The organism is Roseobacter sp. YIN89 (assembly GCF_057219365.1).
Window position 1 is genome coordinate 616299 of the sequence record NZ_JBXVVD010000001.1, and the last position, 230686, is coordinate 846984.

General features: G+C 57.0%; 209 protein-coding genes, 1 tRNA gene and 1 pseudogene (1 of these 211 running past the window's edge). 108 read left to right on the forward strand and 103 right to left on the reverse strand.

Annotated elements, in window-relative coordinates:
• A protein-coding gene (gene acdA / locus AC2D8V_RS03080) for a 3-sulfinopropanoyl-CoA desulfinase (RefSeq protein ID WP_484732042.1) crosses the window boundary here: on the reverse strand, positions 1 to 180 show its start. The gene continues 999 nt to the left of window position 1, outside the view; only the first 180 of its 1179 coding nucleotides appear in the window; it begins with the start codon at positions 178 to 180; its stop codon lies beyond the left edge, outside the window.
• A gap of 74 nt (positions 181 to 254) precedes the next feature.
• Between acdA and AC2D8V_RS03085 the strand changes: the two genes are divergently transcribed.
• On the forward strand, positions 255 to 1133 hold the full coding sequence (locus tag AC2D8V_RS03085) for a LysR family transcriptional regulator (RefSeq protein ID WP_484732043.1): 879 nt from the start codon (positions 255 to 257) through the stop codon (positions 1131 to 1133).
• Positions 1134 to 1142: 9 nt separating this feature from the next.
• On the opposite strand, the gene AC2D8V_RS03090 is transcribed toward AC2D8V_RS03085, so the two are convergent.
• Together AC2D8V_RS03090 and AC2D8V_RS03095 are read right to left on the reverse strand one after the other, a co-directional pair.
• On the reverse strand, positions 1143 to 4286 hold the full coding sequence (locus tag AC2D8V_RS03090; RefSeq protein WP_484732044.1) for an efflux RND transporter permease subunit: 3144 nt from the start codon (positions 4284 to 4286) through the stop codon (positions 1143 to 1145).
• Between the two features lie 14 nt (positions 4287 to 4300).
• A complete protein-coding gene (locus AC2D8V_RS03095; protein WP_484732045.1) occupies positions 4301 to 5449 on the reverse strand; it encodes an efflux RND transporter periplasmic adaptor subunit in 1149 nt (382 codons plus the stop codon).
• A gap of 130 nt (positions 5450 to 5579) precedes the next feature.
• Here AC2D8V_RS03095 and AC2D8V_RS03100 point away from each other — a divergent pair, with 130 nt between their 5' ends.
• Positions 5580 to 6197, forward strand: a complete 618-nt coding sequence (locus tag AC2D8V_RS03100; RefSeq protein ID WP_484732046.1) for a TetR/AcrR family transcriptional regulator — start codon at positions 5580 to 5582, stop codon at positions 6195 to 6197.
• Positions 6198 to 6202: 5 nt separating this feature from the next.
• Here AC2D8V_RS03100 and AC2D8V_RS03105 read toward each other — a convergent pair whose 3' ends face one another.
• Positions 6203 to 8638: a GcvT family protein gene (locus AC2D8V_RS03105; RefSeq protein WP_484732047.1), complete on the reverse strand. Its 2436-nt coding sequence runs from the start codon at positions 8636 to 8638 to the stop codon at positions 6203 to 6205.
• Positions 8639 to 9204: 566 nt separating this feature from the next.
• On the opposite strand from AC2D8V_RS03105, the gene AC2D8V_RS03110 reads away from it, so the two are divergent.
• The gene (locus tag AC2D8V_RS03110; protein ID WP_484732048.1) at positions 9205 to 10086 is read left to right on the forward strand and encodes a LysR family transcriptional regulator; all 882 of its coding nucleotides are present in this window, start codon (positions 9205 to 9207) and stop codon (positions 10084 to 10086) included.
• Positions 10083 to 10826 (forward strand): sulfite exporter TauE/SafE family protein, encoded by a 744-nt coding sequence (locus AC2D8V_RS03115; protein WP_484732049.1) that lies wholly within the window; start codon positions 10083 to 10085, stop codon positions 10824 to 10826. Before AC2D8V_RS03110 ends, AC2D8V_RS03115 begins: the two co-directional genes overlap by 4 nt.
• A gap of 7 nt (positions 10827 to 10833) precedes the next feature.
• Here the strand turns inward: AC2D8V_RS03115 and AC2D8V_RS03120 are convergent, their stop codons facing one another.
• From AC2D8V_RS03120 to AC2D8V_RS03150, 7 genes are all read right to left on the reverse strand, one after another.
• Positions 10834 to 11499, reverse strand: a complete 666-nt coding sequence (locus AC2D8V_RS03120) for a fumarate hydratase C-terminal domain-containing protein (RefSeq protein ID WP_484732050.1) — start codon at positions 11497 to 11499, stop codon at positions 10834 to 10836.
• Positions 11499 to 12410 carry a homocysteine S-methyltransferase family protein gene (locus AC2D8V_RS03125; protein ID WP_484732051.1) on the reverse strand — a complete coding sequence of 304 codons (912 nt, stop codon included), beginning with the start codon at positions 12408 to 12410 and terminating at the stop codon, positions 11499 to 11501. Before AC2D8V_RS03125 ends, AC2D8V_RS03120 begins: the two co-directional genes overlap by 1 nt.
• Complete coding sequence (locus AC2D8V_RS03130; protein ID WP_484732052.1) at positions 12407 to 13363, reverse strand: fumarate hydratase; 957 nt, start codon at positions 13361 to 13363, stop codon at positions 12407 to 12409. The genes AC2D8V_RS03125 and AC2D8V_RS03130 overlap by 4 nt, the downstream gene beginning before the upstream one ends.
• A gap of 125 nt (positions 13364 to 13488) precedes the next feature.
• Positions 13489 to 15246: an L-aspartate oxidase gene (locus tag AC2D8V_RS03135; protein WP_484732053.1), complete on the reverse strand. Its 1758-nt coding sequence runs from the start codon at positions 15244 to 15246 to the stop codon at positions 13489 to 13491.
• Between the two features lies 1 nt (position 15247).
• Positions 15248 to 15601 (reverse strand): succinate dehydrogenase, cytochrome b556 subunit, encoded by a 354-nt coding sequence (gene sdhC, locus AC2D8V_RS03140; RefSeq protein ID WP_484732054.1) that lies wholly within the window; start codon positions 15599 to 15601, stop codon positions 15248 to 15250.
• Positions 15598 to 15930 (reverse strand): succinate dehydrogenase, encoded by a 333-nt coding sequence (locus AC2D8V_RS03145; RefSeq protein WP_484732055.1) that lies wholly within the window; start codon positions 15928 to 15930, stop codon positions 15598 to 15600. Before AC2D8V_RS03145 ends, sdhC begins: the two co-directional genes overlap by 4 nt.
• Positions 15930 to 16643, reverse strand: coding sequence for a succinate dehydrogenase/fumarate reductase iron-sulfur subunit (locus tag AC2D8V_RS03150; RefSeq protein WP_484732056.1), 714 nt, complete (start codon positions 16641 to 16643; stop codon positions 15930 to 15932). The genes AC2D8V_RS03145 and AC2D8V_RS03150 overlap by 1 nt, the downstream gene beginning before the upstream one ends.
• A gap of 128 nt (positions 16644 to 16771) precedes the next feature.
• On the opposite strand from AC2D8V_RS03150, the gene AC2D8V_RS03155 reads away from it, so the two are divergent.
• From AC2D8V_RS03155 to AC2D8V_RS03165, 3 genes and pseudogenes are all read left to right on the forward strand, one after another.
• Positions 16772 to 17620: a nitroreductase family protein gene (locus AC2D8V_RS03155; RefSeq protein ID WP_484732057.1), complete on the forward strand. Its 849-nt coding sequence runs from the start codon at positions 16772 to 16774 to the stop codon at positions 17618 to 17620.
• 100 nt (positions 17621 to 17720) lie between these two features.
• Positions 17721 to 18056 (forward strand): annotated as a pseudogene (locus AC2D8V_RS03160) (amidase family protein); the annotation flags it as partial.
• Positions 18057 to 18082: 26 nt separating this feature from the next.
• A complete protein-coding gene (locus AC2D8V_RS03165) occupies positions 18083 to 18193 on the forward strand; it encodes an amidase family protein (protein WP_484732058.1) in 111 nt (36 codons plus the stop codon).
• 306 nt (positions 18194 to 18499) lie between these two features.
• On the opposite strand, the gene AC2D8V_RS03170 is transcribed toward AC2D8V_RS03165, so the two are convergent.
• The 3 genes from AC2D8V_RS03170 to AC2D8V_RS03180 form a co-directional block, all read right to left on the reverse strand.
• Entirely contained in the window at positions 18500 to 19270 is a 771-nt protein-coding gene (locus AC2D8V_RS03170) for a class I SAM-dependent methyltransferase (protein WP_484732059.1), read from the reverse strand.
• Positions 19271 to 19415: 145 nt separating this feature from the next.
• Positions 19416 to 21017, reverse strand: a complete 1602-nt coding sequence (gene xrtD / locus AC2D8V_RS03175; protein ID WP_484732060.1) for a VPLPA-CTERM-specific exosortase XrtD — start codon at positions 21015 to 21017, stop codon at positions 19416 to 19418.
• A gap of 157 nt (positions 21018 to 21174) precedes the next feature.
• A complete protein-coding gene (locus tag AC2D8V_RS03180) occupies positions 21175 to 22494 on the reverse strand; it encodes a nucleotide sugar dehydrogenase (protein WP_484732061.1) in 1320 nt (439 codons plus the stop codon).
• A gap of 142 nt (positions 22495 to 22636) precedes the next feature.
• Here AC2D8V_RS03180 and AC2D8V_RS03185 point away from each other — a divergent pair, with 142 nt between their 5' ends.
• The 5 genes from AC2D8V_RS03185 to AC2D8V_RS03205 all read left to right on the forward strand — a co-directional run bounded on the left by AC2D8V_RS03185 (position 22637) and on the right by AC2D8V_RS03205 (position 30001).
• Positions 22637 to 23617: a glycosyltransferase family 2 protein gene (locus tag AC2D8V_RS03185; protein ID WP_484732062.1), complete on the forward strand. Its 981-nt coding sequence runs from the start codon at positions 22637 to 22639 to the stop codon at positions 23615 to 23617.
• Positions 23614 to 26235: an AMP-binding protein gene (locus AC2D8V_RS03190; protein ID WP_484732063.1), complete on the forward strand. Its 2622-nt coding sequence runs from the start codon at positions 23614 to 23616 to the stop codon at positions 26233 to 26235. The genes AC2D8V_RS03185 and AC2D8V_RS03190 overlap by 4 nt, the downstream gene beginning before the upstream one ends.
• Before the next feature lie 102 nt (positions 26236 to 26337).
• A complete protein-coding gene (locus AC2D8V_RS03195; protein WP_484732064.1) occupies positions 26338 to 27420 on the forward strand; it encodes a Gfo/Idh/MocA family protein in 1083 nt (360 codons plus the stop codon).
• A complete protein-coding gene (locus AC2D8V_RS03200) occupies positions 27402 to 28703 on the forward strand; it encodes a Gfo/Idh/MocA family protein (protein ID WP_484732065.1) in 1302 nt (433 codons plus the stop codon). The genes AC2D8V_RS03195 and AC2D8V_RS03200 overlap by 19 nt, the downstream gene beginning before the upstream one ends.
• Positions 28700 to 30001, forward strand: a complete 1302-nt coding sequence (locus tag AC2D8V_RS03205) for a glycosyltransferase family 4 protein (RefSeq protein WP_484732066.1) — start codon at positions 28700 to 28702, stop codon at positions 29999 to 30001. Before AC2D8V_RS03200 ends, AC2D8V_RS03205 begins: the two co-directional genes overlap by 4 nt.
• A 20-nt stretch (positions 30002 to 30021) precedes the next feature.
• Here the strand turns inward: AC2D8V_RS03205 and AC2D8V_RS03210 are convergent, their stop codons facing one another.
• The 3 genes from AC2D8V_RS03210 to AC2D8V_RS03220 form a co-directional block, all read right to left on the reverse strand.
• Positions 30022 to 32271 (reverse strand): PKD domain-containing protein, encoded by a 2250-nt coding sequence (locus AC2D8V_RS03210; RefSeq protein ID WP_484732067.1) that lies wholly within the window; start codon positions 32269 to 32271, stop codon positions 30022 to 30024.
• Positions 32268 to 33428: a hypothetical protein gene (locus tag AC2D8V_RS03215; RefSeq protein WP_484732068.1), complete on the reverse strand. Its 1161-nt coding sequence runs from the start codon at positions 33426 to 33428 to the stop codon at positions 32268 to 32270. Before AC2D8V_RS03215 ends, AC2D8V_RS03210 begins: the two co-directional genes overlap by 4 nt.
• A gap of 75 nt (positions 33429 to 33503) precedes the next feature.
• A complete protein-coding gene (locus AC2D8V_RS03220) occupies positions 33504 to 33764 on the reverse strand; it encodes a spike base protein, RCAP_Rcc01079 family (RefSeq protein WP_484732069.1) in 261 nt (86 codons plus the stop codon).
• A 280-nt stretch (positions 33765 to 34044) separates the two neighbouring features.
• On the opposite strand from AC2D8V_RS03220, the gene AC2D8V_RS03225 reads away from it, so the two are divergent.
• The 4 genes from AC2D8V_RS03225 to AC2D8V_RS03240 are packed head-to-tail and all read left to right on the forward strand — an operon-like array spanning position 34045 to position 38258.
• Positions 34045 to 34839 (forward strand): WecB/TagA/CpsF family glycosyltransferase, encoded by a 795-nt coding sequence (locus AC2D8V_RS03225; RefSeq protein ID WP_484732070.1) that lies wholly within the window; start codon positions 34045 to 34047, stop codon positions 34837 to 34839.
• A complete protein-coding gene (locus AC2D8V_RS03230; RefSeq protein WP_484732071.1) occupies positions 34836 to 36287 on the forward strand; it encodes a hypothetical protein in 1452 nt (483 codons plus the stop codon). Before AC2D8V_RS03225 ends, AC2D8V_RS03230 begins: the two co-directional genes overlap by 4 nt.
• Positions 36284 to 37294, forward strand: a complete 1011-nt coding sequence (locus AC2D8V_RS03235) for a glycosyltransferase (RefSeq protein WP_484732072.1) — start codon at positions 36284 to 36286, stop codon at positions 37292 to 37294. The genes AC2D8V_RS03230 and AC2D8V_RS03235 overlap by 4 nt, the downstream gene beginning before the upstream one ends.
• Entirely contained in the window at positions 37287 to 38258 is a 972-nt protein-coding gene (locus AC2D8V_RS03240; protein WP_484732073.1) for a glycosyltransferase family 2 protein, read from the forward strand. Before AC2D8V_RS03235 ends, AC2D8V_RS03240 begins: the two co-directional genes overlap by 8 nt.
• A gap of 18 nt (positions 38259 to 38276) precedes the next feature.
• Here AC2D8V_RS03240 and AC2D8V_RS03245 read toward each other — a convergent pair whose 3' ends face one another.
• The 4 genes from AC2D8V_RS03245 to AC2D8V_RS03260 form a co-directional block, all read right to left on the reverse strand.
• Entirely contained in the window at positions 38277 to 39995 is a 1719-nt protein-coding gene (locus AC2D8V_RS03245; RefSeq protein WP_484732074.1) for a bifunctional sulfate adenylyltransferase/adenylylsulfate kinase, read from the reverse strand.
• Positions 39996 to 40083: 88 nt separating this feature from the next.
• Positions 40084 to 41085, reverse strand: coding sequence for a hypothetical protein (locus AC2D8V_RS03250; protein WP_484732075.1), 1002 nt, complete (start codon positions 41083 to 41085; stop codon positions 40084 to 40086).
• Between the two features lie 97 nt (positions 41086 to 41182).
• Positions 41183 to 41941 (reverse strand): FkbM family methyltransferase, encoded by a 759-nt coding sequence (locus AC2D8V_RS03255; RefSeq protein ID WP_484732076.1) that lies wholly within the window; start codon positions 41939 to 41941, stop codon positions 41183 to 41185.
• 96 nt (positions 41942 to 42037) lie between these two features.
• On the reverse strand, positions 42038 to 42907 hold the full coding sequence (locus AC2D8V_RS03260; protein ID WP_484732077.1) for a hypothetical protein: 870 nt from the start codon (positions 42905 to 42907) through the stop codon (positions 42038 to 42040).
• A gap of 335 nt (positions 42908 to 43242) precedes the next feature.
• On the opposite strand from AC2D8V_RS03260, the gene AC2D8V_RS03265 reads away from it, so the two are divergent.
• From AC2D8V_RS03265 to AC2D8V_RS03295, 7 genes are all read left to right on the forward strand, one after another.
• Positions 43243 to 43839 (forward strand): hypothetical protein, encoded by a 597-nt coding sequence (locus tag AC2D8V_RS03265; protein ID WP_484732078.1) that lies wholly within the window; start codon positions 43243 to 43245, stop codon positions 43837 to 43839.
• Positions 43840 to 43941: 102 nt separating this feature from the next.
• Positions 43942 to 44775 carry a glycosyltransferase family protein gene (locus tag AC2D8V_RS03270; RefSeq protein WP_484732079.1) on the forward strand — a complete coding sequence of 278 codons (834 nt, stop codon included), beginning with the start codon at positions 43942 to 43944 and terminating at the stop codon, positions 44773 to 44775.
• Positions 44776 to 44894: 119 nt separating this feature from the next.
• Entirely contained in the window at positions 44895 to 45878 is a 984-nt protein-coding gene (gene galE / locus AC2D8V_RS03275; RefSeq protein ID WP_484732080.1) for a UDP-glucose 4-epimerase GalE, read from the forward strand.
• Positions 45879 to 45973: 95 nt separating this feature from the next.
• Positions 45974 to 47203, forward strand: coding sequence for a YfiM family lipoprotein (locus AC2D8V_RS03280; protein WP_484732081.1), 1230 nt, complete (start codon positions 45974 to 45976; stop codon positions 47201 to 47203).
• A gap of 287 nt (positions 47204 to 47490) precedes the next feature.
• Complete coding sequence (locus AC2D8V_RS03285) at positions 47491 to 48645, forward strand: glycosyltransferase family 4 protein (protein ID WP_484732082.1); 1155 nt, start codon at positions 47491 to 47493, stop codon at positions 48643 to 48645.
• 204 nt (positions 48646 to 48849) lie between these two features.
• Positions 48850 to 50280 (forward strand): MBOAT family O-acyltransferase, encoded by a 1431-nt coding sequence (locus tag AC2D8V_RS03290; RefSeq protein ID WP_484732083.1) that lies wholly within the window; start codon positions 48850 to 48852, stop codon positions 50278 to 50280.
• A gap of 9 nt (positions 50281 to 50289) precedes the next feature.
• Complete coding sequence (locus AC2D8V_RS03295; protein ID WP_484732084.1) at positions 50290 to 51381, forward strand: hypothetical protein; 1092 nt, start codon at positions 50290 to 50292, stop codon at positions 51379 to 51381.
• Between the two features lie 53 nt (positions 51382 to 51434).
• On the opposite strand, the gene AC2D8V_RS03300 is transcribed toward AC2D8V_RS03295, so the two are convergent.
• Both AC2D8V_RS03300 and AC2D8V_RS03305 read right to left on the reverse strand, forming a co-directional pair.
• Positions 51435 to 54581 (reverse strand): right-handed parallel beta-helix repeat-containing protein, encoded by a 3147-nt coding sequence (locus AC2D8V_RS03300; protein ID WP_484732085.1) that lies wholly within the window; start codon positions 54579 to 54581, stop codon positions 51435 to 51437.
• 526 nt (positions 54582 to 55107) lie between these two features.
• Positions 55108 to 56538 carry a mannose-1-phosphate guanylyltransferase/mannose-6-phosphate isomerase gene (locus AC2D8V_RS03305; protein ID WP_484732086.1) on the reverse strand — a complete coding sequence of 477 codons (1431 nt, stop codon included), beginning with the start codon at positions 56536 to 56538 and terminating at the stop codon, positions 55108 to 55110.
• A 187-nt stretch (positions 56539 to 56725) separates the two neighbouring features.
• Between AC2D8V_RS03305 and AC2D8V_RS03310 the strand changes: the two genes are divergently transcribed.
• Complete coding sequence (locus AC2D8V_RS03310) at positions 56726 to 57748, forward strand: NAD-dependent epimerase/dehydratase family protein (protein WP_484732087.1); 1023 nt, start codon at positions 56726 to 56728, stop codon at positions 57746 to 57748.
• A gap of 9 nt (positions 57749 to 57757) precedes the next feature.
• On the opposite strand, the gene AC2D8V_RS03315 is transcribed toward AC2D8V_RS03310, so the two are convergent.
• Positions 57758 to 59080, reverse strand: a complete 1323-nt coding sequence (locus AC2D8V_RS03315; protein ID WP_484732088.1) for a UDP-glucose dehydrogenase family protein — start codon at positions 59078 to 59080, stop codon at positions 57758 to 57760.
• 204 nt (positions 59081 to 59284) lie between these two features.
• Between AC2D8V_RS03315 and rfbC the strand changes: the two genes are divergently transcribed.
• The 5 genes from rfbC to AC2D8V_RS03340 all read left to right on the forward strand — a co-directional run bounded on the left by rfbC (position 59285) and on the right by AC2D8V_RS03340 (position 63490).
• Positions 59285 to 59851 carry a dTDP-4-dehydrorhamnose 3,5-epimerase gene (gene rfbC, locus AC2D8V_RS03320; RefSeq protein ID WP_484732089.1) on the forward strand — a complete coding sequence of 189 codons (567 nt, stop codon included), beginning with the start codon at positions 59285 to 59287 and terminating at the stop codon, positions 59849 to 59851.
• Positions 59848 to 60888 carry a dTDP-glucose 4,6-dehydratase gene (rfbB, locus tag AC2D8V_RS03325; protein ID WP_484732090.1) on the forward strand — a complete coding sequence of 347 codons (1041 nt, stop codon included), beginning with the start codon at positions 59848 to 59850 and terminating at the stop codon, positions 60886 to 60888. Before rfbC ends, rfbB begins: the two co-directional genes overlap by 4 nt.
• Positions 60885 to 61727, forward strand: a complete 843-nt coding sequence (gene rfbD, locus AC2D8V_RS03330) for a dTDP-4-dehydrorhamnose reductase (RefSeq protein ID WP_484732091.1) — start codon at positions 60885 to 60887, stop codon at positions 61725 to 61727. The genes rfbB and rfbD overlap by 4 nt, the downstream gene beginning before the upstream one ends.
• Positions 61724 to 62602: a glucose-1-phosphate thymidylyltransferase RfbA gene (gene rfbA, locus AC2D8V_RS03335; protein ID WP_484732092.1), complete on the forward strand. Its 879-nt coding sequence runs from the start codon at positions 61724 to 61726 to the stop codon at positions 62600 to 62602. Before rfbD ends, rfbA begins: the two co-directional genes overlap by 4 nt.
• Positions 62603 to 62893: 291 nt before the next feature.
• Positions 62894 to 63490, forward strand: coding sequence for a VPLPA-CTERM sorting domain-containing protein (locus AC2D8V_RS03340; protein WP_484732093.1), 597 nt, complete (start codon positions 62894 to 62896; stop codon positions 63488 to 63490).
• 99 nt (positions 63491 to 63589) lie between these two features.
• On the opposite strand, the gene AC2D8V_RS03345 is transcribed toward AC2D8V_RS03340, so the two are convergent.
• Positions 63590 to 65527: a hypothetical protein gene (locus AC2D8V_RS03345; RefSeq protein ID WP_484732094.1), complete on the reverse strand. Its 1938-nt coding sequence runs from the start codon at positions 65525 to 65527 to the stop codon at positions 63590 to 63592.
• A 118-nt stretch (positions 65528 to 65645) separates the two neighbouring features.
• Here AC2D8V_RS03345 and AC2D8V_RS03350 point away from each other — a divergent pair, with 118 nt between their 5' ends.
• The 6 genes from AC2D8V_RS03350 to AC2D8V_RS03375 all read left to right on the forward strand — a co-directional run bounded on the left by AC2D8V_RS03350 (position 65646) and on the right by AC2D8V_RS03375 (position 74180).
• Positions 65646 to 67022: a phosphomannomutase gene (locus AC2D8V_RS03350; protein ID WP_484732095.1), complete on the forward strand. Its 1377-nt coding sequence runs from the start codon at positions 65646 to 65648 to the stop codon at positions 67020 to 67022.
• A gap of 172 nt (positions 67023 to 67194) precedes the next feature.
• Positions 67195 to 68241: a glycosyltransferase gene (locus tag AC2D8V_RS03355; RefSeq protein WP_484732096.1), complete on the forward strand. Its 1047-nt coding sequence runs from the start codon at positions 67195 to 67197 to the stop codon at positions 68239 to 68241.
• A gap of 63 nt (positions 68242 to 68304) precedes the next feature.
• On the forward strand, positions 68305 to 70122 hold the full coding sequence (locus AC2D8V_RS03360; protein ID WP_484732097.1) for an ABC transporter ATP-binding protein: 1818 nt from the start codon (positions 68305 to 68307) through the stop codon (positions 70120 to 70122).
• Positions 70123 to 70329: 207 nt separating this feature from the next.
• Entirely contained in the window at positions 70330 to 71151 is an 822-nt protein-coding gene (locus tag AC2D8V_RS03365; RefSeq protein WP_484732098.1) for a glycosyltransferase family protein, read from the forward strand.
• A gap of 84 nt (positions 71152 to 71235) precedes the next feature.
• Positions 71236 to 72822, forward strand: a complete 1587-nt coding sequence (locus AC2D8V_RS03370) for an FAD-dependent oxidoreductase (protein ID WP_484732099.1) — start codon at positions 71236 to 71238, stop codon at positions 72820 to 72822.
• Positions 72823 to 72902: 80 nt separating this feature from the next.
• Positions 72903 to 74180 carry a glycosyltransferase family 4 protein gene (locus AC2D8V_RS03375; RefSeq protein ID WP_484732100.1) on the forward strand — a complete coding sequence of 426 codons (1278 nt, stop codon included), beginning with the start codon at positions 72903 to 72905 and terminating at the stop codon, positions 74178 to 74180.
• 70 nt (positions 74181 to 74250) lie between these two features.
• On the opposite strand, the gene AC2D8V_RS03380 is transcribed toward AC2D8V_RS03375, so the two are convergent.
• The 6 genes from AC2D8V_RS03380 to AC2D8V_RS03405 form a co-directional block, all read right to left on the reverse strand.
• The gene (locus tag AC2D8V_RS03380) at positions 74251 to 75189 is read right to left on the reverse strand and encodes a hypothetical protein (protein WP_484732101.1); all 939 of its coding nucleotides are present in this window, start codon (positions 75187 to 75189) and stop codon (positions 74251 to 74253) included.
• A 142-nt stretch (positions 75190 to 75331) separates the two neighbouring features.
• A complete protein-coding gene (locus AC2D8V_RS03385) occupies positions 75332 to 76009 on the reverse strand; it encodes a rhomboid family intramembrane serine protease (protein ID WP_484732102.1) in 678 nt (225 codons plus the stop codon).
• A gap of 43 nt (positions 76010 to 76052) precedes the next feature.
• Positions 76053 to 77315, reverse strand: coding sequence for a hypothetical protein (locus AC2D8V_RS03390; RefSeq protein ID WP_484732103.1), 1263 nt, complete (start codon positions 77313 to 77315; stop codon positions 76053 to 76055).
• Positions 77316 to 77439: 124 nt separating this feature from the next.
• Entirely contained in the window at positions 77440 to 78039 is a 600-nt protein-coding gene (locus tag AC2D8V_RS03395; protein ID WP_484732104.1) for a polysaccharide biosynthesis/export family protein, read from the reverse strand.
• Between the two features lie 132 nt (positions 78040 to 78171).
• The gene (locus tag AC2D8V_RS03400; RefSeq protein WP_484732105.1) at positions 78172 to 80616 is read right to left on the reverse strand and encodes a tetratricopeptide repeat protein; all 2445 of its coding nucleotides are present in this window, start codon (positions 80614 to 80616) and stop codon (positions 78172 to 78174) included.
• A gap of 153 nt (positions 80617 to 80769) precedes the next feature.
• The gene (locus AC2D8V_RS03405) at positions 80770 to 81453 is read right to left on the reverse strand and encodes a sugar transferase (protein ID WP_484732106.1); all 684 of its coding nucleotides are present in this window, start codon (positions 81451 to 81453) and stop codon (positions 80770 to 80772) included.
• Between the two features lie 508 nt (positions 81454 to 81961).
• Here AC2D8V_RS03405 and AC2D8V_RS03410 point away from each other — a divergent pair.
• From AC2D8V_RS03410 to AC2D8V_RS03450, 9 genes are all read left to right on the forward strand, one after another.
• Complete coding sequence (locus tag AC2D8V_RS03410) at positions 81962 to 82843, forward strand: ExeA family protein (RefSeq protein ID WP_484732107.1); 882 nt, start codon at positions 81962 to 81964, stop codon at positions 82841 to 82843.
• A 50-nt stretch (positions 82844 to 82893) separates the two neighbouring features.
• On the forward strand, positions 82894 to 84387 hold the full coding sequence (locus tag AC2D8V_RS03415; RefSeq protein ID WP_484732108.1) for a GumC family protein: 1494 nt from the start codon (positions 82894 to 82896) through the stop codon (positions 84385 to 84387).
• 12 nt (positions 84388 to 84399) lie between these two features.
• On the forward strand, positions 84400 to 85230 hold the full coding sequence (locus AC2D8V_RS03420; RefSeq protein ID WP_484732109.1) for a CpsD/CapB family tyrosine-protein kinase: 831 nt from the start codon (positions 84400 to 84402) through the stop codon (positions 85228 to 85230).
• Positions 85231 to 85451: 221 nt separating this feature from the next.
• Positions 85452 to 86705 carry a fumarylacetoacetase gene (gene fahA, locus AC2D8V_RS03425; protein ID WP_484732110.1) on the forward strand — a complete coding sequence of 418 codons (1254 nt, stop codon included), beginning with the start codon at positions 85452 to 85454 and terminating at the stop codon, positions 86703 to 86705.
• Positions 86706 to 86718: 13 nt separating this feature from the next.
• Entirely contained in the window at positions 86719 to 87669 is a 951-nt protein-coding gene (locus AC2D8V_RS03430) for an MBL fold metallo-hydrolase (protein ID WP_484732111.1), read from the forward strand.
• A 12-nt stretch (positions 87670 to 87681) separates the two neighbouring features.
• On the forward strand, positions 87682 to 89307 hold the full coding sequence (locus tag AC2D8V_RS03435) for an FAD-dependent oxidoreductase (protein ID WP_484732112.1): 1626 nt from the start codon (positions 87682 to 87684) through the stop codon (positions 89305 to 89307).
• A gap of 18 nt (positions 89308 to 89325) precedes the next feature.
• Complete coding sequence (locus tag AC2D8V_RS03440; RefSeq protein ID WP_484732113.1) at positions 89326 to 89508, forward strand: DUF2783 domain-containing protein; 183 nt, start codon at positions 89326 to 89328, stop codon at positions 89506 to 89508.
• A gap of 310 nt (positions 89509 to 89818) precedes the next feature.
• Positions 89819 to 90850 carry a zinc-dependent alcohol dehydrogenase gene (locus AC2D8V_RS03445; RefSeq protein ID WP_484732114.1) on the forward strand — a complete coding sequence of 344 codons (1032 nt, stop codon included), beginning with the start codon at positions 89819 to 89821 and terminating at the stop codon, positions 90848 to 90850.
• Entirely contained in the window at positions 90850 to 91620 is a 771-nt protein-coding gene (locus tag AC2D8V_RS03450) for an SDR family oxidoreductase (protein ID WP_484732115.1), read from the forward strand. The genes AC2D8V_RS03445 and AC2D8V_RS03450 overlap by 1 nt, the downstream gene beginning before the upstream one ends.
• Before the next feature lie 44 nt (positions 91621 to 91664).
• On the opposite strand, the gene AC2D8V_RS03455 is transcribed toward AC2D8V_RS03450, so the two are convergent.
• Together AC2D8V_RS03455 and AC2D8V_RS03460 are read right to left on the reverse strand one after the other, a co-directional pair.
• Positions 91665 to 92441 carry a 3-methyl-2-oxobutanoate hydroxymethyltransferase gene (locus tag AC2D8V_RS03455; RefSeq protein WP_484732116.1) on the reverse strand — a complete coding sequence of 259 codons (777 nt, stop codon included), beginning with the start codon at positions 92439 to 92441 and terminating at the stop codon, positions 91665 to 91667.
• Between the two features lie 3 nt (positions 92442 to 92444).
• Positions 92445 to 93425, reverse strand: coding sequence for a sterol desaturase family protein (locus AC2D8V_RS03460; protein ID WP_484732117.1), 981 nt, complete (start codon positions 93423 to 93425; stop codon positions 92445 to 92447).
• A gap of 104 nt (positions 93426 to 93529) precedes the next feature.
• Here AC2D8V_RS03460 and AC2D8V_RS03465 point away from each other — a divergent pair, with 104 nt between their 5' ends.
• From AC2D8V_RS03465 to AC2D8V_RS03475, 3 genes are all read left to right on the forward strand, one after another.
• Positions 93530 to 94465 carry a LysR family transcriptional regulator gene (locus tag AC2D8V_RS03465; protein ID WP_484732118.1) on the forward strand — a complete coding sequence of 312 codons (936 nt, stop codon included), beginning with the start codon at positions 93530 to 93532 and terminating at the stop codon, positions 94463 to 94465.
• A 169-nt stretch (positions 94466 to 94634) separates the two neighbouring features.
• A complete protein-coding gene (locus AC2D8V_RS03470) occupies positions 94635 to 95795 on the forward strand; it encodes a 2Fe-2S iron-sulfur cluster-binding protein (RefSeq protein ID WP_484732119.1) in 1161 nt (386 codons plus the stop codon).
• Positions 95792 to 98101: a mechanosensitive ion channel family protein gene (locus AC2D8V_RS03475; protein WP_484732120.1), complete on the forward strand. Its 2310-nt coding sequence runs from the start codon at positions 95792 to 95794 to the stop codon at positions 98099 to 98101. Before AC2D8V_RS03470 ends, AC2D8V_RS03475 begins: the two co-directional genes overlap by 4 nt.
• 85 nt (positions 98102 to 98186) lie before the next feature.
• Here AC2D8V_RS03475 and AC2D8V_RS03480 read toward each other — a convergent pair whose 3' ends face one another.
• From AC2D8V_RS03480 to AC2D8V_RS03500, 5 genes are all read right to left on the reverse strand, one after another.
• Complete coding sequence (locus AC2D8V_RS03480) at positions 98187 to 98363, reverse strand: hypothetical protein (protein ID WP_484732121.1); 177 nt, start codon at positions 98361 to 98363, stop codon at positions 98187 to 98189.
• A gap of 364 nt (positions 98364 to 98727) precedes the next feature.
• Positions 98728 to 99408: a hypothetical protein gene (locus tag AC2D8V_RS03485; protein WP_484732122.1), complete on the reverse strand. Its 681-nt coding sequence runs from the start codon at positions 99406 to 99408 to the stop codon at positions 98728 to 98730.
• Between the two features lie 152 nt (positions 99409 to 99560).
• Positions 99561 to 99767, reverse strand: coding sequence for a cold-shock protein (locus AC2D8V_RS03490; RefSeq protein ID WP_484732123.1), 207 nt, complete (start codon positions 99765 to 99767; stop codon positions 99561 to 99563).
• 407 nt (positions 99768 to 100174) lie between these two features.
• A complete protein-coding gene (locus AC2D8V_RS03495; RefSeq protein ID WP_484732124.1) occupies positions 100175 to 100357 on the reverse strand; it encodes a hypothetical protein in 183 nt (60 codons plus the stop codon).
• 201 nt (positions 100358 to 100558) lie between these two features.
• A complete protein-coding gene (locus tag AC2D8V_RS03500) occupies positions 100559 to 101752 on the reverse strand; it encodes an alpha-D-ribose 1-methylphosphonate 5-triphosphate diphosphatase (RefSeq protein ID WP_484732125.1) in 1194 nt (397 codons plus the stop codon).
• Here AC2D8V_RS03500 and AC2D8V_RS03505 point away from each other — a divergent pair.
• Complete coding sequence (locus AC2D8V_RS03505) at positions 101751 to 102422, forward strand: DUF1045 domain-containing protein (protein WP_484732126.1); 672 nt, start codon at positions 101751 to 101753, stop codon at positions 102420 to 102422. The two genes, AC2D8V_RS03500 and AC2D8V_RS03505, sit on opposite strands and share 2 nt — an antisense overlap.
• On the opposite strand, the gene phnN is transcribed toward AC2D8V_RS03505, so the two are convergent.
• The 4 genes from phnN to AC2D8V_RS03525 are packed head-to-tail and all read right to left on the reverse strand — an operon-like array spanning position 102404 to position 105257.
• Positions 102404 to 102949 (reverse strand): phosphonate metabolism protein/1,5-bisphosphokinase (PRPP-forming) PhnN, encoded by a 546-nt coding sequence (gene phnN / locus AC2D8V_RS03510; RefSeq protein ID WP_484732127.1) that lies wholly within the window; start codon positions 102947 to 102949, stop codon positions 102404 to 102406. The genes AC2D8V_RS03505 and phnN overlap by 19 nt on opposite strands.
• The gene (gene phnL, locus AC2D8V_RS03515; RefSeq protein ID WP_484732128.1) at positions 102946 to 103629 is read right to left on the reverse strand and encodes a phosphonate C-P lyase system protein PhnL; all 684 of its coding nucleotides are present in this window, start codon (positions 103627 to 103629) and stop codon (positions 102946 to 102948) included. The genes phnN and phnL overlap by 4 nt, the downstream gene beginning before the upstream one ends.
• 3 nt (positions 103630 to 103632) lie before the next feature.
• Positions 103633 to 104403, reverse strand: coding sequence for a phosphonate C-P lyase system protein PhnK (gene phnK / locus AC2D8V_RS03520; protein WP_484732129.1), 771 nt, complete (start codon positions 104401 to 104403; stop codon positions 103633 to 103635).
• Positions 104400 to 105257 (reverse strand): alpha-D-ribose 1-methylphosphonate 5-phosphate C-P-lyase PhnJ, encoded by an 858-nt coding sequence (locus AC2D8V_RS03525; protein WP_484732130.1) that lies wholly within the window; start codon positions 105255 to 105257, stop codon positions 104400 to 104402. Before AC2D8V_RS03525 ends, phnK begins: the two co-directional genes overlap by 4 nt.
• A gap of 32 nt (positions 105258 to 105289) precedes the next feature.
• Between AC2D8V_RS03525 and AC2D8V_RS03530 the strand changes: the two genes are divergently transcribed.
• Positions 105290 to 105457 carry a hypothetical protein gene (locus tag AC2D8V_RS03530; protein ID WP_484732131.1) on the forward strand — a complete coding sequence of 56 codons (168 nt, stop codon included), beginning with the start codon at positions 105290 to 105292 and terminating at the stop codon, positions 105455 to 105457.
• 2 nt (positions 105458 to 105459) lie between these two features.
• Here AC2D8V_RS03530 and AC2D8V_RS03535 read toward each other — a convergent pair whose 3' ends face one another.
• Genes AC2D8V_RS03535 through phnG form a run of 3 tightly spaced genes read right to left on the reverse strand, consistent with a single transcriptional unit; the run spans position 105460 to position 107568 of the window.
• Positions 105460 to 106548, reverse strand: a complete 1089-nt coding sequence (locus AC2D8V_RS03535) for a carbon-phosphorus lyase complex subunit (protein WP_484732132.1) — start codon at positions 106546 to 106548, stop codon at positions 105460 to 105462.
• A 1-nt stretch (position 106549) separates the two neighbouring features.
• On the reverse strand, positions 106550 to 107113 hold the full coding sequence (gene phnH / locus AC2D8V_RS03540) for a phosphonate C-P lyase system protein PhnH (RefSeq protein ID WP_484732133.1): 564 nt from the start codon (positions 107111 to 107113) through the stop codon (positions 106550 to 106552).
• Positions 107113 to 107568 (reverse strand): phosphonate C-P lyase system protein PhnG, encoded by a 456-nt coding sequence (gene phnG / locus AC2D8V_RS03545; protein WP_484732650.1) that lies wholly within the window; start codon positions 107566 to 107568, stop codon positions 107113 to 107115. Before phnG ends, phnH begins: the two co-directional genes overlap by 1 nt.
• Positions 107569 to 107649: 81 nt before the next feature.
• Here phnG and phnF point away from each other — a divergent pair, with 81 nt between their 5' ends.
• Both phnF and AC2D8V_RS03555 read left to right on the forward strand, forming a co-directional pair.
• Positions 107650 to 108369 (forward strand): phosphonate metabolism transcriptional regulator PhnF, encoded by a 720-nt coding sequence (gene phnF / locus AC2D8V_RS03550; protein ID WP_484732134.1) that lies wholly within the window; start codon positions 107650 to 107652, stop codon positions 108367 to 108369.
• Positions 108370 to 108591: 222 nt separating this feature from the next.
• Complete coding sequence (locus AC2D8V_RS03555; RefSeq protein WP_484732135.1) at positions 108592 to 110466, forward strand: adenylate/guanylate cyclase domain-containing protein; 1875 nt, start codon at positions 108592 to 108594, stop codon at positions 110464 to 110466.
• A 257-nt stretch (positions 110467 to 110723) separates the two neighbouring features.
• On the opposite strand, the gene AC2D8V_RS03560 is transcribed toward AC2D8V_RS03555, so the two are convergent.
• Positions 110724 to 111917, reverse strand: coding sequence for a serine hydrolase domain-containing protein (locus tag AC2D8V_RS03560; protein ID WP_484732136.1), 1194 nt, complete (start codon positions 111915 to 111917; stop codon positions 110724 to 110726).
• A 249-nt stretch (positions 111918 to 112166) separates the two neighbouring features.
• Between AC2D8V_RS03560 and AC2D8V_RS03565 the strand changes: the two genes are divergently transcribed.
• The 3 genes from AC2D8V_RS03565 to arsJ are packed head-to-tail and all read left to right on the forward strand — an operon-like array spanning position 112167 to position 115269.
• Entirely contained in the window at positions 112167 to 113015 is an 849-nt protein-coding gene (locus tag AC2D8V_RS03565) for an arsenate reductase/protein-tyrosine-phosphatase family protein (RefSeq protein WP_484732137.1), read from the forward strand.
• Positions 113012 to 114010, forward strand: a complete 999-nt coding sequence (locus AC2D8V_RS03570) for an ArsJ-associated glyceraldehyde-3-phosphate dehydrogenase (RefSeq protein ID WP_484732138.1) — start codon at positions 113012 to 113014, stop codon at positions 114008 to 114010. The genes AC2D8V_RS03565 and AC2D8V_RS03570 overlap by 4 nt, the downstream gene beginning before the upstream one ends.
• A 5-nt stretch (positions 114011 to 114015) precedes the next feature.
• Positions 114016 to 115269: an organoarsenical effux MFS transporter ArsJ gene (gene arsJ / locus AC2D8V_RS03575; protein WP_484732651.1), complete on the forward strand. Its 1254-nt coding sequence runs from the start codon at positions 114016 to 114018 to the stop codon at positions 115267 to 115269.
• 57 nt (positions 115270 to 115326) lie between these two features.
• On the opposite strand, the gene AC2D8V_RS03580 is transcribed toward arsJ, so the two are convergent.
• The 6 genes from AC2D8V_RS03580 to phnC form a co-directional block, all read right to left on the reverse strand.
• Complete coding sequence (locus tag AC2D8V_RS03580; RefSeq protein WP_484732139.1) at positions 115327 to 115944, reverse strand: DapH/DapD/GlmU-related protein; 618 nt, start codon at positions 115942 to 115944, stop codon at positions 115327 to 115329.
• A gap of 2 nt (positions 115945 to 115946) precedes the next feature.
• Positions 115947 to 116588 (reverse strand): SDR family NAD(P)-dependent oxidoreductase, encoded by a 642-nt coding sequence (locus tag AC2D8V_RS03585; RefSeq protein ID WP_484732140.1) that lies wholly within the window; start codon positions 116586 to 116588, stop codon positions 115947 to 115949.
• Positions 116588 to 117901, reverse strand: coding sequence for a phosphonate ABC transporter, permease protein PhnE (phnE, locus tag AC2D8V_RS03590; protein WP_484732141.1), 1314 nt, complete (start codon positions 117899 to 117901; stop codon positions 116588 to 116590). The genes AC2D8V_RS03585 and phnE (AC2D8V_RS03590) overlap by 1 nt, the downstream gene beginning before the upstream one ends.
• Positions 117898 to 118773 carry a phosphonate ABC transporter, permease protein PhnE gene (gene phnE, locus AC2D8V_RS03595; protein WP_484732142.1) on the reverse strand — a complete coding sequence of 292 codons (876 nt, stop codon included), beginning with the start codon at positions 118771 to 118773 and terminating at the stop codon, positions 117898 to 117900. Before phnE (AC2D8V_RS03595) ends, phnE (AC2D8V_RS03590) begins: the two co-directional genes overlap by 4 nt.
• A 65-nt stretch (positions 118774 to 118838) precedes the next feature.
• A complete protein-coding gene (gene phnD / locus AC2D8V_RS03600) occupies positions 118839 to 119750 on the reverse strand; it encodes a phosphonate ABC transporter substrate-binding protein (protein WP_484732143.1) in 912 nt (303 codons plus the stop codon).
• A gap of 58 nt (positions 119751 to 119808) precedes the next feature.
• Positions 119809 to 120624: a phosphonate ABC transporter ATP-binding protein gene (phnC, locus tag AC2D8V_RS03605; protein ID WP_484732144.1), complete on the reverse strand. Its 816-nt coding sequence runs from the start codon at positions 120622 to 120624 to the stop codon at positions 119809 to 119811.
• Positions 120625 to 120860: 236 nt separating this feature from the next.
• Here phnC and AC2D8V_RS03610 point away from each other — a divergent pair, with 236 nt between their 5' ends.
• A complete protein-coding gene (locus AC2D8V_RS03610) occupies positions 120861 to 121154 on the forward strand; it encodes a hypothetical protein (RefSeq protein WP_484732145.1) in 294 nt (97 codons plus the stop codon).
• Here the strand turns inward: AC2D8V_RS03610 and AC2D8V_RS03615 are convergent.
• The 4 genes from AC2D8V_RS03615 to AC2D8V_RS03630 form a co-directional block, all read right to left on the reverse strand.
• On the reverse strand, positions 121151 to 122089 hold the full coding sequence (locus tag AC2D8V_RS03615; RefSeq protein ID WP_484732146.1) for an aldo/keto reductase: 939 nt from the start codon (positions 122087 to 122089) through the stop codon (positions 121151 to 121153). The two genes, AC2D8V_RS03610 and AC2D8V_RS03615, sit on opposite strands and share 4 nt — an antisense overlap.
• A gap of 473 nt (positions 122090 to 122562) precedes the next feature.
• Positions 122563 to 123468 carry a DUF2950 family protein gene (locus tag AC2D8V_RS03620; protein ID WP_484732147.1) on the reverse strand — a complete coding sequence of 302 codons (906 nt, stop codon included), beginning with the start codon at positions 123466 to 123468 and terminating at the stop codon, positions 122563 to 122565.
• A gap of 2 nt (positions 123469 to 123470) precedes the next feature.
• Positions 123471 to 124757 (reverse strand): DUF3300 domain-containing protein, encoded by a 1287-nt coding sequence (locus AC2D8V_RS03625; protein WP_484732148.1) that lies wholly within the window; start codon positions 124755 to 124757, stop codon positions 123471 to 123473.
• A 570-nt stretch (positions 124758 to 125327) separates the two neighbouring features.
• On the reverse strand, positions 125328 to 126026 hold the full coding sequence (locus tag AC2D8V_RS03630; protein ID WP_484732149.1) for a winged helix-turn-helix transcriptional regulator: 699 nt from the start codon (positions 126024 to 126026) through the stop codon (positions 125328 to 125330).
• Between the two features lie 152 nt (positions 126027 to 126178).
• Between AC2D8V_RS03630 and AC2D8V_RS03635 the strand changes: the two genes are divergently transcribed.
• Entirely contained in the window at positions 126179 to 126358 is a 180-nt protein-coding gene (locus tag AC2D8V_RS03635) for a hypothetical protein (protein WP_484732150.1), read from the forward strand.
• 681 nt (positions 126359 to 127039) lie between these two features.
• Entirely contained in the window at positions 127040 to 127987 is a 948-nt protein-coding gene (locus tag AC2D8V_RS03640; protein ID WP_484732151.1) for an SDR family oxidoreductase, read from the forward strand.
• 42 nt (positions 127988 to 128029) lie between these two features.
• Here AC2D8V_RS03640 and AC2D8V_RS03645 read toward each other — a convergent pair whose 3' ends face one another.
• Together AC2D8V_RS03645 and AC2D8V_RS03650 are read right to left on the reverse strand one after the other, a co-directional pair.
• Positions 128030 to 128824 carry a carbon-nitrogen hydrolase family protein gene (locus AC2D8V_RS03645; protein WP_484732152.1) on the reverse strand — a complete coding sequence of 265 codons (795 nt, stop codon included), beginning with the start codon at positions 128822 to 128824 and terminating at the stop codon, positions 128030 to 128032.
• Positions 128825 to 128826: 2 nt separating this feature from the next.
• Positions 128827 to 129984: a M24 family metallopeptidase gene (locus AC2D8V_RS03650; protein WP_484732153.1), complete on the reverse strand. Its 1158-nt coding sequence runs from the start codon at positions 129982 to 129984 to the stop codon at positions 128827 to 128829.
• A 62-nt stretch (positions 129985 to 130046) separates the two neighbouring features.
• Here AC2D8V_RS03650 and AC2D8V_RS03655 point away from each other — a divergent pair, with 62 nt between their 5' ends.
• Positions 130047 to 130811 carry a GntR family transcriptional regulator gene (locus AC2D8V_RS03655; protein ID WP_484732154.1) on the forward strand — a complete coding sequence of 255 codons (765 nt, stop codon included), beginning with the start codon at positions 130047 to 130049 and terminating at the stop codon, positions 130809 to 130811.
• 140 nt (positions 130812 to 130951) lie between these two features.
• Here AC2D8V_RS03655 and AC2D8V_RS03660 read toward each other — a convergent pair whose 3' ends face one another.
• From AC2D8V_RS03660 to AC2D8V_RS03695, 8 genes are all read right to left on the reverse strand, one after another.
• Positions 130952 to 131473: a hypothetical protein gene (locus AC2D8V_RS03660; protein WP_484732155.1), complete on the reverse strand. Its 522-nt coding sequence runs from the start codon at positions 131471 to 131473 to the stop codon at positions 130952 to 130954.
• A 28-nt stretch (positions 131474 to 131501) separates the two neighbouring features.
• Positions 131502 to 132278: a hypothetical protein gene (locus AC2D8V_RS03665; RefSeq protein WP_484732156.1), complete on the reverse strand. Its 777-nt coding sequence runs from the start codon at positions 132276 to 132278 to the stop codon at positions 131502 to 131504.
• Between the two features lie 91 nt (positions 132279 to 132369).
• Entirely contained in the window at positions 132370 to 133956 is a 1587-nt protein-coding gene (locus AC2D8V_RS03670) for a phospholipase D family protein (RefSeq protein ID WP_484732157.1), read from the reverse strand.
• Entirely contained in the window at positions 133949 to 134113 is a 165-nt protein-coding gene (locus tag AC2D8V_RS03675) for a hypothetical protein (protein ID WP_484732158.1), read from the reverse strand. The genes AC2D8V_RS03670 and AC2D8V_RS03675 overlap by 8 nt, the downstream gene beginning before the upstream one ends.
• Before the next feature lie 5 nt (positions 134114 to 134118).
• On the reverse strand, positions 134119 to 134421 hold the full coding sequence (locus tag AC2D8V_RS03680) for a hypothetical protein (protein WP_484732159.1): 303 nt from the start codon (positions 134419 to 134421) through the stop codon (positions 134119 to 134121).
• A 32-nt stretch (positions 134422 to 134453) separates the two neighbouring features.
• The gene (locus AC2D8V_RS03685; RefSeq protein WP_484732160.1) at positions 134454 to 135086 is read right to left on the reverse strand and encodes a hypothetical protein; all 633 of its coding nucleotides are present in this window, start codon (positions 135084 to 135086) and stop codon (positions 134454 to 134456) included.
• Between the two features lie 44 nt (positions 135087 to 135130).
• Positions 135131 to 135442 (reverse strand): hypothetical protein, encoded by a 312-nt coding sequence (locus tag AC2D8V_RS03690; protein WP_484732161.1) that lies wholly within the window; start codon positions 135440 to 135442, stop codon positions 135131 to 135133.
• A gap of 343 nt (positions 135443 to 135785) precedes the next feature.
• Positions 135786 to 136079, reverse strand: coding sequence for a hypothetical protein (locus AC2D8V_RS03695; protein WP_484732162.1), 294 nt, complete (start codon positions 136077 to 136079; stop codon positions 135786 to 135788).
• A 197-nt stretch (positions 136080 to 136276) separates the two neighbouring features.
• Here AC2D8V_RS03695 and AC2D8V_RS03700 point away from each other — a divergent pair, with 197 nt between their 5' ends.
• From AC2D8V_RS03700 to AC2D8V_RS03710, 3 genes are read left to right on the forward strand one after another with little or no spacing between them, the layout of a single operon-like run.
• A complete protein-coding gene (locus tag AC2D8V_RS03700) occupies positions 136277 to 136921 on the forward strand; it encodes a hypothetical protein (protein ID WP_484732163.1) in 645 nt (214 codons plus the stop codon).
• A 4-nt stretch (positions 136922 to 136925) separates the two neighbouring features.
• Complete coding sequence (locus AC2D8V_RS03705; protein ID WP_484732164.1) at positions 136926 to 138374, forward strand: hypothetical protein; 1449 nt, start codon at positions 136926 to 136928, stop codon at positions 138372 to 138374.
• On the forward strand, positions 138367 to 139287 hold the full coding sequence (locus tag AC2D8V_RS03710) for a metallophosphoesterase family protein (protein WP_484732165.1): 921 nt from the start codon (positions 138367 to 138369) through the stop codon (positions 139285 to 139287). Before AC2D8V_RS03705 ends, AC2D8V_RS03710 begins: the two co-directional genes overlap by 8 nt.
• An 11-nt stretch (positions 139288 to 139298) precedes the next feature.
• Here AC2D8V_RS03710 and AC2D8V_RS03715 read toward each other — a convergent pair whose 3' ends face one another.
• Positions 139299 to 140066, reverse strand: coding sequence for a hypothetical protein (locus tag AC2D8V_RS03715; RefSeq protein WP_484732166.1), 768 nt, complete (start codon positions 140064 to 140066; stop codon positions 139299 to 139301).
• A gap of 351 nt (positions 140067 to 140417) precedes the next feature.
• Between AC2D8V_RS03715 and AC2D8V_RS03720 the strand changes: the two genes are divergently transcribed.
• Together AC2D8V_RS03720 and AC2D8V_RS03725 are read left to right on the forward strand one after the other, a co-directional pair.
• Positions 140418 to 141884: a ShlB/FhaC/HecB family hemolysin secretion/activation protein gene (locus tag AC2D8V_RS03720; protein ID WP_484732167.1), complete on the forward strand. Its 1467-nt coding sequence runs from the start codon at positions 140418 to 140420 to the stop codon at positions 141882 to 141884.
• A 5-nt stretch (positions 141885 to 141889) separates the two neighbouring features.
• On the forward strand, positions 141890 to 142999 hold the full coding sequence (locus AC2D8V_RS03725) for a hypothetical protein (RefSeq protein ID WP_484732168.1): 1110 nt from the start codon (positions 141890 to 141892) through the stop codon (positions 142997 to 142999).
• 293 nt (positions 143000 to 143292) lie between these two features.
• On the opposite strand, the gene AC2D8V_RS03730 is transcribed toward AC2D8V_RS03725, so the two are convergent.
• From AC2D8V_RS03730 to AC2D8V_RS03760, 7 genes are all read right to left on the reverse strand, one after another.
• A complete protein-coding gene (locus tag AC2D8V_RS03730; RefSeq protein ID WP_484732169.1) occupies positions 143293 to 145434 on the reverse strand; it encodes an esterase-like activity of phytase family protein in 2142 nt (713 codons plus the stop codon).
• 210 nt (positions 145435 to 145644) lie between these two features.
• Entirely contained in the window at positions 145645 to 146613 is a 969-nt protein-coding gene (locus AC2D8V_RS03735; protein WP_484732170.1) for a D-2-hydroxyacid dehydrogenase, read from the reverse strand.
• A complete protein-coding gene (locus AC2D8V_RS03740; RefSeq protein WP_484732171.1) occupies positions 146606 to 146806 on the reverse strand; it encodes a hypothetical protein in 201 nt (66 codons plus the stop codon). Before AC2D8V_RS03740 ends, AC2D8V_RS03735 begins: the two co-directional genes overlap by 8 nt.
• A 62-nt stretch (positions 146807 to 146868) precedes the next feature.
• The gene (locus tag AC2D8V_RS03745; RefSeq protein ID WP_484732172.1) at positions 146869 to 147540 is read right to left on the reverse strand and encodes a maleate cis-trans isomerase family protein; all 672 of its coding nucleotides are present in this window, start codon (positions 147538 to 147540) and stop codon (positions 146869 to 146871) included.
• A gap of 68 nt (positions 147541 to 147608) precedes the next feature.
• Positions 147609 to 148691 (reverse strand): pyridoxal phosphate-dependent aminotransferase, encoded by a 1083-nt coding sequence (locus AC2D8V_RS03750; RefSeq protein WP_484732173.1) that lies wholly within the window; start codon positions 148689 to 148691, stop codon positions 147609 to 147611.
• Positions 148688 to 150337, reverse strand: a complete 1650-nt coding sequence (locus AC2D8V_RS03755; RefSeq protein WP_484732174.1) for a hydantoinase B/oxoprolinase family protein — start codon at positions 150335 to 150337, stop codon at positions 148688 to 148690. Before AC2D8V_RS03755 ends, AC2D8V_RS03750 begins: the two co-directional genes overlap by 4 nt.
• Entirely contained in the window at positions 150337 to 152433 is a 2097-nt protein-coding gene (locus tag AC2D8V_RS03760) for a hydantoinase/oxoprolinase family protein (protein ID WP_484732175.1), read from the reverse strand. The genes AC2D8V_RS03755 and AC2D8V_RS03760 overlap by 1 nt, the downstream gene beginning before the upstream one ends.
• Positions 152434 to 152949: 516 nt before the next feature.
• On the opposite strand from AC2D8V_RS03760, the gene AC2D8V_RS03765 reads away from it, so the two are divergent.
• The 4 genes from AC2D8V_RS03765 to AC2D8V_RS03780 all read left to right on the forward strand — a co-directional run bounded on the left by AC2D8V_RS03765 (position 152950) and on the right by AC2D8V_RS03780 (position 159848).
• Positions 152950 to 154848, forward strand: coding sequence for a DUF3604 domain-containing protein (locus AC2D8V_RS03765; protein ID WP_484732176.1), 1899 nt, complete (start codon positions 152950 to 152952; stop codon positions 154846 to 154848).
• A 349-nt stretch (positions 154849 to 155197) separates the two neighbouring features.
• Positions 155198 to 156850, forward strand: coding sequence for a magnesium-protoporphyrin IX monomethyl ester anaerobic oxidative cyclase (bchE, locus tag AC2D8V_RS03770; RefSeq protein WP_484732177.1), 1653 nt, complete (start codon positions 155198 to 155200; stop codon positions 156848 to 156850).
• The gene (gene bchJ / locus AC2D8V_RS03775) at positions 156843 to 157448 is read left to right on the forward strand and encodes a bacteriochlorophyll 4-vinyl reductase (RefSeq protein ID WP_484732178.1); all 606 of its coding nucleotides are present in this window, start codon (positions 156843 to 156845) and stop codon (positions 157446 to 157448) included. The genes bchE and bchJ overlap by 8 nt, the downstream gene beginning before the upstream one ends.
• A gap of 420 nt (positions 157449 to 157868) precedes the next feature.
• Entirely contained in the window at positions 157869 to 159848 is a 1980-nt protein-coding gene (locus tag AC2D8V_RS03780) for a DEAD/DEAH box helicase (RefSeq protein ID WP_484732179.1), read from the forward strand.
• A gap of 340 nt (positions 159849 to 160188) precedes the next feature.
• On the opposite strand, the gene AC2D8V_RS03785 is transcribed toward AC2D8V_RS03780, so the two are convergent.
• Complete coding sequence (locus tag AC2D8V_RS03785; protein WP_484732180.1) at positions 160189 to 160656, reverse strand: c-type cytochrome; 468 nt, start codon at positions 160654 to 160656, stop codon at positions 160189 to 160191.
• 85 nt (positions 160657 to 160741) lie between these two features.
• Between AC2D8V_RS03785 and AC2D8V_RS03790 the strand changes: the two genes are divergently transcribed.
• Complete coding sequence (locus tag AC2D8V_RS03790; RefSeq protein WP_484732181.1) at positions 160742 to 161602, forward strand: LysR family transcriptional regulator; 861 nt, start codon at positions 160742 to 160744, stop codon at positions 161600 to 161602.
• A 294-nt stretch (positions 161603 to 161896) separates the two neighbouring features.
• Here the strand turns inward: AC2D8V_RS03790 and AC2D8V_RS03795 are convergent, their stop codons facing one another.
• The 7 genes from AC2D8V_RS03795 to AC2D8V_RS03825 form a co-directional block, all read right to left on the reverse strand.
• Positions 161897 to 162766, reverse strand: a complete 870-nt coding sequence (locus tag AC2D8V_RS03795) for a 2-oxo acid dehydrogenase subunit E2 (RefSeq protein ID WP_484732182.1) — start codon at positions 162764 to 162766, stop codon at positions 161897 to 161899.
• Between the two features lies 1 nt (position 162767).
• The gene (locus tag AC2D8V_RS03800) at positions 162768 to 164201 is read right to left on the reverse strand and encodes an NAD-dependent succinate-semialdehyde dehydrogenase (protein WP_484732183.1); all 1434 of its coding nucleotides are present in this window, start codon (positions 164199 to 164201) and stop codon (positions 162768 to 162770) included.
• A gap of 11 nt (positions 164202 to 164212) precedes the next feature.
• Positions 164213 to 165175 (reverse strand): biotin/lipoyl-containing protein, encoded by a 963-nt coding sequence (locus AC2D8V_RS03805; protein ID WP_484732184.1) that lies wholly within the window; start codon positions 165173 to 165175, stop codon positions 164213 to 164215.
• Complete coding sequence (locus tag AC2D8V_RS03810) at positions 165165 to 166160, reverse strand: alpha-ketoacid dehydrogenase subunit beta (RefSeq protein ID WP_484732185.1); 996 nt, start codon at positions 166158 to 166160, stop codon at positions 165165 to 165167. The genes AC2D8V_RS03805 and AC2D8V_RS03810 overlap by 11 nt, the downstream gene beginning before the upstream one ends.
• Positions 166153 to 167136, reverse strand: a complete 984-nt coding sequence (locus tag AC2D8V_RS03815) for a thiamine pyrophosphate-dependent dehydrogenase E1 component subunit alpha (protein ID WP_484732652.1) — start codon at positions 167134 to 167136, stop codon at positions 166153 to 166155. Before AC2D8V_RS03815 ends, AC2D8V_RS03810 begins: the two co-directional genes overlap by 8 nt.
• A 47-nt stretch (positions 167137 to 167183) precedes the next feature.
• On the reverse strand, positions 167184 to 168482 hold the full coding sequence (locus tag AC2D8V_RS03820; RefSeq protein ID WP_484732186.1) for a M24 family metallopeptidase: 1299 nt from the start codon (positions 168480 to 168482) through the stop codon (positions 167184 to 167186).
• A gap of 120 nt (positions 168483 to 168602) precedes the next feature.
• Positions 168603 to 169412: an SDR family NAD(P)-dependent oxidoreductase gene (locus tag AC2D8V_RS03825; RefSeq protein WP_484732187.1), complete on the reverse strand. Its 810-nt coding sequence runs from the start codon at positions 169410 to 169412 to the stop codon at positions 168603 to 168605.
• 198 nt (positions 169413 to 169610) lie between these two features.
• On the opposite strand from AC2D8V_RS03825, the gene AC2D8V_RS03830 reads away from it, so the two are divergent.
• The 10 genes from AC2D8V_RS03830 to AC2D8V_RS03875 all read left to right on the forward strand — a co-directional run bounded on the left by AC2D8V_RS03830 (position 169611) and on the right by AC2D8V_RS03875 (position 180481).
• Entirely contained in the window at positions 169611 to 170645 is a 1035-nt protein-coding gene (locus tag AC2D8V_RS03830; RefSeq protein ID WP_484732188.1) for a sugar ABC transporter substrate-binding protein, read from the forward strand.
• 87 nt (positions 170646 to 170732) lie between these two features.
• Positions 170733 to 172262, forward strand: coding sequence for a sugar ABC transporter ATP-binding protein (locus AC2D8V_RS03835; protein ID WP_484732189.1), 1530 nt, complete (start codon positions 170733 to 170735; stop codon positions 172260 to 172262).
• Positions 172259 to 173332, forward strand: coding sequence for an ABC transporter permease (locus AC2D8V_RS03840; RefSeq protein WP_484732190.1), 1074 nt, complete (start codon positions 172259 to 172261; stop codon positions 173330 to 173332). Before AC2D8V_RS03835 ends, AC2D8V_RS03840 begins: the two co-directional genes overlap by 4 nt.
• 9 nt (positions 173333 to 173341) lie before the next feature.
• Positions 173342 to 174382 carry an ABC transporter permease gene (locus AC2D8V_RS03845; protein WP_484732191.1) on the forward strand — a complete coding sequence of 347 codons (1041 nt, stop codon included), beginning with the start codon at positions 173342 to 173344 and terminating at the stop codon, positions 174380 to 174382.
• Positions 174383 to 174484: 102 nt separating this feature from the next.
• Positions 174485 to 176272, forward strand: coding sequence for an ABC transporter substrate-binding protein (locus AC2D8V_RS03850; protein WP_484732192.1), 1788 nt, complete (start codon positions 174485 to 174487; stop codon positions 176270 to 176272).
• 197 nt (positions 176273 to 176469) lie between these two features.
• Positions 176470 to 177396 (forward strand): DMT family transporter, encoded by a 927-nt coding sequence (locus AC2D8V_RS03855; protein WP_484732193.1) that lies wholly within the window; start codon positions 176470 to 176472, stop codon positions 177394 to 177396.
• Positions 177397 to 177874: 478 nt separating this feature from the next.
• Positions 177875 to 179059 carry a tyrosine-type recombinase/integrase gene (locus AC2D8V_RS03860; RefSeq protein WP_484732194.1) on the forward strand — a complete coding sequence of 395 codons (1185 nt, stop codon included), beginning with the start codon at positions 177875 to 177877 and terminating at the stop codon, positions 179057 to 179059.
• A complete protein-coding gene (locus tag AC2D8V_RS03865) occupies positions 179059 to 179787 on the forward strand; it encodes a hypothetical protein (protein ID WP_484732195.1) in 729 nt (242 codons plus the stop codon). Before AC2D8V_RS03860 ends, AC2D8V_RS03865 begins: the two co-directional genes overlap by 1 nt.
• 98 nt (positions 179788 to 179885) lie before the next feature.
• Entirely contained in the window at positions 179886 to 180110 is a 225-nt protein-coding gene (locus AC2D8V_RS03870) for a helix-turn-helix transcriptional regulator (protein WP_484732196.1), read from the forward strand.
• Entirely contained in the window at positions 180107 to 180481 is a 375-nt protein-coding gene (locus AC2D8V_RS03875) for a hypothetical protein (protein ID WP_484732197.1), read from the forward strand. The genes AC2D8V_RS03870 and AC2D8V_RS03875 overlap by 4 nt, the downstream gene beginning before the upstream one ends.
• A 608-nt stretch (positions 180482 to 181089) precedes the next feature.
• Here AC2D8V_RS03875 and AC2D8V_RS03880 read toward each other — a convergent pair.
• Positions 181090 to 181164 (reverse strand) — tRNA-Gln (locus AC2D8V_RS03880).
• Positions 181165 to 181250: 86 nt separating this feature from the next.
• Positions 181251 to 181769: an SH3 domain-containing protein gene (locus tag AC2D8V_RS03885; RefSeq protein WP_484732198.1), complete on the reverse strand. Its 519-nt coding sequence runs from the start codon at positions 181767 to 181769 to the stop codon at positions 181251 to 181253.
• Between the two features lie 115 nt (positions 181770 to 181884).
• On the opposite strand from AC2D8V_RS03885, the gene AC2D8V_RS03890 reads away from it, so the two are divergent.
• From AC2D8V_RS03890 to AC2D8V_RS03920, 7 genes are all read left to right on the forward strand, one after another.
• On the forward strand, positions 181885 to 182871 hold the full coding sequence (locus AC2D8V_RS03890; protein WP_484732199.1) for a 2-hydroxyacid dehydrogenase: 987 nt from the start codon (positions 181885 to 181887) through the stop codon (positions 182869 to 182871).
• Positions 182872 to 182898: 27 nt separating this feature from the next.
• Entirely contained in the window at positions 182899 to 184680 is a 1782-nt protein-coding gene (gene ggt / locus AC2D8V_RS03895; protein WP_484732200.1) for a gamma-glutamyltransferase, read from the forward strand.
• A 25-nt stretch (positions 184681 to 184705) separates the two neighbouring features.
• On the forward strand, positions 184706 to 186115 hold the full coding sequence (locus AC2D8V_RS03900; RefSeq protein WP_484732201.1) for an FAD-binding oxidoreductase: 1410 nt from the start codon (positions 184706 to 184708) through the stop codon (positions 186113 to 186115).
• The gene (locus AC2D8V_RS03905; protein WP_484732202.1) at positions 186108 to 186749 is read left to right on the forward strand and encodes a spondin domain-containing protein; all 642 of its coding nucleotides are present in this window, start codon (positions 186108 to 186110) and stop codon (positions 186747 to 186749) included. The genes AC2D8V_RS03900 and AC2D8V_RS03905 overlap by 8 nt, the downstream gene beginning before the upstream one ends.
• Positions 186750 to 186824: 75 nt before the next feature.
• A complete protein-coding gene (locus tag AC2D8V_RS03910; RefSeq protein ID WP_484732203.1) occupies positions 186825 to 187463 on the forward strand; it encodes a LysE family translocator in 639 nt (212 codons plus the stop codon).
• Between the two features lie 100 nt (positions 187464 to 187563).
• A complete protein-coding gene (locus tag AC2D8V_RS03915; protein WP_484732204.1) occupies positions 187564 to 189063 on the forward strand; it encodes an NAD(P)-binding protein in 1500 nt (499 codons plus the stop codon).
• A 152-nt stretch (positions 189064 to 189215) separates the two neighbouring features.
• Positions 189216 to 191717 (forward strand): GcvT family protein, encoded by a 2502-nt coding sequence (locus tag AC2D8V_RS03920; protein WP_484732205.1) that lies wholly within the window; start codon positions 189216 to 189218, stop codon positions 191715 to 191717.
• A gap of 128 nt (positions 191718 to 191845) precedes the next feature.
• Here the strand turns inward: AC2D8V_RS03920 and AC2D8V_RS03925 are convergent, their stop codons facing one another.
• The 3 genes from AC2D8V_RS03925 to AC2D8V_RS03935 are packed head-to-tail and all read right to left on the reverse strand — an operon-like array spanning position 191846 to position 194501.
• Positions 191846 to 192493: a DUF938 domain-containing protein gene (locus tag AC2D8V_RS03925; RefSeq protein WP_484732206.1), complete on the reverse strand. Its 648-nt coding sequence runs from the start codon at positions 192491 to 192493 to the stop codon at positions 191846 to 191848.
• Positions 192490 to 193563 (reverse strand): NAD(P)/FAD-dependent oxidoreductase, encoded by a 1074-nt coding sequence (locus AC2D8V_RS03930; RefSeq protein ID WP_484732207.1) that lies wholly within the window; start codon positions 193561 to 193563, stop codon positions 192490 to 192492. Before AC2D8V_RS03930 ends, AC2D8V_RS03925 begins: the two co-directional genes overlap by 4 nt.
• On the reverse strand, positions 193560 to 194501 hold the full coding sequence (locus tag AC2D8V_RS03935) for an aldo/keto reductase (protein ID WP_484732208.1): 942 nt from the start codon (positions 194499 to 194501) through the stop codon (positions 193560 to 193562). The genes AC2D8V_RS03930 and AC2D8V_RS03935 overlap by 4 nt, the downstream gene beginning before the upstream one ends.
• Before the next feature lie 69 nt (positions 194502 to 194570).
• On the opposite strand from AC2D8V_RS03935, the gene AC2D8V_RS03940 reads away from it, so the two are divergent.
• Positions 194571 to 194957, forward strand: a complete 387-nt coding sequence (locus tag AC2D8V_RS03940; RefSeq protein ID WP_484732209.1) for an ectoine synthase — start codon at positions 194571 to 194573, stop codon at positions 194955 to 194957.
• Here the strand turns inward: AC2D8V_RS03940 and AC2D8V_RS03945 are convergent.
• The 5 genes from AC2D8V_RS03945 to AC2D8V_RS03965 form a co-directional block, all read right to left on the reverse strand.
• Positions 194942 to 195220: a hypothetical protein gene (locus AC2D8V_RS03945; protein WP_484732210.1), complete on the reverse strand. Its 279-nt coding sequence runs from the start codon at positions 195218 to 195220 to the stop codon at positions 194942 to 194944. The genes AC2D8V_RS03940 and AC2D8V_RS03945 overlap by 16 nt on opposite strands.
• Positions 195217 to 195825: a glycerol-3-phosphate 1-O-acyltransferase PlsY gene (gene plsY / locus AC2D8V_RS03950; RefSeq protein ID WP_484732211.1), complete on the reverse strand. Its 609-nt coding sequence runs from the start codon at positions 195823 to 195825 to the stop codon at positions 195217 to 195219. The genes AC2D8V_RS03945 and plsY overlap by 4 nt, the downstream gene beginning before the upstream one ends.
• A complete protein-coding gene (pyrC, locus tag AC2D8V_RS03955; RefSeq protein WP_484732212.1) occupies positions 195822 to 197114 on the reverse strand; it encodes a dihydroorotase in 1293 nt (430 codons plus the stop codon). The genes plsY and pyrC overlap by 4 nt, the downstream gene beginning before the upstream one ends.
• 120 nt (positions 197115 to 197234) lie before the next feature.
• Positions 197235 to 197774 (reverse strand): hypothetical protein, encoded by a 540-nt coding sequence (locus AC2D8V_RS03960; RefSeq protein WP_484732213.1) that lies wholly within the window; start codon positions 197772 to 197774, stop codon positions 197235 to 197237.
• Positions 197771 to 198718, reverse strand: coding sequence for an aspartate carbamoyltransferase catalytic subunit (locus AC2D8V_RS03965; protein WP_484732214.1), 948 nt, complete (start codon positions 198716 to 198718; stop codon positions 197771 to 197773). Before AC2D8V_RS03965 ends, AC2D8V_RS03960 begins: the two co-directional genes overlap by 4 nt.
• A gap of 107 nt (positions 198719 to 198825) precedes the next feature.
• On the opposite strand from AC2D8V_RS03965, the gene AC2D8V_RS03970 reads away from it, so the two are divergent.
• The 5 genes from AC2D8V_RS03970 (at position 198826) to AC2D8V_RS03990 (ending at position 205745) form a co-directional block, all read left to right on the forward strand.
• Positions 198826 to 199626, forward strand: coding sequence for a uracil-DNA glycosylase (locus AC2D8V_RS03970; protein WP_484732215.1), 801 nt, complete (start codon positions 198826 to 198828; stop codon positions 199624 to 199626).
• Positions 199619 to 200242, forward strand: a complete 624-nt coding sequence (locus AC2D8V_RS03975) for a LysE family translocator (RefSeq protein WP_484732216.1) — start codon at positions 199619 to 199621, stop codon at positions 200240 to 200242. The genes AC2D8V_RS03970 and AC2D8V_RS03975 overlap by 8 nt, the downstream gene beginning before the upstream one ends.
• A 3-nt stretch (positions 200243 to 200245) precedes the next feature.
• Positions 200246 to 200788, forward strand: a complete 543-nt coding sequence (gene moaB, locus AC2D8V_RS03980) for a molybdenum cofactor biosynthesis protein B (protein WP_484732217.1) — start codon at positions 200246 to 200248, stop codon at positions 200786 to 200788.
• Positions 200789 to 200883: 95 nt separating this feature from the next.
• Positions 200884 to 202350, forward strand: a complete 1467-nt coding sequence (locus AC2D8V_RS03985; RefSeq protein WP_484732218.1) for an efflux RND transporter periplasmic adaptor subunit — start codon at positions 200884 to 200886, stop codon at positions 202348 to 202350.
• A 5-nt stretch (positions 202351 to 202355) separates the two neighbouring features.
• On the forward strand, positions 202356 to 205745 hold the full coding sequence (locus AC2D8V_RS03990; protein WP_484732219.1) for an efflux RND transporter permease subunit: 3390 nt from the start codon (positions 202356 to 202358) through the stop codon (positions 205743 to 205745).
• On the opposite strand, the gene AC2D8V_RS03995 is transcribed toward AC2D8V_RS03990, so the two are convergent.
• Entirely contained in the window at positions 205742 to 206548 is an 807-nt protein-coding gene (locus tag AC2D8V_RS03995; protein ID WP_484732220.1) for a protein-disulfide reductase DsbD domain-containing protein, read from the reverse strand. The genes AC2D8V_RS03990 and AC2D8V_RS03995 overlap by 4 nt on opposite strands.
• 144 nt (positions 206549 to 206692) lie before the next feature.
• Here AC2D8V_RS03995 and AC2D8V_RS04000 point away from each other — a divergent pair, with 144 nt between their 5' ends.
• The gene (locus AC2D8V_RS04000) at positions 206693 to 207247 is read left to right on the forward strand and encodes a YqgE/AlgH family protein (RefSeq protein ID WP_484732653.1); all 555 of its coding nucleotides are present in this window, start codon (positions 206693 to 206695) and stop codon (positions 207245 to 207247) included.
• Here the strand turns inward: AC2D8V_RS04000 and AC2D8V_RS04005 are convergent.
• Complete coding sequence (locus AC2D8V_RS04005) at positions 207244 to 208182, reverse strand: L-threonylcarbamoyladenylate synthase (RefSeq protein WP_484732221.1); 939 nt, start codon at positions 208180 to 208182, stop codon at positions 207244 to 207246. The two genes, AC2D8V_RS04000 and AC2D8V_RS04005, sit on opposite strands and share 4 nt — an antisense overlap.
• Positions 208183 to 208306: 124 nt before the next feature.
• Here AC2D8V_RS04005 and AC2D8V_RS04010 point away from each other — a divergent pair, with 124 nt between their 5' ends.
• From AC2D8V_RS04010 to AC2D8V_RS04030, 5 genes are all read left to right on the forward strand, one after another.
• A complete protein-coding gene (locus AC2D8V_RS04010) occupies positions 208307 to 210013 on the forward strand; it encodes an acyl-CoA dehydrogenase (protein WP_484732222.1) in 1707 nt (568 codons plus the stop codon).
• Complete coding sequence (locus AC2D8V_RS04015; RefSeq protein ID WP_484732223.1) at positions 210013 to 211074, forward strand: MBL fold metallo-hydrolase; 1062 nt, start codon at positions 210013 to 210015, stop codon at positions 211072 to 211074. The genes AC2D8V_RS04010 and AC2D8V_RS04015 overlap by 1 nt, the downstream gene beginning before the upstream one ends.
• Entirely contained in the window at positions 211067 to 211528 is a 462-nt protein-coding gene (locus AC2D8V_RS04020) for a DUF6173 family protein (RefSeq protein WP_484732654.1), read from the forward strand. The genes AC2D8V_RS04015 and AC2D8V_RS04020 overlap by 8 nt, the downstream gene beginning before the upstream one ends.
• Positions 211529 to 211633: 105 nt before the next feature.
• On the forward strand, positions 211634 to 211768 hold the full coding sequence (locus tag AC2D8V_RS04025; RefSeq protein WP_484732224.1) for an aa3-type cytochrome c oxidase subunit IV: 135 nt from the start codon (positions 211634 to 211636) through the stop codon (positions 211766 to 211768).
• Positions 211769 to 211789: 21 nt separating this feature from the next.
• Positions 211790 to 212386, forward strand: coding sequence for a hypothetical protein (locus AC2D8V_RS04030; protein WP_484732225.1), 597 nt, complete (start codon positions 211790 to 211792; stop codon positions 212384 to 212386).
• Positions 212387 to 212509: 123 nt separating this feature from the next.
• Here the strand turns inward: AC2D8V_RS04030 and AC2D8V_RS04035 are convergent, their stop codons facing one another.
• On the reverse strand, positions 212510 to 212836 hold the full coding sequence (locus tag AC2D8V_RS04035; protein WP_484732226.1) for an AzlD domain-containing protein: 327 nt from the start codon (positions 212834 to 212836) through the stop codon (positions 212510 to 212512).
• Positions 212833 to 213564 (reverse strand): AzlC family ABC transporter permease, encoded by a 732-nt coding sequence (locus AC2D8V_RS04040; protein WP_484732227.1) that lies wholly within the window; start codon positions 213562 to 213564, stop codon positions 212833 to 212835. Before AC2D8V_RS04040 ends, AC2D8V_RS04035 begins: the two co-directional genes overlap by 4 nt.
• A gap of 49 nt (positions 213565 to 213613) precedes the next feature.
• Between AC2D8V_RS04040 and AC2D8V_RS04045 the strand changes: the two genes are divergently transcribed.
• The 4 genes from AC2D8V_RS04045 to AC2D8V_RS04060 are packed head-to-tail and all read left to right on the forward strand — an operon-like array spanning position 213614 to position 217705.
• The gene (locus AC2D8V_RS04045; protein WP_484732228.1) at positions 213614 to 214501 is read left to right on the forward strand and encodes a formate dehydrogenase accessory sulfurtransferase FdhD; all 888 of its coding nucleotides are present in this window, start codon (positions 213614 to 213616) and stop codon (positions 214499 to 214501) included.
• On the forward strand, positions 214498 to 215106 hold the full coding sequence (gene mobA, locus AC2D8V_RS04050) for a molybdenum cofactor guanylyltransferase MobA (protein ID WP_484732229.1): 609 nt from the start codon (positions 214498 to 214500) through the stop codon (positions 215104 to 215106). Before AC2D8V_RS04045 ends, mobA begins: the two co-directional genes overlap by 4 nt.
• The gene (gene mobB / locus AC2D8V_RS04055) at positions 215103 to 215594 is read left to right on the forward strand and encodes a molybdopterin-guanine dinucleotide biosynthesis protein B (protein ID WP_484732230.1); all 492 of its coding nucleotides are present in this window, start codon (positions 215103 to 215105) and stop codon (positions 215592 to 215594) included. Before mobA ends, mobB begins: the two co-directional genes overlap by 4 nt.
• The gene (locus AC2D8V_RS04060) at positions 215591 to 217705 is read left to right on the forward strand and encodes a molybdopterin-binding protein (RefSeq protein WP_484732231.1); all 2115 of its coding nucleotides are present in this window, start codon (positions 215591 to 215593) and stop codon (positions 217703 to 217705) included. The genes mobB and AC2D8V_RS04060 overlap by 4 nt, the downstream gene beginning before the upstream one ends.
• A gap of 129 nt (positions 217706 to 217834) precedes the next feature.
• Here AC2D8V_RS04060 and AC2D8V_RS04065 read toward each other — a convergent pair whose 3' ends face one another.
• From AC2D8V_RS04065 to AC2D8V_RS04075, 3 genes are all read right to left on the reverse strand, one after another.
• A complete protein-coding gene (locus AC2D8V_RS04065; RefSeq protein WP_484732232.1) occupies positions 217835 to 218887 on the reverse strand; it encodes a hypothetical protein in 1053 nt (350 codons plus the stop codon).
• A 13-nt stretch (positions 218888 to 218900) separates the two neighbouring features.
• Complete coding sequence (greA, locus tag AC2D8V_RS04070; RefSeq protein ID WP_484732233.1) at positions 218901 to 219371, reverse strand: transcription elongation factor GreA; 471 nt, start codon at positions 219369 to 219371, stop codon at positions 218901 to 218903.
• A 129-nt stretch (positions 219372 to 219500) separates the two neighbouring features.
• Complete coding sequence (locus AC2D8V_RS04075; protein ID WP_484732234.1) at positions 219501 to 219881, reverse strand: VOC family protein; 381 nt, start codon at positions 219879 to 219881, stop codon at positions 219501 to 219503.
• A 72-nt stretch (positions 219882 to 219953) separates the two neighbouring features.
• On the opposite strand from AC2D8V_RS04075, the gene soxR reads away from it, so the two are divergent.
• The 4 genes from soxR (at position 219954) to AC2D8V_RS04095 (ending at position 224988) form a co-directional block, all read left to right on the forward strand.
• Positions 219954 to 220406 (forward strand): redox-sensitive transcriptional activator SoxR, encoded by a 453-nt coding sequence (gene soxR, locus AC2D8V_RS04080; protein ID WP_484732235.1) that lies wholly within the window; start codon positions 219954 to 219956, stop codon positions 220404 to 220406.
• Between the two features lie 164 nt (positions 220407 to 220570).
• A complete protein-coding gene (locus tag AC2D8V_RS04085; RefSeq protein WP_484732236.1) occupies positions 220571 to 222220 on the forward strand; it encodes an electron transfer flavoprotein-ubiquinone oxidoreductase in 1650 nt (549 codons plus the stop codon).
• A 161-nt stretch (positions 222221 to 222381) separates the two neighbouring features.
• On the forward strand, positions 222382 to 224091 hold the full coding sequence (locus AC2D8V_RS04090) for a tetratricopeptide repeat protein (protein WP_484732237.1): 1710 nt from the start codon (positions 222382 to 222384) through the stop codon (positions 224089 to 224091).
• Positions 224092 to 224106: 15 nt separating this feature from the next.
• Positions 224107 to 224988, forward strand: a complete 882-nt coding sequence (locus tag AC2D8V_RS04095; protein ID WP_484732238.1) for a 4-(cytidine 5'-diphospho)-2-C-methyl-D-erythritol kinase — start codon at positions 224107 to 224109, stop codon at positions 224986 to 224988.
• Here the strand turns inward: AC2D8V_RS04095 and AC2D8V_RS04100 are convergent.
• Positions 224964 to 225992 (reverse strand): polyprenyl synthetase family protein, encoded by a 1029-nt coding sequence (locus AC2D8V_RS04100; protein WP_484732239.1) that lies wholly within the window; start codon positions 225990 to 225992, stop codon positions 224964 to 224966. The genes AC2D8V_RS04095 and AC2D8V_RS04100 overlap by 25 nt on opposite strands.
• A 28-nt stretch (positions 225993 to 226020) precedes the next feature.
• Here AC2D8V_RS04100 and AC2D8V_RS04105 point away from each other — a divergent pair, with 28 nt between their 5' ends.
• From AC2D8V_RS04105 to AC2D8V_RS04115, 3 genes are all read left to right on the forward strand, one after another.
• Positions 226021 to 226242 (forward strand): putative signal transducing protein, encoded by a 222-nt coding sequence (locus tag AC2D8V_RS04105; protein WP_484732240.1) that lies wholly within the window; start codon positions 226021 to 226023, stop codon positions 226240 to 226242.
• Positions 226232 to 226972 carry a tRNA1(Val) (adenine(37)-N6)-methyltransferase gene (locus tag AC2D8V_RS04110; RefSeq protein ID WP_484732241.1) on the forward strand — a complete coding sequence of 247 codons (741 nt, stop codon included), beginning with the start codon at positions 226232 to 226234 and terminating at the stop codon, positions 226970 to 226972. Before AC2D8V_RS04105 ends, AC2D8V_RS04110 begins: the two co-directional genes overlap by 11 nt.
• A gap of 110 nt (positions 226973 to 227082) precedes the next feature.
• Entirely contained in the window at positions 227083 to 227247 is a 165-nt protein-coding gene (locus AC2D8V_RS04115; RefSeq protein ID WP_484732242.1) for a YdcH family protein, read from the forward strand.
• Positions 227248 to 227301: 54 nt separating this feature from the next.
• Here the strand turns inward: AC2D8V_RS04115 and AC2D8V_RS04120 are convergent, their stop codons facing one another.
• The 3 genes from AC2D8V_RS04120 to AC2D8V_RS04130 form a co-directional block, all read right to left on the reverse strand.
• Positions 227302 to 228231, reverse strand: a complete 930-nt coding sequence (locus AC2D8V_RS04120) for a transcriptional regulator GcvA (protein WP_484732243.1) — start codon at positions 228229 to 228231, stop codon at positions 227302 to 227304.
• 320 nt (positions 228232 to 228551) lie between these two features.
• Positions 228552 to 229277 carry an acetoacetyl-CoA reductase gene (gene phbB, locus AC2D8V_RS04125; protein ID WP_484732244.1) on the reverse strand — a complete coding sequence of 242 codons (726 nt, stop codon included), beginning with the start codon at positions 229275 to 229277 and terminating at the stop codon, positions 228552 to 228554.
• Positions 229278 to 229396: 119 nt separating this feature from the next.
• The gene (locus AC2D8V_RS04130; RefSeq protein WP_484732245.1) at positions 229397 to 230572 is read right to left on the reverse strand and encodes an acetyl-CoA C-acetyltransferase; all 1176 of its coding nucleotides are present in this window, start codon (positions 230570 to 230572) and stop codon (positions 229397 to 229399) included.
• Positions 230573 to 230686 lie beyond the last annotated feature (114 nt).

Here is a 230686-nt window from a genome sequence, read left to right on the forward strand (position 1 = left end):
ACCTTGGCCACCGTAGGCACGGGGTATTGTCATGCCCATCAGGCCCGTGGACAGCAAATCGGGGATGTTGTCGTGGCAATAACGGCGCTCGCGATCCCAGATGTCAGCGCGCGCGGCAAACTGTGAAGTCACGGTACTGGCCGCAGCTTGAAACCGGTTTGGTGGTGGTGCGTGTTTCATGCGCTGATTATTGCTCTGGCTAAATTCAAGGCAATCGAATAAAAATGTAATATAATTTCAGTTATAGTGAACTTATGAATTTGACCGCACTGAAATCACTGGTTCGTATTCATCAAGTGTCTTCGTTCACTAAAGCGGCGGAATTAGAGAATGTGACGCTGTCTGCACTTTCCATGCAGATGAAAGCGCTGGAAGACCAATTGGGCCGCGCGCTTTTTGATCGCAGTTTCCGCCCTCCGCAGCTAACGCCTCTTGGCCGTAAACTGGCGGTACAGGCCGCAAATGTCGTTGCGGCGCAAAACACCTTTGCGCAGATGGCTGAAGCATCGGATGCGCTTACCGGCCACTACAGGATTGGCTTTATCCCTTCGGCAAGCGTACGCCTGTTGCCGGCCTTTCTTGGTCATGTGCGAGACCATCAGCCAGCGGCCAGTTTTGAGGTGTCTTCGGGGCTGTCAGAAGACCTGAGCGAAGCGGTGCGTCTCGGTGTTTTGGATGCGGCGCTCGTTACACGGGTCGCCAAGACCGCGCCCACGTTGGGTTTGCACCACATTGCATCAGAAGAGATGGTGTTTGCAGCACCTGCGCAGCAAAGCGACATTGTGCTGTCCGACCTGCCCAGGCAGTTGCCTTTTGTCCATTTCCGGCCCAGTTCGGGGATCGGACAACTGATTCAGCAGGCTCTGGTACAGTTCAATCATGAGCCGGATCAGATCATCGTTCTAGACAGTGTTGAGGCTGCGATGGAATGTGTCAAAGCGGGCTTGGGCTATACGCTGCTACCCCGACCGGATGTGCAACGCTGCGCGGATGCGCGGGTCAGGATGGTGCCATGGGACGGCCCGTTCATTCAGCGCGAATTGGTGCTCGCCGTTCACAGCAACAATGCTGATACCGATTGGGCCCATGCTCTGGCGCGGATCTTGCGGGAAAACATCCAGTCAGGGCCGTGACACGTTTGTTTATTCGGCGGCCAGTTTCAGCGCGGGCTGGTTCTTGGTCGATTTAGCGGCAGCGGCACTTTCCACGCCAGTTTTTTTGCGCTTTGCCAGCAGTGCAAAAGCTGGCGGCGTAAAGTAGAAAGAGACCACCGTAGAGAAAAGCACGCCACCGGCGATCGCAACTGCGAACGGCGGCCAAAATGCTCCACCACCCATGATCAGGGGCAAAAATCCGCCAAACGTGGTCACCATGGTCGAGACGATGTGACGGCTTGATCCGGTCACCACGCGCGCCATCGCCTCGGGATCACCAAGGGCCGCTTCGTCATCTTGCTGCAGTCCGGTCAGAATAATAATGGCGGCATTGATCGACACGCCAATCGACCCGATCACGCCGATGATCGCCTGAATGCCGAAGGGGTATTGCATGAGTGCAAGCGACAGCAGCGACAATCCGGCTGAAAGAACGCACACCACAAGTGCCACCGCGGTGAACCGGAACGAATTGAAAGTCAGCGCAATGGTGGCAATGGTCAGGGTCACGATCAAACCCACAGATGCCATCAAGTTTCCTAAGGTGTTGGAGCGTGCATCGCTGTCACCGCCCAAAGACAGGCTGTAGCCGGGAGGCATTGCGAAGTCGCGCGATTCCAGTTCCGCAAGCACATCTTGCAACGCCTCTTCGGGCAGGACACCTGGTACAATAAAGGCTTGAACCGTGTTTTCACGAATGCCGTCCGTTCTCGTTATGACGCTCTGTGCAGGCTCAACCACGGCGCGGGCGAGTTCTGATAGCGGAACGGCAGGGAACGTCCCATTGGCGGACAACCTCGCGGCATCAGGCAATATGATTGGCATATCAGCGATACCCGCCAAGTCGCTGCGCAAGCGATTGCCCATGCGCACCCGAACGGGGAGCTCCTCGGTCCCTTCGACCAGCGAACCACCGGTGGTTCCGACCAACGCCGCATCGAGCTGGCCCGCGATGTCCGCCACGTCAAGGCCCAGCAGCCGCGCTTTGACCTCGTCTATTTCAAAGCGGACCTGAGGCGCGCCGCCGTTCACAGCCGCACGCGCTTGCGTGACGAGATCCAGATCAGCCATGATACCGCGTAACTCGTCCCCCAGACGACGCAATTCGGCCATGTCCTGACCCGTGACCGTCACTTCGACCGGTGCGTCCACCGGTGGCCCCTGTACAAGTCCGCGCACAATCACCTGCGCATTGGGGAATACCGCGTCAAACTCCGATTGTAGTAAGCCGACCAGCCGTGCGGCATCCGCATCGGTGCGTGTGGTCACCATAGCTTGCGCATACCCCGGTTCCTGAGCCCGATTGCCCACGATATTATAATAGAATGCCGGCCCTGACTGACCGATGGACCAATACACGCTGGCGACACCGGTATCCGCGCGCAGGATGCTGTCCATTTCCAGTGCAACCTTATGTGTCGCATCTATAGATGTCCCGGAAGGCATATCGATTTCAACGTAGAATTGGTTGCGCTCGACCCCTGGAAAGAATTGTGCTGTCAGCGTGGGAAAGGCCGCAAAGCCGAGGGCCGGCAGTACCAGCGACAGCGCCATTGCCCGCAACGGGTTCGCAACGGCATGACGTATCGAGGCGTGAAATGCTTTGCCGAGGAACGGGATGTTGATGCCGCGACTAAAAAATGACGACGCAGCTTTGCTTGGCAACATCCAGCCTGCAAGCGCAGGCGTCACTGTCAACGCAACCACGAGCGACCAGATCAACATCAGAACAACGGCAATGGCGATGGCACCGACAAAGTCGCCTGCGGGCCCCGGCAACAGGATCATCGGCGTAAAGGCCAGCGCGGTTGTTACCGTGGATGCCAGCAGCGGTGCGGCCAAACGTCTGACAGCGTCTGCTACGGCGTCTTCTCGTGCCATTCCGTCAAGCAGCCTGCGCCGTACCTCGTCGGTCATGACAATGGCGGCATCAACGAGAAGCCCAAGAGCAACGATCAAACCTGTTACAGACATTTGATGGATCGGCAGGCCGATGAAATTCATCGTGGCGAGAGTCGCCAGCGAAACGATGGGCAAAACAACAGCCACAATCGCGGCCGCACGCAGTCCAAGCGTCAGGAACAATACGCCAACGACCAAGCCCACGCCAATGGCCATGTTGGTGCCAACGCTGGCGAGGCGATCCACCGTGTAGACGCTTTGATCAAACAAAAGGGTTTCTTCAATCCCGAGGGGCAGTTCAGCCGCGCTTTCCGCCAGGAGTTCGCGCACAAATCCCATCCAACGGTCGATCTGAACACCGTCTTGGGCCAGCACGCCAACCAGAACCGCCGGTTTTCCGTTGGCCAGCGCCAGATCAGACGCCGGTGCCCGCGCGCCACGGTCAATTTGAGCGACGTCGGACAGGGTCACGGCGGCACCGCTGTCATTTTCACGCAGCACAACGTGGCGCAACCGATCTAACGATTTGATTTCACCTGTTACAGCAATATTCAGATCAACGCCGCCCTGCACGCGACCCGCTTGTACCTTGCCGTCAGCCTGTGCAACGCGTTGCGCAATTTCGGAGGTTGTGAGCCCCAGAGCGGCAGCTCTGTCAGGGTCTACCTGAACAAGGACCTCTTCTTCAGGCTGTCCAAACAAATCCACAGCGCGCGTGGCGGGAATGCTGCGCAACCGGTCGCCCAATGCATCCGCATGCCGCGCCAGAATACTGATTGGCATATCCTGTTGCGTCGAGGTTATCGCAATGACTGCGGAATAGGCTGAAATGCCTTCGGCGTTAAAATCCGGCGGCAGCACTCCGGCAGGAAAAGTGCGACGGGCATCTTCAACGGCGTCGCGCGCTTCCGACCACACCTGCTCGATGGTTTCAGCGTCCAGAGTCTCGATAAGCTCTATTGAAACGACCGAAACACCAGTGCGTGAGACGGACGAGACCTCGTCAATTTCTGCGATTGTGCGAAGCTCGTCTTCGATTTTGGCGGTGACCAGCGCTTCGACGCGTTCGGGATCAGCGCCGGGAAATTGTGTGGTTACGGTGGCAAAAAGATTGGTAATTGTCGGATCTTCCTGTCTGCCCAGAGACAGAAGTGACGACAGACCAGCGGAGATCAACACCAGAATGATCAAAGCGACAAGGCGCGGTTGGCGAAAGGTCAGCGTACGCATCAGAACTCTCCTGATCACTCTGGCAGTGTGGAAACCGCGACCCGTTGACCAATCGTCAACCGTTGTGGTCCGGCGGCGACGACCTTGCTGCCATCGGGCAGCGCCGCGCGCACAAACACCTGTGTGCTTTCGGCATGCAGGATTTCGACTGGTGCAAGACGGATCACTTGCTGAGGATCCACCGCCAGAACAGTCCACTGCCCGTTCTGCCCTTCCTTGAGGCTTGTGACAGGCAGCCAGAATCCCTGTGCCTCGACCTGTTGCTGCAACCGCAGCGCCGCCGTTTGTCCAAAGGCATATGACGCTTGATGAGGCAGGTCGAATACAGCGGTGCGTGTTCTCGTCACAGGATCTATATCAGGTCGAAGGCCGCGCAATTTTGCACTGTAAACTGCGCCGTTTACCTCAAGTGCGCCGTTATCTAGCTGTGCCTCAGTTATATCCAGCGGTACACCGACCCGAAGAGCGGGTGCTGCAGTTTCGACCAGTCCGGCCACGGGTTGCCCCGCAGACAAAGTTTCGCCGCCGTCAACATGACGCGCAGTGATGCGCCCAGAGAAGGGTGCGACGATCAAGGACTTTTCGAGCCGAATGTTTACGGTCTCTAGGTCTGCTTCGATTTCTGCGATACGCGCGCGCAATTCGTCCTGCCGGGCGCGTGCTTCGTCCAGCCCGGCTTGGCTCGTAAATCCACGGCGTGTCAGCGCGTCGTTGCGTTCGACTGTCTGGTTGGCGAACCGCAACTGCGCTTGGGTGGCATTGCGTGACGCTTCCAATCGCTTCTTTTGCGCATGAAGCAAAGTTTGATCCATCCGGGCAACGATCTGCCCCTTGGCAACATCGTCGCCCTCATCGACGGTGATTTCTGCGAGTTGTCCCGCGAGCTCAAAAGACATTTGGGTTGCGCGCGCGGCCTCGATCTGGCCGACGAAGCGGCGCGTGATTTCGAACTGGTCTACGATATCAGGCGCGGCAGCGGTGACCGGGATCAGCGGTGCGGCCTCTGGCGCCGGCACAGCTTCGGCGCGGCGTTCCAAGGTGGCAGCACCTAATTGCACCAACACGACCGCGATGGCCACAAAAGCGAGTGTCACCGCAGTGCGCAGCAGCGCTCGAAATCCACGACGAATGAGTGAATGCTTTGTGTTTTTTGCCTGCGCCATCTGATCGATCCAGTCCAAGTGAGTCGCTAAGTTAGTGCTTCTAACATATGTTAGAGCTTCTTACTTTGACAAGGGTTACGTGATCTGAAACAATATGGATCACCAAAAAATCAAAAAAAGCTGTCCGGGTATGAGCGATTTGGAAACTACAGAAAAGCTGCAAAAACTGGGATATCATCACGGCGACCTTCGTGCTGGTTTGATCGAAGCAACCCGACGTCTGGTCGAGGAGAAAGGGCCCGACGGTTTTTCGGTTTCCGATGCATGCAAACTCGCGGGCGTTTCCACGGCAGCGCCCTATAAACATTTCAAAAACAAAGATGAAATGCTTGTCGCGATGGTGCTGCAGGGACTGGAGCGGCACCGGCAGAACATGTTGAATGCTTTGGAGGACCTGCCTGTTGGCTCGCTTAAGCGCATTGATGCGTTGGGTCGCGAATACGTTGGTTTTGCCCTTCGCGAACCGGGTGTTTTCCGGCTGAAATTCGGTGGATTTACCGACCGGCTAGACGACGAAAGGCTGAAACAGGCCGGGGAGCAGACCTTTGGTATCGTCCTGCAAGAAGTCGCAAACTGCCTTGGTGAAACTGCGATCACGGATGACGTACGTACGCGCGGTTTCATGTTGTGGAGCTTTGTGCACGGCCTGTCGTTCATCTTGCATGATAAGAAACTGACCGAGATCGGCGGGCCGGGCGACTTGGACAGTATGTTATCCGAGATTTCCCGGCGCGTTCTGAAAGACTAGTGTCTTTAGCTGCGCATTCTGCTGCCGGAAGGATCAAAGGAGCAGGGTTCGATCACCGTTGCTTTTACCAAGTCTCCACATGCATCGAGCATCATTTCCGATCCCACGGCACTGTATTCTGGTTTGACAAAAGCCATGGCGAGGTTCAGGCCGGTCCGATGCCCCCATTCGCCCGAAGTAATTGTGCCGACGATCTGTTCTGCATCCATCAACGACGCACCGCCGTGCGCGGGCCGGTTCTGCGCCGAAATCTCTAGCGTTACCAGCTTTCGACGTGGCGGCTCGGCCCCGCGGATCAAAAGCGCATCTCGACCCGCGAAATCGCCCTTGTTCAATTTCACAAAGCGATCAAGCCCCGTCTCGAATGGATCAAACTCGGTAATAATCTCGGATTTCCAGTGCAGAAATCCCTTTTCCATCCGCATGGACTCAACGGCGCGTGCGCCAAACAAGCGCAGATCAAACGGCGCACCAGCATCACGAAGCGCGAGATAGGCGGCGTAAAGTGATGCGTTCGGAACGTGTATTTCGTACGCCAGTTCACCGGAAAAACTGACGCCCATGATCGTGGCTGGCGCAATACCGACAAAGCATTCGCGTACCGACAACCATGGAAACGCTTGTGCAGACCAATCGCCGCGGGCACAGGCCGACAGGATATCGCGCGCCTTGGGGCCTGCGAGGATCAGAATTGTCTGATCGTTGGTCAGGCTGCGCAGATGGACATCCTCTTGCGGCTTTGTATGCGCGCGGAGCCAGTCCATGTCGTGCAATTCGGCGGCGGCGGCTGATCCGTACCAAATGCGGTTCGGTCCTCTGTCGCTCGCCGGAAGGTTGGCCAGAGTTGCTTCTGCCTTTACACAGCCTTGGTTGTTCAGCAGATACCCGAGGCCAACGCGCCCCGGTCTTTGTGGTACGGAACCGCAAACCAAACGGTCCAAGAAGGCGTGCGCGTCCGGGCCGGTGATTTCAATTCTGTTAAAACCATTGACCTCGCACAGACCTGCATGTTCCGAAACATGCGCAACCTCGGCGGCAACAACGTCGAATGTTTCGTCAAAATCAAAACTTAAAGCCGGTTCAAAGTCAGGGTTGGGCTTGATGTAGTCCACCCGTTCCCACCCGTTGACGACCGTGAATTCTGCATTCTGCGTCGCCAAAACAGGTGTCAGCGGTGTGGTTTTGGCGGGACGCCCAGCGGGTCGATGTTCGTGCGGGAAGTGAAAGCGAAATTCGTTTTGATAGTCTTCAATCGCTTTGAGCGCCGTTAGTTCTACGGTCGCATGTGGTCCGAACCGCCGCGGGTCGATAACCCACGTATCATAACAGGCCTCACCATGAACGATTTGTTGTGCCAGCAACCATCCATGGCCGCCACCTTCACCGACCCCTGCACGCAGGCCGATGATGCAGAATGCGTTTTGCTTGCCCGGGATCGGCCCGACGAGCGGTGCACCATCAATCGTGTAGGTAATGGGCCCGTTGACCACGCGTTTGATACCCACCTCGGTCAATACCGGCATCCGCTCGAACGCGCCCTCCAATACATCCATTACCCGCTCCAGATCATCCGGGCAAAGATCGTTCGAAAAGTTGGGCGAAATCCCGTCCATGCCCCAAGTCCGGCACCCCTGTTCGTAAAACCCGACCAGCAGGCCGTTTTTTTCCTGACGTGAGTAGTAATCCGAAATTGGACAGCGCAGCAGCGGCATCCGGTGCCCAGCGTCGGCAATGGCCTGAATATCTTCTGTTACAAAATATTGGTGTTCCATCGAGGCGACGGGATGGTGAACGCCCATCATCGCTCCGACCTCGTTGACACGGTACCCGCACGCATTCACGACGATATCCGCATCAATGTCGCCCTTGTCAGTATGGACAGTCCAAGTGTCATCATCGCGCTGCGTCATGCCGGTGACTTCGGTTTGGCGATACACCTCAGCGCCGGCTTTGCGCGCATGGAACGCCAGTGCCTGACACAGTTGGGCCGGGTCGATGTCTCCATCCTCTCCGTCCCACAGCCCCCCGACAAGGTTATCTGTAGAAATCAGCGGATGGCGTCGGGCGCATTCGGCGGCATCGATGACCTCAAATTCAACGCCCATTCCGCGCGCCATAGAAGAAAAATGTCGATACCCCTGCATCTGTGCTTCTGTATTTGCCAAACGGATGCCACCGTCACCGTGATGATAGCCTACCGGGTAGTCCGGATCGTCGCGCAGTTTCTTATACAACGCGATTGAGTGAGACTTCAGTCCGACCATCGTTTGGGTCATGCCAAAATTTGTGACCTGAGCCGCCGAGTGCCAGGTGGTGCCAGACGTCAGTTCGTCGCGTTCAATAAGAACGACGTCAGCCCATCCCTCCTGAGTCAGGTGATAGAGCGTCGAGCAACCAGCAATGCCGCCGCCGATAACGGCCACCTTCGTGCGCGATTTCATGGGTAATGCTCCTCTTTCGCTGGCGTTCGAACCACCTGCTACTGATTAAGCAAAGCGAAATTTTTATTGTAAAGGTCGAATGGTTGGGTTTTGCGCATTAGAGCGTTTTCATTGCGCTTCGCGGACATGCCCAGCTAGCGTGCGGTGTGCTTTGCGACGCGAGAAGTTCAGTTTTTCGAAATTAAGTGCGAATTTCTTCTTGTACGGTACCTGGGTCTTTGCGTGGTTGCGGGCGAGTTTTGATTGTCAAAGTCATTTGTGTAAACAGGATCTGGTCCAAATCCGATCCGGGCAAGACTCTTGTGGCAAGCCACACCACGAGTCGATCGTAAACGATGTGCGCTTCTTTGAATCTGCAGTGTCAGGGGGGTGCTGTTCGACGCATCTGTTCACGGGCCGTCTTTATCGTGTCTGTGCAGTGCCGCCGTGACCTTCTGCAAGCCATTGCCGCGTCGAATATCGCAGCGCCACAGGGCAGTAACGCAATAAATATCATGTAAGTTAAGGTTACCTAAATATTAAGATTTGTGTATTGATGTCAGTGTTCCTTACAAATGAGCTGTGGCATGACGATCAAATTGCTCCGGACACTCGTGGCGATAAACGAAGAAAAAACCTTTAGTGGTGCGGCGGATAATGTGAATGTGACCCATGCTGCCGTAAGCCAGCAAATGCAGACGTTGGAAGCTGATCTCGGGGTCAAACTGTTTGACCGCAGCACGCGTACGCCAGAGATGACACCCATTGCGCTGCAGATAGTGCAAAAAGCGCGCGGGATCATCAGCGACTACGATAATCTTGTCGCGTCAGTGCTTGCTGATGGCGGGTTGCACGGCGTCATGACACTTGGGGTAATGCGCACCACATTGACCGGGCTTATTCCCAAAGCCGCCGCGAGCCTGCGGGCCCGTTATCCAGAGTTGGGCCTGCATTTGCGGCCGGGCTTGACCAGTGCTCTGATGACAGACATCGAAAGGGGTGCCCTTGATGCGGCAGTCGTGTCGAAACCGCATTTGTTGCCACTGGGCGTCCTGTTCCGGCCGCTGACCGATGAACCCATGCAACTCATCGCAGCGCAGGACGAACCGCTGGACGATCCAATCGCCCTGTTACAGTCACGCCCCTTCATCCGGTTTAACCGAAATGCTGTCGTGGGTGCATTGATCGACAACTGGCTGGTCGCGCACCGCATCAGAGTGCACGAGACCATGGAACTCGACAGCCCCGAAGCCATCACAAGCATGGTGCAGGCCAATCTCGGCGTATCCATCGTCCCGGATCTCGCGGTCACCCCGCCCGAAACGCTGCCTGTCAAACGACTAAGCCTTGGCACTGATGCCCCGATCAGAACGCTTGGCCTCGCACACCGCGAGGCGCACCACAAACAATCCGCATTGGACGCTTTATGGGACGTGTTGAACACAGCAATTGTCAGTGAGCGCGCATGAATACGGAGTACGTTTTGTTTCTCATTCTGGGCGCTTGCTCAGGTGGCTTTATCAACGGTTTGTCCGGCACGGGAACAGCGCTCTTTGCGCTGGGGTTCTACCTGGTTGTTCTGGATCCTTTGCGCGCTGTCGCCATTGTTGCCTTAATGTCTGTGATTGTGGGGCTTCAAGGGCTTTGGATCGTACGAAAGGAAGTGTTGGCGCGACCACAACAGGTTTTGCGATTTGTCGTGCCGGGTTTGCTTGGCGTCCCGCTGGGCGTGACGCTGCTGGAGCGCATAGATGCCGGCAGCCTGCGCCTAGCGATTGCAGCTTTTCTAATTCTCTACGGCGTATATTTCGGGTTCCGCGCGAAGTTGCCGGAATTTTCCAGAAAGACCCCCGTGATCGATGGCGCTGTCGGGCTGACGGGCGGTGTCTTGGGGGGCGCTGCCTCCGTCTCCGGCGCGGTTCCCGCGATGTGGCTGTCCTTGCGGCCCTGGTCCAAAGCGCAAACCAGAGCCGTTTTGCAGCCTTTCAATATCGCCATCCTTGGCACAACCATTGGCCTCTTAGCGGTGAAGGGCGCCTATGATCAGACAGCATTGCGCGCACTTTTGCTGACGATCCCTGCCGGCTTGCTTGCCGGTCAGGTTGGGATATTCGTTTTCAAGCGCCTCAGCGATGGCGGATTTCGCCGGTTGTTGATCCTGTTGACGCTGCTCATGGGGATCGGAATCGCAATAAGCGAAGTAATTTGACAGCGGGTCAGATGACCTCGTCCGTTCGGTCGTCGCTTTCACCATAGCGCTTCATCACGGCTGGCTTGGTGCCTTCATAAACACGCGAGACGTTTTGCGCGATCTTGGCATTCTCACGCTCAAACAAACAGTTACCCTGCATATCCGACGCCACGATGAATGGTCCCATCCGGTTGCATTTGATCACCCACATGGCCTGCGCCAGCCCAAGTTCTTCGTGCCAGTGTACGGCTTCCACTTTTTCGACGCCTCGGCCCAGCAAAGCACCGGTGCCGTATCCGACAGTAGAGAGGTAAACCGCACCGTTTGGCACGAAATACTCCTTGTAATCCTTGGAGGACATGCCGCCTTTACCAACAATCAACCGCGCACCGGTCTTTGCCATCCACTCAGGCAGCCATTTGGCGAAACGAAAAGAAGCGGTCGCCGTGACCGCGCCCAAATCAAAGCTGCCGTCGGCGTTGATCCGAGCCGCCGGGGAGCAGTGGAAATTCGCAGCCGACATGCCGGGCAGCTCCATCGGAATATTCGCCTGATCTTCCAGCGCGCGCATGTAAACTCCCTCGCGCGCCGTATACATGAGCCCGTCGAGATAGACGACATCACCAAGCTGCAAGTCCGCGATATCTTCGGCAGTTGGCGTTGTGGACAGAGTAACTTCTCGAATACCCATCATCCGTTCCTTATGCTGTTTGCCATTGCTCTGAGGTGCCGCATGTCGGTACCGCAACAACCGCCCAAAACACTCAGCGCCGGGTAGGTTTTGACTAGCCGCGCCACTTCTGCACCTAGCTCTTCGGGGTCGCCGTCGTCCAGCTCGGTTGCCTCATCCAGTTCAGCGTGTGAGCAGCGCGAGGCATTTACGATAATCCCCTTAAGCCGTGGGTTGCCACTAAGCGCCTCGCTGAAATGATCCGGGTGCGCACAGTTCACCATAAAATAGGCCGCCGTACTGCCGCTCAGAGCGTCGATCTCTTCGATTGCCGCGTCCAGCGGTTGGCCGTTGTTCAAGCGACCGTCGGTCTCCACAACAAGCGACACTACCACCGGCAGCCCGCAGTCTTGAGCAGCAAGCGCAGCGCCGGCAGCCTCTGTAGAATGGTTAAAGGTATAGGCGTGAACGAGGTCCACGCCCATATCCCGGATACTTTCGATTTGGGTGCGGTGATAGCTGCGCCCGGCTTCTACGCTCAGCGCAGGCTCGGTTGTGTAAGGGTCCCGCGCGGGCCCGAGGCAAAGCGCCAGCAGCACGTCCTGTGCACTTGCGTCTCGTAGTTCGCGCATCATGGCCACCGCCGTGCGGTTGATCTGCACAAGGTCTTCGGGCATTTTGCCCAAGGGCGCTGCGCGGTCACGATTTGCCATCCATGTGGCGGTGTCAATGATACAGCCAAGACCCTCCGAGCGCGCCAGATCAATCAGGTCCTGCATCTGCGCTTTCAGCACTGGATGAAACTTTGGATCTTCTACCAGCGGCAAGGAACTGAATCCCGGCAACTCTATGCCACGATTGAAGATCAGGTCGGTCCCCGTTCCTGCGAAAACGAGAAAGCGCTGATCGGTTTCGTGGGGTAGCAGCCTCATTCCGCGGCCTCGCGGGCCGGTTCCCATTCAACTGTTTCGCGGCGTTGGTAATCCGTAAACCAGTCGGGGTCCGTGCGGTGCTCGACCCGGCCATCGGCATGAATGCGCGCGACCGCGCGGCGCGAGGACAGGCAAAATGCGTGAACCGACATCGGCATACCGCCGGTGTGGCAATAGCCTACCTCGATGTTGCAATCGATCACCATGTTCTTGCCGACAAATCCCATGGCCCCCATGCCTATGGAATTGCCCAGCTCGCGAAACTCGTCTTCCATTTCTGCAATGCGCGGGTCACTGTTGCGGCTTCCGACCACACGCAGGGTCGAGGCGCGTTTGCCAAGCGTCATGCAAATGTCCTTGGAACCGCCCAATCCGATACCGATGATCGCCGGCTGGCAAGCCAGCCCGCGTTTGCCAAAGGCCATCAGGCTGTCGAGGTAGAACCGCTTGATCCCCTGCATGCCGTCGCTGGGGAAAAGCATACGGTAGTCGGTGCCAAACAGCCCACCCTTGTGTACCGTGATCAAGTCAATCCACTCGCCGTCAGGTTCAAACCCGTATTCGATTTCCGGAGCACCAATACCGACGTTGTTGTCGTGGTCCGTACGCCAAAGCGGGTGAACCCGGTTTGGGCGCAGGGGCACACCGTTGGTGGCGTTTGCCGTGGCCCTGCGCAAGGCGGCTTCCAGCGCAACCATGCCGCCTTCAACTCGAGCCTCGTTGCCAAGTTTGACGAACCAGCGCGGGACACCAGTATCCCCGCACATGGCCCTGCGGTCTTGCTTTGCCGCTTCGTAGTTCTCCAGCATCGCTTTGAGAACAAAAGAAGAAAGGTCGCCATCTTCTGTTTTTGCGGCGCGTTGCAACCCGTCAAGATAGTCATGTGGAATCTCGATTGCGGCCTTGTCCATCAGTGTTTCGGCCGTGCTTTGGATCAAAGAAATCGGGATCATTCAACTATCCTTTCGTCTTGAATACTGTGACCGTGGTTTCGCAACGTGCGCTGGGATCCGTGCGGCGCCTTTCTGTGGCACGCGGCACGCAATGGTTCGCGCGTTGCAACCTGCGGCCACTCTTATCATTGCGCCGCTACCAGCGTTCTTGGGGCGTCAGGGGGCAACAGCGTTTCGCCGGGCTTCACAATCGAAAAATCGACCGGTTCTTGAGAAACCCCAACCACATCGCCGTGCATCTGCGCCACCGTAAACGTGCTGTCCTCCATCGCTCCGGAGGCCGGGTAATCTTCGCGGTAATGCGCGCCGCGTGAGTTTTCCCGAGCGATCCCAGCCTTGGCGATGACCTCAGAGATATCACAAAGAGACCGCAGGTTTAACCAGTCATGCCACGTAAGATTAAATGCTAGAGTGTTGCTGTCCACGCCTGCATCCATCAAGGCATCAGAAACACGGGCAATCCCTTTTAGCCCACGCGCCATGCCTGAAGCCGTGCGCATCACCCCAACGTCTTCCCACATGCAATCCTGCAGCTCTTGGCGCAGGGGAAGGATCGGCGCGGCAGCGCGTCCAAGAGGGTAAATGGCCCGCTCAAATTCGCTTGCAAGCACGTCCTCGTCCGGGTCGCGTAATTGCATTGTCCGAATGTCGCGGCCCATGATATCGCCGGCGATGCCCCCATAAACGGTGGAATTTGCGACCCCGTTACCGCCCAACCGATTGGAACCGTGCGCGCCACCTGCGTCTTCACCTGCCACATAAAGCCCTTCCAGAGCTGTGCGCGTGTCGACATCGACGACTACGCCGCCCATGAAATAATGCGCAGTTGGCACCACTTCGACACGTCCGGCGGCAAGGTCAAAACCACTGTCCGCGCAGCGTTTCACCATGCCCTTGAACTTTTTTCGTACATTGTCTGGCCCTAGATGTGCCATCGAGATGAAAACGCCTTCTTGATCAGGCGCGTTATTCTTGCGCATTTCCGAGTAAATGCCGCGGCTGACCACATCGCGGGTCGCACGCTCGCCCTTTGCGTCATAATCGAACATGAAGCGTTGCCCGGCATGGTTTAGCAACTGACCGCCCGCGCCGCGCAACCCTTCTTCGAGAACTGTTCCTGTCATTCGAGTATGATCGCCGGCAAGCAAACCCGTGGGGTGAAACTGCACCATCTCCATGTCGCGTAACTTTAGACCGGCTCGCAGCGCCATCGCCAGACCGTCCATTGTCTTGTCACCGGACGGTGTGTGGTACTTGTACATGGTAGGGCCGCCGCCTGTCCCCATCATAATGGTTTTTGCACGCACCAGGCGAAAGCGACCTGACCGCATATCGATCATCAGCACGCCCGCTATTGCGGTGCCGTCACGCGATGGAATAAGTCCTACGGCTCGATGTTCCTGCAGCTTTTCCACACCGCTTGCCAGCACCTGTTCCATGAGCCGGTTGATGATCTCGATGCCCGTCAGGTCTCCTTTGTGAACGGTGCGGTCCGCTGTTTGCCCGGCAAAGGCTTTTTGGTGTAATGAGCCGTCTGCATTGCGATCAAAAAAACACCCGACTTCGTTTTCCAGTTCGCGGATGCGGACAACTGCCTGTTCGCAAAGCCGCCATGCCATGTCCTGATTGGGCAACCATTTGCCGCCCTCGATGGTGTCCATAAAATGGCGTTCAACCGTGTCTCCACCGCCCAAAGCGACATTGTAGCCACCCTGCACCATACGCGTGCAGCCGCATTTGCCGATCAATCCTTTGACAGCGAGCGTGATGCGCGTGTTTTCCGGCGCTGATTGCTTTGCGTGTAGCGCCGCAAAAAGCCCTGCGCCGCCAGAGCCGAGGATCAGGATGTCGGTATCATGTCGTTCGATGTCAGAGATGCGCATGTCAGATGGCCTTGATGAGAAAGAGGGTGGCAACCGCAAAAGAAAGGGCAGCCGAACCTGCAGCCAGAGACTTCTGCGATGCAGACCAAGGTAACCATTCGAGCGCGATGAGACGCAAACCGCCGAACATGTGCACTGCAAGCAGAAATACCAACCCGACCTCGGCCAGTTTGACAACGGCATTTTCCGTCAGGTTCAGGAAGCCATCCAATCGGGCCGGGTCCGTCAGGGCCAATGACAGAACCCAGAAATGCAGGGGCAGGAACAGAGCGAGCAAAAGACCAGACACCCTGTGCAGGATATAAGCCAGCCAGAGCGGATGCGCCCGTGATGTGATACCTCGCGCGGCCTTCATGCGAATGTCACGGCCCAGACGGCCCGTGCTCCCATCCCGAACAAGATCAAACCCGACGACCACATCAACACCTCCAGCGGTTTGCCGCGCAGACCTGCCCACTCACCGACAATGGCGCGCAAACCTATCGCCCCGTGTATTGCGACAGCGAGCACGAAAAGCCCGTAGAATAGGAACCACGCGATTGACCCTTGCGTGCGACCAAGAATTTCGCCGGCGCTCAGGCCGCCTTGTATCGCGTAAATCATCACCGACAGGTGCCCTAAAACCAAAGGTGCCATGATCAGCGCGGTGATCCGCTGCAGCAAATAAAGATATGGTCCCAGCATTATCGACGCTTCCCGAAAAGGTTTTTTACGGTTTCCCGTTTTAGCCCCGCGATAGCGGAGAGCGGGTCCAGCTCATTCGGGCAGTAAGCAGTGCAGGAGCCGATGGAGTGGCAGTTATGACACCCGCCTGCGCCGCTGACCGCGTTCAAAATCTCCGCGCGCCCTTCATCTTTTTCATCGTTGATCAACGTCCACGCGCGTTGGAGCGCCGCCGGTCCCAGATAATCAGGGTTGGCAGCGACCGTATCGCAGGCGGCGTAGCATACCGCGCAGTTGATGCATTCGATGCCAGCATTTGCCGTCACTCTTTGCGGTGTTTGTTCATCCACCTGCGCAATCGGGTCGTCACGGGTTTGGCTGTTGTGGTGCACTGCCTCCGCAGCAACCCACTTGTCAAAGAATGGGTCCATATCCACCACCAAGTCTTTGATGACGGGTAAATTGCGTAACGGTGCGATCTCTATTTCCCCATCGCAAAGCACTTTTGAGACATGTGTCCGACACGTCCACCGTGGCAATCCGTTGACCATCATGGCGCAACTGCCGCACATGCCCACACGGCATGCGAACCGGTAACTGAGTGTCGGGTCGGCATGCTGCTGGACCCAGGAAACAACGTCGAGCACCGTTTGATTGTCTTGCGCGGGTACGTCAAAAACGTCTTGTGCATTGCCGCTGCGCGCGATGGTGACTTTCAAGCTGGGAGACGGCACTGTGGAGTACCTTTCTGTGAAAAGGACGTTGCAATGAGACAATACAGCATAAAGATAAGCTTAATAAATAAGAGAATTACTTTCACTTATGGTAAGAAAAATTTTCACAAGTTCAGACAGGTGCGCCTATGACCGATCCCAAGCCTACCGATCGTGACCTCGGCGACTTACTCCGCGCTCGCTTTGACGACATGCCGAAACTCCCTGCTGATCTACCAGTGCCCGCGCTTTTGTCTTCCATGGCTGGTCGAGGTTCGTGTCGCAGTTTCACCGACCGCGAAGTTCCTCTCGCTTGGCTCCACGCTCTGTCCAGTATTGCGCTGGCCTCACCCACAAAAAGCGACCTTCAACAGCGCGACATCATCATTCTGCAACAGCAGAACAAGCGGGCGGAAATTGCGCGTCTGATCTCTGGTCAGCCATGGGTTGCTGCCGCACCCGCCCTTGTCGTTTTTTGCGGCAACAACCGGCGCCAAAGGCTACTTCACGACTGGCACGATGTTGCTTTTGCCAATGATCATCTGGATGCATTTTTTAATGCAACCGCCGATGCTGCCATCGCTCTGGGCGCGTTCGTTACGTCGGCGGAGGCGATTGGATTGGGCTGTTGCCCGATAAGCGCCATTCGCAACCAAGCATCTGCAGTGTCCGAAATCTTGGGCTTGCCAGATCACGTCTTTCCTCTGGCAGGCCTTGCAATCGGTTTTCCGGCAAAAGCGCCAGAGATATCCAAACGGTTACCGCTGCGGTCTACGGTGCACTATGACAAATATGGCGAGGATGATTTGGCAACTGCCGTCTCCTCTTACGATGCTGAAAGGGCGGCCGCCCAACCTTATGAAAAACAGCGGTATGTAGACACTTTTGGCAAGAGCGAGACGTATTGCTGGTCACAAGACAAAGTACGGCAATACAGCCGACCGGAAAGGGCAGACTTCGGTGCGTTTGTCCGCGATAAGGGCTTTGATCTGAAATAAACGGAATATGTCGCATTGGGCAAATTGGCCGCTACCATCGCGAGTTAACTTTGTGAGCGAGCTTGTGCGCCATATGCCAGCGCGCGAGCTTCGGCACAAAATGGCCGAAGGCAAACTCACTGTTGTAGCCGTGACCGAGGCGTGTCTGGCAGCCACCCGCGCGCGCGAACCTGTTATCCAGGTATGGGAATGGCTTGACGAGAAAGGCGCGCTTGATGCCGCAGAAGCCCCCGACGCAAAACGCGACCAAGGGGCGCCGTTGGGGCCATCGTTTGGTCTGCCGATCGGTGTCAAGGACTTGATCGATACCCAAGGTAGTCCAACTGAAAACGGGTGCAGTCTTGATGCCGGACGCATGCCCGACGCGGACGCCGAGGTTGTTCGCAAACTGGAAGAAGCCGGTGCGTTTGTACTTGGCAAAACAGTCACGACTGAACTGGCGTTTCTGCGTCCCAGCCGAACGTGTATCCGCACAATCCAGGGCATACGCCAGGGGGGTCATCGGCGGGGTCTGCTGCGGCGGTAGCCGGCGGGATGGTGCCCTTGGCCGTCGGCACCCAGACAGGCGGATGAATCAATCGCCCTGCTGCCTTTTGCGGCGTTGTCGGTTTCAAGCCCAGTTTCAGCGCCATTTTCCGAACAAAAAGTTTCGCAAATGGCGCGGTGCTACGGTATCACAATAGTGCGAAAATGCTTAGTTCGCAGCCGATAACCCATTTGATCAGACCTGCACGAGCTTGCGTCTTAGCCTCATGCAAACACCCGCAAGCCAGACCAGTGACTTGCGCGTGACAGAGATCGAATTCACTGCGGTTCTCAACGAACGAAAGCCGATAAGGGAGGCAAAAAGCCGGACATGACGGCGCTGTCAGCTTTGGCTCACGCGGGCTTTTGCAAATGCCAGACCTGTTCGACGGGATAGAGCTTGGCCCAAGCCGCAGGCACCGACCCGCGTATGTCGTCTGCCCAGTCGGGGGCAAAGATTTCCTGATACCGCGTTACTGAAAAACCGATCTCGCTGAACAAATCCATCCAGCCCGAGATGGTGAGATTGAAACAGATACCGTGCGGGTCAATCTCGACCTGCGTCCAGTCAGCGCCGCGAAACCCCGCGTAGGGGCGGTGCAACTGGGTGTCGCACGGCGCTCCGTCCAGTGGCGAGCAGATGATCGCTAGCGGGTGGTTGCCTAAAAAGACAAGACGCCCGCCCGGGCGCAGCAGGCGCCACGCTTCGCGCAGCCACGTTTCTGGTGGACACCAGATCGCCGCGCCGTATTCGGATATTGCGAAATCAAAAGTTGCGTCGGGCAATCCGGTCTGTTCCGCATTTCCTTCGATAAAGGTGATGTTTGCGTCGTACGCGTCGGCCAGACGTCGCGCCGTCGCCAGTTGCGCTGGCGCGACGTCGATCGCCGTTACTTTTGCGCCCCGACGCGCCATCCAGCCGCTCACATAACCGGTGCCGCACCCAAGCTCGATCGCTTCCATGGATGACATGTCGTAGGGCAACATCCTCAGCTTGTTTTCCGCCTCTCCCCAATTCCCCCATTCAGGGGTATCCGCTGCCCATAGCCTTTCTCCGGCAGCGACCCATTGGGGCGCTTCGGCATCCCAAATATCGCGGTTGATCTGCAGATAATTGCCTGACATCGCCCATCCTTCGTCTGTCGCTGTCAAAGCCTTAGCAGATCACAGGACGAATTCGGTAGGCCTTTGTCGCGCCGCGCGGCAAGGCTCCGCGCAAAAGGAGCAGTGCACCAGCTTGTATCATCCGACGCTCCGATCGCGCAGTCGCTCAGCTTTCGGGTATAAAGCGCGGCAGCGGACCTTCGAGGTTTTGCAGCACGTCGAACAGTCGTGCTTCTGCGGCGGCGTCGGTTTCGTCGGCGCCAATCCGTGTTGTCAAACGCACCAAGGCGCCATCGGTCCGACCGGTCGAAATACCATCGATCATCAGGTAGAACTTGGCGGCAAAATCCCAGGCGATGTGCCGGCCTTTTTGCTCGAACCAATAATACACCATCATGCGCGTTTCGTCTTTTTGGATGATTGCACGGTTGATGTTGAAATCAGCAACCTGAAGCTGCTCAGACATGTCTGTGCGTTCCAGCCACGCGATTTCCCAGCCCCCGCCGGGCAGGCAGATCTCGGGCGAATGAACGCCACCTCTGCTCTGGTCTTCGTACCACGCCATAAAAAGTTCTACCGAAGGCTCGGACACCGAGCGCCGCAAATCGATCTGGTGGTAATCGTCGGCCCCCAGAATACGCTCTACGCCCGGTGACAACATCTGCCGCGGTCCGCTTTGCTGCCATTCGCCAAGCTGACGAGGAAACAAAACAAATCCGTCGCGTTCGATTTCGGCCTGTCCGCGCTGCGGCAGTGCCTGCCAGGCAAACACAGCGCCCATCGTGATAACGGCGGCAGCGATCATGGCCGTCGAAGCCTGTACGTACTTCAGTCGCATGAACTGCGTACCCAAACCGTCAGTTTCGAGGTCGAGCGCGTCGACAAGGGTCATTTTTTGCGGGTTAAAGTAGAGCATGATCCGCGCCAGAAGGAAGAGGATCAGGATGCACGAGATAAAGATGACCCAGCCTTCGAAGAAGTGCGTGAACCCTTCCAGCCACTCCGTGCCGAAACGATCCGCCAGAACGCCCGCGACAGCGATGCGCACAGAATTCATCAGTACTGTTATTGGTGCTGCAGCCAGCAAAAGAACGGCCTTGTGCCACATCGGACCTTTGTAAAGGACTGCGAAGATGTATGAAAAGGACAGGATCGGGAACAGGTAGCGCAAGCCAGAGCAAGCCTCTGCTACATGCAGCTTGAGCGTGCCGAGGTCGATAATATTGCCGTCCAGAAACACCGGGACGGCGAGTAGCTTCAGAAACCATACGCCCAACTCGGAGGAGATGAACTGCAAGAACGTCGACAGTTTGTAATAGAGCACACCTGGCAGGGGCAGCATATAAACCAGATGCAAAACCGGTGGCCAGAAGTGTTTGCCCGTAGACCAGCCAAAGCTGATCAGCAAAATTGCACCCACCCACAGAATAGTTGCGTAAGCCACGATATCGTCGATGTTCGACAACCGTCCTAATGCGCCAAAACCGAGGGCAACGAGCAGCAACAGCAATCCGGGCCAGCGATCCGGCACCGCACCTGGGTTGACCGGAACTTCTTTGAGTTGGCGAAGGAACAGCAAAGCAGACAGGACAGGTATCAGCGGTCCGTGGCTGTATTCAGGCAGTTGCCAAGCCACCAAAAGCGCATCAACACCATCGATGAAAAACAGGCAGGCACCAACTGTTGCCACCGCCAGCCAAAACATTCCCCAGCTGAATAATCCTGAAAATCCGGCCAGCCGGTTGGCAGGCGTATCGGTCATCGACATCTGGTAAACCCTTTGTAACTATTAAACGAATCTGTGCCGTTCTCGGTTTTCGATAACGGATTATGGCTCAAAACGTCAGCAATGGCGACTCTTTTTGAATTCGTTAATGACGAATAACACAAAGGTGAAGCACATCGCCCGCACAGAGGTTTGGTGCCTATACCTTTGTAACCCGATTTAATGGCAGCCCACGTCGTGCGATGGCGTTACGCGTGTCGATGACCGGACAATCAAGCTCCAGCAGGCGGCTGTAGTCGATTTTGTCGTGATCCGTGGCGATCAGAACGGCATCAAATTCGCCACGAACGACTTCGTCGGCGTGGAGAGATTTACGCGAAGTGAATTGGCCATATTCACGCATCGGCGGAATGTCGGGCACATGAGGGTCTAGAAACGCAACTTCTGCTCCCGCGTCATCCAACAATTGCATCAGTTTCATCGCCGGACTTTCGCGCATGTCCGACACGTTTTTCTTGTATGCTACCCCCACCAGCAGCACCTTGGCACGCGACAGACCGATCCCGCGGGCGCGATCCAACACTTCGCGGGTGCGATCAATCACGTGGTGTGGCATGGCCGTATTGATCTCTCCGGCCAATTCGATGAACCGTGTTGGCACATCATAGCTGCGTGCCTTCCACGCCAAATAGAACGGATCGATTGGGATGCAGTGCCCGCCAAGACCCGGCCCCGGATAGAATGGCATAAAACCAAAAGGCTTGGTCGCCGCGCCGTCGATGACGTCCCACACATCGATATCCATGGCATCGAATACAAGTTTGAGTTCATTGACCATCGCGATGTTAACGGCGCGAAAGACATTCTCGGTAATCTTGATGGCTTCTGCCGTGCGTGTGTTGGGGACGCGCACCACACGGTCAACGACACGGGTATAGAATGCTTCGGCCAGATCACCCGCCAAGGGCCCGTCGCCGGCCACGATTTTAGGGATGGTAGAGGTGTTGAACGAGGTGTTGCCGGGGTCTTCACGCTCCGGCGAGTAGGCCACAAAAACCGCTTCTCCGACCGTCAGACCGCTCAGTTCAAGTAATGGCGCCAGCACATCTTGCGTCGTGCCGGGAAAGGTTGTCGATTCCAGCACAACGAGTGTTTCTGGTCGTAGATGTCCTGCGATCTCCCGCGCCGTTTGCTCGACATAGGAAAGATCGGGTTCTTTTTGTTGGTTCAAGGGTGTGGGTACGCAGATCACAATGACGCTGCATTGGCTGAGGCGCGAGAAGTCCGTACTCCAACCAAAGCGCTCGGCAGCAACGACTTCGGCCAATGCGCCATCGGAAACTGCATCGATATAGCTTTCGCCCTTGTCGAGCCGCTCGATCTTGCCCGGATCAACGTCAAACCCGGTGACGGCAAACCCGCGGGCAGCCGCTGTGACGGCAAGCGGCAGGCCGACATAGCCCAAGCCGATAACCCCCACGTGAGCGCTTTGGTTTTGAATGGCGGTCAGAAGGGTCATATTGTTTCTTTCCAGCGAGGGCATGCGAGACTGACATCACATATTGTGGCCGGTGTTGGCAATATAACCACAATTCAGCGTGATCGTGTCACAGCGTGGTATGATTGTTTGCTTTCTGAGTGCGCACCCTTGCCAAAGCGCAATGGGTTTTGCAACAACGCAGAGAGTTCTGGTAGCCCGAAAGCTTGGTTTGATGTCCGCGTTGCGATCCTACGTTGTTGTTTCGCCTTGCCGAAACGAAGCCGAATACATGCGGCGCACGTTGAACAGCGTTGTGGCGCAAACGGAACCGCCGTCGCTGTGGGTTATCGTCAATGACGGTTCGACTGATGAAACCGGTGATATCCTTGCCGAATATGCAGCACAGCATGCTTGGATAAAGATCCTAGACAAACCCGATCGCGGACACCGTGCCGTGGGGCCGGGCGTGATCGAGGCATTTTACTTTGGGCTCGACACGGTGGCACTCGCCGACTTTGCATATTTGTGCAAGCTTGATCTCGATCTTGATTTGCCGCCGACTTACTTTGCCGAACTGATGAACCGGATGGAGGCAAACCCAAGGATCGGTACCTGTTCGGGCAAACCGTATTTTCTGTCACCCTCAGGCCAGAAAATTCCGGAAAAGTGTGGCGATGAAATGTCGGTGGGGATGACCAAGTTTTACAGGCGGGAATGTTTCCAGCAGATTGGCGGTTTCGTCCGCGCGGTAATGTGGGACGGCATAGATTGCCACACGGCCAGAAAACTTGGGTGGATGGCAGTTAGCTGGCCCGACACCGAATTGCAGTTCGAACATCTGCGTCCTATGGGATCAAGTCAGGTCAGTATCTACACAGGCCGCAGGCGGCATGGGTCCGGTCAGTATTACATGGGGTCTGACCCTTTGTATTTTATCGCAACTGCGGTCAATCGTATGCGACACCCGCCCTACATACTGGGCGGTTTGGCTACGTTGCAGGGCTATTTTGGCGCCATGCTCCGGGGTGCGCCGCAACATGATGACACCGAGTTGCGCGACTTTATCCGTCGCTACCAGAGGCGGGCATTGATGGTCGGCAAGTCGCGCGCAGTGGCCGAGATCGAGGAAGCCAAAGCGCCGCTCTGGGAGCGTGACAGATGACGGCCATTCCCAACGGTCGGGTCACCGAAATACCGGGCAGCAACAGCCTCGACTTTCTTGAAGCCGTATTTGATTGCTACGCGGCGAAAGAGGTTTTTGCGATCAGCCGTGGTGATGCGTCGTTGTCGGACTTCGATATCGACGTTATTCGGCACGAGTTGCCGCCGGCGGCAGACCAGAAACGGGGGTGGGGTCGGTTTGACCATACCCCAAGCTATTCCGAGGCGCCCGCTCAGATCGTCTTTACTTCCGGTACGGAAGGCGCACCAAAGGCCATCGTGCTGAGCCACCGCAATCTCGCCGATGTGGTTACGCGTCTCAACGATGCAATGGCGGTCACAGCAGACATCAAAGAGTACGTCGGTGTCCCGGTTACATACTCCTTTGGCTTGGGCCGCGCGCGTGCCGTGTCGGCGGCAGGTGGTGCAGTTTATTTGCCCGAAAGGTTCAATCCGGCGGAAATTCGCCGGATGCTGGAAGCAGGTGAGATCAACGCGATCTCTGCAGTGCCCAGCCTGTGGAAGATCGTCGTCGATGCGCCCGAAGCGATCGGCGCTGCGGGAAAGAACGTGCGCTGGATTGAGATCGGCAGTCAGTACATGTCCGGACCGGATAAGGCGGCGATGGCGCGGCTTTTTCCAAATGCCCGCATTCTCCAGCACTATGGTCTGACCGAGGCATCGCGCAGTACGTTTCTGGATATCCGATCTGAGGCAACTGTCGATCTCGAATCTGTCGGAACAGCGCGGGGGCAGACGCAAATTCGCCTGTCCGACACGGGCGAAATCATGATCAAGGGGCCGCATGTTGCGATTGGAAGATTGCAGGCCGGGAATACCTTGGAATCCCTTACTGACGCTGACGGCTGGCTCGCCACAAAGGACGACGGCAAGCTGAGCGGAGAGGTTCTTTACTACCTCGGCAGACGTGACAACCAGATCAACGTCTCTGGTGTGAAACTCACCGCCGAAACTCTTGAAGCGGAGATTGCAAAGATCATTCCGGCAGCGTCAGGCCATATTGCGGCGACCGGATATCCGGACGCGATACGCGGCGAGATCGTGCTGCTGGCGATAGAGGCCCAGACTACTCCTCTGCGTTCAGTGATTGAAAGTGCCGCACGTGTGGTTTTGGAGCGTCGCGGAATACCACCTGATGCCGCCTTTCGCGTCATTGCGCTAGAAAGGTTGCCGCGTACAGGAACCGATAAAATACAGCGAAAGACGCTCGTGTCTCTGGCGGCTGACGACCCGCCGCAGAAAGACGCCGCGCCAGAGTGCACGATGCCGCAAGGCGCGTCACTCTCCCATGCGGAAGAAGCCCTGGCAGAGGTCTGGCAATCGGTTGTCGGGCGTACCGCGATTGCACCGGACCAGAGTTTTCTCGATCTGGGCGGTGACAGTCTAAGCAGCGTGCAACTAGGTCTGGCGATGGAGGCGGCAAAATACAACCGCGCGAGCATCAGCGCCACCCTCGAGGGGCGCAGTCTGCGCGACGCCGCGGCGCAAGCGACAAACGACACACTGCCGCTGCCCATTACCCAAGGCACAGTTCTGCCTGATCAGACGCAACGTACTTGGGGCCTGAACATTGCGCGCGCCGTTATGGTGCTGTCGGTGCTATATTCCCACTGGGGGCCGGGTTTTTTTCTCGCTCTCGGCATGTCAGAGAACCCTGGCGGCTTTCAAAACATCTTTTACCGCATCGGGACTCCGGGGTTTGCAACTGTCTTTGGTCTCGGTGTCGGCATGTTCATGTTGCCTGTACTTGCAACACGCAAAGAGGCGGTGTTGCGCCGAATGTGGGTCTCGTTCGTTCTTGTTCTGGCAGGCTTGTCCCTGATTGCAGGTGCGCGCCTGCTATTGGATGTGGTCGAAGGTAATCCGGTGACATCGCGTCGCGCAGCCGAAGCGTTCTACGGCGTGTTGACGTTTTATGCGATTGCTCTGTTCACCGCACGGTGGTGGCTGGTCGGATTGGCCCGCTGCCGCGACCCGATGGTCGTACTGGTCTGGGCTATCCCGATTTTCCTGCTTTTGTGGCAATGGGTGCCGTTTGTTGTTCCCAGCGAGGTTCAGGATAGCGTCATGGAATTGCCGCGACTGATGCTTGTCGCGGGGTACAACGTGTTCAAGATGTCGGCACTGGCCTGCGCCGGTATGGCGGTAGGCCTGTGGGTATCGCGTCAGGACAACCTGCAAAAGACGACGCGCGCCTTGCTTGGTATCGGTGCGCTAGGCGCGTTTCTGTGTTTGGCGGCGATGATCGAAACAGCTGGGCGCGGGATGGTTGTCAGCCGGAGCAATTCTATTTTTGTTTCTATTGTCGGTCAGGGCTTTTACGTGTTCTTCAGCGTCACGGTGCTTGGCGCCAGTTTAATACTTGTCCGGAACTGGGCAGCGCTGGGACCGGCCTTGCGCGCAGGGGCGCGAATGATGATCACATTGGGTGGACTGAGCTTGCCGGTCTATGCCTTCCATCAGCTTGTAATCCCGGTGCGCGATGTGCTTTTGGCGCTGGGAATGGGCGGCGGCCCTGCACTTGCCCTCGCGATGGGGAGTTTTCTTTTCCTCATCGGCTTTGGCTGGTGGCGGCTTTATCGTATGTACTTTCCCTAAGCGCACGCACGCTCGCATCAGACCTTTGGAGTTTACGCGTATCTCAACCTCGAACGGCATACTTAAACACGGCCACGCTCTTGTGCAGAGGGGGCGCGCAGGATGAGCGCTGAGCGTCCGTTTCGCTGGGCAATCCTTGGGACAGGGGAGGTGTCGCGTAGATTTGTGCGTGATCTGCCGCACGCACGCGGGCAGGCTCATGTTGTCGCGTCGCGCAACCCGGACAACGCCGCGCGGTTCGCGGCTAGCCTGTCAGTGCCGCATGTTGCTGAGAACTACGCAGACGCTGTTGCGCGCGGGGACGTGGACGCAGTGTACATTGCAACGCCACCCGCGCTGCACGAGCCGCACGCGCTGATGGCAATCGAAGCTGCCAAGCCGGTATTGCTGGAAAAACCCTTTGCAGTCGATGCATCTGCGGCGGCACGTGTTTTACAGGCTGCCCGGCAAGCGCAGGTTCCCTGTATCGAAGCAATGTGGAGCCGCTTTCAGCCATTCGCCCAAGTGGCAAGCAAACTGATTGCAGCGGGGGAGTTGGGCGAGGTTCGGTGCTTTGACGCGCGTTTTATGGCCGCGAACCTTCCAAGTGAGCAGAGTAACCTTTTTGATAAAGCCCTGGGTGGTGGTGCTCTGTTGCACCGCGGCGTTTATCCACTGTCGCTGGCGCGCCATTTCTTGGGGCCGGTTGACGAGATGCTTCCCGTGGCCCAGATCGGGCAGACGGGTGTCGATGAGGAGAGCGTGCTCGTTCTGCGCCACCAAAACGGCGCTTTGTCGACGGTACGGTCCAGTTTACGTTGTCTTGGTGATGAGGGTGCGTTCATAGCAGGAACCAAGGCGACCCTGCACCTTGAGGGTCCGATCTACCGGCCGACCGGGGCCGTGTTGGTGCCCACAAGCCCAACCCAAGCGGGCGGTCGCGGTGCACCACGCAAGATGGAAGGGCTGCGGGAAAGCCAATTCGGATTGCGCCTGTCCGGCTCAATTCAGAGACTGCGCAAGCGGCTCAAGAGCCAGCGGCTTGATGTGCGATTGCAAGGCAACGGGTATCACTACCAAGCCAAGGCCATGCACGAGTGCATTCGCAATGGCGCGCCAGAAGCTGAGGAAATGCCATTGGACCAGAGCCTTGAGGTTATGCAACTAATAGACGAGGCGCGCACCGCGTGGGAGGCTTTGACGTGAAAATCGGTGTCATCGGCTGCGGGTATGTCTTTGACCATTACATGACGACGGAGAACCAGCATCCGGGTGTCGAGATTGCCGGTGTGTATGACAGGGATACCGCGCGCGCGCAGCAGGTCGCTGAATTCTACGGCTGCAAATTATATACTGATGCAAACGAAATGTTGTCTGACAGTAGCATCATCATTGTCGCAAATTTCACTTCAATCGAAAGCCATGTCGAGGTCAGCCGGGCCGCCTTGCGCGCAGGCAAACATGTTTACTCGGAAAAGCCGGTGGCCATGACACTGCAGGAAGCGGCGGAACTTGTTGCGCTCGCTGACGAGCGTGGATTGCGGTTTTCCGCGGCTCCGTCCAATGCGCTTTCGGCGACCGTACAAACGCTATGGAAGGCAGTCGATGACGGTGCAGTTGGCGATGTTCGCGTGGTCTACGCAGAATTCGACGACAACCCGGTCTATCTGCTTCAGCCAGAAAACTGGCGCTCGCGTTCGGGGGCACCTTGGCCGTATCTGCATGAATATGAAATGGGATGCACTTGGGAACATATCGGATACCACCTGACGTGGATGTGCGCGATTTTTGGGCCCGTTCGAAACGTAACGGCTTTTTCGAAAGCCACTTTGCCGGACAAGACGAGTGAACCGCTATCGCCTGACGATACGCCAGATTTCTCAGTGGCCTGTCTGGATTTTGCCAGTGGCGTTGTGGGGCGCATCACCTGTTCCATTGCGGCGCCAACGGATCACCGGATGCGCATTATCGGCAACAAGGGCGTTCTGGAGGCTGACAGTTATCGCGATTATCGCAGCCCGGTGCGGCTGGAGCCGTTTTCGGAAGTACCACTCAAGGCGCGCAACCTGCGCGTTGTTCGGGATAGCACTTTGCTTCAGCGTTTCACGGGCGTAGGGGGGGGCAAGGTGCCTTTGATCGACACGCCCCCGCCAGGCGGCACCGCACCAGTGCGCCCTCAAGGCGGCCCGTTTGCGCGCTGGAAAGCGTCGCAGCGCGGTCAGCAGGATAAAGCGATCGGGCTGGCAGAGCTTGCCGACGCCATCAAAAATGACCGCCCCCATTTTCCCAGTGCCGCGTTCCACCTTCATCTGACCGAATTGACACTGGCGGTTCAGGCCGCTGGCCCTGATGGAAACTCCCAAGCTTTGACCACAACATTCGATGAGCCACAATTGCCAGAACGATCGCGGCTGGTCGCACCGGATTACAGCACAATAAAGCCCGTGGCCCCGGCGGAACGCCTAAAGAGAATGCTGAAAAGATCATGACATCCGACAAATCTTCACAAACGGATGTTGCGCAAAAAACACCGCGCATCGCGTATCTGACCGGGAACTTTCCAGAGGTCTCGCTCACCTTCATTCTGCGCGAGATCGAAGCGCTTCGCGGTTTGGGCGCGGATGTGCTGACCTGCGCGATCCGGCAAACCCCGCCAGAGCAACATCCCGGCCCGTCTGAAAAGCACGCAGCGGCCACAACATTTTACGTGCTGCGCGCAGCACGCAACCCGATGACATTTCTGTCTGCTCAGGCGCGCCTTTTTCGTGATCCGAAACGGTATTGGTCAACCATGAAACTGGCCTTTTCGACGCGGGCGACGGGTGTGCGTGCCCATCTGCTTCAGATTGCATATTTCTTCGAGGCCACCGTACTTGCGCAATATCTTGAAGCGCAAAAAGTTGACGCCATCCACAACCATTTTATCGGTGGTTCTGCAACGGTATCGATGTTGGCCTCTGAACTGACCGGCATTCCGTTTAGCTTTACCTTGCACGGCCCCGCTGATCTTTTCGAGCCAAAGCGGTGGTCCTTGCGCGAAAAGACAGCCCGTGCGCGTTTTGTTTCGACCATCAGCTATTTTGCGCGCAGTCAGCTCATGTTTCTGTCTGACCCGGCCGATTGGCACAAAATCCGGATCATCCACTGCGGCATCGATCCAGCGGCGTACACACCACAGAAACGCACTGAGGAGTCAAAAAGCCTTCAGCTGATGTTCGTAGGACGCCTCGCGCCGGTCAAAGGCATCGACATACTTCTCGAGGCGATGGGGTCGTTGGCCGAACGCCACAAAGCGATCAAGCTCGTAATCGTAGGGGATGGACCGGAACGCGCGCGACTGGAACAGGTTGCAGCCCCCTTGGGCGATCACGTTCAATTTGTCGGCTACAAATCGCAAACGGAGGTCGCTGAAATGATGTCCAAGACGGACGTCTTTGTATTGCCGTCCTTTGCCGAAGGCGTGCCAGTCGTTCTGATGGAAGCAATGGCAAGCGGTGTGCCCGTCGTTGCGACGGCGGTTGCGGGCGTTGCCGAACTGGTCGAGGACGGCACGCATGGGCGCATCGTGCGCCCGGGTGATCCTGCACCTCTGGTCGTCGCGATCAGCGATCTGGCGGACAAAGGGGAACTGCGTGCGCAAATGGGAATTGCCGGGCGCGCAAAGGTCGTTGAAGACTTTGATATTCATGCCGAAGCTGCCCGGCTACTCAGGCTGTTCACGCACGATATCGACGGCAAAGACGGGGCACCCGCGTCTCCACGTCCCCCGCCTCGTCCTGACGTCTGATCGCGCCCGCTGGGCCACCTTTACGCTGTTTCGATGGCCCCCGCCGAATGGGTCGCGCTCCGTCGAACGCCTCTGAGATCGTCCCAGCCGGCCAACGCGGTAACGACGCCATTGTTCGTCGAACCGGCCAATGGCCGACCGTTCCAAACACTGTCTGCTGGTGTGCCAAACTCGGTTTCGAAGTTAATCAATGCGTCATCATCCGTCAGAACACTTAGGGTAAAGCTGCCCGAAAGCGTGCCGCCACTATTGTTTGTCACGATCACGCCGTTGGCGTCGAACGCAAAGGACGCGTTCACCTTGTCTTGGGAAACCTTGCCACCGTTTTTAATTTCATGTGTTAGCTGCGGGATGGGATTTTCGTTGACCGCTGCCTGTGTCAGGGCAGGGTTGATCGCCGCATAGGGCACGGAAAAGCTGCCACCGTTGGGCACAGCACCGCCGGCTTCTGCCTCATACGTGCTCAGATAACGCTGGTAGCGCGACCGGTAGCCATCATATTCGGGTGTAAAACGCGGTGTGTCGTCTATCAGCGTATAGGGTGTATTTGGCGTACCGAGATTTGGCTGATGTATGAAATTTGCCTGTTGGGTAATTGCATAACCTGATGCCGCATCGGAGATCGCCGCCACATTCGCGCTGCCGCTTGGTGCCTTGTCATCAGATGCCAGATTGATGATCGTATTTCCTTCGACACGCTGCGGATAGGACAGCGGATTGTAGTTGCTTTCGTCAGGGTCCGCAAAACGCACGAATGAAAACGTCTGAAAGCTTGTGTTCGGTTGGAGAACATCAGGCCGAATAAACAGATTGTTGCGTGTGCAAAATCCGCCGTGGCGGACATAGAGCGGATAGCGCGTAAACCAGCACCCGACAACAATATTGCGCTCGAACGTGGTCGAGGTGAGCGCCGCTTCGGAACCGCCATTGGTCGTGGAGGCAGAAAAGACGATCTCGCCCCCCTCAAAGATGTTGCCCTGAACGTTGCCTTTGCAAAAGCGGTTGGCCCCGGCCCCGGCGCCGCCGGTCAGAAACCGCACGCAAGGTTGTATCGTCTGGTACGCGTCAATGTTCTCGAACCAACCATTGCGCGAGACCATGTGGTTGCCAAGGATGACCGGGCGGGTGCAGGAAAACCATCGCACTGGCCCGTGGTCGTTGAAACCAGGCGACACCTTTGGGCCTCCGGCAAGGGCAGTGGGTGACTGCTTGATCGTATTGCCAACCAGCATTGTGTGGCCGCCCATCGTCGACATATTCATCGCATAGGACTGCCAGTTGGTGAATTCGCAGTTTGCGACGGCGAGGTTCATCGCGCCTGAAGGGGCCAACGCTGTGCCGAAGCCCGAAAACTTGCATCGCACGAACTGGGTTCGGTCTGGCGGGTTGCTACCGGATGTCGAGAACCCGATTTTAGAATTGCCGGTTTCTGTTGTCGTATCCCAGTCACCCTGGAAATCCACCTGACAAAAACTCAGATCAGCAGTCGCTGCCGGATCGCAGTCCTGAAGCAGCCACGTCACCGCGTTGCTTGACGACGGTGTCAGTACGGCATTTGAACCGCCCGTGGCAGGGTCCGACATAATGACAGTAGACGGAATTTGCGCACTGCCTGTCCAGTTAACGTCGCTGAGCGGGTGTGAGACACCTCGGCGCAGATAGACGATCTGTGGTGTGGAGTAGTCTCCGGCTTCCAGTTCGTTCAGAAAAGCGTTGAGCGAGGTGAACTGTCGCGCGCCGACAGGGGCAGCGGTAAACTGACCGTCGGGGTCAACATAGTTGATGTCCTGCGCCGCAAAGACATCGGACCGATCGGCGATCGTAATCTGCGTGGTCGCGACCGCAGACTTGCCGCTGACCGGCTCAAAAGCCTCGCAAGTTACCGTATAGCTTCCCGGGGTTTCGAAAAGGTGGCCGACAATCTTGCCATAAGCTGAGTTTGCGTCCCTCAATTCGGCGGGCAGGTCCGAACTTAAATGCTGCGTTCCTGCATCGCCAAAGCTCCAGCGGTACTGGATATTATGTACCGTCGGATCAAAGTCACCGTCCACAACTGGCTCTTGCGTGTCGAAATCATCAACATTGACCTCAAAATGGATCGCTGCCGGGGCCACCATCAGGTTGGTGCGGGCCGCAGTAATTGCCGCAAGCGCGGTTGGCGGCGGCTGACGCCAGTTTCCGGTCAGGTTTTTGGTCACGCCGTCGGACGTGATACTCAGGTCAAAGACGGTGCCGATCGCCGGACCGCCTCCCAGTTTAATAGAACTCATGTCAGAACCACTCCGTGGTTATCGACCCAGAATTGTCGGGCGTTTTCGATGTCGGATGCCACCGCATTCGAGGTCAGAACGGGGCTGTAAAGGCGCAGGCCGGTCACTGCGTTGATGCTTCGTGACCCGATGTTCAGATACGACCAGTCAGCCGCAACCATGTTGATGTCCCTAATTTCAATCAGGTGCGGGGCACCGTCAGAAAGCGTGTTCACCAGCAGGCCGGTTGTAATCGTCGTTTGCTCGGCCCCATCGATGTATAAGGCGGGAGTGCCGACGTTACCGGAATAGAAAGTGCCTGCAGTTGATCTGAAATTCAGCAACCAATCAGACGTTGTTCCGTCGCGGCCAAACAAAATGTTAGCATTGCTGTTGCTGTTACCCGCGTCTTTTACGGCAAACATCAACGTCATGGACGCTGTCAGGCTGCCAGGAACCAGTGCAGCCTGAATCGTGTCGGCATTGAAGACTGCGGCGGCATCTGAACCGTCCCATGCCGGACCTGTACTATAGCCTCCGGCGCCGCCGTTTTTGTCGGCATGCCAGTCGTTCCCGCTCGTGTCGCGGATACTTTCAATGTCGTTCGCACCAGTGGGGGGCGCATTCGATGACAGGTTTGGAGATTCGTAAAAGTTTTCGCCCAGCGTCGTGTCGTAGAAAAAGCCGGCTTCTCCATTTGAGAACAGACTGTCCTGAACGCTGCTAAAGCTGCCTGCAACAGAAACCGCGCCGGTAATGAAAATGCGGCTGCCGTTGTCGTCCAGCGCTGTGCTTTTGCGCCGCACATCACCGGCCTCATCGTTTAGAACAGCGGGTAGCGTGGCGCTAGTAGCACCGGGAATGTCTTGCCATCCGGCCCCCGTGTTACGTTCCCACTGAAACGTCAGCGCGTCCGTTCCCGTAAAGAAATACAACGGGAACGGTGCCGTTAATGCCGCATTGGTTTCCGGTTGGCCGCTGATCGGTGGCTGCGTTACCAGCACGGGCCCGTCTGAGATGCCCGAAACGTTTACCGTGTAGGGGGAGCCGACTGCATATTCTGCCGGGCTTGTCACACCCACGGTGAGCGTTTCCGCCGCGCCATCGATCACAGAATAGCCTGCCGGATCAATGGATAGGGTGAATTCGACCGGGTCAGGCACCGCGATGCTGTTCATGCCCGCCGAAAGAGGTCGGTTTAATCCGATATTCAGGCCAATATACATCAGCGTTCTCCAAAAATGAGAGCAGGATCAGGACATCGCGACGATGCCGGTGGCAGTCGTTCCGGTTGACCAAATTCGCTTGACCCGGATCGGGAAGGGTACGCCCGCTGCCACAGTTACGGTGGCAATATCGTCACCCCTTGTGGTGACGCGCACCGCACCGCTTTCCGCAACGTTGATTGCCCGCGTCACGAAGGCCAGGTCGCTGCCGTCATCTGGAGTTATATTGATCAGACGTGTTGCCGGGCTTTCCAGGCTTTGGGCAACATTTTTGAAAAGGTCGGACATTGAAGGCTCCTTGAAGGGGCCGCAGAACGCGGCACGGGAAATAACTCTGAAAGGTCAAAATCGACCAACTGTTGCGTTATTGATTGAACAGATTGGTGTTTTTGCACTTAAACCAGCGTACGGTGCCCGTGCAGGCTGCGTTAAATGGCTGAAAATGAGACCTTTTTGACGCGCGCCAAGGTTTTCCATGGTTTAGACATTTTTTACCGCCATTATGCGCTGCAAATCCTTCCAAGCAGGTGGTATAGACTCCACGTGCCAGTTGAACAGTGATGCAGATATGCAGTGGATTAAGACAAATCATGACGGTCAGAAGGCCGGCGCTATCGAGGTCAATGTGCCTACCATGGACGGGCTGCTGACCGATCTCGAACGTCGCCTGCGCGCGGGTAAAGGCTTTTGCCTTGCAACGCTTAATCTGGATCATGTTGTCAAGCTGCAGGCTTCCGCAGATTTCCGTTTAGCCTATCAGGCGCACAGCCATGTCACTGCTGACGGGCATCCGATTGTCTGGCTGTCTCGCCTGTCTGGCCAGTCCGTAAGTCTTGTCCCGGGATCCGATCTGGTACTGCCAATGGTTGAAATGGCCCAGAAGCTAGATATCCCCATCGGTTTCTTCGGGTCGACAGACGAGACGTTGACTAAGGCCGCTGACAGATTGCAGGCGCGATTTCCCCAGCTCAAAATCGCTGCGAAAATAGCGCCGCCCATGGGGTTTGACCCCGCAAGCGCGGCAGCTGACGGGTTTATCGACGAATTGCAGCAGTCTGGTGTGGGAATTGTTTTCTTGGCGCTTGGCGCCCCGAAGCAAGAGATTTTCGCGCAGCGGGCCTATGATCGTGCGCCGCAGATGGGTTTTGCCTCTGTCGGCGCAGGAATTGATTTTATTGCTGGGACGCAGAAACGCGCGCCGACGCTCGTGCGTAAAGGTGCCGCAGAATGGCTATGGCGACTGGCCGGTAATCCAATTCGTCTGTTCGCACGTTATATGGCCTGTTTTGCGATCTTGCCGTCCTTGACCGTTCGAGCATTGCAGGGACGCCGCGCAAAGAATGGCAGGGTAGAGGCGGGATGAGTACGGCGGCGCTCTTTCTGTGGCCGGTGGCGATCCTGTACTTCTTTCGCAAGTACTCGCCGGCGCTGGCCGTGTGCCTCGCGATATTCGGCGGCTACCTTTTCCTGCCAACAGGAACGGTGATACGGCTCCCGAATGTGCCGGATATCGACAAGGAGTCGATGGCGGTGCTACCGGCGTTGGCTTTCGCGGTAATTTTCGGTGCCCAATACACCCGTGGACGGATGAAGCAGACCAACTCAGGCCCGTTGCCTGGCTGGATTCCGCGTTCGGGCCTCGTGATCTGCCTGCTGATGTTCGTTGTTGTCGGCGTGCTGTTGACTGCAATGACCAACGGCAGTTCTGTCGTATATGGCAGGAAGGTGCTGCGCGGCATGACGATGTTCGACGGGATGTCTGCGCTGCTCAAAACAACTGTCGCAATGCTGCCGTTTCTTCTGGCGCGCAAATACCTCGCGCGGCCGGAGGATCACCGTATGCTCGTGATCTTCTTTTGTATTGCGGGCTTGGTATACAGCGTTTTTGCGCTGTTCGAAGTACGCATGTCGCCGCTACTCAACAAGATGATCTACGGCTATTTTCCGCACGAGTGGTACCAGCACAAACGGGGAAATGGTTGGCGCCCGATCGTCTTTTTGTACCATGGCTTGTGGGTCAGCATTTTCTTTGCCTGTGCATCCATTGCGGCAGCAGCATTAATAAAAATGGTGTCTGACGAATGGCGGACCAGAGCATGGCTCGCGCTGGGCTGGCTTGTCATGACATTGGTGCTGACCAAGTCTCTGGGCGCGGTTATGATCTCTATGGTGATTTTGCCAGTGATGTTCCTCTCGGTGCGCACCCAGATGCTTTTTGCCACTTTTGTGTCGATCGTCATCATGACCTATCCTGTTTTGCGCGGAGCAGGGGCGGTGCCAATTACACCCATTATGAGCTTTGCCAGCACCATCGATGAGAGCCGAGCCAAATCATTCCTCACGCGCCTGACCAACGAAGAAGAACTTTTGGAAAAGGCCAACCGAAAGCCGCTGTTCGGATGGGGCGATTTCGGGCGTGCGCGCATCTTTGACGAACGTGGGCGTAACCAGAGTATCACAGATGGGTTCTGGATTATCCTCTTGGGAGAAGGAGGATGGGTCCGGTATATTGGTACGTTCGGGTTACTGGTCACGCCAATTATCGTTCTGACCATGCGGCAAAAGTCACACGAGGTGTCGGCGGCTACCGCGGCTCTTTGTCTGATCCTGACGGCAAACATTGTTGACCTGATCCCCAACGCCACGATCACGCCATTGACGTGGCTGGTCGCGGGGGCTCTTGCCGGGCGCATGGAACTGCGCGCATCCGAGTTGCAAAAACCAAGCGATCAGCCTGCGCAGAACTTCGTGCCAACAGGTCCGCAATACTCCCGTTTCCCGGCCCATAAAGGAAGGCAGACGGCGACATGAGTGGACCCGGCAAGGCCGAGGGGAGACTTAATGACATCCCTGTCGTCATTGTAAATTACAACACGGCAGACCTGACGATACTGGCAATCGAGAGTGTGATGTCAGCCGATCACGGCGCGCGGCAGGTGCATGTTCACGTGGTGGACAACGCCTCTCCGAACGGGGACGCAGACAAGCTGGCAAAACATATTGCCGAGGCTGGATGGTCGCAGCGGGTCACCTTGCACGCCGAAAAGCGAAATCACGGTTTCGGTGTCGGCAATAACGTTGTGTTGGAGAAACTTCTGGCGGACGATACGCCACCTGACGCGGTGTTTTTTCTCAATCCAGATGCAAGGCTTGCTAACAACGCCATCGCCGTTCTTGCCGATTTTCTCGAAAGCCACGATGCGGCTGTAATAGCAGGCGCGCGCGTGGAAAAACCGGACGGCGTGCCTGTCACGGCTGCGTTCAGGTTTCACAATCTGCCGTATCTTTTCGCCAATGCGCTGTCTTTCGGGCCAGTTTCGCGCGCCTTGGTCGCGTGGAACGTGCCGCTTCCGCCTGATACAAAGACGAGGAGAGTTGATTGGGTGTCGGGTGCCGCCTTCATGGCGCGGTTTGATCGCCTGACAGAGACAGGTTTTTTTGACCCTGAGTTCTTTTTGTATTTCGAAGAGGTCGATTTGATGCGGCGCGCCGGAGGCAAGAACGCGGAAATCTGGCATGTGGCCGAGGCGCGGGTCATCCACGCAGAAGGCGCAGCGACAGGCGTTGGAAGCGACGCACGCAAACGTAAACGCCGCCCGTCTTACTGGTACCACTCCTGGTATCACTACATGGCGAAAACCCACGGCCGGGTCTATGGTCTGATCGCTTTGACTACTTGGATGACCGGCGCCATTGGGAACATCGTGATGTCGCGGCTGCGCGGCAGACAACCTGATACACCGCTCGGACTTTTCGGTGATCTTTGGGCGATGGCGGGCCGACCGCTGGTGGGGCTCGAGGCTCGGCCATATGACTGATACGGCAGAGGCCAGCCAAGTCGCGGCAGTGGTGATCGGCCGCAACGAGGGCGCGCGACTGATCAGGTGCCTTGCTTCGCTCGCCCCTGATAAGCGTTGCGTGGTCTATGTGGATTCTGGGTCAACTGACGGGTCGGTCGAAGCGGCAAGGTCGGTGGGTGCCGAAGTGATCGAACTGGATATGTCGATCCCTTTCACCGCCGCGCGCGCCAGAAACGCTGGGATCGCATCTTTGCAAAACACAGAAGTAAACGACTACGTGCAGGTCATCGACGGTGATTGCGAATTGCAGGCCGGATGGATCGACAACGCAGTCTCTTTTATGGACAAGCATAAAGACGTAGCCATGGTCGCGGGTCGGCTGCGCGAGCGGTTCCCCGAGGCGACACTGTGGAACCGGATGGCAGATGCCGAGTGGGATACGCCGATTGGCGAGACAAAGGCTGTGGGTGGTATTGCCATGCTGCGCCGCACGGCTGTCCAGCAGGTCGGCGGATACCGCGAAGACTTAATAGCCGGAGAAGAACCGGAGCTTGGCTTGCGATTGCGCCGCGCCGGATGGCGCTTGTGGCGACTGGATGCGGAAATGGCCCTGCATGACATTGCAATGACCCGGTTCGGCCAATGGTGGCGCAGAACGGCCCGCAACGGTTTCGCCATCGCGCAAGGCGCTCATCTACATGGCCGCGCGGAGGAGAAGTACCGCGTGGCAGAGACACGACGTGCTCTCGTTTGGGGAGCGGTCGTGCCACTTGTCGCACTCTTTGGGTCGCTGTGGTCGCCGTGGGCGTTTGTTGTTCTAATGCTTTGGCCTCTTCAGGTCGTCCGGTTGCGCTCGCGCGGCATGGATTGGACCGGCGCATTCTTTCTGACACTTGGTAAAGTAGCCGAGGCACAGGGGGTTATGCGCTATGCGTGGCAATACGCAACGGGCCAGCAAAAGCGACTGATCGAATACAAGTAGGCGGCAAGGGCCGGGCGATCAGAGCCGCCCGGCGATAAGCCCCATGCTTTCAAGTTTCAGCAGCACTTGATGCGCACAGTTGTCGACCGGCACATTCTCCGTCTCGACACGCAACTCAGGATCTTCTGGCACATCATACGGATCAGAGATGCCGGTGAATTCCTTGATCTTTCCCTCACGTGCGAGTTTGTAGAGCCCTTTGCGGTCCCTCCGTTCGCACTCTTCGATAGTTGTGGCGACGTGCACTTCGACAAAAGCACCAAATGCTTCGACATCTTCGCGCACAGCACGGCGCGTGGCGGCATAGGGCGCGATCGGCGCACAGATCGCAATGCCGCCGTTCTTGGTAATTTCCGAAGCAACATAGCCAATCCGGCGAATGTTCAGGTCGCGATGTTCTTTGGAAAAGCCCAGCTCTGAAGACAGGTTCTTCCGCACGATATCACCGTCCAGCAGGGTGACAGGGCGCCCGCCCATTTCCATCAATTTGGTCAGGAGCGCGTTCGCAATTGTCGATTTACCCGACCCCGAGAACCCGGTGAAGAACACGGTAAAGCCTTGCTGGTTCCGAGGAGGATACCGGCGGCGCAGTTCGGATACGACCTCAGGGAAGGAAAACCACTCTGGAATTTCGATGCCTTCGCGCAGGCGGCGGCGCAACTCGGTTCCGGAAATGTTGAGAATGGTCACTTTGTCCCGGTCATGGATGTCATCTACCGGTTCGTATTGCGCCCGGTCTTCGACCCAAACCATGTGTTTGAAATCGACCATCTGGATGCCCATCTCATCCTGATGTTCGCGGAACAGATCTTGCGCGTCATAGGGTCCGTAGAAATCTTCGCCCGCCGAATTTTTGCCGGGGCCCGCATGATCTCTGCCGACAATGAAATGGGTGCATCCGTGGTTCTTGCGGATCAGCCCATGCCAGATCGCTTCGCGCGGACCGGCCATGCGCATCGCAAGGTTCAAAAGGCTCATCGAAGTGGTTGCTGCAGGGTATTTGTCGAGAACCGCCTCGTAGCAGCGTACACGGGTAAAGTGGTCCACATCGCCCGGTTTTGTCATGCCCACAACAGGATGGATCAGCAGGTTTGCTTGTGCTTCGCGCGACGCGCGAAAGGTGAGTTCCTGATGGGCGCGGTGCAACGGGTTGCGTGTTTGAAACGCCACAATTTTCCGCCAGCCCAACTTGCGAAAATACGCGCGCAGTTCGTTTGGCGTGTCCCTGCGCGCCTTGAAATCGTAATGGACGGGCTGTTGAATTCCGGTAATCGGCCCACCCAGATATATCTTGCCCGCCGTGTTGTGCAGGTAGTTAACCGCCGGATGGGCGTCATCGTCCGCGCCAAAAACCTTTTCTGCTTCGCGCGATTTATCGGGAGACCACCGGTCCGTCACTGTCATGGTTGCAAGGATCACACCTTCGAGGTCGCGCAGAGCAATGTCTTGGCCCAGTTCGATCCCGTCCGCAAAACCTTCCGATACGTCGAGCGTTATGGGCATGGGCCAGAGCGTTCCATCGGCGAGCCGCATGTTTTCGACCACGCCGTCATAGTCTGCTTCGCTCAGGAAACCGGTGAGAGGATTGAAACCACCGTTCATCAAAAGCTCAAGGTCACAGATCTGGCGCGGGGTCAGATCCCAGCTTTGCAGGTCGGCCGCTTCGTTTTTTAGTTTCTGAGCTGAATCGTAGGAAACATAAAGCTCAGGGACTGGAGAAAGGTCGGGGATGGGCATTTTGGGGTCTCATGCGTTAGAGCGCTGGTTAGCGCTGCTTAAACGGAATAGGTTGAGGAGTTTCAAGCGTAAAGACCTTCGAAACCTTTCAGCGAAACTTCCCAATTACTTTCGCCGCAATTTTTTTGAGATAATTTACTCGAGGCTGTTCAACTAAAAGAATCTCGCGGACAATACGGCTTTGCTCCTCTGTCAGAGGTGTGAGCTGATGACTTTGGGATTTTCGCTTGTCTGCCTTCTGAAAGTGCTTCTGAAAGTCGATGTCATAGCGTTCCCAAGACGTTCCGTCGGCAACTGTATCGTATCGTTCAACCAAATACTGGACAGTCTGCAAATATTGCTTGAAGGCATGCGCGCTCGGAAACACCCGCTCAACAACCGCATTTGGCAATTCCATGCACAAACGGTCGGCAATACGCTGGCCAACCGGCGCGCCGAATATCGCATTAACGTATCGGACAAAGTCTATTTCGCTTGGGGCCAAACTGCGGTTGATCCGTTGAGAGGCTTTCTCAAGAGTGGCCGTTGGAATTTCGAGAAAGTCCTCAAATGTCGCAATCACATCGGCTTTGTGGCGTTCATAATTCCGGACTTTCAGATCCACGCCGCTTTTCTCGCAGGCATCGACAAATAGTGGCAGTCGCGCGGCATGCGTCATGTTGTCATCGATGTCCTTTATGTAGTCATCAATCGTTCCCGAAAATCCGTCTCGTTTCACGGCTTGACTGTAATGCGAGGGCAAAGCGGCAACAGGATCTCGAATGAACAATAAAGCATGGGTTTCCACGCCTTTTTGATGCAAAAATTCGAGCAAATTGCTTTTCTCCGGAATGTCCTTGAAGAGGTGCTCTGATGAAAAGAGCAAGTTCGCGCCAGTTGGGGCTTCGGCGGTAATTTGGTCAAAGTTTTTGATTATTTCGTTAGCAAAATAGTTGCCTGATGTAATGTTCCCAAAGCGAGCTGCCTGAACGCGATGGGTTTCGGGATAGTAAAAACCGTGCCCCAGAAGCGTACTTGTATTGTGGGCCAAAACGTTTTGAATGAAGCTGCTACCGGTTTTGCCATGACCAACGTGCAGATATACCTTCATTTGGTTGAAACCCTTTTTCATGAGTACAGACAAGATGGATGCGACCTAAGGCGTACTCTGTTGCCTTTGATGATACAACAATACTGACACCGGCTTTTTAGTTACAGATGGCAAGTTCATCAGAGTGGTTCCACTGCACAAAGCGATACCCATGCCGGGCAAGGTGGCGTTTGAGCTTTTCGTGTTTGGCCTTGCTTAGATTTTCTTGCTCGTAATTGATTGCAAGGGGCCGGTGCCTGTCGAAATCGACGGTATAGACCACCTCATCATCAAATCCCTCAGCATCGATTTGCAAAAACAACGCGTCGCCCAAAAAGCCTTTATGAGTATCAATCAACTGTGACACGGTTTCGCACCGCTGCGAGAGGCATTCTATTCGATTTTCTGGCGCCACTCCTTCAACTTTCAGCTGCGAGGCTGCCTTGCGCAACACGAACTCCCGATCAAATGAAGTGATCCCGGAAGCGATAATCCCTTTATACTGCGCTGCATATTCGGGCTTGATACGGTAAAGCTCTATACTCTCTTGCGGGCCGATCGCTAGGTTCAACGTTTTTACGTGGCCATGCCCGTTATAGTTTTTGCGCAGTAGGTCGTGAATATCGGGCAGCGGTTCGACCAAGACGGCATTAACCTTATCCGGATGGCGCAAAATAAATTGCCTCACCGGATCGACCGTGACGCCATCGTTGGCGCCGCACTGCAAAAGCCCAAGACTGCCATGTGCAGACAACAGGCCTGTCAGAAACCCGTCCAAAAATTCTAGTGGTGGAGAGTTTTCACGCGGGCGCGGCGCGGGCGGCTTGTTCTTATTCTGACCCAGCTTGTTCAAAGCTTGTTTGAGCAAAATTTTCATTCAAATAGCCAATGTGCAAAAAAATCATATTCGTCATACGTTAACCTACTTTAATAAAATACACTTTTTTTGCGTTGTGGTGCACGCGTGGCACCGTCATTCAAGACGCTGGAACAATGCGCGCTTCCTCAGCTTTACTTGGCAGATGGCCTTTTCTTTCCAAATTCGAAACTTCCGTTTTGCGCGCCCCCGCTGTACGCGACGGCGGATTTCTGTCGGTCTCAGATCAGACACCTGCTCAAAAGCTGTTTCAACCGAAGCATCTGATTTATCTCCTGTTTTGCCGTGTAACCTGCCGGTCATCACCATGTCGGCCGCCAACACAGATATTCCCAAAGAAGCGCGGCCAGTTTTCGCATAGTGGCGTTCTAGACCCTGCAAAACGGACAGATGGGTGCTCATTCTTTGAACCGAGCGGTTTTCCAGATCGAACTGAAAAGCCTTCAGCGCACGGTGAAAGCCAAAATGAAACGCCTGATAGCGTCCGGGATCGGGCGCGTGTTCGACAAAAATTTTAATCTCTTTTGGTTGGCGCGCGCGTGATCCGGGGCAATTCGGAGCGGGATCAACGAAAAGCGGATTATGCGTATCAACTTGCCAGGTCACCCGCGGACTGAATACGTGAACGCCAAAAATCTTTGTCCCTGTGAAATGGTCATTCACTTCAGTTTCGAGGTGGTCGAGGTCGGGACGGGCGGCAAAGTAAGCTGCAATTTCGCTCAGCGCGGTGGGACGAGACAGCACCATGTCGGCATCGAGCTTTAGGAAAAGATCAAACTCGGACGAGCGCGCCATGATTTCACAATAGAGCCGATGATAGGCCTCTACATTCCCCAACCCTTTAAAGGTGATTTGCTCTGCTTCAACATCGGTTTGGGCTGCGACTGACGCCTGACATGCATCGAATTCGTTTTCGCCCGAAAAAAGCGTGAGCACGAGAAATCTGGGCTGTTTCGGGCTGGCCATTTCACCTCCAGCATAGATGCGGCGATTCCTGTTAACATTCGATTAACCATTATCCGCTTAAATTCAAACAACAAATATTCGTGAGCATCCTTGGCTGCCCGATCCGTTCTGTCATCGGGTCGCCTGTGGATGACTTGAGTTTTGGTGAGAAAATTGCGCGACCCTCGCTTGTTTAGGGTCATGCGATGCGCTGCTGCGCAGCGTAAATCCGGAGGCTTGGAGGTATGAAAAACCTCAGATGTTTGATTGTTGGATGTGGACGTTCCGGGACGGGATTTCTATCGCACGCTGTTAGCCTTTCGGGAACACCTTGCGGGCACGAAGACGTTTTTCAAGTGTCCGGCATCAATGACGCTTCACCTCTTGAGATTGAGTGTTCATGGTACGCGGTGCCGCATCTGTCAAAACTTTCTCGTGCTACGAAGATCCTGCACCTTGTGCGAAATCCGGAAAGCGTCATAAAATCCTTTTATCGTATTGGCCTATTCGCGCCTACGATCGCGCAACATGCGTCGTGCGGACAGCCAAAGCGATTTGCAAAGACGCTTATTACCGACCCATCCGCCTTTATCGACCGGATCCGGCACGTACGCGCACATCGGAACTTCTTCCGCGAACACACCGAATTGATGGACATTCCGGACGAAATTGCGCGGGCCAACCGCTATTGGTCACTGTGGAACACCACGATCGAAAACTATGCCTCAAGGTCAGGGGCCGATTATTTGCGGGTGCGGCTGGAAGACATCAATGCAAGGTACTCTGAGATGTCAGCATTTCTCGAACTGCCAAGCCTATCGCTGCAACATCAGGAAAAGAATGCCAAGCTGTTTTACGCGCGGGCCGAACCAGAGCAGCTATGGCTTAGTCCTGAGGTCAAATTGCTTGCACGTCAGTATGGCTATGAAACCCTGAGTGAAGCGGCCGCCTAAAGCGGGTTTGCACAGTTCCTAAAACCGCAGTATTTGAACATTATCAAACCGCGGGCGCGTCGATCGTGCCGGGCTGGTTCAAGTGCGTTACGAGGACAATTCATGACAGACGCGACCAATGCCGGAGAGCCGTTTGGAAACAAGCCGCGGGTCGCGGTCTATACCTGCACCTATGCCAGCTACGACATCCTTCTTTCTCCGCAAAAGATGACGCCGGGATGCGACTACATCGCTTTTGTGGACCAAAAGCAATCAACGGCCAAGCGTTGGGATTGCCGCCCGCTGCCTGCTGAAGTCGAGAACCTGCCGCAGAACGAAGCAAACCGGTATTGCAAGCTTTTTCCCATGCGCATTCTGCCCGAATACGACATCTCGATCTATCTCGATGGAAACATCTTTATTGGCGCGGACCTGACCCCGTTGATAGACCAGTTCATCGCTTCGGGCGCAGATCTGGCGTTGTTTCCGGGGCAGGGTAATCGCACGGTAGAAGAAGAGATCGAACTGACGCTTGAGCGCGGCGCTGTGCGTGAAGACCGCGTAGCGGCTGCGCAGCGCCAGCTCGCCGATCTGCGCGCTAAGGGCGAAGCAGACCTGCCAATTACCATGAATGGTGTCCTGTTCCGCAAACACGCGTCGCCGCATCTTGAGCCCTTGATGCAAGCGTGGTGGGAAGACATCAACAAGTATGCGATGCGCGATCAATACGGCTTGCCCGGTTTACTGAACCAATCGCTCGTTCAGGTGCACCACTGGGATTGGCAGTACTTCTATACTGAAAACCCTTACTTCAGTGTCCGCCCGCATCGTACCTCCGGCATGGGGTGGTGGGCGGAGCAGATACACGCAAGTCAGGCGCGGCGCACCTACGCCTTGCCAGACAGGATTCTGTGGTCGCTGCACCGGCGTATCACGGGGCCGTTCAAAGCGCGGTAATTCGTGCCCCAGTTGGCATATGATCCTCTGGCTTGTCTGTCCTTGTGCTTTCGTTACTGTCAGGCAAAGAAGATACGTGCAGCTGTGAACTCGCCTGCAGTCAAAAAGGGTATCCAACTGTGACTACAATCCTTGTAACCGGTGGCGCGGGATACATTGGCTCTCACGCGTGTAAACGTCTGGCAGCGGCAGGGTACACACCGGTCACCTTCGACAACTTGTCGACAGGGTGGCGCGAAGCGGTGAAATTTGGCCCTTTTGAACAAGGCGATCTACTGGATCGCGGGCGTCTTGACGCGGTGTTCGCGGCGCACAAACCGTCAGCAGTGATGCATTTCGCGGCGCTGAGCCAGGTTGGGGAAAGCATGGACGACCCAGGGCGCTACTGGCGGAACAATGTGGTCGGCTCGCTGAACCTTATCGAAGCGGCCGTCGCTGCCGGATGCATGCATTTCGTGTTTTCTTCTACCTGCGCCACTTATGGTGATCAGGATGGCGTTGTGCTGAACGAGGAAAGCCCTCAGGCGCCAATCAATGCCTACGGGGCGTCAAAATTGGCCATTGAACAAATACTGGAGAATTTCGAACAGGCGCATGGCTTGTCCCATGTCACGTTTCGATACTTCAACGTCGCAGGTGCTGATCCAGCAGCCGAAGTTGGAGAATTTCATCAGCCAGAAACGCATCTCATCCCGGTCATGCTTCAAGCAATTTCAGGAGACCGCGACGGCCTGACCATTCATGGCACCGACTATCAGACCGACGATGGCACCTGCATTCGCGACTACGTTCACGTGTGCGATCTGGTCGAGGCGCATGTCCTAGGGTTGCAATGGTTGCAACAAGGCAATCAGAGCCGCGTATTCAACCTCGGGACCGGCAGTGGCTTTTCCGTGCGGCAAGTTATTGATCAGGGACGCAGTGTAACGAACCATCCTGTACCCTTTGTCGAGGGACCGCGCCGCGCAGGGGATTGCACCAAACTGGTGTCAGGATCTACCCGCGCGGAACAGGAATTGGGTTGGGTGCCGGAGCGATCAAACCTGCCTGAGATGATCGAAGATGCGTGGCGCTGGTACCGGACGGGCGGCTATGAAGCTTAAGCGTGAGGTTCAACTAAATTGTGCGTAAGCTTCTCAAAATAATAGGAATACTGTGCTTTGTTGGCATCATCGCTTTGACAGGCTTGGCAGTGGCTGTGATCGAAACTTCTCCGGGAATAACACGTACAGCTGCGCCCACGCCGGAAAATGTACATGACGCGCGGCGGTTCGTGCGTGGTCTGCGCAAGGCGGTGGAAACCGGCCAGACAGAGAGCGAACCGTTCCCCGTCACTGAGGCAGAGCTTAATAGCGTTTTGACACTGGGGGGCCGGTTTGTACCGGGGTTTCGCGGACGTGTGGATGTCAAAGAAGAGGGCGTGGCAGGAAATGCCGCCATCCCGCTGCCGTTCTCTGCCGAAAGGCTGTGGCTCAATATCGAAGTCTTCGCACCCGTATTTCGGGGTGAATTCGCCTTGCAAGAGGTACGACTGGGCGCACTAAGTGTCCCACCAGACACGGCGTTGCAGGTGGCGCGCTTGGGGATGAACGCGGCGTTTGGCAACCAACTGGGTGACACAGCGCTGTCTGCGGCAACCGGGATGTACACACAAGACGATGTCGTTTCGTTCGATTTGACGATTGATGAGATAGGAAAGAACGGCGTAATGCGCGGCGTTTTCGGCACGTTGCGCGGAAATGATATGCCGCAGGCCGAAGTAATCAATCGCTACTACGTTGCTCTGCGCCAGGCGATGGATCGCGGTGAATTGCCGGCCACTGGCAGCTATTTGCCGTATCTCGAATTCACGCTGCGCGCGGCCTACGAAGGGAGCAGTTCCGAAGGCATCGGCAATGCTTATACGGCGGCACTTTTCGCCCTCACACGGGCCTGTGGCGCGCGTGACTTTACCATGGTTGTCGGTGGTTTGGCAGGAACCGGGCAAAGCCAGCCGTCGTCTTGGGAAACCTCTTGCGCGGATGTGACCCTGAACGGGCGGATCGATAGCCGACGCCATTTTACCACCGCAGCGGCACTGCAGGCCGCAAGCAATCGGGGGTTTGCTGTTTCTGTGGGCGAATTCAAAGAGCTGTATGACAGTATTCGACTGACACGCGGCGGATTTGACTTCACGGATCTGGCGGCAAATAATTCCGGCATTCGCATGTCCAACACGCTAATGTCAGCCCAACGTGAGGACTGGCCGGGCCTGCTGGAGCGCATTGAAAACGAAAACGATGTGATTATTCCATTTGATGATGTCCCTCAGATCATGACGCGCGAAGTGTTTCAGCAAAAGTTTGGCGATGTAGACAGCCCGCGGTATGCGGCGATGATCGAACAGATTGAAGGTCAGATCGATGCCCTGCCGTTGCACCGGCCTTAGATTTGGCGGGCAAGGCGATGCAGGATTGATGTGCGCCAGATTGCGCCGTCTGGCGAAACCGGCCCGATTAGGTGTACGCAAAGGAAGTTTAACGATCCGAAGTGCCGCCACTTGCCACATATGCATCCTGAAAGCATAGTCGTTGCAGTCTGACCAAGTCGCCTTTTGTGGTGATAGGACCAGCACAAGCCGCGTCCAACAGCTTTTGCATTTGCATCACACGCCTTCACTTGCAACAAATCACATAAGCAAAAGTTTCAACGCGAATAACCCGGGCACCACTCTGAATGAAGATTTCATATATTCATGGACCCGGTGACGCCTATGGCACTTTTCTAAAGTGGCAGGCCGGCGACGCGGACGCTTCGATCAACAAACAAACCTACTCTGGACAGTTTTTTGACCTGATCAGTTCCATTGACGGTCAGGGTCAGGTGATCTGCCCCACCGAAAGCGGCGCGACTGGTGATCCCAGATTTGGCTTCTCTACAGTTCCCAGCAGCCGGAAATCAGGGTGGCGGTATTATCTTGGCGAAATGCGGTATGCCTTTGAGGTCGGGCAAAAACTGCGCGCCTTTGGTCCTGATGTCGTGATTATTTCGTCGGACTTTCCCAGCCAGTACTTTGACCTTTTGCCGCGCAAGCCAAAGAAGATTTTGTCGATCCACAACACGTTTTGGCCGCCTTACGGTGGCCCTGAAGGTAGCAAAGCCAAATTTCTTACATCGCTGACGCGCCGGTCTTTGCGTCATGTTGATCTGGCCGTTTGCGTTTCGCGTGAGTGCCAGCGGCAGTTCGAGGCGCTGCGCGGAGGAGCGAAGACTTTCAGCGTGGTTCAACTGCCCCGCGTATTGATGGAGCCTGTCCCCCGACCAGAGCATGCCGGAGGCGCGCCACGGACGTTTCTGTATGTCGGCCGGGTCGAGCAGAGCAAAGGGGTGGGGGATCTGATCCGTGCGTTCAAGACCGTGCACGACAAGCACGCCGACACCCGGCTTAAGATCGTAGGCGACGGTAGCTATCTCGAACACTGCCGCGACCTCGCACGTGATTTGAAGATCGCAGAAAGTGTGGCGTTCACCGGAAGGCTTGATGCGCATGGGGTTCGGCGTGCATACGCAGAGGCGGATTTGTGTATTTGCCCAAGCCGTCCGGATTTCTGTGAAGGGCTGGCAACTGTTCCCATTGAAGCTGCGGTACATGGCACTCCCAGCATCATGAGCTCGGCGGTGCCGGCAAAAGAGTATTTTGAGTATGGGGATCTGGTTTTCCAAGCAGGGAGTGCCGAAGACCTCGCCGCCAAAATGTTGTTGGCGCTCACTTCAGAAGAGGTTTATGCAAATGCCCTTTCTGATGCGCGTCAGTCTCTCCTTACGATGTTCACCGAACACGAAGACTGGAAGAGCGGTATCATGAAATGCATCGAGGCTGACACCGGCTGAACTTCTGCTTGTCTAAATCAACCCAGCGTTTGTGGCAGACATCGATACAAAGCAACACAACGGCAGGGATTTTCCCGTTCTCCGAAATCGATCGAGATAGATATGGCCTCGCTATCGCTTCAAGCCTAAAGTCGCGGTCGAGTTTGTCTGACAGGGTACCATGTTTCGACAGGCCCTTACGGATAGCACGTCAGGATCAAGGAATTGCTTTTTACCGAGTTAGACTTTTGGGCGTTCTTCGTGCTTGTCGCTGCCGCCTATGTCGTGCTGCCGCACAAGCTGCAAAATCGGATGTTGCTGATCGCGAGCTACTATTTCTATGGCTCATGGGATTGGCGGTTTCTGTCTCTGATCCTGATCAGTACCTTTGTTGATTACATTGTTGGCCTGCGAATGGCCGGCGAAACGGATACGGGGCGGCGCAAGCGACTTTTGGCAATCTCGCTGGCGGTCAACCTCGGCATGCTGGCGGTGTTCAAATATCTGGGTTTTTTTGTCAGCAGTTTTCAGGACATGTTGGCAGGGATCGGGTATGCGGCGGATCCTTTTGTCTTGTCCATCGTGCTGCCAGTTGGCATCTCGTTCTACACGTTTCAAACGCTGAGTTACACGATCGACATCTATCGTCGCGATTTGGAACCCACGCGCGATTTCTTTGATTTCGCGCTCTTCGTTGCCTTTTTCCCGCAACTGGTCGCGGGGCCGATTGAACGGGCCAAAAACCTCCTGCCCAATATTGCCGCTCCACGCAAACTGAGTTGGGAAGCATTTCGGCGTGGTGCCTTGCTGTGCTTGCTGGGACTGATCAAGAAAGTTGTCGTCGCCGATGGGATCGCTCCTTCGGTGGATGCCGTTTACAGCGCACCCGATCCGTCGCGGCTTGATATACTTTTTGCCACCTGGCTCTTTGCGGTGCAGATTTACTGCGATTTCTCGGGGTATACAGATATCGCTCGGGGTGTCGCCAAGATGTTGGGATTTCACCTCATGCGCAACTTTGCCCAGCCCTATTTTGCGGCGGACCCGCAGGAGTTCTGGCGGCGCTGGCATATATCGCTTTCGACATGGTTGCGCGATTATCTGTATGTGTCACTTGGGGGAAACCGATCCGGCCCGCTCAAGACGTATCGCAACCTTATGGCGACGATGGTGTTGGGCGGCCTATGGCACGGGGCGGCATGGAATTTCGTCGCATGGGGCGTGTATCAGGGCGCTCTTTTGGCTGTACATCGGATGTTTGCAGGCAGACACGGCCGTGTGGGTGAAGGGGTTTCGCGCAGCTTGTGGCAATGGATTTTGCGCGGCGTCGCCATTGCTGCGTTCTTTCAGGTTGTTTGCTACGGCTGGCTGCTGTTTCGGGCGACCTCTTTCGACCAGATCAGCGACTTTACCGCGCGTCTTCTGGGGGTCACGGCTGCTGCGGGAGGATTATCAATGCCAACACCGCCATTCGCGGCACTTCTTGGTCTGGCATTTCTGCTCGTCTGGGACATATCCGTCGAGCGCAGCGGCGATGTGGCCTTCTACCGCAAATGGCCATTGGTCGTGCGCGCCGTGCTTTACGCCGGAATGCTCTACCTGTTCGCTTTTGGCGCAACGACGGACACCTCTGCGTTCATCTATTTCCAGTTCTAAGGGGGCAGGATGCGACACACCATAAAGATTGCACTCGTCACACTGGTCGCACTGCTGTCGATGGATGCGCTTGTGGCCGCAACACTTGGCTGGGCAGAACGCACTGGCAGACTTGGAGCGTTGGTAACGTATTTCGATTATGGCCGCTCTGTCCCCGGTAAGTTGTCTCAGTGGGAACAGGCTCCTGATATGCCGGGCAATCTATATGACGTGGCGTGGCCCGCTGCGACCGTCGCTGAATCAGCGGCGCGTTTTGCATTGGAAGATACCGCCGCTGGGCCCGTCATCCGCAGCTACGGCATGTCGTTTGCCAACCGGATTATTCGCAGTGCGGTGGCACAACGGCCAGAATTGATCTGGGACGCACACGACGGTCCCGGCGGTCCGCCGAATTTCACCTTTGCACTTTTTGAAGATGATCGCGCGAACCGGCGGGAAGGGGACATCGTGGTGCTGGGTATCCTGTCCTCTTCAGTGCCAGCGATGACGGCATTGACGAACAGCACATGGGTGTTCGAACAACCCGCGCCATTTACTTACCCAGTCTACCTTCTCGAGGGTGACAAGCTGGCACGTATAGACCCAGTCGTTCAAAGTGCCGCGCAACAGCGCATTGTGGCCGACGATGCTGGACTACGTCAGGCGTGGCAGGCCCAGCTATCCAGTACGGACGTGTTTCATGATATGCGGACGTTCGGCGCAAGCTGGCTGGATGTATCACCCTTCGCGCGTTTGGTGCGGCGGTCACTGGCAACCGCCCATATCGAGCGTACCAAGGCGGATGTTCTTTCATCCAACAGTTATCCCTATGAGGAAGTGCTGCGCCACATGATAATTGAGTTTGCAGAAACCGCGCAGGCCGATGGGCAAATACCCGTGGTTATGTTGATCCAGAACAATCGCAGTCTGCAGCCTGACCTGCTGCCGATCGTTTTACCGGTGCTTGAGCGGACTGATACGCCGTATCTCGCGACGGCCGAACACTTTGATTACACAGATCGCACAGGCTTTGTTTCTGACGGGCACTATAAGCCTGAGGTCGACCAAATGTTTGGTGCGGCTTTTTTGTCAGTTGTCGATGACGCAACCAAACGCCCATAGCCCGACAAGGGTATGGGCGTATAAAGGTTAACGTCTTTTTTCAGCCTGTCTGATTAGACGAATTCGTCTTCGAACAGTTCCTCATCAGTGGTCTGCAGAAGCGGCGCCGTGTCATCAGCTACAGGTTGACCATCGGTCAGTGCAGCCCAGAGGTCTGCGGCTTCCTGTGCGTCGTCTGCTGTGCCGGTGGTCGTATAGCTCAGCTCACCGCTGCCATTCGCCATAAAGTTCAGCTCTACGCGGTCGGTCTCGTAATCGACTTTGATCTCCACGTCGCGGTCACTGGCCAAACCGGCGACGCGAACTTCACCAAAACCGCCAACGATCTCATCGACGTCAATCAACACGTGGCTGCCTTCGGATTGGTTCATTCCTTCCAAGTCGAGGAACAGGTTTGCTTCACCCAGGTTCACACCGGACTGAACATCGGTTTCAGCATCACCGAAATATCCGCTGCGGAATTCTGTGATTGAATTCATTTCACCCACAAAGGCATCGAACCCAAGTGTTGCTTCGTCGTCGAAGCGCAGTACGGCGGTATCGCCGTCATCGCTGTCAAAGCCTACTTTTGCTTCGCCGCCCCGGATCAGCAGTGTATTGTCCGCACCTACTTCAAAGGCGCCGCCTTGCGAGGCAAGGATCGTTTGACCAAGGCTGGCTGTCAGGTCAACATCGCCAGTAACATCGCCTGTGTTGGCGAACCTGCCGCCGAAAACTTCGATATCGAGCTTGTCGTCATCGGCATATCCATTGGTCCAGAATTGACCGGTGCTCTTGATTTCAAGCTCGGCACCGCGTTCGCCTGCCGACAGCATACCGTCAACCGACAGGTAGCCGTGGGTTACAAGCAGTTTACCGCCCGACCCGAAATCAAGATCGCCCAACGTGGCGGTTCCACCATAATTCACAAGGTTACCGGCAAGATTGACGTTGTCGCCATCGCCAGATCCTGGCAGCGAATCGAGATCCCAGTTCATGCGGTTGTCCCAGCGGATACCATCTCCAAGATCGTCAGGCACAAAACGGAAATCACGCGCGCTTGACACATCAAGGTGCACGTCGATCCCAAAGCCTTGCTGAAAGTAGTTGATGATCAGGTCGGCATCTGTCTGGCCATCCACATTTGATCCGAGGTCTTCGCGCAGATAGGCTGAAAGGTCCTGAATTGTTGCGGTTTCCTGTCCAAGAAGCGCCGCTGCATACCGCTGAATGGTGGTTTCATCCGCAACATTCGAATCAACGTTTTCGGTATTGCGATCTCGATCGAGATCACGCTGAACATCGTAGCCACTGGCCCAGTTGTAGATGATCGTGTCGTTGTAAAAGAACTCTTCGGTACTTTTCAACGCCATGTCGTTGTACCATTTCCACTCAAGCTCTTCCGGGTTGTCCGGATCGGCAAGGTGCGCCACGATGTTCTGGTGCAGGGTCGCTAGAACACTCTTGTTTTCGATACCCCAGGATTTCGCACCGACCATCTGAGCCTGTTTGTATGCCGCCGAGGTCACCACGTTTCCTGTGAAGAGCGTGTAGCTGTCATCAATCAGACCGTTGTCATGGCGTCCGCCAAGGAAGTTCACGCCGACATTGTTGTCGAGGAACACGTTATCTTCAATGAATCCGCCGCCGCGCAGTTGCGCGCCGAAAGAGGCCGCTTGCATCGTGATGTTATCACGGAATGTGACGTTATCGGTGTTGTACTGCAGATAGACATTGTGGCTGTACATGCTTGGTGGCTGGCCTGAATCGCCATCCCAGTTGGGATCATACCCGTCTTCCCAGCCATTGTGATCGAACAATGTGTTTTCGATCAGAACGTCATTTGCTTTCTGAATGTAGAGACCGCTGATCCGATCAGGGGAGGGCACCCAGTCGCCGTTGGCACCTGAGGGGTCGTCATCGACAATGTCGTAAAAATCAGAGTTGCGGATCGTGACTCCGTTGATACGTGATCCCAGACCTTGGATGGCAAACTCACTTTCGGTGACGGTGATGTTCTCGAAAATGTAGTTGTCGCCGCCCAATGTCATGAACTCGCCGCTGAAGTGCAGATCAGAAAATACGACATTTTCGGCTGCATCATTGATGATGCGAACGAGAGAAGTGATTTCAGGCTTTTCGCCTTCGCCGTAGGCGGTGATGTGAATTGGGTGAAGCGGGTCTTCCCCCTGCGAGCCGGGGTCGAGGATCGAACCAAGCTTGTCGTATTCATACCCGCGCTCTAGCAGCATCCAGTTGGAATGCGGACCTTTGGCGTTCAAGTGGTCCCAAAGTTCTTTGCCTGCGTGTTGGTCAAGCGCCATTTCGGGATCGCTGCCATATTCAGGATGCGCGGCCAGCCAACGTGGCGTGACGTCTTCGACATCCATATTTTCGATCGCTGCGATCTCGGCCAGAGACAGGGCGTTCTCGCTGGCAGAAATATAGATATCGCGGTGGTTTTCACCGGTTTCAACGATCAAATCGCCATTTTCATCCGTTTGCAGCATATATGCGTGGCCACTGCCCCACCCATCTTGGGGCACGCCCTCTTCCAGCGGTGCTACAATGTTCAACGACTGCTCAACCGTTTCGGTAGTGCCGTCTTCATAGGTCGCTTGGTAACTGAAATTGACTGCACCGGTGTAGGTTGTACCAGACATCACGATCGCGAGCGTGTTGTCGGGGTTAACGCTGACATGGCCGGTTTCCAGACCGCTCAGAACTTTCATCGAAACAATTGGATTGTCTTCAGTGCTTGGGTCCAGCACAGTCACGCGCCCTGCCGGCACATCAACAGCACCAGTGGTCCCGCTGATATCTATCGAAAGATCGGGGCCTTCGTCTGGGGATTGTTCTGATACCGGAGCTTGTGGAGTTTCAGGAGCAGGAGCGTTCACCACTGGCTCGGGTTCTGGGGTGGGGGTCGGCGCGGGCTCTGGCTCAGGTTCGGGCTCTGGCTCAGGCTCTGGCTCTGGTGCTGGTGCAGGCGCTGCAACGGGCTCTTCCGGGGTCTCTTCTACCACAGGATCGGCAGGTGGGCTTTGTTCAGCCTCGCTTTCATCCATAGCTTGCTGTGGTGGTGTCGGTTCTGGTGTTGGTTCTGGTGTAGGGGGTGGGGCTGCCGCAGGTGCGTCATCGCCGCCGGAGCCGCCAGCAGCGAGGCCAATGCCTGCAATGGCTGCGCCGCCAAAAAACAATCCAAGAAGTGATCCGAGCATCAGGCGTCTCCCCGTTCGGAGCAGCCATTTCGTGTTTCCACCAGCTCGCCGTATGCGTCGCATGCAACCTCTTGCGCGTAAACGTTTCGAGGTACCAGTATACTGACAAGTGTCGGCTTTCGTCTATCAAAGCACGAAGCGAAAAGGTGGGACATATCTGCTCTCATTTTGTGGCCGCATTTCGGCCGTTTAAAACCCTATCCGGCTCGCATATTTAGACTTCCCGATTGTGTTTGATTTGTGGAAAAACAGGGCAAATGCGGCCATCTTGCCGAATTAATTAATCTGAAAGCGGCCGCAATTAAGACTTTGTTAATGGCGTTCCGAGTGGCCGAAACCCGCTAATTTTAAGGGACATGGTGGCGTTGACCCGCCGACTTGCAGCAAAGACATGCCGAAGTGTCGTCACGTTTTGGTCACATTCCGCCGATGACGTTCGCGCGGCGAACCTCTTTGTCGTAATTCGGTGCCTATGGATGATGTCGGAGCGTCAGCTGATCCCTGGCCGGGTTGAGAAAGCGATGGTCTAACCCCGTGCGTAGACATCCTCATAACGAATGATGTCGTCTTCACCGAGGTAGCTGCCAGTTTGCACTTCGATCAGAACCATTGGCACTTTACCGGGGTTTTCCATGCGATGGACTGCACCTAGCGGTATGTAAACTGACTGATTTTCCGTCACCAGTTTGATCTCTTCGTTGATGGTCACCTTCGCAGTGCCTTCAACGACGATCCAGTGTTCAGCGCGATGGTGGTGGCTCTGCAAGCTGAGCGCTGCGCCGGGATTGACCACGATACGCTTGACCTGAAAACGCTCGCCGATGACAAGGCTTTCGAACCAACCCCAGGGCCGGTGATCAATTGGAAAGGTTTCTGCCTGATGGCTACCTTGTTCTTTTAGAACAGCAACGGCTTTCTTTACATCCTGTGCGCGGCGACGGTCGGCCACAAGAACCGCATCCGGCATGGCCACAGCAACGATGTTTTCGAGGCCGATCCCGACGAGCACCTGACCGTCCGTTTCCGCCCGCAGCAACGTGTCGTGGCAATCCAGTGCTGTGGCGCCGTCGCTGGTGGCCACGCCTTCTGAATCCGGACCCATTTCGCGCCAAACCGCATCCCAACCGCCTAGGTCTGACCACCCGGCGGAAAATGGCATAACCGTCAGGTTGTCTGCTTTTTCCATCACCGCATAATCGATGGAAATGTCCTCTGCTTTTGCCCAGCTGTCCGGATCAAGGCGCAAGAAGCCAAGGTCCGGTTTCGCCAGTTCCAGCGCAGCTTCGACCGTGGGGACCAGCTTTGGCGCATAGCGGCGGAAGGCTTCGACGATTGTTGCGGCGGAAAACAAGAAAATCCCTGCGTTCCAAAGATATGTCCCCTGTGCGAGCATCTCTTGTGCGCTGGCCAGCTCCGGCTTTTCGACAAAGCGTTTGAGGTCTGTGACTGTTCCGTCTTGCGGGGGGCCGGCCAGTTCAAGATAACCGTATCCCGTTTCAGGGCGGTCAGGCGTGATGCCAAACGTCACGATCTGGCCTGCCCTTGCGGGCTCAGCCGCCTGAGCAACGGCAGCGCGGAAGGCGTCCGGATCGGGGATGACGTGATCCGAGGCGGCCACGAGCATCAGGGCGTCAGGTGAGGTGGCGTGCAGGTGCAAGGCTGCGGCCAGAACCGCAGGCGCCGTGTTGCGGCTTGCGGGCTCAATCAGAATGGCGGCAGGGTCGATCCCGATCGCCATCAGTTGCTCTGTGACAAGGAACCGAAAGTCCGAATTCGTCAGCACGACCGGCGCGGCGTAGCCTGGACCGGCAAGTCGCTGTGCTGACGCCTGAAACAAACTTTGATCGCCCGTCAGCGAAGAGAACTGCTTTGGGTAACTTTTGCGCGACAACGGCCATAACCTTGATCCAGACCCCCCGGCCAGCAAGATCGGATGGATAAGCGCTGAATTGGTCATCTTGGCCTCTCAAAGGTCTTTGGCGGTCCGCATGCCGATTACCGGATTGTGCACTACGCCTGTAGATGTTTCTACTGGCCACGAATCCCAATTTGCAACGCGGTTGCGCGCTGGCGCTATCATGCGGTTGCGAAAGTGGCATAGATATGACGCTGATGGTCCAACGACGGGAGAGTTACGTAGCAAAATGCGTGTATTCATTACAGGAACCGCCGGGTTCATAGGATTTCACCTTGCACGACGCCTGATGTCCGATGGCCACGAGGTGCATGGCTATGATGGCATGACCGACTACTACGACCAACGGCTGAAAGAAGACAGGCACGCGGTGCTTTCGGGTCATAATGCGTTTTCGAAAACCATTGGTCTGCTGGAGGACCAAGAGGTGCTTGACCGCGCGGTGGATGACTTCGAGCCCGAAATCATTGTCCATCTGGCGGGGCAGGCCGGGGTCCGTTACAGCCTGGAAAACCCGCGAGCTTACCTCGACGCAAATGTAATCGGGTCTTTCAACGTGATGGAAGCCGCGCGACGGCTTGCGGTGCGCCACCTTCTGATGGCGTCCACCTCGTCTGCTTATGGTGCAAACACCAAGATGCCTTTCGCTGAGACGGACAAGGCTGATACGCAGATGACCATCTACGCGGCGACCAAAAAGGCCAGTGAGAACATGGCGCATGTTTATGCGCATTTGCACGCATTGCCGGTGACAATGTTCCGCTTTTTTACGGTTTACGGCGCGTGGAGCCGTCCGGACATGGTGCCGTTCAAATTTGCCGAACTGATGCGGGCTGGTCGCCCCATCGACATCTACAATAACGGCGACATGTTCCGCGATTTTACATTTGTCGACGATCTTGTGGAGGGGATCACCCGTCTGATCGATGTAATGCCCCCGTCACCGGCAGATCGTCCCGCTGTCGGCGTGCCAGGTGATAGTCTGAGCGACGTTGCGCCGTTTCGCGTGGTGAATATCGGTAACGGGGACAAAGTCCGGTTGATGGACTTCATCTCGGCCCTCGAGCAGGAGCTTGGCGTGCAAGCTGAAAAGAATTTTCTTCCCATGCAACCGGGCGATGTGCCGGCCACATGGGCCAGCGCTGATTTGTTGGAAGCCTTGACCGGCGCGATGCCAAAAACCAACTACCGGGATGGCATCGCGGCCTTTGCCACGTGGTATCGCGACTATTTCAGCAAGCGGGATGGCTGACGGAAGCTCTTAGTCGGCGCCAAAACCTCGGCGACCGACGCCCGCATAGGCCACAAAGCCTGCGTCTTGCACTTCGCCTGGTGCATATATGTTCCGAAGATCGGCCATGGCAGGCGTTGACATGAGCCCGGCCAGCCTCGGCAAATCCAGCGCGCGAAATTCGTTCCATTCCGTCAACAGTACAAGCGCGTGCGCGCCTTCTGAGGCCGCGTATGGATCTTCGGCCCATGTCACACCGGGTAAAAGTGCCTCGCCCTCGCGTTTGCCTTGCGGGTCAACCACGCTCACTTGTGCGCCCGCGCCGACCAAGGCTGGTACAATGGTTAGCGATGGCGCCTCCCGCATGTCGTCTGTATTCGGCTTGAAGGTGACGCCCAGCACGGCGATTTTCTTACCGTTCACCGCCCCGCCACACATGTCAGTGATCTTGTCTATCATCCTGCGCTTGATCGTGTCGTTGACGGTTATCACTGTTTCGACAATCTGCATGGGCACGGCGTGATCCTGTCCGATTCGCGCCAAGGCAGATGTATCCTTGGGAAAGCACGATCCGCCATACCCCGGACCGGCGTGCAGGAATTTTGACCCGATACGACCGTCCAAGCCCATGCCTTTGGAGACCATTTTGACGTCGGCGCCGGTACGTTCGCAGAGTTGTGCAATTTCGTTGATGAAGGTGATCTTGGTCGCCAGAAACGCGTTTGCTGCGTATTTGATCATCTCCGCGCTTTCCAAATCTGTGGTCATGATCGGAAATTCGCGCAAGTACAGTGGCCGGTAAATTGCCTGCATAACCTCGGCTGCGCGCTCGCTATCGACACCCACGACGATCCGGTCGGGCCGCATGAAATCATCAATGGCGGCACCCTCGCGCAAAAACTCAGGGTTGGAGGCAACGTCGAAATCGGCATCGGGTCGCGTTTTGGACAGCACGTCCTTAACTTGCCGATTGGTGCCAACTGGGACCGTCGATTTGGTTACGACAACCGTGTACCCGTTGATAGCATTCGCAATTTCCTCGGCGGCGGCCATCACATAGGACAGATCCGCGTGACCGTCGCCGCGCCGTGTCGGCGTTCCGACCGCGATAAATACCGCTTCGGCGTCCGCCACCGCTTGTTTGAGGTCCCCGGTAAATGTCAAACGACCTGCCGACATGTTACGTGCCATGAGATCGTCAAGGCCCGGTTCGAAAATCGGCACCTCTCCGTTATTCAATCGCGTGATCTTGTTGGGATCCTTGTCAACGCAAACGACCTCGTGGCCGAAGTCGGAAAAACAAACACCAGACACCAGCCCCACATAGCCGGTGCCGATCATAGCTATCTTCACGATTATCGCTCCTCAAAGCACAAGTTTCCGTTCTGATGCGCCACGCGCGACGGCCTGTCAACTCTCGCAAGTCGCGTCTCAAGTGGTGCGTTGCGCCGTCCGCACAACTGGATGAATTAACTGGCGTGGGTGGGCTCAGGGGTGACACGGGCAAAGTGCGTTGCTAAGTGGTGCCTGTAACAGCCGTAAAACAGGTAAGCGTGTGTGCATGTAGAAAAGACAAAACTGGACGGGGTGCTGATACTGACGCCTGCCCGTTTTGAAGACCCTCGAGGATTCTTCAGCGAGAGCTGGAACCGCAAACGCATGTCTGACGCGGGTATCCACATCGACTGGGTGCAAGACAACCATTCTCTGTCGAAAACACCCAACACCCTGCGCGGATTACACTTTCAAGCACCACCGCATGCGCAGGCCAAACTGGTCCGGTGCGGGCAGGGCGCCTTGTTCGACGTCGCTGTAGATGTTCGACGTGGCTCTCCCACCTACGGCGAATGGGTGGGCGTGGACCTGACAGAACAGAACGGACGCCAACTACTCATCCCGACAGGCTTTCTTCATGGTTTTGTCACCCGCGAACCGGACACCGAAGTGATCTACAAATGTTCAGATTACTACGCGCCAGAGTGTGACGGGGCGGTCCAATTCGACAGTCTGGATATCGATTGGGGTATCACAAGCGGCGCTCCAAAGCTTTCCGACAAGGATGCAACGGCGCAAAGTTTTTCGGATTTCGACAGCCCGTTTACATATGAAGGACCACAGGCATGAAAATTCTTGTGACAGGTGGCGCAGGATTTATCGGATCTGCTGTGGTGCGCACCGCCATCGAACGTGGATTTGAGATCGTCAACCTTGATGCGCTCACCTACGCGGCGTGCCTGGATAACGTTGCGATGGTGGCAGATCACCCAAATTATCGCTTTGCGCACGCGAATATTCTGGATCGCGACGCGGTGAGCCAGATTTTGGCAGATCACCAGCCCGATGCCGTCATGCACCTTGCCGCGGAAAGTCATGTAGACCGCTCGATCGATGGGCCCGGTACTTTTATCGAGACGAATATTACAGGCACTTATCAATTACTTGAGGCGGTGCGCGGTTATTGGGTGGCACAGGGCCGTCCCGAAGGTTTTCGCTTTCATCACGTATCGACAGACGAAGTTTTCGGCTCTCTGGGTGCGGAAGGGCAGTTTACCGAAACCACACCTTATGATCCGCGTTCGCCGTATTCGGCGTCGAAGGCCGCGTCGGACCACCTTGTGCGTGCATGGGGCGAAACCTACGGGCTGCCTGTCGTTCTGTCGAACTGTTCCAATAACTACGGGCCCTACCATTTCCCTGAAAAGCTGATCCCGGTGGTCATTCTGAACGCCCTCGCCGGAGGTGACATCCCTGTCTACGGCAAGGGTGAAAACGTGCGCGATTGGCTTTTTGTCGAAGACCACGCCGACGCGCTTTTGACCGTGCTGCAAAAGGGGCAATTGGGCCGCAGCTACAACATTGGCGGCGAGAATGAGGTGCGCAACATCGACCTTGTAAAGATGATCTGTGCAGTCTTGGATGATAAACGACCCAAAGATACGCCATATGCCGACCAGATTACCTTTGTGGCTGATCGCCCCGGGCATGACCTGCGCTATGCGATTAATCCTGAGCGGATCGCAACAGAGCTTGGATGGCGGCCTTCTTTGACGCTGGAACAAGGGCTGGCCCAGACAGTGCAATGGTACCTCGAAAACGAGGACTGGTGGCGCGCTCTCAAAGATCGGGACGGGGTCGGCACGCGTCTGGGTGTAACCGCGTGAGCATACTGGTTTTTGGAAAAACCGGTCAGGTGGCGACAGAACTCGCACGCTTGGGTGGTGTGATCTGTTTGGGACGGGAAGAAGCAGATCTGACAGACCCCGGCGCCTGTGAAGAACTGATCACCGCCAGCGACGCGCGCGCGGTCATCAATGCTGCCGCATACACCGCCGTCGACAAGGCGGAACAAGAGCGTGATACCGCCATGATCGTCAACGCGATGGCCCCTACGGCAATGGCAGCGGCAGCCGCAGAAAAATCAGTGCCTTTTGTCCATATATCAACGGATTACGTATTTGGCGGGCAAGGACAGCACGCTTGGAAGCCGCAAGATGAGACGGGCCCTTTGGGCGTATACGGGCACAGCAAACTGGGCGGCGAGCGCGGCGTTGTCGCGGCCGGTGGCACACACGCCATTCTGCGTACTTCATGGGTCTTTTCTGCGCATGGAAACAACTTTCTCAAGACGATGCTGCGTTTGTCGGAAACCCGCGATCACTTGACCATTGTGGCTGATCAGGTCGGTGGACCAACGCCCGCGACAGCCATTGCGCGGGCTTGCAAAGAAATGGCTGAAGCCTTGATTGACGATCCGTCAAAAACAGGTGTTTATCACCTTTCCGGCGCACCAGACACAACATGGGCGGACTTTGCCCGGACCATATTCACTGCTGCCGGACGTCAGACCACTGTCGAAGATATCCCGACCAGCGCGTACCCAACACCGGCGGCCAGACCGTTCAACTCTCGGCTCGACTGTTCCTCATTGTTGTCAACTTTTGGTATTAATCGTCCGGACTGGCAGGCAGCCACCCATGAGATCGTAGAGGCATTGACATGAGCGACACCCGCGCAAAACGCAAAGGCATCATTCTGGCGGGCGGGTCAGGCACGCGGCTTTATCCGATCACACTTGGCGTATCCAAGCAGTTGCTGCCCATCTACGACAAACCCATGATCTATTATCCCTTGTCGGTTCTGATGCTCGCAGGGATGCGTGAAATTGCCGTGATCACAACGCCGGAAGATCAGGCGCAATTTCAGCGCATGCTGGGCGACGGGTCGCAGTTCGGCATCTCGCTGACTTGGATCGTGCAACCCAGCCCGGATGGTCTTGCGCAGGCCTTTATTCTGGCTGAAGATTTTCTGGCAGGCGCGCCATCCGCGCTAATTCTGGGAGACAACATCTTTTTCGGTCACGGGTTACCCAGTTTGATGGCTGAGGCGGATAGGCAACCGAAAGGGGCCACGGTATTTGGCTATCAGGTCGCGGATCCGGAACGCTATGGCGTTGTGGATTTTGACAGTGCCGGCGCGGTGCGTTCGATCATCGAAAAACCGTCTGAACCGCCATCGAATCATGCCGTCACAGGGCTGTATTTTGTTGATGGAACAGCTTCCGAGAAGGCGCGGCAGGTCAAACCATCCGCGCGCGGAGAGATGGAGATCACCTCGCTGTTAGAGATGTACCTTGCTGAAAATGCGCTGACTGTTCAACGTATGGGGCGCGGATATGCGTGGTTGGACACTGGCACACACGCCTCTTTGCTGGATGCTGGAAACTTTGTCCGTACCATCGAAGAGCGACAGGGACAACAAATCGGCTCGCCTGAAGAAATCGCTTTTGAGCTGGGGTGGATCACCCGGGAAGATTTGCAGCAACAGGCTGAAAAATATGCAAAAAATTCCTATGGTGACTATCTTAAGAAGCTGTAATCTGTACCAGCGCTAAATGTGACCGTAACGTTTCTGAACATGCCGCGAATCGTTCTTTGATGGTTAATGATTTCGTGACCTCGCGGCGTGTATCCCCAGATATCGTCGACAAACCACCGCGGATACTTTGACTGTTTCCAATTTAAAAACATTGAGCCATGACAAGCGCTTAAACTCTGAGCGCGGCACGAAATTGTGGCGAAAAAAGGTTGGCAGTTGGGCAACAACGGTCTACTTTGGTGCTCGGGAAGTAAACTGTACCAGTTGGTGCGTTAATAAGGGTGAAAAATTATGAACTTAAAAATTGCAATTGCAGCAGCGGCATTGGCCGTGGCGGCGCCGGTAGCGTCATTTGCTGCGACCGTTACAGGGTCTGTGAGCATCGGGGGTACCGTTCCGTTCACAACGACAAACAACCTGACGGATGGTGATACATCGACAGGCATGATCACATTTGATCCGACATCTGCTGCTGCGGGTAATGCTAGCGGTTCGATCGACGATCTGGTGTGCACAACAGCCGAAGCACTTGCCATGGTGTGTTCGCTGACTGGCTTTAATCTGAGCACGATCGACCTTGCGAACCTCGGCACGTTCTGGGTGACGACAACCGGTCTGTCGTTCGACATTACTTCGGTGTCTTCCGTTTCTGTTATGGCCAACGGCGCGGCTGACCTCGTTGGCACGGGCTCGTTCTTCCACGGTGGTGAAGAGACAGCAGGTTTCTTCTCGCTGTCCATCGACCCGAATGCAGGTCAGAGTTCAGATGCAACCATTGGCTTCTCGTCCACTGCAACAGCGGTTCCGGTTCCAGCAGCAGGTCTGCTTCTGCTCGGTGGCCTCGGTGGTCTGGCGGCGCTGCGTCGTCGTAAGAAAGCTGACGCCTGATCACTTCAGACGTGATTGTTTGAAAATTTTTGAGGCCGCCCCAGCCGGGCGGCCTTTTTTCATTTTGGTGTGGGCCCGCGAATGAGTTCAGGCCGCCTGCTAATCCTCTCCGACACTGATCCGAACTGTGGCGGTTTGTGTTGTCCAAACGTCTGATCTTGAAAACCGCAGTTGTATCTCACCTGAAAACGCGGCTGGCGGAGTATAGCGCCATTTCCCTTCGGAGCGTGCGAGCGTGCCAACTTCAGGCTTTTCAATCAGCGCATAGATCACGCCGTCTGAAGACGGTGACGTGAACGCATCGGGCAAAACGGTAGCGGTGTTAACCGGCGTGCGCAGAACAATATCCGCCACCGCGTCCGTGGCGTCGACCGTACTGAACGCGCCTTGGGAATAAGTAAAGAATGATCCGGCATATACATCTTTCAGGCCATAGGCACGGACCATGTACCGCGCTGCTTGGGTCCCGTCGGGGTCGGTGTAGGACAGGCTTGTAATCGGATCTGGGCCGCTAATGCGCTGAAACGGGGCGTTGTCTGACGTGGCACGGTAGACGCGGTATCCGACTGTGTCGGCATCCAGCGATGGCTGCCAACTGATCGTCACGCCTTGGTCCAGCGCCGCCTGCGTGACGCGGCGCGGTGTTTCCAGCACGAACGCCCGCGCGGTCGGATCCCCCAGCAAATTGACCCAGACCGGGTTGCGCCACAAAAAACGGCCGGTGGGAAAGTAATCCATCGTGTCGCGGTAGGGTTCATCCGCGGTTCCGTTGTTGACGGTGCTGCGATGCACATCGCCAATGGTGGCGCCCAGAGCCATCGTATGAAGCCGCCAAGAAGGTCTGCCGCCCCACCCGACCGCCACCGGATACCAGTCATCAGACAGCAACATCGTCATGCGGTTGTTGTGTCGCTCGATTTCCTGCTTGTTGCTGCCAAAGTTGATCGCAAAAACGGCTTCTACGGCATTGGGTCCGGCGTAGTCCTCTTCTTTCGGAGAGCCGAAATCAACACCCCAAAGCCAAGGCCCTTGCGCACCCACGTCGTGGTGGCCGCCCAGCACCACCGCATTTGGCCCCAGTACATTGTCGAGGCCCCGTTGCTCGGTGATCAGATGATCGCTTTGTGCATAGGCCCCGCGCAAATCGCCGATGTAGCCCATGCGCCAATGGTGCAGTCGATCGAAATATTGCCTGAGGTGGCGTATTTCTCGCAGGTGCCAGCCCTTGCTGATGGGTGAAAAGTCGATGCGCCCGATCTGCATCTCTATTCGGCTGTCTGGAACACTGTTTTCCAGCAGTCTGCCGTTTTGGTCGATGCGCCATGTGCTGTCGACATCAGCATAGAACAAATCGGTTGCGTGCGGTTGTAACTCGTGACCATCGGGTGCCGCGCGCCCGCTCAGAACGAGCGGCACGTGCCCGACCAGAATCGCGGCGTGCTGACCAAACTGGTCTTGCTTGAACTGATTGGCCAGCCAGGCCCGGATTGGCGCTGCGCGGTTAATGTTTTCCATCGGCTTGTTGCGGACACCCCGCGGCACGTCTCGTCGCACCACGCGCCATCCGTCACCGATCAAATCGCGCGTGAACCGTGCAAGGTGAGCCTTCAGGTCTTTGACGATTGTCTCGTCGACAATGAGATAGGCAGTTCCCCTGAACTCTGTCGCCGGCACCTCTACACCCGCAGCCCAGTACCCCACGTCGACGATATCGCGGGCTTGTCGGATTACTCGGTACTCATACGCGGTACCGGGTCTGATTGTATCGTCAGTGTAGCGCAGGATTGGTGCTTGTTCAGGTGCCAGCGGCCGCCAACTTGCCCCGCCCTTGTCACCAAGGGATCGGCGGCTGATCGAAACCGGGCCGACACGCGGCGGTTGTGCGTCAAACCAATGCAGTTCTATCGCCCGCCCGTTTGGCGCAATGTTGGCATCCAGCGCCAGGTTTTTCTCTGACGCGGGCTGCGCGGTGGCTGACCCCGCACAGGTCATGCAAACCACGAAAATCTGAGAAAGAAGTAACCGCTTGTTCTGCATCGCTTAACCTTGGCACAAGTAAATTCCGACCGCATGTCTTTTTGCAGGTGACCGCACCGCCTGTGCAGGTCAAAATGAAGTGAGCTGAATCCGTGGCAGAATTGGAAGACCCGTAATAATGGCATTGAAATTTGGAACAAGCGGCCTGCGGGGTCTTGTCACTGAGATGTCTCCGGATGTTGTCGAACGATATACGATGGCTTTCCTGACCGGTTGCGCGGGCATTAAAATACTGTGCGTTGGGCGGGATCTTCGCGGCTCATCGCCGCGTATTGCAGATGATGTGATGCGCGCGGCTGCGCGGTTGGGGTGCGAGGTCATCGATTGCGGCGCAATACCGACACCGGCGCTTGCACTGGCCGCCATAGCGCGCGGCGCTGGCGCTGTCATGGTCACTGGCAGCCACATTCCCGCTGACAGAAATGGCCTCAAATTCTATACCTCAGGCGGTGAACTCACCAAAGCGGATGAACAGGCAATTCTGGCGGTTTACGAGACGGGGCAAGTGATTGAAGGGTCGGCGGCCACCGAAAAATCATCCGATGACACTGTGGCCGAGACGTATATCAATCGCTACGCGCGCGCTTTCGGCGGGACGGCGCTGCAAGGAAAGCGCATCGGACTTTACAGCCATTCAGCAGTAGGGCGCGATGTCTTGCACCAGATTCTGGTACATCTTGGGGCGCAGGTCATTGAATGCGGTCGCTCGGAAGAGTTTGTACCCGTCGATACCGAAGCAGTCGATCCGGAAACGCGCGCAAGGATCAAAGATTGGGTGCTGGACGGACAACTTGATGCGCTCGTATCCACCGATGGCGATTCAGACCGCCCAATGTTGGCAGACGAAAACGGTCACATTGTGCCGGGGGACGTCATGGGGCAGATTACGGCGAAATCGCTTGGTGCCAAAAAAGTGGTGACCCCGATTTCTTCCAACAGCGGCGTAACACAGAAAGGTTTTGACGTCGTTATCCGCACGAAAATCGGATCTCCATTCGTTATTGCTGGCATGAAAGAGGCGGGTGGCAGCGTAGTAGGGTACGAGGCCAACGGCGGTTTCCTTTTGGGATACGATGCCGACGGACCAGTGGGATTGCTTCCATCATTGCTCACGCGGGATGCTGTGTTGCCGTTGGTTTGTGTGTTGAGTGAGGCCAAATCGACTTCTCTGTCGGCGCTTGTTGCCGCAGAGCCGGCAGTGTTTACAGCCGCAGACCGCTTGCAGGAAGTAGAACAGGCTCGCACCCGCCCTTTCATGGAAAAGCTCGCTGATGATGCTACGGCGCGTGGTGCCTTCTTGCAGTACCTCGGAGGCCGAGAAGTGCAGTGCGATATGACAGATGGCATCCGAATGTCCTTGCATAATGGTCGCATCGTGCACATCCGGCCTTCGGGCAATGCGCCTGAGTTGCGTTTGTACATTGAGGCGGAGAGCGAAAGCGCGGCAAGTGAACTGTTGCAGGATGGTTTACTGCGGCTCAAAGAGATGCTGTGACCAAAAGGCCGCGGGCAACCTGAAAAATACCCGAAATCTACATCTTAAAGCCTTATTTCACTGTCAATTCGGCCAAGTTGTTTGTGGCGGGCTGGATTTCAGTTAAAAGTCTGGCGACCATTGTTGTGTATTGAGCCTGGTCTGTTCTTCGGGTGAAACGGGATATGAGTAAATGCAGATAAAGCATCCTTTGAACTTTGTTGTACCGGACACGCACGTCTGGCCGGAGTTAAAAGGGTGGGATGGGTCACGGCTGGCCGATCAAGTGCTGTCGGACCGGTCAGACGATATTCTGGACAGTTGGGTAATTCGGACCTTCTATCAGTTGCGTCTTGCCGGAGAGACGCAGATGACGATTTCTAACACCACCAGACGCGACGCCATCAACTTTGTTGGTGCACGTCAATTCGGCCGCAAGGAGCGCGACCCGTTGGCCTTTATTGTGGTGCCGCAAGGCGACGCACATCATTCGGAACTGGCCAATTTCAGAATTCAACAAAATGGCGTACGGCCGGAACGTGACGATTCCGCTACGATCTGGCATTGGCCGCAGCCCGGTATCATCCCTCGCGATGCTGAACGCGGCACCCGATTTGATAGTCTTTGTTACAAGGGACGTATTCTCAATCTGGATGAAGATTTCCGCTCTGACGCTTTTCTGGCGGCGATCCGAGAGTTGGGAATAACCTTTGACGTCGACGGCTATAACGGCGAGCGCGGAGAGCAGAACTGGAACAACTATTCGCAGTATGATGCCGTTTTGGCCATCCGAAACCTGACCGTGTATGACGTGAGCAAGAAGCCGGCGAGCAAGCTGGTGAATGCATGGTTCGCAGAGTTGCCCGCGCTTCTTGGTCCTGAACCGGCTTACCGCGAGTTGGGCACTCCCGGGGAAGACTATATCGAAGTTTGTAATCAAGGTGACATCTTGGATGCGCTGAAGGTATTGCGGGATAATCCCGAACGTTTTGCAAGTATCGTGGAAAACGGAAAACAGCAGCGCACCCGCTTTACCGAAGAGGCACTGACCCGGATGTGGTTGGATACGCTCAGCGGCCCGGTGTCGGAACATTTTGAGCGTTGGCAACGTACGCCCATATGGACGAGGCTCTTTCGCTCCATTTCGGGAATGATCCAGGAACCGCGCTCCAAAGCACAGGACAGACGTGATTACCTAGACGGCGAACGTTTGCTGGACGCCTATCGGGCAAGCCAGTGAGACGGCCCGTTTGTGCGGTTGGCAAGATCACACCGCCCCTTTTAATAAACATGCGAAACAAGAATGCTTGAACCGTACAAAAAAATTCTGACGATCCTCGATGCCCGTGAGAAACGGCGGTTCTTGCTATTGATGATTATTCTGATCTTTGCGGGGTTCGCCGAAGTCGTCGGTCTCTCCGCTTTCCTTGTACTGCTTGGATTGCTGGCAGAACCCGAAAAGGCAATGGACCGCGATGCGGTCGCGTGGGTATACGAAACCCTGAGTTTTCAAACGCTTTTCGCCTTTCAGGTGTTCGCCGCACTCGCTGTCGCTGCAGTCATATTTACCGGCCTGCTGGTGAAGGCCGCAGCCTTTTACGCCACGCTTCGGTTTGTCACCAACACAGCGTATCATTTGTCGGTCAGAATGCTACGCGGATATCTTTCCCAGCCCTATATCTGGTCTTTACAGCAGAACTCTACCAATATTGGCAGAATTGTTCTGACCGAGTGTGAGGCATTCGTTAACCGGGTGGCCCGACCAACGCTCAACATCATTGCAAGCATCATTTTATGTCTTAGCATCGTAGGCTTTCTGCTTCTTGTTGATCCCGTGATTGCCCTTGTCTCCTTTGCCATTCTCGGTGGCGGGTACGGGCTGACCTATTTGTTGGTCAGGCGGCCCCTTGAACGACATGGTGACCAGATCGTGCGAATGAATCGCGCAAGGTACAAACTGACACTTGAAGCTGCCTCTGGGCTAAAAGATATCAAGCTGGCCGGCCTTGAAGACGTTTATGCAAACGAGTTTGTAAAGCCGTCCGAACGCCGTGCGAGAAGCCTGATTTGGTCTTTGATGGTCACAACGATCCCCAGGTTTGTTCTGGAAGGATTAACATTTACCATCCTGTTGGTCGTGGTTCTGATCTTGCTGTTACGCAATGACGGTGACCTGCTAGCAGCCGTGCCAATACTGGGTATTTTTGGCTTTTCGGTCATGCGATTACTGCCTGCGCTCCAGCAGGTATACTTTGGTTTTTCCTCAGTGAGAGCGGGTTTGGCGACGTTGGACGTGGTCTATCGCGAGTACATGTCCGTCGAGGCATTCCAGAGAAAACAGCTTGCAAACGATCGGGAAACGGCTTTGCCGCTCAAACATCAACTGGAGTTGGAGCGCGTTTCATTTTCCTATCCGGACGCGCCGAAAACTGCGATGCAAAACCTGTCAACGACGATCAAAGCCAACAGCACCGTCGGGATCGTCGGCGGTACAGGCGCGGGTAAGACGACTCTCGTTGATCTACTTCTGTGTCTTCTCAAACCTGACGAAGGTCAGCTGATCGTTGATGGCACGCCGCTGACTGATGAGAATGCACGCGCCTGGCAGAACACACTGGGTTACGTGCCGCAGCAGATTTTCCTGACCGATGACACTGTTGTGGCAAACATCGCCTTTGGCATCGCGGAAAAGGACGTCGACATGGCGGCCGTGCGACGGGCCGCAAAGATTGCGGCGCTACACGACTTTGTCGTTGATGAGTTGCCAGAGGGATATGACACGCCCATCGGTGACAGGGGTGTCCGGCTGTCAGGCGGGCAGAGGCAGCGGATCGGCATTGCGCGGGCGCTATATCACGACCCGTCGATCCTTATTCTGGACGAGGCGACGTCTGCACTGGACAACATTACCGAGCGGGCTGTGATGCAAGCGGTGCAAAACCTACAAAATCAGAAAACCATCATCATGATCGCGCACCGTCTGAGCACTGTGGAAAAATGCGACAACATCCTTCTCATGGAAAAAGGCGCGATCGTTGCGACCGGAACTTACGACGAACTGGCACAAAGCAGCCCGATCTTCCAAGAGATGATCGGCAAGGAAACCGTAGGCGCCGCATGATCGGAAGAAGTTTCAAACCAACGCACGAGCATGCGATGGCCTGCGTCGCCACGACCGTATCCAGGTTGCGGTATGCTGGATAAGCGGCCCATACACTTGATGTTACCGTGCCCGCCGCCTACCCGGCACCGGGCTTGGGGAGATTATTATTTTGGTCAATCGTTGTCCGAGGCGCTGCAAGAGTGCGGCCACGACGTAATTGTTTCCATGCGCTCAAGCGGTGTACGGTTTCGAGACAAGATTGCGAATTGGTGGCGTGCCCGTCAGTTATCGGTGCCGGAAAATGCCGTCGAATTGGTTTTGCTGGGCTTGCCGCCTGAGGTCGCGCGATCAAGCCGACCCCGAATTGCATGGTTGATGTATAAACATGAGGCCATTGCAGACGACCAGTTACAACAACTCGACCATTTGTTTGTCGCCTCTGATCCTTTTGCGGCAAAGATGCGTGCCGCCGGGCATGCCCCAGAGGTACTGTTGCAATGTACCGATCCGAAACGCTTTTCGCCTGACATGGCTTCTGAACAAAACGCATCGGAGCTTTTGTTTGTCGGTAACCGCGGACCACTTGAACCGCGACCCATAGTTCGCGGCGCTCTGCGCAGCGGGCATACTGTTTCTGTGTGGGGAACCGGGTGGGACGACCTTGCCGACCAGATCGATTTTCGGGGCATTCATGTCTCTAACGAGGTTTTGGGGAGCCATTACGCCTCTGCCAAGGTTGTACTGAATGACCACCGCAAGATCATGTTGCAGGATGAATTCATTTCGAACCGGATTTATGACAGCCTTGCCTGCGCGCGCCCCGTCGTCACTGAAGAGATGGCAGGGATGCCAGAGGAGTTTGGTGACGGTGCCGTACCCTATCAAAATGAAGAAGACATAGTTGCAGCAATCGAAGCTGCTCTGTCGACCTCTCCCTCAAGACTAAGTGAGATTTCGAGGTACACACGCGCGCATCACAGCTTTCTGGAAAGGGCCAAGGTCATATCGGCGCGCATCGATCAAATAGGCAGTCGGGGGCCCTTATAACCAAATCAATTGATCGTTTGACACATCATCATTTCGGGTCAGTTTATCCTATGTCGCTTTGTAACGAGGCCCCCTAGATTTCCTATGCTGGTAGATGCGCGTACTCTTTCCCCCGGAACGGAGATCGCTGTCGATATTTGTATCATCGGCGGCGGCGCTGCGGGTATTACGCTTGCGCGATCTTTCATCAACTCCGGGCGCAAGGTTGCACTACTGGAAAGTGGTGGCTTTTCCTTGGAGGAACAGACGCAGTCCCTTTACCACGGCAAAGATATCGGCCAGCCCTATACCATATTTGGCCGATCAAGGTTCCGCTATTTCGGTGGCACGACCAACCGATGGGGTGGAGCGTGGTGCGATCTGCCAAGCCCTCTGGATTTTGAACAACGAGATGGTGTGCCTTTTTCCGGATGGCCGGTCACTTTCGATGACATGAAGCCATGGTACGAAAGGGCGCAGCCTGCGCTCAGACTTGGACCCTATGCGTATGAGCTTGGTGATTGGGGCATTAAACCAGAAGATGTTCCCGAGCCCTTCAAAGGGCCTGAATTGGTAACACGCGTGCTGCAGCAGGCACCGACCACGCGATTTGGCAAATACTACCGCAAAGAACTGGAGCGCGTCGAAAACGTCACGGTCTATCTCAATGCGAATGCGCTAACGCTGGAAACAAACGAAGCGGGTGACAAGGTCACTCATGTGGACGTTGGTGTCCTTCCGGACCGTCGCCTTACCGTAAGAGCAAATATGTTTGTCCTGTCCTGTGGTGGGATTGAAGCCGCGCGTCTTTTGCTTTTGTCGAAAGGGGTAAACGGCAAAGAACTCGGCAATCAGAATGATCTGGTCGGACGGTTCTTTCAACTGCACGTAGAGTACACCGGCGGGACCATCCGGCAGAGTGATCCGACGCGCGATCTTTCTTTTCAAACAGGCGAGAACGGCGCCAAATTCAAACGACAGGGTCATGTGCGCAGGTTCGTATCTTATATCAGCGTGTCAGATAACACCAAACGGCGTATGGATCTTCCGGCGGTACGATACCGGTTTCGCTATCCCCGCAGCCCCGAGTTGAACGTCTTATGGCGGCTGTACCATCGAACCGCATCGCGGACATCTCTGCTGCCCGATCTGATGCGTGTCATCCGAAAGTCACCTGATCTGGTCGTTTACGTATCTCGACGCATCATTTACGGACGCAACAAGCCGCCTGTCCCATTGGCTGAAATCCCGTTGACATGCACTGCCGAGCAGTTGCCCAATCCCGAAAGCAGGGTCTTTCTGGGCGACGAAATCGACGCATTCGGGTTACGCAAGATCGTAGTGGACTGGCAACTCACCCCGGAAGACCACCGCGGTATGGTCGTCGCAAATGAATTGCTGGCTCGGGAGTTAAAACGGACAGGATTTGGTGAGTTTGACTCAGCGGTGCCCGAGCGGGAAATGGACTGGCCCGCTGATATGCGTGGAGATCAACATCACATGGGAACCACGCGCATGAGCAAAGACCCAAAAACCGGTGTCGTCGATGAAAACTGCAAGGTTCACGGGGTCGCCAATCTCTTTGTTAGCAGCAGTGCCGTGTTCCCAACCAGCGGTACCTTCAACCCGACGCTCACTATTCTGGCGCTTGCTGAGCGGTTGTCCGAGCATATTAAGCAACGTTACGCGTAATTTAACTGGCCCGCCTTGCGTTTTTGGTCAATGAGGGGTCAACTCTGACGGTGTGTGCGATAACTATCTGTTGAATACCTATGATTTTGATCGTTGGCCCCAATGCGTCTTCGCAATACGGCGGTGAAGCCTTTCTGCCGCTAAAGTATTTCCAGGTGCTTCGGCGGCGGGGGTATCCTGCGCGACTAATTGCGCATACACGCAACAAAGATGATCTGACCGCATTTCTGGGGGCAGACATCGAACACGTCGATTTTGTCCGGGATAGCATCTGGCATCGTAGTATTTGGGCTGTCGCAAAACGCATGCCCAGCCGATTGCGGGTAAATACCGCAACACCGCTTCTGAATTGGGTGAACGAATACTTCCAGGCCAAAATCATTCGCGAACGGATTGCTTCGGACGATGTGACGTTGATCCACCAGCCGACACCTGTATCCCCGAAAAGCCACTCGGCGATTTATGGTTTCGGCATACCGGTGGTGATCGGGCCGATGAATGGCGCGATGACTTTCCCCAAGGATTTTGAGAACTACGAAAGTCTTCCCACGCGCTGGCTGATCAGATCCGTGTCAAAGATTGCGCTTGCGATGAACTGGTTAGTGCCGGGCAAGCGCAAAGCGGCAGCACTGTTGGTCGCGAACGACCGCACACGAGCAGCACTACCGTGCCCGGACCATCCAAACATCGTAACGCTTGTCGAAAACGGCGTTGACTTCGAGGTCTGGTCCCACCCCGGTACGCGCAGCGTAGAGCGTGGCGCGAACGATACGTTTCGCTTGGTGTTTATGGGGCGACTGGTCGATTGGAAGGCCGTGGATATCACGCTGGATGCCCTTGCTATCGCACGTGCCGCAGAAGTGGACGTTGTTTTGGACATCCTCGGCGACGGGCCAGACCGCGAAATGTTAGAGGCTTACACGGACAAAAAAGGCCTTTCCAACGCCGTGACATTTGCTGGCTTTCTGTCGCAAGGGGAATGTGCTGAACGTTTGGCCGCTTCTCATGCGCTGATCCTGAATTCTTTGTGGGAATGTGGTGGCGCAGTTGTTTTGGAAGCAATGGCCATGCAACTGCCGGTTATCGCATCCGACTGGGGCGGCCCTGCGGACTACCTCGACGAGACCTGTGGTATTCTGGTAACGCCGACGCCGCGTCATGACTTTGCCACCAGATTGGCGGACGCAATCATAACACTCAGCAAGGACCCAAAGCTTTGCCAACGTCTTGGCGAAGCCGGCTTGAAGAAAGTGCGCGATGAATACGATTGGGAAAAGAAAATAGACCGTATTCTGGAAATCTATGGTGCCGTCGAAGCGGCGCCAACCAGCGACGCCAAGCCTTTGAAAGCCCCGTAACCCATCAACCGCCTGGCGCAGTCGCTAAAATAGGTCACAGAAGGCCGTAACAAAGGTGGCTCGGTGCTGGCTAAGTTGGCAAGACACCGCGAACGATGGATTTCAGGCGTTGCTCGCGTTCGTAAGCGGGGCGCAAAAGTTCGACATAGTCTGGTCCTTTCGTCGCGCCGCATATCCGGTTGGAGTAATCCTTGAGCGTGCCGTTCTCGAGGCCTTTTTGAACCCACCACTTTGACGGACCACTCACATGTATGCATTTGACACGTGAGAGTGGCTCAAACCGCAAGGTGTGCTGCCCGGGAAAGCCTGCAGCAACTGCCAGCCGCTTGATGCGACCGCGTTCCCAACACCGCCAGACTTTCGGGTCGAGATGATAGCCACCGATCCGCATGGCAATGGCTGACCAGATGATCGCTTCGATATGCATGTAGCTCCGAAACTGATTGGTCGCTAAAAAGCGCCCTAATCGGTCAAGAAACTCCGGCTCGATCGCCCCCGCCCGGAGTTGCGCCACACCGATGTCTACATGGTTGGCCAATCGGATGTTTTTTTCAAATGCAAGGCGGACGGCGTCTGGCGGATACAGGCAATTGGGCCCTTGTCGCATCATCTTGACCCCCGAGTCATCCGTCGGCTCGAAATCAAATTGGTTCGGGAAATAGAGGTCAGGGTCAGTAACAATGATTTCGTCTTCGGGCGCGCTGAGCGCGATGGGGTCGATGATCTTCCGCCAGCAGGGATGACCTTCGTGGAGCGCGCGGAGCCCGTTCAGGCCGGGAAAAGTATCAGCGAGCCTGTCCGATACTTCTTCCTGAGCGATTACGTCGATGACGGACTGTCCCGAAACTGCGTAGTTTTCAGTTTCACTTTCCAGTAGTTTTCGTTCGTCGTGGTTGTCCGCTATCAGGCGCAGGTGTACCTTTTCAACGCAATTGCTTAGCATGCTCCTGATACAGGCATGCGCATAGGGCAGCGAGCGCGAAGACATGACGATGAATACACGTCTCAAGACCGATAATCCGTAAAGTTCAAGGCCAAGTAATTTGCGCCGTTCAAATGCTTACACGAAAAAATTGTACAGTATTGTTACAACCCCGCCCAGAGGCGATTGCCCGACGCCAGTGCTTTTGCTGGTACATGGGCACTTGTCGTCAATCAACGTCCTGCGTTGCCCGGGGATCGACAAGAGTTGCGGCCAGCCACCCTGTGATAAAGCCGCCTAGGTGTGTCTCCCAAGCGAGTTGGCCGCGCATTGTCCACCACAGAACCAGATTGAGTAAGATTAGCAGCAGGACCGTCTGCGCAACAGGAAGTAGCCCCTGATTGTAGGTATACCGGTCGACGTACATCCAAGCCAACAAGGCGCCCGCTAACCCAAAAAGTGCACCCGACGCGCCGACCATGGGCCGGAGTTCGGGCGCGAGCATGGCAAAGCCGAGCGCGCCGCCAAGCATCGCTGCCAAGTATACCAGCCCAAAGCCAACGGTACCCACGCGATAGAGCACAGCTTGCCCCAGAGACCACAGTGTCAGCATATTCACGAGAAGATGCAGAAAGCCGCTGTGCAGGAAGCCGTAGGTCAGAAACATGCTGAAGGGTTGCAGCGGGTAGTTGGGAATCCAGTCGCGCACAAGACCCGGCCAAAACCCTCCGTATTCATATGTCAAAGCTCGCAGGCGAATGGGTTCGATCAGCCCGAAGTCGGCCAACTGCAAGACCGCTTCGATCAGGCAGCAGGCAAGGATAATGGCGACGAGCGGTGCCCGGTTGATAGACGGTGGGCCATTGGGCAACTCGGCCAATGACGAAGTGTCAGACTGATCATCCATGTGGCATCATGAACATGGTTATGCGTGAAGCACTAGGCATTGCTCAGGGCCGCCAGTCAAAGTTCCGCTGCAGACCCACGAAGAACGTGTTTGAATCCCGGTCGCTCCGGTCATCCTGCTTGCTGAGAATGTGACGGTACCCGCTGACTAACCCCCAGTCGCGCGTCAGCGCATAATTATAGGTTACGCTGAGATCGACGCGCTGCCCGTCATTAGCATTCACGCCCAATTCGTTTCTATCGAAGAATGACAGCGACACGCCGAGGGTCGACAGACTATTGACTTCATATTCATAGCTACCGCTAAAAGATGTGACGATCTCTTCTTCGTTGTCGCTGTCGGTGTTCACCGATTGCGACAGGCTGACAGAGATACGGCTATCCGACAGCGCGTACGAGTAGTCCAGCCCGAAAATAGGGTCGACACCTGTACCGTCACTGCGGGTCAAACCGAAAGAATACCCAAAAGACTGGGCGCGGGGGAGGTCACGGGAGCGCCGCATCCCAATGAACGTGCGTCGGCCATCATCGTTCGAGGCGACGTCGCTGCTAAAAGTCAGCCCAATGGTTCCGTCTTTGAAGCTCTGTGTAATCCCCGCAGATAAGGACAAACCGTCATCGGTGCCGATTTCATCACCGCTGCGCTCGATACGGTCATAAGTCAACGCCACGTTACCACTAAGGACCGGGTTGACGATAAAACGCGTTCCCAAACCGAAGGACGTTGTTTCCCTGTCTACGCCGTCACCTTGAGCGTCAAAATCGCTATACCGTCCGATCAGCTGAGTTGTGATCCGCGACGAAAGCCGAAAGTCGAGTGTGCCCCTAGCGGTAAACGTCGTCCTGTCGGTGAGGTCCGGATCACTTGTATCGGAATACTCCAGTGACGAATACCCAAGGTCGTATGTCGCACCGATAGGCGCATCGATACCCACAGCGCCGGACACATTGAACCTATAGCTTTCCAATGTCCCGGTATCTTGGTTGATGACGTTGCCGTCTTGATCGATGATCTCGTCAAACCCGTCACCTGTGACATCCGTTTCGCGGTAATTAAAGCGTGTTTGGATGTTCGAATTCCGGGCCTCTCTGGAATAGCCGATACCCAGATTGGAGTTGTCTATTTCAAAGGTCGACTGGTTATCCCGGCCTTCTTCGATTTCAGTGCCGAACGAAAGCGAGAACCGCTCTGACGGCGTTGCGCTGCCAAGATTGAAACGCAAAACAGTGCGTCCGAACGTATCGGATTGACCGTTGCTTTCAAGGTCAGGGTTATCGCTATACTCCAGTCGTTGCGAAATGCTCAAATTCGCCTCGATCCCGGGAGGTTCCGTATCTTGCGCCTGTACAGTTACTGATAAGGCACAGATCGCCGAGAGCGCGGCAACGCCATGCCGCGCTCGATTTCTGTTTTGCCTGTGCGAATTTGGGTTATTCGAACAGACGCCGTTCCGGCACGAGAATGACATCTCCGTCCTTCAGCTCGATAGCGTTGCTCGCGGTCCCGTTTGCCAGGGCCCGGTAATTGAGCGTAATGACGTTTTGCACGCCTGTTTGTTTGTTTGTGCGCCGCAATTGGATACGCTTGACCGCAGCAAAGCGTGTCACGCCCCCGCCGATGGCGATAGCCTGCAGCAGTGTCGTGCCACTTTTGACGGATACGACACCGGGGTTGTTCATCTCACCCAGAAAGTAAACGTCAATCGTTGGTGACGCGGAATCAAAGTTTTCCGAAGACGGGTTGACGCTGACGAAGACGGTAGGGGCAGATGCAAAATTCGGGCTGATCGCCGTTGAGATTGCGCTCTCAATTTGCGAAGCGCTGCGCCCTGCGACAACGACCGCACCCGTAAAGGGGAAGTTGATGCGCCCGTCAGGAAGAACAAGTACAGACCGGTTGAGGCTGGCATCTTCCAGAACTTCGATCGTAAGACTGTCGCCTGGCTGGACACGATACTGCTGTGCATTTGCCTGCGAGCAAGTCATCGCGATCACAAAGGTTACGATGGCGAGTTTGATATATCTGATCATCACTGCGTTTCCGTTTATTTAGCCGCACTATTCGAGCCGGGCCCGCCGAAAGAAAGGCTAAAGTGGTTTTAGCCTGCGGAAAATGACGAAGTGTAGTCTGCGCATCACAGTCGGGATTCGATGCGAACGCCGTCAATTTTCCTGCGTTTGCGTGTCCTCAGAAGATGGTGCCGGGCTCGATTGCAACTCTGCGACGCGTTCGCGTGCTGTGACAATTTGATTGCGCTGATCTGCTGGGCCAGCCACGTCGATCGCCTTGCGGAATTGCGCCAGAGCTTCGTCTGTACGCTCAAGGGCGACATAGACCTGCGCGAGATGATACTGAACGATCGGATCATTCGCGAGACCTTCGGCGGCTGATTCCAGATATTCGACGGCTTCCTCGTGTTCGCCGCGCAAATGTAAAATCCAGCCGTATGTATCCTGCAATGCCGGAATGTCGGCATCGCGCAACCTGCGCGCTACGGTCCATGCACGCTCGACGCTTTCGGCATCGTCCGAGCGGTATGTCGCGAGAAGGCTGGCGAGGTTATTGGCAACGATCACGGAATCTGAGTTTTGTTCGTAGAGCCTTTCGTATATCGCAATCGCCCCGTCAATGTCGCCTGCGGCTTCTTTCAGGCTGGCACTTTGCCAGAGCAGGTTTGGCGAGTTCGGTGTCGCTTCGAGGCCCTCGCTGATGACAGCGACAGCCGCATCAGGCCCTTCGGTGACCCGTGCAATCTGTCCAAGGCGCATCCAGACTGCGCCGAGGTTCGGATTTTCTTCAACAAGACCGCGGAATATTTCCTGAGCTTCAGGCAGATTGCCCGCAGACTGATGAACAATCGCAAGGATGTTGCGGAAGTCCGGATTTTCCGGATCGCTTGCCAGCAACTCTTGGGCTGCGGTCAACGCGGCCTCAAAATCGCCGGTCGACACCCGGGCTTGTATCAGCCGGATAATCGCGGTGTTTCCGCCGTCTTCGCTTTGCGAAAGCTGCTCGAGGTAAGCCAATGCCTCATCAGAGCCGTTCTGCCGGTTCAGGCGTTCTGCTTCCAATCTTTGCGCGAGTGTACGGGATTGTTGCGTATCGATTTGTTCAAGCGTGCGGATAACCTGCTGCGCGCGCCCGTCGTCTTCCATCAGAAGGTAAAGCTCGCCAATGGCATTAAGCAATTCGATATTCTGCGGAGCCAGACGCAATGCTTTTTTCAAAAGGTCTTCTGCTGCGAGGTAGCTTTGGTCGCGGACCAGCAAATTGACATAGCGGATGGTTTCCGCGGGCGCATTGCCGGATGCCTCGACCGCGAGTGACAGGAACTCCTGAGCCAATTCGTGACGTCCTGTCCGATTGTATGCTTGCGCCATCAGGCTCATGGCCTGCGCGTCCTCAGGTGCACGATCCAGTGCGGTCCGCAGAGAGTTGATGGCGTTCTCAGGTTCGTCCGCATCGATCTGCCACATCGCCTGCATTTTTAAACCTTCAGGATTACCAGGATCCTCGGCCAGCAATGCTTCTACATGTTTTTGGGCCCCGACAGCATTTCCTGTCGCATTCATAAAGCGGGCCAATGCGATCAGCGCGGATCGGCGCGATTCTGGCGAAAGCCCTTCTTGCGACAGGATATCTTCCAAATCATTGATTGCGGCGTCACGTTGCCCTTGATCAAAATCCAGCCCGGCGCGAATGATGCGATAGGGAACGGGATCAGCCTCTTCGGCGATGGCAGCTGCAAGCTCTTCGCGGGCGGCTTCCGCGCCGCGAACCTGCAGCAGGAAACGGATCAGATCAGACCGCGCGCCTTCGTTGCTTTCGTCCGTTACCTGCTCGCGCAGGAAAGCTTCGGCCTTGTCCATTTCTTCCCGCGACAGGTAGAACCGCAGCAAGGTCTGCTTGTTTTCAACATTATCCGGGAATTGAGCAATCATCTGCTGCAACTGCTCTTCAACTGCGGCCATGTCCTGAGAGCGGGCCAGCAGAGCGAGGCGCTGCCGCCAGAATGTCATGTTCTCTGGTTCGCGCTCGATGAACCAATCCAGTGATGCGAGTGCTTCGTCGATTTCACCGTTGCGCATTTGTGCGTCGGTTACGATGCCACGTGCGACCCGATTTTCAGGAAGGTCGGACAGAATTGCCTCTGCCGCACGCGCCTTGTCACGCGCTGCTGCTTCGTCTTCGTCCAAAGAGGCTTGTCGGTAATCCAAAGCAATGGCAATCGCCTCCACGCGCAGATTTTCTTCTGTGCTCAGCTCTTTAGCCTGCGTCCCGTGTCGCTCCACCTCTTCCCAGTTGTTTGCCTGAAATGCTAGTTCACTCAGGTTGATGCGTGCGTCGAGGTCTTCCGGGTACTGTTCGGCCAGTCGCAAGTACTGTTGGTACGCGCGGCGACGGTTATTTTTTTCCAAAAGGAAAATTTCAGCCAATTTCCGGCGCGCCTCTTGATGCGATCCGTCAAATTCAAAGACGTTCCGGAACTCAACGATGGCACGGTCAAAGTCACCTTCTTCCATGAGGCTCAGGCCGCTCTGGAAATACTCCTCTGCTTGCTCTTCAGCAGAGTCGCAGGCCGCCAAAGCAGCCACGAGCGTAGTCATCAAAAGGAAATTTCGGATAGAGGAAGCGTTGAACACGATTGTCAGCCGATTTGTTAAAATTTCACGAACATTAAGCGAGTTGAGCGGCCAGCGCTATAGGGATTCGGCGGCGACATTAAGGCATTTTTTGCAAAATGCCGTGAGCGGCTTTGCCTAGTGACCGGTTGCCTTGACAACCACGCCGACGGTCTGGACCAGCAGACCCATATCTGTTTTGAACGACATTTCGCGATAGTAACGATCATCGTAATTGGACCGGTCGCTGAACTCGCAATTGTTTCTGTCAGAAACCTGCCAAAACCCTGTAATACCCGGTCGCATCTGATAATAGCTCTGTCCCGGGTACAGTGGTTGTTGCGAAACCATCATCGGGCGCGGCCCGACAAGCGACATCGTTCCTTGGAATACGTTCAGAAGCTGCGGCAGCTCGTCCATAGATGATTTGCGCAGGAATTGCCCAAAGAAGGTTATACGCGGGTCTTTCTTGAGCTTTTGGGTGCTGTCCCATTCCGCCCGCGCAGATGGGTTCCGCGCAAGGTACTGTTCCAGCATCTTGTCCGCGTTGTGCACCATCGTGCGTAATTTCCAAATCCGGAAGTGGCGTCCGTTTTGACCGACACGAAGCTGGGAGTAGAATGGGTTGCGCCCATCCAACGCGACGAGCGCCGCAGCCAATGCCACCAGCGGAAGAACGACAGGTAACGTGATGAGGATAAGTGCCAGGTCGAATGCACGTTTGTATCTCTGGCGATAAGCATCAGAGCCTGAAACGCTAGGGTCCCTTACATCGTCCTCGGATTTAAGTTCCGTCGTGTAAGGAGAAAAATGCAACGTCATAACAAACCTCTGATCACCATACCCACCAAATTCTGGCGTCTCAGACCGAACCGTTGGCCCCCACCAAATTCTGTTCCTCAAATTTATCAAAAAACTGAGCAGCTTCTAGAGGGTTGTAGCAGGTAACTGTGCCGAAATCTGCACCTCACACAGGCAACTGGGCAAATTTTCCGCAAATTTGGGAAAAAATAGGGCAATGGCCATGATGAAAGGGGGTGCGGCGGAGCAAGATTGTTTCGTAAATCGTGTCAAATAGTCGAAATTTGGGATAACAATTTACAATATGTCATCAATAAACAGCGATTTGTCGAATCACAGCGAAATGATTTTGGCGATTTCAAGGCATCTATATAGATTACTTGGTGACTGGCGCAGCCGTCTTGAAAAGTAGTGATTTTGGCAATACGTCGCGTGGTGTTACGAGACGTCGCGTGGTGTTACGAGCGAAAGTGTGGCACTGTTTAACGTACTTGTCGTTTAGTGGTTTTAAGGAATAATCGTCGCGGTCATGGCAGCAGCGCTCTATACAGAACACTTCGGTTTTACCGAGCGGCCGTTCAGTTTGTCGCCGGACCCGGACTTTATGTTCGTGTCCAAGGCGCACGGACGGGCGTTTGCAGTGTTGGAATACGGCCTTTGCACCCATGCTCCTTTGACGCTTCTCACCGGAGAAGTGGGCATGGGAAAAACAATGCTGCTTCAAGCGCTTTTGCGGCAAGTCGGCGATGACATAACACTGGGCCTGATCTCGAACGCACAGGGCGATCGCGGAGATTTGTTGCGATGGGTCCTGAACGCGCTGGATGTGCCGCTGCCCGAAGCCAACGACTACGTTTCACTTTTCCAGCATTTCCAGAATTTCGTCATCGACGAATACGCGGCCGGGCGCCACGTGGTTCTGATCATTGATGAGGCACAAAACCTCGGCGTTGAAATGCTCGAAGAATTGCGGATGCTCACAAACATCAATTCGGGAAAACACGAGGTTCTGCAGATCATACTAGCAGGCCAACCCGAGTTGCGCGATCTGGTGTCGCGGTCCGAATTGCGCCAGTTTGCGCAGCGGGTCACCGCGACCTATGATCTCCAACCGTTCACACGCGCTGATACAAATGCCTACATCCGGCACCGTCTCCAGATCGCAGGCGGTACGGGAGACGAAATTTCGTCTCAGGCGATAACCTGCATTCACCACGAGGCAGAGGGTATCCCGCGCTCGATTAACAAGCTTTGTGACCTGGGGCTGGTCTACGCTGCAAGTGCTGGCAAAAAGGTGATGGGAAAGCCGATCATCAACGAACTCATTCGCGATGGGCTGATCCTGAAACCCGCGCCGCCACCACTTCTTTTGACCGACAGAATAGAGATTCTGCAAAAGGCTGCTGAATGAACCTGGACTTTTCGTTTTACCTTAAACTGCTTTTGCGGCGCCTTCCGGTGATGGCTGTTTTCATTATCGTCGCTTCGACACTCGGGGTGATCTCAGCGCTCAAACTGCCCGAGACGTGGGAATCTTCTGCGCGGTTGCTGGTAGAAGCACCGCAAATCCCGGACAATATGGTTCGCTCAACCGTGCGCACGGACGCCATTGAGCAGTTGGATATCACCCAGCAGCGGCTGCTGACCCGCGCCAACCTGATCGACATTGCGAACAAACATTCTGTTTTCGAAAACATTCGCGAAATGGAACCTGATACCGTCGTTGAACTTATGCGCGATGCGGCAACTGTGCGGCGCACTGCAGGTCAAAATCGCGCGACCCTGCTGACAATTTCTTTCGAGGCAAGGTCGGGACAGATCGCAGCGAACGTTGTGAACGAATTCGTCACGATCGTACTCGAAGAAAACTCGAATTTCCGCCTGTCGCGGGCCGAGAACACATTGGAATTCTTTGAAGGCGAGGTAGAGCGGCTATCTGAGGAACTAAGCGAGCAAAGCTTGAAGATTTCTGATTTCAAATCGGAGAATGTGACAGCTTTGCCAGAAAACCAGACGTATCGACTAGGTCGGCAGAACCTGTTGCAGGAGCGGTTGGAACGCCTCGAGCGCGAAGTCGCGGTGGGCAAAGCGCAACGCGATGATCTGGTTGAGCTTTATGAATCCACTGGTCAGGTCGGCAACGTGCAAGGTCAAGTCGTGACCAATCCAAACCAGCGCCGGTTGGTGGCCGCGCGCGAACAGTTGGATCAGGCACTTTTGCTGTACTCAGAGAACCACCCGCGCGTTACGAAGTTGAAAGAAACGATCGCCACACTGGAAGAGCGCGCAGCTTTGCAAAGCGAAGAGGAAGATGTCGCGTCCGATGAAAACACTGGCGCAGATCCAAGGCTGCAGGCGGTACTGATCGAGATCGACACGCGTCTGACGTTTCTGGATGAGGAAATCACCAAAACCAAGGACGAATTGGCAGAAATTCAGGTCGGTATTCAGCAGAGCTCGGCGAATGGAATTGTGCTGAACGAACTGGAACGTGAATTCAATATAATCTCGAACCGTTACAATGCAGCGATCAGCAATCTGAACGCAGCCAAGATGAGCGAGCGGATCGAGAGTACCGCGCAAGGCCAGCGAGTGACAGTCATCGAGAATGCTAACGTGCCGCGAGTGCCCACGGGGCCGGACCGGCCGCGTGTCGCGATCATGGGGGCAGCGGTGGGCTTTGGTCTGGCGGGGGCTTACTTTCTGTTGCTGGAAATCCTCAATCGCCGGATCCGCCGACCTGCTGAGATGATTGCGCGGTTCAACATCACGCCAATTACGACCATTCCGTATATGGAAAGCCGCCAGCACCGGTATCTGCGTCGCAGCGCCATTGTCGGGGCTACGCTATTCGTGCTGATAAGTGTTCCGGTCGCGTTGTGGTATGTCGATACGCACTACCTACCGCTGGAAATTGTTGTGCAAAAGGGCCTTACACGGCTTGGTTTGGGTTAAGGTTCTGATATAGTGGAAAAACTTCAAGCAGCACTGCAAAAAGCACGCGACGCGCGCGGGGATAAACCGGCCGCCAAGGCAGGTGGTGGAAGCGCCGCTGCCGCTCGGGCAGAGCGCAGCCGCACGGCATCTTCGACCGATCAACTGTGGGCGGACCTGCGCAGCTTTGATGTCCCGCCTGAGCACTTGATTGAACAGCGTGTCATGACTCAGGAGGCAGGGCCAAACGCTGCCCCGTTCGATATCCTCCGCACGAAAATTCTTTTGCAGATGCGTCAGAACGGGTGGAAGCGTTTGGCGATTACCTCACCTATGCCACGGTCAGGCAAAACGACGATGGCATGTAACCTCGCGCTGGGGCTCGGGCGTCAAAAGGATTTGCGCACGATCCTGATGGATCTGGATTTGCGCGACCCGTCCGTGCATTCATTTTTCAAAACAAACCCACCGCATGGTATGGCGGATTTGCTTGGTGGTCGGGTAGATTTCTCGGAACAAGCAATGCGGATCGGGGACAACGTGGCATGCGCAATGGCGCAGACCGCTGAAAGTGACCCCACACGCCTGTTGCTGGCAGAAAGCACACGAGAAACGATCGATACGATCGAAAAAAATTACGAGCCGGACGTGATGATCTTTGATTTGCCGTCGGTTCTGGTCAACGACGACACGCGCGCGTTTCTAAAGAACGCCGACTGCGCGTTGATCGTCATCCGGTGCAACGTCACAAAATACGGACACCTCGACGTTTGCGAGCGCGAAATTGCCGAGCAGACGAATGTACTCGGTGTGGTGCTCAACGCTTACAAGAACACACCATCCGACGAAAACAGCGATAGCTGAACGAACGACAGAAAAGCCTTCGGGGTTTTGCCGGTCGCGTCGCGCAGGTGATGTGCTGGTTGGTGTTCGCAACTTTTTCGCACATCATCCCAGTTTTGAGTTTTTAGTTACAAACGCAACTGATAATCATTTGACGAAACGAGAATGGAATATCGGATGCAACTGCGGTCGCCTCTTCAAATTGTGTATGGTGCGCCGTCCCATCGCATGAGCCTTTCGAAATGGCGTTGATTTCAAGCTGGGTCGAGAGCGCCACCGACGCGCGAAGCCCGTTTCCGCTGAACAATCTGCCCTATGGCGTGTTTTCGGCGGGCGATGGTGAAAGACGATGTGGTGTCGCCATAGGCGCCTACATTCTTGACCTGCACGCAGCGGAAACTGCCGGGGTCGTGCAGGCGAACGGGGCATTGAGTACCGGTGGGTGGAACTGCTTTATGGCGCAAGGCCGGTCACAATGGACTGCCCTGCGTGAAGAGTTGCAGCAGATGTTGGCTGAAGGCAGTGCGCACCGCTCAGAGCTTGAAAAACTGATGGTCCTGCAATCGCGCGCGCAGATGTTTATGCCATTCGAGGTGGCCGAATACACCGATTTCTATGCAAGCCGTCACCACGCCACGAATGTGGGAACAATGTTTCGCGGCGCCGAAAATGCCTTGCCGCCCAACTGGCTGCATATCCCCATTGGCTACAACGGCAGGGCGTCTTCGGTCGTCGTCTCAGGTACTGACGTACGCCGTCCGTGGGGCCAGATAAAGGGGCCGGGTGATGCGGTCCCAAGGTTTGCGCCATCGGCCCGGTTTGACATCGAATTGGAGATGGGGGCCATTGTTGGTACCCCCAGTTCGGGGCCATTAACGGTCAAAGAAGCGGACAATCACATCTTTGGTTACGTTCTTCTCAACGACTGGTCAGCGCGGGACATTCAGGCGTGGGAGTACCTGCCGCTTGGCCCGTTCCAATCCAAGGCAACGGCAACTTCGATCAGTCCGTGGATCGTGACAACTGATGCCTTGTCCGAGGTTCGTTGCACTACACCTGCCAGAGAGGTCACGCTCTTGCCGCATCTACAAGATGATGGCCCCATGCTCTATGACATCGAACTGGCGGTCTCGCTTGCGCCCAGTGGGCATGCGCCGCAAACCATTGCGCGCACAAACTACAACGAGATGTATTATTCTTCGGCTCAGCAACTTGCACACCATACCTCCAGCGGCTGCGCGATGCGTACCGGAGATCTGCTCGGCTCCGGCACCATTTCCGGATCCCAACCGGGCCAACGTGGATCCCTTTTGGAATTGAGCTGGGGTGGACAGCACCCGTTTGTACTGGAGAACGGGCAGCAGCGCAGCTTTCTGGAGGACGGGGATACAGTGACCCTGTCCGGCGCCGCGCGTGGCGAAGGATATACAATAGGCTTCGGCGAATGCTCTGGCACGGTTCTTCCAGCCATAAGCGACCCTTACGCCCGCCGGTAGAAAGGACGAAACCATGGCAAAGGCATTTGCGTCCCAAGGGGACTTGACCGAGAAAAAAATCACCTTTGACGAAATCGGCGATGGTCTGTGGGCATTCACTGCAGAGGGAGATCCGAACTCTGGCGTGATCATTGGTGACGATAGCGTCATGATTGTCGAAGCGCAGGCGACGCCGCGGCTGGCCAGAAAAGTGATCGAGAAAGTCAGAGAAGTCACCGACAAGCCGATCACCCATCTGGTGCTGACCCACTACCACGCCGTCCGTGTGCTGGGCGCTTCTGCTTATGATGCTGACCAGATTATCATGTCAGATGCTGCGCGCGCGATGGTCGTCGAGCGGGGTCAAGAAGACTGGGATAGCGAGTTTCAGCGCTTCCCGCGACTATTCGAGGGGCATGAAAGCATCCCGGGCCTGACCTATCCGACGACAACGTTCAGCAACAGCATGACCGTCTATCTTGGCCAACGCCGAGTTGATATCCGCCATGTCGGTCGCGCGCACACGGCAGGTGATGCCGTTATTCATGTGCCGGACCAGAATGTCATGTTCACCGGCGACATCGTTGAAGACCATTCTGCCTGTTATTGCGGAGATGGCTATTTTGGAGACTGGGGGGCAACGCTCGACGCCATAAAAAGTTATGAGGTTGACGCGATTGCACCGGGACGCGGCGGTGCATTGATCGGGACAGAAGCAGTGGAGCGTGCGATTGAAAGTACGCGGGATTTTGTTTCATCAACTTTTGAGCCTGCGAAGAAAGTCGCAATGAAAGGCGGGTCCCTGAAGGAGGCGTGGGACGCGGTGCGCGCGGAATGCGATCCAAAATTCAGCGCGTATGCAATTTACGAGCATTGCCTACCGTTCAACGTAAGCCGCGCCTATGACGAGGCGCGCGGCATCTGGCATCCGCGCATCTGGACCGACAAGCGCGATCTCGAGATGTGGGAAGAGTTGCAGGGGTAACGGGGTAGGGCGATGTTCGACGACAGATACCAACTCGCATACAAATTATATCCGTACGAAAAGTCACCAGATCAATCGGCCAGAACACCTGCGCGTCACCCTGTCGTGATTGTTGGGGGCGGGCCAGTCGGCATGGCTTTGGCTATCGATCTTGGGCGCCAGAATATCCCTGTTCTGGTACTTGATGACCATGAAGGAGTAGGGCAGGGGTCGCGGGCGATTTGTTTTGCCAAGCGTTCGTTAGAGATTGCCAACCGACTGGGCTGCGTTGCGCCTATGATAGACAAGGGCGTGGTCTGGAACCTTGGCAAGGTCTTTAATCGCGACAGAAAGGTGTTCGAATTCAATCTGTTGCCTGAAAGCGGGCACCAGTTCCCCGCATTCATCAACCTGCAACAGCCCTATGTCGAACACTTCCTCGTAGACCGGGTGCGCGCACTGCAGAAGCAAGGTGCGCCAATAGAGATACGCGGCAAAAACCGGGTGGACGACATCACCCTTCGAGATGACCACACCCTCTTGGACATCACCACCCCAGACAGGTTCTATCGTATTAAGGCTGACTGGCTGATTGCCTGCGATGGCGCAGGGTCTCCCTTGCGCAGGATGATGAATCTGGAGTTCAGCGGCAAGGTATTTCAGGACAGTTTTCTCATCGCCGACATTGTCATGAAAGGGGATGTAAGCTTTCCGACCGAACGCTGGTTTTGGTTCGACCCACCACATGGTTCCGGCGCTTCGACGCTGTTGCACAAGCAGCCAGACGGGGTTTGGCGCGTTGATTTTCAAATCGGTTGGGACGTTGATCGCGCGCGAGAATTGAAACCAGAAAACGTTCGCCGGCGGCTGGATGCCATGCTGGAGGGCGTTGAATACGATATCGTATGGTCTTCCATCTACACCTTCCAGTGTAAGCGCATGGAAACCTTTCGTCACGGAAGAGTACTTTTTGCCGGCGACGCCGCGCATCAGGTATCCCCCTTCGGTGCGCGTGGCGCGAACTCTGGCATTCAGGACGCCGACAATTTGGGATGGAAATTAGGGTTGGTGGTCAACGGTCTTGCGCCTGATAAGCTGCTGGACAGCTATTCGTCAGAGCGTGCGCATGGCGCTGACGAGAACATTCTGCACTCCACCCGCGCCACGGATTTCATCACGCCGAAGTCAAAGAACAGCAGGGTATTCCGTGACGCTGTACTGGACCTCGCCGGACATGCGCCTTTCGCGCGGCCCTTGGTAAATTCAGGTCGACTGAGTGTGCCGTGCACGTATGATGACCTTCCATTGAATGGTCCTGATCTGCTGAAAGGCGGCCCCGCACGAACCCGATGTGGCAGTGTTTGCCCCGACGCGCCGCTCGGCACTGGGTTTTTACTGCCGCATATGGGAGACGGATTTGTCATTCTTGCAATCAACACTGACGTACCTGAAAAGGTTATTGAGGCCGGGATCGTCGCGCGACGCCTCGTAGTTTCGAGTAACGATGACCCGTCCGGCGCTCTGGCAGAGCGTTATCTGGGTGACGCATCGTCTGCAGTGTATCTGATCCGCCCGGATCAACACGTAAGCGCACGCTGGCCAAGTTACGAGGACGGTGCCATGCGCGTCGCTATCAGAACCGCAATCGCGAAAGACTAGACTGTGAATAATCTGAACATGAGCCCGAACATAGACGACCCGGATGGGTTCTACGCAGAGCTGCTTTCAGCGCATGACGGGTGTAGCGACGACGAGAGTGCCGCGTTGAATGCCCGTTTGGTTCTGATCCTCGCCAATCACATTGGCACGAGAAGTATTCTGACCGAAGCGTTGGACTTGGCGCGTCGCGATTTGTGCTGAACTTGTTTTTTCCCACGGTCCGTTCGGAAAATGTGCGGCGACGGGCGCGGCCGCCCCGGACGGCGCCTCTTGGCTCGAGCAAAGAGCCGGTTTCGGGCGGCTAGTCAAACAGGGCTTTTGCGCGGTTGTACTTCATAAATGTGGCGACGCGGGGCACGCGTCGGCCTTTTGCATTGACAACCATACCCGACGTCCGCTGAAAGTGACGGACCATTTTTAGGTCGAGCGCTAACTGCGCTGGGCTCCGGTGCAGCGTTCGGTTGAATTAAGCCCTGCGTTGTGCCGCAGATTGCAAAGTGAAGGACACAGAATGACTACTGCCGCAGCCGTCTATCGAGGCGATAAACACTTTTCTATTGATCAGGTAGAGGTTCCCGCGCCAGCCGCCGGGCAGGTTCAGATCGATGTCGCTTACTGCGGGATTTGCGGTACAGATTTACACATCTATCTGGGACATATGGATGCGCGCGTCGGGTTTGAAAGAACGATTGGTCACGAAATGTCCGGAGTGGTTTCCGCTGTCGGCGATGGTGTCAGTGGGCTGCAGCCCGGGGACAGGATCGTCGTGCGCCCGCTCGATCACTGCGACGCGTGTCCCGCTTGCGATGCAGGGCACGAGCACATTTGCCATAAGCTGAAGTTTATCGGCATCGACAGCGACGGCGCATTTCAGCAAAAGTGGAATGTTCCCGCACATACCGTACACGTTCTGCCGGATGACCTTGCTTTGAGCCATGCGGCCTTGATCGAACCGTTGGCAGTCGCTGTGCATGACGTCGACCGGGGTGCTGTCAAACCGGGAGAAGACGTTCTGGTAATCGGTGGTGGCCCCATCGGGATGCTGGTCGCGACAGTTGCGCGGCACGCGGGTGGCAACGTCACCGTGGCAGAGATCAATGAGAACCGGCTTGCCTTTGCTGAATGCAGCGGTTTCAGCACGCTCAACCCAAAGTCGGTCGATGTGGCCAAGGCCATTCATGAGGCGACCGGCGGCAAAGGGGCGGATGTCGTGTTCGAAGTATCCGGATCGCAGCCCGGTGTTGACCTGATGACAGCTGCTGCAGCCACCCGAGGACGCATCGTTATGGTTGCGATACATGCTACCAAACCTCAGATCGATATGTTCCAGTTCTTTTGGCGCGAGCTTGATCTGATTGGCGCACGTGTGTACCGGCCCGAAGATTACGACCGTGCGATGGAGTTGCTGGCAGATGGTGTCCTTGATTGCGACGCATTCATCACTGACATCAAGTCGTTGAGCGATATCGAACAGGCATTCAAAGGGCTTACGGAAAACCCGAATGCGATGAAATCAATGATCCGTATCTCGGAGGCGACCTGATGTCAGTATTGTCCAAATTCGATCTGAGCGGAAAGACAGCGCTGGTCACCGGCGCTAAACGTGGCATCGGTCGCGGCATGGCAGAAGCGCTGGCCGAAGCCGGGGCGGATATCATCGGGGTCAGCGCATCGCTGGACCCAAAGCAGTCCGATGTGGGTGACACGATTACAGCGATGGGCCGATCCTTTACCGGATATGCCTGTGACTTCTCCGACCGGGCAGCGGTTCGTGCCTTTGCGAACACGGTTTTGGAAAATCATCCGCGTGTGGACATTCTGGTCAACAATGCCGGTACCATTCTGCGCACCCCCGCCGCAGATCACCCCGACGAAATGTGGGACGAGGTGATCGAGGTAAACCTCAACGCGCAGTTTGTTCTGACCCGCGAAATTGGCGCGCGCATGGTGTCACAGGGCGCAGGCAAAATTATTTTCACGGCCTCTTTGCTAACGTTCCAAGGGGGTATCAACGTACCGGGATATGCTGCTTCCAAAGGCGGAATAGGGCAATTGACAATGGCCTTTGCGAATGAGTGGGCCGGTAAGGGTGTGAACGTGAACGCCATCGCGCCAGGCTACATTGATACAGACAATACAGAAGCTTTGCGCAACGATCCTGTGCGGTCAAAGTCTATTCTCGAACGTATACCCGCGGGACGATGGGGAACGCCCGACGACTTCAAGGGACCAGCGGTATTCCTGGCTTCAGATGCATCAAATTACATGCATGGTCACATCATGCTGGTCGATGGTGGTTGGATGGGCCGCTAGAGCCCGCGCCGACGTCAATGGCCTGTGCGAAGTGATTGCATCGGCTATTGCCAGACTTGTTCCAGATCCTCATCGCGCATCGACACGGTATGCGCGGCCGTTGGAAACTGCCCTTTCGCGACATCGGCGATGTACTCTTTGTAGGCGGCAACCCTTTCAGTCTGAAGCCGGTCGCGTTCGGCGGCAAAGTTACGATAGGTTTTGGCGTGTCTTGGAATATGCCCGCGATTTTCGCCCAACAGGTCCGCAGAGAAAAGATACTGCGCATCGCAACCGCCGCCTGATCCCAATGAGATCGTCAGCATTGATGTCCGTGCGCTAATCTCGCGGGCCAGATTTTCGGCCACGACCTCCATTTCCACGGCAAAGGCCCCCGCATTCTCGAAATCCTTAACCTGTTGCCAGACCATTTTCGCCTGACCCACTGTCTTGCCAACAGCGCGGTAGCCACCCGTCCAAGTGGCTTTGGGAGGGACGAGGCCAACGTGGCAGATCACCGGCACACCCTCGCGCGCCATAACTTCAATTATGGCAGGGCTCATCCCGCAGTAAACGGACTGCGCGCCAGCCTGCATCGCAGCCATTGCATCGCGTAAAACTTCGGTCGCGTTTGCATGTCGCCCCCACGGCATCCCGAATTGAAAGTGCGAATTCGGCACGGCTTTTGCAAAATGGGCGCGTTCTTGAATGAATGCTGTGCCGATCATATCCATACCGGCGTCCGAGGCCGCGATTGCTTCTTCTTCGCGGGCGACCTGAACATAGGCAAGTTGGCGCTTTCCTTTTGCTTCCAACAGATCCTTGACCGTGAGTGCGGGCATTCTTCAACTCCCCATTATGCGTCGGCGGCGCTCTTTCATGCGTGCGTCCGCTTCGGCTGTACCATCGTGGAACGACCCAAAGAATTTATCCCAAGGTATTTCGAGGGACCCGTAGTTACACTCAAAGTAGCGGTGGTGCATCTGGTGATGAAAGGTGCCAAGCGCGAGCCTGTTCTTGTCCTTGACCACCAGACCTTCGAAACCGGTATGCGTCGTCGCTGCGGTCAGCGCGTAATACTGCAGGTGAAACAAGATGTGCACCGGGTGTGCGGCAACGACAAAATGTACAAGCACCGAGCCGAGAAAGATTATATGTTCGACCGGGTGCATCGACAGACCTGACCATGGGCCAACGTTGATGTTCCGGTGATGCAGCGCGTGCACATGTTTGTAAAAGAACGGAATATGCAGGAACCGATGTATCCAGTAGAAATAAAAGCTTTCCCAAACCGGGATCAGCAAAAACAGAGCTACAAACCAGAACGGGTGCGCTGCGAAGGTGAGCATCGGGGCATAGCCGTTTGCCATGGCCCAGAACATCAGCACCTCATAAGCTGTCCAAACGGTAACGCCACTGGCAAGCGTCCAGAACATATTATCGCGGATTTGCCCGCCAAGCGTGAATTGTCGCCCGTTTTTCATTAGTGGACGCGGATCGTAGCGCAGTCTTTTGCCTTGTTTGGTGAAGGTATAGAAATACAGGTGCAACCCACCGGCAACGATGCTCATCAGAATGAGATTGCGGACGTACATCTCTGCGATCCATCCGAACGCCAGAGTTTTGGATTCTTCCAAAGGCGGCTGAAACCAGTAGAACGACACGAACGCAATCCCGACGATCACCAGCTTTTCGGTTATCAGGAACCATGCGTTCCAAACCCACGCCAGCATATCCAAAGGGCGCAGCGGCCATGTGAAAAATGGCGAAACCTTAAGCGGAACGTCGGGTACGTGGTTCCAGCCTTTCAACGGTGTTTCTGCCATTGGCGGGGTCCCCTGTTAATGAAGTCTTCTATTGTTTGACAGATTTTCATAAGCATGAAAAACAGTTTAAATGATGAAATAAAATCTGATTATCAGGGTTAGCCATGGCCGTCTCTTTAAAGGCAATGGAGTATTATTGCGCAGCTGTCCGCCAAGGAAGCATCGCGCGCGCCGCTGCACAGCTCAATATCGCGGCCTCTGCGGTGGCGACAGCGGTAGATCAGGTTGAGCACTCCTTTGACCTGACGCTGGTCACGCGGCAGCGCTCCCGAGGGATCGAGCCGAATGCCAGTGGCCGGCTGGTGCTGCAGAAGTTTGAACGGTTGTTGGAAGACTATCGGTCGGTCATGTCTGAAGGTGCTGAATTAAAGCACGCGCTTCGCGGCACGTTGCGCATCGGTTATTACGCGCCGATCGCGCCGGCATTTCTGCCAAATATTCTGCAATCCTTCGTGCCTGAGGACAATGAGGTGTCGGTGCATTTGGAAGAATGCGATAACGACACCGCACAAGAGGGGCTGTTGAACGGCACCTATGATGCGATCCTGTTCGTCAGCGAAGACGTGCGCCCGGCGATTGAATTCGATGTTTTGCTCCAGGCACCGGCATACTGCCTTGTGTCCGAAGGCCACCCGTTTGCTGCACAGGGCAGCGTATCTATGGCGCAACTTTCCCAAGAGCCAATGGTGGTATTGAATCGCGCTTTTGCCGCTTCTTACTACCAAAGTCTATTTGATACGTTTGCACCGGATGTTGCGATTGTTGCCTACGCCAACTCAACGGAAATGGTCCGCAGCCTTGTAAGTTCAGGGCGTGGTTGCGCTATCCTCAATATGCAGCCGCTCACGCAGGACAGCTACTGCGGTCGCAAGACTGTCAGCTTGCCGATTACTGACAATCTGCCACCTCTGACGCTGTCCATCGGATACCAAAAGACCAAACCGCGTCGCCTTGTGCGTTCGTTTGTGGATGCCTGTCAGGCGTATTTCTCGACCCAAGGCTCGCATCAATGCATCGTAGCATCCCCCAAACAGCAATAAGCCAGCGTTCTAACGACAGGCCTGTTGCGCCGCCTGCACCCAGAAAACTGTGGCGTGCCTGCCAATTTGAGGGAATTTCCGTCCGCCGGAGCATGGCGCAGTGCAAAAAAGCTCGCTTTTTTGAGTGAGTTTGTTTTGCATGTCCGACTAGGCGCAAAGGAAAGTCACTATGTCCCATTCGCAAGCAGTCCCGTCACGGATCGCAGCCATTCGACTGCGCGCAATGATCGGCACCGGTCTTGTCATGTTTGTCTTCATCACCATGCATCTCAGCAATCTCGCGCTGGGGCTTATATCTTTGCAAATGATGGAAGACTGGCGCTGGGCGTTGAGCGGCGTATGGAGTTCGTTTCCGCCCCTGAAGATACTTTTACAAGTCTCTTTGATCGTGCATTTCCTTCTTGCGCTGTACTCGCTCTACCGGCGCAACACCCTGCGTGTTCCGGCCTACGATTTGGCACAGATGATTGCGGGTGTGCTGATCATTCCACTGCTCGGCATGCATGTTTTTGGTGTCATGGCCGTCAAACAACTTGGGCTCGAGCCGACATACGCTTTGGTTCTGAGCCAGTTCTGGGTGGTGTCCCCGCTGGATGGATTGCAGCAGGTGTTGCTACTGGTCGTTGCATGGATCCATGGCAGTATTGGTATGTACACGTGGTTGCAGGCGCGGGATGGCTCCCCCAAGGTCATGCGAGTTTTCTACCCGCTGATCGTTGCGCTGCCGATATTGGCGATGCTGGGCTATGTCGAAGCTGGCCGGCAGATCATCCCGGTTGAAGAGGGCGGCGCTGGCCTTGTTCTCGAAAATGATCCGAACGCCTACGGCCCGTCTGTAGCGCCGGACAAAATTCCGGAAATTATCGCTCAGGCAAAACAACGCCCGCGCATTGCCACACAGATATCGCTCGGTCTGATATTGCTTGTCTTTTTGGCACGCTGGCTGCGGATAAGGCAGACGCAAACGGCAAATGTCGAGGTAAGTTTCACTGGCAGACGGCCAGCATCTTTTACAGCGTCAACAGGTATGACTCTGTTGGAACTTGCACGTGAAAACAACGTACCCCACGCCAGTGTATGCCGCGGGCGAGGCCGTTGCGGTACTTGCCGCGTGCGCGTGTTGGACGGCAGCGTAACCCTGCCACTGCCGTCTGACGATGAAATCAAAGTCTTAGCGCGTTGGCATGCGGGGCCGGACGAGAGGCTGGCCTGCCAACTCGTGCCGACTGGCGGTGCGCTGGTAGTTGAAAGGGTTATCAACCCCGATTACTCCAATCTGGATTACGCGGAAATCGATGCGCCAAAAGTCCAGCAGGTGGAACAGGCATGATGAGGATTGTCCTGCAGGCATTGGCCGTTCTGGCGGCTGTGATGCATCTTTCTGCGCCAGTGCAGGCTCAGTTCGTGCCCAATGTCGGATCCGGCCAAGCCGAAACAGTCAACCAAGCATCGCCAAACGACGTCAAAGAGCTTTTGCGGCTTCTGGCGGACCCTTCAATTCAGTCTTGGCTTGCAGATAGCGCCTCGGATACTGGCGAAATCAATTCTGACCCGATTTTGAGCCCCCGCGAACAGGCCGATGCATGGGCTGCGCGCATACGGGCCAGGCTGCAATCTGTTGTGCAAGCATGGAGTGTCATTCCACAGCTGCCATCGGCGTTGCAAAGCGTATGGAACACGGAATTATCCCATGCCCAAAAAGTGCGTTCGCTTACATATATTCTGATCTTTCTGCTGATCGGCGCAGGTTTGGAATGGCTTTACCGACAGACGCTGCGGTACCCGCTGTTGCGCATTGAACAGGCGCCGAAAGATGCTCCGATGCAAAAGCTGGTCGGCGCCTCGGCCCGGGCGGCCATTATATTTGCAGGCTTGGGAATCTTCGCCATTGGCAGCATCGGCGCGTTCAACGCCTTCGAGTGGCACCCGCTTGTCGAAACGCTTGTGCTCGATTTGCTGATTTGCATCTTGATGTTCCGCATCATCACTACGCTGTCACTGTTTTTTCAGGCCCCACGCGCGCCAGAACTTCGGCTGGTGCCGTATGGCAGCGCAGCTGCGCAATTCCTGCATCGAATTGTTGCCGTGATGAGCTTGGCTATTGTCGCGGCCTTTGCTCTGTCGTACCTGCTGCGGCGCGTTGTCGAGCGGCAGGGGCTAAACGTCGACCAAGATCTTGCAACGGTGGCTTTGGCGCAGGCGATCGTGCTCGCGGCTTTCGTTGTCGTGATCGCATGGGCATGTATCTGGGTGACGTTCCGCAAATTACCCGATCTTTGTGCAATCCGCGTCAGCGCAAAGTCGCTTCAGATCTGGCGCAATTTTTTGTTCATACTGGTCGGGCTCGTGTTCGTGCTTTGGCTGGGGGGCCTTTACGCGCTGATGTGGGGCGTGCTGATTGTCGGTATCGTCGTACCGGGCCTGAAACTTATGCGCGCTTGGATCGATCATTTTTTCGATCAGTCGACAGCGGCATTGAACGAGCAGCATCGCGCCGAGGCCGAGCAAGCGCTTCGAAACTTTGCCGAAGCAGAAGGCGAAATGGAGGATGGCGATGGTGAGATGGCTTTGGCCACGCCAGAGTTTGCAGACCCCTACGCGACGACGCGGCCAATCGTGCAGCGTGGTGCTCGTTTCGTATTCATCATGCTCGCAGTTTTCGGGTTATCGAGCGCATGGGGCGTGAGCGTTTTCGACTTGTCGTCAGATCAGACCATCGTGGGGCGCGTACTTGAGGTTCTGATTGACAGCATCGTGGCGCTCTTGCTGGCCGATTTGGTATGGACTTGGGCCAAAACCGTGATCGACAAACGGATCGAGGATTATGAGCCGCCGATAGACGGACAAGCGCCCGGACCCGAAGCGCGCCTGATTACTCTGTTGCCCTTGCTGCGGACAATATTGATGGTCACTTTGTTGATCATGGTAGCGCTCAGCGTGCTGAGCGCTGCGGGCGTTAATATTGCGCCGATCCTTGCAGGTGCCGGCATCGTTGGCATCGCAATCGGGCTTGGTACGCAGTCCTTGGTGCGTGACATCGTTGCTGGAATTTTCTTTCTTGTGGATGATGCCTTTCGCCTTGGGGAATACATAGAAGTGGGCGATCTGATGGGGACGGTCGAGAGTATATCGGTGCGCTCTATGCGTATCCGCCATCACCGCGGCAAAGTGCACACCGTGCCTTACGGCGAGTTGAAAAGCCTGACCAATCACAGCCGCGATTGGGTGATCATGAAACTGGAATTCAGAGTGCCCTTCGACACTGATCTTCAGTTGGTCAAGAAGTTAGTCAAAAAGGTGGGGGCCGAATTGCAAGCTAACGAGCACTATGGCCAATCCATCCTCAGTACGTTGAAATCCCAGGGGGTACGGCGGATGGAGGAGTTCAACATGGTGGTGGGCGTTAAGTTCATGACCAAACCGGGCGAGCAGTGGCTCGTGCGCCGCGATGCGTATCAAAAGGTGCGAGACGCCTTTGAGGCAAATGGTATTCGCATGGCCGAACGAAACGTGAAAGTCGAGATAGACGGTGGCGATCACCTGACGCCAGAGCAGCGCAGTGTCGTGGCTGGTGCCGCGCAGGAGGCGGTTCAAGGTCCGGGCGGTCCGCCCAAACCCGTTCCGGACGAACCTTAACCTGCAGCACGCAGGCATGATGGGTGCAGCGTCAAAACCCGCAGCCTTTGCTGACTGCTTGGTCAATGCGTCTTTTGCTGAAGGATCAAACGCGTTGCGTTTCGCGGTCACTCGGCACATTGGTTCGTCGCGCAGGCGGTCGACGTCTTAACGCTTCCTCGATCTTGCGCATAACGGCAAAGAAAACCGCTGTGACGAGCAGGCCAAAGGCTTCGATGCTTGGCATTGCGCGGAATGCCGACACACCTAGCGCCACGAGCATTCTGTTGGGAGCGCAGCATCCTTGGTTTCAAAACCGCATAACTGCAAGGTGTTGTGTTTTCTCCGCGTTCTCTTTGCGCCAAAGGCGTGTCTGTAGTTTGGTCTCGTCTGCGGCCTAGGGCACTTCCGGCCTCACGCTTAACCAGCCAGGTACTGGCATTGAAGAGATAGTGCCGGAACACTTGAAAACTGCGGTATTTGTCCAACCCGCGCAGTTGGCTTTTCGCCCACTGCGCAGGTGCGTTCGCCGCAAGATGACCGAGGCATTCTTGTGGCCGATCATACCAGCAGTTGGGAATGGTTCGTGTACGAGGATTATGGCAGTTGCGCTAATCAGCCCTACCGATCGGGCGGAAAGACAGTTTTTAAATGACGTTTCGGATGGCCGTACAAAGTTCGGGATGCAATATCCATTTCGCCGGCTTGCCGTCATTTTCGGACAAACCACGATATCCAATCAACGCTGTTTCATCCGAATTGGCGGACGCCGCCGAAGAACCAGTTTCCAAAAAGAGATAGCCCTCAATCATGCGGCCCACGCTGGCAAGCGCTCTGTTGGCCGAGGTCGGGGACTTGTAGCTGCCAGCATTGGCGACCATTGCCTCTTCCAACCCGTCTGCTTCTGCCAGCGACAACGCCATCAACATGGCGCGCTGTGGACGTGTCAGGCTAACCGTGTTCAGCGCCTCCATGTATTCTTCAGTGCTCGGCACGGATGCGCCAGTGTGAGCGTCTGTTCTGCGATCTTCGTTCCTACGGTCTTGACGCGCGTCTAGCGCAGTATGCAATGCGGTGATCGCGGCGTCTTCTGTTGTGCCGGTTGCTTCGGCAATCAAACCGCGTGCTCTTGTCTCTGGTTTTGGAAACGCACGGGCGACATATACCCCGGAAAGACATCCTGATTTGATCTGATATCTTCCATACTCGCTCTGCCGGATTGCTGGCGAGGGATCCTTCTTGGCCTCTTTGGCTTTCGACTTCTTTGACATTCCCTTGAAAACGTCACGTCGCGTCTCTGGACGGTTTGCGGCAGTGTAATCTGACATTGGACTTGTCTCCTGGGAAGTAAAATTCGTGGTGCTGGTTCAGCAGATGCCGATCCGACCAAACAAGCTGCTGCAAGAAGCAGCGGAACAGCTTCCAAAGACAAGCGTCGTTAGGCTAGGGGCGCCCCAAAGGGAGCGCCCGCTTGCATTCTTCAGGCGAGTGCGATGTTGGTTGCGCTTTCGCGACCGTCACGCCCACTCTCGACATCAAAGGTAACCTTCTGATCGTCGTTCAGGCTGGTCATCCCAGACCTTTCGAGTGCAGAGATGTGCACAAACACATCCTTGCCACCTGTTTCCGGTGCAATAAAGCCGAAGCCTTTGTTGGTGTTGAACCATTTCACTGTGCCATTGGCCATGTGAATTTTCCTTAAATGATCGCTGCCCGCAACATGCAGCAGCCCGGCTTCTCACGACAGTGTCGAGCGCTGTGAGCCGATAAAGGAAAACAGAGGGTCGAATAGAGGTCAGTAGCCCACCAAAGGTGGTGTCTGCTGGCGAAATTTACAAGGTGCATTCGGTCGTTTGTCCAATATTCCTTTGCCAAGGCAGCATTGGTACACTAATGATCACTAGCTGCTGGATACCCTGGCGGCCAGAAAAGGAAAGCCAAAATGTCGTTCAACGACTTGGCGAAGAAAGAGGCCGCCGAAAAAAAGGCCTCGCAAGACACAGACCCTAAACCGCAAAACGCAGCCGAACGAACCTCTGAAGCAAAGCCAGAAGCTTCCGATCCATAATCGGGTTGAAGCACACGGTTGAGCATTCAGGCACCACGCTTATCCAGCGAGTAAGCGTGGTGCCGAACAGTATTGCTAAGAGTTGCCGCCAAACGCGATCTCACTAGTCGTTTACGCAGGTTTACGGCGCCGAAAACGAATGTGTCGCCGGTGGCCTCTTCAAGCGCAACTTTCAACATCACCGCGCCCGCTTCAGCCGCTCCATGCATTCAACGTTTGAAACGGAAAGTTTCAATATTTCTCACACTGTGGCGCAAGGAGACGCAACGACAAGGCGTGTATCCATCAAACAGAATTTCAGAACCGCGGCCGCTTCGGAATTGGTCATTTTGACGGATGGTGGAGGCGCGTAAAAGCGCTCTACAACTTGCTAGAACATCGTGATCTTTGGGGGCGAAACTCCTAAATGGTCAGCCCACTTTGTTGCCTTGGCTCCAGACACCGCGTATCAGCGGTGTTTGGCCGATTTTACGTACACGAATTAGATCACCGCGCAAACCTGTCGCCAAAGCGCCCCGGTCATGTAGCCGCACGGCCTTTGCGGGGTTGCTGGTCGCTGTGGCAATAGCGCGGGGCAGATCGTTCCAGATATCTGCGAGGTGGAAGGCCGACAAAAGGAGCGCCGAGGGTACGTAATCTGACGAGATAATGTCGAGAAGATCCATTTTTGCGAGAGCCTCCGCCGCGACATTGCCGGAGTGCGATCCGCCGCGGATCAGGTTGGGGGCGCCCATCATCACGGCAATGCCGTTGGCGCGGCAGGCTTTAGCAGCCTCTACAGTTGTGGGGAACTCGGCAAAACCCACTCCGTTTATCGCGGAGGTGGCGACATGATCGGCAGTAGTATCGTCATGGCTGGCCAGAACCGCGCCCAGTCGCCCTGCCTCTTTGACAGCGCCTGCCTCGTGCTTGGCACCGAAACGTTTTTGAAGCTTCAAAAGGTTCTCTACATGTTCGGCAAATTCAGTATCGTTCATCCCGCGTTTCTTGGCGACATAGGTTTTCAGCGCAGTCAGATCACGGAACTGGCGCTGACCCGGGGTGTGGTCCATCAGGCTGACGATGCCGACCCTGTCGGAAGGTCCAAACGCCGCCAGTTCTTCAAGCAGTGTCTCTGAACAGATTTCGGCTCTGAGATGAAGGAAATGACTGATCTTGAAATACCCCTGTTCACGTGCGGCCAGAAGTTCATCCGCCAATTTGCGTGCATAGTCGATGTAACGTCCCTTGCCGCTGTGAATGGACCCAACCCGCATGGCGTCAAACACCGTCGTGATGCCCGTAGACGCAAGTTCGGCATCATGAGCGATCAAGGCGGGCAGATGGGGCCAGTCCACTTCGGGGCGCGGTTCGATGTGGCGTTCGACATTGTCTGTGTGGAGTTCGACGAGCCCGGGAATGACGAGATCACCGGCACAATTCAATGCACCAAGCGGAACGTGATCGCCTTCGGTGATGTCACAAATGACGCCCTGCTCTATTGTGACTGAACCGATGATCACCTGATCTGCCAATACAAGCTGCGCGTTGGCAAGACACAGGTCGCTTGACACGTCGTTGTCACACGCATTTGTCACAGAAGACGCGGGTAAAGGGGAATTCATGTCATACTCTCGATTTGCAATTTACTATGTGCCTCCGGTTGGCCCGCTGGCCGATTTTGGCGCAGCTTGGCTCGGTTGGGATGTCGCGCGTGGCCGTGAAGTGCGCCAGCCCGATTTGGACGGTTTGCGTGACATCACGATGACACCCCGCAAGTATGGGTTCCATGGAACACTGAAACCACCGTTTCGCCTTGCCCAAACACACACGATTCATGATTTGGAAAAAGCCACTTCGGACCTCGCGGCATCGCTTGCCCCCGCAAGCTGCGATTCTTTGGAACTGGCAACCTTGGGCCGGTTTCTGGCGCTGACGCCGCTCGGCGGCAAAGAAGCGGTGCTGCGTGTTTCGCAGGCTTGCGTCAGCGAACTGGATGCATTTCGGGCTCCGGCTGATGCAGCGGAACTGGCGCGTCGTCGTGCGGCGGGACTGAGCGCGCGACAGGACGCATTGCTGATGCGATGGGGTTATCCATATGTCATGGAAGAATTTAGGTTTCATCTGACCCTGTCGGGAAGGCTGCCTGAGGCAGAGCTTTCTGGGTGGGCAGAGCAGGTAAAACGACATTTGCCCGCCTTGCCTGCGCCCTTTGTCCTTGACCAGATTGCCTTGTGTGGTGAGCGGAAAGACGGGCGGTTCGAGATGCTGCATCGCTATGCGCTCGCCAGTTGAAGCAGCGCCGCCCCTCGGGCAACGGTCTGTGCCAAGGGGCCATCGTTGGGGAGCTGGATGACTTCCAGACCCTCTGGCAAGGTCTTCTCGGCCTGCGAAAGGCGTTTGGTGATCTCGTCTTGCGTCTCACGTCCTCGCGCAGCCAAACGCCGGGCAAGCGTCTCTGGTTTCGCAGTGATGTTAAGAACTACGAAACGCGGGAAAATCTCGGCCGCTTGCGTCAAGGCCATGCGGGAGAAGTTAACAAGGCAATCGGTCCCTTTGCCAAGTTGGTATTTGACGGTGATCGGAATGCCGTAGTGCAACCCATGTGCGCGCCAATGGACCGCAAAAGCGCCATCTTCGATCAAGGCTTCAAATTGCGTGACAGTAACTGCGTCATAGTCTTCTCCGCCTAGATCAGGCGCACGTGTGACAACGCGGCGGACCACATGCATATTTGGAATAGCGTTGTGAAGGCCTGCCATCACGCTGTCTTTGCCCACACCTGATGGACCTACAACAGCAATGAGTCGACCTTGTGTCATGCGGCCAACACCGGGGTAAAGCGACCGACATCAATTTCGCGATCGCAGACACGGTTTCGGGCCGCCTCATCATGGAAAATACCGATGATGGCCGCGCCACGCGCTTTGGCGTCTTGGATCAAGTCTAGCACCACCTCGCGATTTGCAGCGTCAAGGCTCGCGGTGGGTTCATCCAGCAACATCGCAGGGTAGTCATGGGTGAAACCACGAGCGATATTTACGCGCTGTTGCTCGCCGCCCGAGAAAGTCGTCGGGGACAACGCCCAAAGCCGTTCGGGGATGTTTAACCGGGTCAACAACGCCTTGGCGCGGTCCTGTGCTTCTTCTGCCGAGACACCCAAAGCGCGCAGAGGCTCTGCGACGACATCGACAGTTGGAACACGCGGCACCACACGCAGGAACTGGCTGACATAACCTAGGACTTGACGACGCAATGTGATGATGTCGCGCGGTTCGGCCCGAACGATGTCTACATCGCCAATCCGAATTTCGCCTGTCTGCGTGAGATAGTTGCCGTAGATCATCCGCATCAGCGTGGATTTCCCTGCGCCGGATGCTCCGGTGAGCGCCACACATTCGCCCGGTGCGACCGCAAAGGTTACATTGCTGATCACTTCGATCACCGCACTGCCCTGATTGTGCAGGGTAAAGGTTTTCGAAACATTTCGGAGTTCTATCATGGATCAAACCTGCAAAACGGAGCTGACAAGAAGCTGGCTATAAGCGTGCTGCGGGTCATCCAGAACCTGATCGGTCAATCCTGCTTCGACCACGCGGCCTGATTTCATGACCATCAGGCGGTCTGCCAGCAGGCGAACCACAGCCAGGTCATGGGTCACGATGATCGCTGAAAGCCCCATGTCTCGCACAAGACCGCGCAGCAGGTCTAGCAGTCGCGCTTGGACCGACACATCAAGACCCCCGGTCGGTTCATCCATGAAAACAAGGCGCGGACCCGTGACAAGATTGCGCGCAATTTGCAAACGTTGCTGCATCCCGCCCGAGAAGGTGGTGGGGCGATCATTCACACGTGACACGTCGATCTCGACACGACCCAGCCAGTCCATGGCTTTGTCGCGAATGTCGCCGTAGTGACGCTCGCCCACGGCCATCAACCGCTCGCCAACATTGCCGCCGGCACTCACACCCATGCGCAACCCGTCACGGGCGTGTTGATGAACAAAGGCCCAATCGGTTCGACCGAGCATCCGACGCTCCGGCTCTGACATGGTAATTGTGTCACGCGGGCCGTCGGCGCGGGTGTCGAAAACTACCTGTCCTGCGTCTGGGGCCAAATGTCCTGCCATGCAATTGAGCAAGGTGCTTTTGCCCGACCCGCTTTCGCCAACGATCCCCATAACCTCACCGGGATACAGATCGAAGGAAACATCCGCACAGCCTATATGGGCGCCGTACCGCTTGGTGATGCCCTGAACGGATAGCAAGGGTGTCATGCTGCATCCTTTCCTTTGTGGCCAGCGGCCTGTCGGGCTTCACAGTAATCGGTGTCAGAGCAGACAAAAAGCCGCCCACCCGCGTCGTCGACAATTAGCTCATCAAGGTAGCTGTCGGTCGCACCACACATCCCACAGGGATGATCCGCTTTGGATGCCTCGAACGGGTGGTCCTCAAAATCGAGGCTGATCACTTGGGTATAGGGGGGCAGGGCGTATATCCGCTGCTCGCGTCCTGCGCCAAAAAGCTGGATTGCGGCCATATCGCCCAGCTTTGGATTATCGAATTTCGGGATCGGCGACGGGTCCATCACATAGCGTCCCTCGACCTTGACCGGATAGGCGTAAGACGTCGCGATATGGCCGTGGCGGCTGATATCTTCGTAAAGCTTTACGTGCATCAGCCCGTATTCCTCAAGGCTGTGCATTTTGCGGGTCTCGCTCTCACGCGGTTCAAGAAAGCGCAGCGGTTCAGGGATCGGCACCTGATAGACGAGTATCTGACCCTCGCCTAACGGCTCTTCGGGGATGCGGTGGCGGGTTTGGATCACAGTGGCATCGCTTGTTGCCGTCGTCGTCGCAACACCTGCTGTGCGTTGAAAGAAGGTCCGGATCGAAACCGCATTCGTCGTGTCATCGGCGCCTTGGTCGATCACCTTGAACGTGTCGTCGGGTGTCAGCACCGCTGCTGACACCTGCACCCCACCGGTTCCCCAGCCATACGGCATCGGCATTTCACGCGACGCGAAAGGAACCTGATAGCCGGGAATAGCCAGACCTTTGAGGATGGCGCGGCGGATCATGCGCTTGGTCTGTTCGTCGAGATAGGCGAAGTTATAGGCTTGATCGGTCATAAAAGCGCCTCAGTTTTTTGGGAAGGCAAAGCATGGACATTTTCTTTGACCTTTACGTGGCGGCTCGAGATCACCCGGAAGCAGTGCTGATCTGTTTCGGTGTGCCTATTGTTCTCGCGTTCGTTTTTCGCGGCAATGGCGACAGCGGGAGCGGAAGCGGAAGCTGGTTTGACTGCGACGGTGATGGCGGCGGCGACTGATATCACTCTGCAGCCTCCTTGGTCTGAGCAGAACTTGCCTCGCGACGCAATTTGCGCACCAGTTCCAACTCAGACTGAAAATCGACGTAATGGGGCAGCTTGATGTGTTCAAGGAACCCCGTCGCCTGGATGTTGTCGGCGTGGTATAACACGAACTCTGCATCCTGTGCGGGTGCCCCCACATTGTCCTCACCCAATTCCTCCCAGCGCAACGCGCGATCAACCAAGGCCATGGAAATCGCTTTTCGCTCGGTCTGGCCAAAGACCAGCCCGTAGCCGCGGGTGAATTGCGGCGGCTCGGTTTTCGAGCCGGTGAACTGGTTTACGGTTTCGCACTCCGTCAGGGTTACTTCGCCGATCTCGACGGCAAACCCAAGTTCCGGAATGTCCATTTCGACCGGAACTGACCCGATCCGTAACTCGCCCACAAAGGCGTGGTTGCGCGCGTAGCCGCGTTGTGTCGAGTAGGCAAGCCCAAGGGTAAAGCCTTCATCAGAGCGGGTGAGCGCCTGAAGTCTCAGGGCGCGGTTCGCAGGCATTTCCAGTGGTTCGCGGGTCAGGTCAGGGGGCGGTGTATCGTCATGAGGAGCTTCTTCTATGAGCCCTTCACGGTTCAGAAATTCGGTGACATGAGGGACGTTATCTGGCGCGGCGTCACGGCTAGGGGCCTCGGCCACCCCACCTTCTGCGGCCAGTTTGAAATCCAGCAAACGGTGTGTGTAGTCAAAAGTCGGGCCAAGTACCTGTCCGCCCGGCAAGTCCTTGAACGTGGCCGAGATGCGTCTGTCGCAGTCCATAGCGGCCGTATCGACAGGCTCGGAGGCACCAAAGCGCGGCAGAGTGGTGCGATAGGCTCGAATGAGGAAAATCGCTTCGATCAGATCGCCGCGTGCCTGTTTGATCGCCAACGCCGCAAGGTCTGGATCATAAAGCGAGCCTTCGGCCATGACCCGATTGACGGCAAGGCTCAATTGCTCGCGGATCTGGGCGATGCTGAGTTCTGCGACATCCGTACTGCCCCGGCGCTCTTCGGCGAGCCAAGCATGGGCGTTTTCGATTGCCCGCTCCCCGCCCTTTACTGCGACATACATGTCAGGATACCTCGGTCGATCGGGGCAAAGCCGCGAGGCTATTGCCGCAGGTAAGAATGAAATCCAGTCCGAGAGGGAAAAGGGTCTGGTTTGACTGAAAGGCCTCTACTTCTGGCAAGGAAAGCGTTGCTTGATCTTTGATGCCTGGACCCGTCAGTGTCGCCCCTGTGGCGGCAAGTTCGGAGCATTCCACAACGAGAGTCGCCGAGCGATCAGGGTATTCGGAGGTGCCGATCGGGTAAGCCGTCAGCGGCGCGATTGCATCCCATGTGCCAACCGCAAACATACAATGGGCCGGCCCTACAAACGGTGCACCTGTGTGAAAGGACAGCCACGCCCGCACGGCATCGCAGTCCATTTCGCCAGCCAGATAAACCGGTGTCTCCGTATCGCATAGCGTCAGCAGAACCGCACCCATCGCGGGCGACAGAGGGGCAGGGGGCGCGGCACCTTTGATGTCCTGAATAGTACCCGGACGGGCCATGGCTTCCATCAAACTACGAAAGGCGTGGGCTGCGTCGACGGCTGGGTTGGCAAATCCGCCGGAAAGGGTGTTTGCCTGCATCAGTCTTCTCCTCGGGTCATGGTGAAGAAATCAACTTTTGTCGCGGCCGCCTTGGCGGCTCGGGCGGCTTTCACGGCGGTCATTTCGATCTGCAAAGGTTCAAGAACCGTTTCGCGCAACCTGTCTGCCAGTGCGGTCTGCATAAGCGCATCGACCAACGCCGCGGCCTCAGCGTCCGCCTTGCGGCGTCCTTGGATATAGCTGTGCCCGACTTCGCCAGTGTCCAAAGTCAAAGCGCAACGGGTTATGGTCATCTCACCCAGATTGAAAGGTGTGCCGGTGGCACCGGCGCGCGCGCGCACCATCGTGCTGCCAATCTCTGGTGCGCGCAGCCACGTGAAAGCGGGGCGCGACATTTCAGCATCCAAAAGTGCGGCAACACGCCCTTGGGGCGCTTTGGCCAGCAATCCCATCCACGCCTTGCGGGGATTATCTGGGCTCACAGTGTCTTTCATCTCGACAACTTGTCTTTCTTCTATACAACTATACATATCCTACCACATTCGCGTTGCCGCGACAGAAGAGTTTTGTGAAATTTGCGTAACAGTTCAGGCAAAACCCCAATCTGGAGGGCTATTGCTGATGCCCTGCGCAGCGACTTGGCCGAAGGACGCTATCGCCCCGGCGACAAGCTGCCGACAGAGGCTGCGCTGGCAGAGCGCTTCGGTGTCAACCGCCACACCGTGCGCCATGGTATCTCTGCGCTGGTCGACGAAGGGCTTATCCGCACTCGGCGCGGTGCGGGGGCTTATGTTGCGGCAACGCCCACAGACTACCCCATCGGACACCGCGTTCGGTTTCATGAAAATCTGATCGCCGCAGGCCGTAGGCCGGAAAAGCGTGTTCTTGCGCTTGATCAGCGGGCCGCGACCATGGGTGAGGCGGCGGCGTTACAAATTGCGGCGGGCGATCCGGTTTGTGCCTATCGCGGCCTGTCATTGGCTGATGGCCAGCCGATTGCAGTGTTTGAAAGCTTGTTTCCTTTGACACGTCTTTCGGCGATCACCGCCGCACTAAAAGACACCAGCAGCGTAACAGAGGCGTTGAGCAGGGCAGGCGTGGCTGACTACACCCGTGCTTCAACCCGTCTGACGGCCGTGCGCGCAACCGCTACGCAGGCGCTTCTCTTGCAAGTAGCTGAGGGTGATCCACTTTTGAGGTCGTCGGGTGTTAACATTGCCGCGCAGGGTCAGCCTGTCGAGTATGGCCGGACTTGGTTTGCAGGCGATCGGGTCACGCTGACGCTCGAAACCTAGAAACTGAACTTCCCTCTTTTGGATACACAATCGCATCTGGCTGTGCCTGAAAATCTTGTTGGTCCGCTTTGAAACCTCCGTCCAAAGCGGTCGTTAGTCTGCCAGTCTACTCTGCGGATGCGGGAAGTGGTTTCTTAATGCACTTCACGCTTAAACCGCAATTCCACCATAAGGTTTGAATCGCTTGCAAGACTCTTGTTATTATCCCAGTGGAGCAAAAGGGTGACCTCCTTGGAAAGACGCCTCACAACGATCCTTGCCGCTGACGTTGTTGGTTATAGCCGCATGATGGAGGCTGACGAGCAAAATACCTACGCTGCGCTCAAAACCCGGCTGGATTATTTCATCTTACCGACCCTAGATGCAGGGAATGGCCGGGTCTTGAAATTGATGGGCGACGGCCTTCTGGCCGAATTTGACAGCGTCGTGGATGCGGTCGAGTGCGCACTGAAGCTGCAAAGAGGTATGGCAAATAGCAACTCGGAGGTTGCTGAAGGCAAACAGCTTATCCTGCGAGTCGGGGTGCATCTTGGCGATGTGATCGCAGAACAAGGCGACATTTTCGGAGACGGTGTCAACGTGGCAGCACGACTTGAATCAATGGCTGAACCTGGAACCGTGTGTATTTCACGACAGGTACTTGACCATATTGAAACGAAGATCAAAGTCGCACGAACAGACTTAGGTCATTGCAAAGTAAAGAACCTTTCCCGACCCGTCCACGCCTACAGATTGGACCCTTTCCGGACGGGAAATATCACCGAAGAGACCCCAAGACACCGTCGTGTTTTCGGCTTGCTTGCCATTTTTGCTGTGTCTCTTGGCGTCGCTATTGCTCTGTTCCAGTCTTGGCCGAAGCAAATAATCCGCCCAGAACCACAAACAGAATTACGGGACATCGCCACACTTCCTTCACTAGCAGTTCTTCCCTTCGAGAATCTCTCAGGTGACCAAGAAGACGATTACCTCGCTGATGGAATGACCGATGACCTTATTACCGATCTCGCGAGGTTGTCTGGACTGGTCGTAATTTCACGTTCGTCTGTTTTGCCCTACAAAGGGCAGTCTCTGGAAGCGCAGGATGTAGCCGGAGATTTAGGGGCACGGTACGTCGTGTTCGGAACAATGAGGCGAACGGGAGACATCCTGCGGATCAATGCCAAGTTGGTGGATAGCGAAACGGGTGCGCATGTCTGGGCTCAGCGATATGAGGGAGGTTCCAATGACTTATTGGCTCTGCAGGATGACGTGCGCGGTCAGATCGTCTCCGCTCTTGAGGTTCGTTTTAGTCCCGAGGAAGAAAAAAATATTACGCACTCGAAGACAGATAACCCGAAAGCCTACGATGCATATCTAAAGGCGCGTCAACGGGAAAGTTTCTTCACAGAAGCGTCCACGCGTGAAGCAATACGCCTTTATCGCCTGGCGCTCGAACACGATCCAGAATTTACTTCTGCTACGGCGCGATTGGCGATTGTCTACACCTTGGCAGCAGACAACGGTTGGATTGCTGATACTCAAGAAGGACTGGAACTTGCGCGCAGTCTCGCGGCTCAAGCGATTGCAAAGGACCCAAACCTGCCATCCGCCTACTGGGCGATGGCCAGATACTACACACGGGATGAGACATGGGACACTGACAAAGCCATTCAGGCGCTGGAGACAGCAATTTCGATCGATCCTAACTATGCTGATGGTTATGCAATGTTGGCAAATACACTTCAGTTTGTGGGCCGTTCAGAAGAAGGGCTAGGCATGATCGAAGCGGCGATGCGCCTTAACCCGAACTTTCCTTTTTGGTACTATTTTGCGCGAGGTGCGAACCAATTCAATCTGCGGCGTTTCGAAGAGGCTCGTGCAAGTTTTGAAAGTGCCATCGAACGCAATCCCGGATGGCCAGGCAGTTATCGCTATTTGATTGCAACCCTTGGCCATCTTGGCGACATTGACGAAGCGGAATGGCAGTTGGAAGAATTTCAGTCACTTGGTTTTGAGCTCAACCTGACCGACGAGAAAACTCGAAACAAAATCCAGGATCCTGCGTACAGAGAGCTTTACTTCGAAGGGTTGCGGAAGGCTGGAGTGCCAGAAAGCTGAATGCCGGGCGTGCGGCAGTTTATTGTCGAAGCAATCGCTTTGCAGGCCCACAAAAAGTATCTGCGCCGCGACCAAGGTAAACGAGTCTAGGCAATCCGGGACGATCAGCAGACATTACTCATCGTTTGGAATGCTCTGAAGCCCTGCTTTGCCTTGATGCGTATCCTTTGCGTTAGGCGGGCAGAATACCGGGCAGACGTTTCCCAAAATGGTTCTTCATTTCAACTCGGCCATTTGAGAGGCGCGGTCGTTTGCGTTCATTCCGCAAAGGCACCGACGTCCTGCAGGACCTCGGTGACTGAACCCGCGGCGAAGGACGCACCGTTGTTGGCCGACGTTCCGAACGCGACCAACGAGAAATCCGGCCCCGCAACGACATCGGACGCATGGCCGAGCGTCTGCCCCCCATGCCCCCATAGGTCTTCACTTTTGAGCCCCAAACCGACCCCGTACGCCAGATAAAGAGAGTTCTTTGGCTTCACCGTCTCTTGCATGAGAAGAAGAGTTTCGGCGGACTGGAACAGATCGCCCCCGACCAACGCCTCAATGAACACTTGCATATCGTCGACTGTCGAGATGACGCCGCCGGCAGCCCAACCTTGCGACAGGTTCCAGTCCGTCATCTCATTGTCGGTTCCTATGAAATACGCGCGCTGCAGTCCGAACGCAGGCCTAGGGATGCCGTTCCAGAGATAGGTGCGGTCCATATCGAGCGGGCCGAAGATCCGCTCTTCATAAGATTTCTCGAGCGGTAAACCTTCCAGCTTCTCTATGATCATTCCCAGAAGCGCGTAGCCTGTGTTCGAGTAGCTCCACGCCCCTTCCGCGTCAGGCAGGAAGTTCGGCGCGCCATGTTCAATGACGAAATCAATCATTTCCCGCGGATCGAGTTGCCTCAGAAGCGCCGCGCGATCTGTGAGGCCCCCCTCCATCAGTCCGGGTGTTCCGTCAGGCGCATTGTCGGTATAGCTGAACACTCCTGATGTGTGTCGGGCAAGCTGTCGAAGGGTCATAGCCTCGCCGTTTGGTAGCTTGGCCGCGATTTCAGGCAGGTGCCGAGACAACGGATCGTCGAGGCCCAAACGCCCCTCTTCGACAAGCTGAAGCAAGACAACGGCTGTCATCATCTTGGTATTGCTTCCGATCTCGAAGGGCGATGCGCAATCCATTGGCCTGCCTGCCTCTGGGTCCGCATAGCCCGCGGCCGCGATGTAATGCCAGTCGCCCGTGCGTACCGACAAAACGGCCCCCGGTGCCGCGCCATGTGTTGACTCCAGTATCTCCGACAGCACACCGTCCAGTCTTTCTTCAACGGCAACAGGCGCGTCCGAAACGGCCGAACAGATGCCACTCTGTACAGGTTGGGCGCTGGCAGGGAGCGGAAAGGCAGTGAGTGCCAAAAATGCACCCACTGGAACAAGGATATTCAGAAAAGAGTGATTATTCGCCATCTGCTCTCACCCATGGTTGGCTTGTAAGGAGAATGGGGTGGCTGGTGCGCAGAGTCCACTGCTCGCGACGATGATCTAAAAATCTTTGTCATCAACTCACTTACCTGTTTCTCCGCAGAGCAGTTGCTCAGCTGTTGGCCAAGAACGACGGCCTCGTCCGCTTGTCGGACCAACATGATTTGCAGTCTTAGCCTGAGATTTTACAAAAATTTCATATCCGCGAATCCGTAATTCATATATTCATGAACTATGGAAATATTGATTCCCAACCGCCTTTCCACGCTGGGCCATCCGCAACGACTGGCCCTGTTCCGGCTGCTGATGCGCCGCTATCCTGACCGCGTTCCGGCAACGGAATTGGCGCAGGCGCTAGGTCTAAAGCCGAATACGCTTTCGACCTATGTCAACGCGTTGATGCAGGCCGATTTGATCAGCCAAGAACGCGTTGGAACCTCCCTGCGTTATGCGGTCAACCTCGATGCTGCCCGCGAAACCATCGACTACCTTCTGCACGATTGCTGCCGCGGACGAGCTGAGATCTGCGCTACGAATTCCATTCCCGCCTCTGATGGAGAGATCCCAATGACCGACCATAAATACAATGTGCTGTTCATTTGTACCGGCAATTCCGCACGTTCCATCTTTGCCGAGTCCATCCTGCGCGACCTCGGTGGTGACCGCTTCGTTGCCTATTCCGCGGGTACCAAGCCTCGCTCGGAGCTAAATCCATTCGCACTCGAGGTGCTGGAACAGAAAGGGCATGATGTGTCGGTTCTTCGCTCCAAAAACATCTCTGAGTTTCAGGGGACAGATGCCCCGAATTTTGATTTCGTTTTTACCGTCTGCAATCGGGCGGCCAATGAAGAATGTCCCTCATGGGCCGGTCAGCCCATCAGCGCGCATTGGGGGCTCCCTGATCCGGTAAAGGTTAAGGGCTCTGACGCAGAACAAAGCCTTGCCTTTCACCAGACCTACGGCGCGTTGCGCAACCGAATGATCGCATTTTCCGCATTACCAATTGAGTCTTTGGACAGGTTGTCCCTGCAAAAAGCCGTCGATGAAATTGGTCAAACTGACGAAGAAGGACACCATCAATGACCGTTTACGCCCTCAACGGCCTTGGCCGCATCGGGAAACTGGCCCTGAAACCTTTGTTGGATCGGGGGGCAAAAATCGCATGGATCAATGATGCGGTGGGCGATCCGGAGATGCATGCCCATCTATTGGAGTTTGACACGGTTCATGGCCGCTGGAAGGCCGAATTCGCCCACGATGCCGACAGTGTTACAATCGACGGCATACGCATTCCTTTCGTCGGTGCTCGTGACATCGCGGATCTGCCGCTGGATGGTGTCGACGTGGTGATCGACTGCACGGGGGTCTTCAAGACTGAAGCGACGATCGCCCCCTATTTCGAGGCAGGCGTAAAAAAGGTGGTAGTATCTGCCCCTGTGAAGGACGGAGATGCCGCAAACATCGTCTATGGCGTAAACCACGATATCTACCAGCCAGACCGGCACCGCATCGTAACCGCGGCGAGTTGCACCACCAATTGTCTGGCACCGGTCGTCAAGGTGATCCACGAAAACTTGGGAATTAAACATGGGTCTATCACGACGATCCACGACGTGACCAATACACAGACCATTGTGGACCGTCCTGCAAAAGACCTGCGACGTGCGCGGTCGGCCTTGAATTCCCTGATCCCTACGACAACGGGAAGTGCGACCGCGATAACACTGATATATCCGGAATTGACGGGCCGTCTGAACGGTCACGCGGTCCGAGTACCACTGCTAAACGCGTCTCTGACCGACTGCGTGTTCGAAGTCGAGCGGGAAACAACAGTCGAAGAGGTCAATGCACTGTTCAAGGCGGCCGCTGAAAAGCCCATGAAGGGTATTTTGGGGTACGAGGAACGTCCACTCGTCTCTACCGACTACACCAATGACGAACGTTCGAGCATCGTTGATGCGCTGTCCACCATGGTGATCAACGGTACGCAGGTGAAGGTCTATGCGTGGTACGACAACGAGATGGGCTATGCCCACCGACTCGTGGATGTGGCCTGCATGGTCGGGGACAGCCTGTGACGAAAATCGCAGCGCGCCCGGAAGGCCTGTCGGCCTATATCGCGGTCACGGCGGCCTACTGGGCGTTCATGCTGACCGATGGTGCTTTGCGGATGCTGGTGCTGCTGCATTTCCACACCCTTGGATTTTCGCCGGTCCAGCTGGCGTATCTTTTCGTGCTTTACGAAATCGCGGGCGTCGTCACCAATCTTTGCGCCGGATGGATTGCCGCCCGGTTTGGCCTGACATCGACACTCTATGCAGGCCTCGGATTGCAAGTGCTTGCGCTGCTGGCCTTGGCACAGCTAGATCCGTCCTGGGCGGTCGGCGTGTCGGTTGTATTTGTCATGCTGGTGCAGGGGGCGAGCGGTGTCGCCAAAGATTTGGCCAAGATGTCGTCGAAGTCCGCAGTCAAGGTGCTGGCACCGTCCGAAGATGGCGGCCTCTTTCGCTGGGTGGCACTCCTGACCGGCTCAAAGAACGTGGTCAAGGGCGCGGGCTTTCTTCTTGGCACGGCACTTCTGGCCACTCTGGGGTTTGTCTGGGCGGTTCTAGGCATGGCTGCAATCCTCGCTGCAATCCTGCTGGCTGTTTTGATTGCCATGCCGCCAGGATTGCCCAAGGGGCGCAAGGGTGCGAAATTTTCTGAAGTTTTCTCTAAGTCAGCCAATGTAAACTGGTTGAGCGCGGCAAGGGTGTTCCTGTTTGGGGCGCGGGATGTCTGGTTTGTTGTGGGCATCCCGATTTATTTCTATGCCGTGCTGTCGGATGGCACGACTGAAGCAAACCGCGCCGCGTTCTTCATGATCGGAACATTCATGGCCGGTTGGATTATCCTTTATGGCCTCGTGCAGGCCAATGCGCCGCGCATCTTGCGGGCAAGGGAGCGGTCCGAGGCCGACTTAATTGGTGCGGCCCGTATTTGGGGCTGGGGCCTTGCGGCAGTTCCTGTAGGTCTGACACTTGCCGCTGTCACCGCGACCGAGCCACAGGTGTGGCTTACCGCAATGCTCGTCGTAGGATTGCTGGTCTTTGGCGCAATCTTTGCCGTGAATTCGTCTTTGCATTCCTATCTGATCTTGTCCTTCAGCAAAGCCGAGCGCGTCACGATGGACGTCGGGTTTTACTACATGGCTAATGCGGCTGGACGATTGGCGGGAACCCTTCTTTCTGGATTGACCTACCAAATTGGTGGGCTGGCTCTCATGCTCGGCACAGCTGCTGTGATGGTCATGCTTTCAGCGATCACTGTAGGATTTCTGAGACCGCAAAGCGCCTAGCTACAATTTCTGTGCAAGGGTGGCCGCTGTGTTTGGTGCACGAGCAACAGAGCTTGGCTACCCGCCATACCTCTCGAGAAATGTCTCTGTGTCAAGTGTGCGGAAGTCCTCCAAGGCCATGCGCAGTGCGTCATGGGGCCAGTCCCACCACGCTAACGCGATCAGGCGATCTGCAATCTCGCGCGGTTGGCGCGGGCGCAGCGGCTTTGCCGGTGTGCCGGCCACGATCATGTAGGGCTCTACATCTTTGGTCACCACAGCGCCCGCCGCCACAACCGCACCGTCCCCCAGTGTCACTTCTGGCTTGATCATCGCGCCCGCGCCGATCCATGTGTCATGGCCGATGCGCGCGATACGTGATTTGCGGTGCGCAAAGAATGCTTCGTCTCGCGCGGTGTCGTCCCAGTAGTCGGCGGAACGATACAGAAAGTGGTGACAGGCTGCGGTGTGCAAGGGGTGATCGGTGGCACCGATCCGGGAAAAGGCGGCAATATTGGAAAATTTACCGATCTGCGCGTTAGCGATGTCGGCGTATCGGTCGCAATAGCTGTAATCCCCTAATGCGGAATGCGCGACGCGGCTCCCTTTGCCGATCTCGACATACGCCCCGAAGGTGCTGTCGGTAATTTCGCAATCGGGATGGACAAAAGGGGTATCGGGGGAAAGGCGGGGCATGGTCAAAATGCGCGTTCTTCGCCGGTGAAGCGGAAGAACTTGCCGGTGTCTTCCATCGTCAACCGGTCGGCCAAGGCGAGGATACCAGTGGCAACCTCTCGGGGATCTTCGTCCGCCTCTGCGCCGCCCATATCCGTGCGAACCCAACCCGGGTCGACCAGCGCCACAGGGATCGCGTCGGGTTCCAGCGCTGTGGCGAGGCCTTGCATGATTTTGTTCGCCGCCGCCTTGGATGCGCGATAGGCGATGCGGTCTGCCTTGCGATATCCCATCCACGCCATTTGTGAGGAAACGGTCAGTATCTTTGGCGCGTGGCTTTCCAGCAGACGTGGCAATACCGCCTGCGCCACTGCCAAAGGTGCCAGTGTGTTTATCGACAGCGTTTCAGCGAAACCAGCGAAATCCATATCGCACGGCGATTGTCGGTCCGGTCCGATCACACCCGCGTTGTTAATCAGCACGTCTACCGGGCCAACATCGGCCAACTGGTCGGCAATCGTCTCAGGATCGTCCAGCCGCAAGGCCAGCGTGCCGCACCGACCGTCGCGCGTGGTGCCAAGCGGATCGTGCCCGGTGGCTTTCGCAGCAGTAACAAGCGCCGCCCCGATCCCCCTGTTGGCCCCGGTCACAAGGATGCGTGCCATCAGTCCTTGCGCCCGATCAGCTTGCCGCGCAGCCAACCTGAGAACCAGTCCATGAACATCACCATGGCGATGATCAGGACAATATAATAGGCGACCTCTTCCCAGTCTTTCTGGGTCTGGATCGCTTGGGTCAACATCAAACCGATACCGCCGCCTGTGATCGCACCGATGATGGTCGCAGAGCGGGTATTCGATTCAAGGAAATACAGAATTTGCGCCAACAGCACCGGCACCACCTGTGGAATGACCCCGAAACGGTAGCGTTGCAGCGGTTTGGCGCCTGTGGATGACACGCCCTCGATCTGCTTTTGATCGACGTTTTCCAGCGCCTCTGAGAATATCTTGCCGAACGTGCCCGTGTCGGTAATCAGGATAGCCAACGCGCCCGTCAGAGGGCCCGGGCCAAAGGCGCGGGCCAGAACTACCGTCCAGATAAGCGCATCAACGCCGCGAACGAAATCGAACAGGCGGCGGGTCGTGGCGCGAATTAGCATCAGTGGAGAGAACCGTTTGGCCGCTAGAAAAGCAAGTGGCAGCGCGATGATCGCCGCCCCCATCGTACCTAGGAACGCCATCAGGATCGTCTCGCCGATGGCCCATGCGACATCCTTGTGGCGCCACATCGCATTGTTCCACCAATCAGAGATCGCGCCAGAGACATTTGATCTTGCTGGATCCAGTTGCTGGCCAAACAGGATCTTCGTCAGGCTTTGCCCGTGATAAGGGCTGTCTAGGGTAAACCAGAACAGCTCCCATCCGGGGAAGTAATTGAAGACTTCGGTACGTGCGCCGGTCAGGGTGATGCGCCCTTCGGGTGTTGTGATCCCGATGCGGCGACTGGAGGCGGAAATCCAGTCGGGAAGGTCATCTGGCAGGTTCGTTTTCAGGCTGCGGCCCTCGGCCTGAACTTCGATCAACTGAAAACCCGGAATTTCAATCTCGGTGCGACTGTCCGGAAGATAGCGCACAATGTGATCGCCACCCAGATCAATGGTTATGATCTCTTCTCCGCTGACCCAATCGGGCCGCATGCCATCCGGATATGTCCCTTTGCGTTCGCCCTCCACGGCATAGGTCACCTCGCCTGAACGGTTGTCGCGGGTGACATGGACTTTGTGAGACCAACTGTCCGAAGCGAGTGTGATCGCGTTATCTAAATTTGCACGTCCCGCGAGGCCCGGCAAATCAAACGCAAAGAAGATATATGTGAAATAGACCGCAATCAGGGCGGGCAGGGCGAAGCCGATCATGCGCTTGCGATGGAAAAGCTTCTCGGCCTCAAGCTTGGTTGCGTCAAGGTCAACGGCTGTCATTGGCTCTGCCCTTCGGTCAAACGGTTACGGTATCGGCTCGAGACCTGATCAAAGAACACGATCGTGCCGAACAACAGGATGAAGATCGCGGCGGCCTCGTCAAAGCGGCCGGGCCCCCACGCCATTGAATTTCGCAGCTCGTAGCCGAGACCACCCGCACCGACGAAGCCTAGGATTGCCGAAGCGCGGATGTTGATCTCAAACCTCAGCAAAGTGTAGCTCACGTAGTTTGGTGCGATCTGTGGCAGCACGCCCAAAAGCATCCGCTGTGACCACCTGGCACCTGTAGAAGCCAGACCTTCAACGGGTTTGAGGTCTGCATTTTCCGCCACTTCGGAGAACATCTTGCCAAGCGCCCCTGCCGTGTGGATGGCGATGGCAATCATTGCAGGGACAGGGCCGCCACCAAGAACGAAGATCAGCACCAATGCGATAACGATCTCTGGTACAGCGCGCATGATGTCCGAGATACGGCGGAAGAGTGGGATCAGGCGCGGCCAAAGCGCCAAGCCGCGCGTGCCGAGCAAAGATAAGAACAGACCACCAATCGCGCCGATTAAGGTGGACACGGCAGCGATGTTTACGGTTTCCACCAAAGCTGGAAAGTATTTGGCGATAAGGCCGGGGAGATCAGCGCGCTTTTCCCACGCCTCGGACAAAACGTCCGCCGGATAATCACCGATTTGGTGCAATCCTTCCCAAAAGCCGCCTGCATTCCGGTCGTCTGCGATGTTGAAGCCGGATACCATCAGAACGACGAAGATCAGCAACGTCAAACCGCCGTAGAGCCTGCGGCGTTGGACCTGTGCCATATAGGCGGACTGTATGCTTTCCACCGTCTGCGGTGCGACGCTGAGTGATATGTCTGCCATTCCGACCCCCGGACAAAGAAATACCGGCAGCCCCGAGGGGCTACCGGACACGTCATAGAAATTACTTAGCCGCCGATTTTGGCTTTGCGGGCCTCAACGATAGAAATGTAGGTTTCGTGGGTTACCGGCTGGAAGCCAAGGGTGTCACCCGATGCAACACCGTAGGCGCAGTCTGGGTCCGCTTCGTAAAGACCGTCTACCAGCGCAGTCATTTTCTCGCGCACGTCAGCCGGCAGGGCTTTGCGCAGAACGATTGGACCTTCAGGGATGACTTTTGATTTCCAGATTTGGACCATATCGTTCATGTCAACAAGGCCCGCGTCCACGGCTTTGCGCAGCGCGCCGGAATTGTAGCCGTCTTCCCAGTTGCCTTGAGCGTCGGCCCAGGTCACACCGCCATCGATGTCGCCGTTGTTGACCGCAACGATTGTCTGCTCATGACCACCGGTAAATTTGACTTCACCGAAATATTCGCCGCTTTCCATGGTGACGCCGTCTTTGTACTGCGGGATTTCGATGGATGGGATCAGGTACCCAGAAGTCGAGTTCGGATCACCGAAGCCAAAAACCTTGCCTTCCATGTCGTCCAGCGAATTGATGCCGCTGTCCTTACGAGCGAACCCGATCGAGTGGTAACCGACAGAACCGTCAACATTCACCTTGATCAGAACAGGCACGACCGCTTCGGGGTCTTGCAGGAAGGTTGCCGCGTAGGCTGACGCGCCGAGCCAGGCCATGTCGATAGTACCGCCGAGCAGGCCTTGGATCACGCCGTTATAGTCGGCCGGAGCAAAAAGCTTCGTCTCGACGCCAAGTTCCTCGGTCGTGTAGTCGGCCAGACACTGATAGCTGTTCATCCGGTCCTGTGCGTTTTCGCCACCCAGAATGCCAATGCGGAATTCTGTGATGTCTTGCGCCAAAGCGCCAGTGCTGAGGGCTGTAGTGGCTGCAAGCGCCAGTGCGAGGGTCTTTTTCATCGTTTTCTCCGTTGGGTTTGATGAAGAGGGCCCGCGCCGATGCGCGGGTTAGGCTGGATCAGACGTAGACTTCCGCTTCGCGGACCTCCGGCCTGTCCAGTGTTTCGATTTCGGTGGAGGTGGCAGCTTCGGAAAAATCTGCGTTCGCCCCGTAAATGTCGCGCGCAACCCCTGTGGTCAGTTGCTCGGGCGTTCCGTCAAAAACAATCCGACCGTCTCGCATCCCGATCACCCGATCGCAATAGCGTCGCGCGGTGTCGAGAGTGTGCAGGTTGGCAATGACCATGCGCCCGTCTTCTTCGTGGATGGTCCGAAGCGACTCCATGACAACTTGTGCGTTCATCGGGTCGAGGGATGCGATGGGTTCATCTGCCAGAATAATCTTTGGGTCCTGCATCAACGCCCGTGCGATTGCCACGCGTTGTTGCTGGCCACCTGACAGTGCTTCGGCCCGTTTGGGGGCCTGCTCTGCGATGCCGAGGCGATCCAGAATTTCGATGGCCTTGTGTATGTCCGCTTGTGGATAAAGGTTGAACATTGTCGCAAATGTGGACCGCTTGTTCAGCGTGCCGTGCAACACATTCGAAACTACGTCCATCCGGGGAACGAGATTGAATTGCTGAAAGATCATCGCACAACGCGATTGCCAATCTCTCTTGGCCGCCCCGCGCAGCGCCGTGATCTCTTCACCCTCAAAGGTGATCTTGCCCTCCGACGCATCGTTGAGCCGGTTGATCATACGCAGCAGCGTAGACTTTCCGGCACCCGAGCGACCAATGACACCGATCATGGTCGGTTTGTCGATATAGATGTTGGCCGCGTCCACGGCTGTCTTGTTTCCAAAGCGCTTGGTCAGCGTGTCGATCTGCAGCATATCGCCCCCATGTTAAGGGAGCGCATAGAGAACGAAGGCTACAGCTTCGTGACGGATTTGATTCAGTTTTCTGACAGCTTTGCGACAGAAATGTAAAATATCGCCATGTCCAGTGATCGCATCACGGGTACATTCCATCACAGCGGACATAACTTTCCTCAGTATTAAAGGATTTTTTTATCCACAGGATGTCATAAACCTGTTACATTCGGGCGTGAGGAAAGCGAGTTTTTAAAATGATCGACCGGTACACTGTACTTTTTGGCATATGCGTATTGTTTCCGACATTTGCCCAAGCGCAGATGTCTGATGTCAGCTGCGATGACAGAACCCGCATGACCGAAACCTTGAAACAGGTAATCGGAGCAGAGCGTCAGGGAATGGGTCTGCGTGACGCTGACACGATGCTGGAAGTCTGGGTTACTGAACGCACCGGGGATTGGCTGATTGTGCAGAATTACGCAAACGGCACGTCCTGTATCGTCGCTATGGGTGCACACTGGGAAGAAAAGCTGGCGAACCCTGCCTAAGGTACTGCTTCTTCCAGTCGGTCGGTTGCAGGGGCAGGCCGCACGGAAAGCGCCTCGATGCGCGCGTATTCTTCTGCGGTCAATTTCAGGTTTTGAGCAACCAGTGATGGTTGCAACTGAGCGACATTGCGGGCGCTGATGATGGGTGATGTCACGGCAGGATGATGTGCGGCCCAGGCCACGGCGAGTGACGCTGGGTCGGCACCCCGATCCTGCGCCAGTTCCGACAACGCTTGTGCCGTCTCAATCATCCAATCCTGACCGTAGCGCGCGGCATAGCGTTTGTCCGTCGACAGACGCCCTGTTCCGCCTGAAAGATATTTCCCCGTCAGTAATCCACTGCCAAGAGGAGAATAGGGAGCAATCGCGATCCCCTCCGAGAGCGCCATGGGAAAGAGTTCAACCTCGGCTTGGCGTTTGACCAGCGAATACATCGGTTGGATAATGTCGATGCGAGTTCCCACCATATTTGCAACTGTTTGCGCCTTCATCACCTGCCACGCGGCAAAGTTCGACACGCCGAGATGTCGAATTTTGCCTGATTGCTGCAAATTGCCCAGTGTTTCAAACGTCTCGTGCAAGGGGGTGTCCGGGTCCCAGCGGTGCAAATAAAGGATATCTACCGTGTCAAAGCCCAACCGCGTGCGGCTTTCATCGAATTGCCGAAGAATGTTGTTGCGGCCACTGCCGCCGGTGTAGCCGGTCTTTGTTGCTACTATCAGCTTGTCGCGCTCAGGTTTTGCAAACTCTCCCAACATCCGTTCAGAGGCGCCATCGGTGTAGGTATGGGCCGTGTCAAAAAAGTTGACGCCTGCCGCGCGGCACGCCTCGTACATTGCCTGACTTGCCGCGGCATCCGCCGTGCCGCCAAATTGCATGCATCCAAAGCAGAGTGGAGATACCTTCGAGCCATCTTGCGAATTCAATTTATGCAACGGCTTGGCTCCTGATACCGAAATCTGGGATCCATCGCCTAGACTGTTTGTATGACTGTTTTGTGACAGGTTTTCAGAGTGACAATTGATTTGAGAAATAGGTGAATATCAGCAGGGGCACGATGATCTGACTTACGCTCAGCGAGGCTATTCCGGACCTGAAACATCTTTTTGAATATTGTATCTGCAACGCAAAAAAGCACACCGCCCGGCGTGTTTTAGGAGCAATGTCGGACCTGCCTTGCGCCGCCGGGGGCCAAACAGTGCTGGGCAATTTTATATCAGTTGGCAGCATGTGCTCAGAGCGAACCCGCGCAGTGGGCGTCTGACCGTCCTCTCCGCGATGGCTCCGCCCTGATGCATTTGCCGCGACAGTCGAAACGATACACCGATCAAGCCCGTGATCACATGTCGGCAATTTTACACAAATTACCGCAACCAACCTGACGCAGGCCCGATTGCCTACATGCCATTCACTGTCCTACAGGAAGCCACTCTTCTGTAGGGTCATACGCAAACATTTCTGCAGCGATGGTAAGCGTGTCTTCTCCAAGAACGGCTTCCAAAATGACTCCATTCTCAGACACCATAAAGCTGTGTATTCCGGTTTCCCCGTAGACAGCAGGCACCGCAAGAAGAGCATGCCCGCCGACCATGTTCCCGTTGATCACATAATCCATTGCTCCACCCGGCGCGGCATCTGTCTGTTTCGTCAAAACGCGAAAATAGTATCCAAAGAACGGCTCTGGAGGTTGGTCAGAAGTACCGTCGTTGTACCCGGTTGCAGAGGCACGGGCGAACAACTCACCCAACAACGTGTCTTCTTCCGGCCAGAACAATCCGTCACGGGCCTCTGAAGATGACGAGATGATCTGTTGCGCGAACTCCATGACCCCGTCGCCATCCATATCGGCCTGGCGGAAAGCATTTTGAATGTCGCCGTATGCGCTCAATAATTCGATGATCTCGAGTTCGTTCTCTCCAACCTGGCGCAGCCGCACTTCTTCGCGTCCCAAGTCGTTATCAAAAGACCAAGAACCGTCCTCAGCCTTGGCCAAAGGTACGGGAAACAGCCATCCCCCGGAACCTAACGCAATCATGACTGACCCATCTTCTTGCGGCTCAAAACGGTAGCCCTCCTGATAAAGGTCGAGCATTGACAGGCGGTTGAGTTGATCTTCCACCGGGTCGCCAGCAGAAAGATAGTCTTTTGCCTCAGTCCCAAATACATCAAGTACAGCCGCTCTGTCGGCGTTTCGAAGCGCATCCATCAACGCTTCGAGCGCGTCCTGCGGTGTTTGATATTTTCCGGGGTCGGCCATCGCCGTCTTGGCGAGCAGACAAGCCAGTACAATCGCTAGAAACTTTAGATTACGCATCTTTAACCCCTTCTTTTCATCTTTTTGCCACTGGCCTTCCCACGGCTAGAGGCCTTGCGCGCTTTTGGTGCACTGGATCGTTGGCTAATCGCTTTGGGTTTTTTTTGCACCTTGGGCTTTGACGCGCTGATTGGCGCTTTTTTGGTCGACGGTTTCTTGATGGACGGGGTGTTCTTTACCGCCTTGCTAGGCTTTGGTCTGTTCACCTTGGTCGCATCGCGATTGAAATTGCCCCCTTTGGAACCGGACATTGTTTTGCGAATAGCTTCGGGTTTGACAGCGGCACCAGGTCGCGAAATGTCAGGAGCGCCCGACGAGGTCGACAATTTGTTGCGAAGGGCATCTGACCTGCTATCGGATTTGCTCACCGGCAACTTGGTCTTTCCATTACCGTCGCGCTTGGTGGAGATTTTCTCTCGGGCGTTTTCCGCGCGGTCGTCATCTGGTTTCCAGCCGCCATCGGGACGACGGTCACCTATATTGCCGGAACCGATATTGTTGCCGATGTTCACGTTTCCGTCGACATCAATGTCGATATCCGGGTTGCGGTAGATAGGACCACCACCCCATCCGCCGCAATTCCTGCAACCCCAGTAGTCGTTCCAGTCATCATCGTCATCAAAGATGGCGTCCAAAACGGTAAACGTCCCGTAAGCGATCAGGCCGGTTGTCAATGCGTCACCGACAACATTGCTGTTGTTGTCCTGCACATAAACGACCTCTGAATCGTATTGCGGCACATACACAATCTCAGGATCAGCAGGTTGGATGATAACGTCTTCTTCCTCGGTAACTTCGACAAGCTGCTGTTCGTTTGAGATCAGGGCCCCAGAGTTTATGGCCTGAGTTCGCATTGTCTGAACTGCATTCATCACGTCATCAGTCTGGGCTAACATTGCGTCGCCCATGGTTTCTGTCCATTCCAGATGCAACGCCATGTCTTCGATGACTTCCGGAAAGGCAATGGCAAGAACTTCGACACTTTCGTCCCAGTCTTCGGCCTCTATCGCTGCTTTGATGGCCTCTGGGTCTTCGCCTTCATTCGTGGCCAGCAGGCGGTCGCTTTTCACGACTTCCATTGGGTTGGTCGACGCGACAAGGATCTGAATAAGCAGCGTATCTGGATAAAGCGCGACCGGCGCGACCAAGTTTTCCAGTTCGGCTTGAGTCAGCAATGATTCTTCCGGAATGGTAGACTCTTCATCGGCTTGCGCATCTGCCATCTGAGCAAAAGATACCATTGGCAAAGCAACAAGACAGATGGAAAAGAACTTCAATAAAAGTTTCACAGTGAATTCCCCCAAAATCATTTCCTCATTTAACCGACGCCTTCAGTCGGAACTCAGGATGTTCGCAGCACAAAAACCGTAACCCGTAATTGCCATGCGTCAAAGCAGTATGTCCAAAAAAGCCGTACCATTTGGTTTGGGTTAGCCTAAGCAGCAAGGTCCGGGTAAGCTAAGCTCGGCGTTTGGTTCAGTGACAAAATATTATCACTTTAGCTGAAACTAAGTCACAAGTTCATGACTCTGCTGGCGTTCAGAAGCAGTGACAGCTTTTTGTGTCGCGGTGCGTGGGGATTACCCGCTGAGCCAAAGCTACAATCCACCTTTGACGCGATGCGCAGAACTTCATTCCGTTACCCCTTGGTGCAGATAAGACGTAAACGGATATTGTGCGATCGCCCGCGCCACGACTGTAGCGGCGGCTTGCTGCGATCACTGTGCCGGACGTATCGATTGGTTTTTAAACACGTCGATAACGCAGGTGGCTGAACCGTTTGGTTTCAGCGGAACATTAGTTGTTGGTTTGACCGCAGATGTCGCCCCGCGAATATGCTGCGCCACGGATCAGACCCTTCACAATTGCGCAATCGCGCTGCGGTCCTCTTTCGTGCGATGGTATAGCCAACGGTCCATCGTTCGCGCCAAAAGAGCGTCGCCACTTACAAACAGCCGGCCTTCATCCAGTTCCCGTGAAACTGTTGTACGGCTCAGAAGGATAGCGGATAGGGATACCCGATCTGTTTCGATGTACAAGTCGACGTCTAGGCCCGGTATTGTGGTGCATATTTCTGTCGCGACACCAGGCCGGATGAGTGCCCAATACGTGTTGTAGGCCAGCCCGGTGTCCGCAAAACGAAACTGGATAACCACCTGCCGTTTTGGCAATTCTTCTGGGTCGATGAGGTTTCGCATTTTCCACATGAGGTTGGAAACGTCGGTGTCGGCAAGCGCAGTGCGCGCCTCGATGTTGCACTGGGCCCATGCGGCCAAGGCATCCAGTGCCGGTTCGAGATCGATTGCACGCTGTGTGCGCACGTAGTGCACTTGACCTGTTGCCGGATCTTCGATTCTCTCGATCAATCCGTGGCCTTCGAGTTCTTTTAATCGCTTTGACAACAGTGCCGGAGATATGCTGCCGACGCTGCGCCGTATCTCGTTGAACTTGGTCGAGCCGCCCCACATCTCGGACAGGATCGGAATTGTCCATCGTGGCTCGAGCACTTCGCACGCATGTGTGATCGCGCACAGATTTCCGTATGGTTTGGTGCTCACGTTTGGTCTCCTTTCGACCGCGAGGATAGAAGACGATCACCAATGCAATCTAGTTCAAAATCTGTATCACGAACGGTTCACAACCTGCACTACACGGCAGACAGGCATGTTTGGCAGTTTGGGCACATCACCGAACTGAGAAGGACGAACCAATGCATGACCCACATTTCATCACCCACAAGGCCTACTTGAAAGACATAGAAGCCACAGCGCGGTCAACGCGTTTGTGGGACCATAAAGTCGGCGACTCCAGCCACCGACGCGATGGCAAAATGACGCTTATGCTAAGCATTTTTCTGGCATGTGCTGTTGCCTTGCCTTTCGTCGTTTGAGTGGCAAAGCGGATTGTCCGCGCGCATTCCTGCCAATATCACCGCGTCAAAAAACGATCAGTTGCGTGTGGCTCGCGGTGTGTGCGGAATCCGCCGGTACTTTCGTCGACAAAAAGACTTGGCCAACGCAGAGCTGGTTTCGGCATGCAGCGAGGCAGCCAATGTTAGCTGCACTGCTGAAAGACTATAGGTTTGCTTCGAAAAATCCCGTGATTTTGTAACAGATGACCGCTCCGTCGCGGCACGTGGCCGTTCGCGAATGAAACTCCACTGTTTCGACCCTAAACGACCGCTTCGAAAAGTGTGCAGCGGCAACAAATTGGTCAACTTCCCATCTGAGGAAAAAGCGTCACATGGCAGTGTGTTGCAATGGCGGCTGTTTCCAAGAATGCCGCGAGAGTTGCGTTCGCTAAACTCCGGCTAACACTGGCTGGCAATCGCTCCATTCTCGTGGAGACTTCCCATACATTCTTTTGAACTCCGGGCTGAACTGCGACGGGCTGGCGTTACCGACGGCCAATCTAATGAGGCACGATCTGCCGTGACAACCCAGCTGATACAATCAGGCAAGTTTTCGCGATGATTTTGCCTGTTCCGACCTGCCGGGGAGAGTTATCTACATCTTCATGACACACACGAGCACCTCAAAACTGCGGTGGTGATGCTGTAAGGAAAAGCACAATGGCAGATACAACGTTCGGACCCAAAGGCTGGACGCCAGAACGCCTCGGATCACTGGCTGGAAAGACTTTTATCATCACCGGCGGCAATGCAGGTGCCGGGTTTCAAGCCTCGCGCATCCTTTTGTCCAAGGGCGCACAGGTCGTAATGCTGAACCGAAGTACGGACAAATCGACTGCTGCGGTCAACAAGCTGAAAGAAGAGTTCGGATTACAGGCCAATGTGAGCTTTGTGCGCATGGACCTGTCCGATCTGGCCAGTGTGCGCACTGCGGCAAATGACGTTCTAATAAGCATTCCACGGATCGACGCATTGATCTGCAACGCGGCTATCGCGCAGGTGCCGACACAGAAGCTCACAGTTGACGGCTTCGAAAGTCAGTTAGGCACCAACCACTATGGTCATTTTCTGTTGTGCGGGATGCTATTTGGCCAGATCGCAGAAAGCAGGGGCAGGTTGGTTGTGGTCGCCAGCCTTGGTTATAACATGGGCATCAAGACCATTCAGTTCGACGACATGAATTGGGACAGGAACTACAGCGCCAACGCCGTCTATAGCCAGAGCAAGCTGGCGCAGATGATGTTTTCTTACGAGCTACAGGATCGGCTACAGGGCGCGGGCAAGGGCGTTGAGGTCTATGTCTGTCACCCGGGGGCATCTGCGACCTCGCTGATCAGCACCAGCGGAGGGGTCATGACCCGGCTCACCTGGTGGCTCATGAGTAAGACGCCGATGGTGCAAACCGCCGAAAAGGGTGCCTATCCAGAGGTCATGTGTGCGACCGAGGACAATCTGGAACAACGCGCGCTCTACGGTCCTACTGGGTTTTTGCAAACCAGCGGCCCGGTCGGTAAGGGTACGCTCAACCCGCACGCATATGACAAGGCGGTGATGGAAAAGCTGTGGGACGTGTCCGAAAAGGCGACCGGATTTAGCTGGGCTTTTTGATCGCCCTTCGGCTCATTGGACTGTTACGCCGTTCGGTGCGCTTCAAAGCGTGTCCGGTCCCAGAGCTGCGCGATCCTTTAGATATGGAAGCCGTTCTTGGGCGGCAGAAACTCTGTCTAAGTGCAACGTTCCAAAGATTGTCTCGGGTTTCTCGCCCGCGCGGGCAAGTTCGTGACCGTCCGGGGCTGCAATAACGCTTTGACCCAAATAGGCCATGCCGTGTTCGACGCCAGCGCTGTTTGCATATGCGAGGAAAACACCGTTTTCATAGGCGCGGGTCGGGATCATACATTGCGCAACCCAGCCCCATTGAGAGCCTAGTGCCGTGGGTACCAAGATCAGCTCTGCCCCCAATGAGGCCACATGCCGCGCGGTTTCCGGGAACTCAGCGTCATAGCAAATCAGTGTTGCAATCCGCACACCGCGGAAGGTGAAAAGCGCACAACCTTGGCCCGATGCGAAATGATCGCGTTCAAATCCCGGTGGGATAAGCAATTTGCGGTGTCCGCCAAGGCGCGCCCCATCCGGTCCAATGCACTGCGACGAATTGTAGATCATTTCACCGTCCAGTTCGGGAAAACCGTAATGGATGGCAACGCCGTGCGTCTTGGCAATCGCCGAAACAGCTTGGGCAATGGGGCCGGTGGCAGGCTCGGCCCGTGCGGCGACTTGATCGCCGATGTTGTAGCCGGTGGCAAAAAGCTCGGGTAAAACCAGAAGGTCGGTACGCGCAGCAGCCACGGCAGGGATCGTGTCTGCCAGCCAATCCAGCCGCTTTTTAGTGGTTGCTAGATCGGCAGGCGATTGCGCGACTGCAAGTCGAAATGTGCGGCTCATTTCTAGCTGTCCGTGACAAGCAATGTACGGGGGTATTCCGTGATATAGTCACACCCCGTTTCCGTCACGACGACTGAATCGCCTATGCGCCCTGCGGTGACGCCATCGATGGAAATTCCCCCATCTACCGCAAAGGTCATGCCCGGCTGCAGAATAGTTGTGTCACCTGTTTTCAGTTCTGGCGCTTCAAGATACGCCACACCGATGGAACGTCCGGTTCGATAGCCGGTCTCATACCCATGTTTGGCATAAACCTCATTGGCCGCCCGGGCGACGTCTTGCGCTTCTATACCTGGGCGGATCGCGGCGATGGCGGCCTGTTGGGCCTCTATTGCCGCCTCCTGCACACGCGCTGCAACGTCGCGCACCTCGCCAATGTGGAACATTCGGTCAAACCCAAGCTTGTATTGCTTGAACTGGGCCATGTTGCAAAAGCAGAAATAGACCGGATCAGCGCGCTGGTATTCGCGTACCGAAGCCCGGCGATGGACCATGGAGGTATCCTTGCCGCTTTGCAGGATCTGCAGGTTGTGTATCATCGGCGAGACGAACCTGTCCCAGCCCTTATCCGTCAGAAATTTGGCTGCTTTGTGCGACCCGGCTTCGATCACTGCCAGCGCACTTTCATATTCCCGCGCGCCTTCTTTCAGGCTGTCATGAGCCGCCTTCATCATCGCACCGGCGATCTGACCAGCCTCTTTCATGACGCGAATTTCAAATGGCGTTTTGATCATACGCATGGCTCCCAGAACTGGTGAGATGTCTTTGATCTCCACACCTGGGTAGGTCTCGTCCAAGTAATTGCGCACAATTGCGGGAATGCTGCTCCGTTCGACCCAAATTTTGTCTGGCCGTTCGCCCAAAGCACCGCTGAGCGCACGGCCCCATGTGCGCTGGCCCATGTCTTTCCATGTGCGCACATCCTCGACCCATGTCATTGCGCCCACCATTTCGCTTTCCATGAGCGGTGTGATCACGATGGGGGCTTCTTCGGCATTCACCACCAGCATAGACGGGCGGCCAAATTCAATGCCGAGATAACCCCAGAACCCCGCGAGATAAGCGATGGAACTTTCATCGGTGAAAATAGCGCGCTGGATGCCCAATTCCTTCATTCTGGCCTGAAGTGCCAAGGTGCGTGTTTTGGCTTCGTCGAGCATGGCAATTTCCTCAAGTAGTGGCTGGGCTATTTATCGATATGCCTAGCCTGTATACACCTAAGGTGTCAAACGCCGAAAAATTACGAAATATTGCGCCGATTTATACATTGGTGTATGCACATGGCCCTATGGAGATTAATGCGCAAATGTCTCAGAAAACCGTTAAGGCCGATGCCAAAAGTACAGTCGAAGCCATGCAGGCCGAAATTTTGCAGCGCATCTGCTTTTTGGATTACACCCCCGGCGATCAGCTTAAAGAAGCTGAACTGGCGGCGGAATTTGGCGTCAGCCGAACACCGGTACGGGATGCAATCAGCCGGATCAGCCATCTTGGGCTAGTAGAAACCCGGAACGGGGTAGGTACGGTGGTCGTCACTCTTTCCGCTGAGAAAATACGCCATGTTTACGAGATGAGGCTCGAACTCGCGACGCTTATCGGAACCATGTCACCCAGAGCCATCAGGGAGGTTGACCGTGAGATCGGTCAGGCATTGTTGAAAGAGGCGGAGGCGTTGAAAATTGCCTTTGACCCACGGCGATATATCGAGATCAACCACCGTCTGCATGTCCTGATCACCAGCCTGATCGGCAACGGCACGCTACAGTCGTTTTGGTGGCAGACCTACTGTCAGGCGGCCAGCACGTGGTATCGGACGAGCAACCAAATAGGTACGGAAATGGCTCGGGCGCTGGTGGAGGAACTAAGCGATATCAATATGGCGTTGAAGCATAACGATGTCGCAGCGATCGGATTTATTCAGCGAACCCATATTGGTTATGGCTACCAGCGGATCAAACAGGACCTGCCGTCGATGAAAGGGGCGTGACGGGTTCTTGTCGTTGTAGCAATTAAGCATTTGGAAACGGCGGCGCACCTTGCGGAGTAGTTTTCCGCATCGCGCCGTCGCGATTACTCGCGCGAAGGCACCGATGCCGACAATCGGATATTCAAATTCGCTTCGTATTTCTATTCCCACTGTGCCGTTGTGCTTCGCCAAACTCTTTCTTCAGCGTCCCAGACACTGGCCACAACGCAGGGCGTTGGGTTGATCCCTTCACATTGCGAACCATGCACATCTGCCAGAAGTACGCGGTCTGGGCCTAAGTTTGTCATGTCCCATCCTCGATTGAGAAGCGAGAACACAGCATCCTCGATCAGGAAGTGAGACATGCATCCGCCGGTGCCACAATAGAGCGAGGCCGCGGAGGAACAGGAAAACCAGGCTTCGTTCAGCGCCCAGTCCGAATGGAAGTCGCCGTCAAGGTCGATCCGTTGCACCGCTCCGAATTCAAGGGCGAACTGGCCGTTTTCAAAATCCGAACATGCTTGCTGAGCGGCTTCAACTTTCTCAAGCAGTTGTGCGGGCAACCCAGCCCATTCCTGTGCATGTGCCGCGGCAGAAAAGCACGTGGCATAGACCGCACACAGAACCAACTTCGGCGCTTTGAAAGCGATGCGCTCACTCTTTCTGGTTGTCTGATAACTCATGTCTGTATTTCCCGCCTTTTGGTGTGGCTTAGTTGCATTGGTCATAGGTGTAATCGCCAAATTCGATCCAGTTCCGTTCCCCAGCGCTGAAAACAAGGAACTCTGACCGGTCTTCTCCCAAGAGAGCGACCTTGAAGCCTGCCGGCTGCTGGGAATCTCCGAAATAGTTATATGACGTCATCGCGCGAATGGTTTCTCCATTGACGGTCACGACGGCATCCCACTGGTCGCCCGGCTGTCCCACGATGGCATATTCGATTACCCGCTGAACTGCACCTCCGCCGCAATAGACAATGCCCTCGGGCGCTTCCATACGGTTCGATTGCGATGTTGATTGCTCGGAGTTACATGCGGCTCGCAGCGATTTCACAGCCGCACCAGAGCCTTTGAGTGAAAAAATGCCGTAAGAGACATCCTGTTCAGACATCGATAGGTTCAGAACCGCATTCTGTGCTATCTGGTCCAAAACGAAATCATAATCGCCCTGTTCGAAGAAGCGGACCTCAACAGAATAGTTGTTCACGAGAGAGAAATCCGCATTCGCGGTTCCTGCCTGAAATGCCCCTACCTCGGTTGAGCCGTCTTTCATGAACCGAAACGACAGGCTTTGCTTGGATAATATATCTTGTGAGTCTTCGTATCCTGCAGGGGCAAAACGGATCCTGTCGCATTGTAGCTCCAGCGTCATGTTGCCTGTCTGGATGAACGCGTTTGGATTGGGCGACCCACTGAAACCCCAGTCAGCCGCTGCCGGTAATGCCATCAAGACTGTAGCGACGGTGCCTGCAACTAGCTGTTTCTTCATACGTTACTTCTTTGATACATAGACTAATTCTTTGCCCGCCGCGGCAATACTCTGAAGCAAAGCTGCCACAAAGCTCAACAATTGCTAAGAGTTACATCTCTGCTTCAATCGGCAGGTGGGCAAAAAACCAGGCTTCCAGACGTTGAAACTCACTCTTTGCAGGTGACGACTGTCTCGAAACACCCGCCGACGACCAAACCAATGATCCATCCCTATTTTCCAGACGCCACGCGTTCTCGGGTGCAAAATCAATCTCGGTGAGGGCAATAAGTTCATTTGCAAGACTGGGACTGTCGACCAGAATACCGACTTCAGTGTTTATGCGCAGCGATCTGGGGTCCAAATTCGCGCTGCCGATGAAAACTGTTTGCCTGTCCAAAATGAGATACTTGGCATGCAGCCCAAGTTTTTTTTGTGCAACTGGGGCTGAAATATAACGGCTGCGATCTTTCGCATCAGCGCGCATTTCGTGAACTTCTGCGCCCAGGTTCAACAAGTCGTAGACGTGGTTTCTGTAAACCGAATAAGCAGACAGGTGGTTGTTTGAGTTTATTGAATTTGTCAGCAGTTTGACCTCGACGCCACGGTTTTCAGCATCACGCATAACGTCTGTTAGTGTTGGTGTCGGAATTAGGTATGCCGAAACAGCAATAACTTCGGAACGGGCCTTGCCGATCAACCGCTCCAATTCATTCGCGACCTGCGTAGGGCGATCACTTAAAGCCTCGGGTCGGTCAGCAGGCGGCGCGTCTACAACAAGACGCGTGCGACCTCGGTAACTTTCTTTTGCCACCGTCTGCCACGCGCTTTGCTGCTGCGATGCTGTTTCTGAGGGGAAAGCCTTGCTTGCAGATTTCGCCTTGGCTGCGAACTCTTCAATGGATGTATTTTGTGTTTTCAACCGGGTTAGATTGTCTATCGGAAAGGCCCAGCGGTCGTTCCAATACGTGTCAAAACTCGCTTCAAGCTCAGAAATGATCGGCCCGCCGACAAGCAGTTCCATGTCTCGGAAGTTGGATTGCGGGTCCATTCCGAAGTATTCGTCTGCCAGATTGCGGCCTCCGATAATGGCGACGTGACCGTCAGCCACCATAACCTTGTTATGCATGCGGTGGTCCAGTCTTGAAAAGTCACCAAGATTCAGGACTGTGCGGCTCACAGCCGTGCTGCTGCGTCTGCTGTAGGGATTATAAACCCTGTACGAGACGTTGGGGTGTGCGCTCAAACGCAAGCTCGATTGGTCTTGCCCTGCCAGAAAACTGTCGTCGATCAGGATGCGAACTTTCACACCACGATCTGCCGCATTCAATATGCGTTCCTTGAACAAATTCCCGACTGTGTCGTCCAGCCAAAGAAATGTCTGCAGATCAAGGCTTCCGACGGCCGAGTCGATGGCGCGCAAGCGCCACTCTAGGGCTTGTTGTCCGGTATTCAGAGGAACCTGCCAGTTCTGTCTTGTGACGGTCTCCACCACTGCAAGCGGACCAGTTTTTTCAGCAGACCGGGCCGATTCTGACGGTAGGTTTAGAGGGTCAAGCTGGCTGCAGGCCGCCTGCAGGAACAAAGCCAACAAACCAAAAAACAAGATGCGACGCGTGCCCAAAAGCACTTTAGGCAAACGCGTCTCCATCAGATAGTCGAAAGATCGCAGTACACAGGCAGCACAGCATTCAGCCATTTGGCCAGAACAGATTTATGACAAAAACAACCACGAAAACGGTCGGTACGAATATCAATGCTTGTTGCCCTTTCGAGCGGTTCTCAAACCATCCCATCCTTCTAAAGAGCAAATACGCGCCACCGACCAACAGGCCGGTGACTATTGCGTGCAGCATTCCCATCAGCAATCTTCCGCGGGAATCATGGTCACATCAGAATAGCGGCCATCCGATGTCGTTATGCGCGCGCAGGCGCCAGTTTCCCGATTGAACCAGAATGATGTGAGCCCCTCGGAACGGACCAGCTCAAACCCGAGGCTTTGTATCCCCATTTCGGCCTGGCCCGCGCCTGCACCTTCAAACGCGGTCAAATCCGTAGAACTACCAACAGCAGGTTGACCGACTTCCGGAGCAGGGCCGGGATCGTCACATGCGGCAAGGGTAACAAGTGCGACCCCGGCCGCGACAAAGTTATTCAGTCTCATAGAGTATTCCTTTTTTTTGGTTGAACAAACGATCACTCAATTCCGATGCCCATGTCGAACGAAGCCTGCCCACTGCTCCGGTTGATCACCTCAACGACGTGATCTCCGGTTTGCCACAACTCGCCCTGATAGGGTTTTTCAGAAGAAATCGGCTCCAGCAGAAACGACCCGTCCGGATTGAGAATGCTGTAATCCAAAATGCCTTCACGGGCACTTACATCAATTCGCAGGAATTGGCGGTTTGCCGCGCCAAGCACATAGCGCACGGAACTGTTGGGGTTAAGTGTTCCGGACAAGGCTGTACCTGATGTACCAGCGGCAAATTGCACGCGCTCAGTTCCAGAGACAACCGGCGGACCAGAAGCCCCCGCCATCGCACCACCCCCGTCATCGGCCATGGCACCTTCACCGCTGACCTGTCGGAAGTCCGCGATATTAGGGCCTGACCAGACAAGGCATTCGTAGGTGTTACCGTTGGCATCACGCAGCCGCACCATAATGGCAGCTTCGGAAAACTCTTGGTCAAGCACCTCGCCACCCACGTTTCCGACGCGGCTGATTAGTTCATCGATGCAAGCATTTGCTTCGTCAGAGATATCGGCCACGGTTGGCGTTGCCAAAACCGCCAAAGCCAAAAATGCAGAATTCAGTCGAAAATATTTCATCACTCATCCCCTTGCCTTGAAAGGCTAGTTCCCGGACAAAAAAGTTATGACGCAGAAGCGTCCCGAAGCTTTTGCAGCACCGCGTCGCATTCGCTTGCAGCACCGACAATTGTCTCGCCGCTGTCTTCTGCGTCTGGTGTCAACTCTCTGAGATTGCTAACCGCGCGGTTGAATACCTGATCGACCTGCTCTTCGGTCAAAAGCCCCTCCTGCTGCGCCGCATTCGCAATGCCGCAAACGCCCGCCGAAAGGCCCGTAGCGATACCTATTCCCGCGCCGCTGCCAACGCCCAGCATCCCGCCACCGATACCGCCAACAAGCAGCCCGATGACCAATCCCAAAATCAGTTTTCCCATATTATCTTTCTCCCAATTGTCGCAGCTTTTTTGCTGCTAGGTTTGCTTAATTGATCCGTTCTTTTTTCTGCCAAGAACTACGAGTATTGCCAAATTCACCAAGGGTGCGAGTACGCCGAAGAACGGTCTGCCGCTTTCGGGCACATTCTCGATTGCCAGATTCCACGGAAGGCCCAGAGGGAGTAAAAACACTCCGGACAAAGGGTCCTGCGGCTGTCCAAACCATCCGAAAGTCCCTGTTGCAAAGATGAAAGTCGCACCTGCCCATAGCAATACGAACACCCAGATCGCGATCTTACACAGCATCAGTTGTCACTATTTCCCTGTGGACCCGACTATTGAACTAGAGGAAGCCTTCGTCTGTCAGCGACATGATGCCGTCGGTGGTACCGTCGCTGTAAGCAATGCACTGCCATGGCGCGCGGTCGGGGCCGACACCGACACGCACAAGTGTTCCGGCTTCGGAGTATTCAGAACCTAGCAACGCGACATCCGGATTGTTGGTCGTTGCCGTGACATCGCGCAGGCAAGCCTGTTCTGCCGCAGTTGGTGTCGCGGAGGCGACACTTGTCGTAGCACCGTCATCGCAGGCGACGAGAAATGCGAAAGCTGGCAAAGCCAATAGAATATTCTTCATAGTTGTCCCCGTTCAATGGAATTCGCGAAGCGCGTTAGTACTCTCTCTGGCAAGAGCTTGATTTTATCCTACTTTCGATACTACGGTTTTGAAGCAATCAGTCAAACATTTGCGGCTGGTAAACGTCACCTCGTCGTGTCTCTTTATATACAACGAAGAGCGGTAACACTTTTTTAACAAACGTACGGAGATTACCAATGAAATCAGTTTTGCGCGTTCTACTGTTGCTGCTTTTGCCGATCTCTGCACAGGCCGAAAATTTCACTGACCGGTCTGGTGGCCCCAGCGCCAGCGACATGCTCGTTCGATCAATGCCCGGTCAACCGGATGGTATGGCATTCTTCCGACCTGTTTTGACGGGCGTGCTTTATCGCGGTGGGTTTCAAGGCGGAGACAAGGGTCGGACCGGTCTGTCGAGTGCTCAAAAACAGAGCCTGTGTCAGTCCGGATTTTCGGAAGCGTTCTATGCAGACTTTGGAAAGAATACGTCTTACGGAGCAACGAGTTGTGGATCAGGTTCTCTCGAATACAAATCCGCGCGCTCTTCGCGCCCTGCTTCTGTGATGAAAGATGTTCACAAGGCGATTGTCAGCAACAGTGGCCCTGTACTGGTGCATTGCATGTGGGGGGTTCATTCCTCCGGTGCCTTGTCAGCGATGGCACTCGTGCAGTTTTGCGGTTGGTCCGAAGATCGCGCGAAAGCCTATTGGAACGATGCGCGCAATAACGCCCCGTGTTCCGGCGGATGCGACAAGTGGATCGACGGAAAATTCGCCAAATTCTCGGTGGATCCGTTGCTCGCGATCACCGATGCACAGCGCGCCGCAATCTGCCCGAAATAACCTAATGACGCTAGGATCCATGATGCGCATTACGCTGCTCGCCGCCATCGCTGCTATGTCCACGTCGCCATTGTGGGCGTCTGATGCGGTGGTCGGCACGGAAACCACCTTCCAAAGCCCTAACGGACTGACGGAACGCTGTGTGCAGATCACGCCAATTCCCGGAGGAGAGTACGCCAAAGGGGATCTCAAGGACGAGACAGCCTTTTGTCAGATCGACCTGTACGCACCCGAGGTCGCACTTTGCCCAAAAACCTGGAGCACATCGCCCGGAATGATGATCTACGATATCTCGGGCGGCAACTACGCGATGGATCGCGCAGGCTTTGAGAGAAATGCCTGTTCTGAGGGGAAGTCGGCGAAAGGTCTGGCAAAAGGTGATCTGGCAAAGTTCAAACCCACGATGAATGCCAGTGGTACGTCGGGCACCTTCTCTGCATCCGCGTTGCTCTACTATCATTTTTCGCGGTACTTCGACACGACGGTCAAAGTTCCGGTCACCGTATGGCGCACCATGGATGCCAAAATGCACCTGAGCGAAGTCGCCCGCCCCGGTTTGTCGATTTCAGGGCATAATCGCAGTGCTCGAATGAACAACGCCGGGTGGCAGATGTTGGTGGCAGCCGATCAGAACCCGGATCGGTATTCACCCACTGACGAGTTGTTCACCTCGGATCGACAGCAGATATTCGGCGTGCTGACATCAAGCCCCGGTCACCGCTACGGCTCAGAGATCAACGGCACCAGAAAGTCCGGCTGGGGCAAAGGGCAGAACTTTGACTTTCAGGAAACACCGGCGTTTTTGGCTTTGAGATCAAGCAAGCCGTTGTCCGGAGCAATTGAAGAAGGGCTTGAGAAAGGCACACGTGACCCTCAGATCGCGCGTGATCTAGGTTCGGATACTCCGCCCGAGCAGATGGTCTACTGGATGAAGGAGCTGACGGAAATTGTGCTTTTGGATTTCATCTTCAGCCAACAAGATCGTGTCGGAAACATTGATTTCACACCCTATTACTATTGGGTGGCGAATGGCGAGGTGGAGCATAAGAAAGCAAAGCATCATGAACCGGGTGATGCCTCTGTCCCTACGGAAGCAATGCTCATCCGTCGCACAAACCTCAATGACAACGACGCCGGCGGCCGTGTTCAGTATGCCAACTTTGCAAAGTCTACCCAAATGCTGGAAAAGCTGCGGCACATGAATGCAAAGACGTACCAGAAGCTGATCGCCCTTGATCAGGATCTGCAAGCCAAAGGTGCGGTTTACGATTGGGTTTCATCGTCTCTGGGTCTGAACGAGGGTCAAATTAGTCAGATCGTGAAAAACACGAAGCTGGCGGCTGATATCCTACGCACCACTTGCGAGGCTGGCGACCTGCGGTTTGATTTGTCACCCAAGGAGTTCTTCCTGACAGGAGTCGGTAAAGAACAAAAGATTGCCTGTGGTGCTTAAGGCACTCGCCGTCCTTTCCTTGGTGTTCTGGGCCGGTGTGTCTTGCGCCAAGCCTCTGACGGTTGTTGTGATATCGGACTTGAATGGCTCTTACGGATCTACCGATTATTCGCTGCGCATTTCACGCGCGATTGATTGGATCATCAAGACGCGGCCGGATTTGGTAGTCTCAACGGGCGATATGGTAGCGGGCCAGCGCATTCCGCTCCTGTCTGACAAGGAAATACGGCGCATGTGGTCTGCTTTTCACGAGGTTGTCAGCGATCCTCTCGAGCGCGCGGGCATCCCTCTGGCCGTCACCCCGGGCAATCATGATGCCAGCGGATACGCTCGATTTGCTGCAGAGCGCCGGATTTACGCGCAGCAGTGGCGTGACCGCGAACCAGCCTTCAGTTTCGTCGACGGTGCAGACTACCCCTTTTTCTATGTGTTCGATATCGGTGACGTTCGGTTTGCGTCCCTCGACGCGACAACACTGGGACCGCTTCGTGGCGAACAACACGAACGGCTCAAATCTGCATTCTCCGGTAACGGTACGCTGATCACCTTTAGTCACCTGCCGCTTTTTCCATTTGCAATAAATCGCGAAAAAGAAATCATTGGCGACCCCGTTCTTGAAAGCCTTTATCATGAACTGGGTGTCGATCTGCACTTGTCAGGTCATCACCATGCCTACTGGCCGGGATACAAGGATGGTGTTGCCTATGTCAGCCAAGCCTGTTTGGGCGGCGGGCCAAGAGCGCTGATCGGAACAGGGGAGCGGACACCACATGGTCTGACAATCCTCACGGTTTCCGAAAAGGGAGAGATCGCCGTCGAAGCGCGTCGCGGTCCCGACTATCAAAATACTATTGATGTCAGATCGTTGCCGCGTCAGATCGGAGAACTTACGCGGTTGGATCTGGCGCGTTAGGTGCGGGAAGCTTACGCCCCGAGCTTCCAAGTCAGATCCGTGTCATCCAACCCTTTCAACAAGGCGGCTTCGACGCCTTCTTCTCCGATGGCGGACGGGTGAAGCAGTATAAGACGCGCAGTGTTTTTCGAGTGCGACCTATGTGCGAAGGCTTCTTTCCAGCCTTCCTGCCGCGCGATGTGCCGAATTTGCGCCAGACCCGCTTCGAGATTTTCCGCGCTCTCTGACTGCACCCGAAGCTCGATTGGAAGACGACGCCCCGCAACCCAGATCAAAATCCAACTCACCGCAGTGATCAAAAGCGCCATGATCGGGAAATTTAATCCAACGCAGAGACCTACGACGGTTACTAGGATCATCTCGACAGTATCGATCGGGTCATCCAGATTTGACCTGAAGCGCAACAATGCGCCGATACCGAAAATCACGAAGCCGATAATGTACCCGTGCTGATCGACGAGAAAGCCAACCGCCATCCCGATCAGGGCATAGAAAGCGAAGAGCCGCGGCATAATGAAATCTAGTGTTTTCGACCTGGCTGCCAGCCGAACAGGATGAAGTGCTATCGCTGCTGACAGCGCAAGAACGACCAATACATCGATTGCGAAAGTTTGTAATTCAGCAGTGTTATAAATTTGCCCCCATCCGCCACCGCCAAAACCGATCTCGTTCGCAATGGGCAGGTTGTTCACCGGATCGGGCACCAAGGATTGCGCAGACGCAAGCCCTGCTATGAGGGACAGTTTTATTGCCGCAAAAATGATAATTGGTTTCGTCATCATGATTTTCTCACGGCTTTCTTTGCCAATTTCAACCCTTCCTAAACGCGTGCCGCAAAACCAGTTAATTTGCAAGAAACCAGCGCCGGATTGATGTGTCTCTTTCTGATCGCGAACGGTGATTTGATTTGCCCAATAGCGATGAGGTCGAAAGTGAACGCAGTGACGAATTTACACCACAATCCTGAGTTAAGTGTTTGGAAGGATATTGAGACGACCATTCCAAGATATAATGGTCTGCAAAAATAAACTTGAGGTTGAGTCGTGCAAAAATTCGTTGCATCGCCTTCGGCGGGAAGAAAAGCGGTTAGCTGCATCTTGGTCGCCGCAATAGTGTATTTGGGCGCCGCTGTGCAGTCTGACGCACAACCCGCCAGTTTCGAATTGCAAGGCGCCGGCGCATACAACGCCGAAGAAATTCTCAGCTTTGCGGCGCAGGTTGAGTTGCAACGCACAGGCGCTGTGACCGCCGAAGGAATCGCGCGCACGATTGAAACTATCTATCGAGAGGACGGTTACTTTCTGGCACAAGCACGGGTCGCACCGGATGGCCGCACAATTCTTCTCGATGAAGGTGAGATCGGCAGCCTGTCGATAGAGGGAGTAAACGAGCGTACCGCAGCGCTCATTCGGGGCTATTTTGCACCTGTGATTGGCAAACTGGGAGTGACGCTTGCAGAATTTGAGCGGGCCGTCATGCTGACGGAGGATATTCAATCCATCGCGGCCTCTGCCGAGATTTACTACCCTGATGGTCAGGACACCGCCCATGTCCGTGTTGTTGCAGAGCAGCAGGACAACAGTTTCGGATATGTGACGCTGGACAATCCAGCACGAGAGTTTGGAGACGCTGCGACGCTGACTTTTAGCCAGGAATTTGCAAGCCTTTTGACACCTGGCGATTTATTCCGTTTCGAACTGTCTGGAACTTCCGCCTTTGATGGTGGAGAAAACGACCTGTATGGCTCGGTCATTTACCGCGCACCGGTCGGCGCTGCGGGCACATACGGTGAAGTGTATCTGGGGAATGCCGTCGGTGATCGCGATGCGAGTGGGACACTAAGCCAGACAGACCTTGATGGAAACACGGCTATAATCGCTCTTGGCCACCCTTTCGTGCGGAGCGTGGACACCTATGGCTACGGCTTGATCGAAGCCAGACGGTCCAGTTCAGACAGCGACGTTGATGGCATGAGTACGGATTTCGAAAGTACCGTGAACGTTGTGGGGGTGTCATGGATTTATGGACGCGCGCTGCAAAACGGCGGTGCGTTTGAGTATGCAACCAACCTCTCTTTCGGTTCGCGGACAAGCGATGCTGACGGGTTTGACGATGGCGACGAGGACTTCTGGCATCTGCGTGCAGGAGCTGGCTATCAGCAGCCAGTATCTTGGTTCGGTGAAAACTCCAGTTTTCGGGCAGAATTCTGGGGCCAATACACAAATGATCGACTGCCGGGGATTGAGGAGTTTTACCTTGGTGGAATTGATGACGAACGCGGTTTTGCTTTCGCCGAGGTCCAAGGGGATTCCGGTGTGTCAGCGGCTTTTCAGGCCGGGCGGGACTTCTTTCCTCAAGCCCAAAACCTCAGGCGGGTCAGATTGTTCGGTTTTGTAGACGTGGGATACATCAGCAACAATGATCCCTCTGCCTCGGAAACCGACGACGAGTTCCTTTCGTCCATTGGTGTAGGAATTGATCTTGAGTTTGATCGCGGGTTCTTTGTGCAAAGCTATCTGGCAGTGCCAACCACCTCCGGCCCCGACACGGACTCGGGCGACCCCGCATTCTATCTTGCACTTTCGAAAAGCTGGTGAATTCCATGAAAAAAGCAATCACTGCATCAATACTCACCGTTATGGCAGCTTTGGTTGCTGCACCGGCGACGGCAAGAGGCAATCACTACGGGTGGTGCAACGGTGTGGGAAATCCACATGGGGGGTCGCAGTGTGGCTCTTCCGGCAGTGTGACCGCGCCCAGCCAAACACCATCCACAGTTCCTGTTGCCACACAAAAGCCGACAACCGGCCCCGGAACGCCCCAAACGCCGGTCGGGTTACCCGCTCAGGTAATCGTGGTGACGCCGCAACCTGGCCAAACCATAACGGGTACGGGACAAGTCCCCCCAATCGTCGGACAGCCCGGGCCGACGTTTACCGGAGTAGGGAAGCCCGCAATCGTTTTGCAGCCATTGCCGCCGCAAACTCTGACGGGCTTTTCACCAGTTCCAACAGTCACGCCCCAGCCGACGCCATCATTCACGGGGTTTGGCTTGCCGACTGTGATCATCCAGCCGAACCCGCAGCAAACTGTGGTCGGTTACGGCAAGGTTCCCGCGAAAATCGTTGTCCAGCCCGTAGCTCAACCCAGCTTCACGGGGACCGGTGCGGTTCCAACCCCGGTGCCGCAAGCAATCCCACAACAAATCCCCATGGCGGTTCCATCCAAACAGCCCCAAGGGACACCTTACCTTATTCCTTCGTTGCAGCCTCAAGCGACTCCACAGGCGATCCCGCAACAAATCCCACAACAGACACCGCAGGCAGTGCCACCGGCAAACCCGCAAGCGACACCGTTACTTATGCCACGCCCCAAGCCCCGCCCAAGCGCGAAAAAACCCAAGGCCACCGGCGGAACGACCACGCACTCTCAAACATCGACGAGTCCCGCCTTGGCGAAGAAACATGTGACCGCAACGCCCGGACGGCAGGAGCAACACGATCTGCCACAGTTTGATGCCGCAGATGGTGGGCAACCTTGGCGCTGCGTGGCCAGCGGTCACGGACAGCGCAGGAACCTGAATGACCGGCGGGTTTCTGTGTCGGGGGCTTTGCGTCATGTTGGATCAATCGACATGCTGGGCAGAGACCTTCCAGCGCTTCACCCGCAACACGCGGAATGTATCATTTCAATACGGCGCAGAAAAAACTGAACACCATCGGAACTGATGTCCGAAACGCGACAATTCTCTGGACGGCTTGTTCAGTTGCAAACCGTTTGAACATCCAAATTGGGTAAATGATCGCCGATGGTTCTGCGAACCAAAGTTCCGATTTCACTGTGTCAGCCGCCCTTGCACTACAAAGCGCTGGGCCCAACCTGCGAAGGGAGATGCAAATCGCATCGAACGTTACCAGAGAATTGTCACGCGCCGCATATCATCTCCTCCAAAGAAAAACGCCGAGGCGCAGGCCCCGGCGTTTTCCACTTTGAATTCGTACGGCCCTAGAACTTACCCGGAGACCAGAAGTAAGTCTCGCCAGAGCTGTCATCGACGCCATCGTTGTCTGTGCTGATCCATGCCGTGCCGTCTTCGAAAATGGCCAGACCTTCGATCTTGTCCACGACATAGCCATTGAGGGCCAGTAAGTCGGGGATCAGATCACGGACCTCTTCCTTACTCACGACCGGCAGATCACCGCCCAAAGGCGCAGGCACCATTTCGACGGCGGGGATGCGATAGATCTTCTTGGTCTTGGCCGCACCGCCGATCTGGTTGTCACGCTCGATGACATAGACATAGTCACCGTGTGCCACGATCTCTGACAGGCCGACCCAACCCGTGGCTGGCTCGGCTTTTGGGTAGTGAACAGCGCCCCATTCCTCTGTTTCGATGTTATAGGCCACCAGTTTTACGTGGTTCTTTGGATCGTCTTTCCATTCACGTTGCACGGCCATCCAAAGAGTATCACCAACCTTGGTGATGCCCTCAAACCCAAAGCGACGCTCCACCGCCAGCAATTCCGCCGGCAAGGGAATTTCAGCATCAATGCTACCATCGGCTTCGACATAGTAGATTCCATGCGGGATCATTCGGTCGGTGCGACCTTCCGAGGCAATCCAGAAACCTTCGCCGTCAAAGTGGATGCCTTCCATGTCCAGCTTTTGCGCCGGATAACCGCGACGCGTCACGACTGTTGCGTCCGTGATGGTCGCGGGTGTTGTTGCCGTGTTTATGGTGAAAATCGTTGGCTGATACCCGTAGAAGCTGTCGTTTACCGCATATATGGTCGAGCCTTCGCCTACCGACATGCCAGAAATCGCGCCCCAACCGATCAATTCTTCAGCGCCTGCCGAAGTGAGCTGAGGGTACGCGGGCTCTGCGTCGGTCAGTTCATAGATCATGACGTGGGACCGCACGCCGCCGTCTTCGATGAAATCAACTTCGTTGGCGGTGACAAACAAGTTCCGATCAGGGATTGCGACCGCGCCTTCCGGGCCAACGCCCGATGGCAGCAGTTGCGCCAGTACAGGCGCCGTCGGGTCGGTCAAATCGTAGACGCCCACAATGGAAGAACGCTCAGCAAGTATGAAAGCCATGGGCGTACCGTTAAAGACGCCAAATTCCATACCCTCCGGCTCAACGCCTTTGGAGTCGGAGCGCTTGTCAGGGTAATGGCCCGCTTCGACGATGGCATATTCAAAGGCAGTGCCGCTTTCATAGACTTCGGTGCCGTCCTGATTGAAAATCGTCCAGCCTCGCGCGCCTCCGTCCATGTCGCCTTCATTGGCGATAGCAAAGTGGTCGTTATCAATCCACTGAACCGCGTCCGGCTCGCGCAGGCGACCCGTTTGGTTTTCGTTGAAAAGCAGCGCCGCGCGTTCGTCGGTCGCGTCGATGTTTTCAAGGTCGACCGCCCCGGCAGAAAAGTGGCTGATTACGCCGTCTTTGTTGGCGACAACCATGTGATTGTTTTCCTGCAAAGTTACCACGATCTCGCCTTCTTCGTTGATGTCAACGAACTCCGGCTCAGGGTCTTCTGGGGAAATTTCCGCAAGACCCGTGACGTCGATCACGTTTACCGTGTCACAATCCAGAGTACCGTCGACCACGTCGACGGTCACAAGGAACCCGCCGGGAAGCTGGCCAGTCCGACCGTCGCCAAGGTCTTCGTCACGCTCGTTTTCGATTGCAACCGCGATGAACGACCCATCTGGTGCCGCCGCTGTAGAGTCAGGCTGGCCGCCCAGATCACACGCGGCTGTTTCTTCCATCGAGCCGAGATCGAAAGCTTTGACCATGCCGGATGGTGCGGTGTAGCTTTCGGAGGTATTTACACCGACAAATGCTGAGTTGCCGATAATAGAGACGGCTGTAGGCTCGCCACCCACAGCAATATTGCCCTTGGGCGCAGGGTTGGCAGGGTCGGTGATGTCAATCAAGCCGATCACTTCCAGCGGGCTGTCGGAATACACAAGCGTCATGCCATCTACGGTGGCGCTGATGATTTCCGCTGAGCTTTGTGACGCGGCATCTGCGTTGTTCAAAAATGTTGGAAAGCTTGCGACACGGTTGAAGGCGTCAGCGTGCGCAGTCGCTGCGGCGAATGCCATGACAGAGGTCATAGCGGTCATTCTCAAGTACATTCTGGTATTCCCCCAAGGATTCATTCCTCGTGCGATGCCAGCAAATTGTAAAATCTGGGCAAAAGCTCCGTCACGAATTTGTAAAAATGCCCGAACAGTACTGCGCTGCCGGTCGATGTGACGCGGTTTACAAGCAGGTTGGAAGGCTCACGGTGATTTGGGTATCGCTGCGCTAAGCACCAGATGCCGCGATCCAGTCTGCCTAATTTATCAATAACCGCGGTCCGGGTTCACAACGTTGATGAGATCCTCGCCGAGTATCCAGCGCTTCAGGTTTTGCAGGAACAACGCGAACGAGGCTGATTCCCATTCCGCATAGACGGACGAGCAATGCGGCGAGATGATCACGTTATCGAGCCCCCACAGCGGGCTGCTCTCGGGCAAGGGTTCGGTTTCAAACACGTCTAAAGCAGCCCCCGCGATATGTTTTGCCAGCAATGCTTCATACATTGCAGACTGGTCTACCACACCGCCTCGTGAAACATCCGCCAGGATAACGCCGGGTTTCATCGCTGCGATTTCATCCTTTCCTATCAGGCTGCGTGTCGCAGGTATCAGAGGCGTCGAGATCGAGATAAAATCTGCCAGCGGGAGGAGGTCCGCCAGATCATCGGAGGCACGGACTTCGTCAACATCCGTCATGTCCCTTGGTCTTGCGCGCGTGCCAAGAACAGTCATACCGAAGGCTTTCGCGCGTTTCGCAACTGCCCTGCCTGTGTGGCCGAGCCCCACAATCAGAAGGGTTTTTCCCGCGAGTGGCGCTACAGTCCGCGCGCGCCAAACGCGCGCGGACTTGTCTTTTTGCAAACCCGGCACATCTAGCGTGAAGTGTAAAAATCCGCCCAGAACGTATTCCGCCATCATTTCTGCTGCTACACCGGCCGCGTTGGTAACGGTTGTTTTTTGCGGATCCCATTTCACAAAGTGGTCCGTACCTGCGCCGCCGTTGGCAACCCAGCGCGGGCCGCCTGGGCCAAACAGGGCGTCGCGCGGAAATCCGTCTGTCCCCGCGAAACGTACAGAATAAACCACCTCCGGTTTGTAGCTTTCGATGAGAGCGGGCAGGGCCTCGTAGCTGTTGCATTCCGTAAAATCAGCCAACGGGAACGCCGTTCGCAACTGAAGACTGAGGGATGTGGTGTCTTCATTGTGCAATATGATGCGAGGGGTCTCAGTCATATATTTTCCACATCCCAGTATCGTTCAGTTCCGCCGGCTTTTTGAAGCGAAGTGCTGCGCAGTGTATTCGATCGCACATGTTCAACTGCATATTAGCATTCCCCGCGGCTTTCCGTGTGGCTACCAATGAATCGATAGCAGCATCAAACTTTTGTTCGGCAAGGGCCGTGCCGATCAGCAGCATTGCCGCCATAAACTGAGCGTCGTCTGGATGAGGCCGAGTTGAAAGAACGCGATCGGCAAGGTCTGCGGACCTCATAACCGGTTTCTTTCGAGCAATTGCCCGAAGCCCGCAAGCCTGTCGCCTATTCCCGCGAATTGGAGCGCCTGAAAAATCATTGCCTGGTTCGAAGTGATGACCGGTTTGCCAACGACCTCTTCCAACGCTGCGATGATTTCGACGCTTCGCATGTCGGTGCATGACAAAACCAGAGCCTGCGCCTCAACATGGTTGGCCCTAAGGCCCAGATCATAAACGGCCTGCGGGTCGAGTGCGCCCTGTCCGTAATTGTCCAGCGCCGTATCAAGCTCTGAACGTGCTATTGTTTCAATACCTGCTTTGGCCAGGAAATCGACCGCCATGTCGTTGATCGCGGGGACATAAGGCGAGGCGAATCCTATGCGTTCAACGCCCAGAGTTTTCAGAGCATGGACGAGCGCACCAGCCGCTGTCACGGTTGCCGCGCCGCTGCTTGCCTTGATTTGGTCAGCAAGCTGACGGTCGAAATTCAAGCCGTGGGTAAGCGTCGCTGACGTACAGCCATAAAGGATCACGTCAGGTTTCACCCCTTGCAATAGGTGCAACGGCTCATCCAGATTAGCCGCGCCCAGCCCGCGCATCTGGCTGGCATCGGGAATTTCGTCCTGATCATATCCCCCCATGCGCGCAAAATGCAGCGACACACCATCGGGACAAAGGAGCGACATGTCCGGTTCAAGGTTAGTATTGGTGAAAGGTACCAGAATGCCCAAACGGGCTCTTCCGCGTGATAGCGTCATGTTACTTCTCTCTGTGCCCAGCGTTCCATCAGACCGGCTGCCCGGTCAAGCTCATCTGCCGTTCCAACGGTAATGCGCAGGCAGTCTGGCAATCCAGCGCCGCCTTGCGGGCGGGCGATCACACCATCGGATCTGAGCCACGCATCAACCGCGTGAGCCGTCTCAGCGCTGTCAAACCGAACAAGGGCAAAATTGGTAAAGCTTTCAGGCACCAAAAATCCCGCATCGCGCAGGCGAGTGATAAAACCATCCCGTGACTGCGCCGTCATCATGCAGGTTTCCTGCATGTAGTCCGCATCGCAAACCGCTGCTGCGGCTGCGGCCTGCGCGGCGGCTGAGATGTTGTTGGGGTTCATGACCTTGCGTATTTCAGCGCCAATGGCAGATGGGACAAGCCCCCATCCAATCCGTAGACCAGCCAACCCATAGGCCTTCGAGAAGGTGCGTAGGATTACAGTGTCACCGCGACCGACCAGATCAAACATTTGTTCGCCAAGATGGTCGGCGAATTCGCCATAGGCTTCGTCGATCACCAGCAGGACATGGTCGGGGAGGCCGTTTCGTAAACGAAGTAACTCATCGCGCGGTATGCGCGTGCCGGTTGGATTGCCCGGGTTGGCAATAAAGACAAGGCGCGTGTCAGGGCGCAAAGCATCAAGCATCGCATCCACTGAAACGCCCGCGGTCGTTTCAGGTGCCGTATCAAACCGTGCACGGGCGACGCGCGCCGCCGTCTTAAAAAACGGATAGGCATGGGCTGGTGCCAATACTCCAGCCCCTTCCGCTGCGAAAGCCAGCGTCAGGCAGGCAATCAGTTCCATCGAGCCGTTACCGCACAGGATTTGCTCTGCCGGAATGCGGTGAAGCGCCGACAAGTTCGACCGCAGGTCGCACCAGTCAGGATCCGGGTACAGGTGCCCGTTGTGGAGCGCTTTGGCCGCGGCATCCACCGCCATGGGGCTTGGCGGGCGCAGGCTTTCATTTTGGGATAGAGAAATGAGGCGCTTGCCGCTAGGAGCTTTCAATTCAGCCAGCGCATAGGGCGACATGGTGGCAATATGGGGAACGGCTTTTATCATCGCGAAAATCCGTATGTGTCACACGCGGCCTCGTCGCTGATCAAACCTTCATCCAGATCACGCTGAATGTCGTTCTCGCTGCGCTCCTTCGGGGGGCCAAAGCCTCCGCCGCCCGGCGTCTCGAATATCAAGGTTTCGCCACCTGGCACCCGAAACTCACCTTTGCCCGGAAGGTCAGGACCTTCGTGGCCGATGCGCATACGTCCGGGTGCGCCGGTAAGTCCGCCATATCGTCCGCGCGCGGGGTTCAAAATTCGCTCCACCGACAAAAACAACATAAAGTCCTTGCGATTTAGGGACCGCATCTCGATATGCTGGCCCAGCCCGCCACGCTTTCGCCCTGCGCCGCCGCTATCCGGTTTAAGCTCGCGCCGCGTAATGAGCACCGGCGCTACGGCTTCGGTGGTCTCTACTTGTGATCCCCAAACCCCTGAGGGAAAGGCCGTGGCAGACAACCCATCCAGACCCGGTCGCGCGCCGGTGCCACCGCTGAACACCAGTTCCAGCGCGAATTCGGTATCTCCTTTCGACACCGCTTCGGGTGCATGGCGTATCGGCAGGTCATACATGCACGACGCGCCCTCAGCCGGTACCTGATCGGGCAGGATCTGGGTCAGGCATCCATAGACCAGATCGGGTGTCATCTGCCCTAGCGTATGACGCATGGCCACCGGGGCAGGGGGCTGCGCGTTCAGAATACAGTCGCTTGGCCCTGTCACACGGAAGGGCGCGAGCGATCCGGCATTGTTGGGAATGTCGGGGCCGATAATGCAGCGCAGCGCAAACACCGAATACGCAGTGGCATAATTGAGCGGCACATTGATGCCCTTGCTTGAGAGCGCGGACGTGCCGTCAAAATCCAGCAAGATATAATCATCGGCAATCGTCAGTGCCGCATGTAGTTCAATCTCACGCTCGTATCCATCGACTTTCATGACATTCCGCCATGTGCCTTTGGGCAGGTCCGCAATCGCATCAATCGTACCGCGATAAGAGGTGTCGATGATGTAGTCGGCCAGCGCGTCGAGGTGGTCGATGCCAAACTCCGCCATCATGCCCGACAATCGTTCCGCGCCGGCTTCGCAGCAGGCGATCAGCGCGTAGATATCCCCTTCATTGGCTATGGGCTCGCGCGAGTTGGCCTTGACGATCTCCATCAGAAAAGTATTCAACGCGCCGCCATCGACAAGCTTGCAAGGCGGGATCAAAAGCCCTTCGTCATAAATATCCGTGCCTTCTGGCCCCATGCCAAGGCCCCCCAGATCAACCAAATGGGACGTGCAAGAGGTGAAGCCGACCACACGGTCTTTGTGAAATACCGGCATCATCAAAAGGAAGTCGTTCAAATGCCCTGAGGCAATCCACGGATCGTTCGTCAAATAGATATCACCTGGCTTCATGTCCTGAAGCTCAAAGCGGGCGCGAAGCGTTTTCACCGCTTCGGCCATGGTGTTGATATGACCTGGCGTGCCCGTTACGGCTTGGGTCAGCATCCGGCCCTGAACGTCGAATATACCGGCTGAGATATCACCGCATTCGCGCACAATCGGCGAAAAAGCAGCGCGGACCAGAGCCTGACCTTGCTCCTCGACAACGGCGAGAAGCCGGTTCCACATAACCTGAAATCTGGTGTCAGTTACCGTCATTATTTTACCCCTTCATTCAGGATGAGCCAGATATTGCCGCTGCCGTCGACGCTGGCGCCGAAATCGGCGCTGACATAAGTGGTGGTTTGCGGCTCGATGATCAGGGCCGGACCTTGCAGATGATCACCGGGGCTTAACGCTGCGCGGTCATGGATATCCGCCATACACCAGTCGCCAGTAACATCGCACAGGATGCGACGCTGTCCGGACGGTTTTGCCGGTTTGCGCTGTGTCGGAGGGGTGGATTTCTCCAATGCCCGCGGCTCGGACGACACCTCCAGCGCCCAGTTCAGTATCTCGATGGTCATTCCGGGTACTGCACGGCTGAACTGGCCACGATAGGCATCTTCAAAACGCCGGCGCAGATCTGCGATGTCGCGGTCTTCGAGCGTCCTGTCAGGTAACGTGACCTCAATTTCATGACCTTGCCCATGATATCGCATGAAGGCCATGCGCCGTCGCACAAGCGGGGCTTCAGGTGCGCCTGTCCGCACGACCGCCTGTGCCTCTTCGATCATACTTTCAAAGAAGTCGTTCAGCCCCGCCAAATCCAGTGCGTCCAGCGTGGCATAGCGTGAGCGGATAATCTCGAAGGAAACCGGAGCAAAGAGGAACCCGACAGCCGACCCGACACCTGGATCGCGCGGGATCAGGATGCGTTTTACTTGCGCACGCCGCGCAACCCGTGTCGCGTGCAGCGGACCATTGCCACCGAAAGCGATCATGAGCCGCGCGCCAAGATCCTTGCCTGATTCAACAGCGTGCATCCTTCCAGCGGCTGCCATGTTTTCGTCTACGATTTCGCTGATCCCTCGGGCCGCTGTTGCAGCATCCACACCCAAAGACTGACCGACACCGCGCACAAGAGCGGTTTCCGCGGCGCCCATGTCGATTGCAAGCCGCCCTTCGGCAAAGCGGTCAGGTGCAATCAAACCCTGCATCACATCAGCATCGGTAACCGTCGGGTCGGTCCCGCCTTTGGAAAAGGCCGCGGGACCGGGTTCTGATCCTGCGCTTTCTGGACCGACTTGCAAACGCCCCAACCGATCCACTTGCGCAACCGAGCCGCCCCCCGCGCCAATCTCGATCATTTCGATCACCGGGATACGCACGGGCATGCCAGAGCCTTTGATGAACCGAGCGGCCCGTGCAATCTCGAACTTGCGCGCGCTTTGAGGACGGAAATTGTCGATCAGACATAGCTTGGCCGTGGTCCCGCCCATATCGAAGCTCAGAACCTCCGTTTCACCGGTTTCCGCAGCGATCCGAGCCGCGAGAATGGCACCACCTGCCGGGCCCGATTCCACCAGCCGCACAGGCAGCCGTACGGCGGTTTCCATAGTGGTCATGCCACCACCCGCTGTCATCATCAGGATCGGGCATGTCAGGCCTTCCTGCGTGAACCGCGCCTGAAAATCCAATAGATAGCTGGCCATCTGCGGCTGGATATAGGCGTTGGCAATTGTGGTCGAAAGCCGGTCGAACTCGCGTGCCTCAGGGCTCACTTCGTGAGAGAGGGAGATCACAAGATCGGGCAGCAAACCTTGCAGCAAGTCGCGCAATCTGAGTTCGTGAGCCGGGTTCGCATAGGCGTGCATCAGGCAAATCGCTATTGCATCAGCGGCACAGTCCGTAATTTGCCGTACAAGCCGAGCCACGGCGCTCTCATCGAGTGGCTTTAGCTCTTCACCTCGGGCGTTCATGCGCCCCCCGATGGTGAACGCACGCGCACGCGGCACGATCAGGTCAGGTTTTACCAGATTGATGTCAAACTGGCTGAACCGTCGCTCATAGGCAATCTCAAGGATGTCGCGAAAGCCCTCGGTTGTTACGGTTGCCACCACTGCACCGCGACGCTCGATCAGAGCGTTTGTCGCAAGTGTGGTCCCATGGATAAAGCCGTCGATCTGCGACCACGCAACATCCGCCTGCGTGACCACCCGCCGGGCCCCCGCCAATGCGCCTAGCGCGGGGTTTTCAGGGGTCGTCGGCGTCTTGGTCGTGGCAACGATACGGCCTTGCCCATTCACAAGAACCGTGTCGGTAAAGGTTCCACCAATATCGACGGCAAGGCGACAACCATTCGTGCTGTGCATTAAATTGTACCGGAGAAAAGAAATCTGAAAAGTGCCCGGAAACCCGGACGTTCAACTGCCTCAACGACAAATGACTTTTACCCGTTTATACGACGAGGTCGCATCCGGTTGCCCGTCGCCCCATATCCAGTCTTTTGCATCGTACCGACATCCGGCAGCTTTCATTCGTTCCAATAGCTGAAAACCTGCATGCGAAAGTCGTATCCTGTCAAATAAAATGAAGCGGATTTCCTTGGAACCCACCGGATGGCCGGACAAAGCCTGTTTCTTGTAATGGTTGGTTCAACATTTGGCGTTTAGCGCTGGTACGCTGCTTGCGCTGCGCATTCATTTTGGCTCGATGCAGATCTTCGTGGCGACTTTGAAAAAAACTTGACGGTTGCCGCAGTCACAACAGATATTTCATTTGGGAACCAAACGTAAGCCTGAGGCGTTTGGCGGTATGGCGGCTTCGGCGGATTAAGGTGTCAAAACCGGCCTGTTTGGTGGTTTGCTTTCGAAAACAGGAGAAACGGGATGTCCAACATGATTAAAAGGTTTACGCCAATTGCATTGCTAATTGCAGCTTCGACCGCTGCCGCGCAGGATTTACGCCCCCCGTCCGGGCCCGATACTGGAATAAAGCAATCCTACTCTCCTTTTGTAGGGCAGGAGTTTCCGCAGAACGTTTATTTTGGCGACACCCACCTGCATTCTTCATGGTCAACAGACGCTGGTATGGCGGGAGCGACTTTGAGTCCCCAAGATGCGTATCGGTTTTCTCGAGGTGAGCAGGTCACGAGCCATCTCGGTTACCCGGTGAAACTGCACCGTCCGCTCGACTTCATTGTACTCGCGGACCATGCAGAAAATTTCGGGCTCGCAGAGTTCATTCGGCAGGATTCACCGGTTGTTCAGGAAACAGAAAAAGGTCGCGAATGGTACGAACTCGTCAAATCTGGGAATGGATATGATGCGTTCATAGACTGGCTACGCCTCACCGGCGAAGGAGTTGACGGTATCGGAAGTATTAAAATGCAGCGCCTGGCCTGGGATACAGCGACCACCAACGCAGACCATTTCAACGAACCCGGGGTGTTCACCGCGTTCATTGGCTTTGAATGGACTTCGCAACCGAGCGGGAACAACCTGCACCGCGTGGTAATCTTCCGCGATGACAAGGATCGCGCGATGAGCGTCGTCCCGTTTTCTGCTTACGACAGTGAAGACCCCGAAGCGCTATGGGACTATCTGCAGGCGTACGAAGACAATACCGGCGGATCCGTGCTTGCCATTCCACATAACGGAAACCTGTCGAACGGATTTATGTTTGATGACATCACCCTTTCAGGTGGTGAGTTGACAGCAGACTACGCAAAACGGCGCATGAGGTGGGAACCGCTGTACGAAATGACCCAAGCCAAAGGCACGGGCGAAGCACACCCGCTGCTGTCACCAGACGACGCTTTTGCAGGACAAGAACTGCTTGACGCCGGCAATATCTCAGGCTCGGAAGCAAAAACCCCAGATATGCTGCCGCGCGAGTACGCACGCCCTGCGTTGATACGCGGATTAGAGTACGAGAACCAGCTTGGTACCAATCCGTTCAAGTTTGGGATGGTCGGATCGACTGACAACCACACAGCTCTGCCCACGACGCGGGAAGACAACTGGTTCGGAAAGGCGCATATCGTCGAACCATCCGAGCACCGTTACGAAGACGTACTTATTGAGGCTCAAACCGATCCGTCCCTAAGTGTTTTGGCCACGGATCTGTCTGCGGCCGGTCTTGCCGGTGTGTGGGCTATTGAAAATACGCGCGAAGCTCTTTTTGATGCGATGCTTCGGAAAGAGGTGTTTGCGACAACGGGTTCTAGGATTCGCGTTCGTGTCTTCGGCGGGTGGGATTTCGAGGCCGAAGAAGTGCTGCTCCCGGATTTTGCTGAGCAAGGGTATGGCCGCGGCGTGCCGATGGGCGCCGATTTGCGGCCAGCTCCAGAAGCAGCCGACGCGCCAAGCTTTTTGGTCCGCGCACTGCGCGATCCTGATGGTGCCAATCTGGACCGAATCCAAATCGTGAAAGGCTGGGTCGACGCAAATGGCGAGCAAAGAGAGAAAATCTGGGATATTGCCTGCGCTGATGATCGGCAGATCGTAGATGGCTCGTGCGATGGTGACGTCGGCAATACCGTCAACGTGGTAGAGGCCAGCTATACGAACGATATCGGAGATGCTGTGTTGGCGGCGCATTGGGTTGATCCAGAGTTCGATGCGAGCCAGCGGGCCATGTATTACGCCCGGGTTCTGGAAATCCCAAAGCCTAGGTGGACGGCATATGATGCCAAGTTCTTTGGTATTGAGATGCCTGAGGGTACTGAAATGGAAGTCATAGATCGCGCTTATACTTCGCCGATCTGGTACGATCCGGAAAATTGATTGACCGTTTTCTAATGACAAGAAAATCTATGGTCGCCCAAATCGTGGGTCTACCGTAACCGCCACAGTCGCAGACGGGCCAAGAGCGGTCTCGCGATTGCGGTAACCTACAATTCGCAATGGGCTCGGAGGTAATATCCGAGCCCATTTTACTTGTACGGCGATTTTCACAAAGCTCGGTTACCCCCAAATTTCGACGCCCGCGCGTTCTTGAGCACCGAAGTAGATGGCCGCCTGTTTGTGCCTTTTGGTGGGCGCTGTCGCCATGATTGCGCGATTTGATCTGTGTCAACGAAAGAGGGTCAATGTAGTCTGTAAACTTTAATTGACACATTTTGGGGGACGGCCAATGCGCATTCTTTTCGTACATCCGAATTACCGGTCGGGCGGGGCCGAAATTGCTGGCACCTGGCCGCCGGCCTGGGTTGCTTATTTGACCGGTCACCTGCGGCAAAACGGTTTCGATGATGTTCATTTCATTGACGCTATGACCGACGGTTTGACCGACGCGGAACTGGCAGAAAAGATGGAAGCTTTGGCGCCCGATGTTGTTGGCGTGACAGCGATCACACCTTCCATCTACCGTGCCGAAGATGTCCTGAAGGTTGCAAAGGATGTGGTGCCGGATGCGGTACGCGTACTCGGAGGCGTGCACGCCACGTTCATGTACAAACAGGTTCTTTCAGAGGCGCCATGGGTCGATGTGATCGTACGGGGTGAAGGTGAAGAGATCTGCACGGAGTTAATGCTCGCGATCGAAAACGGAAGGTTCCTCTCCGACCGCCACCGGATCAAAGGTTTGGCCTATTGGGACGGCGACAAAATTGTCGCTACGCCTGCGGCCTCTACGGTCAAGGACCTGTCAAAGATCAAACCAGATTGGTCGGTGCTGGAATGGTCAAAATACATCTACATTCCTCTGGGCACACGGGTTGCCATACCAAACCTTGCAAGAGGCTGCCCGTTTACCTGCTCGTTTTGCAGCCAGTGGAAATTCTGGCGCGACTACCGCGTGCGAGACCCCAGGGATGTGGTCGATGAGATCGAAGATCTGGTTGATAATCACGGCGTGGGGTTTTTCATTCTCGCGGATGAGGAACCTACAATTAACAAGAAGAAATTCGTCGCCTTCTGTCAGGAATTGATCGATCGTGGCCTACCAAAACGCGTGAAATGGGGGATCAACACACGGGTCACTGATATCTATCGCGACAAAGACTTGCTGAAGTTCTACCGCAAGGCGGGCCTCGTTCACGTGTCCTTGGGCACAGAGGCTGCCGCTCAAATGAAGCTCGATGTTTTCAACAAAGAAACCAAGGTAGAAGAAAACAAGACGGCCATTCGTCTGCTGCGTGAGGCGGATATTCTGGTCGAGGCCCAGTTCATTGTCGGTCTTGACAACGAAACACCCGAAACGCTGGAAGAGACTTACCGGATGGCATGGGACTGGCAGCCCGATCTCGCAAACTGGTCAATGTATACGCCTTGGCCGTTTACCCCGCTGTTTCAGGAATTGAAGGATCAGGTCGAGGTTTACGACTTTTCCAAGTACAACTTTGTTACGCCTATAATGAAACCTGCGGCGATGGACCGTGGGGAACTTCTCGATGGTGTGATGAACAACTACCGTCGTTTCTACTCGAAAAAGGCCCTGTTCCACTATCCGTGGCGAGGAACCGGATTTCGGCGACGCTATCTGCTGGGATGTCTCTATGCTTTCTTGAAGGCGGGTTTCCAGAGGACATTCTATGATCTAGGCAAAGCGGGCTATTGGGGCCCTCAGACCAAGAACACTGTTGATTTCCACTTCGACGAAACGCGCCAATTGGCCGAAGCACAGATGGCCGATTGGGAGGCGAGCGCAGATAAGGCCGCGCGGGCGCGAGAACGCCGCGAAGCAGTAAAGGCGCAAACCATCGAACGCAAACAGGCGTTCAAGATGCCAAACGGCGCCGACGTGAAAGCCTGTGGCGGCGGTGAGCAGCAAATGGAGGATGTCTAGGGATGTTGCCCAGGCATCCGGGCTGATCGGACCTAATGCGATCTTGCAGACGCTGCCGGTTCTGGACCGGCTTCTAGGTCGGGAGCGCCGCAGTGAATTGATGAGCCGCGCAGGTATAGCAGATATCCCGGACGGCACGGAAATGATCCCAGAGGCGTTGGCGGCTGCGTTGCACCGCCGTATTCGTCAGGACGTGCCAGAGCTTGCCGCACAGGTATCAGCGCAAGCCGGCCATGCGACCGCAAACTATATCCTGCTAAACCGCATCCCAAAACCGGCGCAAGTCGTACTGCAGTGCCTGCCTGCTGGTGCTTCTGCCCTTGTTCTTTCAAAGGCAATTGAAAAACACGCATGGACATTCGCAGGAACCGGTCAGTTCACCGTGACAACCCCTTGGGCTTTCAAGATACGCAGCAACCCGCTGATCCGAGGTGAAACCAGCCCCGCCTGCCTTTGCGATTGGCATGCCGCCGTGTTTACCCGATTGTATCAAAAGCTTGTGTCGCGCAGATGTACCTGTCGTGAAGTTTCCTGCGGGGCGCAGGGCAGTGACAGGAGCTGCGAATTCGAAATCCAAAGAGCACCTCGCGCTCGCTGACTTTGCGGAAAGCGTTTTGGACAGCATTACAGTCTCGCAATTCGGTCTTGCGCCGGCTATCGGCAAAATTTCGGGGCTGACGAAGACCGTCGCTGATGTCGGCCTTTGTGCGTAAAAGCAGCATGAAAACTGTGCTTAATCAGGAATGCTGAACCCTGGCACCATTGTGTGAACGCGCGACGAAGGGCGCAGGCGCTTCTGGAGTCACCCTGAACTATGGTGGCAAAGGCCAACCACAGAATGCCTTGGGCACGGTAAAGTCGGAGGATGTCTCAATCGAAAGAGCCGAATTCTGTAACAACAGAAGATCAAGCCTATACAAATCAAGTACCAGCGGATAGACGGCTGCCTTTAACCTTGGATGAGACGCCGCCGCATATCTGCGCACCTGAACATCCTGTCCTGATAAAGTACCCCGCCGTGAAAAAAACCATCAAAGATGCGCTCGCCCGAAAGGGTTACGACGTTTTGACTCCCGTTCAGCAAGCTGTCACCCAACCTGAGCTGGAAGGTCGAGACCTTTTGGTGTCGGCGCAAACCGGATCGGGGAAAACGATTGGTTTTGGGTTGGCGATAGCACCAACCTTGCTGGGGGACAGCGAAACCTTCGGTCAATCTGCCGCGCCGTTGGCGTTGGTAATCGCGCCGACTCGCGAACTGGCATTGCAGGTGAAACGTGAACTTGGGTGGCTTTACTCGGATGCCGGCGCGTTTCTGACATCCTGTGTCGGCGGCATGGATATGCGCGATGAACGACGCGCTTTGGCACGGGGCGCGCATGTCGTGGTGGCCACGCCGGGGCGGTTACGTGACCATATGCGGCGTGGGTCCATTGATCTTTCTCAGATCCGCGCGGTCGTTCTGGACGAAGCTGACGAAATGCTGGACTTGGGATTTCGTGAAGATTTGGAGTTCATTCTGGATGAAACGCCTGCAGACCGGCAGACTTTGCTGTTTTCTGCGACGGTTCCAAGGGCGATTGCCAAGCTGGCTCAAAGTTACCAACGAGATGCGGAACGGGTCTCTACAGTAGGCGAACAGACACAGCATGCCGACATCGACTACCGCGCGATGATGGTAGCTGCGCGTGATGGTGAAAACGCGATCATCAATGTCTTGCGCTATTACGAGGCACCAAATTCAATCGTTTTTTGCAACACCCGAGCGATGGTGTCGCGTTTGGCGGCGCGGCTCTCAAACCGCGGTTTTTCGGTCGTTGCGCTTTCTGGTGAACTGACCCAAACCGAACGGTCCAATGCGCTGCAAGCAATGCGCGACGGACGCGCACGCGTTTGCGTCGCAACCGACGTGGCCGCCCGGGGGATAGACCTGCCCAACCTGGATCTGGTGGTTCATGCCGAATTGCCAAACAGCCACGAAACCCTTTTGCACCGGTCTGGCCGCACGGGCCGTGCAGGGCGAAAAGGTGTCAGTACTTTGATTGTTGTCCCGTCTTCAAGACGGAAAGCAGAACGTATTCTGAAGCTGGCCAAACTGAATGCGGAGTGGGGTGAGGCACCTTCGGTAGACGAAGTAAAAGAGCGCGATCAGGTACGTTTGCTGTCGTCCGAAGACTGGCAAACCGAGATAACCGAAGGCGAGGTCGCGATGATCGACCAACTGGTTGAGAAATTCTCTGCCCAGCAGATCGCAGCCGCTTATTTGCGCCAGTACAGCAGCCGCCACTCCGCCCCGGAAGAGTTGTCGCCGGTTCAGGGTGAAAAGAGCAAACCCAGAGCGGAATTTGGCCCTAGTGTGTGGTTTTCGGTGTCAGAAGGGCGCAAACAGAATGCTTCCCCCCGTCATTTGTTGCCGATGGTGTGCAAAGCAGGGAACATTACCAAAGACGATATCGGTGCGATCCGGATTGCTGATGATCTATCCTACATTGAAATCCGCGCATCTGCCGTTGACCGATTTTTGAGCGCCATTGGCCCTGATATGAAGATTGAAGGATCAAAAAGCGTTGCGCGGCTGAACGGAGCGCCAGACGTCCCGGCATTTGAGCGCCCAAAATCTGATCGCCCACGCGCCGGAAAGCCGCGTCACCGCAAAGGGGATACGCCCCCCATCGACTGGAACGACGCATCGAACCCCCGGCGGCGCAAGCCGAAACCACAGGACCGCACGCCGCGGAAACCTGTTGATCACCACCCGACTGCAAAAGAGACTGACACAGCCGCACACGCGCCTTTGAAAAAGCGCAAACCTCTAGCGACAAGTACTAGGGATCAGTCAAAGGCTGAGGCCAAATCAGGCAAGGATAGCAGTGCGAAACCCCGCAAAAGCGGCCCCAAAGGTCCGCCGCCACCCAAAGGTAAGCCCAACAGCAAGAAAAACCGTGCCCGATCGGCTGCAAAAGCCGCCGGGAAAGGAACCGGTGCACCAAAGCGACGGTAGCTCTGCGACATTCCAGTGTTTGCATCGGTTGACCTGAGCGGTCGTAGGAAAACCGAAACCGGATATTGCAGGCGGTGCCACTTACCGCTCGATTGACGCTTGAGCACCCCAAGCGGCCGCGTTCGATGGCGCGAACGACACGCGCCTATACGTGACCATTCCGGGAACGGTGCCGACCTTCCGCCGCCGTAAAACCTATTCAACCCACTGGGTCCTTGGCGCAATTCCCGAAAGCGCACAGGCTGAAATCTTTTCGAAGCCGAACAGTTACCAACTGGCGGCTCCGATGATCGCAGTAGTTGCCCATACCGAACCCAAAAGGATCGTATCGGCAGTGAGATCAGTTCATTGGGGCGCGATATGCCTTGTGGCACGCAGAGCATGCTCCGCCCAAGTCCCCCATGGCAGCCCTCAGGGAGTCAAGATCTTGACCCGCTGCACTTTGCATTGCCAAGGCTGCTTCTGACATTGCCTTGCCCTTGGCAGAGACGTCGGGGAAGTTTTCCCAAATGGCGGGCAAAGCATTTGATGTCTGATCGGAAACATTATCCGAGCCAGCAGGCCACATGGCCGACTGGTCGATTTGCGTGAGCGTCACAAGATTGTTTGCGGCTTTTGATGCAGCTTCGCCGTTATAGTCGGCGTCACCTTTGGCCATCGCACCCAGTGTGCCCAGATTGAAAGCGTAGAGTTGCATGATGGACGTGCGGGCTTTGATGGCCGGGTTTTCGCTCTCGTGAGCGATCGCGGTTCCAAGGACAGCGGCAGTCAAGCCACTTGCTAGCGCAAAGACAGTCATTTTGTTCATGATTTGCTCCCTATTTGCATATCAACAGGATATCGTGAACAATTTTTATTGTAATTGGCTGATTTTTTGATGCACTTGTTAAAATATGAACAATCAAAACTGGGATGATATCAGGTACGTTCTATCTGTCGCGAAGCATGGTTCGCTTAACGCCGCCGCGTCTGCGCTTGGCGTAACACACGCCACTGTCATGCGGCGGGTTGCAGCATTTGAAAGTCGATACAACTGCCAGATATTCGAGAAATCGCTGTCCGGATATTCGGTCCTGCCAGAAGCTGTACCTGTTCTGAAATCGATCGAAAATGTCGACGAGGCGGTTCTTGCCGTTGAGCGTGTAATTGCCGGGGCAGATCAATCGCCCTCTGGACAGGTGCGTGTGGCGTCGACTGACAGCTTGTGCCAAGTGGTTCTACCACCGATCATTGCCAAAATAGCGATGGAGTTCCCAAAGCTGAGGATTACGCTGCTGAGCGCAAATGTTCACCACGATCTTTCGAGGCTGACTGCCGACATCGTCGTTCGCCCTGCGGCGCTGCTCGCCTCCGAACTTTACGGGCAGCAGGCAGGGTATCTAACCTTCGGGGTTTATTCTGACGGGGCACCCGCCCGAAAATGGCTGAGCCTTGAAGGCGCTTTGGACAGGTCCCTTGCGGCGCAATGGATGTCCGACAATGTTGACCAAAGAGAGACCATAGAGGGCGCCGACAGTTTTTTGGTGCTTCAGCAAATGGTTGCGTCCGGCATCGGAAAAGCCCTGCTTCCGACCGTGATTGGAGACACCGATTCCAGGCTAATCCGAGTTGAAGAAGACAACCTGAATGTTTCGGTGCCAGTTTGGGTCGCGACCCTTAAGGAGTTTGCCAGAACACCCCGATTTGCTTTTGTTCAAAAGTTGATCGCTGAGAACTTAAACGAAACGCTGTTGTCGTGGGCAAACCAAAAATAACGCACGGGCGAAACGGGCAGAGCCTGCGCATGGCTCGGAGCAAACCTTCGACACAGTTGCCGTGACCGTCTGCTCTGCGGTGTCACCTCTGACGGGTTTAATGTTTGACCCACCCCTAAAGTGCCCAAATCAGGCCAGACGGTTGGGTTCGAGGATTTCGTTCATTCAACCCACTTTACTCTGTACGGTGGTGTGGAAATCTGTTCGAACACATTCGGTAATGCTGGGTCGTTGTGTTTAGGGCCATTGGGGGTATTTGGCTGCGCGCGTGCCATTTTTGTCAGGTAGCGGTATTCACTCGTGTGCAACCAACAAGCGATCGGGCTGCGCGATCAATGTGCGATAATCCTCCATGAACCTTGCGGCATCGGCGCCGTTGATGACGCGGTGGTCGTAGGAGAGGTCGAGCGGGACCATAGGGGTTGGGGTAAAGGTTTCGCCGTTCCAAACAGGGCGGATCTCTGTTCGGGTGATGCCAAGGATGGCGACCTCTGGGGGGTTGACGATGGGCGTAAAAGCCTCTCCGCCGATCCCACCCAGATTTGTGATGGTCATCGAAGCACCGCCCATCTCATGGGGGCGGAGTTTCCGGGTGCGGGCGCGACTGGCAAGGTCGTGGACCGCCGCACCGATCTGGCCGAGGCGCATCTGGTCAGCATCGCGCAAGACGGGCACGGCAAGGCCTTGGGGAGTATCTACGGCGATGCCGATGTGGACGTAATCCTTCAGGACCAACGACTTGCCATCGGCAGAAAGCGAGGCGTTAAAGCGTGGGAAGAGACGCAGACAACGCGCAAGGACAGCGACGTGGAAGGCCAGCGCGGTCAGACGCGTGCCCTCGGCCTTGAGCGCTGCGCGACTGGCTTCAATCCGGGTCATATCGGCGCTGTCATGGTGGGTAACGGCTGGGATCAGGGCTTGAGCGGCGGCCAGGTTGTCCGATGCCACCTGCGCCATACGGTTGAGCGGCTCAACCGTCACCGGCCCCCAGTCCGCATGGTCCACGTCCCAATAGGCAGCAGAGGAAGGCGCCCCGCCAGAGGTCTGGCCCAGCACATCCTCGCGCGCGATGGTCTTGCGGCCCAGCCCTTTGGCCAGCGCGTCGATGTCGACGCCCCGGTCAGCGGCAAGCTTGCGCACGGAAGGGCTGGCGATCACGCCCATCTTACCACTCGGTCGAGATGTACTGGGTTTCCTGGAACTCGTGGAGACCTTCTTTGCCTCCTTCGCGGCCCAGACCAGACTGCTTCACACCGCCAAAAGGTGCCGACGGGTCCGAGACGAGGCCGCGGTTCAGCCCGATCATGCCAAAGTCCAACTGTTCCGACAGCGCCAGCCCGGCCCGCATGTCTCCGGTGTAAAGATAGGCGACCAGCCCATATTCGGTGTCATTGGCACGGGCGATGATGTCGTCACTATCGCTAAAGCTCTGGATCGCGGCGACGGGACCGAAGATTTCGTCGCAGAGGCACTCGGCATTGTCCGGCACATTGGTGAGAACAGTGGGCGGATAGAAAAAGCCCGGCCCATCCGGGCGCACCCCACCCAACTTGACCTCGGCGCCCTTCGCGACGGCGTCGCGTACGAAGTGATCAACCTTGTCTCGGGTCTCGGCATTGACCAGCGGGCCAACGTCTATATCGCCCTGCAGCCCGTCGCCGATCTTCAAGGCCGCCATCTTCGCGGTGAAGGAGTCGACAAAGGGTTTTTCAATGCTCTCATGAACATATATCCGGTTGGCGGCGGTGCAGGCCTCGCCCAGATTGCGCATCTTGGCGACCATCAGGCCTTCGGCAGCAGCCTCGATGTCGCCGTCCTTCATGACGATAAAAGGGGCGTTACCGCCCAACTCCATTGCGGGTTTCACCACGTTGTCGGCAGCAGCGTGCAAGAGCTTGCGACCCACCTCGGTTGACCCCGTGAAGCTGACCACCCGCACGCGGGGATCCGCCAGCATCGCCCCCACCACCGCGCCCGATGAACGCGACGGCAACACGTTGACGACGCCGGGAGGCACCCCCGCCTCTTCCAAGATGTCCACCAGCGCCAGCATCGTCAGCGGGGTTTCCGAGGCAGGCTTGACAATCACCGGGCAACCGGCAGCCAATGCCGGTCCGATCTTGCGGGTGCCCATGGCCGCTGGATAATTCCAAGGCGTCACCAGCACCGCGATCCCGGCGGGTTTTTGATGCACCAACACACGGGCCCCGGTAGCGGGCGCGTGGCCCAAATGACCGTCTGATCGCACAGCTTCTTCGGCATACCAGCGGAAGAACTCACCTGCGTATTTTGCTTCGCCCATGGCGTCGGCCCCGGCTTTGCCGTTCTCCAGTGTGATCAGCCGGGCGATGTCGTCGATCCGGTCGCTGTAGATTTCAAAGGCACGGCGCAACACCTCGCCGCGGTCGCGTGGGGTCCGTGCTGCCCAGTCGGCAAAGGCGGCCTCGGCGGCATCAAGGCATGCCATGGCGTCGTCGACTGTCCCGCTGGCCACCTCGGCCAATACCTCTTCGTTGGACGGATTGAGGACCGCAAAGGTCGCGCCATCTGAAGCGTCACACCAGGTTCCACCGATGTAGAGTTGGCTTTTGAAGGTCATGGCTGTCTCTCTTAGATCAATTGCCGGATCGGGTCGTCGACCCGCGCTGCGATGTCATCAAGCAGAGCCGCCGCCGACGCGAACGGGAGGGCAGCTTCTGCGAAGCTGAGTGTCAAGGCATAGCCCGCAGTGCCTCTGGCCACCGTCAGTGTCGTGCCCATGGCCGAGGCATAGCCCGTGAGGCGGCTGTCGCAGAGATCGATCAGTGCCAGTGCCACCGGGTCGCCCGCGCGCCCGTCGATCTGTTCGGCGCCATCGAGGCTGCGGATCAGAACCGCCACCGGATCGCCCGACTGGTTCTCCCAAGCCCGGCGCGCGAAACCGGCCAGAATGCGGGTTCGGTCCGTCTGGTTGCCGGCGTGCTCCATAAGTGCTGTGAAGGCGTTGCCTTCGATGGCAGCTGTCAGCGCGGATTGGCCCCCCGCAGGGGCCTTCGCCAAATCAGCGGCGTGAATCGGTTCTTTAACACCACTGGCACGCAAGGCCGTAAGGTTAATGCCTTGTTCCAAAGCCAGACGTCTGGCTTTTGGCGAGGCCAGAACCTTTGCACCCGGCACCTGTGGAGCAGCAAGAGGCCTCGGCTGGGGGGGCGGGGCAGGTTCGGGATTGGTCTGTACTTCGGAAGCCACTTTCGCCTTCGGCTCAACTGCCGCAGAGCTGCCTCTGGCTTGATCCGGGGCCTCAACCTCGGCCTCGGGCGCCACGGGCTTTGCGGCCTGCGCTTCGACTTCCGACGCACTTTCCACGATCAGCGCAATTACATCGCCTACAGGCACGTCGTCGCCTTCGCCTGCGCGCAGGCCTGAGAGAAAGCCTTCGACCGGGGCCTCGACCTCCATCGTCGCCTTGTCGGTTTCCACCTCGAACAACGCATCCCCCGCCGCCACGGCATCGCCCGCCGCCTTCAGCCACGAGACGATGACGCCTGAATCCTGTGTCATCCCCAATTGCGGCATCTTCACCTCATGCGGCATGGATCAATTCTCCGGACATGAGTTTGCGCGCGTTCTCGGCGACACCCTCTGGCGTCGGCACGGTTAGGTCTTCCAGCGCCGGGCTGAACGGCACCGGTACATCCATCGCGCCCATGCGGATCACCGGGGCGTCCAGGTGATAGAAGGCTTTCTCGTTGATCCGGGCGGCAATTTCCGCCGTTACGCCATAACTCTGGTGACCTTCATCCACCACGATCACCCGAGAGGTCTTCTTGGCCGAGGCCAGCAATGTCGCCTCATCCAAGGGTACAATGGTGCGCGGGTCGATCACCTCGGCACTGATGCCCTCGACCTCCAGCATCTCCGACGCGGCCTCGCAGACCTGGCGCATTGATGAAGTGCCGATCAGCGTCACATCTGTTCCCTCGCGCAGGATCTTCGCCTCGCCAAAGGGGATCAGGTATTCTTCCTCCGGAACCGGGGCCTTGTCCTGATACATCAGCTTGTCTTCGAAGATCACCACCGGGTTATTGTCTCGGATCGCCGTCTTCATCAGCCCCTTCGCCTCATAGGCCGAGGACGGCATCGCCACCTTCAACCCCGGGATATGGGCGACGAGCGCCTGAAGGGATTGTGAATGCTGCGCCGCCGAGCGCCGGGTGGCACCCAGATTGGTGCGCAGGACCAAAGGCACGCTCAGCTTGCCGCCCGACATGTAATGCGCCTTGGCCGTCTGATTGCACAACTGGTCCATCACCAGATAAAGAAAGTCGCCAAACATCAGATCGACAATCGGGCGCGCGCCCGTCATCGCCGCCCCCACGGCCAGCCCCATAAAACCGGGTTCGGCAATCGGCGTGTCGATCACGCGGTCCGTACCGAACTCCTCGACCAGACCTGACAGCACCTTGAAGGGCGTGCCCGCTTCGGCCACATCCTCGCCGATCAGAAACACCGTTTCGTCGCGCCGCATTTCTTCGGCAATGGCCTCATTCACGGCCTGGGACAGAGTGATCTCACGCATCTTGCGCCTCCGCGAAAACGTGCATGTCAACTTCCAAGCCGTCTGGATAGGGCGCGTCCAAGGCGTATTCGACGGCTTTCTTCGCGTCGGCCTTCACTGTGTCACGCACCGCCGCAAGTTCGTCTTCCGTAGCCACGCCTTCTTTTGCCAGCCAGGCACCAAACAGCGTGATTGGATCGCGGGTCTCTTTCCATTCCGCCTCTTCTTCTTTGGAGCGATAGTACGTCCGGTTGATGTCCCCCACATGGTGGCCGTGGTAGCGATAGGTCATCAGTTCCATAAAGAACGGGCCTTCACCCTTTCTTGCCCGCGCTACCAAATCGGTCGCCAGCTTGTTCACCGCCAGCACGTCCTGGCCGTCGACCTGATGCGCCTCGATCTCGAAGGCTTCGGCTCGCGCGGTGATCGAGCCCGCCGCGATCTCGTCCGTCTTTGTGTATTCCGAGTAGCCATTGTTCTCGCAGGCATAAATTACCGGCAGTTTCCAAAGTGCCGCCATGTTCATGACCTCGTACAAAAGGCCCTGCGCCGTGGCCCCGTCGCCGAAAAAGCAGACCGTCACGTCCTTCGCGCCTTGCAGCTTTGCCCGCAGCGCCGAACCCGTGGCGATCCCCATGGAGCCGCCCACAATCGCATTCGCGCCAAGATTGCCGTTCGACTGGTCGGCGATATGCATCGACCCGCCCTTGCCGCGGCAGTACCCTTCTTCTTTGCCCAGAAGTTCGCAGAACATCTCTTTGAATTCTGCGCCTTTGGCGACGCAATGGCCGTGCCCCCGGTGGGTCGAGGTAATCTTGTCCGTCACTTCCAGCGCTTCGCAGATGCCCACGGCGACCGCTTCCTCGCCCGAGTACATATGCGTCAGCCCCGGCATCTTGGCATCAAGGTACAATTGGTTCGCATTGTCCTCGAACGTGCGGATCTTCACCATCTGGCGGTACATCCGCAGATAGTCTTCCGCGTTGTGGCTTGTCATGGTCATTAAGATATCCCTTAAGACAGGTGCGTGCAGGCACGCGCCATTCAATACCGGTTGGCAATGGGCAGTTCTTCGGCCGGGAAAAGGCTAATCACCTCGCAACCGGTATCGGTTACCACCACCTCTTCCTCGATCCGCGCGGCCGAGTAGCCATCCGCCGCCGGGCAATAGGTTTCCAGCGCAAAGACCATGCCGGTCTGGATTTCCATCGGATGATCCAGGCTGACCGCGCGGCTGATGATCGGCCGTTCGTGCAACGCAAGCCCCAATCCATGCCCGAATTGAAGCCCGAAGGCCGCGTCTTCGTTCGGGAAGCCGAACTCTTCCGCCTTCGGCCAGACTTCGGCCACCTTGTCGGTACTGACACCGGGCTTGATCATCGCGATTGAGGCATCGATCCAGTCCCGCGCTTTGACATAAGCGTCGTTCTGCGCAGGTGTTGCCCGGCCAATGTTGAAGGTTCTGTAGTAGCAGGTGCGATAGCCCTGGTAGGACTGCAGAATATCAAAGAACGCCTGATCGCCTGGACGGAACAACCGATCGGTGAAGTTATGCGGATGCGGATTGCAGCGCTCGCCCGATATCGCGTTGATTGCCTCGACGTCGTCAGACCCCATCTCGTAAAGCATCTTGTTCGACAGGGCGACGATGTCGTTTTCGCGCACACCCGGTTTCAGCTCTTCGTAGATCATGTGGTAGACACCATCGACCATGCTCGCCGCCTGGGTCAAAAGCTGGATCTCGTCCCAGTTCTTGATCTCACGCGCTGCCAGCATGATCTGCTGACCGTCCACAACATTGAGACCCTCTTCCTGCAACGCATGGAACATCGCCGTCTCGGCATAATCCACACCGACCGGCATGTCGGCCATCCCCGCATCACGGATCAGACCCGCAATCTGCTTGGCGTATTTCCGCATCAAGCCGAACTCGGGCGGGATCGTCCCGCGCATACCCACGACACCGGCAAGGCAGTGGGACGGCTCCAACCAGTCGGAATACTTCTGGTGATGCACCGCCGCCGAACCAAAATCCCAGACGTAGGGGCTGTCGTCTCCCGTCAAAAGACAGAACCGGCACATCTTGTCCCGCTCCCACTCGCCGATCTTGGTCGCCGAGACATAGCGGATGTTGTTGACGTCAAAGAGCAGAAGCGTTCCGGCATTCGAGGCTTGCAACGCCTGCCGCGTGCGGCCCAGCCGATAGCGGCGCAGCCGGTCGTGATCCACTCGGCGCTCGAAATCGACCGAGGTGTGCCCCCACGCCGGAATGCGCCCCTCCCATCTCCAGTTCGGCTCCAGATCCTGCGGTGTCAGCATATTGGGCATCAAGGCTCGGTTCATCGTCATTCCTCCCAGTGGGCGTCTATTCCGACGCCGGTATCGCATCGCTGCCGGCGCCCTATTGGCGAGCGCTGGTCAGGGTTCATCACGTGTCTTGAATCAGGCAGAGCGGCGCGCCCGTCACTGCATCACGATGCCGCCATCGATCATGAACAATTGGCCGGTCATGTAGTCGCTTTCGTCGGAACAGAGGAAAGCAGCGGTGCCCATCACGTCTTCGGGCGTCGAAAGCTTCTGCATCAGGATCATGTTCTCGCGTAGCGACTCAAGCGACTCGCCTTCCTTCTCGAACATGCCGATATCGACCAGATCCTTGTCGAGCTGCTTCCACAACTCTGTGTGCACCACGCCAGGGCCATAGCTGTTGACAGTGATCTTGTGCTCCCAAAGCGCCTTGGCACCGCCCGTCACCATTGCCAGGATCGCGTGCTTCGAGCATGAATAGGGAACGACATCCTTGAACGCCGCGCGCGACAGGATCGAGCCGACAGGGATCAGCTTGTAGGGATGATCCTCCATCGGGCCCTGGGCGATCATCTGACGCGCGGCCTCCTGCATGCCCAAAAGAACGCCCTTGGCGTTGATGTTCATGATGAAGTCCCAGTTCTCTTCGTCAATATCCATGAACATCTTGGGCTTGTTCACACCGGCATTGAGAACCGCAACATTGATCGACCCGAAAGCATCCACTGTTGCGGCCACTGCCTCGGCGTTATCCTGGCGGCTGGTCACATCCATTTTCACAGCGACCGCACTGCCGTTGCCCGCCGCATTGATCTCGCCTGCGACCTTCTGGACACCTTCGAAATTAATGTCCCCAATACAAACGTTTGCGCCCTGGGCTGCAAAATACTTGGCGTTTGCCGCACCCATGCCTTGCGCAGCACCGGTAATAAGGATGTTCTTTCCGCTCAGTCGTTGCTTGTCCATCTTGCGTCCTCCCAAGGCGCGTTTTTTCAGCCATTTGTGGCAACATGCCGTTATGAAGGAGCGACCCACAGGCAAACTTCATCCAAGACGGACAAAATTCATCCATATTGGATCAAATTGCTAAACATGCCGCCGGGTCAATTTGGGAGATTGAGCCAGACGACAAGGAATCGTCGAAATTCCTGAAGGGAGGACTCTATGACGTATTTGGGAAAGACCCTGCGCAACCTTATGGTTGGCGCATTGGCCTTGGGGGCATCCGTCACCGCATCCATCGCACAAGACAAGCCATCGATCATTTCGTTCAACGGCCCCGCCGGTGAAGCTTACATCGGACGCTTTATCAAGGGCATCAAGGACACGGCCGAACTCAAAGGCTTTGACATCCAGGTGTTTGAAAACCAGTTCAACCAAGCCGAGCAGGACCAGCAGGTTCAGCAGGTGCTTGCGGCAGGCGTCTTGCCTGACGTGTTCATCTGGTGGCCATCGGATGCGGTTGCGGGTCTCGGATCGCTGCGCGCACTGGCCAAAACCGGCGTACCGGTCCTGAAGATCAACCAGCTTCCGAACGAACAGGACAAACAATACATCTTTGGCTACGCAGGCCCTGATGACCGTCTACGCGCCCGGAATGCCGGATACATGATGCGTGAAGCTGCCGCTGCCAAGAAGGCCGCCGGTGGCGAAGGATACAATGTTCTGGTCCTGTCCTATCCACACAGCTATGGCGGCTACGGCCTGTCCATCAACGCTTTCAACGAGGCGATTGCGGGTTCCGACCTGAAGATCATCGGTGATGTTGATGAAGGTTTCGGTCAGGCCAACGGCTATAAAGGCGCGGCCAAAGCCATCGCATCGCTGCGCGACGAAGGCATCCACTTTGTATATGGCATGGATGACGCGATCCTGACGGGTGGCATCAAGGCGCTGGAAGAAGCGGGTTACAAGATGGGCGAAGATGTCATCGCCGTCGGCACCGTCTGCAACGGCGACAAGCAGCTGATTGAAGAAGGCAAGCAGTTCGGCACGACGCTTCAGTCGCCGCTGCACGAAGGTCAGCTGGCCATCAAGATGGTCGAAGAATACCTCGAGACCGGGGCGTTGGCGAACTACATCAACTTCACGCCGAACCCCGCAGTCACCGCAACCAACATGGAAACAGTTGCTCTGCGCGGCTTTGACGGCAAGCTTTACGGCATCGACGAGCTTTGCTCGGGTGCCTGGGGCGGCTAAGCCTACCAAAATCAAGGGCGCCCGAACGACAGGGCGCCCTTTTTCGACTAAGGTCAAGAATATCCATACTGGATCAGGGAGGGGACCATGGCGGATCAACCGCTTCTTCGGCTTGCCGACATAAGCCGTCACTATGGTGCGATCCAGGCGCTGAAAGGCGCGAGTTTCGAGATTGGCCGCGGCGAAGTGATGGGGCTGGTCGGCGAAAACGGCGCTGGGAAGTCCACGATGGTCAAAATCATCGGCGGCTTCGATCAAGGCTTTACTGGTGAGTACTTCTATGATGGCGAGGTCCGGCACTTTCACAGCCCGACCGCCGCCGAACAGGTCGGCATCGCGATTGCCCAACAGGAGTTGAGCCTGATCCCGACGATGAGTGTGGCCGAAAACATCTTTCTGGCCGGTGACGGCGTACCGCAGATCGCGTCGCGCAAGACACTTGCGAAAATGGCCAAGCCATTTCTGGAAGAGGTCGGGCTGGGCCATATCGACCCGTTGCGGTCCACGACACGGCTTTCGGTGGGCGAACAGCATCTGGTCGAAGTCGCGCGGCTGATTGCGCATAATCCGCAGGTGTTGATCCTGGACGAGCCGACGGCGGCCCTGGGCGAGACTGACTCAATTCGCATTCTCGACATGGTCAACCGGCTGAAGGAGGCTGGAAAATCGGTGATCTATGTCAGCCACCGTATGGACGAGATTTTCAAGATATGTGACCGCATTACAGTTCTGCGCGACGGGGAAAGCCAAGAACCCCGCGCCGCGACAGACATGGATGTCAACAGCCTGGTCGAGATGATGCTGGGCTTTGAGTTGGGCGATATGTACCCGGCACGCAAGCCTGTTGCGCGGGATAAACCCGTCCTGAAGGTCCGCGATCTTTGGCCCGATGGCATCATTGAACCGATCAGCTTCGACGTCTACCCGGGCGAGATTCTCGGCCTTGCCGGTCAGCTTGGTTCCGGCACCTCGGAAATCCTTGGGGCCATGGCAGGATCGACCAAGACCCGCGGCGGCAAACTGCACTACAAGGCCGAGGAATTCCTGCCCACCCGTCCGAAAGACACCATCCGACGCGGCATCGCCTATTGTTCGGAAGACCGAAAGCACGACGGATTGTTTCTGGGTCGTCCGATCATGGAAAACCTGTCGGCCCCTTCCTTGGAGACCATCTCAAGCAAAGGTTTTCTGAATGGTGCAAAAGAACTGTCTTCGACGACCGAAAACGCCGTCAAGTTCACCGTCGACCCCAAGCGTCTGCCGCAAGAGGCTGGTGTGCTCTCGGGCGGCAACCAGCAGAAGGTCGCACTTGGCAAATGGCTGTCAATCTCGCCCGATGTGATCCTCGTGAACGAACCGACGCGCGGCGTGGATGTGGGCGCGCGTGCTGAAATCTATCAGATCTTGCGCGACCTCGCGGATCAGGGGGCGGCCATCGTCGTTGCCTCGACCGATATTCAAGAGATCACGAACTTGCCCGACCGGATCGTCAGCTTCTATCGGGGCGTCCAGATCGGCGAATTGCAACTGGACGAGATGACCTCGGCCAACATCCTGGAACAGATCACCGATCCCTTCCATGAAGCGGGCATCGCGGTGTCGGAGAAAGCATCATGACCGACGCAACCTTGAACACCGGCGACAAACTCAGTCTGGTCCAACGCATTCGCCGGGATTACTCGCCCCTCGTCATCACCATGGTCGGCCTGTTCCTTCTGGTCTTCGTGGCAGGCGCTGTCTTTACCGACGACTTCCTGACCTGGTTCAATGTCAAAACCATCATCCGCGACGCTGCGCTGGTCGGGATCATGGCCATCGGGCTGACCTTTGTAACGCTTTCCGGCAATTTCTTCCTTCTGTCGATGAAGGAAATCGCGGCCCTCTCGATCATCTGTTTCGCGACACTGATGAGTGCCGGCTGGAACCAATGGGGACCCGTCGAGGGCGATCCGACGACATGGTCGCTAACCATGACGTTCCTTGTTGCCTTTGTCGCCACGATGATCATCGCGACCGTTGCGGGTGCGCTGCAAGGTGCTCTGATCGGCCTTGGCGGCAATCCGATTGTTGTCACGCTTGGGGCTGCGGGTCTGTTCTTTGGCATCGGGTCGTGGTGGTCAGACAACCTTGTCGTCAGCTATCGTCGCCCGCATGGGGCCGAATGGCTGGGGACCGGATCGTTCATCGGCGACATCCCGAACATCACGGTGGCCTTTATCATCATCGCAGTCGTGGCCGAACTGACGCTGCGCTACACCACCTTTGGCCGCCAGGTCTATCTGGTTGGCGCCAACCGCGCGGCAGGCAGAGCGACGGGGCACGAAAACTTCGGCATGGCCATCAAATGTTGCATCATCGCAAGCGTTTGCGCCGCGTTCGTTGCCGTGGCCTTCTCGGGGCAGGTTTCTTCCGCCCACGTCAATTATTTCTCGTCCGAGTTCGGCTCGTCCGGCGACATGACGATCATGGTCATCGCCATCGTCATGGTCGGCGGCAATTCGATTATGGGCGGCTATGGATCAACCTTGCGCACCTCGCTTGGCGCGATCTTCATCTCCAGCATCGACAACATGATGGTGCTGAACGGCTTCAATTCGGGCGCGCGGGTGCTGGCCGTCGGCCTCATGATCGTCTTCTCGATCATCGTCTTTGCCCTTGTCCGCCGCGGCTCCCGTGCCGTGGAATAGGAGAACACCATGGAACGCATCAAAAACTGGGTGACCGAGAACCCCGACCTCAGCTTCGCGATCCTGCTTGCTGTCACGGTCTACACCTTCTTTGCGATCACCGAGCCGTTGTTCTTCACGCACCGCACCGGCTATGCGATCATGGAGCGTTTCGCGGTTCTGGGCCTGGTCGGTTTGGCCTTGACGCTTTGCATCATCGCGGGCGAAATCGACCTGTCCATCGGCTCGAACGCCGCCCTTGCTGCGGTCATTACAGTGCGGTTCACCGACGACTGGGGGGCGATCAATGCGCTGCTGGTGGCGGTGGCGATTTCGACCTCTATCGGGGCCATTCAAGGATACTTCATCGCTTACTTGCGAATACGGGCCATTGTGCTGACGGTCGGCACCCTGATGCTCTTACGTGGCGTGGCATTGTTTGCGGCGGAAGAAAAAACCGTCATGCTGACCGATTTCCGCATCCCCGATTTTATCTCGACCAAGATGCTGGGCTACTTCTCGCCCGCCTCTCTTCTGGTGATCGGCATGTTCGTTGTCGTGGGTCTCTTCATGACTTTCACCCGCTATGGCCGCGAGATCTACGCCATCGGCGGCGCTCGGAAAGAGGCTCTGGCCTCGGGCATTTCGCTGCAACGCCCAATGATCATCGTCTTTGCCATTTCGGGGCTTTGCGCCGGGCTTGGCGGGGCAATCATCGGCCTTCGGTCCGGTACCGCGCAGGCGCTCGGTCTTCAATACCTTCTTCTTGCCGGCACAGTGGCGGCCTTTATCGGCGGTGTGTCGATTTTGGGCGGCAAGGGCGGCGTGATCGGCGCGGCCATCGGAACGCTGACGGTGAACTTTCTGAATACCGGCCTTGTCTTCAACGTGACCCCTGCTTTCATGGTGCAACTCTATCTCGGTATCCTTCTTCTGGTGGTCATCATGTTCCAGACCGGCAGCCGCGTCTTCGAGGAACGACAGCGACGCAGCCAGCTTCTGGACGACGTGGATCGACGACGAAGTATCCTTTCTGACAAGATCGCCGCCCTTCGACGACCATCGGGGTAGGCAAGAAAACTGGAAGATTATCCAAATTGGACATAGTCTGACCCTACGCCGGGATAAGGGGGTCAGATCTTGCCGGAACTGCCAAAGGCACTGCGTGAGGTCATGAACCTTCAACGAGGAAACTCTAGGGCCCGCCCTGAAGGCCCTTTTGAAAGTGGCGATGCGCCCCGTTCCAAGGGCATCAGCGGCGAAGACCTGTCCTTGTTTCTGGATTTTGTCGATGCGCTGGGCGATGAAGCGGATCAAGTCCTTACGCTCAAACGCGGCTATGACGAAACCCGCTTGATCACCACGCTTTTGCGCAATCACCTTCAGGGCAAGCTGACCACGACCAGCTTTCTGGCAAATGCAAGTGGGCTTGGCTATGGCACCGCCATCCGCGCCATCAATGCAATAGAAGAGCGCGGGCTTTTGATCCGGCGTCCACGGACCAAAACGGGCAAAAGCTTTTCCCTGCACCCGACCGACAAACTGATTGCCGAATGGCAGGAATACGCGCGCCGCGTTCGCGGTGCCATCGGGGCAACCCTCGGCATCAGTGCTGCGGGCAAGGGCGGGATCGGTGATTATTTCTTCGGGTCGTCTTATGGCGACAGCCAGACTATCCCGCCTCCGACGCCTCTGCATTCCAAGTTGACTCTGCAAAGCGACTTGCGCGTGCTGGTCCACGCCGATCCTACCTTTATGGCGATGAACGTCTTGAAGCGGCAGTTCGAGGGGCTTTTTGGCGTTGGTATCAATTCCCGCGCGCTGTCCATTGACCGATTGCGTCAGGAAATCCTGACCAATGCCGAGCAGAAAACCTCGCGTTATGACATCATCGCCTGTGACCTGCCCTGGTTTGGCGAATTGGCCGACAAAGGGGTGCTGCTGCCGATCAACGAACTCATCGAGAAGGATGGTCTGGATCTTTCGGATTTTCATCGGGTCGCCCTCGCGTCCGCACGGTATCGGGGCCAACAGTTCGGGCTGCCTGTGCAGACCACGCCGGAATTGCTCTGTGTCCGGCGCGACCTATGCGATGCCGCCGGGATCGGCGTACCATTCACGATTTCCGAAGCCCTGACGACGGCGCGCACCCTGCATAACCGGGCGCAGGGACGCTCCGGCATCGCCTGGAACGCCGCGCGTGGCACACCTTTGGGGCATACCTTCATGTTCGTGATGGGGGCGATGGGTCAGCCCTTTTTGAACCTCGCGCGGGCTGGCGATGACTTTGACGCCGAATGGCCCGAGGGCGAAAACCTCCGCCCGATGCTTCAATCCGACGAGGCCTATGCCACGGCCGAATACCTCAAAGAGCTTCTTGACTATTCCCCGGTCTCGATACTTTCGATGTCCTGGTACGAACGCGCCCGCGCTTATGCCGATGGCGAGGTTGCCATGGCCTATTGTGCTACGCTTCTGGCCCCGCTTTTCGAATTAAACGAAGCCTCGCCGGCTTTTGGGGTCACTGATTTCCTACCCCATCCCTACGGGCCGGGCGGTAAACCGATTGCGCCGGTCGGCGGTTATGCCCTTGCAATCCCCTCCAATATCGCGCCCGACCGCATCGCCGCCGTCTGGGAAGCGCTGCAATCCCTCACATCGCCCCAAACAATCAAGCTCTATATCGAGAACGGGAGCCTCGTGACCCCGCGCTTCAGCGTCAGCATGGATGCCAGCGTTCGCCGCATTTCACCCGTCATTTCAATTGTGGACGGCATGGCCCGATCCGGCATCCTGCAATACTGGCCACGCCCGCCAGTTCCCGAGATCACGGACCTGATCAAGATCATCGGAACCGAGTTGCACGACATGCTTCAAGGTGCCACGAGTATCCGCACAGCATTGGCCAATGCGCAAAACCGCGCAGACGCGCTGATGCAGGAACGTGGGCATTATGGTTAGCCTGCATGCGACGCGCCCGGCATGCACCGCACGAGCCGACATTTACTCACAAACGGCAAAGTCGGCGACTATCAACGACCGCTTTCGTGAGCACCGGACGTTCGTCAAGAACGCCACGACGGACTGCCATGCGGACGAAGTTGCCGTTCATTTGTCTTGATGGTGTCAACCAAATGGCGGCGTGATAGATGCTAGAAATGAATCAACCAACTTCAGACGAGCGGAACGCAGCACCCTATGCCCTTGCGGTCTTTGGTGTGCTTTTTGCATCCATCTGTTTTGGCTTGGTACCCTACTTTAGCCGTGGGCTGACTGATCAAGGTCTCGCGCCCTATGCGGTTGCATTTTATCGGTACATATTGGCGGCGATTGTCCTACTGCCAGCACTCCTGATGCATCGCTCAAAGTGGCGAGAAATCCTCTGGGGTATCGTTGCAGGCTCGGTCATGGGTCTTGGCTGGGTTGGCTATGTCACGGCCCTTGAGACTGTTCCTGCATCGACAGTTGGCGTTCTCTACATGACGTATCCGGTGTTTACTGTCGTAATTTCATGGGCGCTTTTTGGTGATCAACCAACGCGGCGCAGCCTTGTTGCGGCTGGATTGATTGTTATCGCTGCGATAATTGCGGGGTCCCCGGCATCCGTGCCCCCAGATCAAGTTCCAACTCTTCTCGTCTCATTGGCGGCGCCTTTTGGGTTTGGCTTTGGCATATGTGTCCTCGTACACCGCCTGTCGCGCATTGCTCCTCTTGCCAGAATTGCGTCAGTCTCGCTAGGTTCAGTCATTGGCCTTGCTCCTCTCATTTTCTCATCCGAGGCTAGTGAAATCCTGCCAAGGAGCGGGAACGACTGGCTTCTGGTAGTTGGCTTCGGCCTTGTGACGGCGCTTGTTCCGCAACTGATTTACACAGTCTGTTCACCCATCATCGGGGCAACGCGCACTGCGGTCATCGGGAGTATTGAACTGCCCACGATGTTTGCAGTTGGCGTGCTTGCGTTTGGTGAAGTGATCACGGTCGCACAGGCGCTTGCCTGCGCACTGGTTTTGGGCGCAATAGCTCTCACTCAAAGTCGCTCAACTCGAACTGTGACGACCGTGATCAGCAAGGAGCCAGAAAGGTGACTTTGGGCTCGTAGCAGGCATTCGCGCAATGTTGCCGGATGTCAGCTTCGGAGCGCGAGGCAGACATCAGACTTCTATAAACCTTTAATTTCGACCACGCAAAAATATGCCTATCTACGTGGCAGCACTCCGGATGGGCTTTTTGGTTGATCCGCCTCCGAGAATGCTCAAATCAGGCGAAACGATTGGGTTCAAATTTTCCGGGTGGCCAGCCGAGATTTTTATTATGTGTGTTGTCGGAAAAAGTCGTGGGGGCGCAATTTTTTTAAAGAAAATTGTGTTTAAAACTAGCTTCATATTAGGAATTTGTGGTTGAGGTGATAGCAGCCATGCATTTATCTATTGTGTTCCTAGGGCTGCAAATAAAGCAATAAAAAGCAGTAATTTAATCTATAAGCTCTTCCAGTGGCGTCCGAAGGTAACTATCTTGTTCCTACCAATTTGGTGGGAATTATGGTGGGAAGAAAGGTGCGCTGAAATGCCCAATCGAATGACTGCGCGATCGGTAGAGAGCCTTGGGCCGGGACGCTATTCGGATGGAACCGGCATTGGTCTCATGCTTTGGGTCTCTGAGAATGGCTCGCGCTCTTGGGTTCAAAGGCTCAGGGTGAACGGTCGTCGAAGAGATTTGGGTCTGGGACCATTTCCACTGGTCACGCTGGCCGAAGCTCGGGATTTAGCGCACGCAAACAAAAAGGCGGTTCTGCAAGGTCGCGATCCATTCGCGGAAAAGAAACGCCAGAAAGAGGAGGCTGCCCGAAGAATAACATTCGCCGAGGCAGCCGAGCGCACACGAGACGAGCTTGCTCCCAGCTGGCGCGGGAAAAAAGAACCGCAGGCATTCCTGTCATCGCTCAAGACATACGCCTTCCCGTATTTTGGTAAAACCGACGTGGCCGAAGTAACGTCTGCCGACATACGGCGCGCAGTTTTGGCTTGCCGGGCTAAGGTGCCCAACCTGAGTGTCAAAGTGCAGCACCGCATCCTGAGTGTGTTCAGGTGGTCAATCGCGGAGGGGCTTCGCGACACCAATCCAGCTACCAGCGAGTCTTTGGCTCTGCCAAAAATGGAACGTACGCAAAAGAACAATCGCGCGTTGCCTTATGCCGAGGTTCACAACGCAATTGCGACTGTTAAAGCATCCGGCGCCTGGGTTTCCACGAAGCTAGCGATCGAGTTCACAATCCTTACGGCCGCTCGGTCAGGCGAAGTCCGCGGCGCGCGCTGGGACGAAATTGATCTAGCTGCCAAGGTTTGGACAATCCCGGCAGAGCGCATGAAGATGAATCGTGAGCATCGGGTGCCTTTGTCTAGCTACGCTGTCGAGGTATTAAACGAAGCCGAAACGTTGCGCGATGCATCTGGCCTTGTGTTTCCATCCGTCCGTGGAGGGCAGCTGAGCGATATGACGCTTTCCAAACTGGTGAAGGAATTGGGCATCAATAGCACGGTGCATGGATTTCGATCATCTTTTAGAACTTGGGCGCAAGAGCGTACGAATGTTCCTGGCGAAGTTGCAGAGGCTGCACTCGCGCACGTCAAAGCAGACAAAGTGGAAGCAGCGTATGCCCGCTCAGATCTGTTTGAAAAACGGCGCAAGCTGATGGAGAGATGGGCGGCGTTTCTGTCTGAGAGTGACGTCAAGGTTGCGAGGATTGGATAGTGTTTGCGCCCGATGGATTTTTCTCATTGTACGATTTCTCGATGGGTATTTTTTCAAACTATTCGGCGGAATTTCGAAAGTGCGAAGAGAAGCCAACTACTCTGGAGATATCCGTCGACGGTGCGACAGTTGAGCTTTCTATACCACCAAAAACGAGGATGGACGTTTGGGAGAAAATCCATACAGCGGCCTGGTTATTCTTTGACGAAGAAAACGAGGTTTCAGTTCTGTCACCTGGTGGCTTCGCGGTTCCTATTGGGAACTGGCTTATGGATTATTATGATCCCACCAACAACAGAGGTACGTATGTCGATATCATGATCGGCACGGTGGGTTCTGGTGGATACAGCCACGAATTTGACGGCTCTCCTGACGCAGAATTTCCAATCAGTAAAGAGGAAGCAGAACGAGAACGAATTGAGAAAATGACTCGTTTGTTTGGCCCATACTTGTACTGCCCGGTCCTCGTCCCTTCTGACGCAGCGATAAAGTATGTAGAGCAAAATAGGGCTGAATTATTGGGGCTAGGGTCAGGCAGCGAAGAAGTAACCCCGAAATTTCAAACAGTATGGCAGTTTGTGCAGGAGGCCTTTCCGCATGGGAAAGGTTTGGCAACTTGGGAAGAAGTAGAGGGGAAGGTTGGATACTCTCGACGGCACATAGTTCGAGCCGTCAAAGATAATGCAGACTACAAAACATGGGCACGGGGTGAGCACGTTGGGCAATAGTTGAACGCCCACCCTATGCCCACATGCCCATCTGGTCGACGGGCGTGAAAAAACGCCATCTTTCCAGCATGTTCCGCAACGACACAAGGACATGCGACATGGCACAGAGCAGCACACAGGCACACGAGCGCTTCCAGCGCCGTCCAATGGTGGAGGCGATGACGGGTCTTTCCCGGTCATCGATCTACGCCAAGATGGATCCGCGCAATCCGCAGCACGATCCTGAGTTTCCGAAACCGGTTCGGCTCGGCAAGAGAGCGGTGGCATGGCGCGAAAGCGAAGTCCTCGCCTGGATGAACGGTCGCGAAAGCACCGCCGCATGAGACATCCATCGCAAACCCCGCTTCTCCAGGTCTCTCCTTATGCAAGTGACGGCGGCCAATTGATCGGCCGAGACCCTCGGGAGATACCCGCCGAAGATTTCCACGACAGGCTGTTTCTCTTCGGGCTCGATGTGATCCGGGCAAAATGCCTCGATTGTGCTCTTGACCCAAAAGAGGTCCGCAAGTGCGTGCAGATGAGCTGTCCGCTTTGGGAGTTTCGGATGGGCTGTGTTCCGAAGGCCTATAGAAAAGCCGCCATGAGGGCGAAATCGAAAAGTGACAGGCCGCCGGCGGGTACCCTAGCCGAGCCGGTCGAGGCTGAACAAAATCCGGACGATGAGGCGGAAAATGATGCGGAGCGCGCGAAATGACGGCGGTGGTCCCTCTTTCCCGTGTGGCTGAGCCGGTCGGCAACCATCTGCTAGCCCGAAATCTGGCGGAGGCAGGGCTGCCTGTGTTTCCCTGTCTCGAAGAAGGCCGCGGCGGCAAGAATGCCAAACGGGCACGAGCCACGTCCGTGGAGCAAGATCAAGAAGGGGTATACCCACTTTGCGGAAGGCGATGTCGGGCTCGCTAAGATCACGCCGTGTTTTGAGAACGGCAAATCGACGGTCTTCCGAGACCTGACCGGCGGAAAAGGCGCAGGGACAACAGAATTGCACATCGTTCGCCCTCTTTTCGTCGAGGCCGATTACATCCTACTGTTCCTCAAGAGCCCGCACTTCATCAAGACCGGCATCCCGAAGATGACAGGCACCGCAGGGCAGAAACGCGTCCCGACCGAGTATTTCACGAGCTCGCCATTTCCCCTCCCACCCCTCGCCGAGCAGCGGCGGATCGTGGCGAAGGTGGAGGAGCTGATGGCCCTGCTGGACCGGCTGCCACCTTCCGCCAGCCCTTTGATCTTTTGGCGAAAACAACCGCCGTTGCCGCCGGAAAAACGGCCGCGAACCAGAGTAATTCGTCAAAAAGTGAGATTTGGCTGGGGTGGTAGGATTCGAACCTACGGTACACTGTACCAAAAACAGTTGCCTTACCACTTGGCTACACCCCAACGTGACGCGGTAATTAGAGCCTCGATGCTCAACGTGCAAGACCCGATTTTCGAAAAATTGTTAACTTCTCGGCCCCGTCGCGGTCTCAGTCGCGCAGTTCATTTGCCGAGACACCCCAAAGCGTGTCTTTGCGGGCCCAGCCCTTGTATCCACCCGAACGCAACTGGCACCACTCGGGCGCACATTTGCCCAAACGGGCGATAACGCCTTTTTCCAAGGCGGCGGCGACCGGCGACGCGGCATCCGCGCGGGCGTGGATCTTGAGCATGTCCTGCTCGACGATTACGGTGCGAACGCCCGAAAGCAGCGAATAATGCACCCAGCCGCCCATGCCGTCACGGTCTTCGACGCGGCGCCAGTGACCATGTTCTGCGGTAATCCTCAGCGGCATGTCGCGGCGCTTGAATACCCAGTCGATCCGGTGCGTCAGGGACGGGCCACGTCTGACATTGCCTTCTGCCGCCTTCATCGACACGTAGCGCGGCAGTGGCAGGTTGGTGACAGGCCCTTTTTGGGGGGCTGTGGTCGGGTTCGCAAATGCCGCCACGGACAGCAGCACAATGGATAGGAGCCCGGCAAGGGCTTTGCCTGTTATGTCTTTCATCCGGAAGCCTGTTCCATGCATTTTGCTCATTTGGCGCGCGAGGTTCTTGTGCCTCGTCGACACTTGGGTCACCATGCAACAACCTGCGCAATTCGCCAAGACCGGGAGGCCGAAAATGTCAAAGCCGAAGCTGAGTGTTGTTGTAACGCGACGCTTGCCAGAGGCGGTCGAAACCCGCTTGTGTGAGCTCTTCGATGCCAAGCTGCGCGACGATGACACACCGATGACGCGCAGCGAGCTTGCGGAGGCGGTCAAAGGTGCGGATGTTCTTGTCCCGACAGTGAGCGACGACATCGATGCAGCCTTGATCGGGCAGGCGGGAGACAGGCTGAAACTGATCGCAAATTATGGTGCAGGCGTTGACCATATCGACGTGTCCACAGCACGCCAGCGCGGCATCCTTGTCTCGAACACGCCCGGCGTTCTAACCGACGACACGGCGGATATGACGATGGCTCTCATGCTCGCGGTTCTGCGGCGCATCCCCGAAGGTCTTGCGACAATGCAAACCGACAGCTGGCAGGGGTGGGCCCCGACCGCGTTTCTTGGCGGGCGCGTCGGTGGGCGGCGCCTCGGAATCCTTGGGATGGGCCGGATCGGACAGGCGGTAGCCCGCCGGGCTGCAGCCTTTGGCATGCAGGTTCACTATCACAACAGGCGCCGCCTGCGTCCCGAGACCGAAGAGGAGTTGCAGGCAACCTATTGGGAAAGCCTTGATCAGATGGTGGCACGGATGGACGTTATTTCGGTAAATTGCCCGGCCACACCATCCACATTTCACCTGATGAACGCGCGCAGGCTCAAGCTGATGAAACCCGAAGCGGTGATTGTGAACACATCGCGCGGTGAAGTTATTGATGAAAACGCACTCACCCGCATGCTGCGCGCGCATGAGATTGCAGGCGCCGGCCTCGACGTCTACGAACGCGGGACGCACATCAACCCGCGCCTACGAGAGTTGGATAACGTTGTACTGCTGCCGCATATGGGCTCCGCCACCCGCGAAGGGCGCGTCGAGATGGGTGAGAAGGTCATTATCAACATCAAGACGTTCGACGACGGGCACCGCCCACCGGATCAGGTCGTGCCATCCATGCTGTGACCGACGCACATTAGAAAGGACGAACACATGAAGTACCTTGCAGGGACGTTTTTTCTGATTGCAGCGGCCACCACCGCACATGCGCAGCAGGCAGCCGATGCTGTCCAGCCTGAACCGGCCAGCCAAGGCGCGTTTCAGGCACTGTCACCGCAGGTTGCCGCAGCCCTCGACGCAAAAGCAGCTCGCACGCCGGTGGAGGCATCGGATTGGATGATCGCCGCGGCCAATCCCCATGCCGTCGAAGCCGGCGCACAGGTGCTTGCAGACGGGGGCACGGCGGCTGATGCGCTGGTCGCAGTTCAGGCTGTGCTCGGACTGGTGGAGCCGCAGTCCTCCGGTCTGGGCGGCGGCGCATTTCTTGTCTACTACGATGCCGCGAGCGGCGTGCTCACAACACTCGACGGTCGCGAGACCGCGCCACTGGCGGCCACGCCCCGTCTCTTCCAAACTGACGAAGGCGAGCCGCTGGGTTTTTTTGACGCCGTTGTGGGCGGGCGTTCCGTTGGCACACCGGGCACACCGGCCTTGTTGCAGGCAGTGCACGACAAGTGGGGTACGCAGGATTGGGCCGCTTTGCTGCAACCCGCCATTGATCTGGCGGACGGCGGGTTTGCGGTCTCGCCGCGCCTTGCTGGTATGGTGGCGCGCGATGTTGATCGGTTGCAAGGCTTCGGGCCGACGGCCAACTACTTTTTGCCGGGCGGCGCACCTTTGCAAGCCGGCGACATCCTAACGAATACCCAATACGCCGATACGCTGCGGGCGATGGCCGCCGGCGGGGCTGCGGCGTTTTATTCCGGTGAGATCGCGCGCGACATCGTCGCCACAGTGCGCGGCGTGCAGGGCAATCCGGGTGTGCTCAGCCAGCGAGACCTCAGCACCTATGTTGTGAAAGAACGCGACCCTGTTTGCGTCAGCTACCGCGCGCATGACGTCTGCGGCATGGGCCCGCCCTCGTCCGGGGCGCTCACCGTCGGGCAAATCCTCGGCATGCTTGACGCCTATGACCTGTCCGCGGGGCCAAACGACCCGACGGTCAGGCGGCTGATAGGTGACGCGTCGCGGCTCGCATTTGCCGACCGCGGGCGGTACATGGCCGACAGCGACTTTGTACCGATGCCGACGCAGGGGCTCGTCGATCCGGCGTATTTGGCCGAACGCGCCGGTTTGCTGGCGGGCGACGATGCGCTGCCCGAGGTGGCCCCCGGTAACCCGGCATTCGACCATGCATCGCTTTGGGCCGATGACGCGTCGATCGAGTTGCCTTCAACCTCGCATTTCGTGATCGTCGATGCACAAGGCAACGTGGCGTCGATGACCACCACCATCGAGAACGGTTTTGGCAGCCGTTTGATGGTTCGCGGCTTTCTGCTGAATAACGAACTGACCGATTTCTCCTTTCGCTCGCATCGCGACGGGGTTCCCATCGCCAACCGGGTCGAGCCGGGCAAGCGTCCGCGTTCGTCAATGGCGCCGACAATCGTAATGAAAGATGGCGCACCCGTGCTGGCAATCGGCAGCCCCGGCGGCAGCCGCATTATCGGATATGTGGCCGAAAGCATCATTGCATGGGCCGACTGGGGCATGAACGTGCAAGAGGCGGTTTCAGTCCCGCATGCGGTTAACCGGTTCGGTACCTACGATGTCGAAGAGGGAACAGCGGCCGAAGATCTGGTAACGCCCCTGACCGAGTTGGGGTTCGAGGTGAACGCCCGCGCGCTCACGTCAGGTCTGCATGCAATTGCAATCGGCGAAACGCTGCAAGGTGGCGCAGACCCGCGCCGCGAAGGGATCGCTCTGGGGCAATAAGCAGCCGGGCAAACGAGGTGGAATAATGGTCAAGCACGCGACACTGCCGCGTAACGAGGCGGGCATCGAAACGGTAACCGCCGTACTCAAACAACAATTCGGCGAAAGGCTGCAAACCGGCGCATCGATTTGCGAACAGCACGGTCACACGACCACGTGGATCGAAAACCAACCACCCGATGCGGTAGTGTTTGCCCAGAGCACGGAAGAAGTCGCACAGATCGTTCAGGTCTGCGCCCATCACGAGGTGCCGATCATTCCTTACGGCACCGGTACCTCTCTTGAAGGACACCTGAACGCACCCGCCGGCGGTATCTGCATCGACCTCAGCCAGATGAACAAGGTTCTGGAGGTCAACAGCGGCGACCTAGACTGCCGGGTTCAGCCCGGCTTGACGCGCGAAGACCTCAACACGCACCTGCGTGACCGGGGTCTGTTCTTTCCAATCGATCCCGGTGCGAATGCGTCGCTTGGGGGCATGGCGGCAACCAATGCATCAGGTACCAATGCCGTGCGCTACGGCACGATGAAAGACAATGTGCTTAGCGTCGAAGCTGTCATGGCGGACGGCCGCATCATTCGCACGGGTACACGTGCGCGCAAATCGTCAGCAGGGTATGACATGACCCGCCTTCTGGTAGGCTCTGAAGGCACCTTGTGCATTATCACCGAAATCACGCTGCGACTGCGCGGCATCCCTGAAGCCATCAGTTCGGCGCGGTGCTCTTTCCCCAGCCTCGATGCGGCAAGCCGGACAGTGCAATCGGTGATACAATATGGCCTGCCCGTGTCGCGGATCGAACTGCTGGACGAGGTCATGGTAAAAGCCAGCAACGCCTATTCCAAGCTGGGCTTGCCGGAAACCCCGCTGCTTTTGCTGGAGTTCCACGGCACAGAGGCGAGCGTGGTAGAACAAGCAGAGATTTTCGGCGCGCTGGCCGAAGAGCAAGGCGGCACCGGTTTCGAGGCCACGACCACTACCGAAGAGCGCAACAAGCTGTGGAAAGCGCGCCATGATGCTTATTGGGCGATGCTTGCATATCGACCGGGCGCCAAGGGGGTTGCCACGGACGTCTGCGTGCCGATCTCGCGCTTGGCGGAATGCGTAGGCGCTGCCAAAGCGCGCGCAGATGAACTGGGGCTGATCGCACCGGTAGTCGGTCACGCGGGTGATGGCAATTTCCATGTCTCACCGCTCGTTGACCTTGACGACGCAGAAGAGGTGGCAAAGGCATCCGAGTACATCTCATGGCTCAGTGATCTGGCCATCTCTATGGACGGTACCTGTACCGGCGAGCATGGGATCGGGCAGGGAAAGATGCCCTATCTGCGACGCGAAGTCGGAGAGACCATCGACTTCATGGCGGATATCAAACAAGCACTCGATCCCAAAGGGATACTGAACCCGGGTAAGATCTTTTCGACGCATGCTTAACCGCATCCTTGCGGCGCTGGTCGTCCTGCAGCTGGCAACAGCTGTGGCAGCACAAGACGTCGCTTATACCCTCCGGATCGAGTTGAACTGGTCGTTGGAGACGGTCGCAACCCTGCCTGACAACCCGCATTGGTCGCGTCTGATCGCCTTTACCCACTCCGACCGCTACGTGCTGTTTACAGATGGCGATACAGCCTCAAGTGGCCTTGCGCTGGTGGCCACTAACGGGCGCGTCTCGGTGCTTGACGCGGAACTGGCAGAGGGACGTCGCCGTGACCGCGTGGCAGAGCAACACGTGTTGCCGGGGCTGCCAGACGGGCAGGGCGTATTTGAAACGGAGTTGCGTCTGAGCGAAAAGCACCACCGCGTATCTTTTGCGACGATGCTGGCCCCAAGCCCTGATTGGTTCACCGGCGTCAGCGGCATTGCGCTGCGCACCGATGACACGTGGCAAACAGAGGTAACGGTGCCGCTTTGGGTCTGGGATGCCGGCGCGGACAGCGGCCCCTCGTTCCAGTCACCCGACGCGCCGACCCAGCCCCGCCAGTCGGTCAGGCTGGTGTCACACCCCTCATTTCTGACCCCCGCCGGGCTCAAGCCGATCGGCCAGGCGACGTTCACCCGCATCCGGTAGGCTGCGACCGCCCGGGCTTGCACCCACCGTGCCAGCTTGTCAGACTGTGGCTCTGACAGGCAGGAGGGCCCCACCGTGCTGACGATATACGTACTGACATGGCTGGGGGTTCTGGCGGCACAGATATCACCGGGCCCCAACCTTGCGGCGGTGGCCTCTGTCGCGCTGGCGCAAGGGCGCAGACCGGCGCTCTGCGTCGTGGCGGGCGTGTCTTCCGGCATGCTTGTGTGGTCGGCGCTCACCGCGCTGGGGCTCGGCGCCCTGATCGATGCCTTTCCGCAGGCGCTCCTGCTGCTCAAACTGGCTGGCGGTGCGTATCTGTTGTTTCTGGGGATAAAGGCCGCGCGGGCAATGGTGCAGCAACAGGCTTCGCCTGCCTTTGTGCCGGACAACCAGCGGCTCAGTGACTATGCCGCATGGCGGCGCGGGCTGCTCGTACTGCTGACCAATCCCAAGGCAGCACTCATGTGGGCGGCTGTTGCATCGTTTCTGTTCGGGCAAGGGCTCAGTGCGTTGCACGTTCTGGCATTCGGGCCGCTGGGGGCTTTCTCGGGGCTGGTGATCTACGGGGCATATGCGGTGCTGTTCTCGACGGGTGTGGCGATGCGCGGCTACGCGCGCTTCTCCAGTTGGGCCGAGGCGCTCTTTGCCGGTGCCTTCGGAGCCATGGGCGCGGGTCTGTTGTGGTCGGGCCTGCGCGACCTGCGGCAGTAGGGCAGCGCGCTCTGCGCGACACGTCCGAAATATGATTAGTGACAAGCGGACTTCTGCTGCTAACGTCCCATCATTTGAAATTGCTTTCAGGTATGACATTATGCTCGATCAATTCACGCCATTTGACGCCACCGTCGACGCTCAGGTTACTGCGCCCTTTGAACTGGTTGTCGTCGGCGCAGGCGTCGCCGGGCTCAACGCGCTCTACGCGGCGACCGAATATCTGCCCAAAGGCGCGCGCGTCTTGCTGGTGGACCAGAAGGACGCGGCGGGCGGAATGTGGAATACGGCGTATGATTACGTACGCCTGCATCAGCCACACCCGATGTTTACCGTCGGTGATATGCGGTGGGACTGGAAACGCCCGCGGGATTACCTTGCAAAGCGCGATGAAGTGCGCGCGCATCTCGCCAGTGCACTGGTGCCGATCGGACGCGCTGTAGACCTGAACTGCGCCTTTGGGCACAGCGTCAGCGCCATGCAGGAGATCGACACAGAGGATGGTCCGCGCGCGCAGATCACGCTGGCTGCCGTCGATGATCCGGCAAAAACCCTAACCGTGATAGCGCAGCGCGTGATCCATGCCCCCGGCCTCAATTACCACGTGGCCGAACCACTATCGCTGTCCAGCGCTTCGGTCGTGTCGATCATCCCGCAAGACTTGGGCCAGACGCTCCGGGATCACCCAGACGCCGCGCTTTATGTCGTGGGTGGCGGCAAAACCGGAATGGATACTGTGCTTGCCGCGCTCGCCCATGAGCCGCAGCGGCGCGTTAGCATGATCAAGGGGCGCGGGACGAATTTTCTCAACCGCACGCGCTACCTGCCCACAGGCACCAAGCGCTGGACATCCGGAGAGCTTGTCTCGCGGCTGTTTCGTGACATCGCGCATCATTTCGACGGCGACAACGAGGACGAGGCCGTCGCATATTTTCGCAAGACCTATTCCACAGACCCCGCAAGCGACAACGGTGTTTTCCTCTATGGCTTACAGTCCGAAGACGAACACAGCCGTATTCAGGAGGGGCTGGCGCAAAACATCTCCGGCTATCTGGTTGACGTGACCGATGGGGCCGAAGGCCCGCAGATCGTGATGCGTGACGGCGCGACCATCCCGGTGCCGCCGGGCAGCATCTTTGTGAACTGTTCGGGCAGTTTCTTTCGCGGTGACACCCTTGCCGAGGAAATGCCCTTCATGTCACCCCACGGCACCATCATCAGCATTAATGCCCGCGACGGGATGCATTTTTTGACTTCGGTCGCGGGGTTTTTCAGTGTCCACCTTCTTTATCGTGACGCGTTGCGTGGCACGGGGTTCTACAGGCTGGATCACGAGGCCCTGTTCCGCGAGAACCGGAATGCGTGGGTCGGGGCGTCGGCCGCGCAGGCCTACATGACTCAGGTTCTCGCAGTGCAGAACCTGCCGATGAGTTTGTTGGACCGGTGCGGGCTTGATCTTGACCGCTGGTACCCGCTGCCGCGCCGGTTGGTCGGGCTGTGGCGGATGAAGTCCACCGCTTCCGAGGATATCGCAAAATGCCGCGCGATCCTCGACCGTGTGGCCGACCGTTTCGGCGTGCGGTGCGGGCCAATCGACTGACGCACGGGCGCTGACAATCGCATCAGGAGTAGCGGTGCAGGCGCGACCGCTCAAACGGTCGTTTTTGAACGCTGAGCGGTCGGGCGTGTTTGGCGCGCGATTTGGGCAACGGGTAATCCTTACGCAAACGATAGTGTCGGGAGTCGGATGCGATGAAAACCCAAGTCAAAGCCCTTGTTGTCGGCGGTGGTGCGGTCGGTACCTCTATTGCCTACCACCTCGCACGCGCCGGCTGGGACGACGTGATGCTGCTGGAACGCGACGAACTCACATCCGGGTCGACATGGCACGCAGCGGGCCTGCTGCCCTACTTCAACATGTCCTACGCGACGACGCATATCCATGACTACTCCATCAAGTTTTACAAAACACTTGAGGAAGAAACCGGGTTGAATGCGGGCTTTGCTGTGGTGGGTAACCTGCGCATGGCCCAGACGCAGGAGCGTATGGACGAATACATGCTGTACGCCTCCACCGCCGAAACCTGTAGCGTGCCCTACCAATGGATGACCCCCGATGAGATCAAGGCCAAATGGCCGCTCATCCAAACCGACGACCTCAAGGGCGCGCTCTATCATCAGACGGATGGGTATATTAACCCCGCCGATGTCACCATGGCGATGGCCAAGGGCGCGCGTCAGCGCGGCGTGATGATCGAACGCAAATGGCAGGCTGACGCATTTCACTGGACCGGCACGCACTGGGAAGTCACCGCAACGAAGATGACGGAAAAGGGTGGCAACCTCGTGCCCACGGACGAGCAGGTGGTCATCACGGCGGAACATGTCGTCACAGCCTCGGGCAACCACGCGCAACGCACCGCCAAGATGCTGGGCATCAAGATGCCCGCTATTCCGGTGGAGCATCAGTTCATCGTCATGGATCAGGATCCGGAGCTGGTAAAGTTCCGTGCCGAGGGCAACGTCGAACACCCCGTGGTGCGCGACGCGGATGCGCAATCCTACGTTCGCGAGGAACGCGGCGGTTGGATATTGGGTGTTTATGAAAAAGGCGCGCCTGCACGCTTTGAATACGGTGTGCCCGACAGTTTCCGCGCCGATCTCTTCCAGCTTGATCTGGAGCGTATCGAAGAGCAGTACCTCGCCATGATCCACCGTGTTCCTTCCTGCGCAGAAAGCGGGCTGAAGGACGATTTCAACGGCCCCATCTGTTATACGCCCGACGGCAACCCGCTGGTCGGCCCCGCACCCGGCCTGCGCAATATGTGGCTGGCCGAAGGTTTCTCATTCGGGATCACGGCGGCAGGTGGCACCGGCTACTATCTGGCGCAACTGATGGTCGACGGCGAGGCCGAGATCGACATGGCCAGCCTTGACCCCAAGCGTTACGGCGACTGGATGACGACCGAGTTTGCCGCGCGCAAGAACGAAGAATGTTACGAGCACGTCTACATCCTGCACCACCCGGATGAAGAGCGCGAAGCCTGCCGCCCGCTGCGCACGGCACCCGCTTACGATCGCCAAAAAGCCCGTGGCGCGCAATTCGGCTGGGTCAACGGGTGGGAACGCCCGAACTACTACGGCCCGCTCGACGCACCTGAAGATTTCGATCACAAAGCGCGTTCATTCCGACGCGGCGGCTGGTGGCAATACGCCGTGGAAGAGGCCAAGGCCATCCGCCAAGGCGTGGGCCTCATCGACGCCACCGCCTTTACCAAGCATCTGGTCAAAGGCCCCGGCGCGACGCAATTCCTCGATTGGTTTACGTGTAACAAGCTGCCCAGCGTGGGACGCATCAACCTGACCTATGCGCTGACCGCACACGGCACCACGCGCACCGAATACACCATCGTGCGGCTGGCGCAGGACGAATATTATCTCGTGTCTGCAGGGGCTTGGACTGCCTATGACGCTGACTACCTGCGCAAGGCGATAGAGGACAAGGCACCTGAATTCGGTTATATCGAATGCCATGATGTGACCACGCAATGGGGCGTTTTTGCCATTGCCGGGCCAAAGTCACGCGATGTGTTAAAAGAACTCGTCAAAGATGCCGACCCGTCGACAGTGCTGTCGAACAAACGCTTCCCGTGGTTGACGATGCGCAACATCGAACTGGGCATGTGCCCTGTCCGCGCCATTCGCGTGGCCTATACCGGCGAGCTGGGATGGGAGCTTCACCATCCAATCGAAATGCAGAACTACCTTTGGGATCAGCTAATCGCCGCCGGTGAAAAGCACGCAATGAAGCTGGTCGGTGCGCGCGCGCAAAACTGGCTGCGACAAGAAAAATCCTACCGCGCCTTCGGCAATGAACTGGGGCGCGACGCAACGCCTCTCGAGGCTGATCTGCCGCGCTTTGTCGATCTGTCGAAGGATTTCCAAGGCAAGGCCAGACTGCAAGAGACAGGCGTGCGCTCAAAATGCGTCACGCTGCTGATCGACGGGCCGGAGGATGCCGATCCGTGGGGCAGAGAGGCGCTGTACCATGACGACACCCTCGTCGGGCGCCTGACGTCCGGCGGGTATTCTGTGCACTTTGGCAAGTCGATCGGCATGGGCTATGTGACACCTGATCTGGCGGTGCCGGGCACCAAGCTGAAGGTGAGGATGTTCAACCAGCTTTGGGATGCCGAGATCGTCCAAGACAGCCCCTATGATCCGACCAATGCGGTGATCCGGATCGACGGGTAAATCCCGCGCGCAATACCTCGTTGACCAAGACTAGCCCCCGAAACCCGCGGTGGGGCGGCAGAGGCTTGGGCTGAGTGGCGGTGTTGGCGGGGCCAGTCCGGATATCGATGGGCGCGCGTTCGCAGGCATTACCTTCTGGCAACGAATGCCAGATTGTTTGCGGGCATCTCGAAAATCTCGACTGCTGTCGCTCCGGCGGCGGCAAGCCACGCGCGCACTTCCTCATCGTTCTTGTAGCCGATAGCAGGGTCCGCCGCCCGCAGGTCAGCGTCAAAACGCTTGTCGCCTTCGCTGGTCAGCTGTCCATCCCGCTTGAACGGGCCGTAAAGAATGAACCTGCCGCCGGCTGACAGACAGGACAAGGCGTTGCTCACGACATTACACGCCGCCTTTGCGCTGATCAGGTGCACCAGGTTCACCAGCACGACCAGTTCAAACGTTTCCATATCGTCCGGCCAGCGCGGCGCGGCTGCATCCAGAATGCGCGCGGGGCGCAGATTGGCCAGACCAGCCTCGGCACCATAGGCGTTGATGCTGGCGATCCTGTCCGCGGCAATCTCAGTGGGGTACCAATCAATTGCTGGCAGCGCCGTCGCAAAAGCCTGCACATGCTGGCCGGTGCCGCTGGCTATTTCCAGTGCCCGACCAGACGGGGGCGCATGGTTCGCGATCAGTGCCGTCAGTACTTCGGCGTTGCGGGCAGCGGCAGGAGCATGCAGCTTTGCCCCCTCGGCGGCTGTTGCCACACTTGCGGTTTTGGGAAGCTTGCCTTTCATGGTCTCAACCTGTCGGGTTTCAAAGCGGCCACTGTTTCAGGGGGCAGGCCGGATGTGCGGCCGAGCACCAGGTCAGCCACGAGCCGCGCGGCGGCAAAGCTCGTCTGGATCCCGTATCCTCCCTGACCTGCGCACCAGACAAACGTCGGGCAGTCCGGGTCCGGCCCCAGAACCAGCGTGCGGTCCGGCGCAAAACTGCGCAGACCGGCCCAGTTTGCCAGCATCCGCGTGACCTGTGTTGTAACAACCTCGCTGTAACGCGCCAACCCTTCGGCCAGAGTCATGTCATCGGCCCACGCATCATGCGGCTCGGTCGGGTCTTCATCGGCGGGTGACACCAGCAGCGCTCCCGCATCCGGTTTTGCGTACCATGTTTCGCCGACGCCAAAGAACATCGGCCATGTGCTGACCTCATGCGCGTCCGGGGCGGGGATGCGGGCCATTGACCGACGATGCGGAACAATCCCAAGCGGTCGAACACCTGCCATCTTTGCAATGCCATCGGCCCACGCGCCCGCAGCGTTGATCAGGATATCCGCGCTGTATGTTTTTTCGCCGCTTGTCACCTGCCAGTGCCCCGCCGCGCGGCACAGCCCGGTCACCTGCGCGCCAGTGACCAGCGTGCCACCTTGCAGGCGCACCTGTCGTGCGAAGTCCTGCAGCAGGCGGTCGGTGTCGATGTCGAAGGCTTCGGCGTGATACCCCGCATCGGTCACGACGCTCGGGTCCAGCACCGGCACGAATGCGCGGGCTTCGTCAAGGGTGATACGCACTGTGCCAAGGGTGTCCATGTCGGCGGCAAAGGCGGCTTTCTCATGCGAGCGCCCGACGATCAGCAACCCCCGTGGGCTGAGGTATCCGCCCTCCTGAAGCGGCCCGAAACTCGCCCTGTTCAACACCTGAACGGACGCCGCACCGTAGTTTTGTTCGATCAGCGCGGCGGACCGTCCCGAACTGTGATACCCCAGCGCGTCTTCGGCTTCGAGCAGCGTCACTTCAGCGTCTCGCGACAGCGCGGCGGCGGCTGACAGCCCCGCGATACCGCCGCCAATCACGACGATACGGGTCATCCCTGCTCTTCGAGCCTGTCTGTAGCGGGCGGCGGCGTGGGCGTCAGAGCGGCCATGCGCGCATAAAGTTCGGGTGTCATGTCGAAATCAAGCGCTGCAAGCGACGGCTGCAACTGTTCCGCCGAGCGCGCCGAAATGATCGGCGTCGGCCCGCTGGGATGGGCGGCAGCCCAAGCCACGGCAAGTGTTGCGGGGTTCTGTCCTATCTCGGAAGCCAGCGCCGAAAGCGCGATTGCTGCCTCGTGCATCCATGCGGGGCCGTATCTTGTGGCGTAGCCCGTGTCCTCTGCCAGACGTCCCTTGCCTGCATCTTTGGCGTACTTTCCGGTGAGCAAACCGCCGCCCAACGGTGAATAGGGCGCGCAGGCCACGCCCTGATCGGCGCACATCGGCAGAATTTCCACCTCCGCCTGCCGTTTTACCAGATTGTACATCGGCTGCAGGATATCTATGGCGACGTCAAACTTCGCACCGATGCAAATGGCTTTCACCACCTGCCACGCCGCGAAATTGGACACGCCGATGTAACGGATGCGACCCGCGTGTTTCAGATCGGCCAGTGCTTCGATGCTTTCGTGCAAATCCGTGTCGGGATCATACCGATGCATATAAAGGACGTCGATGACGTCGAGACCGAGCCGTTTGCGCGAGGTTTCAAAAGAATCGTGGATGTTCTGGCGCGAGCCGCCGCCCGAGTAGGCCGCCTTGGTCGCGATGATGAGCCGATCGCGCTCGGTGCCCAGAAAGCTGCCGAGCAGTTCTTCCGACCGCCCGTCGTTGTAGACATAGGCAGTGTCGAAATGGGTAATGCCGGCTTCAAGTGCGGCATCGTACATATCGCGCGAGGCGGTGGCGTCAGCGCGCCCGCCAAACTGCATGGTACCAAAGGCAAAGCGGCTTGCCGGTGTTCCGTCGGGGCTGGTGAGTGATTTTGTCATGCCTTGCAGGCTGGCACGCGTGCGCAAGACGTGCAACGCTGATTTGTGCGACAGCCGAAAGGGTATGCCATGATCATTGCGCGAAAGTCAGAACTGGCGGGTGGATCCAGAGATGCGGCAGGGCCGGGTTGGACCAGCTTGCGGCTGTTGGTAAAGTCGGATGGCATGGGGTTTTCGATGACCGAAACGCAGGTGCTGCCCGGTGCCTCGCTCGATCTGCAATACCTTAATCACATCGAGGCGTGTTATTGCATTGGCGGCGCCGGCGTCGTGACCGAAACCGAGACAGGGGTGTCTCATGTGATCGAACCCGGCGTGCTTTACGCACCGGACAGCCACGAACCTCACAGAGTTGAAGTTACCGGGGATGCGCCGTTGCGCCTGATCTGCGTTTTCTCGCCCGCGCTTCAGGGCGATGAGGTGCACGGCCCCGACGGTAGCTACCCCGCCAGTTGATCCGGGCTGAATGCGAGGACAAACCGGACGACCTTGGCTGCGGGCATCTCACAAGGGTAAACCCGGGCGCCTGCAGTCAGCCGATAAAGGTTAAGGCTGATGTAGTCCTGACCGCCCAGTTCCTCCGCCACCAGCTTGACCGATTTCCCGCCGTTAAACGTCGTTTTGCTGGCGACATAGGTTACACCGTGGGCGGTGCCACGCGTGCTGCCTTCCGGCAGCGCATCCAGTGCCGCTATGAAACCGGCAGATGCTGCCGTCACCCCTTTTGACCGATCTTCGGCTCTGTGCCTGCCCGGATGCGGGCGATGTTGCTGCGGTGCCGCCAGTAGATCAACGCAGCTAGAAGGGCGGCGACGACCGCAGCTTCAGGACTGTGCAGCAGATACATCAACGGTACGGCGGCGATGGCGGAAACCAGCGCGCCCATCGACGAGATACGGGTGCTTAGCGCGCCGACCAGCCATGCCGCGCAGCATCCCAGCCCGGCCCAGAAATTGAGCGCCAGCATTATGCCAAGAAACGTGGCCACGCCTTTGCCGCCGGCAAACCGCAGCCAGATGGGATAGCAATGGCCGATCATCGCGCCCAACCCTGCGAAAAGCCCCAGATCACCGCCTGTAATCGTATTGGCAAGCACCACGGCAAGCGCGCCCTTGCCACCGTCAAGCAACAACGTCAGCGCAGCCGCAAGCTTGCTGCCCGTTCGCAGCACATTGGTTGCGCCGATGTTGCCCGATCCGATGTCGCGCAGATTGCCGAGCCCCATGAGTCTTGCCAGCACGAGGCCAAAGGGAATTGAACCGATGAGGTACCCGAGGCCAAGCCAAAGGGCGATGAGAGACAAAAAGGTTTGTTCGTAGCTCATGTCGCTCTTTCATAAACGGGTACGCCCGCCACATATGTTGCAAGCACGCGGCCCTGCATGCGCGCACCGTCAAAAGGCGTGTTGCGCGATTTCGAGCGCAATGTGCTCCGGTCCATCAAAAACGGCGCATCGGGGTCAAAGAGCACCAGATCGGCTGGTGCTCCGGCGGCCATACGCCCTGTATCCAGCCCCAGACGCCGGGCCGGGTTCAGCGACATGGCGCGCCACAGCGCTGGCAGATCGATCAGCCCTGCGTGGTACAGCCGCATGGCCGCAGGCAGCAGCGTCTCGAGCGCAACCGCGCCGGAGGCGGCCTCTTCAAAAGGCAGGCGTTTGCTTTCTTCGTCCTGTGGTGTGTGCATCGAAGAAATTACATCGATCAGCCCGGACTTGATGGCCTCGGCGACGGCGAGGCGGTCCTGTTCGTCGCGCAGTGGCGGCTTAAGCTTGAAGAAGGTGCGATAGTCCGCAACGTCGAGCGCGTTGAGCGTGAGATGGTGGATCGAGGTGCCGGCAGTTACATCGAGCCCGTTTGCCTTTGCACGCTCTAGCGCGGGCAGGGCGCGGGCGGTTGTGATCTGATCGGCGTGATACCGCGCGCCAGTCATTTCGACGAGAGCCATGTCGCGATCCAGCGCCATCCGCTCGGCCATGGGCGAGACTGCGGGCAGGCCGCGCAGCGAGCCAAATTTTCCCGAGGTTGCCGCCGCCCCGGCACTCAGTCCCGGATCCTGCGGATGCGCGATAACCAGAGCGCCCAGACTGCGGGCGTAGGTCAGCGCCCTCGAAAAAACCTTTGTGTTGGTCACGACCCTGTCGCAATCGGTAAAGGCGACTGCGCCCGCGTCCATCAAAAAACCGATCTCGGTCATCTCGGTGCCTTTGCGCCCCTTGGTCAGCGCCGCCATCGGACGTACATGGACCGGCGCGGCTTCATTCGCGCGGCGGGTCACGAATTCGAGCGTCTCGGGGCTGTCGATAGCGGGGGTCGTATCGGGGCGGGTGATGATCGTGGTGACACCGCCTGCCGCCGCCGCCCGACCTGCCGAGCGGTAGCTTTCTTTGTGGCGCTCGCCCGGTTCGCAGACCTTGACGCCGAGATCGACAAGACCGGGCGCGAGGTACTTGCCCGCGCCATCAATGACGCGCCCGGTTTCGCCGCGAAACTGATTCTCTTTGTTATCAAAGACTTGTCGAATTTTTCCTGAAGAAATTGTTACCGCGCCGAACGTTACTTTTTGTGCTTCGGGATCAATCACATGCACGTTCGTGAAGGTCAGGTCAGTCATGGTCAGCCAGCCACCCAGATCATCAGGCCCACAAGGGCAAAAGCGAGGATCAGGGCCACCATTGCGATGCGCCCGGACATTTTTGGGTCTTTCGGGTCGGTCATGTCGCGCAGTCCTGCATTATGTCAGTATCCACCAAAGCACGGCCATGGCGACCATCACCACAATGGCGATCGGCAAAAAGTTACCCCGTCGTTCTGATACCGGAACCGGCGGGGCGCCAGTGCCCGTGTAGGGGGCCGCGCTGTCCGCCGACAGCGGTGTGGCACTGTTGTCGGGCTGAATTTCGCCATAAGCGCCGATCAGTGTGAGGTCCGGGCCCACAGTGAGTGAGGCCGCCTGACCCGCGAAGCTGTTGGAAAACAGTAAAAGCACGTAGGCGTCCAGCGCCTCGAGCTTGGCGCGGTCAGCGTCCAGTTGCGCCTTGGATACGGCGTAGCCTTCCGAGAGGTAACCGGCCAGCCCGACCCCATCGAGGTCCTTGACCGGAAAAATCTCGGTGCCGATGGTGTTCAGATGCGGAGCATTCAGCAATTCGCGAGCAAGGTCCGGCTTGGGCTGGCGGGAGAGCGCGACCTCCATTTCCACCGGGTTGCGGTTGACGGCAAAAACACGGATCACGCCGCTTTCGCCTTTGGGCACGGTGATGCTCTGGCTCATGCCACCCCTTTCCGCGTCATGCGCAGGTTTTGCGCCAGCAGGTCCATCGCGGCCATGCGGACGGCGACCCCCATTTCCACTTGATCCTGAATGACCGACCGGTTGATGTCGTCGGCCAGTGTGCCGTCGATTTCGACCCCGCGGTTCATCGGGCCGGGGTGCATCACAATCGCGTCGGATTTGGCGTAGGCGAGCTTTTCGGCGTCCAGCCCGTAGCGGTGGTAGTATTCACGCTCGGAAGGGATAAATCCGCCGTCCATGCGCTCTTTCTGAAGTCGCAGCATCATAACCACGTCAACATCTTTGAGCCCTTCTTCCATCCGGTCAAAGACCTCGACGCCAAACTCGTCAATGCCCGAAGGCAGCAGGGTAGGCGGGCCGATCAGCCGGATACGGTTTTCCATCTTGCCCAGCAGCATGATGTTGGAGCGCGCGACGCGGCTATGCGCGATATCGCCACATATGGCGATCGACAGGCGGTGCAACCGTCCCTTGGCGCGGCGGATGGTCAGCGCGTCCAGCAGTGCCTGCGTGGGGTGTTCGTGCCGCCCGTCGCCTGCATTGAGCACGGCGCAGTTGACCTTTTGAGCAAGCAGGTCCACCGCGCCTGAGTGCGGATGCCGCACAACCAGCAGGTCAGGGTGCATGGCGTTAAGCGTCAGCGCGGTGTCGATCAGCGTTTCACCTTTTTTCACCGAAGAAGCCTGCATCGCCATATTCATGACGTCCGCGCCGAGCCGTTTGCCCGCGATCTCGAAACTCGCCTGCGTACGGGTGGAGTTTTCGAAAAACATGTTGATCTGTGTCAGGCCGGCCAGCGCATCGGCATGCTTGTCCGGTTGCCGGTTGAGCGCGGCATAGGCATCGGCCAGATCCAGCAATGTGGTGATTTCCTCGGGCCGCAGGGCTTCTATCCCGAGCAGGTGGCGATGCGGAAACGTCATGAGGCGGCGACCTTTGGTGATTTGCCACGTTATAAGGAGCACAAACGCGGGGGGCAAGCAGGCAGGTGGGTGTTCAACTCCGTCGCGGTGCGGCCTAGAGTGGCGGAATGGAATCAGCGGAATTTCACCACGCGCTTGCGCTTTTGAACTGGCAGATCGAACTGGGGGCGACGGATGCCATCGCGGACGCGCCGGTTGATCGCTATCAACTGCCCGACAAACAAGCGAAACCGGCGAAGGCCAAGGCCGCGTCACCGGCACCTGCGGGTCGTGCCGCCATGGCAGAGACACCGCCCGAGGCGCAGTCGGTAGATGCGGTGGCGGTGGCGACGCAGGCGGCACGCGCGGCGGCCGATCTTGACGGGCTGCGCGCGGCGCTTGCCGGGTTCGAGCACTGCCCGCTCAAGCGGGGCGCGCGCAATCTGGTGTTTTCGGACGGGGACCCGCAGGCGCGGGTCATGATTGTGGGCGAGGCGCCGGGCCGTGACGAAGACCTGCAAGGCCGGCCATTTGTCGGCAAGGCAGGACAGCTTCTGGATGCGATGCTCGCGGCGATTGATCTGGGACGCGCGAATGCGGAATCGCCCGTCTACATTACCAATGTTCTGCCGTGGCGCCCCCCGCAAAACCGGGACCCGAGCCCGGACGAGATTGCAATGATGCGCCCCTTTCTGGAGCGTCACATCGCGCTGGCCGCGCCTGAGGTACTGGTGATCATGGGGAACATCTCGGCTCAGGCGCTTTTGGGCAAGCGGGGAATTACCCGGTTACGCGGCGCGTGGACTGAAAGCTGCGGGGTCCCGACCCTGCCGATGTTTCACCCCGCGTATTTGCTGCGCAACCCGGCGGCCAAACGCGAGGCATGGGCCGATCTGCTGAGCCTTAGAGCGCGGTTGAACGATGGTTGATCCGCTGACCCTTGCGGCATTCGTGCCGGCCGCACTTGCACTGAACATGACACCGGGGGCGGACATGATGTTCTGTCTCGGACAGGGTTTGCGCAACGGTACATCTGCGGCCTGGGCCGCAAGCGCCGGTGTGGCGCTGGGTGGCATGGTACATGTCGCGCTGGCGGGGCTGGGGCTGGCGGCGGTGCTGGCGCGCCTGCCTGTCGCCTTTGACCTGATCCGCTGGATAGGTGTCGGCTATCTGCTATGGCTGGCGGCTGCGGCTTTGCGCCGTCCGGTAGAGCACGCGGAGGGTGTCGCGGCGGCCAGGGCCGTCTCGACCGCGCAGGCTTTTCGGGCGGGGCTGTTCGTGAACCTGACCAACCCGAAGGTGATCCTCTTTGTGCTGGCTTTCGTGCCGCAGTTTGTTGTGCCCGAGGCGGGGCCGGTGCTTGGGCAATTTCTTGTTTTCGGCGCGGTCATCGGCGTCGGCGGCTTTGTCATCAACGGGCTGGTCGGCGTGTTTGCGGGTACCCTCGGGCACCGGTTGGCGCGCGGCCACCGGATGCTCGACATCATCACCGCTGGCATTTTCACGGCCCTCGCGGCCCGATTGGCGCTATTGGAGAGAACCTGAGATATGAGCCGTATCGACGAGACAGAGAAATTCATTGCCGCGCGCATCGCCGTTCTGACAGTTTCGGACAGTCGCGATTTGTCGCAGGACCGTTCCGGTGACGTGCTGGTGTCGCGGCTGACCGAGGCGGGTCACACGTTGGCCGACCGGCGCATTCTGCCAGACGAGCGCGCGGCCATTGCCGATCAGTTGCGCGCGTGGTGTGCCGACAGCGGTGTGGACGTTGTGATCTCGACCGGCGGCACAGGGCTGACCGGTCGTGATGTCACGGTCGAAGCGCATCGCGATGTTTACGAAAAGGAAATCGACGCTTTTGGCACGGTATTCACCATCGTCTCGATGCAGAAGATCGGTACCAGCGCGGTGCAGAGCCGGGCAACCGGCGGTGTCGCGCAGGGCACCTACCTTTTCGCGCTGCCCGGCAGCCCGGGCGCCTGCAAGGATGCGTGGGATGAAATACTGGCCAAACAGCTGGATTACCGCCACAGGCCCTGCAATTTCATCGAAATTTTCCCGCGATTGACCGAAAGCGAGCGACGGAAGTAACGCCTTTGTGCGTAACATCTTTGAAGGCTTGGTATTTTCTGGCGGGGACTTAGGTTTATCGGGTATCCTGCTCCGGGCAAGAGGATGATGGCGGTATGCGTTTTTTGCGCCAAAGTATAGCTGGTGTGTTCTGGACAGCGTTGACGCTGGGCCTGCTGGTCTATGCTGTGCAGATCATCGGCGGGGCGGTGCAGACACGCCTGTCGGATGATGGGCCGCCCGCGCGCCATGCCGAGCGCGTATTCGTCGTAAACCTTGTGACTGCTCGGACAGGGCAGGCCGACCCGGTTCTGGAGACCTTTGGCGAGATCGCATCGCGGCGCACACTGGAAGTACGGGCGGCGGTTGCGGGGCGTATCGTATCATTGTCGGACGGATTTGAAGAGGGTGGGACAGTCGCGGCCGGAGAGGTGCTTGTCACCATTGATCCGGCGGATGCGCAGTCGGCGTTCGACCGGGCCACGGCAGATTTGGCGGATGCCCGCGCCGAAGTGCGCGATGCCGCGCGCGGTCTGGATCTGGCGCGCGAAGAGGTCCGCGCCGCAGAAGATCAGGCGAGCCTGCGTGAACGCGCATTCATTCGACAGCAGGATTTGTCAGGCCGGGGCGTCGGGACGTCAGCGGCTGTAGAAGATGCAGAACTGGCAGCGGCGGCAGCGCGCGCCGTTGTTCTGGCCCGCCGTCAGGCGGCGGCAACGGCTGAGGCGCGCGTCGATCAGGCCGAAACGCAGCTGGCGCGCGCAGAGATTGCCTTGGCAGAAGCGGAACGTGATCTGGCAGATACCACGCTGTCCGCACCCTTTGCCGGCACCATCAGCGACACGACGGCGGTTGAAGGCGGGCTGGTCGGCATCAACGAACGGCTGGCCGACCTGATCGATCCCTCGGATCTGGAAGTCGCCTTTCGCGTCTCAACCGCGCAGTACAGTCGCCTGATCGATGGCACTGGCGCACTTATCCCGGCGCCGGTCACTGTGAGCCTTGACGTGACGGGCGTGGATATTCTCGCACAGGGGCGGTTGTCGCGCGTCAGTGCTGCGGCCGGCGAAGGCCAGAGCGGTCGGCTGGTGTATGCGCGGCTGACGCAGTCGGCGGGGTTTCGTCCCGGTGATTTCGTGACCGTGATCGTGCAAGAGCCCACGATCGACAGTGTGGTGCGCCTGCCATCCTCCGCCCTTGATGATGAACGGCGCGTTCTGGTGCTGGGCGAAGGTGACAGGCTGGAGGCGCTGCCGGTCACATTGGTGCGGCGGCAGGGCAACGACGTGCTGGTCCGTGCAGACACACTGGATGGGCGCGAAGTGGTTCGCGAAACATCGCCGCTTCTGGGGCCCGGCATCGCGGTGCGCCCTGTCCGCCCCGAGACAGAAGAGACCGAACCCGCGCCTGAGCAGGCCGCGATGCTTGAACTTACTGATGCGCGCCGGGCCGCGCTGGTCGCCTTTGTCGAGGAAAACCAGCGGATGCCTGCAGAGGCGAAGGCGCGGGTACTGGCACAGCTGGCAGAGCGTCAGGTCCCCGCAGAGGTAGTGCGGCGGATTGAAAGCCGGATGGGAGGCTGAGGCTGGTGATCCGTCCGATCCCGCATTCGGCCGACGGTCTGCTGTCGTATTTTACGCGGCACCGGACACTGGCCAACTTGCTGCTGGTGGTGATCCTGCTTGCCGGGGCGTTTTCGCTGCCCAACATGCGCACCCAGTTTTTCCCCGACGTGGTTTTGCAGAATGTGAATGTAACCACCAACTGGGACGGTGCCAGTGCCGAAGACGTGGACCGCGGGATCATTCAGATCATGGAGCCTGCCATTGCGTCGGTGTCCGGGATCGAGAGCACGTCGGCCACGGCGCGCGACGGTTTTGGCGGCCTTTACATCACGTTTGAACCTGACTGGGACATGGCGCAGGCAGTTGATGACGTTCAGGCAGCGGTCGATGCCATCACCGAGTTGCCCGAGGACATCGACACCCCGCGGGTAGAACGCGCGGTGTGGCGCGACCGCGTGACCGATGTGGTCATCTCGGGGCCTGTCGATGCGGCACAGATCGGTTTTTTCGCCGACGAGTTGAACACCCGTCTGTTTGCGGCCGGTGTGACGCAGACGACGCTGCGCGGCGTCGTTGCGCCGCAGACCGTTGTGGAAGTGCCGGCGCGCAACCTTATCGCCCATGACATCACCATGGCAGAAATTGCCGACCGCATCGCCGCCGAAGTAACCGCTGATCCGGCGGGGGATGTTGAGGGTGCGAATGCGAGGGTGCGCACGGGCACCGACAAGCGTGATCCGTCGCAAATCGGTGGCATCGTTCTGCGCAGTTTTGACGACGGGGCCAAACTGACGGTGGCCGATGTGGGCCGGATCACGCGCTATGGCACGAACCGCGAGCGCAGTTATTTCGTCGGAGACGATCCGGCTGTGTCCATTCGCGTGGATCGCTCTGCCGGTGGTGATGCCATCGACATTCAGGCCACCGTGCAGCGTGTGGCTGACACCTTTCAGCAGCGGTTGCCGCAGGGTGCGTCTGTCGACCTCATACGCACGCGGGCCGAGGCCATTTCGAGCAGGCTCGACATTCTTGTAGACAACGGGCTGACCGGTCTGGGGCTGGTGATCTGCCTGCTGTTTCTGTTCCTCAACGCGCGCACGGCGCTGTGGGTCGCTGCGGGTATCCCTGCGGCGATGATGGCGGCCATCGCGATCATGTATTTGGGTGGTCTGACGCTTAACATGATCTCGTTGTTTGGGCTGATTATCACGCTGGGCATCGTGGTCGATGACGCGATTGTCGTTGGCGAACACGCGGATTATCGCGCGCGGCAGCTGGGCGAGGCGCCGGTCAATGCGGCCGAGAACGCAGCGCGGCGTATGGCCATGCCGGTTTTTGCCGCGACACTGACCACGGTGATCGCCTTTTACGGGCTGGTTGCCATCGGCGGACGGTTTGGTGCGCTGATCGAAGATATCCCGCTGACCGTGATTGCGGTTCTGGTGGCCTCGCTTGTGGAGTGCTTTCTGATCCTGCCCAACCATATGGCGCATGCGCTGGCCGCGCGCGCCAAGGAGCGGTGGTACGACTGGCCGAGCCGTCAGGTGAACCGTGGCTTTGAGGTGATCCGCGATCGTGCGTTTCGTCCCATGATGGCCGGGGTCATCTCGGCCCGCTATGCGGTGCTGGCGGGGGTTGTCGTCATTCTTGCCAGTCAGGTTGCGGTGTTTATCCGCGGCGATGTGCAGTGGCGATTTTTCAATGCGCCCGAACGCGGCACGATCACGGGTAATTTTGCCATGCTTGACAGCGCCAGCCGCGAAGACTCGCTGGAAATGATGCAGGCATTTCAGCGCGTGGTCGAGGAGGTGGGGGCCGAATACGCGCAAGAGTATGGTGTGCACCCTGTCACCTTTGCCATCGCCGAGATCGGCGGCAACGCCGGACGTGGTCTTTCCGGTGTGGAGAACAAGGACAGAGATCTGCTTGGGGGCATTTCGGTTGACCTGATCGATGCCGAAGAGCGGCCCTATTCCGCATTTGCTTTTGTCGGCGATCTGCAGGACCGGTTGGAGCGGCATCCGCTTGTAGAGACAGCCGGGTTCCGCGGGTCGCGGTCCGGCCCGGGCGGAGACGCGCTTGACGTGCGCTTTTCGGGGGCAGATCCTGACACGCTCAAGGCGGCAAGCCTTGCCTTGCAGGAGGCGGTGTTGCCGTTTCCCGAAGTCTCGGGCGTGGAGGATAATCTGGCTTTCGACAAGGTGGAACTGATCCTCGATCTTACCGCGCGCGGCCAGGCGCTGGGATTTGACATTGACGCGCTGGGCCGCGCGTTGCGCAACCGGCTTGGGGGGATTGAGGCGGCGACCTATCCGGACGGGCCACGCAGTGCCGAGATCAGGGTGGAAATGCCGCAAGGAGAGTTGACCGCAGATTTTCTGGAGCGCACGCAGATGCGCACGCCTGACGGCGTTTATGTGCCGCTGGCAGATATCGTGAGCGTTGAAAGCAGACTGGGATTTGGCACCGTGCGCCGCGAGAACGGCGTGCGGGTGGTGTCGGTGACAGGCGATATTTCCGAAGATGATCCGGAACGTGCAAGCTTGATCAGCACGACACTTGCCGAGGACATTTTGCCCCGGATCGCCGAGGTCCATCAGGTCGAATGGGAGATGGCAGGGCTCGCCGAGGATGAAAGCAGTTTCCTGCAGGACGCGCTGACGGGGTTGGTGTTGTGTCTGGCGGGTATCTACCTTGTACTGGCATGGATATTTGCCAGTTGGACGCGTCCGCTGGTGGTCATGGCAATCATACCTTTCGGTCTCGTGGGTACGATTTACGGGCACCATGCGTGGGACGTGCCGCTGAGCATGTTCACTGTTGTTGGCTTGCTCGGCATGACGGGGATCATCATCAACGATTCCATTGTTCTGGTGACAACGATAGACGAGCGCGCCGCCGAAAGGGGCCTTGTGCCCTCGATCATCGATGGCGCGGCTGATCGGCTGCGTCCGGTGCTGCTGACGACGCTGACTACGGTTCTTGGAATGATGCCGTTGCTGTTCGAAACCAGCCGTCAGGCCCAGTTTCTCAAGCCGACGGTGATCACGCTGGTCTACGGTCTGGGTTTTGGCATGGTGCTGGTGTTGCTGGTCGTTCCGGCACTGATTGCGGCGCAGCAGGATATTGCCCGCCATGTCATCGCCTTGCGTCGCGGCCTCCGCGCGCCGCTGCCCGCTTTGCGCTTGGGCATTGCAGCGGCATTGGGTCTGGTGCTGTGCTGGGGCGCGGTGACACTGGGGTGGACGGCTGTCACGGGCGTTCTGCCTGTTCCGCTTGCAGGGTGGATGCCTTGGGGCGGCCCGCTTCAGGCTGCGCTGGCCTTGTTCGTGGCAGGGGTTGTAGCGATTTGTATTGGCATTTTTGCCGTCATGGCCGTCGGGCTGCGCCAGCAGATGCGCCGGCCGGTTTAGCCCGCGGTGCAGCCGCGGATATCGACCGCATGGGCAGCGCCCAGAACGGTGATGCGCACTGCGGAACGATCCAGCGCAATCGTGCCGCCGTTGACTTCGATCATTTCCGACACAGCGATCAGGCTGTTCCCGTTCCGGCGGGTTTCGGCTTCGCTCACCCAGATGTCACCCGGGCCCGGTTCGATCACGACATATTCGGTCCCGCCTGCCGACGGCATCGTCAGTTGCGCTTCGATCCGCAGCCCGTCATCTGTCGGACTGATGCGGCACGTGGCTGTGCGCACTCCGGCTTCGGATGCGGTGTAGGGCCGCTGCGCCAAGGCCGCCGCAATCGCGGGCACAGGCTTTGTCTCTGTGCTGTCGATGACCGCATCAAATGACAGTTCGTGCGGTATACAAACATCCGCGCAGATACCAAGCTCCATCCGGGCGCGCAGACGGACTGGCTGTCCGGCGGTTTTGGGCGTGATCTGAAGCGGGATGGTCAGTGCGTTCTCGTAGCCGACAGAGCGCATGCCGTTCAGGTCAAACACCTTTGGTGTGGGCCAGCTAATCGCAACCGTGCCAAGATTTGACGAGCCGCGCCAGTCAAACCGCGGTGGGATGCCCGCATCTCCGGGCGCGCGCCAGTAGGTTTTCCAGCCCGGTGCAAGTTCGAGGTGCAGCGCTGCAGTGCGGCTGCCGTTGTCATGTACCCAACCGGGCAGGACCGAGCCCTCAACAGGCACCTCGAAAGCCTGCTGCGCCATGGCGGGCAGGGCAAGCAGGCCAAGCGTGGCAAGAAATGCGCAAGTCTTTTTCATGTCTTTCATATGCGCGAGGCTGCGGTAAATGCCAAGTCACGTTCCGTTCAGCGATGTGTCAGTCGCATCTGGCCTTTTGGGTTGCACGCCTGCGGCCTGCGGGTCATTCTGAGCAGGTGCGGGCAGCATCTGAGGAACGACGCATTGGATCTCGAAGGTAAATTGCTGGTGGCCATGCCGGGCATGGGGGACACGCGATTTGAGCATTCCGTGGTTCTGATCTGTTCCTATTCCGACAAGGGCGCGATGGGGTTGATTATCAACAAGCCCAGTCGGGATGTGCGCATGAGCGATGTGCTTGATCAATTGGAAATCGAACCGACGCAGGATGCTCAAGAGATGCAGGTGCACTTTGGTGGGCCGGTTGAAACGGGGCGCGGGTTCGTTCTGCATTCCGGCGAGTACAGTTCGAGCCTGCACACGCTGAAGATCTCCGACAGCTTCGGCATGACCGCAACGCTCGATATTCTCGAAGAAATCGCGCATGGCAAGGGGCCGGAACGGGCGTTGATGATGCTCGGGTACGCCGGTTGGGGGCCGGGTCAGCTGGAGCAGGAAATTTCACGCAACGGCTGGCTGACGGCGGATGCGCCGAGCAATCTGGTGTTTCAGGTGCCGGCCGGGCAGAAATGGTCGGCGGCGCTGGAAAGCATCGGGGTCGACCCTGTCAGCCTGTCCTCGGCTGCCGGTCGCGCCTAGCGCGGCGCAGCGGCACGGCGCAAGCGGTCGTTGATGGCGATGCCAAGCCCGTGTTGCGGTACGGGTGCCACCGCGATGGGACGGCCCAGTGCGTCCAGCCGGTGCAGCGCATCAAAAAGGTTCGCGGCTGCCGCGCGCAGATCCCCTGCCTCTGACAGGTTGATGTCGCATGGCATCGGGCCGAACCCGAGTAAAACCTCGCCATCCTGCGCCTGTGCCGCATCAAGGCGCACGGTCGCCTGCGGTGCGTAGTGCGAACTGATCTGTCCCGGTGCGGAAATTTCCCCCGCAACCGGTTGGGCCAGCCTGTGGCCGAGGACGGCTTCTATGTCTTCGGCAGCCAGCCCGCCGGGGCGCAGCAGGGTGGGCGCGCCCGACACGCCGATAATGGTGCTTTCCAGCCCGACTGTGCAGGGGCCGTCGTCGAGAACAGCGGCGATTTTGGTGCCCAGACCGTCCAGCACATGGGCTGCCGTGGTCGGGCTGATCCGGCCGGACGGATTGGCCGAGGGCGCCGCGACGGGCGTGCCTGCGGCGCGCAAGAGCCTTGTCGCCGCCGGATGCGCGGGGACCCGAAGGGCCACTGTATCCAGACCCGCCGTGACCAGCGTCGACAGCCCGTGCCCGGACGCCAGTTGCAGCACGAGGCTGAGCGGGCCGGGCCAGAAAGCCTGCGCCAGCAGTTCCGCGGCATCAGACCACTGCGCAATGGCGCGTGCCGCGGTCACATCCGGCAGGTGGACGATTAACGGGTTAAAGCTGGGCCGGCCCTTGGCCGCATAAATGTCGGCGACCGCCGCGCCGTTGCGGGCATCCGCACCCAGACCGTAGACGGTTTCTGTCGGAAAGGCGACCAAACGGCCCGCGCGCAAGTGCGCGGCGGCACGGGATATCCCTGCCTCATCTGGCGCCAGCACGTCGGGTTTTTCTGCCATCGTCCATTCCGTGACGCCGCGTTTCGGTTGCTGAGCGCCGCAATGCGCCCCATTCTTTGGCCTGCCATTACAAGTTCAGTGCTGCCTTGCCAAGCCGGGCGCGCAGGAAACCGGAGAATTGACCATGCCTTATCGGGCCCCTGTGGATGACTATGCTTTTCTGTTCAATCATGTTGTAGATTTTGACAGTCTGCGTGCAACAGACGCCTTTGCCGAGGCCAGCGCCGACGTAACGCAGGCGATTCTGGTTGAGGCGGGTAAACTGTGTGACGAGGTGCTTGCGCCTGTACAACGCGCAGGAGATCTGCATCCGGCGCGGCTGGAAAACGGGGTTGTGCGCACGTCGCCGGGGTATCCCGAGGCGTGGAAAGCGATAGCCGAAGGCGGTTGGGTCGGCATGGCGGCGGACCCCGAGTACGGTGGCATGGGGCTGCCAATGACGCTGACATCCGCAGTGAACGAGATGATGTCCGGAGCCTGCCTGTCGCTGCAGTTGGCCCCATTGATGAGCCAGGGACAGATTGAAGCGCTGGAGCATCACGCCAGTGAAGAAATCAAGGAAACATACCTGCCAAAGCTGATTTCCGGCGAGTGGACCGGCACGATGAACCTGACGGAGCCGCAGGCGGGGTCGGATGTGGGTGCCTTGTCGACAAAGGCCGAACCGAACGGCGACGGGACTTACAGCGTCACGGGCCAGAAAATCTACATCAGCTGGGGCGATCACGATGTGGCAGAAAATGTCTGCCATCTGGTGCTGGCGCGGCTGCCGGACGCACCTGCGGGCACCAAGGGGATCAGCCTGTTTCTCGTGCCGAAATTCCTGCCCAACGAAGACGGGAGCCTTGGCGCGCGGAACGGAGTGAGCGTTGTGAGCTTGGAGCACAAGCTGGGGCTGCACGGCTCGCCTACAGCCGTGATGCAATACGATGGCGCGAAGGGCTGGCTCGTCGGGCCGGAACAAGGCGGCATGGCGGCGATGTTCACGATGATGAACAACGCGCGGCTTGGCGTCGGTGGTCAGGGTGTCGGCGTGGCCGAGGGCGCGTTTCAGCATGCGCTGGCCTATGCAACGGACCGCAAGCAGGGGCGTACCGAAGGCGAAACCGGCGCCATCATTGATCACGCGGACGTACGCCGCATGCTGATGACCATGCGCGCCGAGACCTACGGGGCGCGGGGCATCGCTCTGGCCTGCGCCTATGCCATCGATATGGCCAGCGCCACGGGCGGCAGCGACTGGAAGGCCCGCGCCGCATTGCTCACCCCGATTGCCAAGGCCTTTGGCACCGACATCGGCAACGAGGTTGCCGGCATGGGCATTCAGGTGCACGGCGGCATGGGCTTTGTCGAGGAAACCGGTGCGGCACAGTTCGCCCGCGATGTCCGGGTCACCACCATCTACGAGGGCACAAACGGCATTCAGGCGATGGACCTTGTCGCGCGCAAGATGATGGATGGCGGTGAGGCCGCAAACCGCCTGATGGACGAAATTGAGACAACGGCCGAGCAGGCACGTGATACGTTTCCAAAACTTGCCGAGGCGGTCTGGCAGGCCAGCGAGAGTCTGCGCGAGACGACGGATTGGATGATCGCGCAGAATCACCGTGTGCGCTTTTCGGGTGCTGTGCCATATCTGCGGGCTTTTGCGCGGGTGCTGGCAGGTCATATCCATCTGATGTCGGCGTTACAGGATCAGGGCGGGCCACGTGAAAAACTGGCACGGTTTTATATCCGCCGCCTGCTGCCGGAGCATTCGAGCCTGCTGGCTCAGGCGCAAGCGGGTGATACGGATGTCTATTCACTGACACCGCAAGAGTTTGCCGCCTGATGAAAGATCAGCCGCCGCAAGGCCTGAGATACCCTTGGGAAGACCCACCGGAAGAAGGCGCGGCCATTGAGGTCGCGCCCGGTGTGCTTTGGATGCGGCTGCCGCTGCCGATGAAGCTGGACCATGTGAACGTCTATGCGCTTGACGACGGCGATAGCTGGACGGTGATCGACACCGGTTTTGCGTCACGCCGCAGCCGGTCGATCTGGCAGGCCCTCTTGGACGGGCCCTTGGCCGGCAGGCCGGTGACGCGCGTGATCGTAACACACCACCACCCAGATCATGTCGGGTTGGCTGGTTGGTTTCAGTCGGAATTCGGCGCTGAGTTGGTGACCACGCGCACTGCCTGGCTCTTTTCGCGCATGTTGATGCTGGATGAGCAGGTCGTACCGGCGCCCGAAACGATTGCGTTTTACAAATCAGCCGGGATGGACCCTGAAATCCTTGCAGAGCGTGCCAGCGAGCGGCCTTTCAACTTTGCCGATGTGGTCGCGCCGATGCCGCTGGGGTTTACGCGGATCCAGCAGGGTGACGTGATAACCATAGCCGGCAGGCAGTGGGACGTGCATACCGGGAACGGACATGCGCCCGAGCACGCGACATTCTGGAGCCGCGATGACAATCTGGTATTGGCGGGCGACCAGATCCTGCCCTCAATCAGCCCGAATATCGGCGTCTACGCCACCGAACCCATGGCGGATCCGGTCGCGGACTGGCTCGAAAGCTGTGAGCGGTTGGCAGGGCTGGCGCGCCGCGATCATCTGGTGCTGGGCGGGCACAAGCTGCCCTTTACCGGGTTGCCTGTGCGCATGCGCCAACTGATCGAGAACCATCACGGTGCGCTGGACCGGTTACTGGATTACATCGACACGCCGAAGGCTGCCGGAGACTGTTTTGCGCCGTTGTTCAAACGCCGCATTGGCAGCGGCGAATACGGGCTTGCGCTGGTCGAAGCGGTTGCACATCTCAGTCATCTTTACCAATCGGGGCTTGCGACCCGCGAAAGGCGCGACGATGGTGCTTGGGTGTATACGCGCAAGGAGCACGCAAGTGATGGGTGAAAAAATAGAGACAACCGCCGAAGCGGGCGAGGCCGCCATCGGCGCTGTGTTGCATGAGGTCCATACGGATCCGGGCGCGCCAAATGCGAGCAAGCAGCCTCTGCCTGCGGGGATGGCAAAGAAGCCGGTACAGCAGAAATCACCCGCGCAATGGGCTTACGAGCGGATCATTCTCTATCTCAAGAACTTTGAGGAGCAGTTGGACAGCAGCCATGAGGTGGCAATGGGTTTTACCGGCGGTGACGTGGGCGTGCTGCGCATCGAGGGGATGGGGTATTTCGACCCGGATATCGTGACCTTTTACGGCACCGACGCGACAGGTGCCAAGACGCAACTGATCCAGCATGTGAGCCAGTTGAACGTGATGTTGCGCGCGCTGCCCAAACCTGCGGAGCGCGCCGAGGCTGTGCGTATCGGATTTCGACTGGCGCAGGATCTTGAAAGCAGCGGCTGAACCCAGCTTGGGGCATTTCACCACATCCCTTACGGCATCGCGTGACAGCGCCCGTGAAATCCATTAGGGATTCGCGCGACAGTGCAAGAAAGAGGACCTGCGACAATGGCAGATCACAAACACGGCGAAATGGACACCGAGGTTCAGGAAAAGACTTTTGACGGGTTCATGCGTTTTACCACCAAAACCGTCATCGTCATTCTGGTGGTGATCGTCGGCATGGCGATCTTTATCACCTGACATCTGGCGAAGGGGCCTGACATGCGTGTTCTCGTGGCTTTGCTCATGGTCGCGTTGCTGGCATCCTGTGCGGGGCCGCGGACCGATGATGCGTCGCCGGAAAGGGTTTTGGCTGCGCGCTACGTGCCTGCAGGCGCACCCAAACTCACGTTGGTGACCGTTGTCAACAATCGCACCGGTAAGGGCGGTCATACGGCGTTGATGGTGTCAGGATCAGAGCAGGTTATCTTTGATCCTGCCGGGTCGTTTCAGCACCCCGACATCCCCAAGCGGCAAGACGTGATTTACGGTGTCACACCGGGGTGGTTTGCAGCCTACAAGAGCGCTCATGCGCGCACCACTTACCACGTGGTGACGCAGGAGGTTACCGTGACACCGCAGCAGGCAGAGACGGCATTGCAACTGGTGAAATCAAACGGAGCGGTCGGATCGGCATTTTGCGCCAACGCCACATCCTCGCTGCTGCGTCAGGTGCCGGGGTTTTCGGACATCACGACGACATTCTACCCGGTGAACCTGCAAAACCAGTTTGCCAAACGGTCCGGTGTGCGCACTGATCGTTACTATGAAAATGACGCGGGCGATGTGCTTGACGGCGTCAGGGGCGTTGCGCAATAGGCTGCGCCCATTCGGGGTTGCTTACTGGTCGACATGGGGGCTCTGCCCCCGGCTCTTTCAGAGCCTCCCCCGGAGTTTTTCTGGCAAAGTGACTGGGCGTTTTTCAGGTGGCGTGCGCGGGTCTTATCCCAGAATGTAAAGCAGCCCGTAGAGGGTTGTCGCGCCGGCCAGCATGGCGGCCAAGACGTTTCGGCTGATATAGCCTACAACTGCGGTAACGCAGGCGGCAGCGAGCCGTGCCGTGTCTGGCGTGCCGGCGGTGGCGTCAGGCCACAGGACGAGCGGTGCCACAAGTGCGGGCAGGATGGCCACCGCGGTATAGCGTAGGTGGCGCAGCAGCCATGCGGGCAACGGGCGGTCTCCGACGAGACCGATAAAGGCGAAGCGCAAGGCGTAGCTGCCCAGGCCCAAACCGATGATAATGATCCACAGTTCGGTGCCGCTGATCATATGCGCGCTCTGCGCTTTTCAAAAAAGACTTCGGCTTGTGCCGCGGCGATCATCGCTGTCACACCTGCGATAATCAGGCCAAGCGAGTAGGGAACGGGGGCGGCGAGCAGGCTGACAAGCACCGACACGAATGCTCCTACCAGATGTGCTGGGGTGCGCAGCATTGGCGCAACGAGGGCGATAAAGGCGATTGGCAGTGCAAAATCCAGCGCCCAGCTTTCCGGGATTTGCGCACCGATGAGCGCGCCGACAACCGTTCCGGCATACCAAACCGGCACGACTGGCACGCAGGTGCCCAGAAAGTAGGTGACACGCGCGGGGACGCTCATCTCAGGGGCTTGTTCGAATTTGGCGGCGGAGCAGGCATATGACTGATCGAGCATGAAATAGGCGACGGTTGCGCGTTGCCACAACGGCGCGGCACCGAGGTACGGGGTCAGAGCGGCGGAGTACATCGCCATGCGCAGGTTTACCGCAAGTGCAGAGATGATGATGATGACCGTCGGGGCGTCTTCGACCATTAATTGCAGCGCGGTGAATTGTGCGGCGCCGGCGATGACGACGACCGAAAATGCCAGTATTTCGAATACGGCGAGACCGGCCTCGGTTGCCAGAACGCCAAACAGAACCGCGAAAGGGCCGACCACAAAGACAAAGGGCAGGCCGTCGCGAACGCCGGACCAGAACGGCGATGCGTCTGGTGGATATTTCTGTGTGGTGGTGGGCATTTGATGCTTTATAACGTTGTGGGCAACAGGTAGCGCACAGGCTGGGGGGATGCAAATGGCACGGCTTGAAGATATCGGCGAATATCTCATCGCACCGGACCCGTCCGCGGCGCGTCTGACCCGCGCTGTCACAGGGTACGATCAAAACGGCGAAGTCATCGAGGCCAGTGTGGTCGAGGAGCGTCCCTTGACGATTTTCCTCAATGCGCAGGAAGTGGTGACGGCGATGACGATCGGTGATTATCCCGGCTATCTCGCGCTTGGGTTCCTGCGCAATCAGGGCATGTTGAGCGCGCAGGACGAGATCATCGGGGTGGAGTATGACGCGGAACTGGAGACGGTTATCGTGCGTACAGCCCGCCAGACCGATTATGAGGAGAAAATGCGCAAGAAAACCCGGACAAGCGGCTGCGCCGTCGGTACGGTTTTTGGCGACATGATGGAAGGTCTGGAAGGGGTCGAGCTGCCACAAGCAGAGGTGCGCACCTCTTGGCTTTATGCATTGAGCGGCAAGATCAACCGCACGCCGTCACTTTATTTACAGGCGGGCGCGATACATGGCACCGTTCTGTGCCGCGAGGACAGGCCGCTTGTGTACATGGAGGACGTGGGACGGCACAACGCGGTCGACAAGATCGCCGGCTGGATGCTGTCCGAGCGCGTTGGTGCCGATGACAAGCTTTTGTATACCACCGGTCGTCTGACCTCGGAGATGGTAATCAAGACGGCGATGATGGGCATTCCGGTGCTTGCTTCCCGCTCGGGCTTTACCGCTTGGGGTGTCGAAATTGCACGTCAGGTGGGGTTGACGCTGATCGGTCGGATGAAGGGACAGCGGTTCGTCTGCCTCAGTGGCGAAGACCGTTTGATCCGGGATGCGGATCCAAGCACCGTGCCTGTGGAACCCAAACGCGCGGGCCGAAAGGGGAGCGCATGAGGCAACCGCTGGGCGTCATTCTTGCTGGCGGGCAAGCAACCCGCATGGGCGGAGGGGACAAGGGGCTGCTGCGGTTGGGCAAGGGCACGCTGCTGTCATCGGTTATCGACCGGCTGTCACCTCAGGTGGCGGGGTTGGCGCTGAACGCAAACGGCGATCCTTCGCGTTTTGACGCGCTTGGCCTGCCGGTGCTGGCGGACAGCATCGAGGGGTTTGCCGGTCCGCTGGCCGGTGTGCTTGCCGGGCTCGACTGGGCGGCGTCGCAAGGCGCCGAGACCATCGTGACGGCCGCCGCCGATACGCCCTTTTTCCCGGCTGATTTGGTCCCGCGCTTGCTGTTGGCGTCGGAAGGGCAGAGCGTGCCGCTTGTGCTTGCTGCGACGCCGGATTCAAGGCGTGGGCAGGTGCGTCACCCCACTTTTGGCCTGTGGCCCGTGTCCTTGCGCGAAGATCTGCGCGCGGCGCTGGATGGCGGACTGCGAAAAGTGGTTATGTGGACCGACCAGCACGGTGGTCGCGAAGCGCTTTTTCCTTCGGACGGGTTCGACCCATTCTTTAATGTCAATACGCCAGATGATCTGGCACAGGCCGAGGCGTTGATATGAGGCTTTACGGTGTCGTGGGGTGGAAAAATGCGGGCAAGACGGGCTTGATGGAGCGGCTTGTGGCCGAGATATGCAGCCGCGGGTTTCGCGTGTCGACTGTCAAGCACGCACATCATGTCTTTGACGTAGACCACCCCGGCAAGGACAGCTATCGCCACCGCACTGCGGGAGCCACGGAGGTGCTTTTGGCCTCGCGCAAGCGCTTTGCCCTGATGCACGAGTTGCGCGAAGAGCAAGAGCCGGAACTAGAGACGCTGCTGACGAAGCTGGCGCCGGTCGATCTGGTGCTTATCGAGGGATACAAGCGAGACGTTCACCCAAAGATCGAAGCATTCCGCGCCGAGCCGGGAAATCCGTTGATTGCGCCGGATGATCCGACGATCCGGGCGGTTGCAACCGACAGTCCGGTGGAGACGGATCGTCCGGTGTTTGATCTTGATGACACCCGGGGAATTGCGGATTTCATCCTGCAAGAGGTCGGCCTGTGAGCAGCTTTGACAGCTTTGCCGTCGTAGACTGGTCCGCCGCCTCGACCCTCAGCCCCAAACGACCATCAAAGGATGCGATCTGGATCGGTATCGTTCGTCATGGCGCGCAACCGGAGACGATCTACTGTCGTGGCCGGCAGGAGGCGGAGTACCGTCTGGCCGATATCATTGCCCAAGAGCAGGCCGCCGGCCGGCGGCTTCTGTTGGGCTTTGACTTTCCGTTCGGGTATCCGCACGGTTTTGCCCGTCGCGTGGCAGGCAGTGACGACCCGCTTGTTCTCTGGGACTGGCTGGCGGCGCGGATCACTGACACGGCCGACAATGTGAACAACCGCTTCGACGTGGCAGAAGAGATCAACGCCAAGTTCGATGGGCCGGGGCCGCTGTGGGGCAAAACCCACCAAGACCGCTGGCCGGGCGTGCCGTATTCCAAGAAAAGCGTGAGTTTTGATGTGGTTTCGGAAAAGCGGCGCTGCGATATCGTGGCCAAGGCGGCCTCCAGTTGCTTTCAGCTGTGTTACCACCCGACTGTTGGCAGCCAGATCCTGACAGGCTTGCCCATGCTGTCGCGCTTGCGACGTCTTGAGCATGTGGCCGTGTGGCCTTTCCAGAACACCGAGGCGTCAAAAACGGTACTGGTCGAGATTTGGCCGGGGCTGATCGAGGATGCCGTGCGGGCCGTTGAGGATGTGGCGCATGTGCGGGACGCAAAGCAGGTGGCACTGCTTGCGCAGGCGCTTTCGCGGGTCGCTCCGGGTGAGTTGATGCGGTGGATGACCGACCTGCCGGCGATTGCCGGCGAGGAGGCGTGGATCCTTGGTGCCGGTCACGGGGCTGCCCTTGTTTCTTTGGCGCAGAGCGCACGTGCGGTGCCGCCGCTGAAGAACGATTGTTTTGCGCTGCCGCCCGGGGTGCATTGGACGCCGGTCGAGGAAGCACTGGCGTTGCTGCAAGAGCGCCTGCATCCGGTAACGGGTCTTGAAACCCGCCCTGTGGCCGCCGCAGCCGGAGCTGTTTTGGCAGCGCCGGTTCAGGCCGTGCGCAGCAACCCGCCTTTGCCCAACACGGCGGTGGATGGCTACGGATTTGCCGGCGCGCTCCCCGAAGGTCTGCACCGGTTGCCGCTGGCACAGGGGCGGGCGGCTGCCGGTGATGCACCCACGGTTCTGAAGGAAGGGCACGCCATGCGCGTACTGACCGGTGCCGCGCTGCCTGACGGGGTCGACACCGTGGTGTTGCAGGAAGATGTGCTGCTGACTGATGGGCACATCTCTTTTCACGGACCGGTTAAGCAGGGCGCAAACACCCGCAAGGCGGGAGAAGACCTGTCTGCCGGCGATCTGGCACTGCCGCGAGGGAGACGGATCGGCCCGGCAGAAGCGGCCTTGATGGCCGCCGTTGGCGTAACAGACGTCGAGGTGCATAAGCCGCTGCGCGTGGCTGTGCTCTCAACCGGTGCGGAACTGGTCGAAGCGGGACAAGCGGCCAAGGCGGGACAGATTTTCGACGCCAACCGCCCGATGCTTGCCGAAATTGTGCGACGCATGGGGTACGTTCTGGTAGACGGTGGCCGCGTTGATGATGACCGCGAGGCGCTGCGGGTCGCCCTCGATAAGGCGGCGGAGCAAGCAGATGTCATCCTCACCAGCGGTGGAGCCTCTGCCGGAGATGAAGACCACGTCTCGGCCCTGCTTGGTGATGCAGGCGCAATGTCGCTGTGGCGCATTGCTGTGAAACCTGGGCGTCCGCTCGCTTTGGGGATGTGGTCCGGCACGCCTGTATTCGGGTTGCCCGGCAACCCGGTCGCCGCCATGGTCTGCGCGCTCGTTTTTGCCGGCCCCGCCATGGCCCGCCTTGCAGGACAGGACTGGCCTAGCCCGCAAGGCTTTGATGTCCCGGCGGCATTTTCCAAGAACAAAAAACATGGTCGTTCGGAATACCTGCGCGCGCGCATCAGAGACGGGCGCGCCGAGGTCTTCGCTTCGGAAGGATCAGGTCGCATCTCGGGGCTGGCATGGGCCGAAGGGTTGGTGGCACTGCCGTTCGACGCACAAAACATAACCCCGGGTACGTTGGTACGCTACATTCCATTTGGCAGCTTTGGCCTGTAAAATGCCCAAATCCGGTTTTCTTTGACTTGAAAACATTCAGGGTCCGAGGCAGCGCTCGGGATGTTGCTGCAAGGATTGAACCTGCCCCTCAGGCGAGGTCGGATCGGCGAACCACTATAGATCCAAGCCCTAGTGGAACGTGCCCGCGACGCGACCCAGCAACATGAAAGCGCGCGCGGTACGGGTTTCTGCGAGGCGCGCAATCTCGCTGTCGCTTGCTTCCGTCTCGAAGGCTGCAAAAGTTTTGTCAAACAAGCGCAGAAAGTGATGCGCGGCATCTCGAAAGATCGGGTCCTGTTTCATCCGGCCCGATGCCAGCGCAAGCGACGACCGGTCACGGATACCGCCGAGTGCCGCGATAGAGCGTCCCCGAATGCCTTGCCCGAACTGTCGCCAGATCTCAGGACGCGCCCGATCCGGGATCAGATCATCCATGTAAATGCCATCCTGGCTCAAAAGCGTGAGCACATCCTGCGCTGCCTGTATCAACTGCCCCGATGACCGGTGTTTCAACGCCCGCCGCAGCGACGCAAAGCCTTGCTCGTCTTCTGCCGTTTCAGGGAAATTCAGTGCCCGAATGAAATCATCCGCCGAGAGAGGCAGAGCCATGTCGTCGGCCTGTGTCCCCAGTGCCAGCGCGGGTTGGTCATCAGGCTGCGGCGCCGTCAATTCCGCCACACTGGGGGGTGGTTTGCGCTCCGGATCACGACGCGACGAAAACGTCGCAAGCACCGTCTCCGTCTTGCGCGTGGCTGCGGCGATCTCGTCAAGTTTGCGCGCCACAGAAGACGGCTCGACCCCCATGCCGCCTGCTTGATTCTGAGCGATATAGGACTGCCGGATGGCATCGATCGCGGATTGCAGGCGCTGGCTCTCTTCGCGCATCACGCGGCTGGCCCGTGCCGCCGTAGCCGCCACCCAGATCATGCCCACCGGCATAAAGATTGACACCATCGTCATCATGAAACGCAGCGCTCCCGCGCCGGAGCCTCCCTCGACCGCCTCGCGGGGCAGGGCCAGAAAAAAGATTGCTGCGCCCAATAACCACACAACCGAGAGACCCAAAGCGATCAGCTCGATACTCCCGATGCTCTCGGGCTTTGGGCGATCATAGATTCCCAATGGCGTTGCCCGCGACCGGGGCTGCGGGGTTTCCATTTCTTCTGTTGTGGTGTCGGCCATGTCAGACTTCCTGTCAGGCGTAGACGATTTTCAGAACCTCATAGGCCTTCTCGCCGCCCGGTGTGCGCACCTCGACGCTGTCGCCTTCATCCTTGCCAATCAGCGCGCGCGCAATCGGTGACTTTATGTTGAGCAATCCGGCTTCGATATTGGCCTCATGCTCGCCGACGATCTGCCACGTCTTTTCTTCATCGGTATCTTCGTCCACGAGGGTGACGGTGGCGCCAAACTTGATGGTTCCGGACATTCTGGACGGATCGATCACCTCTGCCAATCCTAACACGCCCTCAAGCTCTTTGATCCGACCCTCGATAAACGACTGCTTTTCCCGGGCGGAATGGTACTCAGCATTTTCCGAAAGGTCGCCGTGCTCGCGCGCTTCGGAGATCGCCTTGATAATGGCAGGACGCTCCACAGATTTGAGCTGCTTAAGCTCTGCTTCCAGTGCTTCAAAGCCCCTGCGGGTCATTGGTATCTTATCCATTTGCGGCCCTATGAAATACTGCGGCCCGCCGGACTCACCGGGGGCCGCTTGCCAAGATTGGCTACTACCTGACCTAAAGCAGGGTGGGATTGCAAGAGGACTCTCGCACCCGCGCGCGATGGGCGCGGATCATCCGTAATCTACGATCTCGAACTCGATATCGTCATGGTCGTGAAAATAGAACCGTTTGCCCGGTTCGTAATCTGCGTGGCTTTCCGGCGTGAACCCGGCGGCGACCACCTTGGCCTCAAAGGCATCAATGTCGTCTACGACCACAGCGAGGTGATTGAGACCACCTTTCGTAACATAGCTCGACCCGCCATTGGTCACGGGACGCGCCGGCTGGTACAGGGCGAGGTACTGATCGGCTGAACCGATGTGGACAGACCTGCCGCCATCCTTTGCCGCCCCTTCCCAGCGAATGTGCCAGCCAAAGAGATTCTGCATCCACGCAGCAGTCGCATCGGCGTCGGAAACGGTAATGTTGGCGTGTTCCAGAGTTACAGGCATTTCAGACTTCCTTTTGCTTGTGAGTCGCCCTACTGTAATTTCTAAACCTAACTTTAGGTCAAGGGATTTATTATGGCTGTCAACGAAGGTCTGTCGATCGGGGCGCTGTCATCGCGCACCGGTCTCGCGGTCTCTGCAATCCGGTACTACGAAGCACAGGGTCTCATCCGCCCGTGGCGCAACGCAGGCGGACAAAGACGCTTTGCCCGGTCCGACCTGCGCCGGCTCAGTTTTGTCATGATTGCCCAGCAATTCGGATTCACGTTGCCTCAGATCAAGGCCGAACTGGACAGGCTGCCGGGCGGACGCACGCCGACCAAGGCGGATTGGGCACGCATCAGTGCAGGCTTTCGGGCAAGTCTCGATGCCAAGATCGACACGCTGACACAGTTGCGCGACAACCTTGATGGCTGCATCGGCTGCGGCTGTCTGAGCTTGCCAAGCTGCGCGCTGTACAACCCGCAAGACCGCGCGCAGGGCGCGGGTACCGGGCCGCGGTATCTGATGGGGGACAGGCCAGATTGATCGAGAAATGAGCACAGCTGGCTCTTTCCTCTGAAGCGCCGGGCCTCTACAGGCGTTTTGACGCGGTGTAGCGATTGCATTGCCGTGATACGTGGTTTAGCCAAACCTGAAGATTTTTTGCCGCCCCGGCGAGGGCGTTTGAGATTGTATGAGGGAGGGTCATCATGGCCGAAACAGAGCGCGAAGCAATGGAATACGATGTAGTCATCGTCGGCGCAGGCCCGGCAGGCCTGTCTGCGGCGATCCGGCTGAAGCAGTTGGACGCGGATTGCAACGTTGTTGTGCTGGAAAAAGGCTCCGAAGTGGGCGCGCACATCCTTTCCGGTGCTGTACTCGACCCGTCGGGGTTGGATGCGTTGATTCCTGATTGGAAAGACAAAGGCGCGCCGCTGAACGTCCCTGTCAAAGAAGACAATTTTTTCATGCTGGGCGAAGCGGGCAAGCTGCGCATTCCGAACTGGCCTATGCCACCTCTGATGAACAATCATGGCAATTATATCGTTTCCATGGGCAACGTATGCCGCTGGATGGCCGAGCAGGCAGAAGAGATGGGGGTCGAGATTTTCCCCGGCATGGCGTGTTCAGAGCTGGTTTACGGTGACAACGGCGAGGTGAAGGGCGTAGTTGCTGGTGAATTTGGCAAGAACCCGGACGGCACCAAGAGTGACGCCTATGAACCCGGTATGGAACTGCATGGCAAATACGTGTTCCTGAGTGAGGGCGTGCGGGGGTCTTTATCCAAGCAGGTGATCGAGAAGTTCGATCTGTCCGACGGCCATGAGCCGCAGAAATACGGCCTTGGCATGAAAGAAATCTGGGAGATCGACCCGTCCAAACATCGCGAAGGCACCGTCACCCACACCATGGGCTGGCCGCTGGGCGGCAATGCCGGTGGCGGATCATTTATCTATCACCTTGAAAACAATCAGGTATACGTGGGTTTTGTCGTTCACCTGAACTACAAGAACCCGCATCTGTTCCCCTACATGGAGTTCCAGCGTTTCAAACATCATCCGATGGTGGCGGACTTGCTGGAAGGCGGCAAACGCGTGGCTTATGGCGCGCGTGCGATCTCAGAGGGCGGCTACCAGTCAATGCCAAAGATGGTTGCACCGGGCGTGGCGCTGTTGGGCTGCTCTGTTGGTATGGTGAACGTGCCGCGGATCAAAGGAAACCATAATGCAATGCTGTCGGGCAAGGCCGCTGCAGAAGCCGCATATGCTGCCATCGCGGCAGGCCGTGGCAGTGATGAGCTGACCGAGTATGAGACCGAAGTCCGCAACGGTGCGATTGGTGCTGACTTGAAAAAAGTCAGAAATGTCAAGCCGTTGTGGTCCAAGCACGGCCTCGTCGCGAGCCTTGTGGGTGGCGGTTTGGATATGTGGGCCAACACGCTGGGCTTTTCGGTGTTGGGCACGATGGGCCACGGCAAATCAGATGCGGCCGCGACAGAGCCGGCTGCAAAGCACAAGGCGATCGACTATCCAAAACCGGATGGCAAGATCAGTTTCGACCGTCTGACCAATGTGGCGTTTTCCTTCACCAACCACGAAGAAAGCCAGCCCGCGCACCTGACACTGAAAGTCGCGGAAGTCCCTGTGAAAGAAAACCTGCCAACTTATGCGGGACCGTCTGCACGCTACTGCCCGGCGGGTGTGTACGAATTCGTCGAGGAAGAAGGCAAAGACCCGCGTTTTGTCATCAATTTCCAAAACTGCGTGCACTGCAAGACTTGCGATATCAAAGATCCGGCGCAGAACATTGTCTGGACGACGCCGCAGGGTGGCGACGGCCCGAACTATCCCAATATGTAAGTAAGGGGGCAACTGCCCCCTTTTGTTCAACTACGTTAACAGCTGCGTGATAAACGGGCAGTAAACCGCCACAGGATGCTCATTTGCGCGGCCGGACCATTGCGAATGCGCGCCAAAATGGTAACTTTGAGCGATAACAAAGAGCGATTGAGGTGACATTCATGTTTGCAAGAACTCTCCTGCCTGTCGTGGCCTTGGGCCTTTCGGTCACGCTGGCAGCGCCGCTTGCTGCGCAATCCGTGGCGGGCCCTTATCTGGCCGCGCGGTCTGCTGCAATGCAGTCTGACTTTGAGCAGGCGGCGTCGTACTTCACGCAAGCATTGGCACGTGATCCAGGAAACGTCGAGTTGATGGAAAGTGCAGTCGTGGCGCAGTTGTCGCTGGGCCGTCTCGATCGTGCCTTGCCGATTGCAACTGCCATGAAATCCGCCGGTCAAGTCAGTCAGGTCGCACAATTGGTGTTGACCACCGACAATATCCTCAAAGGAGAGTACGACACGTTGATGGAAGATGCGCCGAACACGCGGCGCATCGGCCCACTGGTCGACGGGTTGGTGGACGCATGGGCGTTGATGGGCGCGGGGCGGGTGAGTGACGCGCTCGAAGCCTTTGACGAAATAGCTTTACAGTCCGGCTTGCAGGCGTTCGCGCATTTCCACAAAGCCATGGCCCTTGCATCTGTCGGAGATTTCGAAGGTGCTGACAGGATTTTTGCCGACGATACGACAGGTGCGGTGCTGCAAACGCGTCGCGGTGTGTTGGCGCGTGTCGAAATTCTCTCTCAGCTTGAACGTGAAGACGAGGCGCTTGAGCTTGTCCGCGCCAGTTTTGCCGGGGCAACGGACCCCGAGATTGACCGTGTAATTGCAGCGCTGGCCAAGCCCGAACCTTTGCCGTTCACGCATGTCGCTTCGGTGCAAGACGGTTTCGCGGAAGTGTTCTTTTCGGTGGCCGCAGCCCTGCGCGGCGAGGCCGGGCCGGAATATACTCTGCTCTATGCGCAAGTGGCGCGCATATTGCGTCCCGATCATGTTGACGCGCTGCTGCTGACGGCAGAGCTGTTTGAAAACCTCGACCAGTTTGACGAGGCAATTGCTGTCTACAAGCAGGTGCCGGCGGATGACGCCGCCTATCACGCGGCGGAACTGGGTCGTGCCGCTGCGCTGCGGCGCTCTGGCAAACCCGAAGCAGCGATTGAAGTGCTGGAACAGCTCACGCGCAGCCATGGAAATCTTGCCACGGTTCAGTCTGCGCTTGGGGATGCGATGCGTCAGCAAGACCGCTATGCAGACGCGGTGAGCGCCTATGATCGGGCGTTGGAGATCACAGAAACCACCGGTGCCTCCAGCTGGTTTTTGCACTATGCCCGGGCCATCAGTTACGAGCGGCAGGACAACTGGGAGCAGGCAGAAGCTGATTTTCGCGCGGCGCTTGAGTTGAACCCCGGCCAGCCTCAGGTGCTGAACTACCTAGGTTATTCTCTGGTTGAAAAACGTATCAAACTGGACGAAGCGCTTGAGATGATTGAGCGCGCCGTGGCCGCAAGCCCGAATAGCGGATACATCATCGACAGTCTGGGATGGGCGCTTTACCGCCTTGGCCGCTACCCGGAAGCGGTACCGCATATGGAACGTGCGGTAGAACTGATGCCGGTTGATCCTGTCGTGAACGATCACTTGGGTGATGTGTACTGGGCAGTCGGGCGGACCCGTGAGGCAGAATTCCAGTGGGCCCGCGCCCTGTCTTTCGTCGAGTTTGCTGAATCTGGCGAGGATGCCGATCCTGAGCGGATCCGACGCAAGCTTGAAGTTGGTCTTGATGTCGTGCTGGAAGAAGAAGGTGCCGAGCCTTTGGAAGTTGCGCAAGACTGACCCGAGCACATTCCGATGCGCCCTGTGAACACGCGCGTTTTCGCGCCGGCCAAGGTAAACTTGACGCTGCATGTCACGGGACAAAGGGATGACGGCTATCATCTGCTAGACAGTCTGGTGGTATTCACCAACGTCGGGGATGTGCTGACAGTCACCTTGGGCCGGGATGACGGGCTATCTGTCACCGGGCCGTTTGCGAGCGACGTGCCGACGGGGCAAGAGAATTTCATCCGCAAAGTTGCCGAGCTTTACCGTTTTGACGCGTCGCTGTCCTTTCAACTGGAGAAAAACCTGCCGGTGGCCTCTGGTATCGGCGGTGGATCAGCGGATGCAGGCGCCTGCGTGCGCGCCTTGTATGCACTGGCTGGTGATCAGCCCTTGCCCGATGTCACCGCGCTGACAGCGATCGGTGCCGACCTGCCAATGTGCGTGTCGAGCGTGCCCGCGCGGGTCGGGGGTATTGGAGAGCTGATCGACCCCATACCCGACCTGCCGGTGGTTTCGTTGGTGCTGGTCAATCCCGGGGTGCCAGTTGAGACCCCGGCAGTATTCAAGGCGCTGCGGTCGAGGACCAACCCCCCCATGATGCGGTTTCCCGGTCCGGGCGCGGATTTTGTAGGGTGGCTTGCGGATCAGCGCAACGACCTGCAAGCAGCGGCAATCACAGTCGCACCGACTGTGAGGCTGGTGCTGGAGGCACTTGCGTCATCCAAGGGGTGCCGGCTGGCACGGATGTCAGGCTCGGGCGCTACGTGTTTCGGTATCTTCGACAATGATGCTGCGGCGCAACTGGCCGCCGCCGAGCTCTCATCAGCCTCGCCGCAGTGGTGGGTGGCGTGCGCCCGAACGGACGGGCATACCCGGGCTGCGCCTCAGGTAATCCGTTCCACAACATAATCAGCAAGGTCTATCAGCATGTCCTTGACAGGATGGGCTGCCAGTGGCGCAAGCGCTTGTTTGGCGCGCGCAGCTTCCGCACGGGCCGCGAGACTGGTCTCTTCAAGGGCGCGGTACTTGTGCAAAAGCGCGATTGCGTGGGCCAGGTCGCCCTCTTCCTGACGGCCCTTTTCGATGGTGCGTACCCAAAAGGCCTGTTCGGTTTCGTCTGATTGCGCGACCGCCTTGATAAGCGGCATGGTCAACTTGCGTTCGCGGAAGTCATCGCCGATGTTTTTGCCGATGGCATTTGCATCCCCTTGAAAATCAAGCAGATCATCCACGATTTGAAAGGCGATCCCAAGTGCATCGCCGTATTCGTACAGAGCGCGTACGTGATCTTCAGGTGCGCCGGCAATGACGCCACCGACTTCGGTTGCTGCAGAGAACAGCGCTGCGGTCTTGCCGCGAACGACCTGCAGGTAAATCTCTTCGGTAGTTGCCAGATCGGTGCTTGCCGTCAGTTGCAACACTTCGCCCTCGGCAATCGTAGCAGAGGCATTCGACAAAATGTCCAGCACCCGCAACGATCCCGTTTCGACCATCAACTGGAAACTGCGGGAAAACAGGTAGTCGCCCACCAGAACCGACGATTTGTTGTCCCACAGAAGGTTAGCGGTCGGTCTCCCTCGTCGCTGCCCGCTTTCGTCGACGACGTCATCGTGCAGAAGCGTGGCAGTGTGGATGAATTCTACCGTGGCGGCTAGATTGATATGATAAGGGCCATCGTAGCCACTGAGATGTGCCGCGGCGAGGGTCAGCATGGGACGCAAGCGCTTGCCGCCGGCTTCGACGAGATGAGCGGTCACTTCGGGGATACGCGGCGCGTGTTCAGACGCCATGCGCGTGCGGATCAACTCGTTCACCCGGACCATATCATCTGCCAGATATTCAGCCAGACGATCATGGGGCTTTTGCGAATTATCGTCTTGCGACACCGCTTTGTGTTTCTGAAGGCTCGACATCCAGCTTTTGCGCCTCTACATCCCTGATATGAAGGAACTTTTGCGCAGCACAGATCCAACGATCATCGCTTTTGCCACCGCCCTTCTCCAAGGGGAGGATATAGCTTGCTTTGAGATGGACGTAAACATGAGCGTGCTCGAAGGTGGGATAGGAATCTTCCCCCGGCGACTGATGGTCCGCGAAGACGATCACGCCGCTGCAGAGCGCGTGCTGCACGACAACAACATTCCGCTGGGCTATGACCGGTGATCTGACCCGCGATGCCTTTTTGGGCGGTAAAATCCACCTGTATCAGCCTGTTTCAGGGTATCGCGCCGGTGTTGATCCGGTGATCCTTGCCGCGACGGTGCCTGCAGTGTCCGGGCAAACCGTGCTGGATCTGGGGTGTGGTGTAGGCGCTGCGGCACTGTGTCTCGGCGCACGCGTGCCGGGATTGCGGCTGACAGGCGTCGAAGTACAGCCGGAATATGCAGAACTCGCCCGCCGCAACGGCGGTGGAAACTTTGAAGTGATCTGCGCGGATGTGGCAGATATGCCTTTGAAGGTTCGGGACAGGCTGTTTGACCATGTCGTCGTCAACCCGCCTTACTATGATCGGGCGGCAAGCAAGGCGACGGCATTGCCGGGCCGTGAGACGGCCTTGGGCGAAACCCTGCCGCTTGCCGACTGGATCAAGATTGGAGCACGTCGTGTTGCGCCGAAAGGGTATTTTCACCTTATTCATCGCGCCGAAAGACTACCTGAAATCATCTCCTCTTTGGCGCCCCGTCTGGGCAGCATCGAAGTTTTGCCAATTGCGCCTCGCGCGAACAAGCGGGCGGAACTGGTGATTGTTCGCGCCCGCAAGAATCGGCGTGACGCCTTTAAGCTGCATGCACCGTTGGTTCTGCACGACGGCGAACGCCATGAAGAGGATGGCGACAGCTATCAGCCCCGGATACGTGCTGCTTTGCGGCATGGTGGCGATCTGCTCTTCTGAGGTCAGTTTTAATCATATGTTAACCTGACGCTTCGCATGCTGCGCTTGCGGCGTGACTTGAATCACAGGATGTGTTCAACTCGTCAGGCACAATAACCATGGAGGAATGAATGAGCGTTACTGCACATGTAGAACGGCTGAGAGAGAAGCACGAAAACCTCAGCGCGGCCGTGGAAGCGGCGCAACGTTCGCCGGGTGTCGATGACCTGGCGGTAGCTGACCTCAAAAAACAAAAACTCCGCATCAAGGAAGAAATCGCACGCCTGTCAAACTAAGGCAGCGGCCACCTCAGGCGGACGCGAGTGTGTGCGCGCCGCCAAAATTCCCCACTACTCGGGCAAAAATTGCAAACTGTCCGTAATGTAAGTGGTTTTTTCGATTTCTGATAAAATCCAGTCTCTGAACGCAGCGACCTGAGGGCGTGTTTCCGTGCCTGCCGGGCACAAGAAGCGGAACCGCGCGCCCGTCCATAGTGCATGCTTAAAAGGCATCACCAAGCGCCCCTCGGCAATATCCTTCACGATCAGTGACCGCCGTCCAAGCACCACTCCGACGCCCGCCAAAGCCGCGTCAACGGCGTGATCGGCCTGACTAAAGCGGGGGCCATGCGCTGGCGCATAATCGACACCCATACCGGCAAACCATGCAGTCCAACCACGCTTTGGGTTCAGAAAGCTGATCGAATCGTCATGAATGAGCACCGCGTCTTGAAGGCTTTCCGGTGTCGTGTACTTCTCGGCCAGAGCGGGCGTCATGACCGGACAGACCCACTCTTTGGCCAGCGGCAAGGAATAAAGGTCATCCTGTGCGCGTGTGCCGAAACGTATTGCGACGTCAATGGCATCTCGGCCGAAATCCATGATCCGCAGTGAGGCGGAAAAACGCAATTCAACCTCGGGGTGTGCCTGCGCGAACTCATATAACCTTGGCGCCAACCACTTTGCAGTAAAGGCGGGGCCCGCTGTCACTGTGAGGCTTTGGTCGTCCTGAAGCCGCTGCGCCGCGCGCCACGCCGAGGACAGTGTTTGAAAGCCGTCTGCTGCGCCCGGTGCCAAGGCCTGTCCGGCTTCGGTGAGTTCCACCGCGCGATTGAGGCGTCGAAACAACGGCGCGCCCAGGTGTTCTTCCAAGGACTTGATCTGAAAGCTCAGGGCCGCAGGTGTAACCGAAAGTTCGTCGGCCGCTTTCGCGAACGACATGTGCCGTGCCGCAGCATCAAAGGCCCGCAATGCGGTAAGTGGTGGGAGACGGTCTGCCATTTCACTTCAATATATCTTAACTGAAGCGTTGAAAAGTCTCGTTTGTCCCTTTTTACGGTCAGTGCCATATAAGTGTCAGTTCAATAACACTGATGCTACCCAGCACAAGGAATAAAACGATGATCGAAGCCACAACAAATCCGAACGCCCGTGATGCTATGCAACGTGCGCATCAGGAACGCGCGAAATTGATTTCCGATGCGTGGAACTGGTTGTTTTCCTCGAATACTTCCCGCTGATTGACTGCAGCTTTCTTACGGGATGAAAAAAGGCCAGTTCGTGAGAACTGGCCTTTTTTGCACTTTGAGCGAGCGATGCGCTTACACGAAGAATTGTGCGCCGTTCGCGGAAATAGTGGATCCGTTGATAAACCCAGCATCGTCGGATGCAAGGAAGGTCACGCAGCGCGCGATCTCTTCTGGCTCGCCCAGACGACCTGCGGGAATCTGCGGAATGATCTTTGCGTTGAGCACATCTTCGGGAATGGCACGAACCATTTCAGTACCGATGTAGCCCGGGCAGACAGCATTGGCCGTGATGCCAGCACGCGCGCCTTCCTGAGCCAGCGATTTGACGATGCCCAGATCGCCCGCTTTGGTCGCGGCGTAGTTGACCTGACCCGCTTGGCCTTTTTGCCCGTTGATCGAGCTGATCACGATGACGCGGCCAAACTTGCGCTCGCGCATGCCAGGCCATACCGGGCGGACCGTGTTAAAGACGCCGGTGAGGTTTGTGTCGATTACTTTTTGCCACTGTTCTGGGCTCATCTTGTGGAAAAAGCCGTCCCAGGTGATGCCTGCATTAGCCACTACAACCTCGACCGGGCCCAGATTGGCTTCGACCTTGGCGATGCCAGCTTCGGATTCGCCGTAGTCCGCGACATTCCACTTGTAGGTCTTGATTCCGGTTTCGTCGGTGAATTTTGCAGCTGCTTCATCATTGCCGGCGTAAGTGGCCGCAACAGAATAGCCTGCGTCTTTGAGGCCCTTGGAAATTGCGGCACCGATACCTCGGCTGCCTCCGGTGACGAGTGCGACACGTGACATAGTAGATACTCCTCCAGGTCTTCTGGAATTTTGATTTAAGACCGCCGTGCTGATGTTGCGCGGCGGTCAAGGGATGTTTGGGGTTTAGGCAGCGCGTTTCCACACCGCCTTGATCTGGATCAGGGGCGCTCAAGACACATGGCAACGCCCATGCCGCCACCGATGCACAGCGTGGCCAGGCCTTTTTTGGCGTCGCGGCGCTTCATCTCGAACAACAAGGTGTTCAGTACGCGTGCGCCAGATGCACCGATGGGGTGACCGATGGCAATGGCACCGCCGTTGACGTTAACGATGGCCGGATCCCAGCCCATGTCCTTGTTCACGGCGCAGGCTTGCGCGGCAAAAGCTTCGTTGGCTTCGACGAGGTCGAGGTCTTCAGCCTTCCAACCCGCTTTCTCCAGTGCCTTGCGGCTGGCGTAGATCGGGCCGACACCCATGATCGAGGGATCCAGACCGGCTGTCGCATAGCTGGCGATACGTGCGAGCGGCTCAATGCCACGCTTTTCAGCCTCGTCTGCAGACATCAGCAGAGCGCCAGCAGCGCCGTCATTCAGCCCCGATGCGTTGGCAGCAGTCACCGAACCGTCTTTGGCAAAGGCCGGACGCAGTTTTTGCATGGCTTCGATTGTTGCACCGTGACGGATATATTCATCACTATCGACGATAATGTCGCCTTTGCGCGTCTTCACAGTGAAAGGCACGATTTCGTCGGCAAACTTGCCGGCTTTTTGCGCAGCCTCGGCCTTGTTTTGCGAACTGACAGCAAATTCATCCTGCTGCTCGCGGCTGATTTGCCACTTCTCGGCGACGTTTTCTGCGGTTTGCCCCATGTGGTATCCATTGAACGCATCCCACAGACCATCGCGGATCATTGTGTCGATGTATTTCATGTCGCCCATCTTATGACCTGCACGCAGGTTCGCTGCGTGTGGAGACAGTGTCATGTTTTCCTGGCCGCCGGCGGCAACGATGTCCGCGTCGCCAAGTTGGATGTGCTGAGCGCCCAAGGCCACGGCACGCAAACCTGACCCGCACACCTGGTTGATGCCCCACGCGGCACTTTCCTGCGGAAAACCTGCGTTGATATGAGCCTGACGCGCCGGGTTCTGGCCCTGTGCGGCGGTCAGTACTTGACCGAGGATGGTTTCAGACACATCTGCCGCATCGATACCTGCGCGAGAAACCAGTTCAGAAAGAACGGCTGCGCCCAGGTCATGGGCCGGCGTGTTTGCGAAGGAACCGCCAAAGCTGCCAACGGCAGTACGCGCAGCGGATGCGATAACGACATTCGTCATGATGATATGGTCCTTTGCCAATTGTGAGCGAACCGCAGCGCCGCGAGCCAGCGCGCTTAGTCCGTTTTTCAACGAGGGCAACCCATAAAGCATGATTCTCGGAGCAGCAACATG

Bases quoted from the DNA above. Each gene is read 5' to 3' on its own strand.
- AC2D8V_RS04030 (WP_484732225.1), top strand. From the start codon at position 211,790: ATGCGTGTTCTCGTGGCTTTGCTCATGGTCGCGTTGCTGGCATCCTGT.
- greA (WP_484732233.1), bottom strand. From the start codon at position 219,371: ATGGATAAGATACCAATGACCCGCAGGGGCTTTGAAGCACTGGAAGCA.
- AC2D8V_RS03410 (WP_484732107.1), top strand. From the start codon at position 81,962: ATGGCAGCAGCGCTCTATACAGAACACTTCGGTTTTACCGAGCGGCCG.
- phnH (WP_484732133.1), bottom strand. From the start codon at position 107,113: ATGCAGGCAAACACCCTTTCCGGCGGATTTGCCAACCCAGCCGTCGAC.
- phnG (WP_484732650.1), bottom strand. From the start codon at position 107,568: ATGAAAGACACTGTGAGCCCAGATAATCCCCGCAAGGCGTGGATGGGA.
- AC2D8V_RS03580 (WP_484732139.1), bottom strand. From the start codon at position 115,944: ATGCCCCGCCTTTCCCCCGATACCCCTTTTGTCCATCCCGATTGCGAA.
- AC2D8V_RS03675 (WP_484732158.1), bottom strand. From the start codon at position 134,113: ATGCTGCACGCAATAGTCACCGGCCTGTTGGTCGGTGGCGCGTATTTG.
- AC2D8V_RS03940 (WP_484732209.1), top strand. From the start codon at position 194,571: ATGATCATTGCGCGAAAGTCAGAACTGGCGGGTGGATCCAGAGATGCG.
- AC2D8V_RS03350 (WP_484732095.1), top strand. From the start codon at position 65,646: ATGGCATTGAAATTTGGAACAAGCGGCCTGCGGGGTCTTGTCACTGAG.
- AC2D8V_RS03455 (WP_484732116.1), bottom strand. From the start codon at position 92,441: ATGCCCGCACTCACGGTCAAGGATCTGTTGGAAGCAAAAGGAAAGCGC.
- AC2D8V_RS03965 (WP_484732214.1), bottom strand. From the start codon at position 198,718: ATGACGTTTCCGCATCGCCACCTGCTCGGGATAGAAGCCCTGCGGCCC.
- AC2D8V_RS03535 (WP_484732132.1), bottom strand. From the start codon at position 106,548: ATGTATGTCGCAGTAAAGGGCGGGGAGCGGGCAATCGAAAACGCCCAT.
- AC2D8V_RS03090 (WP_484732044.1), bottom strand. From the start codon at position 4,286: ATGCGTACGCTGACCTTTCGCCAACCGCGCCTTGTCGCTTTGATCATT.
- AC2D8V_RS04025 (WP_484732224.1), top strand. From the start codon at position 211,634: ATGGCAGATCACAAACACGGCGAAATGGACACCGAGGTTCAGGAAAAG.
- AC2D8V_RS03840 (WP_484732190.1), top strand. From the start codon at position 172,259: ATGACCGACGCAACCTTGAACACCGGCGACAAACTCAGTCTGGTCCAA.
- AC2D8V_RS03225 (WP_484732070.1), top strand. From the start codon at position 34,045: ATGCAGTGGATTAAGACAAATCATGACGGTCAGAAGGCCGGCGCTATC.
- AC2D8V_RS04115 (WP_484732242.1), top strand. From the start codon at position 227,083: ATGAGCGTTACTGCACATGTAGAACGGCTGAGAGAGAAGCACGAAAAC.
- AC2D8V_RS03890 (WP_484732199.1), top strand. From the start codon at position 181,885: ATGTCAAAGCCGAAGCTGAGTGTTGTTGTAACGCGACGCTTGCCAGAG.
- ggt (WP_484732200.1), top strand. From the start codon at position 182,899: ATGAAGTACCTTGCAGGGACGTTTTTTCTGATTGCAGCGGCCACCACC.
- AC2D8V_RS03960 (WP_484732213.1), bottom strand. From the start codon at position 197,774: ATGAGCCAGAGCATCACCGTGCCCAAAGGCGAAAGCGGCGTGATCCGT.
- AC2D8V_RS03130 (WP_484732052.1), bottom strand. From the start codon at position 13,363: ATGATCCCGATTTCTTTGATCCAAAGCACGGCCGAAACACTGATGGAC.
- AC2D8V_RS03440 (WP_484732113.1), top strand. From the start codon at position 89,326: ATGAGCCCGAACATAGACGACCCGGATGGGTTCTACGCAGAGCTGCTT.
- AC2D8V_RS03695 (WP_484732162.1), bottom strand. From the start codon at position 136,079: ATGAAGAATATTCTATTGGCTTTGCCAGCTTTCGCATTTCTCGTCGCC.
- AC2D8V_RS03745 (WP_484732172.1), bottom strand. From the start codon at position 147,540: ATGTCGCTCCTTTGTCCCGATGGTGTGTCGCTGCATTTTGCGCGCATG.
- AC2D8V_RS03585 (WP_484732140.1), bottom strand. From the start codon at position 116,588: ATGGCACGCATCCTTGTGACCGGGGCCAACAGGGGGATCGGGGCGGCG.
- AC2D8V_RS03460 (WP_484732117.1), bottom strand. From the start codon at position 93,425: ATGGCAGAAACACCGTTGAAAGGCTGGAACCACGTACCCGACGTTCCG.
- AC2D8V_RS03240 (WP_484732073.1), top strand. From the start codon at position 37,287: ATGACTGATACGGCAGAGGCCAGCCAAGTCGCGGCAGTGGTGATCGGC.
- plsY (WP_484732211.1), bottom strand. From the start codon at position 195,825: ATGAGCTACGAACAAACCTTTTTGTCTCTCATCGCCCTTTGGCTTGGC.
- AC2D8V_RS03760 (WP_484732175.1), bottom strand. From the start codon at position 152,433: ATGCACAGCACGAATGGTTGTCGCCTTGCCGTCGATATTGGTGGAACC.
- AC2D8V_RS03095 (WP_484732045.1), bottom strand. From the start codon at position 5,449: ATGGCGCAGGCAAAAAACACAAAGCATTCACTCATTCGTCGTGGATTT.
- AC2D8V_RS03790 (WP_484732181.1), top strand. From the start codon at position 160,742: ATGAACAATCAAAACTGGGATGATATCAGGTACGTTCTATCTGTCGCG.
- AC2D8V_RS03850 (WP_484732192.1), top strand. From the start codon at position 174,485: ATGAACCTTCAACGAGGAAACTCTAGGGCCCGCCCTGAAGGCCCTTTT.
- AC2D8V_RS03295 (WP_484732084.1), top strand. From the start codon at position 50,290: ATGCGACACACCATAAAGATTGCACTCGTCACACTGGTCGCACTGCTG.
- AC2D8V_RS03985 (WP_484732218.1), top strand. From the start codon at position 200,884: ATGCGTTTTTTGCGCCAAAGTATAGCTGGTGTGTTCTGGACAGCGTTG.
- AC2D8V_RS03205 (WP_484732066.1), top strand. From the start codon at position 28,700: ATGACATCCGACAAATCTTCACAAACGGATGTTGCGCAAAAAACACCG.
- AC2D8V_RS04130 (WP_484732245.1), bottom strand. From the start codon at position 230,572: ATGACGAATGTCGTTATCGCATCCGCTGCGCGTACTGCCGTTGGCAGC.
- AC2D8V_RS04045 (WP_484732228.1), top strand. From the start codon at position 213,614: ATGCAAATGGCACGGCTTGAAGATATCGGCGAATATCTCATCGCACCG.
- AC2D8V_RS03665 (WP_484732156.1), bottom strand. From the start codon at position 132,278: ATGAAGAAACAGCTAGTTGCAGGCACCGTCGCTACAGTCTTGATGGCA.
- phnK (WP_484732129.1), bottom strand. From the start codon at position 104,403: ATGACACCCTTGCTATCCGTTCAGGGCATCACCAAGCGGTACGGCGCC.
- AC2D8V_RS03835 (WP_484732189.1), top strand. From the start codon at position 170,733: ATGGCGGATCAACCGCTTCTTCGGCTTGCCGACATAAGCCGTCACTAT.
- AC2D8V_RS04010 (WP_484732222.1), top strand. From the start codon at position 208,307: ATGCCTTATCGGGCCCCTGTGGATGACTATGCTTTTCTGTTCAATCAT.
- phnE (WP_484732141.1), bottom strand. From the start codon at position 117,901: ATGACAGCCGTTGACCTTGACGCAACCAAGCTTGAGGCCGAGAAGCTT.
- AC2D8V_RS03470 (WP_484732119.1), top strand. From the start codon at position 94,635: ATGTCCCATTCGCAAGCAGTCCCGTCACGGATCGCAGCCATTCGACTG.
- AC2D8V_RS03475 (WP_484732120.1), top strand. From the start codon at position 95,792: ATGATGAGGATTGTCCTGCAGGCATTGGCCGTTCTGGCGGCTGTGATG.
- AC2D8V_RS03340 (WP_484732093.1), top strand. From the start codon at position 62,894: ATGAACTTAAAAATTGCAATTGCAGCAGCGGCATTGGCCGTGGCGGCG.
- AC2D8V_RS03885 (WP_484732198.1), bottom strand. From the start codon at position 181,769: ATGAAAGACATAACAGGCAAAGCCCTTGCCGGGCTCCTATCCATTGTG.
- AC2D8V_RS03525 (WP_484732130.1), bottom strand. From the start codon at position 105,257: ATGACCGATCAAGCCTATAACTTCGCCTATCTCGACGAACAGACCAAG.
- AC2D8V_RS03250 (WP_484732075.1), bottom strand. From the start codon at position 41,085: ATGAAGGTATATCTGCACGTTGGTCATGGCAAAACCGGTAGCAGCTTC.
- AC2D8V_RS04100 (WP_484732239.1), bottom strand. From the start codon at position 225,992: ATGTCGAGCCTTCAGAAACACAAAGCGGTGTCGCAAGACGATAATTCG.
- AC2D8V_RS03180 (WP_484732061.1), bottom strand. From the start codon at position 22,494: ATGACCCTTCTGACCGCCATTCAAAACCAAAGCGCTCACGTGGGGGTT.
- mobA (WP_484732229.1), top strand. From the start codon at position 214,498: ATGAGGCAACCGCTGGGCGTCATTCTTGCTGGCGGGCAAGCAACCCGC.
- AC2D8V_RS03235 (WP_484732072.1), top strand. From the start codon at position 36,284: ATGAGTGGACCCGGCAAGGCCGAGGGGAGACTTAATGACATCCCTGTC.
- AC2D8V_RS03820 (WP_484732186.1), bottom strand. From the start codon at position 168,482: ATGAACCGAGCCTTGATGCCCAATATGCTGACACCGCAGGATCTGGAG.
- AC2D8V_RS03480 (WP_484732121.1), bottom strand. From the start codon at position 98,363: ATGCTCGTGGCGCTAGGTGTGTCGGCATTCCGCGCAATGCCAAGCATC.
- AC2D8V_RS04075 (WP_484732234.1), bottom strand. From the start codon at position 219,881: ATGCCTGTAACTCTGGAACACGCCAACATTACCGTTTCCGACGCCGAT.
- AC2D8V_RS03560 (WP_484732136.1), bottom strand. From the start codon at position 111,917: ATGGCGAATAATCACTCTTTTCTGAATATCCTTGTTCCAGTGGGTGCA.
- AC2D8V_RS03975 (WP_484732216.1), top strand. From the start codon at position 199,619: ATGGTTGATCCGCTGACCCTTGCGGCATTCGTGCCGGCCGCACTTGCA.
- AC2D8V_RS03815 (WP_484732652.1), bottom strand. From the start codon at position 167,136: ATGACAAGCCACAACGCGGAAGACTATCTGCGGATGTACCGCCAGATG.
- AC2D8V_RS03810 (WP_484732185.1), bottom strand. From the start codon at position 166,160: ATGCGTGAGATCACTCTGTCCCAGGCCGTGAATGAGGCCATTGCCGAA.
- AC2D8V_RS03740 (WP_484732171.1), bottom strand. From the start codon at position 146,806: ATGGCGGCAATGCTGCTGATCGGCACGGCCCTTGCCGAACAAAAGTTT.
- rfbB (WP_484732090.1), top strand. From the start codon at position 59,848: ATGAAAATTCTTGTGACAGGTGGCGCAGGATTTATCGGATCTGCTGTG.
- AC2D8V_RS03405 (WP_484732106.1), bottom strand. From the start codon at position 81,453: ATGACGTTGCATTTTTCTCCTTACACGACGGAACTTAAATCCGAGGAC.
- AC2D8V_RS03490 (WP_484732123.1), bottom strand. From the start codon at position 99,767: ATGGCCAATGGCACAGTGAAATGGTTCAACACCAACAAAGGCTTCGGC.
- AC2D8V_RS03215 (WP_484732068.1), bottom strand. From the start codon at position 33,428: ATGAACAGCATCGCGGTGCCTGACCCGGTCGAATTCACCCTATCCATT.
- AC2D8V_RS03300 (WP_484732085.1), bottom strand. From the start codon at position 54,581: ATGCTCGGATCACTTCTTGGATTGTTTTTTGGCGGCGCAGCCATTGCA.
- AC2D8V_RS03650 (WP_484732153.1), bottom strand. From the start codon at position 129,984: ATGCTCGACGAAGCCAAAACACGCACCTTGGCACTTCAGGCCAGAATG.
- AC2D8V_RS03415 (WP_484732108.1), top strand. From the start codon at position 82,894: ATGGCTGTTTTCATTATCGTCGCTTCGACACTCGGGGTGATCTCAGCG.
- AC2D8V_RS03260 (WP_484732077.1), bottom strand. From the start codon at position 42,907: ATGGCCAGCCCGAAACAGCCCAGATTTCTCGTGCTCACGCTTTTTTCG.
- AC2D8V_RS03735 (WP_484732170.1), bottom strand. From the start codon at position 146,613: ATGACTGAGACCCCTCGCATCATATTGCACAATGAAGACACCACATCC.
- phnC (WP_484732144.1), bottom strand. From the start codon at position 120,624: ATGCTGCAGATCGACACGCTGACCAAGCGCTTTGGAAACAAGACAGCC.
- AC2D8V_RS03375 (WP_484732100.1), top strand. From the start codon at position 72,903: ATGATTTTGATCGTTGGCCCCAATGCGTCTTCGCAATACGGCGGTGAA.
- moaB (WP_484732217.1), top strand. From the start codon at position 200,246: ATGAGCCGTATCGACGAGACAGAGAAATTCATTGCCGCGCGCATCGCC.
- AC2D8V_RS03135 (WP_484732053.1), bottom strand. From the start codon at position 15,246: ATGCGCATCTCTGACATCGAACGACATGATACCGACATCCTGATCCTC.
- AC2D8V_RS03105 (WP_484732047.1), bottom strand. From the start codon at position 8,638: ATGAAATCGCGCACGAAGGTGGCCGTTATCGGCGGCGGCATTGCTGGT.
- sdhC (WP_484732054.1), bottom strand. From the start codon at position 15,601: ATGAAGGCCGCGCGAGGTATCACATCACGGGCGCATCCGCTCTGGCTG.
- AC2D8V_RS03170 (WP_484732059.1), bottom strand. From the start codon at position 19,270: ATGTCAGGCAATTATCTGCAGATCAACCGCGATATTTGGGATGCCGAA.
- AC2D8V_RS04065 (WP_484732232.1), bottom strand. From the start codon at position 218,887: ATGGCCGACACCACAACAGAAGAAATGGAAACCCCGCAGCCCCGGTCG.
- AC2D8V_RS03155 (WP_484732057.1), top strand. From the start codon at position 16,772: ATGACCGATCCCAAGCCTACCGATCGTGACCTCGGCGACTTACTCCGC.
- AC2D8V_RS03210 (WP_484732067.1), bottom strand. From the start codon at position 32,271: ATGAGTTCTATTAAACTGGGAGGCGGTCCGGCGATCGGCACCGTCTTT.
- rfbA (WP_484732092.1), top strand. From the start codon at position 61,724: ATGAGCGACACCCGCGCAAAACGCAAAGGCATCATTCTGGCGGGCGGG.
- AC2D8V_RS03430 (WP_484732111.1), top strand. From the start codon at position 86,719: ATGGCAAAGGCATTTGCGTCCCAAGGGGACTTGACCGAGAAAAAAATC.
- AC2D8V_RS03900 (WP_484732201.1), top strand. From the start codon at position 184,706: ATGGTCAAGCACGCGACACTGCCGCGTAACGAGGCGGGCATCGAAACG.
- AC2D8V_RS03930 (WP_484732207.1), bottom strand. From the start codon at position 193,563: ATGACCCGTATCGTCGTGATTGGCGGCGGTATCGCGGGGCTGTCAGCC.
- AC2D8V_RS03435 (WP_484732112.1), top strand. From the start codon at position 87,682: ATGTTCGACGACAGATACCAACTCGCATACAAATTATATCCGTACGAA.
- AC2D8V_RS03750 (WP_484732173.1), bottom strand. From the start codon at position 148,691: ATGATAAAAGCCGTTCCCCATATTGCCACCATGTCGCCCTATGCGCTG.
- mobB (WP_484732230.1), top strand. From the start codon at position 215,103: ATGAGGCTTTACGGTGTCGTGGGGTGGAAAAATGCGGGCAAGACGGGC.
- AC2D8V_RS04005 (WP_484732221.1), bottom strand. From the start codon at position 208,182: ATGGCAGAAAAACCCGACGTGCTGGCGCCAGATGAGGCAGGGATATCC.
- AC2D8V_RS03705 (WP_484732164.1), top strand. From the start codon at position 136,926: ATGACGCTAGGATCCATGATGCGCATTACGCTGCTCGCCGCCATCGCT.
- AC2D8V_RS03830 (WP_484732188.1), top strand. From the start codon at position 169,611: ATGACGTATTTGGGAAAGACCCTGCGCAACCTTATGGTTGGCGCATTG.
- AC2D8V_RS03220 (WP_484732069.1), bottom strand. From the start codon at position 33,764: ATGTCCGACCTTTTCAAAAATGTTGCCCAAAGCCTGGAAAGCCCGGCA.
- AC2D8V_RS03785 (WP_484732180.1), bottom strand. From the start codon at position 160,656: ATGAACAAAATGACTGTCTTTGCGCTAGCAAGTGGCTTGACTGCCGCT.
- AC2D8V_RS03485 (WP_484732122.1), bottom strand. From the start codon at position 99,408: ATGTCAGATTACACTGCCGCAAACCGTCCAGAGACGCGACGTGACGTT.
- AC2D8V_RS03995 (WP_484732220.1), bottom strand. From the start codon at position 206,548: ATGAAAAAGACTTGCGCATTTCTTGCCACGCTTGGCCTGCTTGCCCTG.
- AC2D8V_RS03125 (WP_484732051.1), bottom strand. From the start codon at position 12,410: ATGAGGCTGCTACCCCACGAAACCGATCAGCGCTTTCTCGTTTTCGCA.
- AC2D8V_RS03505 (WP_484732126.1), top strand. From the start codon at position 101,751: ATGTCATACTCTCGATTTGCAATTTACTATGTGCCTCCGGTTGGCCCG.
- AC2D8V_RS03395 (WP_484732104.1), bottom strand. From the start codon at position 78,039: ATGATCAGATATATCAAACTCGCCATCGTAACCTTTGTGATCGCGATG.
- AC2D8V_RS04110 (WP_484732241.1), top strand. From the start codon at position 226,232: ATGACCGGTGATCTGACCCGCGATGCCTTTTTGGGCGGTAAAATCCAC.
- AC2D8V_RS03190 (WP_484732063.1), top strand. From the start codon at position 23,614: ATGACGGCCATTCCCAACGGTCGGGTCACCGAAATACCGGGCAGCAAC.
- AC2D8V_RS04035 (WP_484732226.1), bottom strand. From the start codon at position 212,836: ATGATCAGCGGCACCGAACTGTGGATCATTATCATCGGTTTGGGCCTG.
- AC2D8V_RS03145 (WP_484732055.1), bottom strand. From the start codon at position 15,930: ATGCTGGGACCATATCTTTATTTGCTGCAGCGGATCACCGCGCTGATC.
- bchJ (WP_484732178.1), top strand. From the start codon at position 156,843: ATGTCTAGGGATGTTGCCCAGGCATCCGGGCTGATCGGACCTAATGCG.
- AC2D8V_RS03100 (WP_484732046.1), top strand. From the start codon at position 5,580: ATGAGCGATTTGGAAACTACAGAAAAGCTGCAAAAACTGGGATATCAT.
- AC2D8V_RS03450 (WP_484732115.1), top strand. From the start codon at position 90,850: ATGTCAGTATTGTCCAAATTCGATCTGAGCGGAAAGACAGCGCTGGTC.
- AC2D8V_RS03935 (WP_484732208.1), bottom strand. From the start codon at position 194,501: ATGACAAAATCACTCACCAGCCCCGACGGAACACCGGCAAGCCGCTTT.
- AC2D8V_RS03445 (WP_484732114.1), top strand. From the start codon at position 89,819: ATGACTACTGCCGCAGCCGTCTATCGAGGCGATAAACACTTTTCTATT.
- AC2D8V_RS04090 (WP_484732237.1), top strand. From the start codon at position 222,382: ATGTTTGCAAGAACTCTCCTGCCTGTCGTGGCCTTGGGCCTTTCGGTC.
- AC2D8V_RS03805 (WP_484732184.1), bottom strand. From the start codon at position 165,175: ATGCCGCATGAGGTGAAGATGCCGCAATTGGGGATGACACAGGATTCA.
- AC2D8V_RS03400 (WP_484732105.1), bottom strand. From the start codon at position 80,616: ATGACTACGCTCGTGGCTGCTTTGGCGGCCTGCGACTCTGCTGAAGAG.
- AC2D8V_RS03370 (WP_484732099.1), top strand. From the start codon at position 71,236: ATGCTGGTAGATGCGCGTACTCTTTCCCCCGGAACGGAGATCGCTGTC.
- AC2D8V_RS03725 (WP_484732168.1), top strand. From the start codon at position 141,890: ATGAAAAAAGCAATCACTGCATCAATACTCACCGTTATGGCAGCTTTG.
- AC2D8V_RS03355 (WP_484732096.1), top strand. From the start codon at position 67,195: ATGCAGATAAAGCATCCTTTGAACTTTGTTGTACCGGACACGCACGTC.
- AC2D8V_RS03640 (WP_484732151.1), top strand. From the start codon at position 127,040: ATGGCAGATACAACGTTCGGACCCAAAGGCTGGACGCCAGAACGCCTC.
- AC2D8V_RS03285 (WP_484732082.1), top strand. From the start codon at position 47,491: ATGAAGATTTCATATATTCATGGACCCGGTGACGCCTATGGCACTTTT.
- AC2D8V_RS03925 (WP_484732206.1), bottom strand. From the start codon at position 192,493: ATGAAAGGCAAGCTTCCCAAAACCGCAAGTGTGGCAACAGCCGCCGAG.
- AC2D8V_RS04015 (WP_484732223.1), top strand. From the start codon at position 210,013: ATGAAAGATCAGCCGCCGCAAGGCCTGAGATACCCTTGGGAAGACCCA.
- AC2D8V_RS03570 (WP_484732138.1), top strand. From the start codon at position 113,012: ATGACCGTTTACGCCCTCAACGGCCTTGGCCGCATCGGGAAACTGGCC.
- AC2D8V_RS03870 (WP_484732196.1), top strand. From the start codon at position 179,886: ATGGCACAGAGCAGCACACAGGCACACGAGCGCTTCCAGCGCCGTCCA.
- AC2D8V_RS03700 (WP_484732163.1), top strand. From the start codon at position 136,277: ATGAAATCAGTTTTGCGCGTTCTACTGTTGCTGCTTTTGCCGATCTCT.
- AC2D8V_RS03110 (WP_484732048.1), top strand. From the start codon at position 9,205: ATGACGATCAAATTGCTCCGGACACTCGTGGCGATAAACGAAGAAAAA.
- AC2D8V_RS03680 (WP_484732159.1), bottom strand. From the start codon at position 134,421: ATGAGACTGAATAACTTTGTCGCGGCCGGGGTCGCACTTGTTACCCTT.
- AC2D8V_RS03120 (WP_484732050.1), bottom strand. From the start codon at position 11,499: ATGGGTATTCGAGAAGTTACTCTGTCCACAACGCCAACTGCCGAAGAT.
- AC2D8V_RS03970 (WP_484732215.1), top strand. From the start codon at position 198,826: ATGGAATCAGCGGAATTTCACCACGCGCTTGCGCTTTTGAACTGGCAG.
- AC2D8V_RS03245 (WP_484732074.1), bottom strand. From the start codon at position 39,995: ATGCCCATCCCCGACCTTTCTCCAGTCCCTGAGCTTTATGTTTCCTAC.
- AC2D8V_RS03345 (WP_484732094.1), bottom strand. From the start codon at position 65,527: ATGCAGAACAAGCGGTTACTTCTTTCTCAGATTTTCGTGGTTTGCATG.
- AC2D8V_RS03185 (WP_484732062.1), top strand. From the start codon at position 22,637: ATGGGTTTTGCAACAACGCAGAGAGTTCTGGTAGCCCGAAAGCTTGGT.
- AC2D8V_RS03825 (WP_484732187.1), bottom strand. From the start codon at position 169,412: ATGGACAAGCAACGACTGAGCGGAAAGAACATCCTTATTACCGGTGCT.
- AC2D8V_RS04095 (WP_484732238.1), top strand. From the start codon at position 224,107: ATGCGCCCTGTGAACACGCGCGTTTTCGCGCCGGCCAAGGTAAACTTG.
- AC2D8V_RS03920 (WP_484732205.1), top strand. From the start codon at position 189,216: ATGAAAACCCAAGTCAAAGCCCTTGTTGTCGGCGGTGGTGCGGTCGGT.
- AC2D8V_RS03660 (WP_484732155.1), bottom strand. From the start codon at position 131,473: ATGAGTTATCAGACAACCAGAAAGAGTGAGCGCATCGCTTTCAAAGCG.
- soxR (WP_484732235.1), top strand. From the start codon at position 219,954: ATGGCTGTCAACGAAGGTCTGTCGATCGGGGCGCTGTCATCGCGCACC.
- AC2D8V_RS03310 (WP_484732087.1), top strand. From the start codon at position 56,726: ATGCGTGTATTCATTACAGGAACCGCCGGGTTCATAGGATTTCACCTT.
- AC2D8V_RS04105 (WP_484732240.1), top strand. From the start codon at position 226,021: ATGAAGGAACTTTTGCGCAGCACAGATCCAACGATCATCGCTTTTGCC.
- AC2D8V_RS03360 (WP_484732097.1), top strand. From the start codon at position 68,305: ATGCTTGAACCGTACAAAAAAATTCTGACGATCCTCGATGCCCGTGAG.
- AC2D8V_RS03530 (WP_484732131.1), top strand. From the start codon at position 105,290: ATGGACATTTTCTTTGACCTTTACGTGGCGGCTCGAGATCACCCGGAA.
- AC2D8V_RS03495 (WP_484732124.1), bottom strand. From the start codon at position 100,357: ATGCATGGAGCGGCTGAAGCGGGCGCGGTGATGTTGAAAGTTGCGCTT.
- xrtD (WP_484732060.1), bottom strand. From the start codon at position 21,017: ATGTCGATGACCGATACGCCTGCCAACCGGCTGGCCGGATTTTCAGGA.
- AC2D8V_RS03620 (WP_484732147.1), bottom strand. From the start codon at position 123,468: ATGCGTAATCTAAAGTTTCTAGCGATTGTACTGGCTTGTCTGCTCGCC.
- AC2D8V_RS03645 (WP_484732152.1), bottom strand. From the start codon at position 128,824: ATGAGCCGCACATTTCGACTTGCAGTCGCGCAATCGCCTGCCGATCTA.
- AC2D8V_RS03855 (WP_484732193.1), top strand. From the start codon at position 176,470: ATGAATCAACCAACTTCAGACGAGCGGAACGCAGCACCCTATGCCCTT.
- AC2D8V_RS03255 (WP_484732076.1), bottom strand. From the start codon at position 41,941: ATGAAAATTTTGCTCAAACAAGCTTTGAACAAGCTGGGTCAGAATAAG.
- AC2D8V_RS03365 (WP_484732098.1), top strand. From the start codon at position 70,330: ATGCGCTCAAGCGGTGTACGGTTTCGAGACAAGATTGCGAATTGGTGG.
- AC2D8V_RS03715 (WP_484732166.1), bottom strand. From the start codon at position 140,066: ATGACGAAACCAATTATCATTTTTGCGGCAATAAAACTGTCCCTCATA.
- AC2D8V_RS03610 (WP_484732145.1), top strand. From the start codon at position 120,861: ATGATCGACCGGTACACTGTACTTTTTGGCATATGCGTATTGTTTCCG.
- bchE (WP_484732177.1), top strand. From the start codon at position 155,198: ATGCGCATTCTTTTCGTACATCCGAATTACCGGTCGGGCGGGGCCGAA.
- AC2D8V_RS03565 (WP_484732137.1), top strand. From the start codon at position 112,167: ATGGAAATATTGATTCCCAACCGCCTTTCCACGCTGGGCCATCCGCAA.
- phnL (WP_484732128.1), bottom strand. From the start codon at position 103,629: ATGATAGAACTCCGAAATGTTTCGAAAACCTTTACCCTGCACAATCAG.
- AC2D8V_RS03755 (WP_484732174.1), bottom strand. From the start codon at position 150,337: ATGACGGTAACTGACACCAGATTTCAGGTTATGTGGAACCGGCTTCTC.
- AC2D8V_RS03465 (WP_484732118.1), top strand. From the start codon at position 93,530: ATGGCCGTCTCTTTAAAGGCAATGGAGTATTATTGCGCAGCTGTCCGC.
- AC2D8V_RS03085 (WP_484732043.1), top strand. From the start codon at position 255: ATGAATTTGACCGCACTGAAATCACTGGTTCGTATTCATCAAGTGTCT.
- AC2D8V_RS04020 (WP_484732654.1), top strand. From the start codon at position 211,067: ATGGGTGAAAAAATAGAGACAACCGCCGAAGCGGGCGAGGCCGCCATC.
- AC2D8V_RS03195 (WP_484732064.1), top strand. From the start codon at position 26,338: ATGAGCGCTGAGCGTCCGTTTCGCTGGGCAATCCTTGGGACAGGGGAG.
- AC2D8V_RS03270 (WP_484732079.1), top strand. From the start codon at position 43,942: ATGACAGACGCGACCAATGCCGGAGAGCCGTTTGGAAACAAGCCGCGG.
- AC2D8V_RS03500 (WP_484732125.1), bottom strand. From the start codon at position 101,752: ATGAATTCCCCTTTACCCGCGTCTTCTGTGACAAATGCGTGTGACAAC.
- AC2D8V_RS03690 (WP_484732161.1), bottom strand. From the start codon at position 135,442: ATGGGAAAACTGATTTTGGGATTGGTCATCGGGCTGCTTGTTGGCGGT.
- AC2D8V_RS03875 (WP_484732197.1), top strand. From the start codon at position 180,107: ATGAGACATCCATCGCAAACCCCGCTTCTCCAGGTCTCTCCTTATGCA.
- AC2D8V_RS03800 (WP_484732183.1), bottom strand. From the start codon at position 164,201: ATGACCTTCAAAAGCCAACTCTACATCGGTGGAACCTGGTGTGACGCT.
- AC2D8V_RS03385 (WP_484732102.1), bottom strand. From the start codon at position 76,009: ATGGATGATCAGTCTGACACTTCGTCATTGGCCGAGTTGCCCAATGGC.
- AC2D8V_RS03230 (WP_484732071.1), top strand. From the start codon at position 34,836: ATGAGTACGGCGGCGCTCTTTCTGTGGCCGGTGGCGATCCTGTACTTC.
- phnE (WP_484732142.1), bottom strand. From the start codon at position 118,773: ATGGCAGACATATCACTCAGCGTCGCACCGCAGACGGTGGAAAGCATA.
- AC2D8V_RS03685 (WP_484732160.1), bottom strand. From the start codon at position 135,086: ATGAAATATTTTCGACTGAATTCTGCATTTTTGGCTTTGGCGGTTTTG.
- pyrC (WP_484732212.1), bottom strand. From the start codon at position 197,114: ATGACTGACCTGACCTTCACGAACGTGCATGTGATTGATCCCGAAGCA.
- AC2D8V_RS03765 (WP_484732176.1), top strand. From the start codon at position 152,950: ATGTCCAACATGATTAAAAGGTTTACGCCAATTGCATTGCTAATTGCA.
- phnN (WP_484732127.1), bottom strand. From the start codon at position 102,949: ATGACACAAGGTCGACTCATTGCTGTTGTAGGTCCATCAGGTGTGGGC.
- AC2D8V_RS04120 (WP_484732243.1), bottom strand. From the start codon at position 228,231: ATGGCAGACCGTCTCCCACCACTTACCGCATTGCGGGCCTTTGATGCT.
- AC2D8V_RS03115 (WP_484732049.1), top strand. From the start codon at position 10,083: ATGAATACGGAGTACGTTTTGTTTCTCATTCTGGGCGCTTGCTCAGGT.
- AC2D8V_RS03905 (WP_484732202.1), top strand. From the start codon at position 186,108: ATGCTTAACCGCATCCTTGCGGCGCTGGTCGTCCTGCAGCTGGCAACA.
- AC2D8V_RS03845 (WP_484732191.1), top strand. From the start codon at position 173,342: ATGGAACGCATCAAAAACTGGGTGACCGAGAACCCCGACCTCAGCTTC.
- AC2D8V_RS03635 (WP_484732150.1), top strand. From the start codon at position 126,179: ATGCATGACCCACATTTCATCACCCACAAGGCCTACTTGAAAGACATA.
- AC2D8V_RS04085 (WP_484732236.1), top strand. From the start codon at position 220,571: ATGGCCGAAACAGAGCGCGAAGCAATGGAATACGATGTAGTCATCGTC.
- AC2D8V_RS04040 (WP_484732227.1), bottom strand. From the start codon at position 213,564: ATGCCCACCACCACACAGAAATATCCACCAGACGCATCGCCGTTCTGG.
- AC2D8V_RS03915 (WP_484732204.1), top strand. From the start codon at position 187,564: ATGCTCGATCAATTCACGCCATTTGACGCCACCGTCGACGCTCAGGTT.
- phnD (WP_484732143.1), bottom strand. From the start codon at position 119,750: ATGAAAAAGACCCTCGCACTGGCGCTTGCAGCCACTACAGCCCTCAGC.
- phbB (WP_484732244.1), bottom strand. From the start codon at position 229,277: ATGTCACGTGTCGCACTCGTCACCGGAGGCAGCCGAGGTATCGGTGCC.
- fahA (WP_484732110.1), top strand. From the start codon at position 85,452: ATGGCGTTGATTTCAAGCTGGGTCGAGAGCGCCACCGACGCGCGAAGC.
- AC2D8V_RS03795 (WP_484732182.1), bottom strand. From the start codon at position 162,766: ATGGGCGTGATCGCCAGCCCTTCCGTGCGCAAGCTTGCCGCTGACCGG.
- AC2D8V_RS03670 (WP_484732157.1), bottom strand. From the start codon at position 133,956: ATGGCTGAATGCTGTGCTGCCTGTGTACTGCGATCTTTCGACTATCTG.
- AC2D8V_RS03305 (WP_484732086.1), bottom strand. From the start codon at position 56,538: ATGACCAATTCAGCGCTTATCCATCCGATCTTGCTGGCCGGGGGGTCT.
- AC2D8V_RS03730 (WP_484732169.1), bottom strand. From the start codon at position 145,434: ATGTACTTGAGAATGACCGCTATGACCTCTGTCATGGCATTCGCCGCA.
- AC2D8V_RS03860 (WP_484732194.1), top strand. From the start codon at position 177,875: ATGCCCAATCGAATGACTGCGCGATCGGTAGAGAGCCTTGGGCCGGGA.